This window comes from Dechloromonas sp. HYN0024 (assembly GCF_003441615.1).
GTDB lineage: Bacteria > Pseudomonadota > Gammaproteobacteria > Burkholderiales > Rhodocyclaceae > Azonexus.
Genome location: NZ_CP031842.1, coordinates 2,066,642 through 2,237,500, shown reverse-complemented (window position 1 = coordinate 2,237,500; position 170,859 = coordinate 2,066,642). Strand labels below are relative to the sequence as shown.

Below are 170,859 nucleotides of genomic sequence, written 5' to 3'. Positions count from 1 at the left end.
GCCCAAGAGTTCATATCGACGGCGGTGTTTGGCACCTCGATGTCGGCTCATCTCATCCTGGGGCTGTAGCCGGTCCCAAGGGTATGGCTGTTCGCCATTTAAAGAGGTACGTGAGCTGGGTTTAAAACGTCGTGAGACAGTTTGGTCCCTATCTGCCGTGGGCGCTGGAAATTTGAAGGGGGCTGCTCCTAGTACGAGAGGACCGGAGTGGACGAACCTCTGGTGTACCGGTTATGACGCCAGTCGTATCGCCGGGTAGCTATGTTCGGAAGAGATAAACGCTGAAAGCATCTAAGCGTGAAACTCGCCTTAAGATAAGATTTCCCGGAGTCTTGAACTCCCTAAAGGGTCGTCGAAGACCACGACGTTGATAGGTCAGGTGTGGAAGCGCAGTAATGCGTTAAGCTAACTGATACTAATTGCCCGTGTGGCTTGATCCTATAACCTTGTAATACACTGCATGTAACTCATATCCGCAGTCACAACAAAACAACCTTCCCCATTTTGCGCATGACGACATCAAAACCGGCATGCATACAAGTTACGTCTGGCGTCAATAGCCTTCTGGTACCACCCCTTCCCTTCCCGAACAGGACCGTGAAACAGAAACGCGCCAATGATAGTGAGCTTCCGCTCGCGAAAGTAGGTCAACGCCAGACTCCCCATAAAAACCCCTGATAGAAAAATCTATCAGGGGTTTTTGCTTTGCGGTCAGGCAATCTGGACGGTGACCAACTTGGCACTTGAAATAAGCGGTGACGCCCCCATCTCCTGAAACACATTTCGTTTCATTGGGAGTTTCAAGCATGTCTGAGTCCGCTACTGCGAACGCTACGCAAAACCGCGAGACCCTGGGTTTCCAGACCGAAGTAAAGCAATTGCTGCAACTGATGATCCATTCCTTGTACAGCAATAAGGAGATTTTTCTGCGTGAGCTCGTTTCGAATGCTTCCGACGCGTGCGACAAGCTGCGTTTCGAGGCGCTGAACAACAGCGCGCTTTACGGCGACGATGCCGACCTGAAAATTCGCATTGCCTTCAACAAGGAAGCGCGGACCATCACCATTTCCGATAACGGCATTGGTTTGAGCCGTGACGAAGCCGTCGAGCATCTGGGTACCATTGCCAAGTCTGGCACCAAGGAGTTTTTCTCGGCGCTGACCGGCGACCAGGCCAAGGATGCCCACCTGATCGGCCAGTTCGGCGTCGGGTTTTACTCCTCCTTCATTATCGCCGACAAGGTCACAGTCGTTTCCCGCCGTGCCGGCCTTGAGTCCAACCAGGCCGTCTGCTGGGAATCCGGCGGCGAGGGCGATTACACCGTCGAGATGGTCGAAAAGGCCAGCCGTGGCACCGATGTCACGCTGCATTTGCGTGATGGTGAGGATGAGTTCCTCGGTGGCTGGAAACTCAAGTCGATCATCCGCAAGTACTCCGATCACATCACCCTGCCCATCGTGATGAAGAAGGAAGACTGGAAGGACGGTGAGCAGGTCGCGACCGAGGAAGACGAGACGGTCAACCAGGCCAATGCACTGTGGGTCCGTTCCAAGTCGGACATTAGCGATGACCAGTACAAGGAGTTCTACAAGCACGTTGCCCACGACTTCGAAGATCCGCTGGCGTGGACCCATGCCCGTGTCGAAGGCAAGCAGGAATACACGCAGCTGCTCTACATCCCGGCCCGTGCTCCTTTCGACTTGTGGGACCGCAATGCCCGCCACGGTATCAAGCTCTACGTCCGTCGTGTCTTCATCATGGACGATGCCGAGCAGCTGATGCCACTCTACATGCGCTTCGTGCGCGGGGTAGTTGATTCCTCCGACCTGCCGCTCAACGTCTCGCGTGAAATCCTCCAGCAGAGCAAGGATATCGACGGCATCCGCAGCGGCTGCACGCGCAAAGTGCTCGGCATGCTGGAAGACCTGGCCGAGAACGACAAGGAAAAATACGCCCAGTTCTGGACGGCTTTCGGTACTGTTCTCAAGGAAGGCGTCGGCGAAGATCATGCCAACAAGGAAAAGATCGCTGGCCTGATTCGTTTTGCCTCGACGCACAACGACACCCCGGAGCAGAATGTATCGCTGGCTGACTATATCGGCCGCATGAAGGAAGGTCAGGAGAAGATTTATTTCGTCACCGCCGACACCTTCAACGCCGCGAAGAACAGCCCGCACCTTGAAATCTTCCGCAAGAAAGGCCTTGAAGTCTTGTTGCTGTCTGACCGGGTAGATGAGTGGGTGGTCGGTCACCTTACCGAATTCGATGGCAAGCACCTGCAATCTGTCGCCAAGGGCGGTCTAGATCTCGGCAAGCTCGAAGATGAGGCCGAAAAGCAGGAAGCCGAAAAGGCGGCCGATGAGTACAAGGACCTGCTCGAGAAGGTGAAGGCTTCGCTCGGCGACAAGGTGAAGGATGTTCGCGTCACCTATCGCCTGACCGATTCCCCATCCTGTCTGGTCTCCGACGAGCACGATCCGTCCGGCAACCTGGCCCGTCTGATGAAGGCTGCCGGCCAACCGATGCCGAACTCGAAGCCGATTCTTGAAATCAACCCGCAGCACCCGGCGGTGATGCGCCTCAAATACGAGGAAAATCGTTTCGATGATTGGGCGGCTTTGCTCTTCGAGCAGGCGACCCTGGCCGAAGGCGGCCAGCTCGACGATCCGGCCGGTTTCGTCAAGCGTATCAACGACCTGATGATGGCGCTGTCCGGCAAGTAACTGCTTAGCGTTTTCACGACCATAAAAATGGTCGCCCTTGGGCGGCCATTTTTTTCGAGTGGAAATTCTGATGAATTTCCCGTTGACCAAGGCATCCCGGGTCAGGTTTGGCGCCGCCCGACCGGGCAAACCGGGTACACTAGCGCCCTTGCGAGAAACCGATTCCCGGCTGCCTGCTTATCCGGCCTTAGCCCCGCTGACTCCCCGCCGTTTCTCATTCCACTGCTCTTCAAAGGTATTGCGATGCACCCAGTTCACGACGTTGACTCCCTCCTCATCCTCGCCATTGCGCTTTCTTCCAAGCGGCGGCCGGCCGAGTTGGTCGACATCGTCTCGGCGGCTGATCTGTTACAGAACAATATTCCCAACGAGGCCAAGCTGGTCGAGGCCTTTGATCGTCTGGCCAAGCATGGCCTGATCAAGGCCGAGGGCGAAGGCTTCGTGCTGACGCCTGCCGCACAGGAAATCGTTACCGGCCTGCCGCGTAAAGCGGAGACCCCGGAGCGTCTGTTCGCCATCAAGGACCGCCTCTCGGTCTACAACGTCAAGGGCGAGCATGCGGCCATCACCCTGGTGGCGGCCGATGTGACCAAGGCTATTCAGGCCCATCGCGCCTCTGAGAAGACGACAGCGAAGAACCTGCTGGTGCCCAAGCCGAAGCCGGAAGCGGAAGTCCATAAGCCGGGCCAGCGTCAGCGCAAGCCAATGCCGGCCCGCAAGCGCAAGGTTTGAGCGGCGCATGAGCGAGGTGACTGCGGCCAGTCTGGCCTTCGATACACTGCCCTTGTCGGCTGCCATGCTGGCCAATCTGGCCCAGCTTGAATACCTGAACATGACGCCGATTCAGGCGGCCAGCCTGCCGCTGGCCCTGGCTGGCGACGATCTGATTGCCCAGGCCAAGACGGGTAGCGGCAAGACCGCCGCCTTCGGCATGGCACTGCTCAATCGCCTGAATACCAGTCATTTTGCGGTGCAGGCCATGGTACTTTGCCCGACGCGCGAACTGGCCGATCAGGTGACGCAGGAAATCCGCCGCCTCGCCCGCTTTGAAGAGAACATCAAGGTCCTATCGCTGGTCGGTGGCTCGACCCTGCGCAATCAGGCCAACAGCCTCGAAAACGGCGTACACATTGTCGTCGGCACGCCCGGTCGCATCATGGATCACATGGAGCGCGGCTACCTCAAGCTCGACGAACTGACCACCTTGGTCCTCGATGAAGCTGACCGCATGCTCGACATGGGCTTCCACGACGATATCGCCTACGTCGCCAAACGCTGCCCGGCGAAACGCCAGACCCTGTTGTTCTCGGCTACCTATCCGGATGGTATTGCCCAGCTGGCCAGACAGTTCCTGCGCCAGCCCAAGGAGGTCAAACTGCTTGAGCAGCATGAAGAAACGAAGATTCGTCAGCGTTTCTACGAGGTCAAAAACGAAGAGCGTCTCGATGCCGTCGTGCGCCTGCTCAAGCATTATCGACCGGTCAGCACGCTCGCCTTCTGCAATACCAAGCAGCAGTGCCGCGACCTCGTGAATGTTCTTCGCCATGCGGGCATTCATGCCCTGACGCTGAATGGTGATCTGGAACAGCGCGAACGCGATCAGGTACTGATCCAGTTCGCCAACCGCAGTTGCTCCGTCCTCGTCGCGACCGATGTGGCGGCGCGCGGACTCGATATCGACCAGCTTGAAGCGGTGATTAATGTCGACGTGACACCCGACCCGGAAATCCATATCCATCGCATCGGTCGTACTGGTCGTGGTGACGAGGAGGGCTGGGCGCTCAGCCTGTGCAGTTCGGGCGACCGCCGCCGGGTGGCGACTATCGCCGAGATGATGAATTGCAAGCTCGACATTCTCGACTTGAATTCCGTCCAAGTCACCGATGAATCACCGCTGGTCCCACCGATGTCCACCTTGTTGATGCTGGGCGGGCGCAAGGACAAGATCCGCCCCGGCGACGTCATGGGCGCGCTGGCCGGCGAGGCCGGACTGACCCGCGAGCAGGTCGGCAAGATCACGGTGACCGATCAGAGTACCTACGTTGCCGTGGTGCGGGGCGTCGCCAAGGAGACGGTGCGTAAACTGTCGGCCGGCAAGGTCAAGGGCAAGACCGTCAAGGTTCGGATACTGACCAACTAAGCGGCAGGCAGACCCATCTGGTCAGCCTGCCACAAGGGCGGGCCACCGGCGGCGAGATGGCAGAGATAGGCACGCAGGTCGAATTCAAGCTGGAAGTAATTTGTCTCCATGTGCTGGCACAACTGATAGAAGGCCTTGTCGTGCTCGGGCTCTTTCAGGTGGGCAAGTTCATGGACGACGATCATGCGCAGGAACTCGGCTGGCATGTCGCGAAAAACGCTGGCGACATGAATTTCGCGTTTGGTCCTGAGCTTGCCTCCCTGAACGCGGGCGATCCGGCTGTGAATTCCGAGCGCTTTCTGCAAGGTCTGCAACTTGCCGTCAAAAGCCACCTTGTTCGGTTGCGGCGCATTGCGCAGATAGTCGGCCTTAATCGCCTGGACGTAATCGTAGAGGGCCTTGTCGGTGCGTACCTGATGGGCCTCCGGATATTTCTGGCGCAGCACCTTGCCGAGCTGACCCTGTTCGATCAGTCGCCATACCGAGTCTGTCAGATGCGCCGGATAACCGGCCAGATAGTTGGGTGAGACGGGTTTGGACATGTGTCGGCAGAGAGCCTGAGGAGCGACGATTTTAACGGAAGGCCCGGCGTTTCGTCGGGGTGCGGCGGCAGACCAGAGGCGGCCTGACCGCTTTCTCGTGCACATTTTAAAATTGACGATAAGCTGGCGGCTATTCCGCCTTTTTTGAACATCTGATGCACAACCCCGTCCTCGTCATCGTCATCGCCCAGCTTTTCGGCACCTCGCTGTGGTTCTCCGCCAACAGTGCTGCCGACGACCTGATTCGCGCCTGGGGCATCGGGCCGGCCGACATCGGCACACTGACCAATGCCGTCCAGCTCGGCTTCATACTCGGTACGATGACTTTTGCCGTCTCTGGCCTGGCTGACCGCTTCGCGGCGAGCCGGATCTTTGCCGTTTGCGCCATCCTTGGTGCCCTCTGTAATGCGGCCTTCGCATTGCTGGCCGATGGCATGGGGTCAGCCATTCCGCTGCGTTTTGCCGTCGGCTTTTGTCTGGCAGGGGTCTACCCGCTGGGCATGAAGCTGGTCGTCAGCTGGGTACCCGAGCGGGCCGGTGCTGCGCTGGCCCAACTGGTTGGCATGTTGACCCTGGGTACGGCCTTGCCGCATGGCATTCGTCTGGCTGGGGCGGGCTGGTCATGGCCGGCCACCATGCTGGTGTCGTCCGGTCTTGCCTTACTGGCCGCCGGGCTCATCTTCCGCCTGGGTGACGGGCCGCATTTGAAACGTCGGCACGATGCGCCGCCGTTGCGTTTGGGGCGGGTTTTCTACGCTTTCTCCGTCCGCGAGTTTCGTGCTTCCGCCTTCGGTTATTTCGGCCATCAATGGGAGCTTTACGCCTTCTGGACGCTGACGCCGGCGCTGATCATTCTGAGCGGCCTGGCCGAGGCGGGGAGCCGACAACTGTCTGGCCTCGCCTTCGCGGTCATCGGCATCGGTGCCCTTGGCTGCCTGTGTGGGGGTTGGTGGAGTCAGCGCATCGGTAGTTCGCGCGTGGCAGCGACAGCCTTGGCCGGTTCGGCCCTCTGTTGCGCGCTGTTTCCCTTGAGTGGCGAGTGGCCGGCCGTGGCAAAAATTACCTTGCTGCTGCTCTGGGGGGCTACTGTCGTCGCTGATTCGCCGCACTTTTCCGCACTGTCAGCGCGTGCCTGCGCCCCCGAAATTGTCGGTAGCGCACTGGCATTTCAAAATTCGGTCGGTTTTGCCATCACCATGTTCTCCATCCAGCTTGGCACGGCGTGGATCGGCGACTGGGGCATGAACATCGCCTGGCTGCTCTTGCCCGGCCCCTTGCTTGGTTTATTAGGGCTGTTCCCACTCTGGCGTGCCGGGCGCTGATCGCGAGTTGCGCGACCACGCCGGTATGCCCCGCCATTTATTCCTCGACCAGCCATGATCCTTGCCCTGAGTATTCTTGTCCCCTTGCTCATCGGCGCTGCCCTGGGCTTTGCCGGCGGGGTTTTCGGCATTGGCGGCGGCATCATCGCCATTCCGGTAATGACCGGCCTGTTCGGCATGGATCAAAAGCTGGCCCAGGGAACGGCGCTGGTCATGATGGTGCCGAACCTGAGCATTGCGCTGTGGCGCTACTGCCAGCGCCAGCCTTTGCCGAAACTGCGTACCGCCTTGCTGGTGCTGTGCGCTGTGACGGCAACGTCGCTCACGGCCATCTATGCCAGCGGCCTGGCTTCAAGTGATTTGCGCCGCTATTTCGGTGCGTTTCTGCTCTGGCTCGCGATCCAAAGCCTGTGGTCCTTGCGGGCAGGCCGTTCGCGCTGGTCGTTCACCCTGCCGGAGCGGCTGATTCCGCTGGTCGGCCTGATTGGCGGTGCCTGTCAGGGCCTCATCAGTATCGGCGGCGGCATCATTACGCCGCCCATCCTGGTCAGCGTTTTCCGGCAGACCCAGGTGATGGCCCAGGGGTTTGCCATCGCCCTGGTCATGCCCAGTTCCATCGTCGCCTTGATGACCTTTGCCAATGCCGGACTGGTGGACTGGAAAATGGGCGTGCTTTTCGCACTGGGCGGAGCCTTGACCATTTCGCACGGGGTACGTCTGGCGCATCGCCTGCCCGAGCGCCATCTGCGTGTCGCGTTCGCCTTCATGCTGCTGGCAACCGCCTTGTGGATGATCGGCCACGGCTGAGTTTCGGCCCACTTAACGATTCGCTTTGACACTGCCTTCGATGAATCCTGAAGATCTTCTCTTGCTCGTCACACGCAGCATGCCTTTTGGCAAGCACAAGGGGACGCTGATCGCCGATCTGCCCGGCAATTACCTCAACTGGTTTGCCCGTGAAGGCTTCCCGCCGGGAGAGATCGGTCGCTTGCTGGCGCTGATGCAGGAAATCGATCACAACGGGCTGTCGGACCTGCTCAAACCCTTGCGCCGCCGATAGTGCCTCTGACCGCAGATTTGATCCAGAACAAAGAGAGAGCAATTAACCACAATTTACGCATGGATATAAGGCTAGAATGAACTAGACGGGTCGGCACAATTTCAGGTCAAAAAAATTGGCCGGTCAGTTTTTATCAATGGGGGCGACCAATGTTTTCCGCATCTGCCAATGATCGGCCAGATCGCAACAACCATTTTTTAGGAATTACCCCTGGCGAGGGGCTGGTCGTTGTGGTGCTTCTATTTGGCACTCACCTGGCCAGTTATTACAACTACCTGTTGTTTCACGCCGCAGCCGAATTGTTCAGCGTTTTAATCGCTGGAACCATTGCCATCATTGCCATCAATTGCTGGGGAACGGTTCGCAACCAGTACGTTCTGTTTATCGGCATCAGCTATCTGTTTGTCGGCTTTATCGACATTCTGCATACCCTGGCCTACAAAGGCATGCCGGTATTCAAGGATTACGACTATTACGCCCCGCAGTTGTGGATTGCCGCGCGGTACCTTGAATCGATCAGCATGCTCATCGGCTTGAGCCTGCTGGGGTCCAACCGGCGTGTCAATTTGCATTGGTCAATGGCGGGATATTCCCTGGTGACCGCCTGGCTGGTGGCCTCGATTTTCTATTACAAGAACTTCCCGGTCTGCTTTGTGGCCGGGCAGGGACTGACCGATTTCAAGGTATTCAGCGAGTACATCATCTGCAGCATCATGCTCGGCAATATCGCCTTGCTCTATTGGCGCCGGCAGTATTTCACGTCGAACGTCTATCGACTGCTCTCGGGTTCGGCCATCTTGATGATCGGCATGGAACTCTGCTTTACCCTGTATTTCTCCGATTCGATGAGCGACGCCTTTAATCAGATTGGACACCTGCTCAAGATCGGTACCTTCTACCTGATGTACAAGGCCGTCATCGTCACCGCCTTCCGCGATCCGATGGATCTTCTGTTCCGCGAGATCAGCCAGAAAGAGGCAGAACTGGAGGCGCGGGTCATCGAGAGAACCGCGCAACTGAGCGAGGCTGAGTTCCGCTTGAAATTTGCCCTGGAAGGATCAGGTAGCGCCGTCTGGGACTGGAATCTGACCGACAACACGGTATTTTTCTCACATCAATGGAAGGCAATGCTCGGTTTTGCCGATGATGAAATCGGTAATGGCCTCGATGAATGGGAGATGCGCGTTCATCCTGAAGACAAGGCTGAGACTATTGCCTTGGTCGAAGCCTACCTGGCCGACAAAACGACAGGCTACCGCAGCGAACATCGTGTGCAGTGCAAGGATGGCAGCTACAAGTGGATACTCGACCGGGGCATCGTGGTTAGCCGGAGTGACGATGGAAAGCCGCTACGCATGATCGGCACTCATACCGACATTAGCAAGCGCAAGGAAACCGAACTTCAATTGAGTCAGAACGAAAAGCTGTTTCATGCCATTTGCGATACATCCCCGTTAGCCATCTACATGTCCGCCGGTCTTGAGCAGGAAGCCGCCTACATCAATCCGGCCTTTACCAGATTGTTCGGCTACACGATATCGGACATTCCTTCGATTGCCGCATGGTGGCCGAAGGCCTACCCCGACCCCGCTTACCGTCAGGAGGTGAGGGATGAGTGGCAGCGCCGGGTGGCTGAGGCGATCGAGAGCAAGAGCGAGATCGAACCGATGGAAGTGGTGGTCACTGCCCGAAGTGGCGAAAAGAAGAACATCATCTGGCGCTTCGTCAGCATCGGCGAGCAGAACTGGGCCTTTGGCCTCGACCTGACAGCCAGAAAGCAAGCCGAAGATGAGGTGAGACAGCACCGCGATCATCTTGAAGCCATGGTCAGCGAACGGACGATGGCCCTGTTGCTGGCGAAGGAGGCTGCAGAAGCCGCCAACCGGGCGAAATCGACATTTTTGGCGACCATGAGTCACGAACTGCGTACGCCGCTCAATGGCATCCTGGGTATGACCGAACTGGCCCAGCGCCAGGCTACCGACGCCAAGCAGATCGACTACTTGAACAAGGCCAGAAAGGCGGCCAACAATCTGCTGGCCATCATCAAGGATGTTCTCGATCTTTCGCGTATCGAAGCCGAACGGCTCAAGCTCGAAATGAACGAATTCGCGCTGGCGGATGTAATCGGCAATGTCAGTGACCTGATGCACGGCCTGGCACTTGGCAAGCATCTCGAATTGCACATCGATATTTCGCCAGAGGTGGCCCATCAGTCGCTGCAGGGCGACCCGCAACGCCTCGGGCAGATACTCACCAACCTGATCGGAAATGCCATTAAATTTACCGATAAAGGCAGGGTGTCCCTCCGTGTCCAACGCATCGACGAGACCCCAAGCGGCATTCAATTGCGTTTCGAGGTGGCGGATACCGGGATCGGTATAGCGGCAGAAAATCAGGCCCGGCTGTTCAATGCCTTCGAACAGCTTGATGGTTCGCTTGCCCGAAAATTTGGTGGCAGCGGACTGGGGCTGGCCATCAGCAAGCGCCTAGTTCATATGATGCGTGGCGAGATTGGCGTGGTGAGCGAGATCGGGGTGGGTAGCACCTTCTGGTTCACGATTCGCCTGCCGCGCAGCGATGTTGTCGCAACGCCAACCATCTCGGCACCACCGACGACGCGGGCCCAGTTGAAAGCTGGTCACGCCGGTGCCTGCGTACTGGTCGTCGAAGACGAACCTGATAATCAGGACATCACTCGCGGCCTGCTTGAAGAGGCCGGACTGGTCGTCGATGTTGCCAACGATGGTGCCAAGGCCGTCGACATGGCCGGGCAGAAACGCTATGACCTGATCCTGATGGATGTGCAGATGGCCGGGATGGATGGTTTGGAGGCGACGCGGCTGATACGGCAGGCATCGGCTAATCCCTCGGTGCCGATTGTGGCGCTGACGGCCAATGTTTCTCTCGACATTGAAATGCTCTGCCGGGCGGCTGGCATGGATGACTTCATTGGCCGACCGGTCGAGTCGGAAACGCTGCTGTCGAGCGTCATGAAGTGGCTGGAGGTTCCCGCCTTGGCGGAATAATTGGGTGCTTTGCGGGGTGGCGACCGGCTTGTGGGCGGGCTAACCCAAACGGGAAAGGCACCGGATTGGTGCCTTTCCCGTTCTGGAAACCGGCTGATGAATGCCGGTCTTACCGTATCCGCACACCTTATTTGTTCTTGAACTGCTCACGCAGGCAGGTTTTGTGGTCGGGGCCAAGCTTGTCCTTGCAGGCCTCGCGGGCTTGCTGATGGCGCTCGCAACGGGCCTGGTTCGGTGCCTTGGTGCAATCGACGGGCGGCATTTTCTGGTGCACACACTGGCGGAAAGCTGGGCCGGTCTGGCCCTGACATTCCTTGTAGGCAGTCTTGCGGGACTCGCATTGCTGCGGGTTGCCGGACTTGGCACAATCAAAATTCTGCATCTGATCCTGCATGCATTGCTTGCGTAGCGGGCCGACGCTATCTTTGCAGGCTTCATGCGCCTTATCGCGAGCGGCCCGGTGGGCATTACAGGCGGCGGGGTCGGGCGCCTTGCTGCAATCGCGCGGCGGGCGAGCACCGGGGCCGCCACCCTGGGCCATACCGGGACCCATGCCAGGCCCCATACCGGAATCCATGCCACCCATGCCCGGGCCGGGCTGAGCACTGGCCGGAAGACAAATCAGGGAAGCCATCAAGGCACTGGCAATCATCATCAGGCGGGTTTTCATTTTTAGCTCCTTGTCAGTTGTGTCAGCTTCATTTTAGGCAGCATCACGGCGAGCGGAGCGGCAAGTTGTAAAGGAGTGCAACCGGATGCCTTGTCAGTTACAAATGCTTACCGGCTGCATGCTATATTGCCGCGCATGAGTGACAAGAATATCGGCGAACATCGCCTGGCACTGAGTGAAGTGCTCGACTGGATGGTGGCGGACGGACTGGTCGGCCAGGAGGCGGCTGACCTGCTCAAGACCGAGCGGCGCCTGCATGGGGGCAAGATTCATCCCCTGATCGTCATCGCCGATCAAAAATGGCGTCATCCCCAGCCGCCCACCCGCCTGTTGACGCTGGAGGTGCTGACCGAATGGCTGGCCAACCGGACCGGCCTCGACTACCAGCACATCGATCCGCTCAAGATCGATTTCACCGGTGTCGCCGAGGTCATGTCGAGCGCCTATGCAGCCCGCTTCGGCATCCTGCCGGTGCAGGTGACGACCCGTGAGATCGTCATCGCTACGGCCGAGCCTTTCGTCCGCGAATGGGTCGAGGAGTTGCAGAACATCCTGCGCAAGCAGATTCGCCGGGTGATGGCCAATCCGGAGGACATCAGCCGCTATCTGGTCGAGTTTTTCAATCTTGCCAAGTCGGTCAAGAAGGCCGCTGCCAAGGGCGAGGTCAATGCCGGTCTGTCGAGCTTCGAGCAACTGGTCGAACTGGGCAAGGTCAATAAGCAGTTCGACGCCAATGACCAGCATATTGTTCATATTGTGGACTGGCTGTGGCAATACGCCTTCGATCAGCGTGCTTCCGACATCCACATCGAGCCACGGCGCGATCTCGGCATTGTCCGCTTCCGGATCGATGGTGTACTGCATCAGGTTTACCAGATTCCAATGGCGGTCATGAACGCCATGACCAGCCGCATCAAGTTGCTCGGACGCATGGATGTGATCGAAAAGCGCCGCCCGCAGGATGGCCGGATCAAGACGCGAACACCAGCCGGGCAGGAGGTTGAGCTGCGCCTGTCGACCTTGCCGACGGCTTTCGGTGAAAAGCTGGTGATGCGGATTTTCGACCCGGAAGTGTTGGTCCGCGATTTTCGTTCGCTCGGCTTCTCTGATGATGATCAGAATCGCTGGAAGCAGATGACGGCTTTGCCCAACGGTATCATCCTGGTCACCGGTCCGACCGGTTCGGGCAAGACGACGACGCTCTACACGACGCTCAAGCAACTGGCGACGCCAGAAGTGAATGTCTGCACCATCGAAGACCCGATCGAAATGGTCGAGGCGGCATTCAACCAGATGCAGGTCCAGTCAGGTATCGAACTCGGCTTCTCGGAGGGCGTGCGCGCCCTCATGCGGCAGGACCCGGATATCGTCATGATTGGCGAAATCCGTGATCTGGAAACGGCCGAAATGGCCATTCAGGCAGCGCTCACTGGCCACCTCGTGCTGTCGACCCTGCATACCAATGATGCCCCCTCGGCGATCACCCGCCTGCTTGACCTTGGCGTGCCGGCCTACCTGATCAACTCGACCCTGCTCGGCGTCATGGCCCAGCGACTGGTTCGTACGCTTTGTCCGCATTGCAAGAAAGCCGCCCCGATGCGCGAGGATCAGCGGTCTGCCTGGCGGACGCTGGTTGCCCCGTGGAAATCTGCCGAGCCTACCCAGATCTGGCATCCGGTGGGTTGTCTGGAGTGCCGGATGACCGGGTACACCGGTCGCGTTGGTGTCTATGAACTGCTAGTCAATTCGCCCGAAATCCGTCGCCAGATCAAACCGCTTACCGAGATCCCCAAGCTGCGCGAACAGGCCTTCCGCGAAGGCATGCGGCCCTTGCGTATCTCGGGGGCGCTGAAGGTCGCTCAGGGGATCACGTCGCTGGATGAAGTGATCAAGGTGGTGCCGCCCTCTGACGAGGGGTAAGCCCCGGCTTTAGGTCGATTGTTACAGGCGACTGTCGCCTAAAAAATCAAGGTCGACTTGCGCTTCACCGCGTCTACATAGGCCATCGCATCCATCGGCTTACCTTCGCGCTGGGCGCGCCAGATGGTTTCCCCCAGACAGTCGATCAGCACATGCTCGGCATCGTGCGGGTCCATGCGGGCACGCAGTTGCTCGAAGGCCATGCGGATGCCGGGTGGCTGATCGATGCTGACCTGTTCGTGGATGGCGAGGTGCAGGGAGAGGTGGAGAAAGGGATTCATGGCTCCGCCTTCCGGCGTCCATTCCTTGTCTACGGCAGCTTGCGGGTCGCTGAGCAGCGACTGATATTCCGGGTGACGGGCGGCAATGTCAGCAGCGGTGACTTCGGCACCAACCAGCGGCAGGCGGTCGACGTGCTTTTTCCAGGCGTCGCAAAAAAAGAGGCGGACCTGCTCGCGGGAGGGATTAAACATGTGCGCTTTCAAACAGTAAGGTGAGGGCGGTGTTGTTGAATAATTCATTGTGCCCGGCCAGCGGGGCGATTTGCCCGGTGCCATAGGCGCCGAGCAGCGGTGTGTCGGGGAAAGTGTCGCGGAAGGCGACGAGGTCTCGGTCGTCGTTGCCGTAAAAAAGCGGGCCGCGACCGATGCAGGAAAACATCAGGGCGAAGTCCGGTTTTTGGCTTTGATCCAAGGCGGTGGACAGTGCCTGACGGATTTCCTGTTCGGCGCCCAGCGGCTGGCGGATGGCCCAGGTAATCAATTCACCCTCGCTCAGTGCTTCAGCCAGGGTCAGGGAGCCATCGGCATTGGCCGACAGGAGGGCAATGCCCGGGGCATCCGCCTGACGCAGCACGCTTAACAGGTGAAGTGGCAGGCGTTCGCGCCATTCTGCCGGGAGGACGCGGCGCAGGCTGTCGAGGGCGCTGTGGCCACCCAGGCGGCGTAACTCGTAGCCACTACGCTGCTCAACCGGAAGTGGCTCACCCAGCGGACGCAGCCCGGATGAGCGGATCAGACGTCCGTGCAGACCGGGCAGACGAAATTCGGCGCAGCCGTTGTCGCTGTTCCGGCCATGCGACCAGGCGGCTGCGTCCGTGTCGATCAGGCCGACGCGTGCTTTTCCCTGATGCCATTCGAAGGGCAGTCGGCCATGTCCGCTGAAGGAGAGCAAGGGTGAATCAGCGCTGGTCAGCGATGTGCCTTCGGTGGCAAAAACCAGAGCGGCGGCGGCTGGCTGGTCGAGTTGCCAACCGCGCTCGGTGAACAGTCCGTTCGCCGTACAGCCGCAGACGGCCAGACAGCCGGCGGCGCGGGCGGCTGCGAGTACGGCCGGTTGGGGCTGGCGGCTGAATTCGCGACTCAGAAAGAGGATGACATTGTCGGCACGGCTCAGCCCGGCAGATGCCAGGGCGGCTTCGACGGCGGCGCCAGCCAGTTCGGCATCAGCGCGCTGGCCGGCAACGAGGCCGCTGGCGACTTTCATACCGACTTGCTTCGGTAGTTGCACAGGTCGAGCACAATGCAGCGTCCGCAATCCGGCTGGCGGGCTTTGCAAATGTATCGGCCGTGCAGGATGAGCCAGTGGTGGGCACCCTTTTTGAATACTTCCGGGGTGACCCGCAGCAGCTTTTTTTCGACCTCCTCGACCGTTTTTCCCGGAGCCAGTCCGGTGCGGTTGCCGAGACGGAAAATGTGCGTGTCGACGGCGATGGTCGGATGGCCAAAGGCCGTGTTGAGGACGACATTGGCGGTCTTGCGCCCGACGCCGGGCAGGGCTTCGAGGCTGGCGCGATCATCGGGAACCTCGCCATCGTGAAGGTCGAGCAACTGGCGGCAGGTGGCGATTACGTTTTTTGCCTTGGTCCGAAACAGGCCGATGGTCTTGATATAGTCGGTCAGGCCCTCTTCGCCCAGGGCCAGCATGCTGGCCGGCGTCGGTGCGACGGGAAAAAGTCGGGCCGTCGCCTTGTTTACGCCGACATCCGTCGCTTGGGCCGACAGGATGACGGCAATCAGCAACTGAAAGGGGGTGGCGTAGTGCAGGTCGGTCGTCGGCGCCGGGTTGGCGTCGCGCAGGCGGCTGTAGAACTGCTCGATATCGGCTTTTTTCACGGCGGGAGGCGAGGGTGGATTGTCAGGCGCGGCTGGATGCGCCATATTGTCGAGAAGCAGAAAACAAATTCTACCTGACAGAGAAGGCGGACTCCCATGCCGCGTACAACAGAAGGCAACATGATTGCCCTGAAGCAGTTGGTCGAGGGCAATCCGGTCGCTACCATCGTCATCGATGCCGATCATCGGGTGACCCACTGGAATCGGGCTTGTGCCATGCTGACTGGTGTAGATGCCGAGCACATGCTGGGCCGCAGCGAGCAGTGGCGGGCGTTTTACGATGTTCCCCGGCCGTTGCTCGCCGATCTGGTCGTCGATGGGGCGGGGGTCGCCGAGTTCGAACGCTATTACGACGGAAAATTCCGGCCGTCGGTGTTGCTCGATGATGCTTACGAGGCAGAAGACTTTTTCCCCGATTTCGATGGTGGCCGCTGGCTGTTCTTTACCGCGGCGGCCATCCGCAATGCCGACGGCAAGATTGTCGGGGCCATCGAAACCCTGCAGGATGTCACCGAGCGGCGGCGGGCCGAGGCCGCACTGCGGGAAAGCGAAGCCTACCTGGCGCAGATCGTCGATGGGTCGTCGGTGGCGACACTGGTGATCGACGCCGGGCATCGCGTTACCCACTGGAACCGGGCCTGCGAAATGATGACCGGAATGCCGGCCGGCGACATCATTGGTACCCGCCAGCAGTGGACCGCCTTCTATCCCTCGGAGCGGCCGATCATGGCCGATCTGGTCCTCGATGCGGCCAGTGAAAGTGCAGTCGACCGGCTGTATCACGGACGTTTCCGGCCTTCCTTGCTGATTCCGGGGGGCTATGAAGCCGAGGATTTCTTTCCGCATTTTGGTGATAGCGGTCGCTGGCTGTACTTTACTGCGGCGCCCCTGCGTAATGCTCAGGGCGATCTGGTCGGTGCCATTGAAACCTTGCAGGATGTGAGTGAGCGTCGTCGGGCTGAGGAAGCGCTGCGCGAAAGCGAGGAGCGCTATCGCGCGCTTAGCCAGACCGATTCACTGACTGGCCTGTACAACTCGCGTTACCTGCATGAGCGCTTGCCTGGCGAGTTGGAGCGGGCGACCCGTTATAGCCGGCCATTGTCCCTGCTGGTGATCGACTGTGACAATTTCAAAGGGATCAACGATCGCTTTGGCCATCTTGAGGGCGACAAGGTTCTGCAGAATCTGGCCGGCGTCATCGGGCAATGTCTGCGCCGTTCGGATAGCGCCTACCGCTATGGTGGTGAAGAGTTCGTCGTACTTCTGCCAGAAGCCGATTCATTTGCGGCATTGGCCTTGGCCGAACGGCTGCGTGGCATGTTCGAGGCGCTTGAAACCGCTACCCTGAGTGGCGAGGTTGTACGCTGCACGGTCAGCATCGGCATTTCGTGCCATGTCCCGAACGATACGGAAACTACCCTGATTCGGCGGGCTGACCAGGCCAGCTACGTGGCCAAGCGGCGCGGCAAAAATCGCGTCGAGATGGAAGATTCAGCCGCTTGATCCGGGCCCGGGCGCGCGGCGGTGTTCGGCTATCCGTTGGCTGGTGCGCCCTGCCGAGGCTGCGCTGTCGCGGGCCCGGAGCTGGCCGCAGCCGCCATCGACATCCTGCCCGGCCGAGTTGCGCACCGTGGTCCGGATACCCTGCGCATGCAGGTAGCGGGTCAGCTCAGTGATTCGCTCGACGGGAGGGCGTCGGTAGGCCAGCGCCGCCGTTGCGTTGTACGGGATGAGGTTCATGATGGCGTATTTACCGCTGAGCAGGCGGACGATGCCATCCATTTCCTCGAAACTGTCGTTGATACCATCGAGCAGCGTCCATTGATACTGGATCGGATAACTGGTCGTGCGCGCGTAGATTTCGGAGAGTTCAACCAGTTCGGCCGGATCGATGCGGGGGGCCTTGGGCAGAAGCTCGGCGCGCAGTTCGGCGCGGGTCGAATGGAGTGACAGGGCGAGGGCCGGCTTCACGATTTCTTGCGGCAAACGCTCGAAAACCCGGTAGTCGCCGACCGTCGAGAACACCAGGTTTTTATGGCCGATGCCGCCAAATGTCCCGAGCAGGTTTATGGCATCCAGAACATTGTCCATGTTGTGCGACGGCTCGCCCATGCCCATGAACACGATGCGTGTCACCTTGCGCCGGGCGCGGCCGAGGATGACCTGGGCCACCATCTCGCCGCTGCTCACCTGGCGCAGCAGGCCGTCGCGTCCGGTCATGCAGAAGGTGCAGCCCACAGCACAACCGATCTGTGTCGAGATGCATAGGCCATCGCGCGGCAGCAACACGCTTTCGACGGTCTGGCCGTCGGCCAGTTCGACCAGCAGGCGTGCCGAGCCGTCTTCGCCCGGATGTTCAGAACGGACGCGGGCCAGTGCCGACAACTGCTCGTTCAGGCCCGGCAGGGCATGGCGCAGGGCCAGCGGCAGGTAGGTTTCCGGCGGGTGGCTGCGTGGCCCGGCGTCAAGCGGCTTGCCTTGGGCCCAGGCGCGTATCACCCGGTCGACGTGGCAATCCTTGGCGCCGGTGGCGTAAAGGGTCTGGCGCAGAGCGTCGAGTCGCATGCGGGCGTTATCTCAGGCCCGCAACGGGCAGCGATGAGAAATTAGTGGCAACCGGCAGTGGCAACCGGGGCTGGGGGTTTCAGCTTGGCGCGCTGGGCAGCGCGGGCTTGCAGCCAGTTCTTCCAGGCGATCATGCAGCCGAGCAAAATGAAGGCGCCTGGGGGCAGCAGGGCGAGCAGGAAACCCGGGTAACTTTCGGGCAGTACCTGGATTGGTTGCAGGCTGGGGAAAACCATGTCGATGCCGCCGAGGATGGTGCCGTTGCCGAGAAACTCACGCATGGCGCCGAGCAGGGCCAGCGTCCACAACATGCCAACGCCCATAAAAATGCCGTCGAAGGTCGATTGCATTGGCGGGTTCTTGGCAGCGAAGGCTTCGACGCGGGCGAGGACGATGCAGTTGGTGACGATCAACGGGATGAAGATGCCGAGGACCAGGTAAAGCTCGTGCAGGTTGGCGTTGAACAGCAGGTCGATGGCAGTGACCAGCGCGGCAACGATCAGGATGAAGACCGGAATGCGGATTTCGTGCGGAATAAGATTGCGCAGACTGGCAATGGCAGCGCCCGAGAGTGCCATGACGATGATCGTCGCGAGCGACAGCATGATGCCGTTGACCGCATTGGTGGTAACGGCGAGCAAGGGACAGAGGCCGAGAATCTGGACGATGGAGGTGTTCTGCTTCCATATGCCGTTGCCAGCAATGGACTTGAATTCGTCACGCGTGATCATTGGGTGGCTCCTTCGGCAAACAGGCGGTCACGGTTGGCTTCGGCCCACTTGACGGCCTTGAAAACCGCCTTGGACACGGCGCGTGGGGTGACGGTGGCTCCGGCGTAGTAATCGAGGCGGCCGCCATCCTTGCGGACCTTCCACTCCTTGTCGGCAACCTCGGCCAGCGACATCTCGTTGAATTGTGTGATCCACGGCCGGGCCTTGTTTTTGTCCTTCTTGACCTCGATGTAGTCACCGAGCCCCGGCGTTTCCTTGTGCTGCGTGACGCGTACGCCAGCCACTTCGCCCTTGGCGCGGATGGCAATAATCAGGCGGATCTTGCCAGCGTAACCATCGGGAGCAACCGTTTCGAAAATCAGCGCAACCGGCTGGCTGCCCTTGCGGGCACGGTAGAGCACTGTCGCCTCACTCAGGCCCAACTCGGCAATCGCCGGCAGGTTTATGGTGTCTTCGAGCAAGGCGTTGTCATATGCTGTGCGCGGCAGGACTTCGTCTACCAGCTTCATTTTCTCTTGCGCGGCCGAGGCTTCGATGGCGGGCTTGGTCCACAGGTAGGCACCAGACAGCAGACCGGTGAAGATGATCACGAAAACGAACAGCGTAGCAGCCGTGCGGACCGCCATGCCAGAAGCAGAAAACTCCTTCGCGGCGCTCATGACTTGTCCTTCATGCCGAAGATCGGTGGCTGCGTGAGCAGATCGATCAGCGGAGCGCTGAGGTTCATCAGCAGGACGGCAAAGGCGACGCCATCCGGATAGCCGCCAAAGACCCGAATAATATAGGCGAGCAGGCCTGCGCCGGCACCGAAAATCAGTTTGCCGCGCGGTGTCGTACAGCCGGAAACAGGGTCAGTGGCAATGAAAAAGGCGCCCAGCATGCTGCCACCCGAGAGTAGATGGAATAGCGGGTTGGCAAATTCAGCCGGGTTGTACAGCCAGAGGCCACCGGAGAGAAGCGCCATGGCACCGATGAATGCCGCTGGTACGTGCCAGGAAATTAGCTGGCGTTGCCACATCCACAGACCGCCCAACAGGTAGCCGGCCGCGACCCATTCCCAGCCGCGACCGGCAAAAATGCCGTAGATGTCGCTGTTGGCAAACAGTTGCGTCACGCTGCTGCCCCCCTCGGCCAGCTTCAGTGCGGTTTTCATGGCGTCGAGCGGCGTGGCGCCCGACAAAGCATCCAGGCGTGGCGCCAGGCCGAAAATAACCTTGATCTGGTCAGGCAGCGTGACGGTCAGGCCGACTCCCGGCCATTGTGACATGAGCGCCGGGAAGGCGACGATACACACCGCGAATGCGATCATCGCCGGATTAAATGGGTTCTGGCCGAGGCCGCCGTACAGTTGTTTGGCAATGACGATCGCGAAGAGCGTGCCGGTGACAACCAACCACCACGGGGCTAGCGGCGGAAAGGTCAAGGCGATCAGCCAGGCCGTGACGATGGCCGAACCATCGGTCAGGAACATCGCCTGCGGCTTGCCCTGAAGACGCAGCATGAAGGCTTCGGCAAGCAGTGCCGCAAATGAGGCGATAAGCAGTTGGATCAGGATGGCTGGGGTGACCAGCCAGGCATAGGCGGCAATGCCTGGCACCAGGGCAATGCACACCTGCGTCATGACCTTGGTGACGCTGGCGTCTTTGAGGAGAAAGGGGGCGGGGGCGAACATCACTCGGGTTTCTCGCTGGCTGGTTCTGGCGCTGCAGCAGGTTCGCCATCAATGAGGTGAGCGGCAACACGGCGGGCCTCGATGTCATCGGCAGCTTTTTGTTGATCGGGCGCCAAGTGCTCGGTGTTTTTCGGCTGGACCGCTTCGCGCTGGGCTTTGGCCCGTGCCATGGCCGCTTCGATGGCGGCCCGCTTTGTTTCCTTTTCCCTGTCCTGCGCGGGCGAAGGCGAAACCGGCATGGCAGCCGGGGAGTCAGCTTTCTCGGAAGTTTGGCCCTCGGCCGGCATGGCCGCCGCTGCAGCCGCTTCAGCAGCCTTCTTGGCGGCCTGAGCTGCGGCTGCCTTGGCTAGTTTCTCGGTCTTCTCGGACTTTTCGCGTTCTTCGCGCAATTGCTTGAATTCGAAACGCGCCTTGGCCTCATCGGAGGCGTTTTTTTCGCGTTCGCGCGCCCAGATTTCGCTCTTGGCAAAGCGGAAATACTGGACAAGCGGGATGCGCGAAGGACAAACGAAGGAGCAGCAGCCACATTCAATGCAGTCGAAGATCTTATATTCCTGCGTCTTGCCAAAATTCTTGGCGCGCGAGAACCAGTACATCTCGAACGGCTGGAGCTCGTGCGGACAGGACTCGGCGCAGGCGCCACAACGAATGCACGGCATTTCCGCCGCTTTGGGTGGGAATATCTTTGCGGAATGGGCAATCAGGCAGTTGGTCGCCTTGACGACAGGCACGCTGGTTGCGGGGACCAGGAAGCCCATCATGGGGCCGCCCATGACAATCCCGTCAGTGTCGGGCTTCGGACCGGCGAGTTTGAGCAACTCGTCCATTGGGGTGCCGATCAGTACTTCGTAGTTGCGTGGATGTTCGACGTTGCCGGTGATGGTGACCAGCCGTGAAACGACCGGTTCACCGTGGGCAATGGCGCGCCAGGCGGTGTAGGCGGTGGCGACGTTGAAGCACTGGACACCGAGGTCGGTCGACCGCTTGGCGGCCGGGACTTCCTTGCCAGTCAGGACACGGATCAATTGCTTGGCACCACCTGCCGGGTAGCGGGTCGGCACGACGACCACTTCAAATTCACGGAAGGCATCGCCCAGTGCCTGGACTGCCGCGGCCATGGCAGCAGCGGCTTCCGGCTTGTTGTCCTCGATGCCGATGAGCACTTTCTTCGGTTGCAGCAGATCACGGAAGATGCCAGCACCACGCACGACTTCTTCGGCTCGCTCGCGCATTAGGAGATCGTCGCAGGTAATGAATGGCTCGCATTCGGCGCCGTTGATGATCATTTCTTCCATCGGCACTGTCTTCGAGGCAGTCAGTTTGCCGTGGGTCGGGAATACGGCGCCGCCGAGTCCGACCACACCGGCCTGTTGCAGGCGCTCGCGGACTGCTTCTGGGGGCATCGACTGGTAGTCGACGACCGTGCGTTCGATCCATTCATCCCGGCCATCCGGTTCGATGATGACGCACAGGGCATCGAGACCAGACGGGTGCGGCTGAATCTGCATGGCGACGTCGAGCACGGTGCCCGAAGTCGGGGCGTGAATGGCGGCGGAAATCCATCCGTCGGCTTCACCGATCAACTGGCCTTTGAGAACTTTGTCTCCAGCCTGAACGACCGGTCGTGGAGTGCCGCCGATACTCTGGTGCAAGGGCACGACGAGGCGCGAAGGCAAGGGTGCCTGGGCAATCGGCAGGCCGACCGATTGGGTCTTGTTGGTTGGTGGTTTGACGCCACCCTTGAACTTGAAAAGATTCATCAGCATCAGGCTGCCTCTTTGACCGGGGCGGCCTGGCCTAGATCGGGCTTGATTTCAACGACCGGGAATTTCCATTTCCAGGTGTCGATATTTTCGGAAATCACGTGCATGTGGATACATTCGACCGGGCAGGGGGCAAGCAGAGTTCGCAGCCAGTGCATTGCTGGCCGATGATGGTGTGCATCTGCTTGGCGGCGCCGACGATAGCGTCGACCGGACAGGACTGGATGCACAAGGTGCAGCCGATACAGATGCTCTCGTCAATGATGGCGACCGATTTCGGCTTTTCTTCAGCATCGAGCGGCTTGACTTCGCGACCGAGCAGGTCGGCCAGGCGCTGTACGCCTTCAGCACCCCCGGGCGGGCACTTGTTAATGTCGGCCTCGCCCTTGGCAATAGCCTCGGCGTAGGGCTTGCAGCCGGGAAAGCTACATTGGCCGCATTGTGTCTGGGGCAGGATGGCCTCTATTTTCTCGACCAGCGGGTCACCTTCGACCTTGAACTTGATCGAGGCGAAACCCAAGGCTGCACCGAGGACAACAGCACCCAGTGCCATGATGGCGATAGCGAGGGCGATTTCCATTATTGGTACTTGTCCAGGCCGGCAAAGCCCATGAAGGCCAGTGCCATCAAACCGGCGGTGACCATGGCAATGGCGACGCCGCGAAAATGGATGGGAACGTCGGCACCTTCGATCCGTTCGCGGATGCCGGCAAAGAGGATCAGTACCAGCGAGAAGCCGAAGGCACTACCTGCACCAAACAATAGTGAATCGATGAAGTTGTAGCCGTTAGAGATATTGAGCAGCGGCACCCCGAGCACGGCGCAATTGGTGGTGATCAGGGGCAGGTAGATGCCCAGTGTCTGCTGCAGGGTTGGCGACGTCTTGGCAATGACCATTTCGGTCAGTTGGACGATGGCCGCAATAGTGACGATAAAGGACAGCGTGCGCAGGTATTCAAGACCGAACGGCATCAACAGGTAATGGTCGATGACGTAACTGGCACCGGTTGCCATGGTCAGCACGAAGGTTGTAGCGGCACCCATGCCGTAGGCAGTTTCCAGTTTTTTGGAAACGCCCATGAAGGGGCAAAGACCGAGGATCTTCACCAGCACGACATTGTTGACCAAGACCGCGCCGACGAGGATGAATAAGTAGTGGCTCATAAATTGGGCAAGCTTAAGGCGCGTATTATCGGGCTTTGTTGCAGTGCAAACAACCGTGCGCTGCTTATGGCTTTATCAGGATTTCCGCAGGACATGGGCGAGGGTTTCCGCCACTTCGGCCACCAGTTCGGGGCCGCGGTAGATGAAACCGCTGTAGAACTGCACCAGGCTTGCGCCGGCGCGGATTTTTTCGGCTGCGTCTTCACCACCCATGATGCCGCCGACGCCGATGATCGGCAGTTCGCCAGCCAGGGCAATCGACAGCTTTTTCTGTACGGCGGTCGACTTTTCGAAAACAGGCTTGCCCGACAGGCCGCCCGTTTCGTCACCATTGGGCATGCCTTCGACGCCGTCGCGTGACAGTGTGGTGTTGGTGGCGATGACGCCATCGAAACGGTGGCGACGCAGTGCGTCGGCAATCGCCGTGATTTGGACGTCGTCAAGATCGGGGGCGATCTTCAGGGCCATCGGCACATATTTGCCGTGCTGTTCGGTTAGTTGCAACTGGCGGGCCTTGAGTTGTGCCAGCAGGTCGTCGAGCGCCTCGTCCTTCTGCAGTTCGCGCAGGTTCTTGGTGTTCGGCGAGGAAATGTTTACCGTCACGTAGCTGGCGTCTTTGTACACCTTGTCGAGACAGATCAGGTAGTCGTCCGCAGCCTTGTCGATCGGCGTCGTTGCATTCTTGCCGATGTTGATACCGAGAATGCCACCCTTCTTTGGGAACTCCGCGCGGCGGACGTTATCCAAGAGCGCGTCGACGCCGGCGTTGTTGAAGCCCATCCGGTTGATGATGCCCTGTGCTTCCGGGATGCGGAACAAGCGCGGCTTCGGGTTGCCATCCTGCGGACGGGGCGTGATCGTGCCGATTTCAATGAAGCCGAAGCCCAGCTTGGCCAGCGCGTCGATATGGTCGCCGTTCTTGTCGAGACCGGCAGCCAGGCCAACGGGATTCGGGAAGCGGAGGCCCATGACGTCGACCGGGCAGGCGGTCACCGGTTTGGCAAGCAGGCAGGAAAAGCCGGCGGCATTGAGGAAGTCAATGCCGTTCATGCCCATTCCGTGGGCTGTTTCGGCATCAAGGGCGAAGAAAAATTTGCGAATGAGTGGATAGAGCATAGTGGGCGACATTTTACCGCATTGCAGCATGCGTTTTAGCCAAATGTCCGTATAAACGCTGGGATGCCTGCTGTGGCAGCCATTTTGCCGATAGGCAATATGGTGTACAGACAAGTGCCGGACAAGTGGCTAATATTGAGTATCTGTTTTTGTTATTTCCTGTGAAGCGATGACCGAGCATCCCGACCTTCTAAAAGCTATTCGAACCGGTAATCTGGACGGCGTGCGTACGGCGCTTGGCTCCGATCCGGCGCTGGGGTCTGCCGGGCTGGCCGAACTGGCCATGGGCATGGCTTGTTTTCTCGGTCATGCGGATATCGTCAAAGCCTTGTTCGACCGGGGCTTCGCCGTCAATGTGCCGGACAATACGATCACCACCTCACCCCTGAAGATGGCTATCCGTGGTGGGCGTAAGGAGATTGTTCGTCTGCTGATTGAACTGGGCCTGGTGCTTCCCGAAGGGGTTGAAACCGGCCTGACCGCGCAGGAAATTACCGTCGCCCAGTGGATCGCCTTTCGCGATGGGCACGCCTCGCAGGGCGAGCACGCGGCGGAACCGTTGGAGGGGCCGGCGGTTGAGGAAATCGTCGTCAGTCGGCTCAATGGGGTCGATACCCAGGTGCTCGAATCGGATGCCCTGCGCGCTGCGCTGCGCGGGGAGTGATGGCCGGCCGGTCGAATCAGCATTGATCGGTATCAACGTCGTTTGAGGACGGCGCGCCGATAATCACCATTCCTGTTTCAGGTCGTCCATGCCGGTAGCTTGCTTCAGCGTGCCTTGTGTGCGGAAACAAACTGTAACGGTTGGAATTCGCCGATAAGGCTAAACTTGCGCCCATGCGATTTTTACCTGCTTTTTTCCTGTTGACTGCTGCCGCCATGCCAGCATGGGCGGGCGGTGTTGACGATCCCTTTGGTACTGATGCCATGGCGCCGCTCAAGGTGTCGCTAAAACTGGCGGCACGGGTTGGCGAAGCCCCTTGTGCGACGGCCATGCCGGTCACGGCACTGACGCCGCTTGATGCGGTCGACCTAGCTCTGTGCAACCACCCGCAGACGCGCGAAGTGTGGGCGGCGGCGCGGGCGCAGGCGGCATTGGTCGGCGTCGCCCGCGCCGGCTGGTTGCCGAGTCTGGATGGCAGCGCCAGTGCGACGCGTTTCCAGTATGACGATGGCGGCGCTTACAACCGGCGTGCCGCAGCCTTGACGCTGTCCTGGCTGCTCGTCGATTTCGGCCGGCGTTCGGCCAATGTCGATAATGCGCAACAACTGCTGGCCGCTGCCGCTGCATCCCAGGATGCCATGGTCCAGACGCTGTTCCTCGCTGCGCTGCAAGGCTATTACGCTGCTCTGGCGGCGCAGGCGGCCGTTGTTTCGACCAGCGAGGCCGAGCGTTCGGCCCGCGAAAGCTATCAGGCGGCCGACGCCCGCTATGGTGTTGGTGTCGCTACGCCGGCCGATCGTCTGCAAGCCCAGACGGCATTTTCGCAGGCGACTTTGAATCGTATCCGGGCCGAAGGCGAGGCGCGCAATGCCTTGGGCGCGCTGGCCAACGCCTTGGGCTTCGCGGCGCACCAAACGGTGGTACTGGCCGAATTGCCGGTTTTGTCGGGTGAATTGGCCTTCCAGAAGGAAATCGATGCCCTGATTGCCGAGGCACAGGCCCGGCGGCCCGACCTGCGGGCAGCCGAGGCGCAGCTCAAGGCAGCCGAGGCCTCGGTCGATATCGCCCGAACTCAGGGGCGGCCAAGCATTTCGCTGGCCGCCGGGCCGACCTGGCAGAACACCGCCGGTGTCGTGACGCAGGGCGGTAGCATCGGACTGACCCTGAATGTGCCGATCTTTGCCGGCTTTGATACGACGTATCGTGTGCGTTCGGCGGCGGCCCAGGTCGATGTCCGCGCCGCACAACGTGACCGGATCAGGAACCAGGTTGCCCTTGATGTCTGGCGGGCCTACCAGAGCCTTACGACGGCGACGCAAAGCCTCAAGACGACGGCCGATCTGGTGGCCAGCGCCGAACAGTCAGAGCGGGTGGCGCTGGGCCGTTACAAGGCCGGTGTCGGTACCGTGCTGGACTTGCTGTCGGCGCAGAGTGCACTGGCCAGTGCCCGTCTGCAGCGCATTCAGGCGCAACTTGACTGGAATGTTTATCGCGCCACGCTGGCCCAGGCCATGGGCGCGCTCGATTACACGCTGCTGCAACCAGTGGCGGAAGGAAGACAATGAAATCTATCAGCAAGATTTTGATCGGGGTTGCCGTGGTCGCCGGTCTGATCGGTGGCGGCATCTGGTATGCCAAGCAGCGCGAGGCACAGAATCCGGAAAAACGCTACAAGCTGGCCAATGTCCAGCTGGGCGACGTAACGCAGACGGTATCGGCCAACGGCACGCTGAATCCGCTGGTTCTGGTCAATGTCGGTACCCAGGTCTCGGGCACCGTGAAAAAGCTCTATGTTGATTTCAACGATAAGGTGAAGGCCGGACAGAAGCTGGTCGAACTCGATCAGTCCCTGTTGCAGACCATCGTCCGCCAGAGTCAGGCCAACGTGGTCAATCAGCAGTCAGCCCTCGATCTGGCCAAAGCCAACGAAGCCCGGATGAAGTCCTTGCTGGCTCAGGAGTACATCTCCCGCCAGGATTACGATGTTGCCTCGCAGAATCTCAAGTCGGCGCAGGCCCAGCTCATTCAGGCCAAGGCGGCGGCCGACAAGGATGCGGTCAATCTGTCGTATTCAGTCATCACCTCGCCGGTGTCGGGCGTCGTTGTGGCCCGTCTGGTCGATATCGGCCAGACGGTGGCGGCCAGTTTCCAGACCCCGGTGCTCATCCAGATTGCCCAGGATCTCTCCAAGATGGCCATCGACACCAGTTTTGCCGAGGCCGACATCGGCAGCATCAAGGAAGGTTTCCCGGTTCGTTTTACCGTCGATGCCTTTCCCAACCGGAGTTTTAACGGCGAGGTGCAGCAGATTCGCCTCAATCCGACCAATCAGCAGAATGTCGTGACCTACAACGTCCGTATCCGCGTCGATAACCCCGACCTGACCCTGCTGCCGGGCATGACGGCCTACGTCAATATCGGTGTTCAGAAGCGCGAAGGGGCGCTGCTGGTGCCGAATGCCGCCTTGCGCTTCAAGCCGGCCGATGGCGGGGCGAAAAAGCCGGAAACTGGCCAAGCAGCGCCAGCCGCAGCGCCGGGTAAGGTTGGCCCCGCTGAGGGGGGCGGCGCCAAAGGCGGTCCGGGTAAGGGCAAGAAGCGTGATGGTCAGAGTGGTACGGTCTATGTGCTGGTCGATGAGGAAATCAAGGCAGTCAATGTTCAGCTCGGCATTACCGACAATCGCAATACCGAAATTGTGGGTGGCGAACTGAAGGAGGGTGACCGCATCATCACCGGTGAGAACACCAATGGCACGGCCGGTAAGCCGTCGTCGGTCGGTATGCGGATGTTCTAATGGCTGAGTCAGTCATCCGGGTCGTCGGCCTGGGCAAATCCTACGAAACGGCGGCCGGGCTTTTCCCGGCGCTGAAGGGCGTCAATCTTGACGTTCACGAGGGTGAGTTCATTGCCATCATGGGGCCTTCCGGTTCCGGCAAGTCCACCTTCATGAACCTGCTCGGCTGCCTCGATACACCGACCATGGGGGATTTCTTCCTGGCCGGTCAAAACGTTGCCCACATGGACAAGGATGCCCTGGCCATCCTGCGCAACCGGACGCTCGGTTTCGTTTTTCAGGGCTTCAACCTGCTGCCGCGCATGAGCCTGCAGGACAATGTCGCGCTGCCGCTGGTCTATGCCGGCATCGACAAGGAAACCCGGCAGGCCAAGGCGCGTGAGTTGCTTGGCAAGGTCGGACTCAGTCAGTATGCCGAGTCGCTGCCCAGTCGCATTTCCGGCGGTCAGCAGCAGCGTGTGGCGATTGCCCGGGCGCTAGTCAATGCCCCGCGCCTGATCCTTGCTGACGAACCGACCGGCAATCTCGACAGCCATACCAGCGAGGACATCATGCGTCTGTTCGGCGAACTCAACGCCGAGGGAATCACCATTGTGCTTGTCACGCACGAACCGGATATCGCGGCGCACGCCAAGCGGCAGGTCAAATTCCTCGATGGCGAGATTGTCAGCGATGTGAAGACGGCCGTGGAGGCCACATCATGCTGAAGGCGATGTTCGGCGAAGCCTGGCTGGCGATGGGGGCCAACCGTCTGCGCACGGCGCTGACCATGCTCGGCATGGTGATCGGCGTCGGCGCCGTGGTCATCATGATGGCCATCGGGCAGGGGGCCCAGTACGCCGTGCAGCAGACCATCAGTACCATGGGTTCGAACCTGTTCATCGTCCTTTCCGGCTCCTTTACGGCGGCCGGGGTGCGCAGTGGTTCGGCCGGGGCGCCTTCGCTCAACGTGGCCGACGCTGACGCGATTGCCGAACTGGACGGCGTGGTCAATGTCGCGCCGACCCATCAGGGTACCCGGCAACTCGTTTATGGCTCGCAGAACTGGAGTTCGCAGGTCATCGGTACGACCCCGTCCTACCTTGAGGCGCGAGCCTGGAGCATCGCCAACGGGGCTGGTTTCGGCGATTCTGATGTGCGTTCCTCGACGCGCGTGGCGATCATCGGCAAGACGGTCGCGGAAAACCTCTTCGGCGCGGATGACCCGGTCGGCAAGACGATGCGTATCCAGCAGAATCCCTTCATCGTCATTGGTGTGTTGGGCAGCAAGGGCCAGAACCTCGATGGCCGCGACCAGGACGATACCGTGATCATTCCGCTATCGACTGCCCAGCGCAAGGTCTTCGGCACGCCCTTCCTGGGTTCGGTGCGGATGATCATGGTGCAGGCTGATTCTTCCGACAACATGCCGCGCGTCATGGATAGCACGACCGCCTTGTTGCGCCAGCGCCACCGTCTGCGTGAGGGTATGCCCGACGATTTCTTCACGCGCAATCTATCAGCGGCGGCGGAAACCGAAGCCGAAACGACGCGCACCATGTCCATCCTGCTCGGTGCCATTGCCTCGATTTCGCTGCTGGTCGGCGGTATCGGCATCATGAACATCATGCTCGTCTCGGTCACCGAGCGGACGCGGGAAATCGGGATCCGCATGGCTATCGGGGCCCGTCAGAAGGACATCCTCAGCCAGTTTCTCCTTGAAGCAGTGATGATTTCCTTCGCTGGCTGCCTGCTTGGCCTGCTCATCGGACTGGCCGTGGCGCTGGGTATCAACCTGTTCACCGGCATGGTCATTGTGATTTCAGGCAGCGCGGCGCTCATTGCCTTTGCCGTGGCGGCCGGGGTCGGGATTTTCTTCGGCTGGTATCCGGCGCAAAAAGCGGCCCAGCTTGATCCCATCGAGGCCTTGCGCTACCAGTGAAAGCCGGGCGCCGCCAGTTTTTGCTTGCGGCCGGTTTGTTGCCGCTGTTTCGTCCTCTGTCGGCGGCCGGGGAGCGGGTGGTCATTATCGGCGGCGGCTGGGGGGGCTTGTCGGCTGCCAGCCATCTGCGCCGACTGGCGCCGGAACTCGACGTTGTTCTTGTTGACCGGCAACCAGCCTTTACCTCATTTGCCCTGAGCAACCGCTGGCTGGTCGACCCTGCCGCTGGCAACCTCGTTCGCCATGACTACGCCAGGCTTGCCCAGACATGGGGCTATCGTTTCGTGCAGGCCAGCGTCGAGGCCATTGATCGGGCGCAACGCGTGGTGACGACGGCAACCGACCGCTTGCCCTATGACTGGCTGATTCTCTCTCCCGGCATTCGCGAGAACTTCGCTGCCTGGCAACTCACCGATCCCCTGGCCGTGGCGGAACTGCGCCAGCGTCATTCGGGCGCCATGCTCAATGCCGCCGATCTCCCGCTGCTCAAAAAGCGCCTCGCCGGATTCACCGGCGGCGACCTCCTGATGACCATCCCGCCCGCCCCCTATCGCTGCCCACCAGCGCCCTACGAGCGGGCCATGCTGATTGCCTGGTGGCTCAAGACACAGAATATTCGGGGCAAACTGGTGATCATCGACCCTAATCCAGTGATGCCGGCCTTCAAGTCGATTTTGCTCGAGCGTTTCAAGGACCAGATCACCTACCTCGACCACGCCAAGGTTCGTCAGGTCGATGTCGCACGCAAAACGGTGAGTACCGATATCGACGAGATCCGTTTCGACGAAGCCCTGCTGTCACCGCCGCAGGAAGCGGCCGATCTGCTCTGGCAGGCCGGACTGATCCGCCGCGACGAAGGCGGTCAGGCCACTGGCTGGGGGGCACAGGCCGGGTTTGATTTTCGTAGTCCGGAAGATGAACGGGTCTTCATCATCGGCGATGCGGCCGGCCTCGTTTCACCACTCTTTGGACTCTTTCCGAAAACTGGCCATGTCGCCAACCGGATGGGGGCCATTGTCGCCCGCCAGATTGCTGTCCGTGTTACCGGAAAGAGCGTCCCGGTTGTACTTCCGGAAAGTGTTTGCTATGTGCTTAGCAGTGTCGATCCGCTTGAACAAATGCGTATCGAAACGACCTATCGCCAGCGTGTTGATGGCTTCCTGATGCAGCAGGTCAAACAGATTCGCGAGCCTAACCCGGCTGGAGAAGATGTCGCCTGGGCCGCAGGCATGTATCGGGATTTCCTTCAGCCGTGACACTATTCGGTCGTGCGTGCTGACATCGAGGTCTTGTCTCGCGCTTCGCGATCATGATATTAGCTGGTGTTGAACATGGCACTCAACATGACCCGCCATCCTTAATCTGCCTGGCTTTCCTTGTCTGACCATTCATGACCAACAGCCACACTCGCCGTCACCTTGCCACGGAGCTTGCTTCCGCGGCCGCTGCCTATCAGGTGGCGCAGGTTATTCCGCACTGTCCCGACTGCGCCAGGCCGTGCTGCCGCCTGGATGCACTTGTCCTCGATCTGGAATGGAAGCAGATCAAGGTTTTCTGGAAAATCGAGGAGTCGCGCAAGACCTTCGACCGGCGACTGTCGACCGGCGACGGCCCCGTCGAGATCAGGGAGGCCGAGGGGCGCTACTACGTACATAGCAAACCCTGTCCCGCCTACGACCTGACCGCCAAGTCATGCCAGGTTTACGGTCAGGACATCAAGCCGGTAGGTTGCTCCGACTTTCCGGTGTATGAGGATAGCGGCGATGTTATCGCCGACCTGCGCTGCGAAGCCGTTGATCTCGACGCCGTCGTGGACTGGATCGGGCGGGCCATTGGGCCGGAATGGCGTGTTGTTCAGAAAGCTGACGAGGACTTTCCCTTTCTGGTTACTTTGTCGGTGCGACGGGGCAGAACGTCGCCCCCTTCAGTGCGGGGCAGAACCGGAAAATAGGCTGCGGTGGTTAGGGTACAGCGCGAACCGGTATCGCTCAGTGGCGGGCAAAACGTGAGGGTTTGCCCTTGCGGTCGATCAGGAAGGTCTCGAAAAACTCGCGGCGCACTGGCGGCTCGACGCCTTCCTTGTCGAGCATGGTGCAGGCAGTTTCGCAGGTCGGATTGGAGAATTCACGGCCGGGGGCGCCCTGCGGCAGGCCGGGGACGGCCAGGCCGAGGGCGCGGGGCTGTTCGCTGAGCAACAGCTTGATGTCTTCGGCCGGGACGTGGCCTTCGACGAAATAGCCGGCGACCCGCGCACTGGGGACTGATTCCATATTTCTGGGAATTTTCAGGCGCCGCTTGATGGCATCCATATCGTCGGTCGCTGTGACATTTACGGTAAAGCCGTTCTGGCGCAGATGTTCGGCCCATTCAATGCAGGTCAGGCAAACCGTCGGGGTGAATACTTCAATCGGTGGCAGGGGCGCAGCCGGTTCCGCAGCGACGCAACCGGTGAACAGGGAGAGCACTAGCGCTGCTGATTTCAGCATGGCTCTCCGGCCTTGCAGCCCTTGAGCACCCACAGTGCCAGGACACCCGCCGTTTCATCCGATTTGACCTTGCGCGCCAGTGAGCCGGGGTCGCGCCCATTGTCGGTTTTAGCCTGTGGGTCTGCCCCGGCTTCGAGCAGTATCCGGGTGTTCCGCGGACGGCTGGCATAGGCTGCCATATGCAAAGGTGTCGCCCCATCGTTGTCGCGGGCCATGACATCGGCCCCTGCCGCAATCAGTGCCAGCATGGCACTGGTGTCGGGGTTGGTGGCGGCCAGATGAAGCGGCGTGGAACCTTGCGCCGTACGCGCCTCGCGCTGTTTGGGACCAGCCTTGAGCAGCCGGCGAACCTCGTCACCACTCCCCTCGCGGGCTGCGTCATGGATCGGCTGATCGTGCGTGTGTTCATCGGCCACGACCGTAATGGGAAGGCAGGCGAGAAAAAACAAGTAAAGCAGGTGTTTCATCCAGGGTTTCCCAAGCGTTGTCATGCGGTGATTGTTGCCGCATGTCACACGAACAACATTGATCTACGCTAGTTTTGGCTTTTGCAAATGAAATGACACAAAATGGATCTTGGCATCCGCCAACCGTCAGCGATTGTTCAGCTTACCTTGGTAATATATCCCACCTTTTTCTCGTGAATATCGATGCAGCGCTTACTGTTATCTCTTCTGCTGGCCTCTTTGTTTTCCTCTGTACAGGGCGCAATCCCGCTTTCCCTGAATGAGGCCGAGTTACTATGGCGTCAGCATAGCCATGAGATCCAGTTGGCCCAGGGGGTTGTCACCGGCGCTGCTGCCGATGTCCGGGTGGCGGGGCAGATACCCAATCCCGATGTCTCGCTCAATGTGCTTTCGGTGAGCCCGTGGTCGGGCTATGGCGCTGGGGGCTGGGACCGGAAAAAAATGGATACGGTGCTGCGGGTCGACCAGTTGATCGAGCGCGGCGGCAAGCGTGATTTGCGGGTCAGGGGTGCCGAGTCGCGGTTGGAGGCGGCACGTTTCGATCTGGACGACACGGCTCGCCAGCAACTGGGTGTCTTGCGCTACGCTTACTATAACCTGCGCCTGGCCCAGGAAAAGCTTGCGCTGGCCCGTGAGACGGCTGAACTTTATGGCAGGAGCACGGATGCCGGGCGCCTACGGGAGAAGGCGGGCGACCTCGCGCCGGTCGACGTTGCTCGTCTGCAGATCGATAGCGCCCGGGCCGAAAGCGATGCCCGGCAGGCCCAAACAGAACTTGACCAGGCTCGCCAGGCGCTGGCCTACCTGGTCGGCCGCGATGCCGAGGCGATCGAGTTGGTGGCAACGGACGGATGGCCAGCCCTTGAGGAGCAGGCACTGACGCAGACGCCACTGGCTCAGCGTCCCGATCTTGAGGCGGCACAAAAGCGTCTGGCCGCAGCCCAGGCCGATCGTGATCTGGCACGTGCCAAAAAGAAACGCGATGTAACGGTCGGATTTCAGCTTGAACATAATCAGCAGAATGCGCCGACCGACAGTTTTGGCTTCGGTATCAGCGTGCCGCTTTTTATCTGGCACGAATATGAAGGAGACATTGCGCGGGCCGAGGCCGATCTCGATATCGCCCGTCTGCAAGTCGCGCAGCAGCAGGCGCAGGCGATCGGTCAGGTGGCGCAGGCGCAGAGCGCACTGCTCTCAGCGCGGGATCGCTACAAACGTCTGCAAGGCGGTTTGCTGGCCGATGCCGAGCGCGTCGCCAAGGCGGCCGAACTGGCTTACAGCAAGGGGGCCATGGGACTGATGGACCTGCTCGATGCACGGCGTACCCAGCGCCAGATTCAGGTCGAGGCGGCCAGCGCGCGCGCCGATTACGCTAAGGCTTTGTCGGACTGGCAGATCCAGGCTGAATTCAGGAAACTTAAATGAAGCAGACTTTTATTCTTTCAAGCATTCTACTGGCGCTTGCTGGCTGTACCGCCGAGCCGGAAGCTCCCAGGGAGGCGACCATCACGGTCAGTGGCGAAATCGCCACCCTGGCAGAACCGGCCAAGGCGACTTTTCTCAAAGTGGCTGCGGTCGAGCGCGACAAGGGGGGAATGCTCAGTCTGCCCGGTCGGCTGGTCTGGAACGAAGAAAAAACTGTTCGCGTCTTTCCTCAACTGGGTGGCCGCGTGCAGCGTATTGCGGTGGATGTCGGCAATTCGGTGAAAATCAATCAGCCGCTGACCGTGCTGAGTTCGCCGGATTACGGTCAGGCGCTGGCTGATGCCCACAAGACCAAGGCCGATGCCGTGGTGGCGGGGCAGGAACTGGCGCGTAGCCGCTTGCTGCGCGAAGCAGGCGTGGTGGCCGAAAAGGACTGGCAACTGGCCGAGGCTGCCGCCGTATCTGCCAGGGCGGAAGCGGATCGGGCCAATCGGCGTCTTGCCGGGCTGGGTGGCGAAGGCGATGGTTCCTACGTGTTGCGGACGCCGCTGGCCGGGGTGGTGGTCGAACGCAATCTGAATCCCGGTATGGAGTTTCGCCCGGATCAGGCGGCGGCCCCCTTGTTTGTCATCACTGATCCGGCCAGTCTCTGGGTCCAGATCGATGCCGGCGAGGCTGATCTGGCCAGTCTAAAAAAAGGCGATTCCCTATTTGTCGAGTCAAAACAGTATCCGGGTGAGCGTTTCAAGGGTGTCATTCGTCATGTGGCCGATTTTGTCGATCCGGCCAGCCGGACCATCAAGGTGCGGGGTGAGGTGCCCAATGCCGACCGTCGTCTGAAGGGCGAAATGTTCGTCAATGCACTGGTTGAATTGCCGGCAACGCAAGCCCTGCGCGCGCCGGCGAATGCCGTTTTCCTGATCGGCGAAAAGCGCTACGTCTTCGTTGAGGAGGCGCTTGGCCGCTACCGCCGCCAGCAAGTTGAGGCAGGCGGCGATCGTGATGGCTGGATAGTCTTGCTGGCCGGGGTGCACGAAGGCGACCGGGTCGTCACCGAGGGCAACCTCAATCTCCTCAAATTCTTCAAGCCGGCCGTTGCTGAAAAACAGGCGGCTAAATGATCAAGCGCATCGTTCATTTTGCGCTGAACCAGCCACTCTTCATCCTGCTCGGGCTGGTCCTGTTCATCGGCGTCGGGGTGGCGGCTTTTCGTTCGCTGCCGATTGAGGCCTTCCCCGATGTGACCGATACCCAGGTCACGATCATTTCGCTCTATCCAGGTCGTGCGCCGGAAGAGGTCGAAAAGCAGGTGACCATCCCGCTTGAAATTGCCCTGGCCGGCGTGCCCAATTCAATCCGGATGTTCTCGCACACCCAGTTCGGGTTGTCCTTCATCGTCGTTACCTTTGACGAAAAGCCCAGCCTGTTCATGGCCCGGCAACTGGTCGAGGAGCGTCTGCGCGGGCTCGATCTGCCGCCCGGTGTCGAGCCTGAACTGGCGCCGCCTGCCACCGCTACCGGCGAGATATTTCGCTACCGCCTTGAAGCACCCGGCCTCAAGCCGAGTGAAATTCGGGCTATCCAGGACTGGATGGTGTCCCGCCAGATCAAGCAGGTGCCTGGCATTGCCGATGTCGTCTCACTCGGCGGACCGATCCGCCAGTATGAAGTGCACCCAAGTCTGGCCAAACTACGCGACTACAAACTGACGGTCGGTCAGTTGTTCAATGCCTTGCAACGCGCCAATGCCAATGCCGGCGGCGGCTCGGTGGCGCAAGGCCGGCAGCAATTCCTGATCCGTTCAATCGGCTTGCTCAAGTCCTCGGCCGATATCGGACAGGTCGTGGTTGCCGAAAACAAGGGCACACCAGTCCTGGTTCGTGACATTGCCGAGGTCGTCGAGTCACGTGTGCCGGAGCAGGGCATTGTCGGCATCAGCGATGCGACGGGTGATCACGATGACGTGGTGTCTGGCATCGTTCTCCTGCGCAAGGATGAAAATCCCTCGATGGCGCTTGATGCCCTTAAGGCCAAGGTGGACAGCCTCAACGCCAGCGGTTTGCCAGCGGGTGTGAAAATTATCCCGTTTTACGACCGTTCATGGCTGATCAGCAAGACACTGAAGACGGTTTTCATGAATCTTCTAGAGGGAGCCTTGCTGGTTACCCTCGTGCTTTACCTGTTCCTCGCCGATTTTCGGGCGGCCGGCATTGTCGCAGCGATCATTCCATTGGCCCTGCTCGGCACCTTCATGGGGCTGTCAGCGGTCGGTATTCCGGCCAACCTTTTGTCGCTTGGGGCGATGGACTTCGGGATCATTGTCGACGGGGCGGTGATCGTTATCGAGAATATCTTCCGGCGTCTAGGCGAGGCGCATCGCGATGAAAGCCACAAGCCACAATCACGAACTATTTATGAGGCGGTCATCGAAATCGGTCGTCCCACCGTGTTCTCGATGGTCATCATCATGGTCGCCCATCTACCGATCTTCACCATGCAGCGGCATGAGGGCAAGATTTTTGCCCCGATGGCCTATTCGGTTGTCGCCGCACTGATTACCTCGCTGGTCCTGTCGCTCACCCTGGTTCCTTTCCTGTCGAAAATTGCTTTCAAGAACCACGTGCCGCATGAAGAGACGAAACTCATGCACTGGTTCATGAACCGCTATGAACCGGCGCTTAAATGGGTCCTTGCGCATGCACGCCGTGTGTTGCTGGTGGCCCTCGGGGCGCTGACTGTCACCGCCGCACTGGTGCCCCAACTCGGCACTGAATTCCTGCCTGAACTCAATGAGGGGTCGATCTGGATCAACATCACCCTGCCAACATCAGTGTCTGTTGAGGAGGCGAAGAGCGAGTTGCGCATGTTGCGCCGCATCATTGCCGATTTTCCTGAGGTGAATGCAGCTATTTCCAAGGGGGGCGGCCCGAGGACGGCACTGATCCGAAGAACATCAACATGACCGAAATGCTCGTCGATCTCAAGCCGGAGAGTGCCTGGCGAAAGGGAATGACCAAGGAGAAGCTGATTCTCGAAATGGAGGACAAACTGAACGATGTGCCGGGCGTAGAGCCCACGTTCAGTCAGCCGGTGCGCGACCAGATTCTTGAATCGATTTCGCAGATCGATGGCCAGATTGTCATCAAGCTGTTCGGAGACGATACGGCAACGCTCAAACTGCACGCCAACCAGTTGCTCGAAAAGATCAGGAATGTGCCTGGGGTGGTTCGCGCCTTTATCGATCGCGATGGCGATTTGCCGCAATACCGGCTGGAGATCGACCGGGCGGCGGCGGCCCGTTATGGCCTCAATGTCATGGATGTGCAGGATGTCGTTGAAACTGCCATGGCCGGCAAGGTGGCGACCGAACTGTGGGAAGGTGATCGCCATTTCAGTGTGGTCGTCCGTCTCGACGAGCCATCGCGGCAACTCGACAGGCTAAAGGATGTGCTGGTGCCGACCCCGTCGGGGGCGCAGGTGCCGCTGTCCAGTCTGGTCGATTTCAAGTTGAGCAGTGGCGCCATGAACATTGCCCGCGAATCCGGGCAGCGGGTCGTTGCCATTGGCGTCTTTATCCGCGACCGGGACATGGGCAGCGTCGTTGCCGACATGCAGGCGCACGCCAAGGATATCAAGCTGCCGCAGGGCTATTCGATCGCCTGGTCAGGCGAATTCGAAAATCAGGAGCGGGCAATGAAGCGCCTGATGCTGGTCGTGCCGCTGTCGATCCTTGTCATCTTCGTCCTGCTTTTTGATGCCTTTGAGTCTTTCAAGGATGCGTTGATCATTATCTGCAATATTCCCTTCGCCCTGATCGGTGGCATCTTTGCCTTGCTGCTTTCGGGCATTCCGCTGTCCGTCTCGGCCGCCATCGGGTTTATTGCCCTGTTTGGGCAGGCTGTGCTCAACGGGGTGGTTATGGTCAGCTACATCAACCAGCTCAAGTTGCAGGGTATGGATGCCTATCAGTCGGTATTCCAGGGGGCCTTGTCACGCCTGCGCACGGTGCTCATGACAGCGCTGCTCGCCATGCTCGGCTTGCTGCCGATGGCCCTGTCGCACGGCATTGGTTCGGAAACCCAGCGGCCGCTGGCGCTGGTGGTGATCGGGGGCCTGATTTCGGCGACCTTGCTGACCCTGTTTGTGCTGCCGGCGCTGTATTACTTCGTTGCCACCCATCCCCGGTTGGCCAAGGCGCTGCACTGAGTTTTATGTTGGGTAGGCCCCGTCGGAACTGATGGGGCCTGGATCAATCAAGAACTTCGATCAGATGACCAGTTGCGTGCCCAGTTCGACGACACGGTTGGTCGGGATGTGGAAGAAGTCGCTGGCGCTGGTGGCGTTCTTCGACATCACGGCGAAGAGGCGGGCGCGCATTGGGAGCATGCCGCGGGCCATGGATGGAACGATGGTTTCGCGGGACAGATAGAAGGTTGTTTCCATCATCTCGAAGCGTTCGCCGTGGCCCTTGCACAGTTCGAGGGCACCGGGAATGTCCGGGCTTTCCATGAAGCCGTAGCGGATGATCAGACGCATGAAACCCTTCTGCATCCGGTGTAGGTAGATACGCTCCATGTCGTTGACGGTGGGCGTGTCGGTGGTCTGCACGGTGACCAGGACAACCCGTTCATGCAGCACCTGATTGTGTTTGAGGTTGTGGAGCAGGGCGGGCGGCACGCCGTCCTTGGCGCTGGTCATGAAGATGGCCGTGCCGTAGATGCGGTGCACATCGTCGATCGAGTGCAGGAAGTCGCTCATTGGGATGCTCTGCTTGGCCATCTCTTCCGAAACCATGCGCCGTCCGCGTCGCCAGGTGGTCAGCACGGTAAAGGAAACGATACCCATGACCAGCGGGAACCAGCCACCTTCGGGAATCTTGATGACGTTGGCAGAAAAGAAAGCGATATCGACGACGAGCAGCGAGCCGGCAACGAGTCCGACGACTACCTTGTTCCATTTCCACATCAGGACCATGACGAAGGCGACGAGGATGGTGTCGATGAGCATTGTGCCGGTCACCGCGATACCGTAAGCGGCAGCCAGGTTCGACGAGTTCTTGAAGCCGATGACCAGGGCGACGACGGCCAGGTAAAGCGACCAGTTGGTGAAGGGAACGTAGATCTGGCCTTCCTCCATGCCTGAGGTATGGATGATCTGCATGCGCGGCAAAAGACCCATCTGGATCGACTGGCGGGCTACCGAGAATGCACCGGAAATGACGGCCTGCGACGCGATGACGGTGGCGGCGGTGGCCAAGATGACCATCGGGATCAGCGCCCAGTCCGGGGCGAGGTGATAGAACGGGCTTTCGATGGCTTCCGGCTCGACGAGGAGCAGTGCGCCCTGGCCGAAATAGTTGATGACCAATGCCGGCATGACGAAGCCAAACCAGGCCAGACGGATCGGGAATCGGCCGAAGTGGCCCATGTCGGTGTATAGCGCTTCGCCGCCGGTGACGGCGAGGACGACCGAGCCGAGAGCCATGAAGGCGAGGCCCGGATGCTCGGTAATGAAAAAGGTGGCATAGAGCGGATTGAGCGCCAGCAGGATGGCCGGGTTATGGACAATCTGGAGCATGCCAAGGACTCCCAGAATGGCGAACCAGGCGACCATGACCGGGCCGAAGAGGATGCCGACGGCACCGGTACCGTGCTTCTGGATGAAGAACAGGCCGGTCAGGATGCCAAGTGTGATCGGGATGATGTAGGGCTTGAGGTCGGGGGCGATGATTTCCATGCCCTCAACGGCGGAGAGTACTGAAATGGCCGGAGTGATCATGCTGTCGCCGTAAAACAAGGCGGCAGCGAAGATGCCGAGAAGGGTAATGATCCACGACAGGCGGGGATTCTTGGCCCGTTCAGTGACCAGTGCCAGAAGGGCGAGCGAGCCACCTTCACCGCGGTTGTCGGCGCGCATGATTATGGCAACGTACTTGATCGTGACCAGGACAATGATGGCCCAGAAAACCAGCGACAGGACGCCGAGGATATTTTCCGGGGTGACCGGGATCGGGTGGTGGCCGTTAAAGATTTCCTTCAAGGCATACAGCGGGCTGGTGCCAATGTCGCCGAAGACGACCCCGATGGCGGCGACCGTAATGGCCGGCAAGGCTTGTTTGTTGTGCGACGACATGTGTTCCCCTGAGGCGCCTTGGGCGCTGTATTTTATATGCGCTTGCCGGGTCGCAAGAATCTGTTGGAAAAGCGTTCCGGCAAGTCCGTCAATCTAGCACTTTGCCACCTGCTTTGGTATAGATGCAGGCATGGGAAAATGGGGTGGCTAGGAGAAGCGTATGGCAAAAATTGCACGACATCTGATGGTTGAAGGTCGGGTTCAGGGCGTCGGCTATCGCTGGGCCATGGTCGAGCAGGCGCGCCGCTTGAGCGTTGTTGGCTGGGTGCGCAATCTGGCTGACGGTCGGGTCGAGGCGATGGTCGCCGGCGAGGAGGCTGCTGTTCTGGATCTGATTGTCTGGGCACAGCGCGGCCCGAGTCATGCGGTGGTGCAACGGGTCAATGTGGCGATTGGCGAAGGGGACTTTCAGCGCTTTGAACAGCTGGCCAACGGGTAGAGCTGGTGTCGGAGGAGTGATACGCCAATGCTCAGAGGCTCCATTTTTGACATATTTTGAAATTCGTTGGCTGAGCTAGCCTGATTAACGAACGATCGACGCTTCAAATCACCCAATTTTTTGCAGTGAATTTTTAGATGTGTATAAATCGCATCTGATTTTATCATTTTTTATCATTTAGTTTCATATTTTCTTTTTGCTCTTCTGTTTAATTCGTATTATTTGGACATGATTGTTAGATCAGGATCCAAAAAATGGCATTAACAGGGAACCAAAATGCTTACCTGACGACCAGAGAGGCCGCCCAGATTCTCGGCATCTCGTTGAGGACCGCTCAACTATGGGTTGAAAATGGTCAGCTCGAAGCATGGAAGACCTATGGCGGTCATCGTCGTATCAGTCGAGCCTCGGTTCAACTTGTGCTCGATGGACTCCCCCCTGAACAAGCGGCTGATCGTTCGAGTGTTACACCTGCCGATCCCATCAAGATCCTGCTCGTCGAAGACGACAGCATCCTGATCAAGCTCTACCGGACCGTAATCGATCGCTGGAACCTGCCAATTGAGGTCATCACGGCAGGCAATGGTATCGATGGTTTGATCCGTGTTGGCAAGGACGCCCCTGATCTGATGATTACCGACCTATCGATGCCGGGCATGGATGGTGTTCAGATGATCCGTTTGCTCGCCGCTTCATCATTTCGCGATGGGCTGGAGATTGTGGTTGTGACCGGCCTCGACAAAGTACAGATTGAAGCCCTAGGTGGCCTTCCCCCCGAGATTCCGGTTTTTACGAAGCCGGTACCGTTTTTTCAGCTCAAGGCCATTGTTAACAACATCGTCGTGCGTCGGGCTGCCTACCTGTAACACCTCCGGCTACCTTATTTGCCCAATAACGATCGATTCAATCGTTTTCAAACAACGCCATGAAGACAGTGCTACTCGTCGATGACCATCCTGATATCCGCCGTCTGGTGCGTATCACCCTGGGTAAAAGCTTTGAGGTGATTGAGGCCGAGGATGGCGCTACGGCCCTGGATCTGGTCCGCTCCCGAAAGCCGCAACTGGTCGTGCTCGATGTCATGATGCCAGGGGCGATGGACGGATTTCAGGTGCTTGAAGCAATCAAGTCCGACCCGGAACTTGGCGGAACACGCGTCGTCATGGTTACGGCCCGAGGCCAGGCCCAGGATTATGACTATGGTACCAAGCTGGGGGCTGATGCTTATTTCATCAAGCCCTTCAGTCCGCTCCAGCTGGTGGCTGCGATCAAGGAAATATTGGCCCGGTGAGGCGCTGATCTCATGACTCCAGCAAACCAGTCTCCGCTTCTGCCGGCTATCCGGCAGACCCTGCCAGACGCAGGAAATTCGAGTGATGTCGCGATGCGTGACCAACTCTATCGCTATGCCGAGGACCTCGGGCAAAGCATCGCACGCGGCTCGTCGTTGGAAGCCATCAATCAGGAGTTGCTGAGAACCTGCGCGTGGCTCAAATCAAGCCGCGATGAGCTTGATGAGATGGTCCGCTGTTCGCGCGATATCCATCTCGTTACCGACAGCAACGGGGTGATTCTGCAATGCAATCCGGCGGCCTCAGCCATCGCGCCAGCGCAGCGACTGGCTGGCGAAAGCCTTGCTGACTGGGTACTTCCGAACCATATCGATCGGTATAACCAGCTGCGTGCCAACAGCACGTTCGGAAAATCCGGGGCGCAGGAGGAATGCGAACTGACCCTGCGCCATTCCGCAAACGATTCCTTTCCCCTGATTGTTGCTGCCAGCGCTTTTCGTATCTTTCGCGATGGAGAGCTGTTTGGACTGCACTGGATTTTGCGCAATATAACCTATCTTCGTGAAGCCGAAATCGACACCAAAATCGCCACCATGGTGTTCGAGAGTGCAGCCGAAGGCGTCATGATCACCGATATCGACGGTGAAATTGTGGCCGTCAATCCCGCTTTCTCCCAGATCACCGGGTATGCCGCTCATGAGGCCATTGGCAGAAAGGCCAGCCTGCTTCGCTCGGGGGTTCATAACTCGGCGTTTTATGCGGAATTCTGGCGAACCCTGCGCGAAACCGGGAAATGGCAGGGGGAAATGTACAACCGCAGGGAAAATGGCGAGATGTATCCGGCATGGCAGACGATCAGTGCGGCGACTGACAACTGCGGACGCGTTCTGAGTTACGTTGCCATCTTTTCTGATATTTCGCGTTTGGCGCGCGCCGAGAAGCGCCTTGCCTACCTGGCCCATTACGACACTCTGACGGGGCTGCCGAATCGCCATCTTTTTCATGATCGCCTTCAACAGACGATAGCGAACGCCAGGCGTAACGAGGCTCCCTTCACGTTGATCTTCGTCGATCTCGATCGGTTCAAGGCGATCAACGACCAGATGGGTCACCATGCCGGCGACCGTGTGTTGCATGAAGCCGGCCGGCGGCTTGCTGCGTCTGTCCGCGAAAGTGACACCGTGGCCCGCATAGGCGGTGACGAGTTCGTCATCATTGCACCCGGTCTGTCCGGGTGCGACGACATCCGGCGATTTTGCCGGAACGTGATCGACCAGTTGATCGAGCCGATCAACCTTGATGACGGTCAGGTCTCGATTGGTGGCAGCCTGGGCTGCGCCGAATATCCACGCCATACCGACGACGAGGAAACGCTCCTCAAATACGCAGATATCGCCATGTATCAGGCCAAGCTTGCGGGTGGAAGTGTGCATTTTGTCCATGATTCTGGGCGACCGCTGACGAGTGAGGCACCATGAACTGTATGGGGAAAAATGCTGCAGTAGAGTATGCCAATGCCCTGTTTGTGGCTGATCAGGCTGATCTGATTTTGCTGAAAAGGGCCGATGGAGATTCTCAGGCGGTGGTCGGTGCCCTGTCTGCCAGCCACATCGTCCACGCATATGCCGATATTCACGATGTGATATGGCATGTGAACACCGAGTCACCGGTCGATTTGATCATGATCGATGTTGCCGAACCGGCGAGCGAAGATCTGGAACTCTGCCGAACACTTCGGAAAATTCCCGCATTGCGCGATATTCCGATCGTCTTCCTGACCGAGCCCGGGGGCGTTCAGTACGTCGAATTCGGGGCGTCGGCCGACATGCTCGATATGATCGAGAAGTCGCTGTCGCCGGCCTTGCTGCTTGCCCGCGTGGCCAACCATGTCAGTCATGGCCGGGTTCTCCGGATGCTGGTCAGCCAGAACGATGCGCTGGACCATCGGGTTTCGGAACGAACCACCGAACTGGCGCAACGTAATCTCGAGTTGCAGACCGCGTTGCGGCAATTGGCGAAGACACAGGACGCAACGATCATTGCTTTTTCGTCTCTCGCAGAAACCCGCGATAACGAAACCGGGCGGCATTTGCGCCGGACGCAAAACTATGTTCGTGAACTGGCCCTGAAGCTACGCGAAAATCCCCAATATGCCCCGCAGCTGGATGACGAAACCATTGACCTGATCTACAAATCAGCCCCGTTGCACGACATCGGGAAAGTCGCCATTCCAGACCATATTCTGCTCAAGAAGGGTACCCTGGATGCAGCGGAATTTGAAATCATGAAGACACATGTCGAGCATGGTTTTAGCGTGATCCTGTCAGCCGAGGCCAAACTCGGGGAGTACAACTCATTCCTTCATGTTGCCCGCGAAATTGCCTATGGCCATCATGAGAAATGGGATGGTAGTGGCTATCCAAATGGTCTTTCCGGCAGTGATATTCCCCTGCCAGCAAGGCTGATGGCCCTGGCCGATGTCTATGATGCGCTCATTTCGAAGCGCGTATATAAACCTCAAATGTCCCACAGTCTGGCGGTCAACATCATCGCCAAGGGGCGCGGATCTCATTTTGATCCAGCGATCGTCGATGCCTTCATGAAGATTCATTCTTCCTTCGCGAAAATTGCCGACGATCTGGTGGATAGCCCAATTGAATGATGAAGTGGAACAGGAATATCCAATGAGGTACCGGACTATTTACCTACCCATGGCCGAAGCAATGGCAGGGATGACCCTTGCAGCTCCGCTTGACGTCAACCGCCACGGGCAACTCCGCTTTTCGCTGCCGCGAGGGCATGTGCTGACTGAAGATAATTTGTCGCAGATGGCGGCCAATCATGCTGAGTTTATCTTTATCGTCGAACCGGATGGGCGAAGTGAAGAGCAGGTGGCTATCGATACGGCCCAGGTTGCGCATCGGATCATGGAAATATTCTCTGGTGCCAACTTGAGCGATCCGGCCCTGTTGGCACTGTTTGACCAGATACTGACTTACCGGAACGCCTAGCCATGCAATTAGCGCCAATAACCAAGGCTGACGTCATCTCGAAGTCAGCCAAACTTCCCAGTTTTCCACGCATTGTTACGAAAATTCTGGCGACGCTGGATGATCCGGAAAGCAATCTTCATGATCTGTGCGACTACATCACTCACGATCCGGTAATTGCCGCACGCGTCCTGTCGCAGGCCAATCGGGCTGCCTACCGCAGTCGCTCAACCATCCGTGATATCTATACCGCCGCTTCGCTGATCGGCATGGCACAGATTCGTGAAATTTCGCTGCTCAGCAGCATGGCCATGTTTGTCAACGGCACGCATGAAGACATGCCCGACAGCTATTGGAAACACAGTGTCGCAGTGGGTGTCAGTGCGCATGAATTGGCATTGCACATTTCAGCCCCTATTTTCTCGGAGATGGCCTTGATTACCGGGCTTTTGCATGACATCGGCCAATTATGGCTGCATCGTTTTTGCCCCAAGGCCTTCGCCGAGACGATCCAGTTTGCCTTTATTGAATCGGTGGGTATTGAGGTCGCCGAACGCGAACAATTTGGTGTTGACCACGCCCAGATCGGGGCGTGGCTGGCTGAAAACTGGCAACTGCCGGCCAACATCGTGGCCGCTATCCGGCATCACCATCGACCGGAAGCGGCGCTCAACGAACTACTGGTTCCGGTGGTCTGTATTGCCGAGGTATTAACCAATGCGCTGGATATCGGCGCACCGGTCGAGAATCGCGTCACCTCCCTTTCGAGTGCCGCCTGCACGGTACTCGGTCTTCAGATTGACGACACTCTGCAGCCCCTTCTTGGGCGCATGGAAGCGCGAAGCGCCTATGCCAATAACGTATTCACGCGCTATGCCGGCCGAGTCGACAATGTGTCGCCGCACGCCGTGTAATTGCCTGGTATGAACCAGCCAAGCTCCCTTCTCAAACGCCAGATAAGCCTTATTGTCATTTTGGCTATAAGCCTGGTGTGGGTCGCGGCCACCTACGAACTTTACCGTAGTCGGGAAACGCATTTGCATGAGGCAGAAGTTCGAACCTTGGTGCAAGCGCATGTGTTTGCCGAATACTCCCGATCTACATTCAAGCGGATCAACGAGTTCATTCTCGACGTCCGAAATGAGTGGGATGGCGACTGGAAGAGCTTTTCCAATGTCGTTCAACGTCGTCAGGAGAATATCGACGACCTCACTTTTCAGGTCGCAGTGATTGATCGGGATGGCATCCTGGCCTATTCGAATCTGGCACTGCCGAACGACCGGATCGATTTGAGCCAGAGAGAGCATTTCAGAATCCACAAGGAGGCCGGAAATGCCGATCGCCTTTTCATCAGCAAGCCTCTGTTGGGAAAGGTTTCCGGGAAATGGTCGATCCAGCTCACCCGTGCCATTTTCAGGAGTGGCCAGTTCAATGGCGTTCTCGTTGTCTCGATCAGTCCTGAACAGTTTGCTGGCTTTGCGGCCAAGCTCGGACTCAAGGGGGAAAGTGTCCTCACTGTGGTGCGTAACACCGGCGAAATCATGGCGCGCTATCCGGCCGTCGACTCAAGTGTGGGAAAGATATTGCGCAACGTTCCGTATCTGGACGCCAATGAACCTGACTCCGGTAACTTTCGTGTCACAGCCGCCGTCGACGCCAAAGAAAGGATCTACGGCTATTTCCGTTTGCCGGAGTACCAGCTGAGTTTCGTCCAGGGCGACTCTATAAGTGACATTCTCGTACCCCATCATCTGCACCGCACAACAGTGCTTACCGGGGCGGTTGCGATCACCCTGATCATACTGATGTTCTTTGTCATGCTGGTCCGCTCCCTTTCCTCTCTGGAGGAGGTTCGTCAGCAGTTGGCGGTGATTTTCTCCCTGAGTCCCGATGGTTTCCTTTCCTTCGATAAGCAGCGACGAGTCAGCTATGTCAGCCCCGCCTTCAGCCGCATGACCGGTCTCGATAAGGGAGATATCGCCGGCCTCGACGAGGATGCTTTTACCGAGAAGCTGCGGAGATTGTCGGTCGCGGGAAAGCCCTTCAATGGCCTCGAGGCCATGCGTGCCGCTCAGGCTGCCGGCTCGGTCAATCATGCCGATCGATTCCCACGTCATCAGTTTGAGCTGGCTGGCGCCGGCAACCGTGTCCTTGAGGTTGACATCAGGATGGCCGACGCTGAGGCCGTTTCACAGATTCTTTATTTTCGGGATATCACCCACGAGACAGAAGTGGACCGACTGAAAAGCGAGTTTTTGTCGACGGCTGCGCACGAACTACGGACACCAATGGCCAACATTTATGGCTTCGCTGAATTGATGATGCAGCCAGACTTCCCGGCGGAGGAGGTTGGCGAGTCTCTGGCGATCATTCATCGCCAGTCAGAGTTGATGATATCGATCATCAACGAATTGCTCGATCTGGTTCGGATTGAGCAACGGCAGGGCAAAGACTTCAATATCAGTCGCATCGACGCAGGAGAATTGCTGCTTGAGGTAAGCAGTAATTTCAAGGCGAATGAGGGGGAACACACCCGGCAGCAGATTTTCAATCCGCAGCAGTTTTGGATCCGGGGTGATCGCAAGAAACTGATGCAGGCCGTCAATAACGTCCTGTCAAACGCCTATAAATATTCTCCGGGTTGCGGTGATCAGGTGTTGGTCGGCTTGATCGACGCGAATGAAGGCTCGCCCGACGGTTTGCTCGGGATTCGCATCTCGGATCGCGGCATCGGCATGACCCCGGATCAAGTGTCCCGAGTTTTCGAGCGCTTCTACCGGGCTGACACCTCGGGAAAAATTCCAGGCACCGGACTGGGCATGAGCATCGTCCGGGAAATTATTGAACTGCACGGAGGGCGTGTCGACATCGTCAGCAAGAGCGGAGAGGGCACGACGGTGACACTGTGGATTCCGAAAGGCTGATGGTTCGGCCTTGAAGAAAAAGGCTTCATGCTTTTGTTATAACGAGTGAATGTTGGGGATGTTGTGAACTTGGCACTACAGAAAAAAATGGGAAAAACCTTATGCTCGCCGGCGAAAGCTGCGTCATTGGTGTTCGGGTCAACGATGCTTGGTGTGCTCGCCTTTCAGGGGCTAAAGGTGTTGTTTGTCGATGATGCAACACCGATTCAGGCTTGCCTTGCCATACTGATCATTGTGGCGGTCTTGGCATCCTTTCTGGCATATATCGTCGCAGCGTTTATCGAGAAATACGATGGAAGCGACGATTCTGTGGACGAAAAACACGAGCTTTATGGTGCTGCAATGACCGCCTCTATGCACTATCTGGGAAATGCCATTTCGTCATTTCAGTTGATCGAACTTGAGGTCGACGAGCGCGCTACTGTCAGCAAGGAAACACTGAAGCAAATATCGTCGTTGTTAGCGAATACAAAATATCACCTGAAATATCTGTCGGCACTGGAAAACCCAACGCCCCAGGATGTTTGCGATTACATCCTCGAAGATTTGAGTAATTCCTGATTTTCAAGCCGGTCGCTGCGGGGGCCGGGTACCCTTACAGGAGTGTCGGAGCGTCGTCGAGTTCGTTCGGGTTGTTGCCCGTTCCCGGAAAGTGCCGCGCCAGCAATGCCGTGATGCGTTCGATGGCATGACACATTCCCGCCCGGAAATGTCCGGCAGCAAAGGACGCTTCCATCTCGCGGCAGACCGAATCCCACACGCTCTGTTCAACCAGGGCTGCAATGCCCCGGTCGGCAAGGATATCGACGCGGCGGTCGACCAACTGGACATAAACGAGAATGCCGTTAGCTTCCTGCGTCGCTGCGACGCCGAGGGCGTCGAAGAGCATTGCGGCGCGGTCGCGGCAGGACTGATTGCCAAGCAGCCAGCCAATCGGTAACGGGCCTTCGATGGCGATGCGGATTTCCCCCCGGTGCAGAGCTTCCGATGCCTTGACGGCGTTACCGATGGCGGTCAGATCAGCCGCCCGGAAGGCGCGTCTGGCCCACCAGCCGGGTGATGTCAGGTGTTTGAGCAGGCGTATGAGCATTATTTCACCAGTTTCCCGACGCGCCGCCGCCGCCAAAGCCGCCACCGCCGCCGGAAAATCCACCGCCGCCCGATGAACCGCCACCAAAACCACCGGGGAAGCCGCCACCTGAATGCCAACCACCGCGGCCGAGGCGAATGAAGGAAAGGGCGAAGGCGAGCAGCGCGGCGCCGCCGGCCAGACCGAACGAGGCGAAGAGTGTCCAGGCCAGCCAGCCGGCGGCGCCGGAAACGGCCACCGAGCCCAACAGGCCGAAGATCGAACGGATGGCACCGGCTATGAAGAAAAGGATGAGTAGAAAAGTCATGGCGTCGCCGGGGTCGTTTCCACTTTGCGTCGGTGGCACAACCGGGGCGGGCAGTGTCTCGCCGCGAATCAGTTTGTCTAGGGTGTCGACAGTTGCCCGCAGGCCGCCGGCAAAATCTCCCTGACGGAAACGTGGGGCCATCTGTTCGGCCACGATGCGCTTGGCGATAGCGTCTGGAATTGCCCCTTCCAGCCCGTAGCCGACCTCGATCCGCATGCGCCGGTCATCCTTGGCGACGATGACGATCACCCCGTCATCGACACCCTTGCGGCCTATTTTCCAGGCCTCAGCGAGGCGGATGCCAAATTGCTCGACGGTTTCAGGCTGCGTCGTCGGCAGTAACACAATGGCTATCTGCGCGCCCTTCTCATTTTCGAGTGCGGCGAGGCTTGTCGTCAGGGCTGCGCGCTGCTCGACCGACAAGGTGGCAGTCAGGTCGGTGACGCGCTCGCGCAACGTCGGCAGCGCTATTTCGTTGGCGCTCCAGGCGAGCAGCGGCAGCAGGGCAAAACAGAGCGTGGCGAGCCAGCGCAGCATCCGGCGTTATTTGGCGGCGGGTGCGTCGAACTTGATGACCGGCGGGGCAGAAATCGCCTTTTCATCCTCGACTGTGAAGTTGGCCTTGGCTTTCCAGCCCATCAGCATTGCCGTCAGGTTGTTGGGGAAGGTGCGGACCGAGATGTTGTAGGCGCGAACCGTGTCGATATAGCGGTTGCGCGCCACGGTGATGCGGTTTTCGGTACCTTCGAGCTGGGCCTGGAGGTCGCGGAAATTGGCATCTGCCTTCAACTGGGGATAGTTTTCGGACACCACGAGCAGGCGGGAGAGCGCCCCGGATAGTTCGGACTGGGCTTTCTGAAACTTGGCAAAGGTGGCCTCGTCATTGACCAGTTCCGGCGTCATCTTCATGCCCGCGACGTTGGCGCGCGCCTCGGTGACGCCGATCAGCACTTCCTTTTCGTGCGCGGCATAGCCCTGGACGACGGACACTAGGTTGGGAATCAGGTCAGCCCGGCGCTTGTACTGGTTGAGTACCTCGGACCAGGCGGCATTGACGCCTTCGTCGTTGATCTGGATCTGGTTATAGCCGCAGCCGGAGAGCAGGCTGACGATGAGAATGAGGACGGCATAGAGACGAATGCGCATTGAAGTGGCTCCGGAAAAATGGTTCGCCTTGCAGAATACCATTGTGATATTTGACCAAAGGTAAAGTTTGGTTGGCCGGGTGTTTCAGGCCGGATTTCGGCGTAGCAGGTGATTGACGATAAAGCTCAAAACCGCCTCGCCGCGCTGGTTGATGGCTTGGTATCTGAGGCGGGCAATGCCACGGTCCGGCTTCGATTTCGAGGGTCGGACCTCGAGCACTTCGATCTCGCCATGCAGTGTATCGCCAGGGCGGACCGGCGCCAGCCAGCGCAATTCGTCGATGCCCGGCGAGCCCATGCTCGAATCGGCCAGAATGCCGGACTGGATAAATAGCCGGAAGCAAATGGCGAGGCTCTGAAAGCCGCTGGCGATCAACCCGCCATAGGGCGAGTTGGCTGCTGCATTGGTATCGAGATGAAAGGGCTGCGGATCGTAACGCCAGGCGAAGTCGATGATTTCCGCTTCGGTCAGGGTAAAGCCCGGTGTCACGAATGTCTGGCCGGGCGTGAGGTCGTCGAGAAAACGGGTGTCCATGGCGTGCATCTTCTCCTGGATAAGGGCTATTGGTCCGACAGGGCGATCAGCGGTGCTTTCGTGGGGCGGGCGTCAGGATGATGTCCACCGGCACGGGCCGGCCATTCTGCAGGGCCGGGACTGGCTTGGGGCTGACAAAGAGTGGCTGGCCTCCGACCTCGATACGGGCGCTCACGGTAGTCATCGCCTTCTTGCCGATCAAGTCGCGGTCGACCGTGGCGCTGAAGGGGATTGGCACCTGGGCACCGTTCAGTTCATAGCGTTGTTCGACCAGCGTGCGCCGGCCGGCCTGAATGCGGACGCTCAGAATGGCGTCGGGTGGCAGGGCGATGCGGGCGAGATAAGTGACTTGGCCGGTGATGTCGACAAAACTGCTGGTGACGGGTGGCGTCGTGGTTGGCGTCGCCGATTGCGGCGGGGTGGGGGCTGCTTGGCCCCGGCTGCAGCGGCGCAGGTTGTTCTTTCCATCTTCGAAAATGGCCTCGTCACCCCTGGTATGCAGACGTATGTCGCCATTGCGGTAGAGGGCGCCCGAGGCGGCCGGGACTTGGGGCAGGACGACCACGGCATCAGCAAAATGCAGGGTTGCCTGGGGGCGGTCGGCAGGATCGGTCGAGAATGAAATGTCGATGTGGCTGCCGTTGTCGCAGGTGTAAGCGATACGTTCGTTGGTGGCGAAGGCGCAGAGCGGGATGAGCAGGGCGAGGAGGGGGCGGAGGTTCATCGGTGTTCCGGTTTGGGGAGACGGATCCAGTGTCCGTCGAGGCGCCCTTCGATTGGTTGAAAGGCTGATTTGTAGGCCATTTTTCGGCTTTCGGCGATCCAGTAGCCAAGGTACAGGTAGGGCAGCCCGAGGGTCTGGCATTGGGCAGCTTGCCAGAGGATGTTGTAGGTGCCGAAACTGGCGTTCGGGATATCCGGATCGTAGAAGGTGTATACCGAGGACAGGCCGTCATCGAGGACGTCAATCAGGCTCACCATGCGGACGATGCCGTGCTGGGTGAATTCGATCAGTCGGGTGTCGACACGGCTCTGCAGGAGGAACTGGGCGTACTGGTCGTGGCTGTCCTCATCCATGCCGCCACCGGGATGGCGGGCCTGCTGATAACGGTTGTACAGCGCGTAATGCTCATCGTAGTAAAGCAGCGGCAGTTCGCGGGCGTAGAGGTCGGCGTGCTGCCGCGATGCCCGGCGTTGACTGCGGTTGGGCTGAAATTCGGCGACCGGCAGTCGCACTGGAACACACGCGCGGCAGTTGTCGCAATGCGGGCGGTAGGTGAACAGGCCGCTGCGGCGAAAGCCGGCGCGAACCAGCGTACTGTAGATTTCGCTGTCGATCAGGTGGGCTGGTGTGGCGACCTGCGAGCGGGCTTCGCGATCGGCCAGGTAACTGCACGGGTAGGGCGAGGTGGCGTAGTACTGGAGCAGCGAGAAAGGCAGGGCAGCGTCGTCAGGCAGGGCCATGGCTTACCACGCGATATCAGATGGGTTGGTTGTCCAGCGGGTGCGCGCCGAGGCTGCGCCGCTCAGGGCCGATAATCGGGTCGAGAATACGTCGCGAGGAATTTCGCGGCCGCCGAGCGAGGCGAGGTGGTCGGTGTGCATCTGACAGTCGATCATGCCGAATTGGTTGGCTACAAGATAACGCACAAGGTGAGCAAAGGCGACCTTCGAGGCATCGGTTCGATGGGAGAACATCGATTCGCCGTAGAACATGCGACCGATGGCCAGCCCGTACAGGCCACCGACCAGCGTATCTCCCTCATAGCTTTCGACCGAATGCGCCCAGCCGAGTTCATGCAGACGGACGTAGGCATCCTTCATTTCGGCGGTGATCCAGGTGCCGTCCTGGCCGGGGCGGGGTGTTGTCGCGCAGGCATCCATGATCCCGGGGAAGTCAGTGTCGAAGCGGACCTCGAACTTTCCCGAGCGCAGCGTTTTCCTCAGCGAGCGGGTCAGCCGGAACTCTTCCGGGAATAGCACCATGCGCGGATCGGGCGAGTACCACAGCGGCAGGCCATCGACCGTTCCCCACGGGAAAATGCCCTGTCGGTAAGCTTCCAGCAGGCGGTCTGGCAAGAGGCCGCCACCGACCGCGAGGAGTCCCCCCATCTCGGCCTGGGCCATGGCGACTGGCGGAAAAGGATCAAGCGGGCCGAGAAACGGGATCATGGTGTGGCGTTGATGGCGGTCGATCAGGACTTGTCTTTGGCCGGTGGCGTGTCGATGTCGAGGCTGTGCTCGTCAAGAAAGAGGAGGTCCATGCTGAGTAGCTTGGTCTCGGTGCCGAAATGGTCGGTCGGATCGATGGCGTCCGCAGATAGCGGCAGATCGGCCGGGGTGAAATCGATGCTGTTGTCCGGCTTGCTCTCTGTGGGCGGTGCAGGCATTACATCCTCGGGCAAGGCGTCGCACAGGATGTCGATTGTTTGCGTTGGCAAATTGACGCCCTCGGGGACGAAAGCGCCGACCTCCAGCAGCAGGTTGACGATGTCCTGATAGCCAAGTCTCAGGGCCAAGCGCAGCGGTCCGCCCGGGCCGTCATTGGTGACTGCATTCGGATTGGCACCGTGGGTGAGCAACTCGCGGACGATGGCCAGATTGCCGGCGAAGCAGGCGGTGCGCAGCGGCAGGCCGCCGAAGCCATGCATGTCAGGCAATTCGATATCGTCTCCAGCTGCCAGCGCGTTGATGACGCCATGCAGGCTGCCGGCGTGGATCGCGGTGATCAGCTTACTCGTTGTTAATTCCTTGGTGGTCATAGTCCTGTGGTTCCAGAGCGCTCCGGAATTGTAGGGAATAGCCAGTGCTTTGGCGAGGACAGGTGGTGCTCGATAGCGCCGCGAAAGCACTGGCCGGGCGTAAAAAAAGCGGCTTCAAGCCGCTTTCGTCAATTGCCTTCGAGTATTCGTCGTGCCCCGTTGTAGCGGGCCATCCAGTAGCTGCTGTCCATATTTTCGACACGAACTTCGGCGCCCGTACGCGGGGCATGCAGGAAGTGATTATCGCCAAGATAGATGCCAACGTGGGAAAAGGTGCGGCGCATCGTGTTGAAAAACACCAGGTCGCCCGGCTTCAGCTGGCTGACGTCGACCTGCTCGCCAACTTCGCTCATTTCGCGGGCGGTGCGAGGCAGGCTGGTGCCGATGCTGTCCTTGAAGACGAGACGGACGAAACCGCTACAGTCGAGGCCGCTGCTTTCGTCATTGCCACCAAAGCGATAGCGCACGCCAACCAGCTTCAGGCCTTGCAGAATGACATCCTGAGCGGCGTTGGTGTAACGTTCAAAAAACGATTGCTGCTCTTCCGGCTTGCGAATCGACTCGGCTGCCAAGGGCGCACCGATCCCGCCAGCGAGCAGCGAGGAGGCAAGAAGAAGAGAAACCAATACTTTATGCATAGCAGCAGAATATATTTCAAAAGGGGGCGGCTGTAAAGGTTATGGAAAAATGACCTGTATTGACTATGTTCATTGCCCATAATTATGAATACAATTTCTGTCCCGAGGCGCGAGGTGAACTATGGATTCGTTCAAGGCATTGCTGATTGAAGAATGCGATGGCAAGGTAAGCAGTGGCTTTGTCCGGATGGACGAAGGACAGCTTGATGCCGGCAATGTCACGATCAAGGTTGCCTATTCGAGCATCAATTACAAGGACGCGCTGGCGGCGACCGGCTCTGGCAAGATCATTCGGCGTTTTCCGTGTGTCGGCGGCATTGATCTTTCCGGGACAGTTATCGATAGTGGCGATGCGCGTTTCAAGCCGGGCGATCAGGTCATTGCGACAAGTTTTGATATCGGCGTCGCCCATCACGGCGGCTATGCCGAAATTGCCCGGGTGCCGGGTGACTGGGTGGTGCCCTTGCCCGCCGGGCTGTCCCTTTATGATGCGATGGCTCTGGGCACCGCTGGTTTTACTGCCGCCCTGGCCATTGTCCGTATGGAAGAAAACGGCCTGCGCCCTGGCAAGGGCCCTGTCATCGTGACCGGTGCGACCGGTGGGGTAGGCAGTCTGGCGGTCGATATGCTGGCGCGTATTGGTTATCACGTGGTGGCGTTGACCGGCAAGGAAAGTGAAGCCGAGTACCTGCGTAGCCTGGGGGCGGCCGAAGTCATGTTGCGGCAAAGTCTCGACCTGACCAAGATACGGCCGCTCGATCGGGCGCGCTGGGCCGGCGCCGTGGATAATCTCGGGGGAGATGTCCTGGCCTGGATTGCCAGCACCATGGATCAGGGCGGTACGATTGCCAGCATCGGGCTGGCTGCCAGCATGTCGCTGAATACGACGGTCGCGCCATTTATCCTGCGAGGCGTATCGCTGCTCGGCGTCGATTCGGGCTATATCCGCGAACCCTATCGGCGTGGCGTCTGGCAACGACTGGCCGGTGATCTGCAGCCGCCGCATCTGGCCGCCATGGCGCGCCGGATTCCGTTTGCCGACCTGCCTGCCACCTTCGCTGAATACATTGCCGGCCGTGCCAAGGGGCGCGTTGTGGTGGAAATTGGCGGAGGCTGAGGTGGCTGACCTGCCACGCATTCTTGTCGTCGATGACTCACGGGTGGTTAGGATTTCGCTTATCCATCACCTGAAGGGGCAATACGAAGTCCGCGAGGAGAGCGATGGCGAGGCGGCGTGGCAGACGCTGATCCTCGATCACACCATTCAGGCCGTCATTTCCGATCTGCAAATGCCGAAGCTCAATGGTTTCGAGTTGCTCGAGCGGGTTCGTACCTCGAAGCTCAAGCGGCTGCAGCAACTGCCATTCATTCTGGTCTCCGGCGAGGAAACCGAGGAGGAGCGTGCCAAGGCCAAGGCGCTCGGCGTTTCTGACTTTGTTACGAAGGGGGCGGGATGCACCGAGGTGTTGACCCGTCTGAATAACCAGCTCGACTTGTCACGGGCCCGGGAACACCTCGACGCCGGGCGTGAGCAGATGGTTCATGACCCGGTGAGCGGATTGTTCACCCGGAAATTTCTCGAGTTGCAGGCGGCGCAGGCGATGTCGCATGCTACCCGGCACGGCGTTGATATCAGCGTCATGGTTCTCGGTTTTGATGGTTTCGATGGGATGGGCGAGCGCCTTGGCGTTCATGTCGCCGAGGAGGTTGGCAATCGCTTTGCCAAGATGCTGGCCAGCAAGATGCGGCAGGAAGACAGCCTCGGTCATTTTGGTGCCGGTCAGTTTGCGGTGGTTTCACCGGGCACGACGCCAGCCTTCTGCGCGACTTTTGCCGAACGCGTCCGCGAGGCTGTCGAAGTGGCGCGGTTGACCGTGCATGGGCAGGCCGTCGCGCTGACGGTCAGTATTGGCCTGGCCAGCGCCCCGTCGGATATGGTGACGTCGGCCGGAGCCTTGCTCGACCTGGCCGGAGAGCGGATGCATGCCGCCATGCGGGCGGGAGGGAACCGGACCGAGTCGGGCGGGGTGTTGCCCGCGTCGCGGCCGATTTCCATCCTGCATGCCCTGGAGTTGCTCGCCGCAAACCGGCAATTGCAGGTGGTGCCGCATTTGCCATCGCTGGCTGAGCGGCTATTGCCGTTGTTGCAGTTGATGCATCAGGAACTAGATTTGCCTCTGCCGGTGGCAGAGATTGAGCGTCTTTTGAGTGAACGGAAATCTCAAAAAAATTAGTCCGTTCCGTATTGTGTGGTGCAGGAAAACCTAGCTAGAGGGAATTTTATGGCGACGTACAAGGAGTTTCACCAGTATTCGATTGAAAAGCCGAATGAGTTCTGGACCGAACAGGCCCAGCTCGTCGATTGGAAAGAGCCGTTCACCCAGGTGTGCGACTATTCCCGCCCGCCATTTGCCAAGTGGTTTGTCGGCGGCAAGACCAACCTTTGTCACAACGCGGTTGACCGTCACGCGGCCAAGCGGCCGAATGACCGGGCTCTGATCTTCATTTCGACCGAGACCGACGAGGAAACGGTTTACAGCTTTGCCGAACTGCAGCGCGAAATCGAGCGCATGGCGGCGATTTACCAGAGCCTCGGCGTCAAGAAGGGCGACCGCGTCCTGATTTACATGCCGATGATCGCCCAGGCGACCTTCGCCATTCTCGCTGCGACCCGTATCGGTGCCATCCACTCGGTGGTATTCGGGGGTTTTGCTTCTGGTTCACTGGCCACCCGTATCGACGATGCCAAGCCGGTTTTGATCGTTTCCGCCGATGCCGGCATGCGTGGCGGCAAGGCCGTTCCGTACAAGCACCTGCTCGACGAAGCCATTGACCTGGCCGAACACAAGCCGGCCAAGGTGCTGATGGTCGATCGTGGCCTGGACAAGGCATTCAACAAGGTCGCCGGTCGCGATGTCGACTACGCCACCGAACGCGCCAAGTTCATGGATGCCAAGGTGCCGTGTGAATGGCTGGAATCGTCCGAGCCGTCCTACATCCTTTATACCTCGGGTACGACCGGCAAGCCCAAGGGCGTGCAGCGTGATACCGGTGGCTACGCCGTGGCCCTGGCTTCGTCGATGAAGCACATCTACTGCGGCGGCGAAGGCGAAACCTTCTTCTCCACCTCCGACATCGGCTGGGTGGTCGGTCACTCCTACATCATCTATGGCCCGCTGATCGCCGGCATGGCCACCGTGATGTACGAAGGCACGCCGCTGCGCCCGGATGCCGGCATCTGGTGGCAGATCGTCGAGAAGTACAAGGTCTCCGTCATGTTCTCTGCACCGACGGCTGCCCGCGTGCTGAAGAAGCAGGACCCGGCCTTCATGCACAAGTACGACCTGTCGTCCCTGAAGCACATCTTCATGGCCGGCGAGCCGCTCGACCAGCCGACCCACGAGTGGTTCATGACCGAACTGCAAAAGCCGGTCATCGACAACTACTGGCAGACCGAAACCGGCTGGCCGATGCTCGCTGCCTTGCCGGGCGTCGAAAAGACCCCGATCAAGTACGGCTCGCCGAGCTTCCCGGTCTATGGCTACAACCTGCAGATCTTCCGCGAAGACGGTTCGGTCTGTGATGCCAACGAAAAGGGTATCGCCGCCGTTATCCCGCCGCTGCCGCCCGGCTGCCTGAGCACCGTCTGGGGCCAGGACGACCGTTTCGTGTCGACCTATTTCACCCTGTTCAAGGAGCCGCTGGTTTACTCCTCCTACGACTGGGCGATCAAGGACGACGACGGCTATTTCACGATTCTGGGCCGCACCGATGACGTTATCAACGTTGCCGGTCACCGTCTGGGCACCCGTGAAATCGAGGAAGCCATCCAGAACCACGCGGCGATTGCTGAAGTGGCCGTGGTCGGCGTCGAAGACAAGCTCAAGGGGCAGGTGCCGATGGCTTTCGCCGTCGTCAAGGACGCTTCCCGGGTGGCTACCCCCGAACTGGTCAAGGCGCTCGAGAAGGAAGTCTTCGCCACGGTCGACGGCATTCTCGGTGCCATTGGTCGTCCGGCCCGCGTGCACTTCGTGACCGGTCTGCCCAAGACCCGTTCCGGCAAGATGCTGCGTCGCTCGCTGCAGGCGCTGGCCGAAGGTCGCGATCCGGGCGATCTGACGACCATCGACGATCCGTCGACGCTGGAGCAGATCAAGAACGCGCTGGCCAGCTAAACAGCTTTTCGTTTTGCTCGAACCCGCCGATGCAAGTCGGCGGGTTTAATGAGATGGTCAGCCCGATCCCCACCAGCGGTAAGCTGAGTGGGGATTTTTTCTTTTGGAGGCGATCATCATGAACACGGTTACCCTCATTGGCATTGATCTTGGAAAGCATTGTTTTCATTTACATGGGCAGGATGCCGAAGGTCGCATGGTATTTCGCAAGAAGCTTTCGCGTAGCCAGATGCTGACGCAGCTGGCCAATTTCCCGGTTTGTCGGGTTGTGATGGAGGCGTGTGCGGGTGCGCACTGGATTGCCCGGCGCCTATCGGCGATGGGTCACGAGGCGAAGTTGATTTCACCGCAGTTTGTAAAGCCGTTCGTCCAAGGCAACAAGAATGACTTTGCCGACGCGCAGGCGATCTGCGAAGCGGCGAGCCGACCGAACATGCGTTTTGTGAGTCCGCGCAATGAAAGCCAGCAGACCATCTCGGCGACGCATCGCGTGCGTGAGGCGCTGGTGCGGGATCGGACGTCGACGACTAACCAGATCCACGCCTTCTTGCTGGAATTTGGGATCAGCTTACCGAAAGGCCCGGCCATCATCAAACGCTTGCCAGCCGTGCTGGCCGAGCATGAAGCAGTTTTGCCACCTCGCCTGATGGCTGTTATCGAGCACTTGCGTGCGCATATCAAATATCTGGATGAACAGATCAAAGCGGTCGAGGGCGAATTGGCTCAACAACTGGCTGAAGACGAGCGTAGCCAACGCTTATTGGAAATTCCTGGCATTGGGCCGATCACCGCCAGCGTCCTGGCGGTCGAACTGGGCGATGCCCATCAGTTTGCCAATGCTCGCCAGTTCGCCGCCTCCATCGGTCTGGTGCCCCGTCAGTACAGCACCGGCGGCAAACCAACCTTGCTCGGCATCAGCAAACGGGGCGACAAGAATTTGCGACGATTGCTCGTTCAGGGGGCACGGACCATCATGCAACGTATTCAGACAAGAAGCGATGGGCTCGGTGAATGGGTACGGGACATGCTGTGCCGACGGCACTCGAATGTCGTGGCCTGCGCGCTGGCCAACAAAATGGCGAGGATCGCCTGGGCTATCCTCGCCAAAGGGACACACTATCAATCCCGTTCGCTGGCTGCCACCATCTGACGGAACGCTTCACCTTTTTGTAACCCACCTGGTTTTGCGACGGTAGATCACGTGATGAACTAAACGGCACAACGGCCTGGCAAAGAACCTGACAATAAAAACAGCGATCACACGCTGATGGTTTTTTGAGGATTGCCAGGCGCGGCTCTCATCGTGGCGCGGGGAATTCCTTCCCCAATTCGACGCCGGATAGATTTGCGCAAGCCAACTTTAGTTTAAAACAAAATCTCCCTTGCAAAAATCGGGCTGACCATAGATTTTATTGCCCGGCATTTCAGTGGCCAAGATTTGTCGGCTTGTTGGCCGGGCCGCTGACGGCTTTTGCTCCGGCGTCACAATGCGGGTCGGAGGCGGGTGGTAGAATGCCCGCCAATTCAAGCATTCTGTGTTTTCAGGAAAATGATTTACGAAACCGTCGCCGCCGTCGATCTGGGCTCCAACAGCTTCCGTCTGCAGGTCGGACGGGTGGTCGATAATCAGATTTATACGCTCGACTCCATGAAGGAGCCGGTACGCCTGGCTTCCGGCCTGATGCCCGACAAGCGCCTCGATGCCCCGGCCCAGGCGCGCGCTCTTGATGCCCTGCGCCGTTTTGGCGAGCGTCTCGGCGGTCTCGACAAAGGGGCGGTGCGGGCGGTGGCGACCAATACGCTGCGTGTCGCCAAAAATGCCTTTGAATTCCTGCCGCTGGCCGAGGAAGCCCTCGGCTTTCCCATTGAGGTCATCGCCGGACGCGAAGAAGCGCGGCTGATCTACATCGGGGCCTCGCATTCCCTGCCCTCGGCGGCCCACAAGCGCCTGGTCGTCGACATTGGTGGCGGCTCGACCGAGTTCATCATCGGCAAGCGGCACGAACCGCAGCTGATGGAGTCCCTGTACATGGGGTGCGTCAGTTATACCCTGCGTTTTTTTCCGGATCGCCGGATTGACCGAAAGCGGTTACGCGAGGCGCAAGTTGCGGCAGCCAAGGAAATCGAACTGATCGCTGCCGATTACCAGCGCTTGGGCTGGAAGGAAGCGATTGGCTCGTCGGGTTCGGCCCGGGCCATTGCCGACGTGCTCGAAATGAACGGCCTCAATCCGAATGGCGAAAGCGGCATCACGCGGGTTGGCCTGGCTACCCTCTGTGAACTGCTGGTCAAGGCCGGTTCGGCCGAAGCGCTCGATCTGCCAGGGGTCAAGGGCGACCGCCTGCCGGTCTTTCCAGGCGGTGTCGCCATCATGTCGGCGATCTTCGAGGAACTCGACATTGAGCGCATGACCTATGCCGACGGCGCCCTGCGTCTTGGCGTCCTCTACGATCTGCTCGGCCGCTTCCATCATCACGACATGCGCGACTCGACGGTGGCGCAATTCCGCCGCCGCTACCAGGTTGAAGGGGATCAGGTTGAGCGGGTTGAAGCCAGTGCGCTGTCGGCGCTGACCCAGTTGTCCGACGGTTCGCCTGGCGAGGCGGATGTGCAGTTTCTGTCCTGGGCTTGCCGGGTGCATGAGATCGGCATTTCCGTGGCGCACAACGCCTATCACAAGCATGGTGCCTACATTTTGACCTATGCCGATATGCCAGGTTTTTCGAAGAAGGATCAGGCCCGCCTGGCCATGCTGGTCCTCGGGCATCGGGGCAAGCTGGAGAAGCTCGGTGGCATGCCAGCCAGCGACAGTGCCTGGGATTTGATCTTCTGCCTGCGTCTGGCGGTGTTGCTGCACCGGACCCGTGATGACCGGGCGATTCCTGCCTGGCGGGTTAGTCGGGGCGACAACGGATTCATTATCGAATTGCCGGCTGACTGGCTGGCCGCCAATCCGTGGACCGCGGCTGCCTTTGGTGAAGAAGCCAACGTCTGGAAGCAGCTTGGGCGGGAGTACGTGCTCCGTTCAAAGTCCACGAGGAAAATCGCATGAGCGAATCCCCGCGCTTGCTGGTCGAGCCGGGGAGGGTGGTGCTGTCCGGTTGCTGGACGCTGGCTGAAATGCTGCCGCAACTGCCGGCCTTGCAGGCTGCGCTGGCTGCTTGTTCGGGCCGATTCGATCATTGGGATTTGTCGGCGGTGGCGCGGCTCGATAGCGCCGCAGCGGTCTTGCTGTGGCGTACTTGGGGGGCGACCTGGCCGGCGGCGCTGATCGTAGATGATCTGCATCGGCAGGCGCTGACCCGTGTCGCCGAGTTGCCACCGGACCTGCGCCAGGAGATTCGGCCGCGGCCGCGCTTTCCCGAATTGGTCGGCGGGTTGCTGTTCAAGGCTGTGGGCAACCTGCGTGGCATGGTTACCCTGTTCGGCCAACTGCTCGTTGATATCGGCTACCTCGTTCGCCATCCGCAGGATGTGCCGTGGAAGGAATTTACCGCCAATGTCTACAAGGCAGGGGCGCAGGCGCTGGCGGTGACGGCGCTGGTCGGATTCCTGATCGGGGTGACCATCAGCTACCTTTCGGCACTGCAATTGAAAAGCTTTGGTGCCGACCTGTTTATCGTCAATATTCTTGGTATTTCGATCATTCGCGAACTCGGTCCGGTGCTCGTCGCCGTTCTGGTTGCCGGGCGCAGTGGTTCGGCCATGACGGCGCAGATCGGCGTGATGCGGGTGACCGAGGAAATCGACGTACTGTCGACGATGGGCATTTCGCGCAGCATTCGTGTCGTCTTGCCGAAAATTCTTGGCCTGACCGTGGCTATGCCCCTGCTGGTGTTGTGGACCTCGGCGGTCGCGCTCTTTGGGGGCATGCTGGCGGCACTGCTCCAGCTTGATCTGTCGCTGGTCTATTTTCTCGATAACCTGCCGCGCGCCGTGCCGGTCGCCAATCTGCTGATCGGTATGAGCAAGGGGGTGGTCTTCGGGTTTGTCATTGCCGTTGTTGCCTGCCACTTCGGCCTGCGCGTCAAACCGAATACGGAAAGTCTGTCGGCCAATACGACCAGTGCGGTGGTGACGGCGATCACTACGGTCATTCTTTTTGACGCCATTTTTGCCGTCTTTACCCGCCATGTCGGGGTGCCGCAGCTATGAGCCCGTCACCGGTCATCGAGCTGAGTGGTGTCTGTGCCAGTTTTCGCGGCAAAGTCGTGCATCGCGACCTGTCCCTGCGCGTTGAGTCTGGCCAGATCGTCGGCTTGCTGGGCGGCTCGGGGAGCGGCAAGACGACCCTGCTGCGCGAAATTCTCGGCCTGCTGCGGCCGGATTCGGGGAGTGTCCGGCTGTTCGGCGTCGATCTCAATCACCCCGATAGACAGGTCCAGCGTGATCTGCGTCGTCGTCTTGGCATGCTGTTTCAGCACGGGGCGCTGTTTTCAGCGCTCTCGGTTTTTGACAACCTTGCCTTTCCCCTGCGCGAACTGCGCTGCCTCGATGCCGACTGGATTCGCCGCCTGGTGCATCTCAAACTGGCGATGGTCGGGCTTGATCCCGAGCACGGAAAACTCATGCCCGCCGAGCTGTCAGGAGGTATGGTCAAGCGCGTCGCCCTGGCGCGGGCGCTGGCTCTTGAGCCGGAACTCCTGCTGCTTGACGAGCCGACGGCTGGCCTTGATCCTGATCGCAGCCAGAATTTCGTCGAACTGGTTGGTGATTTGCAGCGGGAACTCGGGCTGACCGTCGTCATGGTCACCCATGACCTCAATACGCTGGCCGGGCTGGCCACCCACGTCGCCGTGCTGGCTGATCAGCACATCATCGCCTATGGACCGAAAGCCGAGGTCATGACCGTTGATCATCCCTTCGTCACCGGCTTTTTTGGCGCGGACCGCCGGAAACTGCTCTAATCACGTTCATGGAAAACAAGTCATACGCCTTCGCTGCCGGTCTCTTTGCACTTCTCCTCGGGGTGGCGGCCTTGCTTGCCGTCTATTGGTTGAGTGGTGCCAAGGACGCCGAGCATGAGTACATAGTCGTGACCAAGCAGAACATCGGCGGACTCAACCCGCAGGCGCAGGTACGCTATCGGGGCATCCGGGTCGGCAAGGTCAGCGACATTCGCCTCGATCCCGAGGATTACAGCAATATTCTGGTGACCATTTCGGTCAATGAGGATGTGCCGCTGACCAAGGGGACGGTGGCCAAGCTCAACTATCAGGGCGTCACCGGTCTGGCCCATATCCTGTTGCTGGAAACCGGCAAGGATGGCGAGCCGCTGGTGCCAAACGACGACCAGCCACCCCGCATCACGATGATTCCGTCACTTCTCGAAGAGCTGGGTGAAACCGGTATGGCGACATTGAAGCAGGCCCGCCAGATGATGGTAGGGGCCAATGCCGTGCTCGATGAGGAAAATCGGGCGCATCTGAAGGCGACTCTGGTTAATCTCGAGGCGGCCTCGGGCAACATGAAGCCGGTGCTTGAGAATCTCAATACGACGCTGGTGCAGATCAAAAAGCTGCTCGACGACCGCAACATCCGGAGTTTCTCGCAAGCGGCCGGCGAGGTTCAACCCCTGCTCGCCGAGTCGCGAGTGCTGATCGGCAAGATGCAGGTGGCCACCGACAAGCTCGATGTGGCGATTGGCGATCCGTCGGCCAGCGGCACCTCGGCGCTGATGCCCCGCCTTAATGAACTGGCCACGGATTTTTCGCTGACTTCGCGCCAGTTGAGCCGCGTCATGCGCGTTCTGGAAGATAGCCCGCAGGGCTTGGTCTTCGGTGCGCCTGCCGTGGTTCCCGGTCCGGGTGAGGCAGGGTTTAGTCCGGCAGGGGGGAAATAGCATGCGCTGGCTGGCGATACTCATTTTTTGCGGTCTGCTATCGGCCTGTTTTACCGCTGGCAAGCGGGGGGGCGACAGCGCTCTAGCTGTCTATGACTTTGGCCCTCCTCCGGTACGGCTCCTTGCTTCTCCACGCCCCCAGCCGATGGCGCTTGAGGTGCGGGCACCGCTGTGGTTCGATTCACTGGGTATTGATTATCGTCTGGCGTATGTCGACGCTGCCCGTCTGCGCGAATACGGGCGGGCGCGCTGGGTCGGGCCGCCGGCCCAGATGATGCAGCAGCGACTGATGCAGTTGCTGGATTATTCGATGTCGGGGCAGGGCCAGAGCCGTTGTCTCGTGCGTGTCGATATTACGGAATTCAGTCAGGTGTTTGCCAGCCCCGAAAGCAGTCAGGGCATCCTGCGCGGGCGGGCCGTCCTGCTCGATCGTTCGCGCCGCCAGTTGGCCGAACTTGACCTGAAAATCGACAAGCCGGCTCCCAGCCAGGATGCGCGCGGTGGCGTTTCTGCCTTGTCGGCAACGGTGGCGCAGCTGGCCGATGATCTGCTGGTCTGGGAGAGAGGGATCAGCGCCGGCGCTTGTTCCGGCTAGCTGGCAATGATGCGCTCGGCAATACGTTGCTTGAGATCAGCCAGGTTGTCGTCAAACTGGGTGTAGTGCATTAGCGACAGGCCGAAGACGCAGGCGTAGAGCAGCAGGCTGCGACTTTTTGCTTCGGCATCGGACATCCCCGAGGCGACGAACAGTTTGCGTGTGCATTCCAGTCGATAGAGATCCACAGCCTCGACCACGGCGGCTGCCTGCGGATCGTGACGGGCCCAGTCGCGTACGGCGAGTTCGATCGACATGCCCTTGCGATTCCGGCTGGCACCATACACCTCGATGGCGTAATGCAGTTGCTGGCTTTCACGACCGGCCGTGACCGAGGTGGTTTTTTCGATGTCGCGGATGCGCCCGATTTTCCATTGCTCAAGCACGGCGTCGAGCAAGGCCTGCCGATCTTTGAAGTGCCAGTAAAAGCTGCCTTTGGTGACACCGCAGCGCTTGGCCAGAACCTCGACGCGCAAGCCGCTGATCCCCTCGCGGGCGAGCACGTCGATCGCCTCGTCCACCCAGCGTTCCGGGTCGAGTTGCGTGCGCGCCACGGTGGCGCTCTTGCGAGGTTTGACTGATGAGGATTTAATCAAGGGCTTGACAGGTTTGTTTTCCATACGCTACCGTATGCTTTTCCATACGACACAGTATGGTCATTGTGCTGATTGAGAGATCGCCTGTCAAACAGGTGGCTGTAATTCAAAAAAGTCGAATCCAAAAGGAGATGCAGGTGAAGATTCTCGTACCCGTCAAACGCGTCGTTGATTACAACGTCAAGGTTCGCGTCAAGGCCGATGGCACTGGTGTTGATCTGGCCAACGTCAAGATGAGCATGAACCCCTTCGATGAAATCGCCATTGAAGAAGCCGTCCGCCTCAAGGAAGCCGGCATTGCGACGGAAGTCGTTGCTGTCTCGTGTGGTGTCGCCGCCTGCCAGGAAACCCTGCGCACGGCGATGGCGATTGGTGCCGACCGTGGCATCCTCGTTGAAACCGATGTCGATCTCCAGCCGCTGGCCGTCGCCAAGCTGTTGAAGGCCCTGTGCGACAAGGAACAACCGCAACTCGTCATCTGCGGCAAGCAGGCCATCGACGACGATGCCAACCAGACCGGCCAGATGCTCGCCGCCCTGCAGAACTGGCCGCAAGCCACCTTCGCCTCCAAGGTCGTCATCGCCAACGGCAAGGCGGCCGTTACTCGCGAAATTGACGGCGGTCTCGAGACCCTCGAAATCTCCCTGCCGGCAGTGGTGTCCACCGACCTGCGCCTCAACGAGCCGCGTTACGCCACGCTGCCCAACATCATGAAAGCCAAGAAGAAGCCGCTCGACACCGTCAAGCCGGCTGACCTCGGTGTCGATGTCGCCCCGCGCCTGAGCACCCTCAAGGTCGCCGAACCCGCCAAGCGCAGTGCCGGCATCCGCGTCGCCGATGTCGCTGAACTCGTCAACAAACTCAAGAACGAAGCCAAGGTGATCTGATCATGACTATTCTTGTAATCGCCGAACACGACCACGCCAGCCTCAAGGCCGCCACCCTCAATACCGTTGCTGCGGCCCAGAAGATTGGCGGCGACATTCACGTCCTCGTCGCTGGCAGCAACTGCGCTGCTGCCGCCCAGGCCGCCGCCGGCCTGCAAGGTGTTACCCAGGTAAAAGTGGCCGACGCCGCCCACTACCAGAGCCAGACCGCCGAGAATCTGACGGCGCTGGTCATCGCCAACGCATCCGGCTACAGCCACATCCTGGCCCCGGCCACCACCTTCGGCAAGAACCTCCTGCCGCGCGTTGCCGCTCTGCTCGACGTCGCGCAGATTTCCGAAATCACCGGTGTTGAATCGGCTGACACCTTCGTTCGTCCGATCTACGCCGGCAATGCGCTGGCGACGGTGAAGAGCGCCGACAGCGTCAAGGTCATCACCGTGCGGACCACCGCTTTCGATGCCGTCGCCACTGGCAACAGCGCCCCGGTCGAAGCCATCGCGGCGGCCGCTGATACGGCACAGAGCACGCTGACCCACCGCGAACTGACCAAGTCCGAGCGTCCCGAACTGGGCGCTGCCAAGATCATCGTCTCCGGTGGCCGTGGTCTGGGCAGTGGCGAGAACTATCACGCCCTGCTTGAGCCGCTTGCCGACAAACTCGGGGCCGCCCTTGGTGCTTCCCGCGCCGCCGTCGATGCCGGCTTCGTGCCGAACGATTATCAGGTCGGCCAGACCGGCAAGATCGTCGCGCCGCAGCTCTACATAGCCGTCGGTATCTCGGGTGCCATCCAGCATCTGGCCGGCATGAAGGAGTCGAAGGTCATCGTCGCCATCAACAAGGACCCCGACGCACCGATCTTCCAGGTCGCCGATTACGGGCTGGTGGGTGATTTGTTCGAGGTCGTGCCGCAACTCGTTAGCGCCGTCGGCTGACACCAAAAAGTCAGGCACCGGTAATAGAATAGCCAGGTGAATCTGACTGACACTCTGCTGGGCGAAGGATGGTACTGGGCGGCATGGATCGCCTGGCTACTGTTTTTCGCCCATAGTCTTTGGCGCGCACCCTGGGGGCGGCTGAGGGATTCCGAGCAATTCAATGTGTGGCTCGGCATGATTGTTCTGCTCACCCTGATCTGGAGCCTCAAGGCTGGCGTCAAGCCCGGCCTGAATTTTCATCTGCTCGGGGCGACCGTGTTCACCCTGAGTTTCGGGCCACATCTCGCCTTTGTCGGGCTTTCCCTGGTGACCCTGGGCATTACCCTGAATGGTGCGGCCGGGCCGTTTGCCTATGGTGCCAATGCCTTGCTTCTGGCTGGCTTGAGTGTGGCGCTGAGTCACTTTTTCTTTCGCCTGCTTTCGGCCGCCTTGCCCCGACATTTTTTTGTTTATATCTTCGTCAATGGATTTCTCGGCGCGGCGCTGACCATCATCGGCGTCGGCTTTGCTGCAACGCTCCTACTGGCGGTGATTGGGGTCTATGAATGGGATTATCTGTTCAGTGAATATTTCCCCTATTTTCTGCTGCTGGCATTCTCGGAAGCATGGCTGTCGGGAATGATGATGACGCTATTTGTTGTTTATCGTCCCCAATGGGTTGCCAGCTTTGATGATTCGGTTTATCTGACCAAGAAATAACGGCTACAATTCACCAAATTTGATGTTATTTGGAGTTTTGTCTTTGAGTCGCTTTGCTCGCCGCTATGCCTTGCTGGTGTTCGTGCTCACCTTGTCTGGGGGAGCGTCGGCGGTCGGCTTGGGCGATCTGCGTGGGCAGCCCGTTCTGGGCCAGCCCATCCAGCTGGAAATCGATCTACTCGGGGTCGATAAGCAGAAGATTGAAGCAAGCTGTTTTCGACTGGTCCAGCCCTCTGGTGGGGATGATCTGCCCTGGCTCCGGAAAGCCGCTTTGACCGTTCGCAAGGGCGCCCAGCCAGTGCTTGAAATTCGCTCCGATAATCCCTTGCGCGAGCCGATTCTGGAAATGGCGATTCAACTTGGTTGCGGCCATGAAATATCCCGTGACTATATGTTGATGGCAACTCCGCCGGGGAGCGGCGTTGCGCCGGTCGTGGCGGCCCGTCTACCAGAGACCGCTTTGCCTCCCGAACGGCAGTCGGTACGGTCTTCGGTCAGGGGGGCTTTCGCTTCCTCTCCCTCGCCGGTCGTGGCTGCGCCACCCAGATTGACGCCGCGGCGAGCCGAGCGGCGGCCGAAGGCATCTCCGGTTCGTGATCGTCTGATGTTGTCGGATGGTGGCTTCGATGCCGAACCGTCGCTTCGCCTGGCCACCGATTTGTTCCTGCAGGGCGCGGAGGCGAAGGAGGCGCAGCGCGAGATATTGCGCCTTGAGTTTCGTATGCTGATGGCCCTGCACGAGCAGGCTACGACGCAAATGGCCGCCGCCGAAAAGTTGCACAACATGGAAGGCACGCTGGGCGAAATCCAGTTGCGTGCGGTGGAGTTTGCCAAGCGTGTTGAAAATAATGGCGCGGTGCCGGCATCCGGTTCATCCGTTCCGGGGGGAAGTGCACCGAATGCTCCGTCGCCGACACCTGGCGCAGCAATGCCGGCAGGGGAGCAGACCGCGCGCTCACTGCCGAGGTTGCCGCCGCCTGTCGAAGAAACGTCCGGCCTGTCGGAGTGGACACTGTACGGCGTTCTGCTTGGGGCGGTCTTCGGCCTGGCCGGCTGGCTCGGCTGGCGGCAGCATCAGGCCAGGCAGCACGGTGATGGCGGCGCTGAATCGGGAATTCTGGTTCCGGTTGCGACGATTGATCCGAAGCGTGATGAAGAAGTTGAGGAGAATGGTGCGGTCGATCTGAGCTTTGGGTCGGCAGAAATGGCAATGCCGATGGAGGTCGATTTTGACCTGCACGCGGAAGACAACAGTCCCGCTTCGGCTGTGCCGGCCCCAGCGCGGGGGCATGATTCCGTGCTGTCGATGAGCGCGACGACCCTGAATGAGCAGTTTGAGGCCAATCCGGTCATGGAACTGGCCGATATCATGCTCTCCTTCGGCCGCGTCAAGGGCGCCGCCCAGGCCTTGCAGGAGTACATCGACCAGAATCCGCAGGAGGCACTGCAGCCGTGGATACGCCTGATGGATATCTACCGGATGGCGGGCATGCGGGCAGAATTCGAAAGTGTTGCCAGCAACCTGCATCAGAACTTCAATGTCGAGGTCCAGAGTTGGGATGAGGCGCAATTGGCGAATGTGATGGAGCCGCTCGAAGGCGGGCAGCCGCAGGCCCCCCGCGCCACTTGCCTGGAGGATATGCCACGTCTGATCAACATGATCGTGACTCTGTGGGACACCGGCGATGTGGTCGGCTATATTTACCAGTTGCTGCGCGATAACCGGGGCGGACAACGCCTGGGCTTTAGCTTGCCGGTCGTCGAAGATCTGGTGTTCCTGATTGAACTTAAAGAAACCGCTAACCGTATGGAAAAATCCGATGAGTGAATATCTTGCCCCGCTGAAAGAAATGCGTTTTGTCATGCAGGAACTGGCCGGCCTTGATCAGGTGGTTTCCCTGCCCGGTTGTGAAGAAGCCTCGCCTGATGTGGTCGATGCGATTCTCGAAGAGGCCGCCCGCTTTTCCGGCGAAGTCTTGTCGCCGCTGAACCGGGTGGGCGACCGGGATGGCGCCAAATGGAAAGATACCGTCGTCACTACCTCGCCGGGTTTCAAGGAGGCCTATCGCCAGTTCGTCGATAACGGCTGGAATGGCCTTGGTTGCGATCCAGAGTTTGGTGGGCAGGGTTTGCCCAAGCTGCTGTCTACGGCCGTCAGCGAAATGTGGAAGGCGGCCAATCATGCCTTCTCGCTGTGCCCAATGCTGACCCAGGGCGCCATCGAGGCGCTGATGATTGCCGGTACGGACGAACAGAAGGCGGCCTATCTGCCGAATCTGGTTTCCGGTGAGTGGACCGGTACGATGAACCTGACCGAGCCGTCGGCCGGTTCCGATCTGGCCGCCGTGCGTTCGCGCGCCGAGCCGGTGGGGGATGGCACGTACAAGGTTTTCGGCCAGAAAATTTTCATTACCTACGGCGAGCACGACATGACGGACAACATCGTCCATCTCGTGCTGGCTCGCACCCCCAATGCGCCGGAAGGCGTCAAGGGGATTTCGCTCTTTGTCGTCCCCAAGTTCCTGCTTAAGGCGGACGGCACGCCCGGCGAACGCAATGACGTCTATTGCGTGTCGATCGAACACAAGCTTGGCATCCACGGCAGCCCGACCGCTGTGCTCGCCTTCGGCGATCACGGCGGCGCTATCGGCACCCTGGTCGGCGAGGAAAATCGCGGCCTCGAGTACATGTTCATCATGATGAACGCCGCCCGCTTCAATGTCGGCCTCGAAGGGCTTGGCGATGCCGAGCGTGCCTACCAGCGCGCCGTCGTCTATGCCAAAGAGCGTGTTCAGGGGACCGAAGTCGGTGTCAGGGGCGGCCCGAAGGTGCCCATCATCAAGCATCCGGACGTGCGTCGCATGCTCCTTTCCATGCGTGCCCGCATCGAGGCCATGCGCGCTCTGGCTTATGTCACGGCGGCAGCGCAGGACAATGCCCATGCCAATCCCGATGCTGTCGCCCGCGAAAAGGCCCGTGCCTTCGCTGATCTGCTGATTCCTGTGGTCAAGGGCTGGAGTACCGAGAGCGCCATCGACATTGCCTCGCTCGGCGTGCAGGTGCATGGTGGCATGGGCTATATCGAGGAAACCGGTGCTGCCCAGCATCTGCGTGATGCACGCATCACGGCCATCTATGAAGGCACGACGGCGATTCAGGCGAACGACCTGATCGGCCGCAAGATTGCCCGTGAAAAGGGTGCCACCATTCTCGCGGTGATCGCCGACATGCGGGCCGCAGCGGCTCAACTCGACGGCGATCTGGCCGGCATCGGGGCGCGCCAGCAGGCCGCTATCGAGGCCCTGGAAAAGGCTGTGAACTGGCTGGTTGGCACCTTCTCGGCTGATCCCAAGGCGGCACATGCCGGGGCCGTGCCTTTCCTCTATCTCTTCGGCATTGTCGCCGGTGGCTGGCAAATGGGTCGGGCTGCCGTCATTGCCCGGAGCAAGCTGGCATCTGGCGAGAGCGATCCGTTCTGGGTAGCCAAGCTGGCAACGACGCGCTTCTATGCTGATCATTTCCTGACCCAGGCTGCCGGTCTGGCCGAGTCGGTGGTGGCCGGTGCGGCGGGCGCGCTCGAACTGGCCGACGATAGCTTCTAAGCACGATCCCCAGTTTTTCCCCAAAGCCCGCGATTTCTGATATAGTCGTGGGCTTTTCCACCTTGCCCTACCGCACCCGCATGGCGGAGGGTTTATCCCAAAAGGAGATTGCATGCGCCATTACGAAATCTGCTTTATCGTCCATCCGGACCAAAGCGAACAAGTGCCCGGCATGGTCGAGCGCTATCGCGCCATTGTTGCCGCCAAGAACGGCACCATTCATCGTCTGGAAGACTGGGGCCGCCGTCAACTGGCTTACCCGATCCAGAAGATCCACAAGGCTCACTACGTTCTGATGAACATCGAGTGCGACGGCGAAACGCTGAACGAACTCGAACATTCGTTCAAGTTCAACGACGCTGTGCTGCGCCACCTGACCGTCAAGATGAAAGCGGCTGTGACGACTCCTTCCCCGATGATGAAGGAAGAGAAGTCCAAGTCGATGATGCCTGGCGATGCAGCTCCGGCTGTGCAGGCTGAAGCGGCTGCTGCCTAAGACTCCGTACGGGAAATAGCGGCTGAACTGCATCACACTCTCGGGAAAACTGGTCGAACGCAAGGCTTTGCGTTACACACCAGCCGGAGTAGCGGTTAGCGAAGGATGGCTGCAACACAGTTCCTCGCAGATCGAAAGTGGTGTGGAGCGCCTGGTGGAAGTGGAAATCGCTGTCGTGGCCCTGGGTGAAAACGCCCGCTGGCTGCAGGCAGCACCCCTCGGGGGAGCGGTCAAACTGACCGGATTTCTGGCTGCCAAGAGTCGCAACAGCAAAGCGCCCGTACTGCATGTGAATACACTCGAATTTTTGGAAGGAAACGAAAATGGCTCGATTCTTCAAGAAGAAGGATGACGACAAGAAAAAGAAGCGCGGTGGCGGCCTGTTCAAGCGTCGCAAGTTCTGCCGCTTCACGGCTGAAAAGGTCGAACAGATCGACTACAAGGATGTGGATGTCCTCAAGGAATTCATCCAGGAAAACGCCAAGATCATGCCGGCTCGTCTGACCGGCACCAAGGCCGGCTACCAGCGCCAGCTGGGCACCGCTATCAAGCGCGCCCGCTTCATGGCCCTGCTGCCTTACACCGACAACCATCAATAATTTTCGAGGAGACGAAACATGCAAATCATTCTGCTCGAAAAGGTTGTTAACCTCGGTAACCTCGGCGATGTCGTCAAGGTCAAGGACGGCTACGCCCGTAATTTCCTGATTCCGCAACGCATGGCCAAGCGCGCCACGCCGGCCGCCATGGCTGAATTCGAATCGCGCCGCGCCGAACTGGAAAAGCTTGCCGCTGAAAAGCTGGCTGCCGCCCAGGGCGTTGCCGACAAGATGAACGGCACCGCCGTGTCCGTCGCCCGCAAGGCCGGCATGGACGGCCGTCTGTTCGGTTCCGTCGGTAACGTTGATATCGCCGAAGCCCTCAAGGCTGCCGGTTTCGATGTCGACAAGGCTTCCATCCGCATGCCGGACGGTCCGCTCAAGGCACTCGGCGAGTTCCCGCTCGACGTCGCCCTGCATACCGATGTGGTTGCCAACATTTCCGTGGCCGTCGTAGCCGAGTAATTTCGGTCATTGCCCACGCCAAAAGGCCTCGCGTTAGCGAGGCCTTTTTAATTTAAACTGCGATCATGAATCAACGTCCGTCCAAGCCCAAAATCTCCGATTCGACCCTGGATCATCTGCGTGTCCCGCCGCACTCCATCGAGGCCGAGCAGTCGGTGCTTGGTGGGCTTCTGCTTGATAATCAGGCGTGGGACCGCATTGGCGATCAGGTTGCGGAAACGGATTTTTACCGTGACGAGCACCGCCGGATTTTCCGGCAGATTCGCAAGTTGCTCGACAGCGCCAAGCCCGCTGACGTGGTTACCGTGGCCGAAGCACTCGATGCCGCAGGCGAGGGGGATCAGACGGGCGGGCTGGCCTATCTAGGCGAACTGGCCGCCAATACGCCATCGGCTGCCAATATCAAGCGCTATGCTGAAATCGTTCGTGAGCGTTCGGTGTTGCGCCAGCTCGTCGCGACGGCTGATGAAATTGCCGCCGATGCGCTTAATCCGCTGGGCCGCGATGCCGAGAGCCTGCTCGATGAGGCCGAGTCAAAAATTTTCCGGATTGCCGAAGCCGGGGCCGGGCACAGCGAGGGGTTCATCCACATCAACCCATTGTTAACCCAGGTTGTAGAGCGGATTCAGGAGCTGCATGATCGTGATAATCCCTCGGATATTACCGGGGTGCCAACCGGCTTTATCGATCTCGACCAGAAAACATCCGGTTTCCAGCCGGGTGACCTGATTATTGTCGCCGGCCGCCCATCGATGGGTAAGACGGCATTTGCCCTGAATATTGCGGAAAATGTGGCGGTTGATACCGGTTTGCCGGTTGGGGTGTTTTCGATGGAAATGGGCGGCGCCCAATTGGCCATGCGGATGCTGGCCTCGATTGGTCGCCTCAACTCGCAAAGCTTGCGCACGGGCAGGATGAACGATGAAGAGTGGTCCAAGCTCTCATTTGCCCTCGGCAAGCTGCATGAAGCCCCTATTTATATTGATGAAACCGGCGGTCTGACTCCCGCCAACCTGCGTGCCCGGGCCCGCCGTCTGGCCCGCAAGTACGGCGGCAAGCTCGGCCTCATCGTCATCGACTACATCCAGCTGATGAGCGGCAATCGCCAGGGCGAGAACCGGGCGACCGAAGTGTCGGAAATTTCCCGCTCCATCAAGTCGCTGGCCAAGGAGTTGCAGGTCCCCATCGTCGCCCTGTCCCAGCTCTCGCGTAAGGTCGAGGAGCGCACCGACAAGCGGCCAATGATGTCCGACTTGCGCGAATCAGGCGCCATCGAGCAGGATGCCGACGTGATCCTCATGATGTACCGCGAGGAATACTACAAGCCTGACACCCCGGACCGAGGTATTGCCGAAGTGATCATTGGCAAGCAGCGTAATGGCCCGACCGGGACAGTGCGCCTCAACTTTGTCGGCGAATACACGCGCTTCCAGAATCTGGCGAGCGGCGGCTTCGTCGACTCGCAGAACTGACCCTCGCTTAGAGCGCCACCTGCCGGGTCTTGATGGTGTACTGGAGGTTGGCCGAATTGCCCGCATCGTAACGGCTGCCCGACTCGAGTTGCGGCAGGAGAAGGAAGGGCATGCTGGTGCTCTTTCCGGGAAGTACGACATCGCTGCCCAGATTGAAGGCGATCCAGTTCATTTCCCAGACGCCGAAGAGGATTTTCTTGAGCGAGATCAGCTTGCTGTCGCGGTCGGAAAGAACCTCCATCGACACTGCCCGGCGCACATCACTTGGGTCGACCGGAATCCAGCCATAACCCGGTACATAGAATTCGGCACGGACATGATGACCGCGGGTTGCATCATCGCTGCTCAGCCCGAGGCTACGGAACAGGCGTGACGATCCGGTGCGCATGCCATAGACGCAGCGGGCGGGAATGCCTATCGCGCGGCAGATCGAGACGAAAAGGCCGTTGATGTCGGCCGAGCGGCCGCCGTATTGTCCCTGAATCAGTTGCTGGCGAACGTCGCCACTGCCACAGCCGGGCAAGGTGGGATCGTAGATCGTGTTGTCCACCACCCACTCGTAGATGGCCTTGGCTTGCGCGACCGGATCCTTGATGCGGCCGAGGATGCGTTCGCCGAGCTGGAAGGCCAGGCCATCATTGGGGATCAATTGTGAGGCTTGCAGGTTGCGGTGCAGGATGTCATCCCGTTCCGGGGCCACCGTACGCTTGGTGACATCAAAGTGGCGGTCGGCGGTGGTCACCAGCGTAGTCAGTTGCAGGCGTGCCTCGCTGCTGTCCGGCCATTCGCAATAGAAAACCTCGAGGTTGCCATCAGGCAGGCGGCGCATGCTGGCGTTGGCCTGGTTGCCCGACCAGGTGTGGCCGAGGGTGCGCTGGTAGAGGGTGTCCTGATTGAGCGGCAGGGGCAGCCAGAGCTTGCTCGGGCCACTTTTGTTTTTCAGGGTGACTGTCGTCGTTATTTCAAAGGTACGCCATTCATTCGGCGGCTCGGCTGCTTTGACTGGCGGCAGTTTGGCCGCAGTCGTGCCTTGTGGCGGACGTTCGATGACCGAGTCGTCAGCTGTATGGGCAACCGGAAGTGCAGGCTTGTAGCTGATCTTGCCCTTGTGGCGATCATTCCTTGAGGCTACTTTTCTTGCCGATTTGCCTGCCTTGCCGGCGGCGCCTTTATGCTTCCCGGCAGCGGCCTTGGCGGGCTTTCTGGCTGCCCAGGCGTCGGTGACGAATAGTGAGAGTGCTGCGGCTGATGCCAAAAAATCGCGACGTTTCAAGAAACTCCTCCGGCGGAAATAATCCGTGGTTGAAACGAAAGGGCCGTGTCACTGACACGGCCCCTTAACTGTTGCAGCGATTATAGCACTTCGCCGGCGTGGTCAGCCAGACGCGAACGCTCACCACGTTGTAACGTGATGTGACCGGAATGCGGCCAGCCCTTGAAGCGGTCGACGACGTAGGTCAGGCCGGAACTGCCCTCGGTAAGGTAAGGTGTGTCGATCTGGGCGATATTGCCCAGACAGACCACCTTGGTGCCGGGACCGGCGCGGGTGACCAGGGTTTTCATCTGCTTTGGCGTCAGGTTCTGCGCTTCGTCGATGATCAGATATTTCTTCAGGAAAGTACGTCCGCGCATGAAATTCATCGACTTGACCTTGATCCGCGAACGGATGATGTCATTGGTCGCTGCCTTGCCCCAGTCGCCGCCATAGGCACCGCTGCTGGCTTCGTCAGTGTGGGTGAGGACGTCGAGATTGTCTTCGAGCGCGCCCATCCATGGAGCCATCTTTTCCTCCTCGGTGCCGGGCAGGAAGCCGATGTCCTCGCCGACCGGTACAGTGGCGCGGGTCATGATGATTTCGGCGAAGAGCTTGCTTTCGAGCACCTGGGTGAGGCCGGCGGCAAGTGTCAGCAAGGTCTTACCGGTACCGGCCTGGCCGAGCAGGGTGACGAAGTCGATGTCCGGGTTCATGAGCAGGTTCATGGCGAAATTCTGCTCACGATTGCGCGCCATGATGCCCCACACGGCATTTTTCGGGTGGGTGTAGTCGATCAGTGTTTCAAGGACGGCGGTCTTGCCGGCGGTTTCCTTGACGATGGCCGAGAAGCCGTCCTTCTCGAGCCAGACACACTCATTGACCAGCATCTGCGGACAGAGTGGGCCGGTCACCTTGTAGTAGGTGCGGCTGTCCTTCTTCCACGACTCCATGCCCTTGCCGTGCTTGTCCCAGAAATTGTCGGGCAGGGCGCGGGTGCCGGTGTAGAGGATGTCGGTATCCTCAAGCACCTTGTCGTTGAAGTAATCCTCGGCCAGCAGGTTTAGGGCGCGCGACTTGATGCGCATGTTGATGTCTTTCGACACCAGGATGACCGGCCGCTTGGGGAATTTCTTCTGGAGGTGGATGACTACCGAGAGGATCTGGTTGTCGACCTTGGAGGTTGGCAGGCCTTGCGGCAGATCAGCGCTGATGGCCTCGGTCTGCAGGTAGAGGCGACCACTGGCCAGTTTCTTCGACGGGCCGGAGAGATCGATGCCGTTGTCGATATCGTCGTCGCCGTTGGATTCCAGCAACTCGTCGAGCATGCGCGAGGTCTGACGCGCATTGCGGGCAATTTCCGACATGCCCTTCTTGTGGTTGTCGAGTTCTTCCAGCGTCATGATGGGCAGGAAGACATCGTGTTCTTCAAAGCGGAACAGACTGCTTGGGTCGTGCATCAGCACGTTGGTGTCAAGGACGAAGATCTTGGTAACGGCGGGCTTCTTGGCGGCTGCGGGCTTGCGCGGCATGGGATGGGCCTTAGGTTGGGGTGGTTGGAAATTTAAAGGGTTTTGACGAAATCCAGAACTTCCTGGGCGTGACCTGCAACTTTGAGACCGCGCCATTCGCGGCGCAGGATGCCCTTGCGGTCGATGACGAAGGTGCTGCGTTCAATGCCACGGACCTGCTTGCCATACATCATCTTCTGTTTGATGACACAGAACAGGTTGCAGATGGCTTCATCACCATCCGAACCCAATTCGAACGGGAAAGCCTGTTTGGCCTTGAAGTTCTCGTGCGACTTCAGGCTGTCGCGCGAAATGCCGAGGATGACGGCATCGACCGCAAGGAACTGCGCGTGCAGATCGCGGAAGTTCTGGCCTTCGGTGGTGCACCCTGGCGTGCTGTCCTTGGGGTAGAAATAGATGACGACAGGCCGGCCAGCCTGGGCGGCGAGGCTGAAGGTCGTGCCGCTCGTGGCAGGGAGGGAGAAATCGGCGATCGGGGTGTCGAGCATGGCTCTCTGTCTGTGTTGTCGTGTTTGAGCCATTGTGGGCAATTCACGCCGGGCAGGTCAAGCGCTGCGGCAGGCATTTGTTAAACTTCTCTCCATGCAAAAAATCTGTGTGAGCCTTGTTGTCGTCTTTGCGCTGTCCGCGTGCGGTCAAGCCTGGAACGATCCCTACCCGGCTGCCGATGCTGGCCGCAACATTCTCTACACGGCATTCACTGATCGGCCCAAGCATCTTGATCCGGCCCAGTCCTACACCGAGGACGAGATCACCTTCACGGCGCAGATCTACGAACCGCCGCTGCAATACCACTACCTCAAGCGCCCCTATGAGCTGATTCCGGCGACCGTCGAGCAGGTACCTGTGCCGCGCTTCTACGATACGGCTGGCCGCCTGTTGCCGCCCGATGTGGCGGTCGAGCGCATTGCTGAAAGCGTTTATGAACTGAAGCTGAAACCCTCTATCCGCTTCCAGCCACATCCCGCATTTGTGGCCGGGGCTGATGAGCCGCTGGCAGGCAGGCAGACGATGGCCGATTTTGCGGCCGTCGGCACCCGTGAACTGACGGCCGATGATTACATCTACCAGATCAAGCGACTGGCCCATCCGCGGTTGCATTCCCCGATTTTTGGCATGATGGCCGACAAGATCGTTGGCCTCAGGGAACTCGGCGAGAGTCTGCAGAAAGCCGCCAAAGACCGACCTTCAGATGAATGGCTCGATCTCGATGCCTTCCCGCTGAGTGGTGTCGAGAAAGTCGACAGTCACACCTGGCGGGTTCGCATCAAGGGCAAGTACCCGCAGTTTCTCTACTGGCTGGCCATGCCTTTCTTTGCTCCGGTGCCCCGCGAGGTCGACCGCTTCTTTGCCAGGCCCGGCATGGCGGCGAGGAATCTGACCCTGGACTGGTGGCCGGTCGGCACCGGGCCCTTCATGCTCAGTGAGAACGATCCGAACCGCCGCATGGTCCTGTCGCGCAACCCCAATTTTCATGGTCAGACCTACCCCTGTGAAGGCGAAGCGGGCGACCGGGCGGCCGGCCTCCTCGACGATTGCGGCAAGCCGCTACCTTTCCTCGATCAGGCCATTTTTACGCGGGAGAAGGAGTCGATTCCTTACTGGAACAAATTCCTTCAGGGCTATTTCGACGCCTCCGGGATTTCTTCGGACAGTTTCGATCAGGCCGTGCGCGTCAATGTTGGCGGCGACGTGGCCCTCAGCGACGAAATGCGCGACAAGGGCATTCGTCTGCTCACGTCGGTCAAGTCGTCGACGTTCTACATGGGCTTCAACATGCTCGATCCGGTGATCGGCGGCCTATCGCCACGGCCGACCAAGCTGCGCCAAGCGATCTCGATTGCCATCGATCAGGAAGAATACATTTCGATCTTCCAGAACGGCCGTGGCATTGCTGCGCAGGGGCCGCTGCCGCCTGGTATCTTCGGCCACGAGGCGGGAGAGGATGGCATCGACAGGACGGTTTACGATTGGGTTGATGGGAAGCCTAGGCGCAAGCCGGTCGGGGTGGCGAAAAAGCTGGTGGCCGAAGCTGGCTATCCGAACGGCCGCGACGAAAAGACTGGCGAGCCGCTGGTGGTCTATCTCGACACAACGGGCGGCGGCATGGGTGAGAAGTCCCGACTTGACTGGCTGACCCGGCAGTTTGCCAAGATCGACGTGCAACTGGTGGTCCGCTCCACCGACTTCAACCGTTTCCAGGACAAAATCCGCAAAGGCAACGTCCAGCTCTACTATCTGGGCTGGAATGCTGATTACCCCGATCCGGAAAATTTCTTCTTCCTCCTCGACGGCAATGAAAGCAAGGTGGGGAAGGGCGGCGAGAATGCCTCGAACTACGCCAATCCAGAATTCGACCGGCTGTTCCTGCGCATGAAGAACATGGACAACACCCCGGAGCGCCTGGGCATCGTCCGCCAGATGAACCGTATCCTGCATCACGATTCACCCTGGGTCTTTGGCCTCCATCCAAAAAGCTATACGCTCGGCCATCGTTGGCTCAAGAACCGCAAGCCCAGTGATGTCGGCAACAACATCCTCAAATATCAGCGCATCGATAGCCAGGATCGCATCGCTGCCCGGCGTGAGTGGAACAGGCCGGTGCTCTGGCCCCTTGGCATCGGCGGGCTGATCCTCTTCCTGGCTATTGTGCCGGCCATTATTGGCTATCGTCGCCGCGAGCGTCGGGCTGCGCTCAAGTGAATATCGCCGAGCGCCAGTTGGCACTGGATGCTGCGCTTCTGGCGTTTCACCACCTCTGGCATGAGCAGCCCTTTCGTGAGTATCGCCCCTCGTGGTGCCAACGATGGCCGGGCCTGTACGAGCAATTGATGGCACTGCCGGAGGGCGAGATTGCCCATTTTAACGATGACAGCGGTGCCGCCCTGGTGCTGCTGGCCCGGCATCTGCCCACCGTTTCCAGGCTGGTCCCGCTGATTGCTTTGCCGGCGCTGACGGGAACGGCGCTACCCGAGCGTGATGTGCATTGGGCCTGGGAAATTCCCGGCCGCAAACGGCAACAGATCGAAGCCTTCGCCATGGCCGCCGGTCGGGGTAATCAGCCGGTCCTCGACTGGTGTGGTGGCAAGGGGCATCTGGGCCGCCTCCTGGCCTTGTCAGGCGGAATGCCGGTACATACCCTGGAGATAGATGCCACGCTGTGCGAGGCCGGTGAAAGCCTGGCCAGTCGGGCCGGAATCCGGCAGCAGTTTGTTGTGGCCGATGCCCTGGCAACCGCTGACTGGCCACAGGCCGGGCAGCACGCCGTGGCGCTGCATGCCTGCGGTGAGTTGCATCGTCGCTTGATCCGCGAGGGGACCGATAAAGGTGTCGGCCGTTTCGATGTTGCACCTTGCTGCTATTACCGTGGCGTGGCCGATTACTACCAGCCTCTGTCGTCAGGCCTTAAATTGCCGCTGACGCGCGACGACACCCGTCTGGCCGTCACCGAAACCGTGACGGCCTCGCCCCGCGAAACTCGTCGGCGGGATCGGGCCATTGCCTGGAAACTTGGCTTCGATGCCTACCGTCGAGCGGTCACTGGCGATGCCTACCGTAATTTCAAGCCGGTCCCTGAAGCCTGGGTAAGGGCTGCGTTTGCCGACTTTCTCGGGCGGATGGCGCAACGAGAAGGTTTGCCTCCGCCGTCGATTCAAGTCGCGGCAGAATTCGAGGCGGCCGGATGGCAACGGCGGGACGAAGTCATGCGGCTATCGATCGTCCGCCATGCCTTCCGTCGGGCCATCGAAGTCTGGCTCGCCCTCGATCTCGCCGGATTTATGGCCGGGCGAGGCTATCAGGTCGCTTTGGGCAGCTTTTGCGACCGCCAGCTGACGCCACGTAACCTGCTGATTTCGGCCCGGCTGGCCTGAGTTTTTCAGGCCCAAGGGGCCGGCATCAAGCTTGCCGGGTGGCTCGCATCAAATAATTGATGCTTGTGTCGGTCCCCAGTGAGTAGACCTTGCTCAGCGGGTTATAGCTCATGCCGAGAACCTCATCCGGTTCAAGTCCAGCCAGTTTGGCCCAGCGTGCCAGTTCGGATGGTTTGATGAATTTTGCGTAGTCATGCGTGCCTCTGGGCAGCATTCGCATGATGTATTCGGCCCCGATCACCGCGAAAAGATAAGACTTGGGATTGCGGTTGAGGGTGGACATAAAGACCTGACCACCCGGCTTGACCAGGCGCGCACAGGCGGCAATGACGCTGGATGGATTGGGGACATGCTCGAGCATTTCGAGGCAGGTCACGGCATCGAAGGCGCCCGGCATTTCCTCGGCCAGCTGCTCGACGGAAATCTTGCGGTAATCGACCTTCTGGCCGCTTTCGAGCAGATGTAGTTTGGCAACGCCCAGTGGCTTCTCGGAGAGATCAATGCCGGTCACGTTGGCGCCACGCGCGGCCATGCCTTCGGAAAGCAGGCCACCACCGCAGCCGACGTCGACAATGCGCTTGCCGGCGAGGCCGATGGCCTGGTCGATCCAGTCGAGGCGCAGCGGGTTGATGTCGTGCAGCGGCTTGAATTCGCTGTTTGGATCCCACCAGTGGTGGGCGAGGTCGCCAAACTTTTCCAGTTCGGCCGGATCGGCGTTGAGCAGGGTCATGGGGGAGTCGAAAGTTTTGGCTCGAGGATTACTCGGTGGAAAAGAAAAAGCCCCGCTGGGCGGGGCTTTTCATGAAGCGTCGGCGAATTACTTGGTGCCGATGACTTCGATATCAACGCGACGATCCGGCTGCAGGCAGTCGATCAGGGCCTTGGTCTTGGCGTTGCCCTTGCACTTGTCGCCGGTAACCGGCTGCTTCTCGCCCTTGCCTTCGGTGTAAACACGGTTGGCTTCGATACCCTTGGCAACCAGGTATTCCTTGACAGCGGCAGCGCGCTTCTCGGACAGTTTCTGGTTGTAGGCGTCACCACCGATACGGTCGGTGTGGCCAACGGCCAGGATCACTTCCAGCTTGATGGCCTTGGCCTTGGAGACCAGCTCGTCGAGCTTGGCCTTGCCGGCCGGACGCAGGACAGCCTTGTTGAAGTCGAACAGGGCGTCAGCAGCGACGGTGATCTTCTCACCCGACGGCTTCACGCCAGCGGCAGCAGCGGCAGCAGCCGGAGCGGCGGCGGTCTTCGGCTCGCAGGCTTCCTTCGGCAGCAGGTCCTTGTCGCACTCACAACCGGCCTTGTCGGCAGCAGCAGCGGCCGGGGTCCAGTAGCCATCACGCCAGCACAGGCCGAAACCGGACTTGGCGACGACGTCGCGCTGGTCGATCAGGTAGACACGTTCCTGGGCAACAGCAGCAAAACCGATACCGGCCAGCAGGGCCAGAACCAGAGATTTCTTGGCGATATTCTTGATCATTGTTTTCCCTCGTTGAAGAAAATTTGGAAATCTTTTAACCCGCACTACGGCAAATGTTTAGGCTGCCGGCGGAATTCCAAGCTATTTTGCCATAGTGCAATGGCTGATTCCAAGTGGTTTTGCTCCTTGAAGCGTAAAGTTTTGTGGTCTACGCAACACTTTCCAGCCACCCAGACATGACTGACGCATTCTCGCCCGGCTACGTTGACCAGATGTGACAGCGGATCGAAGCAGGGGCGCATGTCGAGGCTGCCCAGGTCGACGGCGCAGAGATCGGCCGCTTTGCCGGGGGTGATCGAGCCGATTTCGCGACCTAGTCCCAATGCGTTGGCCGCGTTGAGCGTGGCCATGCGGAGTACTTCGGCGGCGGGCAGGGCGCTGGCGTCGCCGGTCAGGCCCTTGGCGAGCAGCGAAGCCAGGCGCATTTCGCCAAACAGGTCGAGGCGATTGTTGCTGGCGGCACCATCGGTACCCAGTCCGACATTGATGCCCAGTTGTCGCATCCGCGCCACAGGGGAAAAGCCGCTGGCCAGTTTGAGATTGGAGGTCGGGCAGTGCGCTACGTTGCAGCCGGTGGCAGCCAGGAGTTGCAGGTCGGCTTCGTCGAGATGGACGGCATGAACACCGATGAAGCCCGGCCCGAGCTGGCCGAGCCGGTGCAGGCGTTCGAGCGGGCGGCAGTGATGCAGTCGGATACTCTCGTCAATTTCGTGACGTGTTTCGTGAATATGGCAATGCACCGGCAGATTGAGTTGTCCGGACAGGGTCAGGATGCGATCGAAGCTGCTGTCAGCCACCGTGTAGGGGGCGTGCGGGGCGAGGCAGAAGCCGATCAGCGGGTTGTCCAGCCACTGTTCGCGCACGGCCAGACCTTTGTTGAGGTAGTCGTCGGCGTCGCTGGCGTAAGGTGTGGGAAATTCCAGGGTGGTAATGCCGATCATGGCGCGCATGCCAAACTCAGCGGCGGCGGTGGCGGCGGCTTCCGGGAAAAAGTACATGTCGTTGAAGCAGGTGATGCCGCCCCTGAGCATTTCGGCGCAGGCCAGTCGGGTGCCATCAAGGACGAACTGGGGTGACATGTGTGCCGCTTCGGCCGGCCAGATGTGGTTTTGCAGCCAGTCCATGAGTGGCAGGTCGTCAGCCAGTCCGCGCATCAGGCTCATGGCGGCGTGGGTGTGCAAATTGATCAGGCCGGGAATGAGGATGTGATCGGGCAGGCTGATCTGCTCGTTCGGCGCAAAGCGGGCATGGGCATCGCCACTGGGCAGGATGGCCAGAATGCGCCCCTGATCGACGGCGACGGCATGGTTGATTAGTACGCCGGGGGCGTCGACCGGAGCGATCCAGCGGGCGTCGATGAGCAGGTCGATAACTTGGGGTGTTGTAGTCATGTAAAACGGGGTCTATCCGGTGAACGCAGCGTGTTAAAATAGCAAATTACGCTTGAATCAACTAATAAGCATCGCGCAAGCGGTGCGGATGTGAGACATGGACCAATTCGCCAAAGAAACATTGCCGATCAGCCTCGAAGACGAGATGCGGCGTTCCTATCTCGATTACGCGATGAGCGTGATCGTCGGCCGGGCCTTGCCGGATGCGCGGGACGGCCTCAAGCCGGTACATCGCCGTGTCCTGTTCGCGATGCACGAACTGAACAACGACTGGAACAAGGCGTACAAGAAATCGGCGCGTATTGTCGGTGACGTCATCGGTAAATATCACCCGCACGGCGATACGGCTGTTTATGACACCATTGTCCGGATGGCGCAGGATTTCTCGCTGCGCTACATGCTGGTCGATGGCCAGGGCAACTTCGGTTCGGTCGACGGCGACAATGCGGCGGCGATGCGATACACCGAAGTGCGCATGGCCAAGATCGGTCACCAGTTGCTTGAAGACCTTGATAAGGAAACCGTCGATTTCGGGCCGAACTACGATGGTTCGGAGCACGAGCCGCTGGTCATGCCGGCGCGCATCCCCAACCTGCTGATCAACGGTTCGTCCGGTATCGCGGTGGGCATGGCGACCAATATTCCACCGCACAACCTCAATGAAGTCATCGCCGGCTGTCTGGCCATGCTGGAAAACCCGGCCATTTCGATTGACGAGCTGATTGCCTACATCCCCGCCCCGGACTTCCCGACGGCTGGCCTGATCTACGGCATGACCGGCGTCCGCGAGGGTTACCAGACCGGCCGTGGTCGCGTCATCATGCGCGCCCGCACCCACTTCGAGGACATGGAGAAGGGCAACGGGCGGCAGGCGCTGATCGTCGACGAAATTCCCTATCAGGTGAACAAGAAGTCGCTGATCGAAAAGATCGCCGAGTTGGTCAACGAGAAGAAGATCGAAGGCATTTCCGACATTCGCGACGAGTCCGACAAGTCGGGCATGCGCATCGTCATCGAACTGAAGCGCGGCGAAGTTGGCGAGGTCATCCTCAACAACCTGTATAAGCAGACGCAGTTGCAGGACACCTTCGGCATGAACATGGTGGCGCTGGTCGACGGCCAGCCGCGCCTGCTCAATCTCAAGCAGATGCTCGAGTGTTTCCTCTCCCATCGTCGCGAAGTCATCACCCGGCGCACGGTTTACGAACTGCGCAAGGCACGTGAACGCGGTCATATCCTTGAAGGTCTGGCTGTCGCGCTGTCCAACGTCGACGATATCATCACCCTGATCAAGGCGGCGCCGACCCCGGCCGACGCCAAGCGCGGTCTGATGGAGCGCACCTGGCGCAGCGCCGTGGTCGAGGAGATGCTCGTCCGAGCCGCCTCCGACGCCTCGCGCCCGGACGGTCTGGCCCCCGAGTTCGGCCTGTCCTCGCAAGGCTATCGCCTCTCCGACGCCCAGGCCCAGGCCATTCTCGAACTGCGTCTGCAGCGCCTGACCGGTCTCGAGCAGGACAAGATCGTCAGCGAGTACAAGGATGTCATGGCCAAGATCCTCGATCTGCTCGACATCCTGGCCAAGCCAGAACGCATTACCGAAATCATCGTCACCGAACTGGTGGCGATCCGCGAGCAGTTCGGCGACGAGCGCCGCTCCGAAATCATCCTGCAAACGCACGAACTCAGCCTCGAAGACCTGATCACCCCGCAGGACATGGTGGTCACCCTGTCGCACGGCGGCTATATCAAGGCCCAGCCGCTCGCCGACTACCGCGCCCAGCGCCGGGGCGGGCGCGGCAAGCAGGCGGCGGCGATCAAGGACGAGGATTTCGTCGATCACCTGTTTGTCGCCAACACCCACGACTACATCCTGTGCTTCTCCAACCGGGGCCGCTGCTACTGGCTCAAGGTCTACGAAGCGCCGCAGGGCAGCCGGGTCAGCCGCGGCAAGCCGATCGTCAATCTCTTCCCGCTCGAAGAGGGCGAACGCATCAACGCCGTCCTGCCGGTCAAGGAATTCTCCGACGACCAGTACGTCTTCATGGCTACCGTCATGGGTACCGTCAAGAAGACGCCGCTCTCCGACTACTCCAACCCGCGCAAGGCCGGCATCATCGCCGTCGCCCTCGATGAGGGTGACTACCTGATCGGCGTCGAGCTGACCAGCGGCACCAGCGACATCGTGCTCGTCTCCAATGCCGGCAAGGCCGTCTGGTTCGACGAGGAAGATGTCCGCCCGATGGGCCGTGGGGCTCGCGGTGTGCGCGGCATGCGCCTGATGGAAGGCCAGTCGGTGATTTCCCTGCTGGTTGCCGAGAGCGATCAGCAGACGGTGCTGGTTGCTACCGAAAACGGTTTCGGTAAGCGCACCGTGCTCGCCGACTTCCGCCATTCCGGTCGTGGTACGCAGGGCGTGCGCGCCATTGCCGACAGCGAGCGCAACGGTATCGTGGTGGGCGCCAAGCTGGTCAATGACGAAGACGAAATCATGCTGATCACCACCGGCGGTGTGTTGATCCGTACCCGCGTTGCAGAAATTCGCGGCATGGGTCGGGCAACGCAGGGTGTCACGCTGATTTCTCTGGATGACGGCGAGAAGCTGGCCGGTCTCGAGAAGGTCGCCGAGTCGGTCGTTGAAGCCGATGCCGAACTGGAAGCCGTGGTCGACGGGGAGATCGCACCGGAAGGTGAAGTCGTCGCCCCGGCCCCGGACGCTGAACCGGAAGCAGGAGAAGTCTGATGAGTCGCATCTGGAATTTCAGCGCCGGTCCGGCTGCGCTCCCAGAAGAAGTCCTGCGCCAGGCGCAGGAGGAAATGCTCGACTGGCACGGTGCCGGCTGTGGCGTGATGGAAATGAGCCATCGCGGCAAGGATTTCACCGGCATCATCGAGCAGGCCGAAGCCGACCTGCGCGAGTTGATGGACATTCCGCCACAGTACAAGGTGCTCTTCCTGCAGGGCGGCGCGACGCAACAGTTTGCCCAGATTCCGATGAATCTGCTGGCCGGTCGTTCGGCGGACTACATCGTGACCGGTTCGTGGTCGAAAAAGGCCTACAAGGAAGCCCAGCGTATCGGCAACGTGCGCTGCGCGGCGACGACCGAGAGCAGCGGCTTCACCCGTCTGCCAGTGGCTGATGAGATCAAGCTTGACCCCTTCGCCGCCTACCTGCACGTGTGCACCAATGAAACCATCCACGGCGTCGAGATTCCCGCCGAGCGGATCGCCGATACCGGTGTGCCGCTGGTCGCCGACATGTCGTCGCACATCCTGTCGCGGCCGGTCAATGTCGAGAAATTCGGCCTGATCTATGCCGGGGCGCAAAAGAATATCGGCCCCTCCGGTCTGACCCTGGTCATCGTTCATCGCGACCTGCTCGGCATGGCGCCGCTGACCATTCCGACCGTCATGGACTACGCCGTGATGGCCGAAAACGGTTCGATGCTCAACACCCCCCCGACCTACGGCATTTACATCGCCGGTCTGGTCTTCAAATGGCTCAAGTCCAAGGGTGGGTTGCCGGGTATTGCCGCCATCAACGCCGAAAAGGCCAGTATTCTCTATGACGCCATCGACGATTCGGAGGGCTTCTATACCAACCCGGTCGATCCCGATTGCCGCTCGGCCATGAATGTCCCTTTCGTGCTGGCCAATGCCAACCTCGACGCTGCCTTCCTGGCCGAATCGAAGGCCGCCGGTCTGGTGTCGCTCAAGGGCCACAAGTCGGTCGGCGGCATGCGCGCCTCGATTTACAATGCCGTGTCGCTGGAGGCCGTGCAGGCGCTGGTGTCATTCATGAACGATTTCGCCAAACGTAACGGTTGAGCTGATGAGCGACGATCTCCAAAAGGCCCTGGCCGGCGTGCGCGCCGAAATTGACGGCATCGATGCCGAGTTGCTGCGCCTGCTCAACCAGCGCGCCCGCTGCGCCCAGAAGGTCGGCGAGATCAAGGCCGAGCACGGTGAAGCCGGGCACATCTACCGCCCCGAGCGCGAAGCGCAGGTCTTGCGTCGTTTGCAGGATGCCAACCCCGGCCCCTTGCCCAGCGAAAACATCACCTTCTTCTTCCGCGAAGTGATGTCGGCCTGCCTGTCGCTCGAAGAGCCGCTCGGCATTTCCTTCCTCGGCCCGCTCGGCTCCTTCACCGGTAGCGCAGCCACCAAGCATTTCGGCCATGCCGCCAATCTCTTGCCACAGGCCTCGATTGACGATGTCTTCCGCGAGGTTGAATCGGGCCACGCCCATTACGCCGTGGTGCCGGTCGAGAACTCAACCGAGGGTGCAGTCGGCCGGACCATGGATCTGCTGCTCGGTACGCACTTGAAGATTTGTGGCGAAGTGGTGCTGCGCATTCACCAGAATCTGCTGACGCGTGAAACCGACCTCAGCAAGATCACCAAGGTCTATTCGCATGCCCAGTCGCTGGCCCAGTGCCACGAATGGCTCAATCGCAACCTGCCGGGCATTCCGCGCATTTCGGTGTCGAGCAATTCGCTGGCCGCCCAGATGGCCGCCGAAGAAACCGGAGTCGCGGCGATTGCCGGCGAGGCGGCGGCCGAGCGCTACCAGTTGCCGAAACTGGTCGAAAACATCGAGGACGAGCCGAACAACACGACCCGCTTTCTGGTTCTCGGCAAGCACGATGCTGGGGTTTCCGGTCGTGACAAGACCTCGCTGATCATGTCGGCCCCGAACCGCACCGGGGCCCTGCACGAACTGCTGCTGCCCCTGTCGACGGCTGGCGTGTCGATGTCCCGCCTGGAATCCCGGCCGGCCAAGAATGCCCTGTGGGAATACGTTTTCTACGTCGATATCGAAGGCCACCGTGACGAACCAGCCGTCAAGGCCGCGCTGGAAAAGCTGGCCGGCTATGCCGCCTATCTGAAAGTTCTCGGGTCCTACCCGGTTGCCGTTTATTGAACTGCTAAACTGTAGCTCTCGAACTGAATTTATCGGAATCGTATGCCGACTATCAGCATGTTCTACGGAATCTTGGTGTCGATGCTTTTTGAAGCAGGTGAGCGACACAATTTGGCCCATATCCATGTTCGTTACGCTGGACAGAAGGCCTTGGTGGCGATCGATGATGGTCGGATTCTAGCTGGCAGTATCCCGCCCAAGCAGTTGAAGATGGTTCAGGCATGGATTGAAATTCACAAGGATGAACTGTTTGCAGACTGGGAACTGGCTATTTCCGGCGAACAACCTTATCCAATCGCGCCCCTGCAGTGAGTGTTTCGCCATGAATGATTTGCTCGATATCGTCAATGTCAGGGCGACAGGTGACTATAAATTGTTCCTCGAGTTCGAGAACGGAGAACGACGGGTATTCGACATGGCTCCTTACATGGACCGCAAACCTTATGTATGTCTCAAGGGGTCGCCTTTCTTCAAGGTTGCCTATGTCGACTACGGTACCGTCTGTTGGCCCGGTAATATCGATATTGTCCCGGAAACCCTCTATGACCTGTCGCAACCGTTGAATTGATGAATCCAATGTCCCTGCAAGAACAATCCTTGTCCTACGTCCGCGCCATTTCGCCCTACCTGCCGGGCAAGCCGATGACCGAACTGGCCCGCGAAATGGGCATTCCGGTCGAGAACATTCTCAAGCTGGCGTCCAACGAAAATCCGCTGGGCATGAGTCCCAAGGCCAAAAAGGCCGTTGAGGCGGCGATCGGTGGTATTGAGCGTTACCCTGACCAGTTCGATCTGATCGCCAAGGTGGCTGAGCGCTGTGGCGTGGTGCCGGGGCAGGTGGTTCTCGGCAATGGTTCGAACGATGTCCTTGACCTGATTGCCCGCGTTTTCCTGGCCCCCGGCCGTTCGGCAGTGTTTGCCCAGCATGCCTTCGCCGTCTATCCACTGGCCACCTTGTCGACCGGGGCTGAGCTGATCTCGACGCCGGCCAAAAACTACGGTCACGACCTCGATGCCATGCGCGCCGCCATCCGGCCCGACACGCGCATTGTGTGGATCGCCAATCCGAATAATCCGACCGGCAATTTCCTGCCCTATCCGGAAGTTCGCGCCTTCCTTGAAGCGGTGCCGAAGGAAGTCGTCGTTGTCCTCGATGAGGCCTACAACGAATACATCGCACCCGACGAGCGGGTCGATACGGCGGCGTGGATCAAGGAATTCCCCAACCTCGTCGTTTGCCGCACTTTCTCGAAGATTTATGGCCTGGCCGGCCTGCGCGTCGGTTATGCGCTGGCTTCGGCCGAGGTGGCTGACCTGATGAATCGCGTCCGCCAGCCCTTCAACGTCAACAACCTGGCGCTGGCTGCCGCTGTGGCGGCGCTTGATGACGACGAGTTCCTGCAGGCCAGCTACGAATTGAATCGTCGCGGCATGGTACAGATCGTTGCCGGTTTGCAGCGTCTCGGGCTGGAGTTCATTCCCTCGCACGGCAATTTTGTGACCTTCCGCGCCATTGATGGTGCCGGGGTTAATCAGCGCCTGCTCAAGCAGGGCGTCATCGTCCGCCCCATTGGTGGCTACGGCCTGCCCGAGTGGCTGCGTGTGACCATCGGCAGCGAGGCCGAGAACGCCCGTTTCCTCGAAGCCCTTCAAAAGGCGCTGTAAGCTGATGGCCGAATTCGGCAAAGTCGTTGTCTTTGGCACCGGCCTGATCGGCGGTTCGTTCTCGCTCGCCCTCAAGGAGGCCGATGCCGTGGAGGAAGTGGTCGGCTTCGGCCGCACCCCGGCTACTTTGCGCAAGGCGCAGGAACTGGGCGTGATCGATCGGGCGGGTATCAATCCGACGCACGAAATCGAGGATGCCGACATTATCCTGGTGGCGACGCCAGTGGCCCAGATGGCCGATATTTTCGAGCGCATTGCCCCTTATCTTGGCCCCAATACCATCGTCACCGACGGTGGTTCGACCAAGGGCGATGTCGTCGCCGCCGCGCGCGCCTCACTCGGCGACCGCATCGGCCAGTTCGTCCCGGCCCACCCGATTGCCGGCGCCGAGAACAGCGGCCCGACAGCGGCGCGCTGGGATCTCTATCAGGGCAAAAAGGTTGTCGTCACGCCGTTGGCTGAGAACAGCGACGAAGCCCTCGACCACATCAAGCGGGCCTGGTCGCTGTGTGGTGCCGACATCTACGAACTGACACCGGAAATGCACGACCGGGTCTTTGCTGCCGTCAGCCATCTGCCGCATCTGCTGTCCTTCGCCCTGGTGCACGATCTGGCCGTGCGCGATGACGCCGACCTGTTCTTCACCTTCGCTGCCTCCGGCTTCCGCGACTTCACCCGCATCGCCGCCAGCCATCCGGAGATGTGGCGCGACATCTGCCTCGCCAACCGCGAGGCCCTGCTCGGCGAACTCGATAGCTACCGGGCTCAACTCGACGAATTGCGCACGGCGCTGGCCCGAAATGATGGCGAACGGCTTGAGGAAATCTTCGGGATTGCCCGGCGGGCTCGGCGGGACTGGGCGGGCGAGGGTTAAGTATCGTCTGTTGGCTGCCCGGTGTCTTACGCGGTTATTGAAAGTCGATGCAAGGCGCCTTGATGCATGATGCTGATGACGAAATTATCCGAAGGACTTTTCGGAAATTGACCTTATAGTTTGGAAAAGTTGTGGAGAACTTATGACCATTCTCGTTACCGGCGGTGCCGGTTTTATCGGCAGCAATTTTGTTCTTGACTGGCTGGCTCAGTCCGAAGAGAAGGTTATTAACCTCGATGCACTGACCTACGCCGGCAACCTGGAAAACCTGGCTTCGCTGAATGGCGATTCCCGGCACGTTTTCGTCAAGGGCGATATCGGCGACTTCGATCTCGTTGCCAAGCTACTCGCCGAGCACCAACCGCGTGCCGTCATCAATTTTGCCGCCGAATCCCACGTCGACCGCAGTATCCACGGCCCCGAAGACTTCATCCAGACCAATATCGTCGGTACCTTCCGCCTGCTCGAAGCGGTGCGCGCCTACTGGGGAAAGCTGGAAGCTGCAGCCAAAACTAATTTCCGTTTCCTCCACGTCTCCACCGACGAAGTCTATGGTTCGCTGGCCAAGGACGACCCTGCCTTCGCCGAAACCAACCGCTACGAACCCAATAGCCCGTATTCCGCCAGCAAGGCCGCCAGCGACCATCTCGTGCGTGCCTACCACCACACCTACGGCCTGCCGGTGCTGACCACTAATTGCTCCAACAACTACGGCCCCTACCACTTCCCGGAAAAGCTCATCCCGCTCGTTATCCACAACGCACTGGCCGGTAAGCCGCTACCCATCTATGGCGACGGCCAGCAGATTCGTGACTGGCTCTACGTCAAGGACCACTGCAGCGCCATCCGCCGTGTTCTGGCAGCAGGGCGTTTGGGCGAAACGTACAACGTCGGCGGCTGGAACGAGAAGCCTAATCTCGATGTGGTTCATACGCTCTGCACCATCCTCGACGAACTCAGCCCGCGCGCCGACGGCAAATCGTACAAGGACCAGATCACCTACGTCACCGACCGCCCCGGCCACGACCGCCGCTACGCTATCGACGCCAGCAAGATTGAACGCGTACTGGGCTGGAAGCCGGCTGAAACGTTCGAGACGGGTATTCGCAAGACGGTGCAGTGGTATCTCGATAATCAGAGCTGGGTGAACAACGTGACCAGCGGGGCCTACCAGAATTGGGTGGGCAAGCAGTACGGTGCCTGATAGCCATGCCAATTCTTTCTGTATTCTTTGGCATCATTATCCGGATGTGGCACGACGATCATCCACCGCCGCATGTTCATGTCGAATATCAAGGATTTTGAGCGTTCGTTTCCATAGAAACAGGCGATATTTTGAGAGGTAATTTGCCAAAAAAAGCGGCAGCTATCGTCAAGGAATGGTGTCTGAAACATCAGGGCGAATTGATGCAAAATTGGGCAAAGGCACAACACTTTGAACCACTTGATAGAATTCAAGGTGCAGATCACGATGATTAGCCTGTTGAGTCTCAACTATCTCGGAATCGGGCAATTTTCCTTAGTATTTTCAGATGGGTCTGAAGGTTTGTTTGATCTGAATGCCTATCTGGCTAATCGCCAAGGTTCTTTGTTACTCCGATTGGGGGATGACGAATATATGGCCCGTGCTTTTATCGAGGCTGGTGCCATGGCATGGCCAAATGGCCTGGAACTCGCACCGCAAAGGATTTTAGAAATGACTAAGCTTATCAAGCGTGCCGCATGACGGCCCGCAAAGGCATCATCCTCGCCGGTGGATCCGGCACACGCCTCTACCCGGCTACCCTCTCGGTTTCCAAGCAACTGCTGCCGATCTACGACAAGCCGATGATCTACTATCCGCTGACCACGCTCATGCTGGCCGGCATCCGGGATATCCTGATCATCTCCACCCCGCAGGACACCCCGCGCTTCGAGCAACTGCTCGGCGATGGCAGCCAGTGGGGCATCAATCTCCAATATACCGTCCAGCCCAGCCCGGATGGTCTCGCCCAGGCATTCATCCTGGGTGCTGATTTTGTCGGCAATAGCCCTTCTGCATTGGTGCTCGGCGACAACATTTTCTACGGTAACGATTTCCATCAAATCCTTGGCAACGCTGATCAACGAGACGCCGGGGCTACGGTCTTTGCCTACCACGTGCAAGACCCCGAGCGTTACGGTGTCGCCGACTTTGCACCTGATGGCAAGGTACTCAGCCTCGAAGAAAAGCCGAAGCAGCCGAAATCCAACTACGCCGTAACCGGGCTTTATTTCTACGACAATCAGGTCGTCGACCTCGCCCGCAACCTCAAGCCCTCAGCCCGTGGCGAACTTGAGATCACAGACCTCAATCGTCTCTACCTCGAACAAGGTAGTCTCAATGTCGAAATTATGGGCCGTGGCTACGCCTGGCTTGATACCGGGACCCACGATAGCCTGCTCGAAGCAGGCCAGTTCATTGCTACCATCGAAAAGCGCCAGGGGCTGAAAGTGGCATGCCCTGAAGAAATTGCCTGGCGCCAGAAATGGGTCAATGATGAAAAGCTCGAGCAACTGGCCCAAAGCTATGCCAAGACCGGCTACGGTCAGTACCTGCTCAGCTTGCTGAAAGAAAAGGTTTACTGATGAAAGTGACGCCGACCCGTATTTCCGATGTTCTGATCATCGAACCCAAAGTATTCGGTGATGAGCGCGGGTTTTTCTTCGAAAGCTTCAACCAGAAGGCATTTAACGAAGCCGTCGGGCAGGAGATCACCTTCGTCCAGGACAACCACTCCAAGAGTGCGAAGAACGTCCTGCGTGGTCTGCATTATCAACTGCCACCCAAGGCGCAGGGCAAGCTGGTCCGTGTTATTCAAGGCGAAGTCTTCGATGTGGCGGTCGACATCCGGAAAAATTCCGCAACTTATGGGCAGTGGGTGGGGGAAGTCCTTAGTGGCGAGAATAAGAAACAGCTATGGATTCCGGCCGGGTTTGCACATGGCTTCCTGACGCTCTCGGAAACTGCTGAATTTCTCTACAAGACGACCGACTACTACTCACCGGAGCATGAACGCTGCATTCGGTGGGATGATTGTGATTTGGCTATTAATTGGCATCTGCAAGGGAAACCTCTACTGTCCAAGAAGGATGTGGTTGCGCCAAAAATGGCGGAGTTGGCTGATTCATAAGCGTTTTGTTTTGAAATTTGCTTTGCAAGTCGCCGAAAAGGAATGATAGTTGCCCCGGAAAAATATTTACGTCACTCAACCTAGCTTGCCTCCGCTGGAGGAGTTTGTTCCATATCTTGAACAGATTTGGAGCAATAAGATATTGACGAACAATGGTCCTTTTCATCAGCAGTTGGAAGCAGCATTGTGCGAATATCTTGGCGTTGAATATTTAAGCCTATTCACCAACGGTACAATTGCTTTGGTTACTGCTTTGCAGGCGCTGCGAGTAACCGGTGAGGTAATTACAACGCCATATTCGTTTGTCGCGACGGCACACTCCCTGCTATGGAATGACCTAAAGCCGGTTTTTGTGGATATCGATCCAGCCTCGTGCAATCTCGATCCGGCAAAAATAGAAGCGGCTATTACACCGGAAACATCTGCCATTCTTCCTGTCCATTGTTATGGAAATCCATGTGCAGTGGAGCAGATTGAGAAAATTGCCAGTACCTATGGCCTCAAGGTTATTTATGACGCGGCACATGCTTTTGGAGTTCGCTACAAAGGCAATAGTTTGCTGACGTACGGCGATCTTTCAGTGCTCAGTTTTCATGCGACAAAGGTTTTTAATACCTTTGAGGGAGGGGCTATTGTCAGCCCCGATGCAGCTACCAAGCAGCGTATCGATTACCTGAAGAATTTTGGATTTGCCGACGAGGTGACAGTAACCGCGCCGGGTATTAATGGGAAGATGAGCGAGGTCAATGCAGCATTTGGATTGGTGCAGCTAAAGTATGTCTCTAACGCTCTAGTTCTACGCAGAGCCATTGAGGGTCGTTATCGCAATGCTTTGCGGGATGTAACTGGAATTAAGTGCATTCCGCCTCAACCTGATACAGAAGGTAATTCGTCATACTTTCCGATATTCGTGACATCTGATTTTCCGCTAAGTCGCGACGCGCTGTATCAATGGCTAAAGGATCACGGGTATTTTGGTCGACGTTATTTTTTTCCGCTGATTAGCAATATGCCTATGTATCAAGGCATGGTATCCGCTCGATCTGATAATTTGCCGGTTTCCAATATGATGGCGGATCAAGTTCTTTGTCTGCCAATATATCCTGACCTTGAGCATGGAATAGTGGACGAAATATGTAAGCTAATACGCGAGGTTTCTCATGGCTAAGGTACTACTGGTTGATACGAATATTTCGTCATCACCAATTCACAAGTTTTTGGTATCTATTGGCCACGATGTGACCGTAATCGGCGGCAATCCTCAGGATTTTTTAGCGAAGACTGTTGCTAAATATATTCAAGCAGATTATTCAAATCCGGAAATTTTGGCTGAGGTTGTTGCAAGGAATGCCTATGATTTTGTCGTTCCCGGTTGTAACGATCGTTCGTATTTTGCATGTGCTCAATTGAATAGTGATGGTCGATATCCTGGCCTAGATACGTTGGCGTGTACTGAAACGATTAATAACAAGCAATTGTTCCGTGATTTTGCTCAGAGAAATGGGTTGCCCGTTCCTGGTGTTTATAGTTCGGACTCATGTCCAGAAAATAGATCTTTGATCGTCAAGCCGGTTGATGCTTTTAGTGGCCGTGGAGTGACAATTCTCCATTTTCCGGATGCGGACTCATTGGTGCATGCACAGACATTTGCACGCAGTATGTCTGGTTCTCAGACGTGCATTATCGAGGACTTTGTTGGCGGGCAACTCTATAGTCATTCTTGCTTCCTGGATGAGGGGGGGAAGGTTTTCCTAGATTTCATCGTAGAGGAGCATGGCACTGCGAACCCCTTTGTAGTCGATACTAGCCGTGTCGTGTTTGATTTTCCTGAAGCGATATTGGATAGGTTGCGTAGTTGTGCCCAAACAATGGCGCGTTCATTAGGGATCGGACGAGGGCTCCTTCATACGCAATTCATTTTACAAGGAGACGAGTTCTGGCTGATCGAAGTTACGCGGCGTTGTCCTGGGGATCTATATAGTCAGTTGATTGAGTTGGCTACTGGTACCCCATATGCCGAACTTTATGCGCGACCATTTATTGATTTGTCATATCCCTCCTTGCGAAAGGAACAGCGCCCGAGTTGGATAATGCGGCATACCATGTCACTTCCTATGTCGGGTACTTTGGGGTGTATCCAATTCAATTGCTCCCTATTGCTGGAGAGGATGTACCCAATGGCTCTAGCGGGGGATGCGTTGCGCGAATCACCGTTCGGGCGGCTCTCGCTGATCTTTGTTCGTGCCTCCTCGGCTACTGATTTGAATGATCTGTTTGCCTGCACCTTAAATCGAGAACTTTATTCTGTTGAGTTTTGATTTTTTTCACAGATGGATTGGTAAATAATTTAAATGGAATTTCTAGATAAAATTTATGCTGCATTAAATGCAGGACCTCCCAGTCTGTCCCTTGCTGATGAGTTCCTCTCACCATCATGCACTGCTCCACGTTACGTGATCGGACGGAACGACGATGCTCGCGAGGTTCTAAGGCTAACCAAAGTTGACGGTGTGATTGATGATTTTGCCAACGGTATTCTGGCTTGGGAGGGCATACCTGTTGTAGGTCTGAAAGCTGTCCCAGTTAATGCTATTGTACTAAATTGCTCGACTTCTATTAGTCCTGTTGCTGTCATGTCTGTTCTGGAAAATGCAGGTATTACCAAATTGGTGAATTTCTGTGATCTTGTATCAGCGGCAGGCGGGGCGTTGGAGTTGCCGTGGTTCGTCAGGCAGCAACGGGATGACCTGAGTGCCCACGAAGCCGAATGGGTTAAATTATGGACATTGATGGCTGATGATGAGTCGAGGCAGACACTACTAGATGTGGTGCGCTATAGATTAACCGCAGAACCTTCTTTCATGTATGAATACACCGTACGCCTGCGTGATCAGTATTTTGAAAGTTTCATGCAGTTAAAGGATGAGGTTTTCGTCGATGCAGGAGGGTTTGATGGAGATACATCGGAGGAATTCTGTTTGCGGGTGCCAGCCTACAAGGCTATTTACCTATTTGAACCGTCACCAAGTAATATCTCTGCCGCAAAGCAGCGCTTGGCTGCGCAAGAAAGGATTCGCTTTCTTCAGTTGGGGCTTTCTGATTCTAAGGGTACGCTGCATTTTAATTCGGATGCAGGTTCAGCTTCCTCAGTGTCGGATGTTGGGGATGTCATGATTGAAGTTGTTAAACTTGATGATGAAGTTCCCGAGCGGGTTAGCTATATAAAGATGGATCTGGAAGGGTGGGAAATGCGGGCTTTGGCGGGGTGTTCCCGGCACATCGAAAGCGATAAGCCAAAGTTAGCGATTTCCGTATATCACGCAGCTGAAGACTTCCGGAGAATTCCAGCCTATATTCTTTCGCTGCAGCCGAATTATCAAGTTTATTTGCGGCATTACACGCAAGGGTGGTCTGAAACGGTTATGTACTTCATGCCGCGCTGACCGGCTTTCCTAGTGAAATTCGCAAGAAGGTTATCTGCATGAATCATCCCCCGCTCAAGGCCGCCATGATAGGTGGTGGTATCAACTCTGCGGTAGGCCGCTCTCATGAGATCGCCTTGAGGCTTGATGGTGCCTTCGATTTGGTTTCCGGGTGTTTCAGCAGAAATTCCGAAATCAACGTTAGATCTGCTGAGGCTTATCAGGTGTCGCCGACTCGGGCCTATGCTTCCTTGGAGAGGTTGTTGGAAGGCGAGGGGGCGCGTCTCGATGCAGTAGTAATTGCTACCCCGATCAACGCACATGCGAGTCAGATAGCGGCAGTGCTTAATGCCGGTTTGACGGTAATTTGTGACAAGCCTTTAGTGACTAGTTTGGCCGAGTGCGACGCATTGCTAGCCCGGGTTTCTAGTGAAAGCACTCGGTTATTCTCTGTTTTTAATTACACCGGATATCAGTCTGTGCGCGAAATAAAACGCAGGGTGGAAGCAGGGGAAATCGGCAAGGTTTTCAAGATCATGGCAGAGATGCCACAGGACTCATACCTCAGGCTCAAGAATACAAACAAAATTGATGCGATTCAACCATGGAGGTTAATTGACGGTGACGTACCATGCCTATCTCTGGATCTATTTGCGCATATCCATAGTCTCGTTAACTTTATCACTGGAGAAAATCCTATTTCTGTCAGCGCCCGTTCTAGAGCGATAAGTCAGGTTAGTGCCGGCTTGGTTGATGAAGTAGATGCCCTAATAGAATATCAGAACGGCCTACTTGTGAATGCATGGTATGGAAAAGTCGCATTAGGTTCAAGAAATGGTCTAAAAATTCGCGTTTACGGCACTCTGGGGAGTTTTGAGTGGTACCAGGAGCGGCCGGAGCAGATTATTTATGCAAACGCTATCGGCGATAGAATGCTGCTAGACCGGATTAGTTCGACATCAAGCGTAACTCCAGAAAGTAGATATAACAGATTTAAAGCTGGGCATCCAGCTGGCTTTATTGAAGCATTTGCAAATTATTATTATGATATTGCGCGAGCAATACATGATGGTTTTCTAAATGAATACACCTTGTCTGCTGAGGTTGCAGTGCAAGGAATTGCACTTAGCGAGGCAATAGAGCGAGCTTCCTCGTCGCGGCAGGAAGTAAGGTTGGGATGATTTATCAGCCGTTTGTGGTTTGGTGGCATTGATGTCACTGGCTGATTCAACCATTCGAGGAGTCATCTGGAATTTTCTGGAAATGCTTCTCAGGCGAGGTCTGGTTGCATTGACGACGCTTGTATTGTCATATTTTGTGTCACCGGCTGATTTCGGTCTGCTTTCGATGCTATCGCTATTTCTGGTAGTGCTTGGTGGATTGATGGATGCGGGGCTAAAAGAGGCCTTGATTCGGCGGCGACACCTCTCATTGCGACTCTTGAATACAACCTTCTGGGCTAGCCTAGGCTTAGGGGGTATTGCATACACGCTACTATTCTCCGTTGCTCCATGGATATCTGAGTTCTACAGCCAGCCAAGCTTGGTAGTTCTGCTTCGTACAGCTGGACTATCCATTATTTTCAATGCCATGCAGATCGCCCCTGCAGCACGACTTACCCAGGCGCTTGATTTTAAAGGGTTGATGCGTATTAGTTTTCCTGCGGCTGCGATCTCTAGTGCATTGGCGCTTTTGCTTGCTTGTTTTGGTGCTGGGGTTTGGGCCTTGATTATTCAGACTCTTGCGGCGAGCGTGGTGAGCACGATTTTGATTTGGCGACTGGCCGGCTGGAGGCCAGTGAGGCAGATAGATTGCAAGCCATTAGTTGCTCTCTATCGATTTGGGTACAAGCTATTTCTATCCAATTTAATTGCGTTGATAGTACGAAATGCGGTTCCGAGTATGCTTGGAAAGTTTCTCGGATCAACGTATGCCGGGTACTACTATTTTGTCGACAAGATCATGGAAGTGATAATGGGTCAATTGGTGTATTCAGTACAAAATGTAACCTATCCGTCATTATCTAAAATAAGTAAAGACACGGGGCGCTTAAGAGAGGCTTATCGTAAATCAATAGAGATTATGGTATTTCTGCTGGGTCCGATGTTGATGATCGGCGCAGGGCTTGCTGATCAATTATTTGAGATTGCATTTTCTTCAGCATGGTTGCCGGCATCAGAAGCTTTTCGGTGGCTCTGTTTTGCCTACCTTCTATATCCGATTCATGCAATTAATCTTAATGTGATCAAGGTCCTAGGTAGGTCAGATTTGTTTTTGTGGCTGGAACTTCTGAAAGCAGCTCTTGCCATTGGAGTTCTCTCGTTTGCCATTCCTTGGGGATTTCAGGCTGTCCTTTTCGGACAAATAGTCATTTCATTCTTGTGTTTTTTTCCGAATGCAATGTACTCGAAGCCCTTGATCGGATATTCTGCCATTGATCAACTTCGAGATACATTACCTTATTATGCCTGTGCTGTAATGGCCGGGTTTTTCGCCTATATCGTCGCTGATTTTTTGGTGGGTAACCGACCCGCTTATATCGTTTTGCTTGGTGGTAGTGCTGGATTGACGGCTTATATATTATTATGCTTTATGTTTAGATTGAGGGCTTGGAAATTAATTTTAAATTCGCTTCGTGGTATTATTAAGGTTGGCGCGTGAAGGATAAAAAATTTTTAATATTTGCCCCGTCGTATCGATCGGATAATGGTGGGGGGATTGTCTTGCATCGCTTGTGTGCGTTGCTTAATGGGCTTGGATATAAGGCCTATATTACCCGGTTTTATAATGGCGGTCCGGTTTATGGCAATGATTTTATTGGTCCGTTATTTAAAATTGCGGCTAGGTCAATTTGGAATTATATTACCCCGTTCAGAACGCATGCGGGATGGGAAACGCCGATTTATAAGAATCCGAAGTTGCCGCTTGGGGATGAGTGGATCGTTGTCTATCCTGAATTGGTGTTTGGTAATCCATTGAAAGCAAAGTGTGTGGTTCGTTGGTTACTTCACAGGCCGGGTTTTCATACGGGTCATGTATTTTATGGTTCTGGCGAATATCACGTTGATTTCAATAGTTTTGCGCAGGACTTTTGTTATCCGGATTGCAAAAAATCTGTGAGGCCACTAAATGTTTTGGCGTTTCCGTTCGAATATTATAATCTTCAAAATTCCTTGCCTTCTTCGGCGCGGTTTGGGACTGCCTATTGTTTGCGTAAAGGCAAAGGGAAGCCGCGAGTTCATGATTTAGAGGATTCCGTTTTGATCGATGGAAAATCGCATGCCGAGGTGGCAGCGATCTTTAAGCGAGTAAAGACATTTATCTCATACGATACCTATACGGCATACTCATCGTTTGCGGTTTTGTGTGGTGCTGCATCTGTGGTCATACCGGATCACGGTGTCGATAAATATGCGTGGTATCCGGATCCGGCTGATCGATATGGGGTGGCATACGGGTTCGAAGACATCGAATGGGCTCTGGAAACGGCGCCGCGAGTGCTGGATCGAATGTTGGTTAAAGAGGCTGATTCATTGAAAAATGTCTCTTTATTTGCTGAGGATGTGCTCCAGTACTTTGAAAATTCCAGTTCACTAGACATGTAGCTATTTTTGGAGTTCGTTGGTAGTGGGTTTTCTTCTTAGTGGCGTGGTGCATAGCAGCTACTTCCTTGATTAATCAATGCATCGATTGATACCCTAGTTTGACTGTTCAGAAAATAGCGTAGGTGGTGGGTAGGTACATGAAAAAAATAGCCGTCCTGCTTGCTGCATTTAACGGTGAGCTCTGGCTCCATCAGCAGATCGACTCGATCCTGAAGCAGGAGTCTGTGGACCTTTCGCTATTTGTAAGTCTGGATCCTTCTGATGATGGTAGCGAGACACTTGTGCGAAACTTGGCAGCATCTGATTCGCGAATCGTGTTGCTGCCGATAATTGCGCCATCTGGCGGCGCTGGAGCCAATTTTTTTCGTCTGATTAGAGATGTCGATTTCAGCGGATTTGATTCCATCGCTTTTGCTGATCAGGATGACATCTGGTATCCAGACAAACTGAGTAGAGCCATTGAGGCGCTTTCCGAATCTGGTGCTGCGGGATATTCAAGCAATGTTGTCGCATTTTGGGATGATGGCAGAGAGCTGTTGGTCGATAAGGCTCAGTCACAGACACAGTTTGATTTTTTGTTTGAAGCTGCAGGGCCGGGATGTACCTATGTGCTCAAGCGTTCTGCCCTTGAGCAATTTAAGGCGCTGTTGTTCGCTGAAGCTGCGCAGGTCCGTGGCGTTACTCTTCACGACTGGTTTGTTTACGCCTTTTTTCGGGCCAAGGGATATCAATGGATCATTGATCCGCGCACCTCAATGGCTTATCGCCAACATGCACTGAATCAGGTTGGTGTTAATGCGGGGTGGAAGGCATACAAGGCTCGGGCCAGAAAAATGGTCGGCGGGTGGTGGATGTCACAGGCACGGTTGATTGCTCGGCTGACCGGGTTGGCAAGCGAACCATTCTGCATGCCGTGGCGTCAGCCTGGGCGAATGGGCATGCTTTGGCTGGTGCTAAATTCCCTCAAGGCGCGGCGCAAGGCTTCTGATAAGTTTTTCTTTGCGGCCGCTTGCTTCTTTCTTGCGGTCATCGGGGATGGCTCAGATGAGTAATGGCGGTATCCTAGTTACTGGTGCAACGGGGTTTGTCGGTAACGCAGTTTGCGCAGCTCTGGTTGCCAAGCATTCTGTCAGAGGGGTTGCCAGACAGTTGGATGCCAGCCCCCCCTTGCTTGAACACGTCGAGCTTGTCTCTGGTGAACTCTCGGCCGATTTTGACTGGTCCGGAGCGCTGGTCGGTATCCGTATGGTCGTGCACTGCGCCGCGCGCGTCCACGTGATGAATGAAGTCTCCTCCGACCCCTTGGCCGAGTTCCGTCGAGTGAATGTTGCCGGCACCGTGCAACTGGCTAGGCAAGCCGCCGCCGCAGGTGTCAAGCGTTTCATCTTTCTCAGCTCGATCAAGGTAAACGGCGAGCAGACGCAAATCGGATCGCCGTTTTCCGCTGACCAAATGCCCAATCCCGCTGACTCGTATGGGGTCTCCAAAATGGAGGCGGAAGAGGGCTTGCGTACCCTGGCGCGTGAGACCGGTATGGAGGTGGTCATCATTCGTCCCCCTCTCGTCTATGGCCCTGGCGTGAAGGCTAATTTTCTGGCGATGATGCGGGTGCTGTATCGGGGTTTTCCGCTACCACTCGGCTCAGTGACGCAGAACAAGCGAAGCTTGGTTGCACTGGACAACCTGGTCGATTTTGTCGTGACCTGCTTGGCTCATCCCGCTGCGGCCAACCAGACGTTTCTGGTTTCCGATGCGGAAAGCCTTTCTACCTCGGCATTACTTAATCGAATGGCCAAGGCTTTAGGGCGTCCCGCGCGGTTATTTCCCGTTCCGGTGAGTTGGTTAAAGCTTGGTGCCAGATTGATCGGTAAGCGAGATATGGCCCAGCGCTTGTGTGATTCACTGGAAATCGACATTAGAAAAAATCAGGAATTGCTTGGCTGGGCTCCCCGGGTTGATGTCGATGAAGGGTTGCGGAGGGTGGTGGATTGCATGAATACGCATGGCTAGCATTCAATGACATTGCAATGTTTTTGGATTGAGGCTCCTCCTATCTTACTAATGGTTCTATAGGGAAATAGCAGGCTTCCAAACGCCAACCCGAAAAATTCGTCATGAAGCCCTATGACCTTTGCGATATTGTCTGTTAGGGGGGGGGTAGTACACTTAAAAGATTGGTGGCTATGCCATTTCTCGCATTTAGACTCATTCTGAACATAAGCGCTTGGAGTGTCTTGAAAAAGGGAAAATTTTGTCTTTGAGCGTTAGTTCAACTGAAAACGTTGCAATCTTGCTTTGCACTTGGCATGGACAGCATTTTTTGGCCGAACAGTTGGATTCTTTTGAGCGGCAAACGCATGAAAATTGGGAAGTTTGGGCTTCGGATGACGGCTCAAAAGACGACACCCACGAAATTCTCGCTGCTTACCAAGCCAAATGGCAACCGGGGCGTCTGAGTGTGCATTCAGGACCTGCTGAAGGCTTTGTCGCAAATTTTTTGTCACTAACCTGTAAAGCGGATATTGATGCTGATTATTACGCCTACTCAGATCAGGATGACATCTGGGAGGCTGACAAGCTGGAGCGTGCGGTTCGTTGGCTTAATGCGGTGCCACCAAATATCCCTGCTCTTTACTGCACTCGCACGCGATTGGTGGATGCAGATAACAATGAAATAGGTTTGTCTCCCCTATTTGCGAAACCTCCTAGTTTCGCAAATGCGCTCATGCAGAATATCGCTGGTGGAAACACCATGGTCTTTAACCAAGCTACTCGTAAGCTTCTTTGTCTGGCTGGTCAAAGCATCCCGGTGGTTATTCATGATTGGTGGGTCTATTTGGTTGTCACGGGGTGTGGCGGTCAGGTCTTTTACGATAGCAGACCATCGCTGCGCTACCGTCAGCACGATAACAATATGATTGGCATAAATTTAAGTTGGATCGCGCGGTTGAAGCGCCTGATCATGTTGGGCCAGGGGTGTTTCCGTCAATGGAATGATGGAAATATCGCCGCACTACGCACCTTGTGGCAAAAGCTCACGCCAGAAAATCGGGAAATCCTCGAGCGATTTGAACAGGCTCGAGATATGAGCCTGATTCCCCGTATTTTTTACCTAAAACGTTGTGGCATTTACAGACAAACATTTTTGGGTGATCTCGGTTTAATTGCAGCAGCGATCTTTAAGAAAATTTAAGAATGACCATTCTCGTTACCGGCGGTGCCGGTTTTATCGGCAGCAATTTTGTTCTTGACTGGCTGGCTCAGTCCGAAGAGAAGGTTATTAACCTCGATGCACTGACCTACGCCGGCAACCTGGAAAACCTGGCTTCGCTGAATGGCGATTCCCGGCACGTTTTCGTCAAGGGCGATATCGGCGACTTCGATCTCGTTGCCAAGCTACTCGCCGAGCACCAACCGCGTGCCGTCATCAATTTTGCCGCCGAATCCCACGTCGACCGCAGTATCCACGGCCCCGAAGACTTCATCCAGACCAATATCGTCGGTACCTTCCGCCTGCTCGAAGCGGTGCGCGCCTACTGGGGAAAGCTGGAAGCTGCAGCCAAAACTAATTTCCGTTTCCTCCACGTCTCCACCGACGAAGTCTATGGTTCGCTGGCCAAGGACGACCCTGCCTTCGCCGAAACCAACCGCTACGAACCCAATAGCCCGTATTCCGCCAGCAAGGCCGCCAGCGACCATCTCGTGCGTGCCTACCACCACACCTACGGCCTGCCGGTGCTGACCACTAATTGCTCCAACAACTACGGCCCCTACCACTTCCCGGAAAAGCTCATCCCGCTCGTTATCCACAACGCACTGGCCGGTAAGCCGCTACCCATCTATGGCGACGGCCAGCAGATTCGTGACTGGCTCTACGTCAAGGACCACTGCAGCGCCATCCGCCGTGTTCTGGCAGCAGGGCGTTTGGGCGAAACGTACAACGTCGGCGGCTGGAACGAGAAGCCTAATCTCGATGTGGTTCATACGCTCTGCACCATCCTCGACGAACTCAGCCCGCGCGCCGACGGCAAATCGTACAAGGACCAGATCACCTACGTCACCGACCGCCCCGGCCACGACCGCCGCTACGCTATCGACGCCAGCAAGATTGAACGCGTACTGGGCTGGAAGCCGGCTGAAACGTTCGAGACGGGTATTCGCAAGACGGTGCAGTGGTATCTCGATAATCAGGGCTGGGTGCAGAATGTGACCAGTGGTGCCTATCAGAACTGGGTGGGCAAGCAGTACGGAGACACAAAATGAGTCAGCGCAAAGGCATCATCCTCGCCGGCGGTTCCGGCACCCGTCTCTACCCGGCTACCCTCTCGGTTTCCAAGCAACTGCTGCCGATCTACGACAAGCCGATGATCTACTATCCGCTGACCACGCTCATGCTGGCCGGCATCCGGGATATCCTGATCATCTCCACCCCGCAGGACACCCCGCGCTTCGAGCAACTGCTCGGCGATGGCAGCCAGTGGGGCATCAATCTCCAATATACCGTCCAGCCCAGCCCGGATGGTCTCGCCCAGGCATTCATCCTGGGTGCTGATTTTGTCGGCAATAGCCCTTCTGCATTGGTGCTCGGCGACAACATTTTCTACGGTAACGATTTCCATCAAATCCTTGGCAACGCTGATCAACGAGACGCCGGGGCTACGGTCTTTGCCTACCACGTGCAAGACCCCGAGCGTTACGGTGTCGCCGACTTTGCACCTGATGGCAAGGTACTCAGCCTCGAAGAAAAGCCGAAGCAGCCGAAATCCAACTACGCCGTAACCGGGCTTTATTTCTACGACAATCAGGTCGTCGACCTCGCCCGCAACCTCAAGCCCTCAGCCCGTGGCGAACTTGAGATCACAGACCTCAATCGTCTCTACCTCGAACAAGGTAGTCTCAATGTCGAAATTATGGGCCGTGGCTACGCCTGGCTTGATACCGGGACCCACGATAGCCTGCTCGAAGCAGGCCAGTTCATTGCTACCATCGAAAAGCGCCAGGGGCTGAAAGTGGCATGCCCTGAAGAAATTGCCTGGCGCCAGAAATGGGTCAATGATGAAAAGCTCGAGCAACTGGCCCAAAGCTATGCCAAGACCGGCTACGGTCAGTACCTGCTCAGCTTGCTGAAAGAAAAGGTTTACTGATGAAAGTGACGCCGACCCGTATTTCCGATGTTCTGATCATCGAACCCAAAGTATTCGGTGATGAGCGCGGGTTTTTCTTCGAAAGCTTCAACCAGAAGGCATTTAACGAAGCCGTCGGGCAGGAGATCACCTTCGTCCAGGACAACCACTCCAAGAGTGCGAAGAACGTCCTGCGTGGTCTGCATTATCAACTGCCACCCAAGGCGCAGGGCAAGCTGGTCCGTGTTATTCAAGGCGAAGTCTTCGATGTGGCGGTCGACATCCGGAAAAATTCCGCAACTTATGGGCAGTGGGTGGGGGAAGTCCTTAGTGGCGAGAATAAGAAACAGCTATGGATTCCGGCCGGGTTTGCACATGGCTTCCTGACGCTCTCGGAAACTGCTGAATTTCTCTACAAGACGACTGACTACTATTCGCAGGCGCATGAACGTTGCATTCTCTGGAGTGACCATACTCTTGATGTTGCGTGGCCACAGTGTATTGCCCCCATTCTTGCGACAAAAGATGCGCAAGGAACATCTTTTGCCATGACAGAGCCACATTAAAATGCGTGACTTTTCAGTAACACCTCGAGAAATGGTGGCATCCCTATGGCGAAATAGAGAGCTTATTCAAACATTTGCTTGGCGGGAGGTCCTGGGTCGATACCGTGGATCGATCTTAGGATTGCTTTGGTCATTCTTCAATCCAGTTTTCATGCTTATAGTCTACACATTTGTATTTAGTGAAATTTTAAAGGCCCGCTGGACAGGAGTAAGTGAATCGAAAATTGAGTTTGCGCTGGTTCTTTTTATTGGCTTGATCGTTTACAACCTATTCGCTGAATGTATAACTCGTGCGCCAATGCTCATTCTTTCGAATCCAAATTACGTAAAGAAAGTAATTTTCCCCTTAGAAATTTTGCCATTTGTCGGATTGTATTCATCAATTTATCACGCATTAATTGGTCTTGCCGTGTGGTTTGTCGCATACTTTACATTGTGTGGAGTCCCTCATGTCACTTCGTTGCTGATTCCTGTAGTTGTCCTGCCTTTCGGATTGATTATTCTCGGTTTTAGTTGGTTTTTGGCGTCACTCGGAGTGTATGTTCGAGATGTTTCACAAATGATTGGCATGTTAACAACAGTACTTATGTTTTTAAGTCCAATATTTTATCCATTGAATATATTGCCGGAGGGGTATAGAAATTTTTTATATATAAATCCCCTAACTGCGGAGATTGAGATGGTGCGTGACATAATCTATTGGGGAGTGTTCCCCGATGCGGACGTATTGATATTATATTGGGCTGCATCGGTAGTGGTTTCATGGTTGGGGTTTTTATGGTTTCAGAAGACAAGGAAGGGTTTTGCAGATGTACTCTGAGATCTCGATAAAAGTTAAAGATATAAGCAAATGTTATCAAATATATAATGAACCTATAGATCGCCTGAGACAATATTTTTTCCCTCGGCTGAAAAGAATGTTAGGTGGGCATCCGCGGACCTATTTCAGAGAGTTTTGGGCACTAAAAGATATTTCATTCAGTGTGAATAAAGGCGAGACAATCGGAATAATTGGTCGTAACGGAAGCGGCAAGTCGACATTGCTACAAATAATATGCGGTACACTTAATCCAACATCGGGAAAGGTTTTCACGCAAGGGCGTATTGCGGCATTGCTAGAGTTGGGAGCTGGGTTTAATCCAGAGTTCACTGGAAGAGAAAATGTTTATTTGAATGCTGCAGTGTTTGGTCTAAATAAAAATCAGGTTGATCAGAGATTTAATGCGATTGCAGATTTTGCGGATATAGGTGAGTTTATCGATCAGCCGGTAAAATCATACTCCAGCGGGATGATGGTCAGACTGGCTTTTTCGGTCGTCGCTAATGTTGACGCAGATATATTAGTAATCGACGAGGCATTGGCAGTTGGTGATGCAATATTTACACAAAAGTGCATGCGGTTTATTCGTTCTTTCCAACAGAGCGGTACATTAATTTTTGTTAGCCACGATATTGCATCAGTTCGAAATCTTTGCAATTCGTGTATTTGGATAAATAAAGGTAGAGTTGAGAAATTTGGTTCTGCGAAAAATGTAACCGAAAGTTACTTAAAGTACACTTTGCAAGAAATATACGGTGAAGAATCAAAACTGATAGACATAGGACTCCAGGTTGATGCGCAAGAATTGAGTAATATTTCACCAGATGTTAACTCGAGAGGCGAGCAAATAGGCAGTAATAAACTCCCGGCGAATGTTTTAAATAATACACGCACATTAACGGGATGGAAGACTGGTAAAGCCGAAATCGTTTCGGTCTCCCTAAAAGGTATTGATAATAGAGGTGTTCGGTTGTTAGAGGGGGGTGAGACTGTTTGTTTTAGCGTGAGAGCAAAAGCGAATGAAAGACTAGAAAACCCGATTATTGGCTTCCTCGTGCGGGATCGTCTCGGACAGGATCTATTTGGCGAGAATACGATATATTCTTCCCCTGGGTTGCAAACATCGATAGATACTGGAGCGGTCTTTGAAGGAATATTCGTATTTAAATTCCCATTGCTTCCAAACGGTGATTATACTGTGATGATTTCTGTCGCAGATGGAGTGTTACATAATAATGTTCAGCATCATTGGATAAACGATGCACTGATTATTAGTATATCTTCAGCCAAAGTTAGGTATGGTCTTGTCGGATTGCCCTTTGAAAAGGTCGAATTAAGGATGGTAGATGTTTGAACAAGATCTTCGGCGACTGTATGAACTGCACCGCGGGAAATTATCATTTAAGTGGTCATCATACCTTTCAACGTATGAAAGACTGTTTAGATCATTTCGGGGAGATCGGATCCGATTGCTCGAAATAGGAATCCAAAATGGTGGATCTTTAGAGTTGTGGAGTAAATATTTTGGAAATGCCCTACAGCTGATTGGATGTGACATTAATCGTGACTGTTCTCTTCTTTTGTATTCGGATAAAAGAATTAATGTTGTTATAGGTGATGCTAACGATATTGAGACATATCGAAAAATATTGCTCTGTTCTTCTGAGTTCGATATCGTTATTGATGATGGTTCACATCGATCGAGCGATATTATTAAATCGTTTTGCGTTTTTTTTCCACTTTTGGCTTCAGGTGGGGTTTACATTGTGGAAGATTTGCATTGCAGCTATTGGGATAAATTTGAAGGAGGGTTATTTAACCCATACTCGTCAATTAGCTTTTTTAAGCGCTTAGTTGATGTTGTGAATTATGAGCATTGGGGCGTAAATAAAAACCAGGTTGATATATTGAGTGGCATATTTTATAAATACGGATGTAATATGGATTCGCGTATGTTGTCACAAATTAATTCAATCGAGTTCGTAAATTCCATGTGTGTGATACGCAAGGCGCCCGCTTCTGACAATACTCTGGGGAGCTGTGTTATGGGAGGATCTGTTGAAATAGTAGCTCCCGGGCACGAAAAATTTCGCGGAACGAAATACAATATTTCGGAAGAAATGGATCAGTCTTCCAATCCTTGGTCGGCAAGGGAAAAGCCTCCTGATGAATTGATTGAGATTGTAGAATCCGAATTAATTGTTGCGGTGGCTGAAAACGATAAGATAAAAGATTTGTTGCGGCAGAGAGAGATTGAGTTGGATTTATTATACCAATCCACAAGTTGGAAAATAACTGCTCCTGTTCGTGCTGCGCGGCGACTATTTGGTTTGATAAATGATAGGTTGTATAGAATTCGTTTGAGATAATATATTATGAAATATCAAGCTAAAATTGATGTCACTAACAAGAATAATTCACATACCCTGGCCCTCGATAGGGTCAATGATTATGCGCAAGGGCGCCCACTGAAAGTTTTGGAGGTGGGATGTTCGTCGGGTTATTTTGGTGCGGCATTGGTGGATCGAGGGCATGAGGTTTGGGGTGTTGAACCATGCGCGGAGGCCGCAGAAAAAGCAAGAGATGCTTTACATAAAGTCCACGTCGGTTTTGTTGAGGATTTCTTCTCTTTAAATCGAGGTGTGAAATTTGATGCAATTGTTTTTGGGGATGTGTTGGAACATCTCTTAAACCCAGTAGAAGTTCTAAGTAAGTCTGCTGATTTCCTAGTGGACGACGGGATAGTCGTCGCTTCATTACCAAATGTCGCACATATTGCGATTCGGGCGATGCTGTTGGAGGGGCGTTGGGATTACGGCGATTTGGGAATTCTCGATAGAACCCACTTGCGATTTTTTACTAGAGAGTCCTCTGCGGATTTGTTTGAGACTGCTGGATTTGAGGTGTATTCCCTTGATTCAGTAAGACTGTCAGCAGAACAGGTTGTTGATTTATGTAATTTATCCATTTCTGCTGAAAGTATTCATGCTGCAAAAAAATATGCGCGTGATGATAGGGGTTATGATTTTCAGTATGTAATATCTGCAAAGCCAATTTTAGATGTAGATAAAGATATCCGTAAAAATATAAAATACAAATATAACGATGGGTTAAGAGTTTTGTGTTTGGTTCATGATCCATTTTCCTCAATCGTTGAAATTCGACTCCGAGCCCCATTAAATCATTGGGCAAGTCGTTATGGCGGCAACGTTAAGATAGTCAGTCTATTCGAAAGTCAGAATTGTGATTTTCATTGGGCGGATATCGTTGTTTTTCAGCGAGATGCTAGTGAGTACACCGTATCCCTTGCAAAATTCCTCCAAAATTTGGGGAAAAAAGTTGTTTTTGAAATCGATGATTTGTTGACCGAGTTGCCTGATTTTTTGAATCACCATCTTGAAGCTATTAATAATTCAAGACCATATCTGGAGAAGTTAATATCTTCATCTGATGCTTTATCCGTATCAAATGATGAGCTTGCGGAATATTTCGGGAACAAAAATGAGAAAATTTTTATTAATAAAAATTACTCCGTCCCGGTCGTTAATCCCGCTAGGCAATTTTCTGTTCCTCCGTCACGCATTTCACTTATCGTTGCATCGTCAGACAAGGTGTTGGTTGATATGCTTATAAATCCATTACTTTTTCTCCAAAAAGAATTTGGAGTCCGGGTGGTTGCTATTGGGCCGCCCGGGTTGCGTCTTGCGCAGGCTGGCGTGGAGGTGATTCAGCATGAAAACATGGGGCATTCGGCCTTTAAGGATTTTATATCGTCCATCTATAATTCGATTGGACTAATCCCACTTGATTCGTCTCTATTCAGTAGTTGTAAGACTGCAGTTAAGTACTTTGATTATTCTGTCTGTGGAATTCCTTGCGTTTGTTCCAATGTTAAACCCTACTCGCTTGTTGTTGACAATAAGGTAAGTGGAATTCTAGTTGAAAATGACAGTGAGAGCTGGATTTCTGCGATAAGCTCATTAATGTTTTCCCATGATTTAAGAAGTGATTTAGTGAAATCAGCTCAACGAAATGTTGCCTTAAACCATAATATTGATGCTTCGGCAGATTCCTGGTTTAATTTGTTGTCGTCATTAGGTGTCGATATTGACAGTAGAGGAAAGAAGGAATTTGCTGAGTTTAATCCTAGATCTAATTTTTTGTCTGTGTCGAAATTTATACTAAGACATTGCTTTCGCGTTGGATCGTATATTAAGGCGGGTTCTACGCTAAGGAAGCACGGATTTAGAGGGTTGTTAGAAAATATTGTTAGGCGTTGATGATTTTGCCTTATTTTATTTTTAGGCTGTTCTAATTTTACTGAAATCGAGGATTGACATATATGGCAAATGTTTCTTTGTCCCAGCCCGGTAACATGTTCTCCCCTGCTATTTGGTATGGGTCTGTTACTGGATATTCGGGAAGTTATATATCCCTGTCAAATGGCTACTACTCTGCAACTTATTTTGGTTCTTTTGTTTTCAGTTCGTACGGACTGGCGGGCGGGACAGTTAATTCTTATCAGCAGAGCATCGGTAATATTATAGATTACTCCGTTAGTGGTCTATCACTAAATGCACTAACTGTTGATTCATATCTGAACTCTGGGAATGCTCTGGGTTTGCAGCAATACGCCTTGAACGGCCAAGATTATATATATGGATCTACTGGGGCTGATTTCCTGCAATCGTGGTCCGGAAACGATATTATTTATGGTAATTCCGGCGACGATGTATTAAAGGGTGGGGCTGGTGACGACTATATAGATGGTGGGCTGGGTATTGATCAATCTGTTTACAGTGCCAACTCATCTTCAGTATCCCTTGTCAGGCACCTTAAGGCGGGCGGGGTTCTGCTAGAGTCCGCAGAGGGTTCTGATACGCTTGTTAACGTTGAGCAAGTTCAATTTAATGATGGTACTTTCAATCTCGAAAGTTTTATTCGAAGTATTCCTACTCCGTCATATACAACCGATGCTGGAAACGCAACCCCAACGGTTTATTCTGGGGCTGTCGGATTTCTTGAGTTTCAGTTTTTGGGCGGTGCAGTTGGAGAGATTGTTATTGGATCAAAGTATAATGATTTTATAAATCTCTTAGCGGGCGATGATGCTGCTGATGGGGCCGGTGGTGACGATGTTCTTGACGGAGGCATCGGATCAAATTTTCTTACTGGGGGGGCTGGTAAAGATACGTTCTTTTTGGACGGCCGTGGTGGCTCCGTAACGTGGTCTACAATTACCGATTTTGAAGCCGGGGATCAGGTAAATATTTGGGGATGGCAACCTAATGTGAGTAAACTGTTGCTGACTCAAGCAAGTGCAGGGGCTAGTGGTTTTTCAGGAGCAACGTATCATTATGATTTAAATAATGACGGTTCTATAGATACTAGCATTACCTTTGCGGTTTTGGCTTTGTCTGCTGTTCCTTCACCCGTGCCTTCAGATGTTGCGGGAAACGGATATCTCCTTTTCGGTTGAGTCTTTCTTTCGTCTCATGTGAATGAAAGAAATTGCTCAAAAAATTTCAATTTCGTTTTTTTATTCAAATGGTTAAGACGGGATTTGGTCCCTGGAGTTCCGGGTAAGATCCGGTTGTGATGCTATCGTTCTGTTGCCGCCCCCTGAAAAGCCTTGGCGATGGGTTTGAACAGATATTGCAGCACCGAGCGTTCGCCGGTCTGGATATCGGCGCTGGCGGTCATGCCGGCTTTCAATTCACTTAAATTGAGCTTCTTGTTGGCATGATCATCAATCAGCTGAATGCGCGCCTTGTAATAGGTGATGGCCTGCCCCGTCGGCCCCTGCTCGGTCAGGGTATCCGAGCTGATATAGTCGAGCTTCCCGTTGAGGGCGCCATAGACCGAGTAATCGAAGGCATCGATTTTCACTGAGACCGGCAGGCCGATGTGCAGCAAGCCGACATCGGCCGGCATGACCTTGACCTCGACCAGCAAGCCGACATCGGTCGGCGAAATCTGCATCAACTCGTCGCCGGCGCGCAGCACGCCGCCGACGGTATTCAAGCGCAGCGACTTGACCACGCCGGCCACCGGGGCCGTCAATGCCGTGTGGAACAGCACGCTCTCGCGCTCTTCCAGCTTGAAACGCTGGGATGCCAGTTCCTCCTGCAATTTGGTCGCCTCCTGCCGGGCATCCTGCAGGTATTTGTTGCGGGTCGAATTGATCCGTCCCTTGAGGTCGGTAATCTGACGCTTGGCGCGGATCAGTTCGAGTTGTCCGATATCACCCGTGGCAAACAGTTTTTCGTTGATTTTCAATTCATCCTGGGCGAGCACCAGCGCCTCGCGCAGATTGGCCAGATCGGCCTCCAGGCCTTTCTTTTTCTGTTCGTACAGCGACTTCTGTTCGGCCACCGCATCAGGAAAGCGTTTCAGTGCCTTGCCAAACACCGGTGCCTCTTCATTGGCCTCGGCCCGCGCCCGGATCAGGGCAGCCGACAGCGACACCGCCCGCGACTGACCCTCATCGACATTGGCACTGGCCCGGTTCTTTTCAAGCCTGGCCAACACCTGCCCGGCTTTGACGACCTGCCCCTCCTTGACCAGTATTTTTTCCAGCACGCCGCCATCGGCCGCCTGGATGATCTGGGTCGTCGTACTCGGCACGATCTGGCCCAGGGCTCGCACCGACTGGTTGATATCGAAAAGGCTGGCCCACAGGATCAGGCAGATAAAAAACAGCAGCATCCAGTAAGTGATGCTCAGGTTCTTCAACCCATTAAGCGCTCTGGTAATCAATTTCTTTTGTCCTGAACAGGTTAGCTTGCCGCTGCCGGCTGATTTTGCAATTTCTGGATCACCTCGGCCTTCGGGCCATCCATGATCACCTGATGATTGACCACGACAATCAATCGATCGACCAGATTCAACATTTCCGATTTATGAGTGACCAGCACCAGGGTATCTTCCGGACGCAGTTTCGTAGCCAGCGCCTTGATCACCGCCACCTCGCTGTTACGGTCGAGGCTGGCGGTCGGTTCGTCGAGCAGCCAGATGCGGGGTTGGCGCAAGAACACGCGGGTCAGGTTGGCCAGTTGCTTCTGCCCGCCTGAAAGCCCGATGCCGCCTTCGGTGATGGGCTGCTGCAAGCCGAGCGGGTGCTGCGCCAGCACCGCCTCCTGCAAGCCGGTCAAGGCTGCCGCATCGAGGATGGCCTGATCACCAGGATCAACCAGACCGAGAATGAGGTTGTCGCGCAAGGTGCCGGCAAAAAGCCGGCCATCCTGCTGCAGATAACCGACCTGCTCAGCGAGAATCGGCTTACCGATATGCGACAGATCAACGTGATCGAGCTTGATGGTGCCCTTTTGCGGCTTGTACATGCCGCTCAGCAAGCGCAACAGGGTCGTCTTGCCCGAGCCGATTGGCCCCAGCACCCCGATTTTCTCGCCCGGCCGGATCTGTAGATTGGCCACCTGAAAGGCCTTGTTGGCACCATAGGCGAACTCGACCTGATCGAATTCGTAGAGGCCCTGGACTCTCTCCAGGGCAACCGGATGATCGACACCAAAATGATCGTCCTGCAGGCTCCACACCCGGTCGAGCCCTTGCAGCGCAGCCTTGCAATGCCCCCACTGGACGAGAATGGCCGGGATCGTGCCGATGGGCGCGAGCACACGGCCGGACAGGATGGTGCAGGCAATGAGCGCGCCCATGGTCAACTCGCCACGCGACACCATCATCGCCCCGGCCGCCACCATGCATACATACGAAATCTGGTGCAGCAGTGCCACCCAGTATTGCGAATGCTCGCTGACATTGCGCATATCGAACTCGGCGGTGCGCGCATCGTCGGCCGTCTGCAACCAGCGCATCAGCATCCGCCAGCCACCCTGCCCCGACTTGATGGTTTCCGCTCCTTCAATCGTTTCGACGAGCAGGCCCATTTTCAGGTTGACCGCCTGATTGACGCTTTGCGACAGGGCCTCGACTCTTTTCCGGTAGGCCAGGCCCAAGACCAGCGAGGCGATGGCAAAAACCAGGGCAATGCCGGCCAGCCAGCCGGCAATGGCCAGAATGACCAGGGTGTACAGGATAAAGAAGGGGATATCGACGAGGACCTGGGTCGGCAGGGTGGACAAAAAGCTTCTCACCGTTTCGTAGCTTTTTAGCTGCGCCGCCAGCCCTCCGACACTGCTCGGCATCTGGTCCATGCGCACCGACAAAAGCCGGGTGTAAATGGTGCGGGCCAGATAGGTGTCGATAAAATCAGCCATGCGCTGATTGAGATTGGAGCGGACGAGCTTGATGACAAACTCGAAGAAAATCACCCCCAACACCCCCAGGGTCAGCGCCAGCAGGGTTTGTGTCGCCCCGGTCGGCACCACCCGGTCATACACCTGCATGCTGTAGATCGAGGTCGCCAGGGCAATCAGGTTGATCATCACCCCGCCCAGAACGATCTCGACCAGCGAACTCTTGTGCTGCAAGACAGTGTCCTTGATCAACCGGAACACCGGACTGCGGCTGGCATCGAAGGGTTTGACCAGGGCCAGCTTGGCCAACTGGCAAGCGTTCAGATGATCCAGGGCGAGTTCATGCCACTGATTGTTCTCGCCATCAAACCATTCGGAAATCCATTTACCCAGCGCGTTCTGGCCCTTGAGGACGCCCCACCCCTTATCCGGAGAAAACAGCAGGGCCGGCAACTGGGTCGGGTCAAACTGCGCGCCGGCAATCAGCTTCGGCCGGGGCAGGCTCATCGTCTTCATCAATGTCAGAACCGTCGCTTCCGGGCTCAACGTCGCCCCGTCGAGATCATTGACTGCCGCCTGCAAGCCAAGGCGGTCGACCGGCTGCATCTGGATCTGCGCCAGTCTTAACAGTGACACCAAAAGTTGATTGTTCATTTGCTTACCGGCGTATCGATGCCGATTGGGCATTGCCTCGCAAGACCTCATCAACCCCGTCGCTGAGCACCGCCAGACGCCATTCCGTCTGCACCAGGGCGGCCTTCGCATCGGCCAGTTCGATTTCTGCCTGGGCCAGTTCGCGCGTCGTGTTCATCACCTCCAGCCAGGACTTCCGGCCGGCCAGAAACTGACGATCCCACGCCTCGGCGGTCAGGCGGGTGGAGGTCAGACTCGCCTCCAGCGCCGGGATCCGGGCGCGCAGGGTATGGTATTGCACCCAGTCCCCCTGAAACTGCTCAAGCACCGCTCTTTCCGTCGCTTCCCGCTCGGCATTGGCGGCCTGCAAACGCTTGCGCGACGACTCGATGCGCGAAAGACTGGAGAAGCCCGCCCCCAGCTTGGTCGATACCCCGACAAAAACCGCGTCGCTATCCGGCACGTTACTGTATGTGGCGTTGCCATGCTGATGCTCGGCGCGCAGGAAAACCTCCGGCATGAGGTCGGATTTACGCTCGTCCACCTCCGCCTCCTGCACCTTGATCTGGGCCTCAAGTTTCTGGATCGACGGACTCGCCGCGCGCACCTTGTCCTGTACCAGCTCCATCCCCGGCGGGCTGAATTTCAAAACCTGGCTCGGCCTGGCCTCCCTCGCCAACGGCCGGCCGGTGAGCAGAGCCAGTTTCATTCTGGCCATCTGCAGCAGGCCCTTATAAGCCTCCAGTTGCGACCGCGTCTGATCGACCCGACCATCGGTCAGCACCTGTTCGTTCGGCCCCGACGCCCCCGCCTCAACGCGGCGCTGGACCTGCTCCTTGAGGCGCTGATGCTCGGCCAGGCTGCGCTCCATCGCCTGCACCTTCAAATCCGCCCCATACCACTCGCCCCACGCCTGAATGGTACGCAAGGCCAGCTGCTGCCGGGTTTCCAGCAGGGCCGCCGCGGTCACCGATATTTGCGCATCGGCCTTGTCCAGCCCGGCGGTCAGACGACCACCCGTCCACAAGGGCTGCTGCAAGCGCAGGACCAACACCGTGTCATCGCCATTGTTGGTCGGGCTGTTGGCGCTCTTGTTCGACCATGCCTTGTTCTCGACATTGACCGATGGTGTCGGCAAGAACTGCTGCCGTGCCACCTCCCGGTCGGCCTGCGCCACATCCATCTGATTGCGCTGCGACTGCATAGCCGGATGTGAATTAATAGTCAATTCAATAAAATCGTTTAGCGATTGAGCTTGGGCGTTTATGGAAAATACAATGCAAAGGAATACTGATAATATTATTATTTTAGTCATGGCAAAACCGATAGATATCGATATTTCTTGTGAGTGCTAGTCAAGTCGGCCCAGCTATCACTATTGGTCGTCAGTTTCTACTTGGTTCTTACTCTATCATGCTAAGTGTATTTATTTGCAACTCAAGGACTTTTAGTATCTGGCCTTTTGGTACTAAATCCGGGGGGCTCACTGTTAGACCACTTTCAAGCCGCGCCGGCTTATCTACATAGTTGTAGGCGAACGGGTTCTTACCTCTATGATCATCAATGGTTGCCGAGATATTCTTTTGGAATTTTATCGTCTGTTTCTGGGAGACTGATTGGCATCTTGAACAACAATGGTTCCCATTATTAAACGCACATTTGACTTGGTATTCGCTCTGCTTATCTTGATGTTTGCACTCGTACCCATTTTCCTTGTCGCAATGGCCGTAACGCTAACATCACATGGCCCTGCACTCTATTGGTCGGATAGGGTCGGTCGCCACAACCGCATTTTCAAAATGCCGAAATTCCGCAGTATGCGCATCGGTACCCCCGCGGTGGCGACACATCTGCTCAAAGACCCGAACGCCCATCTGACGCCGATTGGTTCATTTTTGCGGAAATCCAGCCTAGATGAATTGCCGCAGTTGTGGAGCATTCTGGTTGGCGACATGAGCTTTGTCGGGCCGCGCCCGGCGCTGTTCAATCAGGATGATCTGATTGCCTTGCGGACTGAGTTGGGTGTGCATGATCTGGTGCCTGGTTTGACCGGTTGGGCTCAGATCAATGGCCGGGACGAATTGCCGATTCCGGAAAAGGTCAAGCTGGATGTCGAATACCTTAAGCGGCGTTCGCTATGGTTTGATATCCACATTATCTGGCTCACCTTCATCAAGGTGCTGCGTCGCGATGGTGTGTCGCACTGAGCGCTGATGACGCGTTGCAAGCAGGTTAAAATACCTAGCTTTGACCGGCAGACGGTCTGAACTGGAGTTTTTCTGGAACGCATCGCATGACCAATCCACGTACTTACGCCGCATTTTTCCACGATCTCGTGGCTGTTGCGCTGGCGTGGGCGCTGGCTTTTTTGCTGCGATTCAATTTCGATATACCGCCCGAGTTTGTCGGGGTGGCTCAGCATTCCCTGCTTTGGGTGATGCCCTTGCTGGGTTCCTTGTTCTTCGCGTTCGGGTTGTACCGTGGCTTGTGGCGCTTTGCCAGTCTTTCAGATTTGCAGCATCTCGTTGCAGCGGTTGTGGTTGGTGGTTTGCTAATGACGGCGGCTGTCGTCTTTTTGGGCTTGGGTCCGATTCCACGTTCAGTGCTTATCTTGCACCCCTTGTTGCTGGCTTTAATGATGGGTGGCAGTCGCTTTGCCTATCGCAGTTGGAAGGAGCACCGCATATACGGCCCGGCCAAGATGCGCGGGCAGCCGGTATTGGTGCTGGGCGCTGGCGAGGCAGCTGATTCTTTGTTGCGTGAATTGCATCGCAGCGGATTGTGGTACGCCGTGGCCTTGGTTGATGAAAATCCCCAGAAGACTGGGCGCAGCCTGCGCGGCCTGCCGGTGTTTGGCTCCGTGGCGAATATCGGCGAGGTGGCCGGCAAGTACGGCGTCAAGCATGTGATCATGGCGATGCCTGAAGCCAAATCATCGGAGCGACGCAGCGCGGCTGAATATGCATCGGGCGCTGGATTGGCCGTGATGACCATGCCATCCTATGATGACCTGTTGGCGGGGCGCCTGTCTGTATCCAATATCCGGCGCGTTGAGCTGGAAGATTTGCTGGGTCGGGAAGCGGTTTCACTCGATGACCAAGGGCTTCATGAATTGCTGACTGGGCGGGTGGTATTGGTTAGCGGGGCGGGGGGGTCGATCGGTTCCGAACTGTGCCGCCAGATCGCCAAGTTTTCGCCGGGCCGGCTGGTTCTGCTGGATTCGTCTGAATTTGCCCTCTACAAGATGGATGAAGAGTTATCCCATTTGTGCCCGATGCTCTCCCGTAGCTGTTGGGCCGGGGATGTGCGTGATGCCGATCGGGTTGATGAAATTCTGGTCACCGAACAGCCGGCGGTGATTTTCCACGCGGCAGCTTACAAGCATGTGCCGCTGATGGAGGATGCCAATGCCTGGCAGGCTGTGCGGACGAATGCTTTGGGCACACTGACTTTGGCGCGGGCGGCACAGAGGGCGGGGGTCGATAAATTTGTTTTGATCTCGACTGACAAGGCCGTGAATCCGACCAATGTCATGGGGGCCAGCAAGCGTCTGGCTGAGCGGCTTTGTCGCGCTCAACAGGTTGATGGCGGCACACGATTCGTCACGGTGCGTTTTGGCAATGTCCTGGGTAGCAACGGCAGCGTCATTCCCAAGTTCCGCGAGCAGATTGCGCGCGGCGGCCCGGTGACCGTGACCCATCCCGACATCGTGCGTTATTTCATGACCATTCCCGAGGCGGCGCAGCTGGTGCTGCAGGCCGGGTGGATGGGGCAGGGCGGTGAGATTTTTGTGCTCGATATGGGCGAGCCGGTGCGCATAGTCGATCTGGCCCGCGACATGATCCGCCTATCTGGGTTTTCGGAAGACGATATCCGAATCGAATTCTCCGGGTTGCGGCCTGGTGAAAAACTCTATGAAGAGCTGCTGGCCGATGATGAGGCCACGCTGCCGACGCCGCATCCGAAGCTGCGCATTGCCCGCCTGCTTGATCGCATGGACGAGGCCGAACGTGAGGCTTTGCTGGCCTGGCTGGTGCCCTCTGTTCGCCATGCGGCTGAGGTCAAGCAAGGGTTGAAGCTATTTGTTCCGGAATATGTCGGAGGTTGATAGGCATCGAACTTAATGTCATGCCATCTCTGCCTCAAAATATTGAGCTTCGCCGCCGGCTTCCCGGTAGCGCCATGTGGATTGGGCGTGTCCGGAATTTTGTGTAAACGGGGTTTGAGTTAAACGTTATTCATCCGGTCTTCGAACTGGATAGTAAATCGGGTCAGTGCTGCTTTCCAATCGCGAATGGGCATGGTCCATTTCTGGCTGATGTTGCGGAGTGCCAGATAGAAGAGTTTCATCAGCGCCTCATCGCTCGGAAAGGAGCCCCGGTTCTTGGTGATTTTCCGCAGGCTCATGTTCACTGATTCAATCGCATTGGTCGTGTAGATGACTTTCCGGATCTCCGGCGGGTAGTCAAAGAACGGCGTTATGCGCGGCCAGTTCCGGCGCCAGGACTGGCTGATGGGCAGGTAGGCATCGTCCCATTTGCCCTCAAACTCTCCGAGCATCTGTTCTGCTTCGTCGGCGGTGGCACAGCTGTATATCCGTTTGAGGTCAGCAGCAACATCTTTACGCATCTTCCAGGAAACGTAGTTCAGGCTGTGCCGGACCATATGGACGATGCACAGTTGAACGGCTGCATGGGGATAGACGGCCTCGATGGCTTCCGGAAAGCCCTTCAACCCATCGACGCAGGCAATGAAGATATCCTGGACGCCACGATTCTTGAGTTCGGTGACCACCTGCAGCCAGAACTTGGCGCCTTCCGTCTGGGCGATCCACAGACCGAGAACTTCCTTCTCGCCCGCCATGTTGAGTCCGATGGCCAGATACACGGCTTTGACGCGCACACTGCCATCCCTGACTTTGACGTGAATGCAGTCCAGATAGACGATCGGGTACAGCGCATCCAGTGGTCGTGATTGCCAGGCCTTAGCCTCTTCAATGACCGCATCGGTGACTGACGAAATCAGGGTGGGCGACACCTCCGTGCCGTACATCTCTTCCAGATGCGACTGGATTTCACGGACCGTCATGCCACGGGCGTATAGCGACAGAATCTTGTCGTCAAAGCCTGTCCAGCGGGTCTGGTGCTTTGGGATTAGCTGCGGCTCGAAAGTGCCTTGGCGGTCGCGGGGAACCTCTATCGGCAATGCCCCGAACTCCCCTTTCAGCGTCTTCTTACTCTTGCCATTACGGGTATTGCCGGCGGTGTTCTCCACCGGCTCATTCTTGCCGTGGCCGAGATGATCAGCCATCTCAACTTCCAGCGCCTTCTCAACCAGCAGCTTGGTGAGTTGCTTGAGCAACCCATTCTCACCAATCAGGTCTTCCGGCTTCCGGTAATCAGCCAACAGGCTATCCAGCAACTCTTTGGGTACTGCTTTCTTTCCTACGGTCATCATCGCTCCTGGCAATGTGGCAGTTTCCTGCCGGGTGACCGTTTACACAAAAATTCTTACACGCTCATTACTGGGCTCGCCCAGTCCATGCGCGTGAACGCCACATTCCATGGCCATCATCACGAACACAAAAATTATGCTGAACACGCCCCTGAGCTAGGCTTTCAGGCCTATAGCGTCGGGTTCATGGCGATTATGGACGAGTGCGGTGGGCAGCTTCGGGCTGGGGAATTTGAGCGGGCAGCGTAAAAATGGATAAGCCTTAAAGCATAGCCCTCTCGTCAAATCTAAATAACGCATTTATGTCCATCGGGCATGTCAGTCCGGAGCATCGGGCGGGTAGAATTTCGTCCTTTGCTGTTTTCGGATAGACCATGGAATTCCTCGACCTGCCCCAACTCGTTTCCGCCGCCGGCACCGTCCGCCTGCCCGGTTCGAAAAGCATCTCCAACCGCGTTTTGCTCCTCGCCGCCCTGGCCGAAGGCGAAACAGAAGTCCGCGATCTGCTGGCCTCCGACGATACCGAGCGCATGCTCGATGCGCTCAAGGCGCTGGGTGTCGGTGTCAGCCATCTGGGTGGCGAAAACTGGCTGATCAAGGGTTGTGCCGGGCGTTTCCCGGTCAAGCAGGCTGAGTTGTTCCTGGGCAATGCCGGTACCGCTTTCCGGCCGCTCACGGCGGCGCTGGCGCTGGCCGGTGGCGACTACATCCTGAAGGGTGTCGCCCGCATGCACGAGCGGCCGATTGGTGATCTGGTTGATGGCTTGCGGCAACTGGGGGCGGATGTCACCTATCTGGGCAATGACGGCTACCCGCCGCTGCATCTCAAACCGGCGACGATTGCGCCGGGCGTTGCAGTCAAGGTGCGCGGCGATGTGTCGAGCCAGTTCCTGACTGGCCTCCTGATGGCCTTGCCGCTGACCGGTGAGGCGGCAACCGTTGAGGTGGTTGGCGAACTGATATCCAAGCCCTACATCGAAATTACGTTGGCCATCATGGCGCGGTTTGGTGTCATCGTTGAACGCGATGGCTGGCAGCGTTTCACGGTGCCGGCGGGCAGCTGTTACGTTTCACCGGGTACTGTGTATGTCGAAGGGGATGCCTCGTCGGCCTCTTATTTCCTTGCGCTGGGCGCCATTGGTGGCGGGCCGGTGCGGGTTGAAGGGGTGGGGCGCGATTCGATCCAGGGCGATGTGAAGTTTGCCGAGGCACTCGCCAAAATGGGCGCTGAAATCGACATGGGGCCGAACTGGATGGCGGCGCGGGCGCCCAAATCCGGGCTGGTCGCGGTTGATCTAGATTGCAACCATATTCCCGATGCGGCGATGACGCTGGCGACGACGGCCTTGTTCGCCAAGGGTACGACCACGTTGCGCAATATCGCCAGCTGGCGCGTTAAGGAAACCGACCGCATTGCCGCGATGGCGACTGAATTACGCAAGCTCGGCGCGCTGGTCGAGGAGGGAGAGGATTTCATCCGAGTCACCCCAGCGGCGCTCAACTCGGCAGCCATCGATACCTATGACGATCACCGCATGGCCATGTGCTTCTCGCTGGCGGCTTTTGGGACACCGCTGCGTATCAACGATCCGAAGTGCGTGGCCAAGACTTTCCCCGATTACTTCGAGCGTTTCGCTGCAGCCACCAAGGCGGCGCCGGTCATTGCCATCGATGGCCCGTCGGCTTCCGGCAAGGGTACCGTGGCGGGGCGGGTGGCCGCGGCCCTTGGCTATGCCTATCTCGATTCCGGCGCGCTCTATCGCCTGACCGCGCTGGCGGCTCAGCGGGCCGGCGTGGCCTGGGATGACGAGGCCGGGGTGGCGGCTATTGCCGCCGTGCTTGATGTCGAATTTTCCGGCGAGGAAATCCGCCTGGGCGGGGCTGTGGTGGGCGATGCCATCCGCACCGAAGAAATGTCGGCTGGGGCTTCGAAGGTTGCCGTCCTGCCGGCGGTTCGCGATGCCCTGCTGTTCCGCCAGCGGGCCTTCAACCAGCGGCCCGGACTGGTCGGCGATGGACGCGATATGGGTTCGGTCGTCTTTCCCCATGCCACGCTTAAGGTCTTTCTCACGGCAAGTGCCGAGGCGCGCGCCGAACGTCGTTATAAGCAGTTGATCGACAAAGGATTATCTGCTAATCTCCCCGACCTTCTGGCCGACTTGGTGCAACGTGACGAGCGCGATTCGCAGCGCAGCGTCGCCCCGCTTCGTCAGGAAGCCGATGCCAAGCGGCTCGACACCACGCATCTCACCATCGAACAGGCGGTGAACCAGGTGCTGGCATGGAGTCGTGAAGTGTCGTTGTAAGGTGTTGCCGGCCATCCTGGCCGGTAATTTGTTTTAACCCTAACCCGCTGTGGATTTCACGATTCGCGGCAACATGAAAGTTCTCTCCGTCAATGGAATCTTTTGCTCAACTATTTGAAGAATCCCTGGCTCGCCAGGAAATGCGTCAAGGCGAAGTCATCACTGCTGAAGTGGTGCTCATCGATCACAACTTCGTTGTGGTCAATGCCGGCCTGAAATCGGAATCTTATGTTCCGCTCGAAGAATTCCTGAATGATCAGGGCGAACTCGAAGTGGCCGTGGGCGATTTCGTCCAGGTCGCCATCGAAATGCTGGAAGACGGCTACGGCGCCACGCGCCTGTCCCGCGATCGCGCCAAGCGCATCGCCGCCTGGAACTTCCTGGAAGAAGCCCTGAACAACAACTCCCTGGTTACCGGCACCATCACCGGTAAGGTCAAGGGCGGCCTGACCGTCATGTCCAATGGCGTCCGCGCCTTCCTGCCGGGTTCCCTCGTCGACATGCGTCCGGTCAAGGACACCACGCCGTACGAAGGCAAGACCATGGAGTTCAAGGTCATCAAGCTTGACCGCAAGCGCAATAACGTCGTGATGTCCCGCCGTGCCGTGCTCGAAGCCACCGCTGACAAAGATCGCGAAAAGCTCCTCGAGAACCTCAAGGAAGGCACCACCGTCAAGGGTATCGTCAAGAACATCACCGATTACGGTGCGTTCGTCGACCTCGGCGGCATCGATGGCCTGCTGCACATCACCGACCTGGCCTGGCGCCGCGTCCGTCACCCGAGCGAAGTGCTCAATGTTGGTGACGAAGTTACCGCCAAGATCCTCAAGTTCGACGCCGAGAAGAACCGCGTCTCGCTGGGCATGAAGCAACTGGGCGACGATCCGTGGGTTGGTATTGCCCGCCGTTACCCGGCTGGTACCCGCCTCTTCGGCAAGGTCACCAACCTGACCGACTACGGTTCTTTCGTCGAAATCGAACAAGGCATCGAAGGCCTGGTTCACGTTTCCGAAATGGACTGGACCAACAAGAACGTTCACCCGTCCAAGGTTGTCCAGCTCGGCGACGAAGTCGAAGTCATGATCCTCGAAATCGACGAAGAGCGTCGTCGTATCTCCCTCGGCATGAAGCAGTGTCAAGCCAATCCGTGGGACGATTTCGCGATGAACCACAAGAAGGGCGACAAGGTTAAGGGCGCTATCAAGTCGATCACCGACTTCGGCATCTTCATCGGCCTGCCGGGTGGTATCGATGGTCTGGTTCACCTGTCCGACCTGTCCTGGTCTGCGACCGGCGAAGAAGCCATCCGCAACTTCAAGAAGGGCGACGAAGTTGAGGCGCTGGTCCTCGGCATCGACGTCGAGAAGGAGCGTATCTCCCTCGGTATCAAGCAGATGGAAGGTGACCCGTACACCAACTTCATCGCCACCCACGAAAAGAACAGCATCGTGAACTGCACCGTCAAGACGGTTGACGCTCGCGGCGCCGTGCTGACGCTGGATGGTGAGAACGAAGGTTACCTGCGCGCTTCCGAATTCTCACGTGATCGTATCGACGACCTGTCGCAACACCTCAAGGTGGGGGATACCGTTGAAGCCATGATCATCAACGTGGATCGCAAGACCCGTGGTATCAACCTGTCCATCAAGGCCAAGGACAATGCCGAACAGCACGAAGCCATGCAGAAACTGTCTGCTGAATCTTCCGCCGCTGCTTCTGGCACGACCAACCTGGGTGCCCTTCTCAAGGCCAAGCTCAACCAGCAAGGCTGATAGGCAAAAAGCATGACCAAATCCGAGCTCATCGCCCGGCTGGCGGAGAGGTTTCCGCAGCTGGTGGCGAAAGATGCTGATTTTGCGGTCAAGATGATTCTCGATGCGATGTCCGAAGCACTTGTGCGAGGAGATCGTATCGAGATCCGCGGATTCGGCAGCTTTGCGCTCAACTATCGGCCACCGCGTACTGGCCGTAACCCCAAATCAGGGGAAAAGGTTGGCGTCCCGGCCAAATGGGTTCCCCATTTCAAGGCTGGAAAAGAATTGCGCGAAAGGGTTGATCAGGCGATCTGAAGCCGGGCTTGGCCCGATGTGGTAGATTCAGGGCAGTGAATGATTTCACTGCCCTTTTTCATTGAATCTCATGACAGCACTAACCTGGGCCGTACGGGCCATTATTTTTGTTTTCCTGGTGGTCTTTGCCACCCAGAACACCGATCCGGTAAGCCTGCGTCTGCTTCCCGGAACCATCTGGCAGGCACCGCTGATCATCGCCTTGCTGGCCTTTCTGGTGGGCGGCGTGATCCTTGGCGCACTCTCGTTGCTCGGCACCATTTTTCGTCAACGACGTGAAATTACGCGCCTGAAGCGCGAGGCTGCACACAGGCCTGCTTCGTCCACTCCTCTAGTGCCGCCGCCTGCATGAACGATTTATTCGAATACTGGCAGTTACTGCTCATCCCGGTCTTCTTTGCCTTCGGCTGGATCGCCGCCCGCGTTGACATGCAGCAGGTCGTGCATGAGTCGCGTACCTTGCCGCGGTCCTATTTTCAGGGCTTGAACTTCCTGCTCAACGAGCAGCCGGACAAGGCCATCGACTCCTTTCTCGAAGTCGCCAAGGTCGATTCGCAGACCGTCGAACTGCATTTTGCTTTGGGCAACCTGTTTCGCCGGCGTGGTGAAACCGAGCGGGCCATCCGCATGCACCAGAACCTCATCGACCTGCCCGATCTTGACGACAAGGTCCGCCTGCAGGCGCTCTCCGAGTTGGGGCAGGACTATCTCAAGGCAGGCTTGCTCGACCGCGCCGAAGAAATTTTCAACAAGCTGCTGGGCAGCGCCTTTGAAGAAGAGGCCAAGCGCAATCTGCTGGAAATCTACCAGGTCGAGAAGGAATGGCTGAAGGCCGTTGAAATCGCCCGTGAACTGCCGGATGTCGCCTCGCATCGTGACATCGCCGAGTATTACTGCGAGCTGGCAGCCAACGAAATCATGCGTTCGCGTCCCGATACGGCGCGTGAATATCTCGATATCGCCACCCAGGAAAACCGCAAGTGCGTGCGCGCCAGCCTTCTCCAGGGCGATTTGCTTTTGCAGGAAGGCGACCTCAAGGCCGCCATCGAGGCCTGGCAACGCATCGAGCAGCAGGACCCGGCCTACCTCGCGCTGGTCGCCCAGCGCCTGCTGGAGACCTACCGCAAACTGGAGCGCCCGGCCGAAGGCATCGCGTTGTTGAGCGGCTATCTTGAACGTTATCCGTCGCTCGATCTGCTCGAGGTCGTCTATCAGCTGGTTCTCGAAAACGAGGGCGTCGAAGCAGCCTACCGTCTGGTCCGCGCCGAGTTGCAGCGCAATCCGACCCTGCTTGGCCTGGAAAAGCTGATGAGTGCCCGGCTGCCCCTGGTGGCGCCGGAGGTGCGGGCCGATGTCGAACTGGCCAAGACCATCATCCAGGGCTATACCAAGCGTTTGTCCCGTTATCGATGCGATAATTGCGGTTTCAAGGCCCGCCAGTTCTACTGGCGCTGTCCGGCCTGTGGTGGCTGGGAAACCTACCCGCCGCGGCGCGGCGAAGAATTCGATCAATCCTTGTAGGAAGTCTTATGAAAATTACCGTTGTCGGGACTGGCTATGTCGGTCTGGTCAGTGGCACCTGTCTGGCGGAAGTCGGCAACGATGTTCTCTGCCTGGACGTTGACCCCGAGAAGATTCGCATTCTGGAAGAGGGCGGTATTCCGATTTTCGAACCGGGTCTGCAGGAAATGGTCCGCCGCAATGTCGCCGCCGGCCGCCTGCACTTCACCACCGACGTCGAAAAGGCCGTGCAGCACGGCACCATCCAGTTCATCGCGGTCGGTACGCCGCCCGACGAAGACGGCTCGGCCGACCTTCAGTACGTGCTCGGCGCGGCGCGCAACATCGGCCGCCTGATGACCGACTACAAGGTTGTTGTCGACAAGAGCACGGTGCCGGTCGGCACCGGGGCCAAGGTCAAGGCGGCGATTGCCGACGAGTTGGCCAAGCGGGGTGTGAGCATTCCCTACAGCGTCGTCTCCAATCCGGAATTCCTCAAGGAAGGTGCAGCCGTCGAAGACTTCATGCGGCCGGATCGCATCGTTGTCGGGGCTGAAGAAGAGCAGGCAATCCACCTCATGCGCGCCCTCTACGCGCCCTTCCAGCGCAACCACGAACGCCTCATCATCACCGACGTGAAGAGCGCCGAGCTGACCAAGTACGCTGCAAACGCCATGCTGGCGACGCGCATCAGCTTCATGAACGAACTCGCCAATCTGGCCGAAGTGCTCGGTGCCGACATCGAGATGGTGCGTCAGGGCATCGGCTCTGATCCGCGTATCGGCTATCACTTCCTCTACCCCGGCTGCGGCTACGGTGGCTCCTGCTTCCCCAAGGACGTCAAGGCGCTGATCGCCACGGCCAAGGACGATGCCGGCATCAGCCTCAAGGTGCTGACCGCCGTCGAGGAGGCCAACGATGCCCAGAAACACGTGTTGACCGGCAAGCTCAAGGGCCGTTTCGGCGATCTCAAGGGCAAGCATTTTGCGCTTTGGGGCCTGGCCTTCAAGCCGAATACCGACGACATGCGCGAAGCACCCAGCCGCGAGTTGATTGCCGACTTGTTTGCGGCTGGTGCCACGGTGACGGCTTATGATCCGGTCGCCATGCATGAAACGCAGCGCATTTTCGGTGACGACAGCCGTCTGAAATACGCCGAAAGCCCGATGGGCGCCCTGACCGAGGCCGATGCCTTGCTCATCGTCACTGAATGGAAGGAATTCCGTAGTCCGGATTTCGAGGCCATCAAGGCGACCCTGAAGAACCCGGTGATTTTCGACGGTCGCAACCTGTACGACCCGAAATTCGTGCGGGCATCCGGCATCGAATATTTCGCCATTGGTCGCTGATCCATGAACGGCAGCGTGCTCGAAAAGATTTCGCAGGTCCGCCTGCTCGTGGTCGGCGACGTCATGCTCGACCGTTACTGGTTTGGCGAAGTCAGCCGCATCTCGCCGGAAGCCCCGGTGCCGGTGGTCAAGGTCCAGCGCATGGAAGAGCGTCTCGGCGGGGCGGCTAACGTTGCGCGCAATGCCGCATCGCTCGGTGCCGTGTCGGCCTTACTCTCGGTGGTGGGTGACGACGAGGCGGGCCGTACGCTGGGCCGTCTGCTCGAAGAAGGTCAGATTGACGCCAGTCTGCATGTCGATCGCGAGATCGATACGACGGTCAAACTGCGCGTCATCGGCCGACAGCAACAGTTGCTGCGCATTGATTTCGAAACGACGCCGTCGCACGAAATCCTGCAGGCCAAGCTGGCCGATTTTGAAACCCGTGTCGTCCAGTCCGATGTGGTTGTCCTCTCCGACTACGGCAAGGGCGGCCTGACCCATATCGCCGAGATGATCCGTATCGCCCGTGCCCACGACAAGCCGGTCCTGGTCGACCCCAAGGGTGACGAATGGGGCAAGTACGCCGGGGCCACGGTGATCACGCCGAACCGCTCGGAATTGAAAGAGGTGGTTGGACGCTGGTCCTCGGACGATGAACTGGCCGCCAAGGCGCGCAAGTTGCGTGGTGAACTTGGCCTGGAGGCCCTGCTGGTGACGCGCAGCGAAGAGGGGATGACCCTGTTTGCTGATGAAACCCATCATCAGCCGGCGCTGGCCCGTGAGGTCTTTGATGTCTCCGGGGCCGGTGATACGGTGATCGCCACACTGGCCGTCATGATCGCGGCTGGTGCCGACTGGGCGGAGGCCATTCGTGTCGCCAACATCGCGGCCGGTATCGTCGTTGGCAAACTTGGTACTGCCGTTGTCAGTCGCGAAGAACTCGCGGCCGCCCTCTAAGCCTGTAAGGAATAGCCATGTACACAGTCGTTACCGGCGCTGCCGGTTTCATCGGTTCCAATATCGTCAAGGCACTCAATGAGCGGGGCGTAACCAAGATCATCGCCGTCGACAACCTGACCAAGGCCGACAAGTTCAACAACCTGATCGACTGCGAAATCGCCGATTACATCGACAAGCACGACTTCATCGCGCGCATCCAGGCCGGTCATTTTGATGGCGAGGTCGAGGCGATTTTCCATGAAGGTGCCTGTTCCGACACCATGGAAACCGATGGCCGCTACATGATGGAGAACAACTACCGATACTCCACCATCCTGCTCGACTGGTGCCTTGATCAGGATGTCCAGTTCCTCTACGCCTCGAGTGCGGCGACCTATGGCGCCAGCAGCGTGTTCAAGGAGGAGCGCCAGTTCGAAGGGCCGCTCAACGTCTATGGTTACTCGAAGTTCCTCTTCGATCAGGTCGTCCGTCAGCGCCTGGCACAGAACCCGTCCTCGCAGATCGTCGGCTTCCGCTACTTCAACGTCTATGGCCCGCGTGAAACGCACAAGGGACGCATGGCCTCGGTCGCCTTCCACAACTTCAACCAGTTCCGCGCCGACGGCAAGGTCAAGCTCTTCGAGGGCTCGCACGGTTACGAAAACGGTGGCCAGATGCGCGATTTCGTCTTTGTCGGCGATGTCGCCAAGGTCAATCTGTATTTCCTTGATAATCCCGAGAAGTCGGGCATCTTCAATCTTGGCTCCGGCCGCGCCCAGAGCTTCAACGATGTCGCCGTCGCCGCTGCCAATGGCTGCCGTCAGGCCAAGGGTGATGCGCCGCTTACCCTGGCGGAACTTCGGGCACAGGGCTTGCTCGAATACGTCGCCTTCCCCGAGGCCCTGAAGGGTAAGTATCAGGCGTTTACCCAGGCCGATCTGACGCGCCTGCGCGATGCCGGCTACCTTGCCCCGATGGCGACGGTCGAAGAGGGCGTCTCCCAATATATCGAGTGGCTCAATCGCAATGTATAAAACCCTGCAGGATTTTGTCGGAAACACCCCGCTGGTACGTCTGGTCCGCATTCCGGGTGCCGATAACGAGCGGCGCAACAACGTCATTCTCGCCAAGCTCGAAGGCAATAATCCGGCCGGTTCGGTCAAGGATCGTCCGGCCCTGTCGATGATCGTCCATGCCGAAGCGCGCGGTGACATCAAGCCGGGCGACACGCTGATTGAGGCGACTTCGGGCAACACCGGTATCGCCCTGGCCATGGCGGCAGCCATCAAGGGTTACAAAATGATCCTGGTGATGCCCGAGAATCAGAGCATCGAGCGCCGTCAGAGCATGCGCGCCTATGGGGCCGAACTCGTGCTGACGCCCAAGGATGGCGGTATGGAACTGTGCCGTGACGTCGCCGAGAAGATGCGCGACGAAGGCAAGGGCATCATTCTCGACCAGTTTGGCAATCCCGATAATCCGCTCGCCCACATCGAAGGCACCGGCCCGGAAATCTGGCGCGACACTGAGGGCAGGATCACCCACTTCGTGTCGAGCATGGGGACCACCGGCACCATCATGGGGACCTCGGCCTATCTCAAGACGCAGAACCCGGCCATCCAGATCGTCGGCTGTCAGCCGGAAGACGGCAGCCAGATTCCCGGCATCCGCAAGTGGCCGGAGGCCTACCTGCCGAAAATTTTCGACCGAAGCCGGGTCGACCGCGTCGAAAACGTCAGCCAGTCCGATGCCGAAGCCATGACGCGCCGGCTGGCGATGGAAGAGGGCATCTTTGCCGGCATTTCCTCGGGCGGGGCGCTGGCCGTTGCGTTGCGCCTGTCGCAGGAACTCGAGAATGCGGTGATCGTTACCATCGTCTGCGACCGTGGTGACCGCTACCTGTCGACCGGCGTTTTCCCGGCATGAAACCGGTTCTCGTTTTCGATATCGAAACCATCCCCGATGTGGCCGGCCTGCGCCGCCTCAACGATCTGCCGGCCGGCCTTTCCGACGATGAAGTCGCCGAGCTTGCCTTTCAGCAGCGGCGTGCCAAGACGGGCAATGATTTCCTCCAGCTGCACTTGCAGCGCATCGTCACCATCTCCTGCGTTCTGCGTACCAGTGAGGGGCTGAAGGTCTGGTCGTTGTCCGAGCCGGACCTTGATGAAGGCACCATCATCCAGCGTTTTTTTGACGGCATCGAGAAATTCACGCCGCAGATCGTCTCGTGGAACGGCAGCGGTTTCGATCTGCCGGTGCTGCATTATCGCGGCATGCTGCACGGCGTCGCGGCGCCGCGCTATTGGGATCTGGGCGACGGCGACTACGCCGATTCGCGCGATTTCAAGTGGAACAACTACATCAGCCGCTACCACATGCGCCATCTTGACCTGATGGACCTGCTCGGCCTCTACAACGCTCGCGCCAATGCGCCGCTCGACGATCTAGCCAAGCTCTACGGTTTTCCCGGCAAGCTCGGCATGGATGGCGGCAAGGTCTGGGAAGCCTGGCAGGCCGGCAAGAGCGCCGAGATTCGCGACTATTGCGAGACGGACGTGATCAATACCTATCTCGTCTATAACCGCTTCCGCCGCATGCGCGGCGAACTGACGGCGGCCGAAGAGGTCGCCGAGGGCGAGTTCATCAAGGCGCAGCTGGCTCGCATCGGTGCGCCCCACTGGCAGGAGTTTCTCGCTGCCTGGTCGTAAATATGCGCCGTCACGACGGTATAATTACAAGTTCTCAAACCCAATCGCAGAGAGATAACGATGGCTCTAAATAACGTTCCTTCCGGCAAGTCCCTGCCCGACGATTTCAACGTCATCATCGAAATCACGGCCCATTCCGAACCCGTCAAATACGAAGTCGACAAGGAAAGCGGCGCGATTTTCGTCGACCGTTTCATGTCGACCTCCATGCATTACCCCTGCAACTACGGCTACATCCCGCACACCATCGCCGGTGACGGTGATCCGGTCGACGTGCTGGTGGTCAGCCCCTTCTCCCTGCCGCCCGGCGTTGTCGTCCGTTGCCGCCCGCTCGGCCAGCTGTCGATGACCGACGAAGGTGGTGAAGATGCCAAGCTGCTGGCCGTTCCGGTCGACAAGCTGACCCCGCTCTACAAGGACGTCAAGACCTTCGAAGACATGCCGGAACTGCTGCGCAAGCAGATCGCGCACTTCTTCGAGCACTACAAGGATCTCGAGCCGGGCAAGTGGGTCAAGGTCAACGGTTGGGAAGGCATCGACGCTGCCCGCAACGAAATCATGACCGGCATCCAGCGTTATAACGACGCGAAAGAAAAGCCGAACTACTAAGTTAGTCTCATGCTGCGTATCGCCGTTGCCCAGTTCAATGCCACCGTCGGTGACCTGACGGGCAACGTCGAACGCATCATCCAGTGCGCCGTTGCGGCGAAAGCCCGCGGCGCCCAAGTGCTGCTGACCCCGGAGTTGGCCCTGTGTGGCTACCCGCCGGAAGATCTCCTGCTGCGCCCGGATTTCTACCGGGCCAGCCGTCGTGCACTTGACGACCTGGCCACCCGGGTCGACGGCATTGCTGTCGTTGTCGGCCATCCGGAAGAACACGAAGGACGCTGCTACAACGCAGCAACGGTCATTGAAAATGGCCGGAAAATTGCGGTTTACCGCAAGATGCGCCTGCCCAATTACGAAGTCTTCGATGAACGGCGCTATTTCGAGCCGGGCACCGAGGCCTGTGTCGTTACCCTCGGTGGTGTGCGCTGCGGCATCAATATCTGCGCCGACATCTGGGAAGCCGGTGCGGCCGAACTGGCCCATAAGGCGGGGGCCGAGTTGCTACTCGTCCTCAATGCCTCGCCCTGCCATCTGGAAAAACATCAGCAACGCGTTCATGTGCTCGGCCAGCGTATCGAGGCAACGGGCATTCCCGCCATTTACTGCAATCTGGTCGGCGGTCAGGATGAACTGGTTTTCGATGGGGCTTCCTTTGCCTTGGATGCCCGCAAGAATTGCTGCATGCGCCTGCCGCAGTTCGACGAAGCGCTCGGCATTGTCGATTTCGCTGACGGCAAGTTGCAGTCCGAACAAATGGCCGACGAACTCTCGCTCGAAGCCGAAGCGTATAAGGCGCTGGTACTCGGCGTCCGTGACTACATCGGTAAGACCGGCTTCAAGGGCGCCATCATCGGCCTTTCCGGTGGTATCGACTCGGCCTTGACGCTGTGCGTTGCCGTCGATGCCCTGGGAGCCGACAAGGTTCGGGCGGTGATGATGCCCTCGCCCTACACGGCGCAGATGAGCCTCGATGATTCGCGTGAAATGATCCGCGTCCTCGGCGTGCGCTACGACGAAATTGCCATCGCGCCAGCCATGGACGTCTATGGCACCATGCTTGATCCCTTGTTCACCGGCTTGCCGGCCGATACAACGGAAGAGAACATCCAGGCGCGTATTCGCGGCAACATTCTGATGGCCATCTCCAACAAGACCGGCGCAATGGTCCTGACCACCGGCAACAAGTCTGAAATGGCGGTTGGCTATTGCACCCTGTATGGTGACATGGCGGGTGGCTTTGCCGTCATCAAGGATGTCTACAAGACGCTGGTCTATCGCCTCTCGGTTTATCGCAACACCCTGTGTCAGGGCGATCCGGTCATCCCGGAAAACATCATCGTGCGGCCGCCCTCGGCCGAGTTGAAGCCCGACCAGACCGACCAGGATTCGCTGCCGCCCTACGAAGTGCTCGACGCCATCGTTCGCGCCTACATGGAAGAAGACCGCAGCCCGCGCGAGATCATTGCTGCCGGCTTGCCTGAAGAGGCCGTGCGCCGCGTTGTTCGCCTGCTCCGTATCGCCGAATACAAGCGCCGTCAGGCCCCGATCGGCATTCGCATCACGCCGCGTGGTTTTGGCAAGGATTGGCGGTATCCTATTACCAATCGATATTCCGACGAATTTTAAGAACCTGTAGAGAGGAATCAGCCCATGAAAAAGATCGAAGCTGTCATCAAACCCTTCAAGCTCGACGAAGTCCGCGAGGCCCTGTCGGAAATCGGCATCGCCGGCCTGACGGTTACCGAGGTCAAGGGCTTCGGCCGCCAGAAGGGCCATACCGAGCTCTATCGCGGGGCCGAGTACGTCGTTGATTTCCTGCCCAAGATCAAGATTGAAATCGTCGTCAATAGTGAGCACGTCGATGCTGCCATCGAGGCCATCATCAAGGCGGCGCGTACCGGCAAGATCGGCGACGGCAAGATTTTCGTCATGCCGGTCGAGCAGGTCGTGCGTATTCGTACCGGTGAAACAAACGAAGCAGCGGTTTAATTGCTTCGGCCCTGAGGGGCAGCCCGAGAGCAGCGGGCAGAAAGAAAACGGGCAGCTTCGGGCTGCCCTTTTTTACGTCTGGCCTGACCAAATGATGGGTGTGTGAATTAGCCCAGCCAGAGCTTCTTCCAGCCGTCGTGGCCCAGACGCTCCATCGTCTCGATATTGCGCTCGAAAATCGCTTCGGCATCGGGAAAAGCCGCCACAGCACGGTCGATGCTGCTTTCGCGGAGCAGGTGCAGGGTCGGGTAGGGGGAGCGGTTGGTGAAGTTGGCGATGTCATCCGGTTCGCTACCGGAAAATTCATACTGCGGATGCAGGCTGGCGATCTGGAAAACCCCTTCGAACCCGAGATTGCGGATCAGGGCATCGACTTCACTCAGGAAAAAATGGAAATCGAGGAAATCGGTCATCGCCAGCGGATGAATGAGCAGGGTGGTGTCCAGTTCATTCGGCGCGGTATCGGCCAGGTGTGTCAGCTCGTGTTCCAGTTCGGCCAGTAGTTCATCCGCGGTGCTGGCGGCACTCAAGGCATAGCGAACCTGCTTTTTGACAAAGACGCTTTTGGCGAACGGGCACAGGTTGAGACCGATTACTGCGCGCTCAACCCAGCACTGGGTGCGGGCAACGATCTCGGCGCTGGCGGCGGCATCGGGGTAGGGTTTCAGGACATCGGTCATGGTCGGCCTTGGCATGCGTTGAGGCGACGCTGGCGTTGCCCGGAAGGCGGCATTTTAGCCTGCCGTTTCGGTGACGGGGATAGGCAGTGGCGCTTGGCGGCTGGGCCGGTCGGGCTCGAACGGACTATTTCTGTAGCGGCGGCATGACGATCTTCGGTGCCGTCGGCAACGGATCGGTCTTTGGCATGGGTTGCTGGGTGGGTAACTGGTTTGGTAGATGGCTCGGCGGTTGATGTGAATGGGGATGCTGCGGGTAGGCCGGCACCGTTCCCGGGATGTAAACATTCTGCGGAGGGGCAGCGATGTTGTGGCATTCGGCTTCCATCTGGGCGCGCTGGGTGGCCTCCAGCGCCATTCCTTCAATGCTGCGCAGACATTCTTCGGTGTTGGCGTACTGGCGCTGCAGCGTCGGTGCCGGCGGTGGCGTGCGGCGCGGCTGAGTGGCTGCCCGTTCATCGCGGGCCGCCGTGTCTTCGGCGCGCTGGCTGGCTTCACGTTTCTCGACGTATTGGCGCATCCGTTCGACCTCGTGCTCGGCCTGCCGGCGGGCCGCTTCGGATACGCGTTCGTCGGGGCGCGAGGTGATGGTGCTGCTGCCGAGCGGGCAGGGCAGGTTGGATATCTCGGTGTTGCCATTGGCCAGGCGGCACTTGTAGATTTCCGCGCTGGCAGCGGTCGACAGAAATATCAGGGTGGCGCTGGCGATGAAGATTTTTAGCATAGGGTAATTATTCACCAAAATGCATCTGGCGTATTGTCTGTCGCAACTTTGTGTCTACGACGACAGCGGGTCTTGTTCCGCCTCTGCCTGTCGGGCCGCCAGAATCTGCTCTTCGGGCGCGCCGATGCGCTCGAGAAGGTTGCTGTGGCCGATGTGCAGAAGGGCTTCGATGGCCTGGTAGTCGTCGGGCAGGGCTGCATCATTCCAGCCATTGGCCGAGTGGCGGGCAAGGTCGACGGCGAGAATGACGTTCCGGACATTGCCCGTGTCGGCATCCTCGGGGTTGAGCAGGGAACAGAGCAGGGGTGGCAGCCCCCAGTGGGTGATCAGTTCGACGGCGATTTCGTCGAGCGGGGCGCCAAAGACTTCCTGCTGGATCTGTACGGTGCGCCGTCCCGGTTCATCGGCCAGACGCTCCTTGGCGCGCACGGCGAGGTTGGGGGCGAGGCACCACATGAGCATTTCGACAAGGTCATGGAGCAGGGCCGCCATGGCGATTTCGTCGAAGCTGATATTCTGGCGGAACAAGGCCCAGTCCCTCGCCCAGGCCGAGGCCGTGCGGGCTCTGGCGATGACCTTGAGCAGGCCGAGCATGGCCTTTGGGTAGCCCTTGAGCTGATGCTCGACGATCGGCGGATCCTGAATGCTGTTATAGAAATTCTGCGTGCCGATCATCACCAGGGAGCGTTCCACGGTCGTGATATCAGCCGACTGGCTGCTTGAGCGGTGCGCCTGCATGTACTGAAAGACGCGCAGGGTCATCAGCGGGTCATGCTCGATGATGGAGGCCAGCTTGCGGGTATTGATGGTGTCCGCGGTCTCACGCAGTTCTTCCAACTGGTGCACCGTATGGCGCAGGACGGGGACTTCAATACTCTTGAAGTGATCGACCCAGGAGGCGGCACCCGGAAATGGAAAGTCGATCATCAAGGTCATGGCGCGGCGTCCTTTGGCTTTAGATGTTGAACAACTGTTTCACGAACTTCTCAATATATGCCGGTCGGACCGGTTTGACGATATAACCTCGAGCCCCCAGGCCGGCGGCTTTTTCGACGATGCCTCGCGAGGTGTCACCGGTGACCATGACCACGGCGGTGGCCGGGCTTACTTCCAGAATTTTGGGCAGGGCGTCGAGACCGGAGAGGATGGGCATGTCGACGTCAAGAAAGAGCACGGTCGGGTGGTGCGCCTGGGCGGCGCGAATGGCCTCTTCGCCATTGGCGACCTGGGCGACCACGTTGAGGCCGAGTTCGGTGACCAATCCCTTGAGCAGCAGACGGATTGACCCGTTGTCATCAACGATGACTGCCGTATGTTTCAGGGAGGGCTTTGGCTGGCTACCGGCTTCAGCGGTGAGGTTCTTGCTGGCGGTCTCCGGGCGCTTGCCCTGCGACGCCTGACGGGTGGCGCAAACCTGCTGCAATTCGTCGATTACCTGCTTTTGTCCGAAGGGCTTCTGCAGAAAGCCTGCCGACCCGGCATCGGCCGCCTTGGCCTTGATGTCGGCCTCCTCGGAGGCGGTGATGAACAGAACGTCGATATCGGGATAGGTCGAATTGATCTCGCGCAGGATGTCGAGCCCATTGCGACCGGGCAACTGGTAGTCGAGGCAGACGATATCCGGCGACAGCTTGCGGACAGCATCCATTACCCCCTTGCCTTCCTCGAGCAAACCGACCACCTCGTAGCCCTGGCTGGAGAGCAGGACGTTGAGTAGGTTTCGCATCGAGGCATTGTCGTCAACGATCAGAACGCGCATGGGGCAAGTCTTCCAGCAGTTTTATTGAGTCCCGGTTAGTCGTATTGCGGTGAAATCGCGATTAACGCTTATGTTAGCTGCGAAATGAGAAAAATGTGCAGGCAAAAATGAAAGAAGCCCCGGTGGGGCTTCCTTTGCGGGGTTTTCACGAAATCGAAATCAGAGAATCATCCCGGCGCCGACCGTGTTGTTATTGCTCTCATCGATGATGATGAAAGCACCGGTCCCCCGGTTTTCCAGATAGGGGTCGGCGAACAGGGGCTGGGCCAGCTTGAAGGTGACCTGGGCGATGTCGTTCATGGCCAGTTTTTCGGCCGGGACCTTTTCCAGCGTATTGACATCGAGGCGATGGTCGATGGCCGCCAGCTTGGCCTTCGAGTCACGCGTGGTATGGCGGATCAGATAAGTGCGGGCGCGATCCATCGGTGCTTCGGCCATCCAGCAGACGGTGGCCTCGATCTGCTTGACGGCAGCCGGCACTTCGCTCGATTTGACGATCATGTCGCCACGTGAGGTGTCGATCTCGTCGGCGAGCAGGATGGTGACCGATTGCTCGGTGACTGCTTCAGGGATATCAACGCCGCCGATCTGGATGGCCTTGACGGTGGACGTCAGACCATTGGGCAGGACGGTGACGGCATCGCCGACCTTGAGGCTGCCAGCTTCGACGCGGCCCATGAAACCCCGGTAGTCGTGCAGGTCGGGGTTGGCCGAATCCTGCGGGCGACAGACGTACTGAACCGGGAAGCGGAACTTCTCGGTATGTTCGGTATGGGCGGCCGGGGCGGCCTCGAGCATTTCCAGAAGGGTCGGGCCTTGGTACCAGTCGAGTTTGTCGCCACGGTCGACGATCATGTCGCCATTGAGTGCCGAAAGCGGAATGAAGCGGATGTCCTCGATACCGACCTTGGCGGCGAATTCGAGGTACTCACCCTTGATTCGCTCGTAGGTCTCCTCCGAGTAATCGGCCAGGTCCATCTTGTTGATGGCAACGATCAGGTGCGGGATGCCGACCAGGGCAGCGAGCTTGGAGTGGCGGCGGGTCTGGGTGAGGACGCCCTTGCGCGCATCGATCAGGATGATGGCAAGGTTGGCCGTCGAGGCGGCCGTCACCATGTTGCGGGTGTATTGCTCGTGGCCCGGCGCGTCGGCAATGATGTACTTGCGCGTGCCGGTGCTGAAATAGCGGTAGGCGACGTCGATGGTGATGCCCTGTTCGCGCTCGGCCTGCAGGCCATCGGTGAGCAATGACAGGTCAACGGCGCCGAGGCCGCGTTTTTCCGAGGTCTTGGCGATGGCCGACAGGGTGTCGGCAAGAATGGTCTTGGTGTCGAACAGCAGGCGGCCGATCAGGGTGCTCTTGCCGTCATCGACGCTGCCGCAGGTCAGGAAGCGGAGCAGGCCGCGGTCTTCAACTTGATGGGCGCTCATTAGAAGTAACCCTCTTTCTTGCGTTGTTCCATTGAGGCGTCGCTGGTCTGGTCGTCCAGGCGGGTAGCGCCGCGCTCGGTGATGGTGGTGGTGGCCGTTTCGAAAACGATCTTGCTGACCGTATCGGCATCGGACTCGACAGGGGCCGTGCAGGAAATGTCGCCGACGGTGCGGAAACGGACCTGGAGGTCGATGATCTGTTCACCGGCCTTGGACGGATTGGCCAGTTCGCCGGAAACCAGCGGGACGTTGACCGGGACGATGGCACCCTGGCGCATGACCACCGGGCGGGTGTGGGCGAAGTAGATATTGGGCAGTTCGAGGTTTTCACGCTCGATGTATTGCCAGACGTCCATTTCCGTCCAGTTCGAGATGGGGAAGGCGCGGATGTTCTCGCCTTTATGGCTGCGGGCGTTGTACAGACTCCACAGTTCCGGGCGCTGATTCTTCGGGTCCCACTGGCCGAATTCGTCGCGGAAACTGAAGATGCGTTCCTTGGCGCGGGCCTTTTCTTCATCACGGCGGGCGCCACCGATGCAGGCATCGAAGCCGAATTCCTCGATGGCTTCGAGCAAGGTGACTGACTGATGCTTGTTGCGCGACTCGCCCTCGTGCTTGAGGACCACCGTGCCGCGCGCCATCGAATCCTCGACCGAACGGACGATCAGGCGCTCGCCCAGTTCGGCAGCGCGCTTGTCGCGGAAGGCGACGACTTCCTTGTAGTTGTGGCCGGTGTCGATGTGCATCAGCGGGAAGGGGAACTTGCCCGGGCGGAAAGCCTTCTCAGCCAGGCGCAGCATGCAGATCGAGTCCTTGCCGCCGGAGAAGAGCAGGACCGGGTTGGAACACTGGCCGGCGACTTCGCGCATGATGTGGATGGCCTCGGCTTCGAGCCAGTCGAGGTGAGAGAGTGTGTTGCGTTGGGTCATTGCCGGGAAATCCGCAGGAATAGTCGAGAGTTTTCGAATGGCCGCCATTGTAGCAAAGCGCTTAATATTCTTTTAAGAACAAGTGCGCATCTTGTTATTTCAAATTGTTATAAAGATTTGTGTGTCATGACTTGAACGTTCTTTGCTTGAGCCGGTCAGCACTAGCGATGCGAACGTTTTCAGGTTCGCCCAACCGCTATTTTCAGGAGAGTGCCATGCTGCTACGTCCCGCTATCGCCTTGAGTGCCTTGTCTGTCGTCCTGCTCGGTGGCTGTGCCACCTCGATGTCCGGCCCTTCGGCCAGTGCCGATCTGCTCGCCCGTTCGGGAAGCGCGGTGAACGGCACGGTCCGTTTCATCGAAACCAATGGTCGTTTGCGGGTCGAAGCCACCGTTGCCGGACTAGCCCCGGGCGAGCATGGCTTCCATGTGCATGAGGCGGGTGACTGCAGTGCGCCCGATGCCACCAGCGCCAAGGGACATTTCAATCCGACCGGCAAGGCCCATGGCCATCACGCCGGTGCTGAGCGTCATGGGGGTGATATGCCTAACCTGATCGCCAACGCCGACGGAAAGGCCAGCTACACGGCCGAACTAAGCGGTTTGAGCCTGGGCGGGACGACCGGTGTGGTCGGGCGCAGTGTGGTGATTCATGCCGACCCGGACGACTACAAGTCGCAGCCGGCGGGCAATTCGGGCAAGCGGATTGCCTGCGGGGTCATTGCTGCCCGTTGATCAGGCCAGGGTCAGGCCCGGGTTCAAGGGCCTGACCGAATCATCCCGGCCGGCACGACCCAGCGTTCAAAATCCTCGGCCGTGACATAAGCCAGCCTCAGTGCCGCCTGCCTGAGCGAAATTCCCTCGCTGGCCGCCAGTTTGGCGATTTCGGCTGCCTTGTCGTAGCCGATGTGCGGGACGAGTGCGGTGACCAGCATCAGAGAATGTTCCAGCAGTTCGGCGATGCGCTCGCGGTGAGCGGTAATGCCGAGCACGCAATGACGTTGGAAGCTCAGCATGCCGTCGGTCAGCAGGCGGACGCTCTGCAGGAAATTATGGGCGATCACCGGCTTGAAGACGTTCAGCTCGAAATTGCCGGAGGCCCCGGCAACGCTGATGGTGACATCGTTGCCCATGATCTGGCAGCACAGCATGGTGAGCGCCTCGCACTGCGTTGGATTGACCTTTCCGGGCATGATCGAACTGCCCGGCTCGTTTTCCGGCAGGCCGATCTCGCCCAGACCGGAGCGCGGTCCCGAGGCCAGCCAGCGGATGTCATTGGCAATTTTCATGAGCGCCACGGCCAGGGTCTTGAGGGCCCCGTGGGCAGCCACCAGTCCGTCATGCGCGGCCAGGGCGGCGAACTTGTTGTCGGCGGAGACGAAGGGAAAGCTGGTACCCACAGCTAGTTCAGCCGCGACGTGCTGGCCGAATTCGGGATGGGTGTTGAGTCCGGTGCCGACCGCGGTGCCGCCGACCGCCAACGGGTAGAGCGATGCCAGGCTGGCCGCGATGGCGGCCCCGGCGTGGCGTAGCTGAGCGACGTAGCCGGAAAACTCCTGGCCCAGCGAGAGCGGTGTTGCGTCCTGCAGATGGGTCCGGCCGATCTTGATGATGTCGGCAAATTCGCCGGATTTCTCTTCCAGGCTTGAGACCAGACCCTGCAGGGCGGGGAGCAGCAGGCCTTCGATGCCGATCACGGCGGCGACGTGAATGGCCGTGGGAAAGATATCGTTGGACGACTGACCGAGATTTACCTGGTCGTTGGGATGAACGAGCCGGGTGTTACCACGTTGCCCCCCGAGCAGTTCCGAGGCGCGATTGGCCAGAACCTCGTTGAGATTCATGTTGGTTTGCGTGCCCGAGCCGGTTTGCCAGACAGACAGGGGAAACTCGCCGGAAAGGCGGTTATCTCTGACTTCATCGGCCGCAAGGATAATCGCCTCGGCCATGTTGGCCGGAATTAGTCCAAGTTGGCTGTTCACCCTGGCGCAGCTAGCCTTGACCATGGCCAGGGCACGGATCAGCTCGCCCGGCATGCGTTCCGTCGAAATGGCGAAATGCGCCAGCGAACGCTGGGTTTGGGCGCCCCACAGGTGCTCTGCGGCAACCTCGATGTTGCCGAATGAATCATTTTCCTGGCGGTAGTGCGGGTTCATGGCTGACTCCTTCTGTTAAGAGTCACTGATAGCCGGGAAGTTCGGCGGAAATAGCTTTGCCAACAGGATCACCGAGTGGATAGAATTAGCATATACAAATATTCCAATGCCAGTTTCGGGGGGGACAGGTGGAAATTTATCGTTGTGAACGATCGCAGTTCGCTGCGTTTATCTGGGCATCGTGCCGTGAAACGGTGAGAATGCAGCCATGAAACGCCGAAGCATCCACCTTGCCACTGCCCTCCTGGTTTTTTGCAGTCTGTTGCTGTCTGCCTACCTGGCGGAGAAAATTAACCGCGAACAGTTTGCTTCAGCCGAGCGTGCCGAGGTCCTGCATAGCCTGACCGTGGTACGCGATGGGCTGGAAACCAATTTAACCAGCGACATCCAGCTGGTTCGTGGCCTGATCAGTGTCATCGCACTGACCCCCGATATCGATCAGCGGCGTTTCGACATTGCCGTCCAGCCGCTTTTTTCGGGGCGAAACCAGCTCCGGAACATCGTTGCTGCCCCGGACATGGTGATTCGCTGGGTGCACCCGATCGAAGGTAACGAAAAGGCGATCGGTCTCGATTACCGCAATACCCCGGCGCAGTTCCCTGCGGTCGAGCGGGCCCGCTTGTCGCGACAAATCGTTCTGGCCGGGCCGCTCAATCTGGTTCAGGGAGGGGTTGGTCTGGTCGCCCGCCTGCCGGTCTATTTGCCCGATGGCAAGGGTAAGGAGAGCTTCTGGGGCATTGTCAGTGCCGTGATCGATGTCGACAAGCTGTTTGCCAGCAGCGGTCTGCGTGACGACAAGTTATCCATCGAAGTCGCCATTCGGGGCAAGGATGCGAGAGGGCCTGAGGGCGAGGTGTTTTTCGGCCGTCCGGAGCTGTTTGATGCCAACCCGGTTCTGGCCAGCATTTACCTCCCGGATGGTTCCTGGCAGATCGCCGCGATACCCCATGGCGGCTGGAAAGCCGAGCCCGATAACCGGTGGTCGCTACGTTTTGGATTTGCGCTTATCGCTTTCATGGTGAGCGGTGCTTTTCTTGCGCTGGGTCGGGCGTTTTCCACGGCGTCCAAGGCCACTGAACGGGCCGAAGCTTCGCGGCGACAACTCTCGGCTACGCTGGAAAATACACCCAACGTGGCTATCCAGTGGTTCGATGGCGATGGCCGGGTGATCTACTGGAATACGGCTTCAGAAGCGCTTTACGGCTGGCGTGCCGAGGAAGCGAAGGGGAAGTTTCTGGTTGAGTTGATTTTCAGCGAAGAGGAGGGGCAGCGCTGCCAATCTGCCCTGGCGCAAGTCGCCCTTACTGGCCAGTCGCTTGGTCCGGAAGAATTTCTCACCCGGACGCGAACCGGTGAGGCGCGCTGGGTCGAATCCACAGCCTTTCTGATTCCGGGTGACGGCGATTCAGGACAGATTCTGGTCTGTATGGATGTCGATATCACCAATCGCAAGCTGGCCGAGAAAAAGGTGGCTGATTTCAACCGGGATTTCGAAGCCTTCCTCAATCAGACGACCGATTTCATTTATTTCAAGGATGCTGACAGCCGCTTCCGTTTCTGTAGCCAGGCGCTGGCCGAGATTACCGCGCATGCCCACTGGCGCGACCTCATCGGCAAACATGACCGGGAAGTTTTCCCGCCTGATGTTGCCCGCCATTACCAAGATGAGGAGGTCGCGGTCTTCGCCGAGGGAACGCCGCTGCTCGCCAAGATTTCGCCTTATTACCTCGCTGATGGCTCGCTTGGTTATGTTGAAACGAATAAATGGCCGCTCTTTGACGACAAACAAGCGGTCGTCGGTCTGTTCGGCATCAGCCGCGATATTTCGGAACGGGTGCGCAACGAAGAAGAACTGAGCCAATACCGTCAGCATCTTGAAGAATTGGTTACCCGGCGCACGGCGGAGCTGGCCGTTGCCAAGGAGGCCGCAGAAACAGCGAGCGTAGCGAAGAGCGCTTTCCTGGCCAACATGTCGCACGAGATTCGCACGCCGCTCAATGCCATCTCCGGTATGACGCACCTGATACGGCGCAGCGGCCTTGACGTCGGGCAGCAGGAGCGCCTTGACCGGCTGGAAAAAGCCACCGACCACCTGCTCGGCATTATCAATGCCATTCTCGATATGTCCAAGATCGAGGCCGGGAAATTCACCCTTGAAGAGTCGCCAATCAAGGTCTCGGGGATACTCGACGATGTTGCTTCGATGCTGCGCGATCGTGCCCAGGGCAAGGGTCTCGGGCTGCAACTCGACCCGCTTCCAGCCTTGCCGCCCCTGCTCGGCGATCCGACTCGTCTGCAACAGGCCTTGCTCAACTATGTGACCAATGCCATCAAATTTACCGATGCTGGTGTGATTACCTTGCGGGTCAGCCTGATCGAGGGCGATGCCTGCAGCGTTCTGCTCCGCTTCGAGGTTGAGGACACCGGGATTGGTATTGCCGATGACGACTTGCCGAGGCTGTTCAGTGCCTTTGAGCAAGCCGACAATTCAACCACCCGGAAATACGGCGGTACCGGGCTTGGTCTGGCCATTACCCGCAAGCTGGCCCGCCTCATGGGGGGCGACGCCGGTGCCTTCGCACGGGCAGGGCAGGGTAGTATTTTCTGGCTGACAGCCCGCCTGAAAGTCGCCGCTGAAGACCTGCCGTCCAGCCCGGGCGAGTCTCTTGCCGATGCTGCAGATGCCTTGCGGCGTGAGTATTCGGGGCGGCGCGTCCTGCTCGTCGATGACGAGCCGATCAATCAGGAAATCGCCAAGGCCATACTCGATGAAGTTGGCTTGCAGGTGGATCTGGCCGACGACGGCGTCGTGGCGTTGGAAATGGTCGCCAGGCAGAACTATGACCTGATCCTGATGGACATGCAGATGCCGCGCATGGACGGTCTGGCTGCAACCCGCCAGATACGCGACGGCTCGGTGGCCCATGGCGTGCCGATTGTGGCCATGACCGCCAATGTCTTTGCCGACGACAAGGCACGTTGCCTGGCCGCCGGCATGAACGATTTCATCGCCAAGCCGGTCGATCCCGACCGCCTTTACGCGACGGTTCTGAAATGGCTGGTTGAGCGTCGGTAGTTGCGCCTCAATGGCCGCTACTGACCATTGTCTAGCAACGACCCGCGGCTTTTTCGTATTCCTTGAGCAGGCGTTGGTGCAGGTCGCAGCCTGCGAGGGCGAGGCCCGGTGAGACCAGACCGAAGAAGCGGGTTTCGCCGTCGATCAGATCGGTCGCCATATCCAGGGTTTCTTCCCCGTAGAGGCTGACCAGCGCATCTTCGAAGATGTTCGGGTCTTCCATCTCGAGCAGCGTTGCGATGCATTGATAGATGCGGCGACGGCCAGCATCAAGTTGTTCGAACTGACGTACCCATTCGCAACCTTCGAGCGTCGCATCGGTATCCCCGACAGCCAGGGCCAGCATGGTCTTCAGTTCGCCGACCCGCAAGTCGGCCCACAGTGACCCGGCATCCGGGGCGAGGCCGATGAGCGCAGCAACCGGGCGTTCATCGGCGATGTTCAGTTCGTTCAGGGTGTCGAGCAATTGGCCGCACTGGTCTTCATCAAGTTCGGCCAGGTTGAGGATGGCCGGGCGGACGGCGGCGCCATTGCTGTTGTTTTCCCATTCGAGGTCGTCGATCGGGTAAATCTCCGACATGCCGGGGACGAGGATACGGCAGGCGTAAACACCAAGATGGTCGAAATCGGCGACGTAGATGTCGTGGCCATCGGCGTGGATGCGCTCGGCCAGCCAGGCGTAGTCGTCGGTGGTCTTGCCGTTTTCCAGATCGTTGAAATTCCAGTCGGCGAATTCGAAGTCTGGCGTCTCGCTAAAATAGTTCCAGTGCACGATGCCGCTCGAATCGACGAAATGGATTTCGATATTCGGGGCGCTCGCCACTTCGTCGAGATCGAAGCCGGGGGGCGGAAAGCCGTCGAGGGCATCGAGGGCGCGGCCCTGCAGGAGTTCGGTCAAGGCCCGTTCAAGCGCAATCTCGAAACGCGGATGGGCGCCGAAACTGGCGAAAACACCCTGGTCGCGGGGGTTGAGCATGGTCACGCACATCACCGGGTACTTGCCGCCGAGCGACGCGTCCTTGACCAGAATGCCAAAGCCGGCGTCGCGCAGGCCCTGAATGCCGGCAGCGATGGTCGGATAACGGGCGATCACCTCTTCCGGGACGTCCGGCAGACAGATGCCCTCGGCAATCACCTTGAACTTGACGTGACGTTCGAGGATTTCCGACAGCGCCTGGGCGCGTGCCTCGGCCTGCGTGTTGCCAGCCGACATGCCGTTGCTGACGTAGAGGTTGCTGATGATGTTGACCGGCACGAAAACTTCGGCCCCATCGCGCTGGCGCACATAGGGGATAGCGCAGATGCCGCGCTCGTAGTGGCCGGTATTCATGTCGATCAGGGCTTCGGCCGGGATACTGCCTTCCGGGTTGTAGAAAGCTTGGAGTTCGGGCGTCAGCAGTTCGGCCGGCCAGTCGGTGCCGGTCACCGGGAACCAGCGTTCCCGCGGGTAATGCGCGAATTCGCGGTTGGCGACGGTTTCGCCGAGGTAATAGTGATTCCAGAAATAATTGCAGGACAGACGTTCAAAATACTCGCCCAGCGCGCTGGCGTGAGCGGCCAGTTTCGTCGCCCCCTTGCCGTTGGTGAACATCAGGTGACAGGCGCGATTGCGCACATGCACGGACCACACGTTATCGACCGGGTTGAGCCAGGAGCATTCCTCGATATCGAAGCCGCGGGCCGTCAGTTTGGCCTGCATCGAGGCGATAGAGTGTTCGAGCGAGGCATCCTTGCCCGGAATGAAATGTTCTTGTTGCATCGGGCATCCCCTGAAAGTTAGGGGCGCAGTGTACGTCAGGGGGTGAAAATAGGGGGGGCAAATCCCAAAAAATGGTGGCATGCGCAGGGTGGCAAATGGCTATACCGCCAATCTCTCCTTGAAAAATCCGGTAAGCTTGGTGGCAAGAGACCAATACAACGATAAGACTTGGCCGATGGGCAATGTTTAATTACTTTTACGTCATTTTTCGCGCAGCACTTGCGGGTTTTCTGCTGTCACTCCCCCTGACAGGGTTTTCGGCGCCATCCGAAAAGCTCGTCCTGCAACTCAAGTGGTTTCATCAGTTCCAGTTTGCCGGTTACTACGCCGCCAAGGCGCAGGGTTATTTTGCGGACGAAGGTCTGGATGTCGAGATTCGTCCGCTCGACACGAAAAAGACCGTCGTCGATCAACTCGTGTCGGGACATGCGCAGTACGGTATCGGCGACTCCGGGGTGGTTGCCGATTATGCCAAGGGGGCGCCGATTGTCGCCCTGGCGGCGATTTTTCAGCACGATCCCCTGGTTTTTATCAGTCGCCGGCAGTCCGGGATCATCAGTCCCTATGAAATGGTCGGCAAACGGCTCATGTTTGATGCCAGCGGCAGCGACGAAGGGCCGCTACGGGCGCTGCTCTCCGAATCCGGACTGACGCCGGATAAATTCACCTACGTCCAGCATACCTACAATAAAGAGGACCTTGCCAGTGGCAAGGTCGATGTCATGTCAGCCTATCTGACGGACCAGCCTTTCTATTTTCGGCAGCGGGGCATCCCGGTCAACATCATCAATCCGCAGAATTACGGATTGGATTTTTATGGCGACCTGCTCATTACCAGCGAGCAGGAATTACAGGCCAATCCGGGGCGCGCCGAGCGTTTCATCCGCGCCTCCCTGAAGGGCTGGCAATACGCGCTCGATCATCCGGAGGAAATGATCCAACTGATCAAGCGTCAATACGGGAGTACGCTCAGTATTGAGCATTTGCGTTTCGAAGCAATCGAGACGCGCAAGATGATTCTCCCGGAAAGCGTCAAGCTTGGCCTGCTCGACCCCGGGCGGCTGCGTCGGCTGGCGTCGATATATGCCGACCGCAAGCTGGCGCCACCCTTGTCGGACCGGCAACTGAACCGATTCGTGTTTTCCAGCCGGATCGCCCTGGTCTTGACTGAGTCGGAGCAGGCGTGGCTCAAGGAACACCCCGTCATCCGCGTTGGCATCGATCGCGATTTTGCGCCTTATGAGTGGTTCAACGGGAAGGGCGATTTCGTCGGCATAAACGCCGATATCTTGCGTTTGCTGGAAGGGCGACTGGGCGTACGTTTCGACGTGGTCAAGGGGAAAAACTGGCAAGAAACGCTGGACATGGCCCGGGCCGGCGAACTGGATATGCTGAGTGATGCGGTGAATACGCCAGATCGCCGTCTATTCCTCAACTTTACTTCGCCGTTCATCCATTCGGCCATTGTCATCGTCAACGATGGCCGGAAAGGTTACCTGGGTGACTTGCACAATCTTTATGGCAAACGTGTCGCGGTAAAGCAGGGTTATTTCATGCAGGAGATGCTGGCCCGCGATCACCCCCAGATCAGGCTGGTGGCTACGCCAAACGAAGCGAAAGCCTTCGAATTGTTGAGAGAAGATCAGGCCGATGCCTACGTGGGTGATGCCCCCTCGCTGAATTATCTGATTCAGCAAACGGGCGAATTGAACTTGCGAATTTCCGGCACCACCGAATATCGCAGTGCACACAGCATGGCAGTCATTCACCGGCACCCGGAACTGCTGGGAATTCTCGAAAAAACCCTGGCGGCAGTTCCGCAAAACGAGCAAGACGATATCCTCAATCGCTGGATGGGCTTGCACATCGAGCAAGGGCTGCCGGCAAAAACCGTTTTTCAGTATGGTGCTGCCGCTGCGCTGATATTGATCCTCTTTGTTCTGTGGGTGCACAAGCTGCGGCGCGAAGTGGCGGCGCGCAAGGCCGCGGAGGCTGAACTGCAGGAGAGCGAGGCGCACCTCGAAAAAATCGTCCTCGCCCGTACCGCCGATCTGGCCGAAGCACGCGATGCAGCGGAAGCGGCGAATGTGGCAAAGAGCGCTTTTCTGGCCAACATGAGCCATGAAATTCGCACGCCGATGAATGGCATCGTCGGCATGGCGCATATCATGCGGCGCGAAGGCGTAACGTCCAGCCAGGCAGATCGGCTCGACAAGATGGATGCTGCCGCCAACCATCTGCTCGCCATCATCAATAACATTCTCGACATATCCAAGATCGAAGCCGGCAAATTCGAGCTTGAAGAGGCTCCCGTGACGTTCGCCAGCCTCTTGAGCAATGTCAAATCGATTCTCGCGGATCGGGCCAACAGCAAGGGGCTTTCCCTGCTGATGGATGCCAGCGCCATGCCAAACAATCTGCTAGGCGATCCGACGCGGCTACAGCAGGCGATACTTAATTACGCGTCCAATGCCATCAAGTTCACCGACACCGGCAGCGTGACCCTCCGCATCCTCGTCCAGGAGGACTGCGGAAAAGAAGTCGTTGTCCGTTTCGAGGTTCAGGATACCGGTCTGGGTATTGCACCAGAGGCGATGTCGCGGCTCTTCAGCGCCTTTGAGCAGGCCGACAATTCAATGACCCGCAAGTATGGCGGCACAGGTCTCGGACTGGCCATCACGTTGCGTCTGGCTGAGTTGATGGGTGGCGAGGCCGGCGCAGAGAGTCAGCCGGGCAAGGGAAGCACTTTCTGGTTTACGGCAAGACTCAAGCGGCAGGAAGGTGGCGAGCCGGCCGGCGTTGTCCAGCAAGCAGATAATGCGGCTGTGCTGATTGAAAGCTGTTACACGGGCCGCCATGTGCTGGTTGTGGATGACGAGCCGATCAACCGTGAGGTGGCCCGCATGCAGCTCGAGTCGGTCGGCCTGCTCGTCGATGAGGCTGAGGATGGCGCTGATGCCGTGACACTGGCCCAAGAAAAAACCTACGCTGCTATTTTTATGGACATGCAGATGCCCAACGTGAACGGCCTGGAGGCAACGCAAGAGATCCGGCAACTTCCGGGATACCAGGGCATAACCATCATCGCCATGACCGCCAACGCCTTTAACGAAGACCGGGTGCGCTGTTTCGAGGCCGGCATGAATGACTTTCTGGTCAAGCCGCTCGACCCTGACGTGTTATTTGCGACCCTGCTTCGCGCTTGGGGGTGAATTGCCTCGGTGGCCTCGATCAGGCGGTGGTGAGCCCCTGTTGACGCTGCTTGAGCAGCGCATAAATTGCCGGAATCACAGCCAGCGTCAGTACCGTTGAGGAAATCATGCCGCCGACCATGGGGGCGGCAATCCGGCTCATGACTTCCGAGCCGGTGCCGGTGCCCCACAGGATGGGTAGCAGGCCGGCCATGATGGCGGTGACGGTCATCATCTTGGGTCGGACGCGTTCGACGGCACCTTCCATGACTGCGGCATAAAGATCGGTGGCCTGTGGCTGGCGGCCTTCGCTGGCGCATTTTTGCTGGATCGCTGTCCAGGCATGATCGAGATAGATCAGCATGATGACGCCGGTTTCGGCCGCCACACCGGCCAATGCGATGAAGCCGATGGCGGCGGCGACCGACAGGTTGTAGCCGAGAATCCACATTAGCCAGATGCCACCGACCAGGGCGAAGGGCACCGAGAGCATGACGATCAGGGTTTCGGTGATGCGCCGGAAGTTGAGGTAAAGGAGCAGAAAGATGATGAGCAGGGTGACCGGCACAACGATTTTCAGCTTGGCGATGGCACGTTCCATGTACTCGAACTGGCCACTCCACGTGACGTAGGTGCCGGGTGTGAATTTGACCTTTTGATTGACCGCCTGGCGGGCATCGGCAACGTAGGAACCGATGTCGCGGTCGCGGATGTCGACGTAGATGTAAGCCGAGAGCAGGGCGTTTTCGGTGCGGATGGCCGGGGCGCCGGTACTGATCTTGACGTCGGCCAGCTGGCCGAGCGGCACCATGGTGGCCGGGGCACCCATCTCGGCCGGCACCGGGACGAGGACTTCGCGGGCGATGGCCTGCGGATCGCTGCGCAGATCGCGCGGGTAGCGCACGGTGACGCCGAAGCGTTCGCGGCCTTCGACGGTGGTGGTGACCATCTCGCCGCCGAGGGCCGTGCCGACGACATCCATGACTTCGCCAACGCTCAGGCCATAGCGGGCCAGGGCGCCGCGGTCGGGCACGATATCGAGGTAGAAGCCGCCGGTAATCCGTTCGGCAAAGGCGCTGCTGGTGCCAGGGACGGCCTTGACCACCGTTTCAATTTCCTTGGCCAGCCGTTCCATTTCAACCAGATCGGTGCCGAAGACCTTGATCCCGATGGGGGTGCGAATGCCGGTGGACAGCATGTCGATACGCGCCTTGATCGGCATCGTCCACGAGTTGGCCACGCCGGGGAACTGCAGCGCCCTGTCGAGTTCGGCGATCAGTTTGTCGGTGGTCATGCCGGCCCGCCATTCACTCTCCGGCTTGAGATTGATCACTGTCTCGAACATTTCCATCGGCGCCGGGTCAGTCGCCGTCTGGGCGCGACCTGCCTTGCCGAAAACCGAGGCGACTTCCGGGAGGCTCTTGATGATCTTGTCCTGCGTCTGCAATAGTTCGGCCGCCTTGGTTACCGACAGACCGGGCAGGGTGGTCGGCATGTAGAACAGCGTACCTTCGTTAAGCGTCGGCATGAATTCACTGCCCAGCCGGCTGGCCGGGATGAGGGTGAGGACCATGGCGAGCACGGCGGCTAGGATGGTTGTCTTCTTCCAGCGCATGACGCCGGCGATGGTCGGACGATAGACGCGGATGAGGGCGCGATTGACCGGATTTTCGGCTTCCGGCTTGATGTCGCCACGAATGAACAGCAGCATCAGCACCGGTACCAGCGTCACCGACAGGAAGGCGGCAGCGGCCATGGCGAAGGTCTTGGTCCAGGCCAGCGGGGCGAACAGCCGGCCTTCCTGGGCTTCAAGCGTGAATACCGGGAGGAAGGAGACGGTGATGATGAGCAGACTGAAGAAGAGCGCCGGGCCGACCTCTTTGCAGGCGGCAATCATCGCGTCACTACGCGACTCGCCGGGTTGCAGGCGCTCGAGATGCTTGTGGGCGTTCTCGATCATGACGATGGCAGCATCGATCATGGCGCCGACGGCAATGGCGATGCCGCCCAGACTCATGATGTTCGAGTTGATGCCGAGCGCCCGCATGCCGATGAAGGCGGCAAGGATGCCGACCGGTAACATGATGATGGCGACCAGCGCCGAGCGCAGATGGAGCAGGAAGACGATGCAAACCAGCGCGACGATCAGGCTTTCCTCGGCCAACGTACGCTTGAGCGTGGCAATGGCGCGTTCGATCAGTTCCGATCGGTCATAAACGGTCTGGATGCTGACGCCCTCGGGCAGGCCGGCGCTGATCTCGGCGACCTTGGCCTTCAGATTGCCGATCACCTCCAGCGCATTCTGGCCGTAGCGTGCCATGGCAATACCCGAAACCACCTCACCTTCACCGTTCAGCTCGGTGATGCCGCGCCGCTCGTCAGCCACCAGTTCGACCCGGCCGATATCGGCGACGCGCACCGGCGTGCCGTTCTGCGCCTTGAGCACAAGGTTCGCAATGTCGTCCTTGCCGCGCAGATAGCCACGACCGCGCACCATGTACTCGGTCTCGGCCATCTCCAGCGTGCGCCCGCCGACATCGCGGTTCGAATTGCGGATCACCTCGGCGACCCGCATCAGTGGGATGCCGTAGCTCCTGAGTTTGATCGGATCGACGGTGACCTGATATTGCTGGACAAAGCCGCCGATGCTCGCCACCTCGGCGACGCCGGGTGCCTTGGCCAACTGATAGCGAAGATACCAGTCCTGCAGGGTGCGCAATTCGGGCAGCGTCTTGTTCTTGGCCAGCACGGCGTACTGGAACACCCAGCCGACCCCGGTGGCATCCGGGCCCAGCGTCGGACTGACCCCCTTGGGCAGCTTCCCCGACACCGAATTGACGTACTCCAGCACGCGTGAGCGGGCCCAGTAGATATCGGTTCCATCCTCGAAAATGACGTAGACGAAGGAAGCGCCGAAGAAGGAGAAGCCGCGCACGACCTTGGATTTCGGTACTGAGAGGAGGGCGGTGGTGAGCGGGTAAGTGACTTGGTCCTCGACCACCTGCGGGGCCTGGCCGGGGAATTCGGTGTACAGGATGACCTGGACGTCGGAAAGATCGGGGATAGCGTCGAGCGGCGTCTTCATGACCGACCAGATGCCGGCGAGGGTGATGAAGAGGGTAGCGAGGAGAACGAGGAAACGGTTTTTGGCCGACCAGGTGATGAGGGCGTTAAGCATGGGGAGCTTTCCCTTTGTCGGTGCCTAGGGTTGGGGTGTTGTCGACTGATGGGCTTGGGGTTCCGCCTTGCTGATCAGTCGACAACCCACGCATAAAAACGGAAACGCTCATCGCTTAGCAACCGAGGTAATCACCCACTCCCCAGCCCCCCGCTCAACAAACTCAAAGGCAATCGCTGCCCCTGGCTTCACGCCCGAAATCAGCGAAGGATTCGCCAGCATAAAATCCATCTTCATCGCTGGCCACTTCAAGCTCGCCACCGGCTCGTGCGTAATCGTCACGTTCCCTGAGGCGGCATCCACCGCATTCAACACCCCAACCGCCTTGTGCCCAACGGCTGCCGGCTTGCCGGCAGATGCAGCGTCTGCCTTCTGCATCCCGCCGAGCGCCGCTTTGAGGTTGCTTTCTGCATCAATCAGGAAGTTGGCCGAGGAAACGACCATTTCGCCTTCGCGCACCCCGTCCAGTACCTGCACGAATTCGTTGCCGCGCTGGCCGAGTTTTACCAGCCGCGGCTCGAAGCGGCCTTCGCCAAGCTGGACGATGACCACCTGCTTGTTGCCGCTGTCGATGACCGCCGAATTGGGTACGGTGACGACCTGCTTCTGGCCGGCCACCGGGATGTCGACTTCGGCGAACATGGCCGGTTTTAGTTTGCCTTTCGGGTTGGCCAGTTCAATGCGTACCGATACTGTCCGCGTTTCGGCCTTGAGCGTCGGGTAGACGTAGGCGATGCGGCCGGTGAAAACGTCGCCGGGGTAGGCGTTGATCCTGATGTTGGCCTTCTGGCCGATACTTACAGCCCCTATGTCCTGTTCGAAGACATCGGCCTGAACCCAGACGCTGGAGACATCGGCGATCTGGTAGAGCGCATCGCCGGGCATGAAGCGCATCCCCTGGATGGCCTTCTTCTCGGTAACGATACCGGTCACCGGGGCGCGGAAGGTCAGGGTGCGTTTGGCATTGCCAGTCTGGGCCAGAGCCTTGATCTGCTCGTCGGAAATGTCCCAGTTCTTGAGGCGCTGCAGGCTGGCGTCGGCCAGTTGTTTCATTGCCGTCTGTGCGTCGTCGCCGGCGTCATTGAGCTTGCCGACGCCTTGCGCGGCAATGGCGTATTCGCGCTGGGCCGAGACGAGTTCCGGGCTGTATACCTCGAACAGTGGCTGGCCGCGACCAACCGGCTGGCCGGTGGTATTGACGTGCAGGCGCTCGATGTAGCCTTCGAACTTGGCGGTTACCGTGTAGCTCCGGCTCTCGTCGATGTCTACCCGGCCGCTGGCGCGTACTGTCTTGTCGAGCATCTGGACTTTGGCCGGTTCGGCTTTCACACCCATTTTCTGGATTTTTTCGGCACTGATTTTCAGGCCGCTGTCGCCGGCCGAATCGTCATCACCTTCATATACGGGCAGGTAGTCCATGCCCATCGGGTCTTTTTTGGGCGTTGGCGACGTGTCGGGCAGGCCCATCGGGTTACGGTAGTACATCAGCTTTTTGGCCGGCTTGGCCGGGGCGGCCGGATTTTGGGCGATGGCATCGGCGCTTGGTTGAGTCGCGCGGTAACCGGCAAAACTGCCGACGGCAAGGGCCACGGTCAGGGCAATCAGGGTGGGGCCGGCTTTCACAGGTCTTCTCCGAGCAGGCGTTCGATGTCGGCCAGGCGCATTTGCTGGCTGGCCTGGGCGCGCAATAGCGCGAGGCGGGTATTGCGGATCTGGCGCTGGGCGTCGAGCAGGGTGGCGAAATCAACCTTGCCGTTCTCGTAGCCGGCCAGCGCCGACTTGAAAGTCAGTTCGGCCTGCGGCAGCAGGCGGGTTCGGGTGATCTGTTCGGTCGCCCGGGCGCTTTCAAGGTTGCTGATGGCGGCATTGAGATCGCCCTGCAGGCGGTGGCTGAGGGCTTCCTGACGGGCAGCGGCGGCTTCGAGCAGGCGTTCGCTTTCGCGCTCCTGGCTGCGCCGGGTGCCCTGTTGCAGGGGCAGGCTCATTTCCAGCATAAGGCTCCAGGCATCGATGCGGTTGCCGACCTGCATTGGCGCAACGCCCAGCGTCAGGTCAGGGTAGCGGTTACGGTAAGCCAGGTCGCGGCTTTTTTCGGCACCGCCGATACGGGCGGCTTCGATCGCCAGTTGCGGGTTGGCGGCGAGCAGCCGGGTATTCAGGGCGGTACCATCAAGGCGGGGGGGAAGGGGACGGAGCACGGTCGGTTCGGCCAGGGCGGCATCGGCATGGCGGGCCAGCATGGCGTTGATGAAGACCATAAGGTGATGGAATTCGCTTTCCATGCCGACCAGTTCGGCCTCCATCGTGCTGCGTTCAAGCTGAGCGCGGATGGCGTCCTGCTGCGCGGCAAGGCCGCCGGCATAGCGGACCTGGGCGATCTGTTCGAGCCGGCGGCTCAGTTCGATGTTCTCTCGGGTCAGTTGCAGCGACTGGCCGGTCAGCCAGTATTGCGCGTATAGCCCCTTGATGCGGCTGGCGACCTCGGCCCAGGTATCGGCAGTCCGACCGTCGGCCTGGGTCGCTTCGGCGCTGGCGACCTCGCGTCTGAGGTCGCGCTTGCCCCAGAAGGGTAGCGGCTGCATCAAGGTGTACTTGGTGTCGCCCGTCCGCGTTGGATCGAGGGTGGCGTTCTGGCTGCCATTTCTGGTGACGTTTTCCAGCTCGATGCGTAGCACCGGGTCGGGCAGAGCGCCGGCTGGCGCGATGCGCTCGCGGGCTGCCTCGGCTTCCAGGCGGACCATGCGGAGATCCGGGCTGTGCTGGCGCGCCGCGGCGAGCAGCGATTCGACGCTGGCACCGGGCAGTGGTTCGGCCCGGGCAGTGCCGGCGAACAGTGTGATAAGTAGTGCGGCGCCGAGAGCGAGCTTCATGGCACGCTCATTTCGCCATTTCGTAACGGCTGACGATGGCGTTGCCGCCCTTGATTTCTGCCGCGAAGCGGATCTTGTCACCGGCTTTCAGCTTGGTCAGCCAGCTCTTGTCGGCGACACCGAAGGCCATGGTCATCGGGGGCATGCCGATGCTGTCGAGCTGGCCGTGCTGGATGACGATTTCACCGGCGGTGCCGTCGATTTTTTTGACCGTGCCTTCGGTCAGCGGTACGCCCCTGGTGGCGGTCACATGGCCGGTGTGGGCCTCGTGCTGGGCGAAAGCAGGGAAACTGAGGGAGATCATGAGGGCGATTAGCAGGCGCACGGCTGGTTCCTTGGTAGCTTGATGTCGTGATTCTGCGGGCTAGCAGTCGACAGGTGGCTGACCGGGGGATTACAAGTCTGTAATCTTCCGGTCATGCCCGGTTACATCCAGTCACCGTGATCATCACGGTGGCAGGCAGGTGTTCCGCTATAGTCGCCCTGCAAAAATCCAAAGACATGGCATGGAATCAAAACTGAAACGCCTGCTAACACCCCCATTCATCATTCTCGCTGCCCTCGTTTTGTGGTTCTGGGAATGGCTCTGGGAGCCGCTCGAACGCCTAATGGCAAAGATAGGCCAGTGGCCAGTCTTGCGCCTTCTCGAAGGGTGGATTGCACGAACCCCGCGCTACCTGGCGCTAGCCTGTTTTGTCATTCCGGGTGCGGTGCTGCTCCCCTTCAAGCTTCTTGGCCTTTATTTCATTAGCCAAGGCGCGGCGTTTCTTGGTATTGCCACCTTCCTTGCCGCCAAGGTGGTCGGAACGGCGCTGGTGGCGCGCATTTTCTCGCTGACCCGGCAACAATTGCTCGAGATTCCCTGGTTTTGCCGTGCCTTCGGGGCCGTCATGCGATTCAGGAGTTACATCTTCGACACCTTGCACCGGCATCCCGCTTACCAGCGAACGAGAGACATGCTGACGGACCTTCGCCGGCGCCTGAAAGGTGTTCGGCGCGGACTGTTGTTTCATGCCGTGCGTCGCTGGAAGGCGGTGTATCGCCGTGCTCGACAGCGGGACCGATAGGCCTGCATCAGGCACGGGAATGCCGCGAGAGGGTGTCGTCTGGAGCTGGATCGACAGAAAATGCCGATTCTGAACTTTGCTCTATAATTACCCGATGAAAAAGTTGATACTGGCATTTTTGGCGGTTTTGTTTGCCATGCTGGTCTTGGTCTTGTGGTTTGGCAATGTCAAACCACCAGCCGCCGACGCGCTACTGGCCAGCCCCCACGCCACGCAATTGCATGGCGGTGATGCCCTATTGCCGCTGCCGCCGGTTCCGGCGTTGCCTGAAGAAAAAGTGGCCTTGGGCAAGCGGCTTTTTTTTGATCAGCGTCTGTCTCACGACAATAGCCTGGCATGTGCCGGTTGCCATGATCTTGCCCGAGGTGGCAGCGACCGCCTGCCTGCTGCGATTGGCATTGCTGGCGCACGCGGCAGTGTCAATACACCAACTGTCTTCAATGCCGCCCTGAATTTTGTCCAGTTCTGGGATGGTCGGGCATCCACCCTCGAAGAACAGGCGGCCGGGCCGGTGCACAACCCGCTTGAAATGGCCTCAAGTTGGGCCGAAGTCATCCCCAAGCTGAAACTCGATAGCGACTACCGGAGGGCGTTTCAGCAACTCTACCCGGAAGGCATGAGCGGTCAGTCGATCGTCGACGCCATTGCCACTTATGAGCGCACCCTGCTGACGCCGAACAGTCCATTTGACCGTTTTCTCCGTGGTGAAAAATCGGCTCTCAGCCCGCGTGAACTGGATGGTTATCGCCATTTTCTCGAGTATGGCTGCGCCAGTTGCCATCAGGGTGTCCTGATCGGCGGCAACATGTATCAACGCTTCGGCGTGATGGGCGACTATTTCAGGGATCGTCCCGTGGCCAGGCTGATTCCGGCCGATCTGGGGCGCTTCAATGTCACCGGCCGCGAGGAAGATCGCCATGTTTTCAAGGTGCCCAGTCTGCGCAATGTCGCCGTGACAGCCCCCTATTTTCATGATGGCTCGGCCGATACCCTTGAAAAAGCTGTGGTGATCATGGGGCGCTATCAGCTTGGCCGGGAATTGTCGGAGATTGATGTCCAGGCAATTGTCGCGTTTCTGCGAACGCTGACCGGCGAGTGGGAGGGGCAACGCCTCCAATGACCTCGACCAATGACCAAGTGAAGTTTCTGCCGAGCCACTGGCGGGTGGGCGGTAGCGTCGTGCTGGCCTTGCTGCTCGCCGTTCAGACCTGGCTCTATCTGCGCTCCGAAAGCGTGTCGACGGCCCAGCATTTTTCCTACACGCAAAATCTCCGTGACCTGCGCGAACTTGATGCCGAAATCGATGGCGAACTGCTCGCCAACCGGCTCGAACTGACCCGCAACTATGATGCCCTGACCGATTTCGTACAGCGAGCCGTGGTCACCAGTGGGATGACCCTGGCTACCCCGAGCTACCTGTCGGTAGACGACAAAGCCACGGTATTAAGTGCCGCCCAGAATGTGCAGGCGATTTACCAGCAGAAAGCCGAATTGATCGACGGTTTCAAGCGAAATAATGCGGTTTTGCGCAACTCGATGGCGTTTTTCCCGGTGGCGGCGGGGGCTTTTCTCGATGGCGACGATGCCCGTCTGCCGGCGCATCACCGTCTTGTCGATCAGTATGTGCGGGTTGTGCTGGTCTATGCGCGCGCCCCCAGCGAGCCTGCCCGCCAGCGCATTGCCGAGGCGCGGGCACGCGTTGCGGCGGTTTCCTTCGAGGCGGCGGCACGCTCCAAAGTCCACAACTTGCTGCGCCACGGCGATGTCATCACCCAGCGCCTGTCGACGCTTGATCAACTGATGCAGGGTATCTTCGCCCTGCACAGCAACGAACAGGTCGACAAGCTCAACCGCGACTATGGGGCAGGTCATGCCCGCGCTCTGGCGGATGCAGGTCGCTACCGGATGGCGACTTATGCCCTGGATATTTTTCTTGTTGCTTACCTGGCCCTGGCGTTTTTCGGGCTTGACCGGGCCCGTCGTTCGCTCGAAGTGGCCCATCGCGAAATAAGTGACCGTTATTCAGCGCAACTGGCTGCAGAGAAGAAACTCAAACTCCACGCCACGGCGTTCAACAGCGCCCACGACGGGATTACGCTGACCGATGCACAAGGAGCCATCGTCGATATCAACCCGGCTTTTTCGCGGATTACGGGTTTTGAACGCAGTGAAGTGATTGGTCGCAATCCGCGCGTCCTCAAATCGGGTCGCCACGACCCGGATTTCTATGCGGCGATGTGGCGCAGTATCAAAGAGACGGGAAGCTGGAGCGGCGAGATCTGGAACCGCAACAAATACGGTGAGGTCTATCCCGAATTGCTGTCAATTTCGGCCGTGCATGATGAGGCCGGCCAGTTGACCAACTATGTGGCGGTGTTTGCCGACATCCGCCGGATCAAGGATCAGGAAAGGCAACTCAAGCAGATGGCCTACTACGATCTGCTGACCGAGTTGCCCAATCGGGCGCTACTGGCAGACCGGGTGGTGCAAGCCATTGCCCAGGCGCGACGGTCGCAGACGATGATCGCCATCTGCTATCTGGACCTTGACGGTTTCAAGCCGGTCAATGATATCTGGGGGCACGATGCCGGCGACAAGGTTCTGGTCGAGATCGCCAATCGCCTCAAGGACGCGCTGCGCGGCGGCGATACGGTGGCCCGCCTGGGCGGCGACGAATTCGTGTTGTTGCTGCTCGGGCTGACCAATCCCCAGGAGTGTGACGAAGCGATGTTGCGCCTGCTCAACCGGATCGCCCAGCCGATGTCGTTTTTGCCTGAGCCGGTCAGCCTTTCGGCCAGCATTGGCGTGACCCTGTTTCCCGGTGACGACGCCGACCCGGATACCCTGCTGCGTCACGCCGACCAGGCGATGTATCAGGCAAAACAGGCCGGCAAGAACCGCCATCACATTTTTGATGCCGAACAGGATCGCTTTGCGCGTAGCCGCTACGACCGCGTGGACCGCATCCGCCAGGCACTTGAGGATCAAGAATTCCTGCTCTATTACCAGCCCAAGGTGAATATGCGTCTGGGCACGGTGATCGGCGCCGAAGCCCTGATCCGCTGGAACCATCCGGAGCGCGGCATTGTGCCGCCGGCCGAATTTTTGCCGCTGATCGAAGATGATGAATTGATCAAGCTGGTCGGCGACTGGGTCATTGAAACGGCATTGACGCAGATGGAAATCTGGCGTGCCGAAGGCCTGAACCTGCCGGTGAGCGTCAATGTTGCCGGTAAGCAGTTGCAGTCGCCCGCCTTTGTCGAAAAGCTCAAGGTCGCCCTTTTCCTGCATCCCGATGTTGCCCACCAGCTCGAACTGGAGGTGCTGGAAACCGCCGCCCTTGAGGATGTGGTCAAGAGCGCACGGGTGATCGACGAATGTCGCGCCATGGGCGTCCACTTTGCGCTGGACGATTTTGGGACTGGCTATTCGTCGCTCACCTATCTCAAGCGCCTGCCGGCAGAGACCATCAAGATCGATCAAAGCTTCGTGCGCGAAATCCTCAGCGACTGGAACAATCTGGTCATCGTGCAAGGCGTCATCGGACTGGCCAATGCGTTCCAGCGCCAGGTTATTGCCGAAGGCGTGGAAACCGTTGATCACGGGCGCTTGCTGATGCAACTCAATTGTGACCAGGCTCAGGGCTATGGCATCGCCAAGCCAATGCCGGCCGAGTTGATGGTCGATTGGGTCAGGGACTGGCGTGGCGATCCGCTCTGGGCGCAGTTTGGCCGATTGACCTGGGAGGATGCCGACTATCCGTTGCTAATTGCTGAAGTTGATCATCGCAACTGGGTGGCGCAGCTGGTCTATGCGATCAAGGAGGGCCAACCGGCCCCGCATGCCAGTCTGGATGATGCGCAGCGCTGCCGGTTTGGCCAGTGGTACCACGGACACGGCAAGCGCCGCTATGGTGCCCTGCCGGCTTATGCCCGAATTGACCCGCCGCATCTTCTGGTGCATCAAATCGCATCGCGGATCGACGCCCACTGGCGTGATGGACAGATGACGGCAGCACGTGCCCTGATTCCGGAATTGCTGGCGGCGCGAGACGCCACGCTCACCGCCCTGAGCGAACTGCAACTTGCCTGCGGTGTCGTCCGTGCCGGTGTTTGACCGGTAAGCATTCCCGTCGCTGCCCGGCATGCCAGACAAGAAGCCAGCATCTCGGGCAAAATGCGGGCATGAAGATTCTCATTGTCGAAGACGAGACCAAGACCGGCGACTACCTCAAGCAGGGCCTCGGTGAGGCCGGTTTTTCTGCCGACCTCGTCCGCAACGGGTTTGATGGGATGCATGAGGGGCTATCCGGCGATTACGATTTGCTCATTCTCGACGTCAATTTGCCGGGGCTGGATGGCTGGCAAGTGCTCAAGGCCCTGCGTGCCGCCGGGCGCGAGATGCCCGTCCTGTTCCTGACGGCACGCGATCAGGTCGAGGACCGGGTCAAGGGGCTGGAGCTGGGGGCCGACGACTATCTGGTCAAGCCATTCGCTTTCTCGGAACTGCTCGCCCGTGTCCGTACCTTGCTGCGTCGAGGGCGGACCAGGGAAGCCGAAGGTCTGGGTCTGGCCGATCTTGAACTCGATGTCATGAAGCGTCGGGCGACCCGGGCCGGTCAGCGTATCGACCTGACGGCCAAGGAATTTGCTCTGCTCGAACTTTTTTTGCGGCGGCAGGGCGAGGTACTGGCGCGCAGTTTCATCGCATCCCAGGTCTGGGACATGAATTTCGATTCCGATACCAATGTCGTCGAAGTCGCGATACGTCGACTGCGGGCCAAGATTGATGACGATTTCTCACCGAAGCTGATCCATACCCTGCGCGGCATGGGCTACGTCATGGAAATCCGCTGATCATGGCGGACTGGCGGCATTCGATCACGCTGCGCCTGTCGCTGGCCTTCGCGCTACTGGCGACGGTAGTGTTTGCCGCCCTTGGGGTTTACTTCAGCCGGGCCGCTGATGATCACATGGCCGAACTCGATGCCGTCGACCTGTTTGGCAAGCTGGCGCTGATCGGTCATGTCGGTAGCCAGGAGAAATCGGCCGAGGCCTTTGCCGCCCGCCTCGGTGATGCCCTGATCGGCCAGCATGGGGTCATTGTCTCGGTCGATGGGCCTCAGGGGACGGTTTTCAAATGGCCCTCGGCTCAACTTGCCGAGCCGCTGGCGGCGGTCGGTATCAGCCTGGGCAGTAAAGCCCGGCGTCTGGCCCTCGGTGCGGCCGAGTACCGGGCGCTGGCGGCAGACATGGAGACGGCCTGGGGCGGCGCCATGCATGTTGTGGTGGCCCGTGATATTCACCATCACACGGCGTTTCTCGACCAGTTGCGGCACGATTTCTGGTTGGCCGTCCTCGCCGCGGCGCTGCTCACGGCGGTAGTCGGTGCGCTGGTGGTTCGCCGTGGCATGCGGCCGGTACGTGACATTGCCCGAGCCGCCGGCCGGATGTCGGCAGGGCAACTGGCCGAGCGTATTCCGGAGCAAGGCGTGCCGCAGGAACTGGCCGAACTGGTCAATGCCTTCAACGCCATGCTCGGACGTCTGGAAGAGTCGTTCCGACGGCTCTCCGATTTTTCAGCCGATCTGGCACACGAGTTGCGGACGCCGATCCACAGCTTGCGCATGCAGACCGAGGTGTCGCTAAGCAAGGCACGCCATGTCGATGAATACCGCGACCTGCTGGCCTCCAACCTCGAGGCCTATGAACGGCTGGCGCGGATCATTGCCGACATGCTTTTTTTGGCCAAGGCTGATCACGGCCTGCTCGTCCCGCAGAACGAGGCGCTCGGACTGCTGCCGCTGTGCGAGCGGCTGATCGAGTATTACGGCTTGCTCGCCGAGAATGTCAGGCTGCAACTGGTCGGTGATGACCTCACGGTCAGTGGCGATCGCCTTATGCTCGAGCGCGCCATCGGCAACGTGCTGGTCAATGCCATTCATCACACCCCCTCCGGGGGCGCGATTTCGGTCCGTATCGAGGCCATCGATGGTCAGGCCGAAATCGCCATTGCCAACACGGGTAAGTCGATTCCGGACGATGCACAACATCGGGTTTTCGACCGTTTTGTCCGGCTCGATGCCGGTTCTGAAGGGACCGGCCTCGGTCTGGCTATTGCGCGGTCGATTGTTATGGCCCATCGTGGCGAAATTGCCCTGCGGGTGAGCGAAAATATGACCGAGTTCTATATGCGCCTGCCGCGTCACGCGGCTCATCCGACCATCTGAATACCGCAAGGAGACTCGCTTGGAAAACGAATTACCCCCGCTGGAAGTGGAAACCGGTGCCAGTCCGGAATATGCCGTGATCTGGTTGCATGGCCTGGGCGCTGATGGCTCGGATTTCGTGCCGGTTGTGCCCGAACTCGGGCTGGCCGACAAACCGGCCGTGCGTTTCATCTTTCCGCATGCGCCGTACATGCCGGTCACCTGCAACGGCGGCTACGTCATGCGCGCCTGGTACGACATCATTTCGCTCGAGAGCACCAGTCGGCGCATCGACGAGGGCGGCATCATCGCCTCGCGTGATACCGTGTGCCGTCTGATCGAGCGGGAAAAAAAGCGGGGTATCCCGGCCGCGCACATCTTTCTCGCCGGCTTCTCGCAGGGTGGCGCGGTGGCCTATACGACGGCCCTGACGCATCCGGAAAAACTGGCTGGCCTGATTGCGCTGTCGACCTATATACCGTCTCCGGATTTGCTGACGGAGGATACAGCTGCGGCCAACCGCGAAATCCCGATCTTTGCGGCGCACGGTACGGCCGATGATGTCGTCTCGCCAAATCTCGGCCTGGCCGCCCGCAATTTGCTCAACAAACGTGGCTATGCCATCGACTGGCATGACTATCCGATGCCGCATTCAGTGTGCCTGGAAGAGGTCTGGGCTATCGGCGCGTGGCTTGGCGAGCAGATGCGCAAAAACAGTGCGGGCTAAGCACCCTTATTTTGCCTTGGATTTTGGTGCCGGTTCGGTGTCGGAAATCGAGTGACCTTCTTCGTCGGCAGCGTGCAGTAACCAGACCAGGTCGCTGCCCTGAACCGGCATCGGGATCATCTGGTTCCAGCGCCAGCGAAACACCGGACCGTAGGGGACATAGCGGGCCAGCACATCGCCCTGCTCGGTGACGCCAAAGAACGGCAGTGGCGAAGTAATGAGCGTTTTCAGCTTTTCATTGTTCATGATGTACTCCCATGAAGGGTCTCGATGACCTGTCGGGATTCATTCTACGCTCAAGGCGTCCAGAATTTCGACTGCTCCGTGACGGCCACCGTCGGGTCGGCGACGTCTTCGACGTGGAAAGTGATCGGCCATGCCCCGGCTCGGGTGGCACCTTGTTCGGCGTTGACAATTGCTGTCTGGCTGCCGATCTCGCCGCCCGGAATGGTGATTTCGTCGGCGCTGCTCAGGCGCACCCCGTCAATGCCGGCAATGGTGATCCGGAACTTCCGCGTCTGGTCGCCGGTATTCATGATCTGCAGGCGATAGGCATTTTCGATCGAACCGTCGTCCGCCTCCCGTGACAGGACGTTGCGATCCTTCAGGATATTGACCTTGAGTGGGATGCGGGTAGCCAGGGACCAGGCCGTGGCAGCGGTTAGTGCAAGGAGGATGGCCGTATAGATGATGACCCGTGGCCGGGCTGCCCGACGCAGGATTTCCCCCGTTGTATAACGCATGGTCACGGCGTTTTCGGTCGAGTAGCGGATCAGGCCGCGCGGGTAATTCATCTTGTCCATCACCTGATCGCAGGCATCGATGCAGGCGGCGCAGCCGATACATTCATTCTGCAGGCCGTTGCGGATATCGATACCGGTCGGGCATACCTGAACGCAGATGCCGCAATCGACACAGTCGCCAAGACCCAGCGCCTTCGGCTCTGCCCCTTTGGCACGGGGGCCACGCGCATCGCCGCGCGCCGTGTCGTAGGCGATGATCAGCGTATCGGGGTCGAACATGACAAACTGGAAGCGGGCGTACGGGCAGATCTGGCGGCACATCTGGTCGCGCAGGAAGCCGGCATTGCCATAGGTCGCGAAAGCGTAGAAGACCACCCAGAAGGACGACCAGGCACCGGGCGAGAGCGTGACCAGATCGTTGACCAGATCGTGAATCGGCATGAAATAGCCGACAAAGGTGATCCCCGTCCATAGTGAAAAGATGATCCATGTTGCATGCTTGGCGCTCTTGATCGCCAGCTTGTGGGCCGTCCACGGGGCAGCGTCGAGCTTGATGCGTTTTGGCCGCTCGCCTTCGATGACCTTCTCGAACCATAGAAAAATTTCGGTGTAGACCGTCTGCGGGCAGGTATAGCCGCACCATAGTCGCCCGGCGACGGCGGTGAACAGGAAGAGGGTGAAGGCACCGAGAATCATCAGCAGGACCAGATAAATGGTGTCCTGCGGCCACAGCACGAGGTCAAAGAAATAGAACTTGCGGGTGTCGATGTCGAACAGCACAGCTTGCCGCCCGTGCCAGGGCAGCCAGCACAGGCCGTAGAAAATGATCTGGGTCAGCCAGACGAAAACCCAGCGCCAGCGCGTGAACAATCCGCTGATCGAACGGGGATAAACCTTGGCATCAGGATCAACGACGGACTTGATCGGGATGACTTTCTTCGCGGACGGCGTCGCCATATATATTCCGGGTACAACCAGACGACCGGATTGCGGCCCAGGCTGGCATAAGATATAAATAAAATGAATCTTGATGCTACCAACCAATGTCGCTATAAGCAATATTTAAAATCTATCTTATAAGCCACCATGCGCCTCAGTACATTTTCCGATTACAGCCTGCGCGTCCTCATGTATCTCGGCGTGCAGGACGAGCGGCTGGTCACCATCGCCGAGATTGCCGCTGTGCACGACATCTCGAAAAGCCACCTCATGAAAGTTGTGCACCAGCTTGGACTGAGCGGCCACATCGAGACCGTGCGCGGCAAGGGTGGCGGCATCCGGTTGGCGCGTCCAGCCAGGGAAATTGTCGTTGGCGATGTGATTCGGCAATCCGAAAGCGATTTTGCCCTGGCAGAGTGTTTTTCTGGCCAGTCGACCTGCCGGATTCAGGGGGGCTGCTGTCTGCCGGCCATTCTCAACGAAGCACTGAGTGCCATGTTTCTGGTGCTTGACGGCTATACACTGGCCGACCTGCTGGCAGTGCCGCAGGCCGTGATGCCAGCGCTTTCAGCCGAGTCACCTAGTCGCTGACACAAGGAAAGCGGCCGGGGGCCTGGACCAGCAAGTCAATGACTTCGGGCGAAATCTTCACATGGTTGAAGCCCTTGCTCGTCATGTCCTGAGAAATCCCTTCGACCTGCGCCCGGTTGGCCGCTTCGCTGTAGTCGGCGAAGCTGCTGGCGACATTGCCAGCACCGGTCTTGATGTCGAGCAACTTGGATTTGCCGCGGCGGCAACTCAGTTCGAAATCGGCGAAGCGGACGCTGCGTATCTGCTGGTTTGAATCCGGCGTTCGCCAGCTCACTTCGCCTTGTAGCGGATCGTAGACGATCTGCCAGACGGTCGAGCCGCTCAGGCCAGACGCCGGCTCGATCAGGATGCGGCGGGAACTGACCATGTCGAGTCCGGCAAAGAGCGATTCCTTGGTGGCTGCCGGCATGGCCCGCAGACTTTTCTCGGCGGTCAGGAAGCGATTGAGGGAGCTCTGGCTATCGGCTTCGCGCACATGCGGGTTGCTTCGGGCGCGATGCCGGTAGGCCAGCGCATCCATGTAGGGTGAGTTGGTCAGTACCGGAATCGGCCGGGATGGGCCTTGATAAACGGTCAGCTTGCCGTCAAGGAACTCGATCACGGCACAAGCCCGGCTGCGGTCGCAGACCTGATAGTGCACTTTCGATGCCCCGCCTGAAACGACATCAACATTGGCCGTGGCGGCGAGCAATTCGGGTACGTTGGCCGCCGTATCCAGCATGTATTGCACCCACTGGATGTTGTCGATGCGCGGCAACTCACTGCTTTCCGGGTAGCGCGTCTCGTCCAGCCACATCGTCTCGACCACCAGCCCGGCTTCATTCATGCCGCCCATCGGCATATCCTGGCCATACTGGTTGAAGGTCAGGCTGGCGTAGCGTGAGGTCCATTTCAGAGGCTGTCCGCTCGTCGCTGCCGCGAAGGATGTTTTGGCAACGCCGCGGACATTGAGCGTGACATTGGCCTGCGCAAAGGCCCCGTCGTAGGTCCGGCCGAACAGAAAGGCATTTTCGCGGTCGAGGACGGCCGTGGTGCACGCCCAGCTAGCCTCGGCCAGGGCGACTATCGAGAGGAGGGCCAGCCGGCGCAGGGTGGGGCGAAGTAAGCGAGTCAAGCGAGTCGACATGGGGAATCCAATGCAGTGCTATGACATTGAATTGTAGGCGGTGCCAGCCGAAATTAAAATGCGCCCGGCAGCGACTCCGGGCGCAGCACCGGACTAGTGCCGGCTCTGGATTTCCTCGATGTAGCCGAGCATGCCGGTCTGGATGTTGCCGGCGTTACCTTCGTCGGTGTCGATGTGCATGGCCAGGCGGTAACCCGGATTGACGCGGACGACGACGTCGCCGAAGATCAGCTGGCGCTCGCCTTCGATGCGGACGCGGACGACGTACTTGTCGCGGACATGGAAGCGCATGGCGTCTTCCGGCGTCATGTGGATGTGGCGCTGGGCGCAGATGACGCCGCGTTCGATGACCGAAGTGCCGTAGGGGCCTTCCAGCGTCATGCCGGGGGTGCCGGCGAGGTCGCCGGATTCACGGATGGGGGGCTGGATGCCGACCTTGAACTGCTCGGTCATGGCGATTTCGACCTGGGTTTCCTTGCGTGTCGGGCCGAGGACGCGGACATTGGCGATGCGCCCCTTGGGGCCGACGAGGTGGACCTTTTCGGCGCAGGCGAACTGGCCGGGCTGCGATAGTTCGTGTTCCGGCGTCAGCTGGTGGCCGGGGCCGAACAGCTTTTCGACATCGGCCTGCGACAGATGCACGTGGTGGGCCGAGATTTCCACCGGGATTGGTGCATCTTCGGCCTTGGCGGCCAGTAGCAGGGCATTGCGTTCGATCGAACGCAGCGTTTCCCAGGCGACCAGACGTTCATCGTCGTTGGCGACAACGAGGATGGTGACCGGCGAATCGTCGGCCGAGATGACGGCGAACTGGTCGATGGTGGTCAGATTGCGGTTCTTTTCCTCGTCCAGCTTGATGCCCATGTAGCCGAGGCCCTGGCAGGCCAGGCTGCGCACCGTGGCGCTGGTTTCACCGACGTCGCCGGTGAAGGCGAGGACGTCGATGCCGCCCATCGCGGCAACGTAGGCGCCGATGTTCTTGCGCACCTGATAGCAGTAAGCCTTGTGGGCGAGCAGGGCGCGGTGGTGGCCGTCGGCAGCAGCAGCTTCAATCTCGTGGATGTCGCTGGAAATGCCGGACAGACCCTTGAGGCCGCTTTCGCTGTTGATCAGCGTAGACAGCCGCTCGGGCGACATGTGGTGCTTTTCCATGAGGTGGATCATGACTGCCGGATCGACGCTACCCGAGCGGCTGGGCATGATCAGGCCGTCGCTGGGGGTCATGCCCATGGTGGTGTCGATCGAGCGGCCATGGTCGATGGCACACAGCGAGGCACCGATGCCGAGGTGGCAGGAGATGATTTCCAGCTCGCCGAGCGGGCGCTTGAGGACTTCCGCCGATTTCAGCGAGACATAGCGGTGTGAGGTCCCG

The 170,859-nt window shown here is 58.1% G+C and carries 152 protein-coding genes, 2 rRNA genes and 3 pseudogenes (2 of these 157 only partly in view); 105 read left to right on the top strand and 52 right to left on the bottom strand.

What is annotated here, in order from left to right; all coding sequences use genetic code 11:
* The 5 genes from HYN24_RS10725 to dbpA form a co-directional block, all read left to right on the top strand.
* Positions 1–440 (top strand): 23S ribosomal RNA (locus HYN24_RS10725); it begins 2,442 nt to the left of the window's first position.
* A gap of 106 nt (positions 441–546) precedes the next feature.
* Positions 547–659: ribosomal RNA gene (rrf, locus tag HYN24_RS10720) — 5S ribosomal RNA — on the top strand.
* 147 nt (positions 660–806) lie between these two features.
* Positions 807–2,723, top strand: coding sequence for a molecular chaperone HtpG (gene htpG / locus HYN24_RS10715; RefSeq protein WP_117609240.1), 1,917 nt, complete (start codon positions 807–809; stop codon positions 2,721–2,723).
* Positions 2,724–2,966: 243 nt separating this feature from the next.
* Positions 2,967–3,455, top strand: a complete 489-nt coding sequence (locus tag HYN24_RS10710; RefSeq protein WP_117609239.1) for a hypothetical protein — start codon at positions 2,967–2,969, stop codon at positions 3,453–3,455.
* Positions 3,456–3,462: 7 nt separating this feature from the next.
* Complete coding sequence (gene dbpA / locus HYN24_RS10705; protein WP_117609238.1) at positions 3,463–4,863, top strand: ATP-dependent RNA helicase DbpA; 1,401 nt, start codon at positions 3,463–3,465, stop codon at positions 4,861–4,863.
* On the opposite strand, the gene HYN24_RS10700 is transcribed toward dbpA, so the two are convergent.
* Complete coding sequence (locus HYN24_RS10700) at positions 4,860–5,405, bottom strand: YgjP-like metallopeptidase domain-containing protein (RefSeq protein ID WP_117609237.1); 546 nt, start codon at positions 5,403–5,405, stop codon at positions 4,860–4,862. The genes dbpA and HYN24_RS10700 overlap by 4 nt on opposite strands.
* A 155-nt stretch (positions 5,406–5,560) precedes the next feature.
* On the opposite strand from HYN24_RS10700, the gene HYN24_RS10695 reads away from it, so the two are divergent.
* The 4 genes from HYN24_RS10695 (at position 5,561) to HYN24_RS10680 (ending at position 10,816) form a co-directional block, all read left to right on the top strand.
* Positions 5,561–6,727 carry an MFS transporter gene (locus HYN24_RS10695; RefSeq protein WP_117609236.1) on the top strand — a complete coding sequence of 389 codons (1,167 nt, stop codon included), beginning with the start codon at positions 5,561–5,563 and terminating at the stop codon, positions 6,725–6,727.
* A gap of 54 nt (positions 6,728–6,781) precedes the next feature.
* Positions 6,782–7,534 carry a sulfite exporter TauE/SafE family protein gene (locus tag HYN24_RS10690; protein ID WP_117609235.1) on the top strand — a complete coding sequence of 251 codons (753 nt, stop codon included), beginning with the start codon at positions 6,782–6,784 and terminating at the stop codon, positions 7,532–7,534.
* Between the two features lie 40 nt (positions 7,535–7,574).
* Entirely contained in the window at positions 7,575–7,787 is a 213-nt protein-coding gene (locus HYN24_RS10685; RefSeq protein WP_117609234.1) for a DUF3820 family protein, read from the top strand.
* 149 nt (positions 7,788–7,936) lie between these two features.
* Positions 7,937–10,816, top strand: coding sequence for an MASE3 domain-containing protein (locus HYN24_RS10680; protein ID WP_117609233.1), 2,880 nt, complete (start codon positions 7,937–7,939; stop codon positions 10,814–10,816).
* 127 nt (positions 10,817–10,943) lie between these two features.
* Here the strand turns inward: HYN24_RS10680 and HYN24_RS10675 are convergent, their stop codons facing one another.
* The gene (locus HYN24_RS10675; protein WP_117609232.1) at positions 10,944–11,486 is read right to left on the bottom strand and encodes a hypothetical protein; all 543 of its coding nucleotides are present in this window, start codon (positions 11,484–11,486) and stop codon (positions 10,944–10,946) included.
* 135 nt (positions 11,487–11,621) lie between these two features.
* Between HYN24_RS10675 and HYN24_RS10670 the strand changes: the two genes are divergently transcribed.
* Positions 11,622–13,406 (top strand): GspE/PulE family protein, encoded by a 1,785-nt coding sequence (locus tag HYN24_RS10670; RefSeq protein ID WP_117609231.1) that lies wholly within the window; start codon positions 11,622–11,624, stop codon positions 13,404–13,406.
* 38 nt (positions 13,407–13,444) lie between these two features.
* Here the strand turns inward: HYN24_RS10670 and HYN24_RS10665 are convergent, their stop codons facing one another.
* From HYN24_RS10665 to nth, 3 genes are read right to left on the bottom strand one after another with little or no spacing between them, the layout of a single operon-like run.
* On the bottom strand, positions 13,445–13,879 hold the full coding sequence (locus tag HYN24_RS10665) for a DUF1841 family protein (protein WP_117609230.1): 435 nt from the start codon (positions 13,877–13,879) through the stop codon (positions 13,445–13,447).
* The gene (locus HYN24_RS10660; RefSeq protein ID WP_117609229.1) at positions 13,872–14,891 is read right to left on the bottom strand and encodes an FIST C-terminal domain-containing protein; all 1,020 of its coding nucleotides are present in this window, start codon (positions 14,889–14,891) and stop codon (positions 13,872–13,874) included. The genes HYN24_RS10665 and HYN24_RS10660 overlap by 8 nt, the downstream gene beginning before the upstream one ends.
* Positions 14,888–15,520, bottom strand: coding sequence for an endonuclease III (gene nth / locus HYN24_RS10655; RefSeq protein ID WP_205421379.1), 633 nt, complete (start codon positions 15,518–15,520; stop codon positions 14,888–14,890). The genes HYN24_RS10660 and nth overlap by 4 nt, the downstream gene beginning before the upstream one ends.
* Before the next feature lie 96 nt (positions 15,521–15,616).
* Between nth and HYN24_RS10650 the strand changes: the two genes are divergently transcribed.
* On the top strand, positions 15,617–17,023 hold the full coding sequence (locus HYN24_RS10650; RefSeq protein WP_117609227.1) for a diguanylate cyclase: 1,407 nt from the start codon (positions 15,617–15,619) through the stop codon (positions 17,021–17,023).
* Here the strand turns inward: HYN24_RS10650 and HYN24_RS10645 are convergent.
* The 8 genes and pseudogenes from HYN24_RS10645 to HYN24_RS10610 form a co-directional block, all read right to left on the bottom strand.
* On the bottom strand, positions 17,012–18,085 hold the full coding sequence (locus tag HYN24_RS10645) for an RNA methyltransferase (protein ID WP_117609226.1): 1,074 nt from the start codon (positions 18,083–18,085) through the stop codon (positions 17,012–17,014). The two genes, HYN24_RS10650 and HYN24_RS10645, sit on opposite strands and share 12 nt — an antisense overlap.
* Before the next feature lie 41 nt (positions 18,086–18,126).
* The gene (locus tag HYN24_RS10640) at positions 18,127–18,816 is read right to left on the bottom strand and encodes an electron transport complex subunit E (RefSeq protein ID WP_117609225.1); all 690 of its coding nucleotides are present in this window, start codon (positions 18,814–18,816) and stop codon (positions 18,127–18,129) included.
* Entirely contained in the window at positions 18,813–19,475 is a 663-nt protein-coding gene (gene rsxG / locus HYN24_RS10635) for an electron transport complex subunit RsxG (protein ID WP_117609224.1), read from the bottom strand. The genes HYN24_RS10640 and rsxG overlap by 4 nt, the downstream gene beginning before the upstream one ends.
* The gene (locus tag HYN24_RS10630) at positions 19,472–20,488 is read right to left on the bottom strand and encodes an RnfABCDGE type electron transport complex subunit D (RefSeq protein ID WP_117609223.1); all 1,017 of its coding nucleotides are present in this window, start codon (positions 20,486–20,488) and stop codon (positions 19,472–19,474) included. Before HYN24_RS10630 ends, rsxG begins: the two co-directional genes overlap by 4 nt.
* On the bottom strand, positions 20,488–22,254 hold the full coding sequence (rsxC, locus tag HYN24_RS10625) for an electron transport complex subunit RsxC (protein ID WP_117609222.1): 1,767 nt from the start codon (positions 22,252–22,254) through the stop codon (positions 20,488–20,490). The genes HYN24_RS10630 and rsxC overlap by 1 nt, the downstream gene beginning before the upstream one ends.
* Positions 22,254–22,831: pseudogene (rsxB, locus tag HYN24_RS10620) on the bottom strand (electron transport complex subunit RsxB). Before rsxB ends, rsxC begins: the two are co-directional and overlap by 1 nt.
* A complete protein-coding gene (gene rsxA, locus HYN24_RS10615; RefSeq protein WP_117609221.1) occupies positions 22,831–23,415 on the bottom strand; it encodes an electron transport complex subunit RsxA in 585 nt (194 codons plus the stop codon). Before rsxA ends, rsxB begins: the two are co-directional and overlap by 1 nt.
* 75 nt (positions 23,416–23,490) lie before the next feature.
* Positions 23,491–24,531: a quinone-dependent dihydroorotate dehydrogenase gene (locus tag HYN24_RS10610; RefSeq protein ID WP_117609220.1), complete on the bottom strand. Its 1,041-nt coding sequence runs from the start codon at positions 24,529–24,531 to the stop codon at positions 23,491–23,493.
* 169 nt (positions 24,532–24,700) lie between these two features.
* Between HYN24_RS10610 and HYN24_RS10605 the strand changes: the two genes are divergently transcribed.
* The 7 genes from HYN24_RS10605 to HYN24_RS10575 all read left to right on the top strand — a co-directional run bounded on the left by HYN24_RS10605 (position 24,701) and on the right by HYN24_RS10575 (position 31,861).
* Positions 24,701–25,195, top strand: coding sequence for an ankyrin repeat domain-containing protein (locus tag HYN24_RS10605; protein ID WP_117609219.1), 495 nt, complete (start codon positions 24,701–24,703; stop codon positions 25,193–25,195).
* Positions 25,196–25,368: 173 nt separating this feature from the next.
* The gene (locus HYN24_RS10600; protein ID WP_117609218.1) at positions 25,369–26,760 is read left to right on the top strand and encodes a TolC family protein; all 1,392 of its coding nucleotides are present in this window, start codon (positions 25,369–25,371) and stop codon (positions 26,758–26,760) included.
* Positions 26,757–27,989, top strand: coding sequence for an efflux RND transporter periplasmic adaptor subunit (locus tag HYN24_RS10595; RefSeq protein WP_117609217.1), 1,233 nt, complete (start codon positions 26,757–26,759; stop codon positions 27,987–27,989). Before HYN24_RS10600 ends, HYN24_RS10595 begins: the two co-directional genes overlap by 4 nt.
* Positions 27,989–28,696, top strand: a complete 708-nt coding sequence (locus tag HYN24_RS10590) for an ABC transporter ATP-binding protein (protein ID WP_117609216.1) — start codon at positions 27,989–27,991, stop codon at positions 28,694–28,696. Before HYN24_RS10595 ends, HYN24_RS10590 begins: the two co-directional genes overlap by 1 nt.
* Entirely contained in the window at positions 28,690–29,910 is a 1,221-nt protein-coding gene (locus HYN24_RS10585; RefSeq protein WP_117609215.1) for an ABC transporter permease, read from the top strand. The genes HYN24_RS10590 and HYN24_RS10585 overlap by 7 nt, the downstream gene beginning before the upstream one ends.
* A complete protein-coding gene (locus HYN24_RS10580; RefSeq protein WP_117609214.1) occupies positions 29,907–31,166 on the top strand; it encodes an FAD-dependent oxidoreductase in 1,260 nt (419 codons plus the stop codon). The genes HYN24_RS10585 and HYN24_RS10580 overlap by 4 nt, the downstream gene beginning before the upstream one ends.
* A gap of 134 nt (positions 31,167–31,300) precedes the next feature.
* Entirely contained in the window at positions 31,301–31,861 is a 561-nt protein-coding gene (locus tag HYN24_RS10575; protein WP_117609213.1) for a YkgJ family cysteine cluster protein, read from the top strand.
* Between the two features lie 37 nt (positions 31,862–31,898).
* Here the strand turns inward: HYN24_RS10575 and HYN24_RS10570 are convergent, their stop codons facing one another.
* Together HYN24_RS10570 and HYN24_RS10565 are read right to left on the bottom strand one after the other, a co-directional pair.
* The gene (locus HYN24_RS10570) at positions 31,899–32,396 is read right to left on the bottom strand and encodes a DUF411 domain-containing protein (protein WP_117609212.1); all 498 of its coding nucleotides are present in this window, start codon (positions 32,394–32,396) and stop codon (positions 31,899–31,901) included.
* Complete coding sequence (locus tag HYN24_RS10565; protein ID WP_117609211.1) at positions 32,390–32,863, bottom strand: ankyrin repeat domain-containing protein; 474 nt, start codon at positions 32,861–32,863, stop codon at positions 32,390–32,392. The genes HYN24_RS10570 and HYN24_RS10565 overlap by 7 nt, the downstream gene beginning before the upstream one ends.
* 183 nt (positions 32,864–33,046) lie before the next feature.
* Here HYN24_RS10565 and HYN24_RS10560 point away from each other — a divergent pair, with 183 nt between their 5' ends.
* From HYN24_RS10560 to HYN24_RS16360, 3 genes and pseudogenes are all read left to right on the top strand, one after another.
* Positions 33,047–34,288, top strand: a complete 1,242-nt coding sequence (locus tag HYN24_RS10560) for a TolC family protein (RefSeq protein ID WP_117609210.1) — start codon at positions 33,047–33,049, stop codon at positions 34,286–34,288.
* Entirely contained in the window at positions 34,285–35,409 is a 1,125-nt protein-coding gene (locus HYN24_RS10555; RefSeq protein ID WP_117609209.1) for an efflux RND transporter periplasmic adaptor subunit, read from the top strand. The genes HYN24_RS10560 and HYN24_RS10555 overlap by 4 nt, the downstream gene beginning before the upstream one ends.
* Positions 35,406–38,494, top strand: a pseudogene (locus tag HYN24_RS16360) (efflux RND transporter permease subunit). The gene HYN24_RS10555 and the pseudogene HYN24_RS16360 overlap by 4 nt, the downstream one beginning before the upstream one ends.
* Before the next feature lie 60 nt (positions 38,495–38,554).
* Here HYN24_RS16360 and HYN24_RS10545 read toward each other — a convergent pair.
* Positions 38,555–40,420 (bottom strand): potassium transporter Kup, encoded by a 1,866-nt coding sequence (locus HYN24_RS10545; protein ID WP_117609208.1) that lies wholly within the window; start codon positions 40,418–40,420, stop codon positions 38,555–38,557.
* A gap of 160 nt (positions 40,421–40,580) precedes the next feature.
* Here HYN24_RS10545 and HYN24_RS10540 point away from each other — a divergent pair, with 160 nt between their 5' ends.
* The 9 genes from HYN24_RS10540 to HYN24_RS10500 all read left to right on the top strand — a co-directional run bounded on the left by HYN24_RS10540 (position 40,581) and on the right by HYN24_RS10500 (position 48,626).
* Positions 40,581–40,859, top strand: a complete 279-nt coding sequence (locus HYN24_RS10540; RefSeq protein WP_117609207.1) for an acylphosphatase — start codon at positions 40,581–40,583, stop codon at positions 40,857–40,859.
* A gap of 254 nt (positions 40,860–41,113) precedes the next feature.
* Positions 41,114–41,725 (top strand): response regulator, encoded by a 612-nt coding sequence (locus HYN24_RS10535; protein WP_117609206.1) that lies wholly within the window; start codon positions 41,114–41,116, stop codon positions 41,723–41,725.
* 59 nt (positions 41,726–41,784) lie between these two features.
* Positions 41,785–42,150 carry a response regulator transcription factor gene (locus tag HYN24_RS10530; protein ID WP_117609205.1) on the top strand — a complete coding sequence of 122 codons (366 nt, stop codon included), beginning with the start codon at positions 41,785–41,787 and terminating at the stop codon, positions 42,148–42,150.
* 12 nt (positions 42,151–42,162) lie between these two features.
* On the top strand, positions 42,163–43,629 hold the full coding sequence (locus HYN24_RS10525; protein WP_117609204.1) for a diguanylate cyclase domain-containing protein: 1,467 nt from the start codon (positions 42,163–42,165) through the stop codon (positions 43,627–43,629).
* Between the two features lie 5 nt (positions 43,630–43,634).
* Positions 43,635–44,813 (top strand): HD-GYP domain-containing protein, encoded by a 1,179-nt coding sequence (locus HYN24_RS10520; RefSeq protein ID WP_162888705.1) that lies wholly within the window; start codon positions 43,635–43,637, stop codon positions 44,811–44,813.
* A complete protein-coding gene (locus HYN24_RS10515; protein ID WP_162888704.1) occupies positions 44,806–45,162 on the top strand; it encodes a hypothetical protein in 357 nt (118 codons plus the stop codon). Before HYN24_RS10520 ends, HYN24_RS10515 begins: the two co-directional genes overlap by 8 nt.
* 2 nt (positions 45,163–45,164) lie before the next feature.
* A complete protein-coding gene (locus HYN24_RS10510) occupies positions 45,165–46,055 on the top strand; it encodes an HDOD domain-containing protein (RefSeq protein WP_117609201.1) in 891 nt (296 codons plus the stop codon).
* 9 nt (positions 46,056–46,064) lie between these two features.
* Positions 46,065–48,065: an ATP-binding protein gene (locus HYN24_RS10505; RefSeq protein WP_117609200.1), complete on the top strand. Its 2,001-nt coding sequence runs from the start codon at positions 46,065–46,067 to the stop codon at positions 48,063–48,065.
* Positions 48,066–48,152: 87 nt separating this feature from the next.
* Positions 48,153–48,626: a hypothetical protein gene (locus HYN24_RS10500; RefSeq protein WP_162888703.1), complete on the top strand. Its 474-nt coding sequence runs from the start codon at positions 48,153–48,155 to the stop codon at positions 48,624–48,626.
* Positions 48,627–48,660: 34 nt separating this feature from the next.
* Here HYN24_RS10500 and HYN24_RS10495 read toward each other — a convergent pair whose 3' ends face one another.
* From HYN24_RS10495 to HYN24_RS10455, 9 genes are all read right to left on the bottom strand, one after another.
* Complete coding sequence (locus tag HYN24_RS10495; RefSeq protein ID WP_117609198.1) at positions 48,661–49,155, bottom strand: TPM domain-containing protein; 495 nt, start codon at positions 49,153–49,155, stop codon at positions 48,661–48,663.
* 4 nt (positions 49,156–49,159) lie between these two features.
* Positions 49,160–49,999, bottom strand: coding sequence for a YgcG family protein (locus HYN24_RS10490; protein WP_117609197.1), 840 nt, complete (start codon positions 49,997–49,999; stop codon positions 49,160–49,162).
* Between the two features lie 6 nt (positions 50,000–50,005).
* Positions 50,006–50,608 (bottom strand): LemA family protein, encoded by a 603-nt coding sequence (locus tag HYN24_RS10485; protein WP_117610326.1) that lies wholly within the window; start codon positions 50,606–50,608, stop codon positions 50,006–50,008.
* Positions 50,609–50,692: 84 nt separating this feature from the next.
* Positions 50,693–51,142 (bottom strand): MaoC family dehydratase, encoded by a 450-nt coding sequence (locus HYN24_RS10480; RefSeq protein WP_117609196.1) that lies wholly within the window; start codon positions 51,140–51,142, stop codon positions 50,693–50,695.
* Positions 51,143–51,188: 46 nt separating this feature from the next.
* Positions 51,189–51,866 (bottom strand): YbaY family lipoprotein, encoded by a 678-nt coding sequence (locus HYN24_RS10475; protein ID WP_117609195.1) that lies wholly within the window; start codon positions 51,864–51,866, stop codon positions 51,189–51,191.
* Complete coding sequence (locus HYN24_RS10470) at positions 51,863–52,606, bottom strand: arginyltransferase (protein WP_117609194.1); 744 nt, start codon at positions 52,604–52,606, stop codon at positions 51,863–51,865. The genes HYN24_RS10475 and HYN24_RS10470 overlap by 4 nt, the downstream gene beginning before the upstream one ends.
* A 3-nt stretch (positions 52,607–52,609) precedes the next feature.
* On the bottom strand, positions 52,610–53,314 hold the full coding sequence (gene aat, locus HYN24_RS10465; RefSeq protein ID WP_117609193.1) for a leucyl/phenylalanyl-tRNA--protein transferase: 705 nt from the start codon (positions 53,312–53,314) through the stop codon (positions 52,610–52,612).
* A 23-nt stretch (positions 53,315–53,337) separates the two neighbouring features.
* Complete coding sequence (locus tag HYN24_RS10460; protein ID WP_117609192.1) at positions 53,338–53,904, bottom strand: ankyrin repeat domain-containing protein; 567 nt, start codon at positions 53,902–53,904, stop codon at positions 53,338–53,340.
* 128 nt (positions 53,905–54,032) lie between these two features.
* The gene (locus HYN24_RS10455) at positions 54,033–54,542 is read right to left on the bottom strand and encodes a C40 family peptidase (RefSeq protein ID WP_117609191.1); all 510 of its coding nucleotides are present in this window, start codon (positions 54,540–54,542) and stop codon (positions 54,033–54,035) included.
* Positions 54,543–54,663: 121 nt separating this feature from the next.
* On the opposite strand from HYN24_RS10455, the gene HYN24_RS10450 reads away from it, so the two are divergent.
* From HYN24_RS10450 to HYN24_RS10410, 9 genes are all read left to right on the top strand, one after another.
* Positions 54,664–55,659 carry an oxidoreductase gene (locus HYN24_RS10450; protein WP_117609190.1) on the top strand — a complete coding sequence of 332 codons (996 nt, stop codon included), beginning with the start codon at positions 54,664–54,666 and terminating at the stop codon, positions 55,657–55,659.
* A gap of 1 nt (position 55,660) precedes the next feature.
* Positions 55,661–56,776, top strand: a complete 1,116-nt coding sequence (locus HYN24_RS10445; protein WP_162888702.1) for a diguanylate cyclase — start codon at positions 55,661–55,663, stop codon at positions 56,774–56,776.
* Positions 56,777–56,824: 48 nt separating this feature from the next.
* The gene (locus HYN24_RS10440) at positions 56,825–58,717 is read left to right on the top strand and encodes a propionate--CoA ligase (RefSeq protein WP_117609188.1); all 1,893 of its coding nucleotides are present in this window, start codon (positions 56,825–56,827) and stop codon (positions 58,715–58,717) included.
* 118 nt (positions 58,718–58,835) lie between these two features.
* A complete protein-coding gene (locus HYN24_RS10435; RefSeq protein ID WP_117610324.1) occupies positions 58,836–59,867 on the top strand; it encodes an IS110 family transposase in 1,032 nt (343 codons plus the stop codon).
* A 399-nt stretch (positions 59,868–60,266) separates the two neighbouring features.
* Positions 60,267–61,769 carry an exopolyphosphatase gene (gene ppx / locus HYN24_RS10430; RefSeq protein ID WP_117609187.1) on the top strand — a complete coding sequence of 501 codons (1,503 nt, stop codon included), beginning with the start codon at positions 60,267–60,269 and terminating at the stop codon, positions 61,767–61,769.
* Positions 61,766–62,872, top strand: coding sequence for an ABC transporter permease (locus HYN24_RS10425; RefSeq protein ID WP_117609186.1), 1,107 nt, complete (start codon positions 61,766–61,768; stop codon positions 62,870–62,872). Before ppx ends, HYN24_RS10425 begins: the two co-directional genes overlap by 4 nt.
* A complete protein-coding gene (locus HYN24_RS10420) occupies positions 62,869–63,624 on the top strand; it encodes an ABC transporter ATP-binding protein (protein ID WP_117609185.1) in 756 nt (251 codons plus the stop codon). The genes HYN24_RS10425 and HYN24_RS10420 overlap by 4 nt, the downstream gene beginning before the upstream one ends.
* An 8-nt stretch (positions 63,625–63,632) precedes the next feature.
* Positions 63,633–64,559, top strand: coding sequence for an MlaD family protein (locus HYN24_RS10415; protein ID WP_117609184.1), 927 nt, complete (start codon positions 63,633–63,635; stop codon positions 64,557–64,559).
* Position 64,560: 1 nt separating this feature from the next.
* Entirely contained in the window at positions 64,561–65,154 is a 594-nt protein-coding gene (locus tag HYN24_RS10410; protein ID WP_117609183.1) for an ABC-type transport auxiliary lipoprotein family protein, read from the top strand.
* Here the strand turns inward: HYN24_RS10410 and HYN24_RS10405 are convergent.
* Positions 65,151–65,774: a TetR/AcrR family transcriptional regulator gene (locus HYN24_RS10405; RefSeq protein ID WP_117609182.1), complete on the bottom strand. Its 624-nt coding sequence runs from the start codon at positions 65,772–65,774 to the stop codon at positions 65,151–65,153. The genes HYN24_RS10410 and HYN24_RS10405 overlap by 4 nt on opposite strands.
* Positions 65,775–65,887: 113 nt before the next feature.
* Between HYN24_RS10405 and HYN24_RS10400 the strand changes: the two genes are divergently transcribed.
* From HYN24_RS10400 to dnaB, 10 genes are all read left to right on the top strand, one after another.
* The gene (locus HYN24_RS10400) at positions 65,888–66,637 is read left to right on the top strand and encodes an electron transfer flavoprotein subunit beta/FixA family protein (protein ID WP_117607571.1); all 750 of its coding nucleotides are present in this window, start codon (positions 65,888–65,890) and stop codon (positions 66,635–66,637) included.
* 2 nt (positions 66,638–66,639) lie between these two features.
* Positions 66,640–67,572, top strand: coding sequence for an electron transfer flavoprotein subunit alpha/FixB family protein (locus tag HYN24_RS10395; RefSeq protein ID WP_117609181.1), 933 nt, complete (start codon positions 66,640–66,642; stop codon positions 67,570–67,572).
* Positions 67,573–67,608: 36 nt separating this feature from the next.
* The gene (locus tag HYN24_RS10390; protein ID WP_117609180.1) at positions 67,609–68,274 is read left to right on the top strand and encodes an energy-coupling factor ABC transporter permease; all 666 of its coding nucleotides are present in this window, start codon (positions 67,609–67,611) and stop codon (positions 68,272–68,274) included.
* Positions 68,275–68,317: 43 nt separating this feature from the next.
* Positions 68,318–70,102, top strand: coding sequence for a FimV family protein (locus HYN24_RS10385; protein ID WP_117609179.1), 1,785 nt, complete (start codon positions 68,318–68,320; stop codon positions 70,100–70,102).
* Positions 70,095–71,876: an acyl-CoA dehydrogenase gene (locus HYN24_RS10380; protein ID WP_117609178.1), complete on the top strand. Its 1,782-nt coding sequence runs from the start codon at positions 70,095–70,097 to the stop codon at positions 71,874–71,876. Before HYN24_RS10385 ends, HYN24_RS10380 begins: the two co-directional genes overlap by 8 nt.
* A 112-nt stretch (positions 71,877–71,988) precedes the next feature.
* Positions 71,989–72,372, top strand: coding sequence for a 30S ribosomal protein S6 (rpsF, locus tag HYN24_RS10375; protein ID WP_117609177.1), 384 nt, complete (start codon positions 71,989–71,991; stop codon positions 72,370–72,372).
* 22 nt (positions 72,373–72,394) lie between these two features.
* A complete protein-coding gene (priB, locus tag HYN24_RS10370; protein ID WP_117609176.1) occupies positions 72,395–72,724 on the top strand; it encodes a primosomal replication protein N in 330 nt (109 codons plus the stop codon).
* Positions 72,696–72,971 carry a 30S ribosomal protein S18 gene (rpsR, locus tag HYN24_RS10365; RefSeq protein ID WP_011286983.1) on the top strand — a complete coding sequence of 92 codons (276 nt, stop codon included), beginning with the start codon at positions 72,696–72,698 and terminating at the stop codon, positions 72,969–72,971. Before priB ends, rpsR begins: the two co-directional genes overlap by 29 nt.
* Before the next feature lie 18 nt (positions 72,972–72,989).
* A complete protein-coding gene (gene rplI / locus HYN24_RS10360; RefSeq protein WP_117609175.1) occupies positions 72,990–73,436 on the top strand; it encodes a 50S ribosomal protein L9 in 447 nt (148 codons plus the stop codon).
* A gap of 65 nt (positions 73,437–73,501) precedes the next feature.
* Positions 73,502–74,908 carry a replicative DNA helicase gene (dnaB, locus tag HYN24_RS10355; RefSeq protein ID WP_117609174.1) on the top strand — a complete coding sequence of 469 codons (1,407 nt, stop codon included), beginning with the start codon at positions 73,502–73,504 and terminating at the stop codon, positions 74,906–74,908.
* Positions 74,909–74,915: 7 nt separating this feature from the next.
* Here dnaB and HYN24_RS10350 read toward each other — a convergent pair whose 3' ends face one another.
* The 3 genes from HYN24_RS10350 to HYN24_RS10340 all read right to left on the bottom strand — a co-directional run bounded on the left by HYN24_RS10350 (position 74,916) and on the right by HYN24_RS10340 (position 78,180).
* Entirely contained in the window at positions 74,916–76,181 is a 1,266-nt protein-coding gene (locus HYN24_RS10350) for a transglutaminase-like domain-containing protein (RefSeq protein WP_117609173.1), read from the bottom strand.
* 80 nt (positions 76,182–76,261) lie between these two features.
* Positions 76,262–77,692, bottom strand: coding sequence for a PhoH family protein (locus tag HYN24_RS10345; protein ID WP_117609172.1), 1,431 nt, complete (start codon positions 77,690–77,692; stop codon positions 76,262–76,264).
* A gap of 32 nt (positions 77,693–77,724) precedes the next feature.
* A complete protein-coding gene (locus HYN24_RS10340) occupies positions 77,725–78,180 on the bottom strand; it encodes a peroxiredoxin (protein WP_117609171.1) in 456 nt (151 codons plus the stop codon).
* Positions 78,181–78,274: 94 nt separating this feature from the next.
* Here HYN24_RS10340 and HYN24_RS10335 point away from each other — a divergent pair, with 94 nt between their 5' ends.
* Both HYN24_RS10335 and HYN24_RS10330 read left to right on the top strand, forming a co-directional pair.
* Entirely contained in the window at positions 78,275–80,395 is a 2,121-nt protein-coding gene (locus HYN24_RS10335; RefSeq protein ID WP_205421378.1) for an ABC transporter substrate-binding protein, read from the top strand.
* Entirely contained in the window at positions 80,392–81,564 is a 1,173-nt protein-coding gene (locus HYN24_RS10330; protein WP_240327653.1) for a methyltransferase, read from the top strand. Before HYN24_RS10335 ends, HYN24_RS10330 begins: the two co-directional genes overlap by 4 nt.
* A 25-nt stretch (positions 81,565–81,589) precedes the next feature.
* Here HYN24_RS10330 and ubiG read toward each other — a convergent pair whose 3' ends face one another.
* From ubiG to HYN24_RS10315, 3 genes are all read right to left on the bottom strand, one after another.
* On the bottom strand, positions 81,590–82,294 hold the full coding sequence (gene ubiG / locus HYN24_RS10325) for a bifunctional 2-polyprenyl-6-hydroxyphenol methylase/3-demethylubiquinol 3-O-methyltransferase UbiG (RefSeq protein ID WP_117609170.1): 705 nt from the start codon (positions 82,292–82,294) through the stop codon (positions 81,590–81,592).
* A gap of 87 nt (positions 82,295–82,381) precedes the next feature.
* Positions 82,382–83,044, bottom strand: coding sequence for an OmpA family protein (locus HYN24_RS10320; RefSeq protein WP_117609169.1), 663 nt, complete (start codon positions 83,042–83,044; stop codon positions 82,382–82,384).
* A gap of 44 nt (positions 83,045–83,088) precedes the next feature.
* On the bottom strand, positions 83,089–84,435 hold the full coding sequence (locus HYN24_RS10315) for a TRZ/ATZ family hydrolase (protein ID WP_117609168.1): 1,347 nt from the start codon (positions 84,433–84,435) through the stop codon (positions 83,089–83,091).
* A gap of 97 nt (positions 84,436–84,532) precedes the next feature.
* Here HYN24_RS10315 and gyrA point away from each other — a divergent pair, with 97 nt between their 5' ends.
* The 29 genes and pseudogenes from gyrA (at position 84,533) to HYN24_RS10170 (ending at position 114,062) form a co-directional block, all read left to right on the top strand.
* Positions 84,533–87,175, top strand: a complete 2,643-nt coding sequence (gyrA, locus tag HYN24_RS10310) for a DNA gyrase subunit A (RefSeq protein ID WP_117609167.1) — start codon at positions 84,533–84,535, stop codon at positions 87,173–87,175.
* Entirely contained in the window at positions 87,175–88,260 is a 1,086-nt protein-coding gene (gene serC / locus HYN24_RS10305; protein ID WP_117609166.1) for a 3-phosphoserine/phosphohydroxythreonine transaminase, read from the top strand. The genes gyrA and serC overlap by 1 nt, the downstream gene beginning before the upstream one ends.
* 4 nt (positions 88,261–88,264) lie before the next feature.
* Complete coding sequence (pheA, locus tag HYN24_RS10300) at positions 88,265–89,356, top strand: prephenate dehydratase (RefSeq protein WP_117609165.1); 1,092 nt, start codon at positions 88,265–88,267, stop codon at positions 89,354–89,356.
* 57 nt (positions 89,357–89,413) lie between these two features.
* The gene (locus tag HYN24_RS10295; protein ID WP_205421377.1) at positions 89,414–89,668 is read left to right on the top strand and encodes a DUF4160 domain-containing protein; all 255 of its coding nucleotides are present in this window, start codon (positions 89,414–89,416) and stop codon (positions 89,666–89,668) included.
* A 10-nt stretch (positions 89,669–89,678) separates the two neighbouring features.
* Positions 89,679–89,924: a DUF2442 domain-containing protein gene (locus HYN24_RS10290; protein WP_117609163.1), complete on the top strand. Its 246-nt coding sequence runs from the start codon at positions 89,679–89,681 to the stop codon at positions 89,922–89,924.
* An 8-nt stretch (positions 89,925–89,932) separates the two neighbouring features.
* Positions 89,933–91,021 carry a histidinol-phosphate transaminase gene (hisC, locus tag HYN24_RS10285; protein ID WP_117610319.1) on the top strand — a complete coding sequence of 363 codons (1,089 nt, stop codon included), beginning with the start codon at positions 89,933–89,935 and terminating at the stop codon, positions 91,019–91,021.
* Between the two features lie 4 nt (positions 91,022–91,025).
* Entirely contained in the window at positions 91,026–91,895 is an 870-nt protein-coding gene (locus HYN24_RS10280) for a prephenate dehydrogenase/arogenate dehydrogenase family protein (RefSeq protein WP_117609162.1), read from the top strand.
* Between the two features lie 142 nt (positions 91,896–92,037).
* Entirely contained in the window at positions 92,038–93,099 is a 1,062-nt protein-coding gene (gene rfbB / locus HYN24_RS10275) for a dTDP-glucose 4,6-dehydratase (RefSeq protein WP_117609161.1), read from the top strand.
* A 5-nt stretch (positions 93,100–93,104) separates the two neighbouring features.
* Positions 93,105–93,374, top strand: a pseudogene (locus HYN24_RS16145) (DUF4160 domain-containing protein).
* On the top strand, positions 93,367–93,621 hold the full coding sequence (locus HYN24_RS10265) for a DUF2442 domain-containing protein (protein WP_117609160.1): 255 nt from the start codon (positions 93,367–93,369) through the stop codon (positions 93,619–93,621). The pseudogene HYN24_RS16145 and the gene HYN24_RS10265 overlap by 8 nt, the downstream one beginning before the upstream one ends.
* Positions 93,618–94,502, top strand: a complete 885-nt coding sequence (gene rfbA, locus HYN24_RS10260; protein WP_117609159.1) for a glucose-1-phosphate thymidylyltransferase RfbA — start codon at positions 93,618–93,620, stop codon at positions 94,500–94,502. The genes HYN24_RS10265 and rfbA (HYN24_RS10260) overlap by 4 nt, the downstream gene beginning before the upstream one ends.
* On the top strand, positions 94,502–95,047 hold the full coding sequence (rfbC, locus tag HYN24_RS10255; RefSeq protein WP_117609158.1) for a dTDP-4-dehydrorhamnose 3,5-epimerase: 546 nt from the start codon (positions 94,502–94,504) through the stop codon (positions 95,045–95,047). Before rfbA (HYN24_RS10260) ends, rfbC (HYN24_RS10255) begins: the two co-directional genes overlap by 1 nt.
* Before the next feature lie 49 nt (positions 95,048–95,096).
* Positions 95,097–96,215, top strand: coding sequence for a DegT/DnrJ/EryC1/StrS aminotransferase family protein (locus HYN24_RS10250; RefSeq protein WP_117609157.1), 1,119 nt, complete (start codon positions 95,097–95,099; stop codon positions 96,213–96,215).
* Positions 96,208–97,365, top strand: coding sequence for an acetyl-CoA carboxylase biotin carboxylase subunit family protein (locus tag HYN24_RS10245; protein ID WP_117609156.1), 1,158 nt, complete (start codon positions 96,208–96,210; stop codon positions 97,363–97,365). The genes HYN24_RS10250 and HYN24_RS10245 overlap by 8 nt, the downstream gene beginning before the upstream one ends.
* Before the next feature lie 33 nt (positions 97,366–97,398).
* On the top strand, positions 97,399–98,490 hold the full coding sequence (locus tag HYN24_RS10240) for an FkbM family methyltransferase (protein ID WP_117609155.1): 1,092 nt from the start codon (positions 97,399–97,401) through the stop codon (positions 98,488–98,490).
* A 38-nt stretch (positions 98,491–98,528) separates the two neighbouring features.
* Positions 98,529–99,650, top strand: coding sequence for a Gfo/Idh/MocA family protein (locus HYN24_RS10235; RefSeq protein WP_117609154.1), 1,122 nt, complete (start codon positions 98,529–98,531; stop codon positions 99,648–99,650).
* Between the two features lie 31 nt (positions 99,651–99,681).
* Positions 99,682–101,130, top strand: a complete 1,449-nt coding sequence (locus tag HYN24_RS10230; protein ID WP_117609153.1) for a lipopolysaccharide biosynthesis protein — start codon at positions 99,682–99,684, stop codon at positions 101,128–101,130.
* The gene (locus tag HYN24_RS15935) at positions 101,127–102,074 is read left to right on the top strand and encodes a WavQ (protein ID WP_162888701.1); all 948 of its coding nucleotides are present in this window, start codon (positions 101,127–101,129) and stop codon (positions 102,072–102,074) included. The genes HYN24_RS10230 and HYN24_RS15935 overlap by 4 nt, the downstream gene beginning before the upstream one ends.
* 137 nt (positions 102,075–102,211) lie before the next feature.
* Positions 102,212–103,126: a glycosyltransferase gene (locus tag HYN24_RS10220; RefSeq protein ID WP_117609151.1), complete on the top strand. Its 915-nt coding sequence runs from the start codon at positions 102,212–102,214 to the stop codon at positions 103,124–103,126.
* Positions 103,110–104,084: a UDP-glucose 4-epimerase family protein gene (locus HYN24_RS10215; protein ID WP_371413209.1), complete on the top strand. Its 975-nt coding sequence runs from the start codon at positions 103,110–103,112 to the stop codon at positions 104,082–104,084. The genes HYN24_RS10220 and HYN24_RS10215 overlap by 17 nt, the downstream gene beginning before the upstream one ends.
* A 214-nt stretch (positions 104,085–104,298) precedes the next feature.
* Positions 104,299–105,267, top strand: coding sequence for a glycosyltransferase family 2 protein (locus tag HYN24_RS10210; protein ID WP_205421374.1), 969 nt, complete (start codon positions 104,299–104,301; stop codon positions 105,265–105,267).
* Between the two features lie 2 nt (positions 105,268–105,269).
* Positions 105,270–106,337: a dTDP-glucose 4,6-dehydratase gene (gene rfbB / locus HYN24_RS10205; protein ID WP_117609149.1), complete on the top strand. Its 1,068-nt coding sequence runs from the start codon at positions 105,270–105,272 to the stop codon at positions 106,335–106,337.
* Positions 106,334–107,218 carry a glucose-1-phosphate thymidylyltransferase RfbA gene (rfbA, locus tag HYN24_RS10200; RefSeq protein WP_117609148.1) on the top strand — a complete coding sequence of 295 codons (885 nt, stop codon included), beginning with the start codon at positions 106,334–106,336 and terminating at the stop codon, positions 107,216–107,218. Before rfbB (HYN24_RS10205) ends, rfbA (HYN24_RS10200) begins: the two co-directional genes overlap by 4 nt.
* Positions 107,218–107,763, top strand: coding sequence for a dTDP-4-dehydrorhamnose 3,5-epimerase (rfbC, locus tag HYN24_RS10195; RefSeq protein ID WP_162888700.1), 546 nt, complete (start codon positions 107,218–107,220; stop codon positions 107,761–107,763). Before rfbA (HYN24_RS10200) ends, rfbC (HYN24_RS10195) begins: the two co-directional genes overlap by 1 nt.
* 1 nt (position 107,764) lies before the next feature.
* Entirely contained in the window at positions 107,765–108,583 is an 819-nt protein-coding gene (locus HYN24_RS10190; protein WP_117609146.1) for an ABC transporter permease, read from the top strand.
* Positions 108,573–109,937, top strand: a complete 1,365-nt coding sequence (locus HYN24_RS10185; RefSeq protein WP_117609145.1) for an ABC transporter ATP-binding protein — start codon at positions 108,573–108,575, stop codon at positions 109,935–109,937. The genes HYN24_RS10190 and HYN24_RS10185 overlap by 11 nt, the downstream gene beginning before the upstream one ends.
* Before the next feature lie 115 nt (positions 109,938–110,052).
* Positions 110,053–110,952 (top strand): class I SAM-dependent methyltransferase, encoded by a 900-nt coding sequence (locus HYN24_RS10180; protein ID WP_162888699.1) that lies wholly within the window; start codon positions 110,053–110,055, stop codon positions 110,950–110,952.
* Between the two features lie 6 nt (positions 110,953–110,958).
* Positions 110,959–112,863 carry a methyltransferase domain-containing protein gene (locus HYN24_RS10175; RefSeq protein ID WP_117609143.1) on the top strand — a complete coding sequence of 635 codons (1,905 nt, stop codon included), beginning with the start codon at positions 110,959–110,961 and terminating at the stop codon, positions 112,861–112,863.
* 62 nt (positions 112,864–112,925) lie between these two features.
* Positions 112,926–114,062 (top strand): hypothetical protein, encoded by a 1,137-nt coding sequence (locus HYN24_RS10170; RefSeq protein ID WP_205421373.1) that lies wholly within the window; start codon positions 112,926–112,928, stop codon positions 114,060–114,062.
* Between the two features lie 122 nt (positions 114,063–114,184).
* On the opposite strand, the gene HYN24_RS10165 is transcribed toward HYN24_RS10170, so the two are convergent.
* The 3 genes from HYN24_RS10165 to HYN24_RS10155 are packed head-to-tail and all read right to left on the bottom strand — an operon-like array spanning position 114,185 to position 118,747.
* Positions 114,185–115,342 carry an HlyD family efflux transporter periplasmic adaptor subunit gene (locus tag HYN24_RS10165; RefSeq protein ID WP_162888698.1) on the bottom strand — a complete coding sequence of 386 codons (1,158 nt, stop codon included), beginning with the start codon at positions 115,340–115,342 and terminating at the stop codon, positions 114,185–114,187.
* Between the two features lie 20 nt (positions 115,343–115,362).
* The gene (locus HYN24_RS10160; protein WP_117609141.1) at positions 115,363–117,453 is read right to left on the bottom strand and encodes an ATP-binding cassette domain-containing protein; all 2,091 of its coding nucleotides are present in this window, start codon (positions 117,451–117,453) and stop codon (positions 115,363–115,365) included.
* 4 nt (positions 117,454–117,457) lie between these two features.
* Complete coding sequence (locus HYN24_RS10155; protein WP_117609140.1) at positions 117,458–118,747, bottom strand: TolC family protein; 1,290 nt, start codon at positions 118,745–118,747, stop codon at positions 117,458–117,460.
* Between the two features lie 319 nt (positions 118,748–119,066).
* Here HYN24_RS10155 and HYN24_RS10150 point away from each other — a divergent pair, with 319 nt between their 5' ends.
* Both HYN24_RS10150 and HYN24_RS10145 read left to right on the top strand, forming a co-directional pair.
* Positions 119,067–119,639: a sugar transferase gene (locus HYN24_RS10150; protein ID WP_205421372.1), complete on the top strand. Its 573-nt coding sequence runs from the start codon at positions 119,067–119,069 to the stop codon at positions 119,637–119,639.
* Positions 119,640–119,725: 86 nt separating this feature from the next.
* Positions 119,726–121,540: a nucleoside-diphosphate sugar epimerase/dehydratase gene (locus tag HYN24_RS10145; RefSeq protein WP_117609139.1), complete on the top strand. Its 1,815-nt coding sequence runs from the start codon at positions 119,726–119,728 to the stop codon at positions 121,538–121,540.
* Positions 121,541–121,659: 119 nt separating this feature from the next.
* On the opposite strand, the gene HYN24_RS10140 is transcribed toward HYN24_RS10145, so the two are convergent.
* Positions 121,660–122,886 carry an IS256 family transposase gene (locus HYN24_RS10140; protein ID WP_117610312.1) on the bottom strand — a complete coding sequence of 409 codons (1,227 nt, stop codon included), beginning with the start codon at positions 122,884–122,886 and terminating at the stop codon, positions 121,660–121,662.
* A 374-nt stretch (positions 122,887–123,260) separates the two neighbouring features.
* Here HYN24_RS10140 and HYN24_RS10135 point away from each other — a divergent pair, with 374 nt between their 5' ends.
* The 13 genes from HYN24_RS10135 to HYN24_RS10075 all read left to right on the top strand — a co-directional run bounded on the left by HYN24_RS10135 (position 123,261) and on the right by HYN24_RS10075 (position 136,337).
* A complete protein-coding gene (locus tag HYN24_RS10135) occupies positions 123,261–125,192 on the top strand; it encodes a bifunctional 3-phosphoshikimate 1-carboxyvinyltransferase/cytidylate kinase (RefSeq protein ID WP_117609138.1) in 1,932 nt (643 codons plus the stop codon).
* Between the two features lie 92 nt (positions 125,193–125,284).
* Complete coding sequence (gene rpsA / locus HYN24_RS10130; RefSeq protein WP_117609137.1) at positions 125,285–126,964, top strand: 30S ribosomal protein S1; 1,680 nt, start codon at positions 125,285–125,287, stop codon at positions 126,962–126,964.
* A 12-nt stretch (positions 126,965–126,976) separates the two neighbouring features.
* Complete coding sequence (locus HYN24_RS10125) at positions 126,977–127,261, top strand: integration host factor subunit beta (RefSeq protein WP_117609136.1); 285 nt, start codon at positions 126,977–126,979, stop codon at positions 127,259–127,261.
* A 70-nt stretch (positions 127,262–127,331) separates the two neighbouring features.
* A complete protein-coding gene (locus HYN24_RS10120) occupies positions 127,332–127,613 on the top strand; it encodes a lipopolysaccharide assembly LapA domain-containing protein (protein ID WP_162888696.1) in 282 nt (93 codons plus the stop codon).
* Positions 127,610–128,782, top strand: a complete 1,173-nt coding sequence (gene lapB / locus HYN24_RS10115) for a lipopolysaccharide assembly protein LapB (protein WP_117609134.1) — start codon at positions 127,610–127,612, stop codon at positions 128,780–128,782. The genes HYN24_RS10120 and lapB overlap by 4 nt, the downstream gene beginning before the upstream one ends.
* Positions 128,783–128,790: 8 nt before the next feature.
* Complete coding sequence (locus HYN24_RS10110) at positions 128,791–130,110, top strand: UDP-glucose/GDP-mannose dehydrogenase family protein (RefSeq protein WP_117609133.1); 1,320 nt, start codon at positions 128,791–128,793, stop codon at positions 130,108–130,110.
* A gap of 3 nt (positions 130,111–130,113) precedes the next feature.
* A complete protein-coding gene (rfaE1, locus tag HYN24_RS10105) occupies positions 130,114–131,049 on the top strand; it encodes a D-glycero-beta-D-manno-heptose-7-phosphate kinase (protein WP_117609132.1) in 936 nt (311 codons plus the stop codon).
* Positions 131,050–131,066: 17 nt separating this feature from the next.
* Positions 131,067–132,065 (top strand): ADP-glyceromanno-heptose 6-epimerase, encoded by a 999-nt coding sequence (gene rfaD / locus HYN24_RS10100; protein WP_117609131.1) that lies wholly within the window; start codon positions 131,067–131,069, stop codon positions 132,063–132,065.
* Entirely contained in the window at positions 132,058–132,957 is a 900-nt protein-coding gene (gene cysM, locus HYN24_RS10095; protein WP_117609130.1) for a cysteine synthase CysM, read from the top strand. The genes rfaD and cysM overlap by 8 nt, the downstream gene beginning before the upstream one ends.
* Positions 132,954–133,739 carry a 3'-5' exonuclease gene (locus HYN24_RS10090; RefSeq protein ID WP_117609129.1) on the top strand — a complete coding sequence of 262 codons (786 nt, stop codon included), beginning with the start codon at positions 132,954–132,956 and terminating at the stop codon, positions 133,737–133,739. Before cysM ends, HYN24_RS10090 begins: the two co-directional genes overlap by 4 nt.
* A gap of 60 nt (positions 133,740–133,799) precedes the next feature.
* Positions 133,800–134,348 carry an inorganic diphosphatase gene (gene ppa, locus HYN24_RS10085; RefSeq protein ID WP_117609128.1) on the top strand — a complete coding sequence of 183 codons (549 nt, stop codon included), beginning with the start codon at positions 133,800–133,802 and terminating at the stop codon, positions 134,346–134,348.
* 9 nt (positions 134,349–134,357) lie between these two features.
* On the top strand, positions 134,358–135,974 hold the full coding sequence (locus HYN24_RS10080) for an NAD+ synthase (protein ID WP_117609127.1): 1,617 nt from the start codon (positions 134,358–134,360) through the stop codon (positions 135,972–135,974).
* Positions 135,975–135,998: 24 nt separating this feature from the next.
* Positions 135,999–136,337: a P-II family nitrogen regulator gene (locus HYN24_RS10075; RefSeq protein WP_117609126.1), complete on the top strand. Its 339-nt coding sequence runs from the start codon at positions 135,999–136,001 to the stop codon at positions 136,335–136,337.
* 107 nt (positions 136,338–136,444) lie between these two features.
* Here HYN24_RS10075 and HYN24_RS10070 read toward each other — a convergent pair whose 3' ends face one another.
* The 6 genes from HYN24_RS10070 to cysD form a co-directional block, all read right to left on the bottom strand.
* Positions 136,445–137,017 carry a DUF1415 domain-containing protein gene (locus tag HYN24_RS10070; RefSeq protein WP_117610310.1) on the bottom strand — a complete coding sequence of 191 codons (573 nt, stop codon included), beginning with the start codon at positions 137,015–137,017 and terminating at the stop codon, positions 136,445–136,447.
* A 124-nt stretch (positions 137,018–137,141) separates the two neighbouring features.
* Entirely contained in the window at positions 137,142–137,738 is a 597-nt protein-coding gene (locus HYN24_RS10065; protein WP_117609125.1) for a DUF4124 domain-containing protein, read from the bottom strand.
* 54 nt (positions 137,739–137,792) lie between these two features.
* Positions 137,793–138,674 (bottom strand): HDOD domain-containing protein, encoded by an 882-nt coding sequence (locus tag HYN24_RS10060; RefSeq protein ID WP_117609124.1) that lies wholly within the window; start codon positions 138,672–138,674, stop codon positions 137,793–137,795.
* A 19-nt stretch (positions 138,675–138,693) separates the two neighbouring features.
* The gene (locus HYN24_RS10055; RefSeq protein WP_117609123.1) at positions 138,694–139,497 is read right to left on the bottom strand and encodes a response regulator; all 804 of its coding nucleotides are present in this window, start codon (positions 139,495–139,497) and stop codon (positions 138,694–138,696) included.
* Between the two features lie 159 nt (positions 139,498–139,656).
* On the bottom strand, positions 139,657–140,928 hold the full coding sequence (locus HYN24_RS10050) for a sulfate adenylyltransferase subunit 1 (protein WP_117609122.1): 1,272 nt from the start codon (positions 140,926–140,928) through the stop codon (positions 139,657–139,659).
* Entirely contained in the window at positions 140,928–141,857 is a 930-nt protein-coding gene (gene cysD, locus HYN24_RS10045; RefSeq protein WP_117609121.1) for a sulfate adenylyltransferase subunit CysD, read from the bottom strand. Before cysD ends, HYN24_RS10050 begins: the two co-directional genes overlap by 1 nt.
* Positions 141,858–142,072: 215 nt before the next feature.
* Here cysD and HYN24_RS10040 point away from each other — a divergent pair, with 215 nt between their 5' ends.
* Positions 142,073–142,591: a superoxide dismutase family protein gene (locus HYN24_RS10040; protein WP_117609120.1), complete on the top strand. Its 519-nt coding sequence runs from the start codon at positions 142,073–142,075 to the stop codon at positions 142,589–142,591.
* Between the two features lie 23 nt (positions 142,592–142,614).
* On the opposite strand, the gene fumC is transcribed toward HYN24_RS10040, so the two are convergent.
* Positions 142,615–144,012, bottom strand: coding sequence for a class II fumarate hydratase (gene fumC, locus HYN24_RS10035; RefSeq protein ID WP_117609119.1), 1,398 nt, complete (start codon positions 144,010–144,012; stop codon positions 142,615–142,617).
* A 208-nt stretch (positions 144,013–144,220) separates the two neighbouring features.
* Between fumC and HYN24_RS10030 the strand changes: the two genes are divergently transcribed.
* Positions 144,221–147,088 (top strand): PAS domain-containing protein, encoded by a 2,868-nt coding sequence (locus HYN24_RS10030; protein WP_117609118.1) that lies wholly within the window; start codon positions 144,221–144,223, stop codon positions 147,086–147,088.
* 31 nt (positions 147,089–147,119) lie between these two features.
* On the opposite strand, the gene ycaO is transcribed toward HYN24_RS10030, so the two are convergent.
* A complete protein-coding gene (gene ycaO / locus HYN24_RS10025) occupies positions 147,120–148,847 on the bottom strand; it encodes a 30S ribosomal protein S12 methylthiotransferase accessory factor YcaO (RefSeq protein ID WP_117609117.1) in 1,728 nt (575 codons plus the stop codon).
* Between the two features lie 182 nt (positions 148,848–149,029).
* Here ycaO and HYN24_RS10020 point away from each other — a divergent pair, with 182 nt between their 5' ends.
* On the top strand, positions 149,030–152,059 hold the full coding sequence (locus HYN24_RS10020; protein WP_117609116.1) for an ABC transporter substrate-binding protein: 3,030 nt from the start codon (positions 149,030–149,032) through the stop codon (positions 152,057–152,059).
* Between the two features lie 19 nt (positions 152,060–152,078).
* Here HYN24_RS10020 and HYN24_RS10015 read toward each other — a convergent pair whose 3' ends face one another.
* From HYN24_RS10015 to HYN24_RS10000, 4 genes are all read right to left on the bottom strand, one after another.
* The gene (locus tag HYN24_RS10015; protein WP_117609115.1) at positions 152,079–155,216 is read right to left on the bottom strand and encodes an efflux RND transporter permease subunit; all 3,138 of its coding nucleotides are present in this window, start codon (positions 155,214–155,216) and stop codon (positions 152,079–152,081) included.
* Between the two features lie 108 nt (positions 155,217–155,324).
* Entirely contained in the window at positions 155,325–156,839 is a 1,515-nt protein-coding gene (locus tag HYN24_RS10010) for an efflux RND transporter periplasmic adaptor subunit (RefSeq protein ID WP_117609114.1), read from the bottom strand.
* Complete coding sequence (locus HYN24_RS10005) at positions 156,836–158,086, bottom strand: TolC family protein (protein WP_117609113.1); 1,251 nt, start codon at positions 158,084–158,086, stop codon at positions 156,836–156,838. Before HYN24_RS10005 ends, HYN24_RS10010 begins: the two co-directional genes overlap by 4 nt.
* A 7-nt stretch (positions 158,087–158,093) precedes the next feature.
* Complete coding sequence (locus HYN24_RS10000) at positions 158,094–158,411, bottom strand: copper-binding protein (protein WP_240327652.1); 318 nt, start codon at positions 158,409–158,411, stop codon at positions 158,094–158,096.
* Positions 158,412–158,592: 181 nt separating this feature from the next.
* Here HYN24_RS10000 and HYN24_RS09995 point away from each other — a divergent pair, with 181 nt between their 5' ends.
* The 6 genes from HYN24_RS09995 (at position 158,593) to HYN24_RS09970 (ending at position 166,088) form a co-directional block, all read left to right on the top strand.
* Positions 158,593–159,153, top strand: a complete 561-nt coding sequence (locus HYN24_RS09995) for a hypothetical protein (RefSeq protein WP_117609112.1) — start codon at positions 158,593–158,595, stop codon at positions 159,151–159,153.
* 94 nt (positions 159,154–159,247) lie between these two features.
* Positions 159,248–160,273, top strand: a complete 1,026-nt coding sequence (locus HYN24_RS09990; protein WP_205421371.1) for a cytochrome-c peroxidase — start codon at positions 159,248–159,250, stop codon at positions 160,271–160,273.
* Positions 160,270–163,269, top strand: coding sequence for an EAL domain-containing protein (locus HYN24_RS09985; RefSeq protein WP_117609111.1), 3,000 nt, complete (start codon positions 160,270–160,272; stop codon positions 163,267–163,269). The genes HYN24_RS09990 and HYN24_RS09985 overlap by 4 nt, the downstream gene beginning before the upstream one ends.
* Positions 163,270–163,337: 68 nt before the next feature.
* A complete protein-coding gene (locus tag HYN24_RS09980) occupies positions 163,338–164,009 on the top strand; it encodes a heavy metal response regulator transcription factor (RefSeq protein WP_117609110.1) in 672 nt (223 codons plus the stop codon).
* Positions 164,010–164,011: 2 nt separating this feature from the next.
* The gene (locus HYN24_RS09975) at positions 164,012–165,382 is read left to right on the top strand and encodes a heavy metal sensor histidine kinase (RefSeq protein ID WP_117609109.1); all 1,371 of its coding nucleotides are present in this window, start codon (positions 164,012–164,014) and stop codon (positions 165,380–165,382) included.
* A 19-nt stretch (positions 165,383–165,401) separates the two neighbouring features.
* Positions 165,402–166,088, top strand: coding sequence for an alpha/beta hydrolase (locus tag HYN24_RS09970; protein ID WP_117609108.1), 687 nt, complete (start codon positions 165,402–165,404; stop codon positions 166,086–166,088).
* Between the two features lie 6 nt (positions 166,089–166,094).
* On the opposite strand, the gene HYN24_RS09965 is transcribed toward HYN24_RS09970, so the two are convergent.
* The gene (locus HYN24_RS09965; protein WP_117609107.1) at positions 166,095–166,334 is read right to left on the bottom strand and encodes a hypothetical protein; all 240 of its coding nucleotides are present in this window, start codon (positions 166,332–166,334) and stop codon (positions 166,095–166,097) included.
* 50 nt (positions 166,335–166,384) lie between these two features.
* Positions 166,385–167,788 (bottom strand): cytochrome c oxidase accessory protein CcoG, encoded by a 1,404-nt coding sequence (ccoG, locus tag HYN24_RS09960; protein WP_117609106.1) that lies wholly within the window; start codon positions 167,786–167,788, stop codon positions 166,385–166,387.
* Positions 167,789–167,917: 129 nt separating this feature from the next.
* On the opposite strand from ccoG, the gene HYN24_RS09955 reads away from it, so the two are divergent.
* A complete protein-coding gene (locus HYN24_RS09955; RefSeq protein ID WP_117609105.1) occupies positions 167,918–168,361 on the top strand; it encodes an Rrf2 family transcriptional regulator in 444 nt (147 codons plus the stop codon).
* Here HYN24_RS09955 and HYN24_RS09950 read toward each other — a convergent pair.
* Positions 168,351–169,487: a linear amide C-N hydrolase gene (locus HYN24_RS09950; protein ID WP_117609104.1), complete on the bottom strand. Its 1,137-nt coding sequence runs from the start codon at positions 169,485–169,487 to the stop codon at positions 168,351–168,353. The genes HYN24_RS09955 and HYN24_RS09950 overlap by 11 nt on opposite strands.
* A 93-nt stretch (positions 169,488–169,580) precedes the next feature.
* Positions 169,581–170,859 carry the 3' portion of an acetate/propionate family kinase gene (locus HYN24_RS09945; RefSeq protein ID WP_117609103.1) on the bottom strand. Its footprint extends 1,040 nt past the window's final position, so only the last 1,279 of its 2,319 coding nucleotides appear in the window; its start codon lies beyond the right edge, outside the window; the stop codon is at positions 169,581–169,583.

Excerpts from the sequence above, each read along its gene's own strand:
- htpG (WP_117609240.1), top strand. The coding sequence starts at position 807 with ATGTCTGAGTCCGCTACTGCGAACGCTACGCAAAACCGCGAGACCCTG.
- HYN24_RS10710 (WP_117609239.1), top strand. The coding sequence starts at position 2,967 with ATGCACCCAGTTCACGACGTTGACTCCCTCCTCATCCTCGCCATTGCG.
- dbpA (WP_117609238.1), top strand. The coding sequence starts at position 3,463 with ATGAGCGAGGTGACTGCGGCCAGTCTGGCCTTCGATACACTGCCCTTG.
- HYN24_RS10700 (WP_117609237.1), bottom strand. The coding sequence starts at position 5,405 with ATGTCCAAACCCGTCTCACCCAACTATCTGGCCGGTTATCCGGCGCAT.
- HYN24_RS10695 (WP_117609236.1), top strand. The coding sequence starts at position 5,561 with ATGCACAACCCCGTCCTCGTCATCGTCATCGCCCAGCTTTTCGGCACC.
- HYN24_RS10690 (WP_117609235.1), top strand. The coding sequence starts at position 6,782 with ATGATCCTTGCCCTGAGTATTCTTGTCCCCTTGCTCATCGGCGCTGCC.
- HYN24_RS10685 (WP_117609234.1), top strand. The coding sequence starts at position 7,575 with ATGAATCCTGAAGATCTTCTCTTGCTCGTCACACGCAGCATGCCTTTT.
- HYN24_RS10680 (WP_117609233.1), top strand. The coding sequence starts at position 7,937 with ATGTTTTCCGCATCTGCCAATGATCGGCCAGATCGCAACAACCATTTT.
- HYN24_RS10675 (WP_117609232.1), bottom strand. The coding sequence starts at position 11,486 with ATGAAAACCCGCCTGATGATGATTGCCAGTGCCTTGATGGCTTCCCTG.
- HYN24_RS10670 (WP_117609231.1), top strand. The coding sequence starts at position 11,622 with ATGAGTGACAAGAATATCGGCGAACATCGCCTGGCACTGAGTGAAGTG.
- HYN24_RS10665 (WP_117609230.1), bottom strand. The coding sequence starts at position 13,879 with ATGTTTAATCCCTCCCGCGAGCAGGTCCGCCTCTTTTTTTGCGACGCC.
- HYN24_RS10660 (WP_117609229.1), bottom strand. The coding sequence starts at position 14,891 with ATGAAAGTCGCCAGCGGCCTCGTTGCCGGCCAGCGCGCTGATGCCGAA.
- HYN24_RS10650 (WP_117609227.1), top strand. The coding sequence starts at position 15,617 with ATGCCGCGTACAACAGAAGGCAACATGATTGCCCTGAAGCAGTTGGTC.
- HYN24_RS10645 (WP_117609226.1), bottom strand. The coding sequence starts at position 18,085 with ATGCGACTCGACGCTCTGCGCCAGACCCTTTACGCCACCGGCGCCAAG.
- HYN24_RS10640 (WP_117609225.1), bottom strand. The coding sequence starts at position 18,816 with ATGATCACGCGTGACGAATTCAAGTCCATTGCTGGCAACGGCATATGG.
- rsxG (WP_117609224.1), bottom strand. The coding sequence starts at position 19,475 with ATGAGCGCCGCGAAGGAGTTTTCTGCTTCTGGCATGGCGGTCCGCACG.
- HYN24_RS10630 (WP_117609223.1), bottom strand. The coding sequence starts at position 20,488 with ATGTTCGCCCCCGCCCCCTTTCTCCTCAAAGACGCCAGCGTCACCAAG.
- rsxC (WP_117609222.1), bottom strand. The coding sequence starts at position 22,254 with ATGCTGATGAATCTTTTCAAGTTCAAGGGTGGCGTCAAACCACCAACC.
- rsxA (WP_117609221.1), bottom strand. The coding sequence starts at position 23,415 with ATGAGCCACTACTTATTCATCCTCGTCGGCGCGGTCTTGGTCAACAAT.
- HYN24_RS10610 (WP_117609220.1), bottom strand. The coding sequence starts at position 24,531 with ATGCTCTATCCACTCATTCGCAAATTTTTCTTCGCCCTTGATGCCGAA.
- HYN24_RS10605 (WP_117609219.1), top strand. The coding sequence starts at position 24,701 with ATGACCGAGCATCCCGACCTTCTAAAAGCTATTCGAACCGGTAATCTG.
- HYN24_RS10600 (WP_117609218.1), top strand. The coding sequence starts at position 25,369 with ATGCGATTTTTACCTGCTTTTTTCCTGTTGACTGCTGCCGCCATGCCA.
- HYN24_RS10595 (WP_117609217.1), top strand. The coding sequence starts at position 26,757 with ATGAAATCTATCAGCAAGATTTTGATCGGGGTTGCCGTGGTCGCCGGT.
- HYN24_RS10590 (WP_117609216.1), top strand. The coding sequence starts at position 27,989 with ATGGCTGAGTCAGTCATCCGGGTCGTCGGCCTGGGCAAATCCTACGAA.
- HYN24_RS10585 (WP_117609215.1), top strand. The coding sequence starts at position 28,690 with ATGCTGAAGGCGATGTTCGGCGAAGCCTGGCTGGCGATGGGGGCCAAC.
- HYN24_RS10575 (WP_117609213.1), top strand. The coding sequence starts at position 31,301 with ATGACCAACAGCCACACTCGCCGTCACCTTGCCACGGAGCTTGCTTCC.
- HYN24_RS10570 (WP_117609212.1), bottom strand. The coding sequence starts at position 32,396 with ATGCTGAAATCAGCAGCGCTAGTGCTCTCCCTGTTCACCGGTTGCGTC.
- HYN24_RS10565 (WP_117609211.1), bottom strand. The coding sequence starts at position 32,863 with ATGAAACACCTGCTTTACTTGTTTTTTCTCGCCTGCCTTCCCATTACG.
- HYN24_RS10560 (WP_117609210.1), top strand. The coding sequence starts at position 33,047 with ATGCAGCGCTTACTGTTATCTCTTCTGCTGGCCTCTTTGTTTTCCTCT.
- HYN24_RS10555 (WP_117609209.1), top strand. The coding sequence starts at position 34,285 with ATGAAGCAGACTTTTATTCTTTCAAGCATTCTACTGGCGCTTGCTGGC.
- HYN24_RS10545 (WP_117609208.1), bottom strand. The coding sequence starts at position 40,420 with ATGTCGTCGCACAACAAACAAGCCTTGCCGGCCATTACGGTCGCCGCC.
- HYN24_RS10540 (WP_117609207.1), top strand. The coding sequence starts at position 40,581 with ATGGCAAAAATTGCACGACATCTGATGGTTGAAGGTCGGGTTCAGGGC.
- HYN24_RS10535 (WP_117609206.1), top strand. The coding sequence starts at position 41,114 with ATGGCATTAACAGGGAACCAAAATGCTTACCTGACGACCAGAGAGGCC.
- HYN24_RS10530 (WP_117609205.1), top strand. The coding sequence starts at position 41,785 with ATGAAGACAGTGCTACTCGTCGATGACCATCCTGATATCCGCCGTCTG.
- HYN24_RS10525 (WP_117609204.1), top strand. The coding sequence starts at position 42,163 with ATGACTCCAGCAAACCAGTCTCCGCTTCTGCCGGCTATCCGGCAGACC.
- HYN24_RS10520 (WP_162888705.1), top strand. The coding sequence starts at position 43,635 with ATGGGGAAAAATGCTGCAGTAGAGTATGCCAATGCCCTGTTTGTGGCT.
- HYN24_RS10510 (WP_117609201.1), top strand. The coding sequence starts at position 45,165 with ATGCAATTAGCGCCAATAACCAAGGCTGACGTCATCTCGAAGTCAGCC.
- HYN24_RS10505 (WP_117609200.1), top strand. The coding sequence starts at position 46,065 with ATGAACCAGCCAAGCTCCCTTCTCAAACGCCAGATAAGCCTTATTGTC.
- HYN24_RS10500 (WP_162888703.1), top strand. The coding sequence starts at position 48,153 with ATGGGAAAAACCTTATGCTCGCCGGCGAAAGCTGCGTCATTGGTGTTC.
- HYN24_RS10495 (WP_117609198.1), bottom strand. The coding sequence starts at position 49,155 with ATGCTCATACGCCTGCTCAAACACCTGACATCACCCGGCTGGTGGGCC.
- HYN24_RS10490 (WP_117609197.1), bottom strand. The coding sequence starts at position 49,999 with ATGCTGCGCTGGCTCGCCACGCTCTGTTTTGCCCTGCTGCCGCTGCTC.
- HYN24_RS10485 (WP_117610326.1), bottom strand. The coding sequence starts at position 50,608 with ATGCGCATTCGTCTCTATGCCGTCCTCATTCTCATCGTCAGCCTGCTC.
- HYN24_RS10480 (WP_117609196.1), bottom strand. The coding sequence starts at position 51,142 with ATGGACACCCGTTTTCTCGACGACCTCACGCCCGGCCAGACATTCGTG.
- HYN24_RS10475 (WP_117609195.1), bottom strand. The coding sequence starts at position 51,866 with ATGAACCTCCGCCCCCTCCTCGCCCTGCTCATCCCGCTCTGCGCCTTC.
- HYN24_RS10470 (WP_117609194.1), bottom strand. The coding sequence starts at position 52,606 with ATGGCCCTGCCTGACGACGCTGCCCTGCCTTTCTCGCTGCTCCAGTAC.
- aat (WP_117609193.1), bottom strand. The coding sequence starts at position 53,314 with ATGATCCCGTTTCTCGGCCCGCTTGATCCTTTTCCGCCAGTCGCCATG.
- HYN24_RS10460 (WP_117609192.1), bottom strand. The coding sequence starts at position 53,904 with ATGACCACCAAGGAATTAACAACGAGTAAGCTGATCACCGCGATCCAC.
- HYN24_RS10455 (WP_117609191.1), bottom strand. The coding sequence starts at position 54,542 with ATGCATAAAGTATTGGTTTCTCTTCTTCTTGCCTCCTCGCTGCTCGCT.
- HYN24_RS10450 (WP_117609190.1), top strand. The coding sequence starts at position 54,664 with ATGGATTCGTTCAAGGCATTGCTGATTGAAGAATGCGATGGCAAGGTA.
- HYN24_RS10440 (WP_117609188.1), top strand. The coding sequence starts at position 56,825 with ATGGCGACGTACAAGGAGTTTCACCAGTATTCGATTGAAAAGCCGAAT.
- HYN24_RS10435 (WP_117610324.1), top strand. The coding sequence starts at position 58,836 with ATGAACACGGTTACCCTCATTGGCATTGATCTTGGAAAGCATTGTTTT.
- ppx (WP_117609187.1), top strand. The coding sequence starts at position 60,267 with ATGATTTACGAAACCGTCGCCGCCGTCGATCTGGGCTCCAACAGCTTC.
- HYN24_RS10425 (WP_117609186.1), top strand. The coding sequence starts at position 61,766 with ATGAGCGAATCCCCGCGCTTGCTGGTCGAGCCGGGGAGGGTGGTGCTG.
- HYN24_RS10420 (WP_117609185.1), top strand. The coding sequence starts at position 62,869 with ATGAGCCCGTCACCGGTCATCGAGCTGAGTGGTGTCTGTGCCAGTTTT.
- HYN24_RS10415 (WP_117609184.1), top strand. The coding sequence starts at position 63,633 with ATGGAAAACAAGTCATACGCCTTCGCTGCCGGTCTCTTTGCACTTCTC.
- HYN24_RS10410 (WP_117609183.1), top strand. The coding sequence starts at position 64,561 with ATGCGCTGGCTGGCGATACTCATTTTTTGCGGTCTGCTATCGGCCTGT.
- HYN24_RS10405 (WP_117609182.1), bottom strand. The coding sequence starts at position 65,774 with ATGGAAAACAAACCTGTCAAGCCCTTGATTAAATCCTCATCAGTCAAA.
- HYN24_RS10395 (WP_117609181.1), top strand. The coding sequence starts at position 66,640 with ATGACTATTCTTGTAATCGCCGAACACGACCACGCCAGCCTCAAGGCC.
- HYN24_RS10380 (WP_117609178.1), top strand. The coding sequence starts at position 70,095 with ATGAGTGAATATCTTGCCCCGCTGAAAGAAATGCGTTTTGTCATGCAG.
- rpsF (WP_117609177.1), top strand. The coding sequence starts at position 71,989 with ATGCGCCATTACGAAATCTGCTTTATCGTCCATCCGGACCAAAGCGAA.
- rpsR (WP_011286983.1), top strand. The coding sequence starts at position 72,696 with ATGGCTCGATTCTTCAAGAAGAAGGATGACGACAAGAAAAAGAAGCGC.
- rplI (WP_117609175.1), top strand. The coding sequence starts at position 72,990 with ATGCAAATCATTCTGCTCGAAAAGGTTGTTAACCTCGGTAACCTCGGC.
- dnaB (WP_117609174.1), top strand. The coding sequence starts at position 73,502 with ATGAATCAACGTCCGTCCAAGCCCAAAATCTCCGATTCGACCCTGGAT.
- HYN24_RS10345 (WP_117609172.1), bottom strand. The coding sequence starts at position 77,692 with ATGCCGCGCAAGCCCGCAGCCGCCAAGAAGCCCGCCGTTACCAAGATC.
- HYN24_RS10340 (WP_117609171.1), bottom strand. The coding sequence starts at position 78,180 with ATGCTCGACACCCCGATCGCCGATTTCTCCCTCCCTGCCACGAGCGGC.
- HYN24_RS10335 (WP_205421378.1), top strand. The coding sequence starts at position 78,275 with ATGCAAAAAATCTGTGTGAGCCTTGTTGTCGTCTTTGCGCTGTCCGCG.
- ubiG (WP_117609170.1), bottom strand. The coding sequence starts at position 82,294 with ATGACCCTGCTCAACGCCGATCCGGCCGAACTGGAAAAGTTTGGCGAC.
- HYN24_RS10320 (WP_117609169.1), bottom strand. The coding sequence starts at position 83,044 with ATGATCAAGAATATCGCCAAGAAATCTCTGGTTCTGGCCCTGCTGGCC.
- HYN24_RS10315 (WP_117609168.1), bottom strand. The coding sequence starts at position 84,435 with ATGACTACAACACCCCAAGTTATCGACCTGCTCATCGACGCCCGCTGG.
- gyrA (WP_117609167.1), top strand. The coding sequence starts at position 84,533 with ATGGACCAATTCGCCAAAGAAACATTGCCGATCAGCCTCGAAGACGAG.
- serC (WP_117609166.1), top strand. The coding sequence starts at position 87,175 with ATGAGTCGCATCTGGAATTTCAGCGCCGGTCCGGCTGCGCTCCCAGAA.
- pheA (WP_117609165.1), top strand. The coding sequence starts at position 88,265 with ATGAGCGACGATCTCCAAAAGGCCCTGGCCGGCGTGCGCGCCGAAATT.
- HYN24_RS10295 (WP_205421377.1), top strand. The coding sequence starts at position 89,414 with ATGTTCTACGGAATCTTGGTGTCGATGCTTTTTGAAGCAGGTGAGCGA.
- HYN24_RS10290 (WP_117609163.1), top strand. The coding sequence starts at position 89,679 with ATGAATGATTTGCTCGATATCGTCAATGTCAGGGCGACAGGTGACTAT.
- hisC (WP_117610319.1), top strand. The coding sequence starts at position 89,933 with ATGTCCCTGCAAGAACAATCCTTGTCCTACGTCCGCGCCATTTCGCCC.
- HYN24_RS10280 (WP_117609162.1), top strand. The coding sequence starts at position 91,026 with ATGGCCGAATTCGGCAAAGTCGTTGTCTTTGGCACCGGCCTGATCGGC.
- rfbB (WP_117609161.1), top strand. The coding sequence starts at position 92,038 with ATGACCATTCTCGTTACCGGCGGTGCCGGTTTTATCGGCAGCAATTTT.
- HYN24_RS10265 (WP_117609160.1), top strand. The coding sequence starts at position 93,367 with ATGATTAGCCTGTTGAGTCTCAACTATCTCGGAATCGGGCAATTTTCC.
- rfbA (WP_117609159.1), top strand. The coding sequence starts at position 93,618 with ATGACGGCCCGCAAAGGCATCATCCTCGCCGGTGGATCCGGCACACGC.
- rfbC (WP_117609158.1), top strand. The coding sequence starts at position 94,502 with ATGAAAGTGACGCCGACCCGTATTTCCGATGTTCTGATCATCGAACCC.
- HYN24_RS10245 (WP_117609156.1), top strand. The coding sequence starts at position 96,208 with ATGGCTAAGGTACTACTGGTTGATACGAATATTTCGTCATCACCAATT.
- HYN24_RS10240 (WP_117609155.1), top strand. The coding sequence starts at position 97,399 with ATGGAATTTCTAGATAAAATTTATGCTGCATTAAATGCAGGACCTCCC.
- HYN24_RS10235 (WP_117609154.1), top strand. The coding sequence starts at position 98,529 with ATGAATCATCCCCCGCTCAAGGCCGCCATGATAGGTGGTGGTATCAAC.
- HYN24_RS10230 (WP_117609153.1), top strand. The coding sequence starts at position 99,682 with ATGTCACTGGCTGATTCAACCATTCGAGGAGTCATCTGGAATTTTCTG.
- HYN24_RS10220 (WP_117609151.1), top strand. The coding sequence starts at position 102,212 with ATGAAAAAAATAGCCGTCCTGCTTGCTGCATTTAACGGTGAGCTCTGG.
- HYN24_RS10215 (WP_371413209.1), top strand. The coding sequence starts at position 103,110 with ATGGCTCAGATGAGTAATGGCGGTATCCTAGTTACTGGTGCAACGGGG.
- rfbB (WP_117609149.1), top strand. The coding sequence starts at position 105,270 with ATGACCATTCTCGTTACCGGCGGTGCCGGTTTTATCGGCAGCAATTTT.
- rfbA (WP_117609148.1), top strand. The coding sequence starts at position 106,334 with ATGAGTCAGCGCAAAGGCATCATCCTCGCCGGCGGTTCCGGCACCCGT.
- rfbC (WP_162888700.1), top strand. The coding sequence starts at position 107,218 with ATGAAAGTGACGCCGACCCGTATTTCCGATGTTCTGATCATCGAACCC.
- HYN24_RS10190 (WP_117609146.1), top strand. The coding sequence starts at position 107,765 with ATGCGTGACTTTTCAGTAACACCTCGAGAAATGGTGGCATCCCTATGG.
- HYN24_RS10185 (WP_117609145.1), top strand. The coding sequence starts at position 108,573 with ATGTACTCTGAGATCTCGATAAAAGTTAAAGATATAAGCAAATGTTAT.
- HYN24_RS10175 (WP_117609143.1), top strand. The coding sequence starts at position 110,959 with ATGAAATATCAAGCTAAAATTGATGTCACTAACAAGAATAATTCACAT.
- HYN24_RS10170 (WP_205421373.1), top strand. The coding sequence starts at position 112,926 with ATGGCAAATGTTTCTTTGTCCCAGCCCGGTAACATGTTCTCCCCTGCT.
- HYN24_RS10160 (WP_117609141.1), bottom strand. The coding sequence starts at position 117,453 with ATGAACAATCAACTTTTGGTGTCACTGTTAAGACTGGCGCAGATCCAG.
- HYN24_RS10155 (WP_117609140.1), bottom strand. The coding sequence starts at position 118,747 with ATGACTAAAATAATAATATTATCAGTATTCCTTTGCATTGTATTTTCC.
- HYN24_RS10150 (WP_205421372.1), top strand. The coding sequence starts at position 119,067 with ATGGTTCCCATTATTAAACGCACATTTGACTTGGTATTCGCTCTGCTT.
- HYN24_RS10145 (WP_117609139.1), top strand. The coding sequence starts at position 119,726 with ATGACCAATCCACGTACTTACGCCGCATTTTTCCACGATCTCGTGGCT.
- HYN24_RS10140 (WP_117610312.1), bottom strand. The coding sequence starts at position 122,886 with ATGACCGTAGGAAAGAAAGCAGTACCCAAAGAGTTGCTGGATAGCCTG.
- HYN24_RS10135 (WP_117609138.1), top strand. The coding sequence starts at position 123,261 with ATGGAATTCCTCGACCTGCCCCAACTCGTTTCCGCCGCCGGCACCGTC.
- rpsA (WP_117609137.1), top strand. The coding sequence starts at position 125,285 with ATGGAATCTTTTGCTCAACTATTTGAAGAATCCCTGGCTCGCCAGGAA.
- HYN24_RS10125 (WP_117609136.1), top strand. The coding sequence starts at position 126,977 with ATGACCAAATCCGAGCTCATCGCCCGGCTGGCGGAGAGGTTTCCGCAG.
- HYN24_RS10120 (WP_162888696.1), top strand. The coding sequence starts at position 127,332 with ATGACAGCACTAACCTGGGCCGTACGGGCCATTATTTTTGTTTTCCTG.
- lapB (WP_117609134.1), top strand. The coding sequence starts at position 127,610 with ATGAACGATTTATTCGAATACTGGCAGTTACTGCTCATCCCGGTCTTC.
- HYN24_RS10110 (WP_117609133.1), top strand. The coding sequence starts at position 128,791 with ATGAAAATTACCGTTGTCGGGACTGGCTATGTCGGTCTGGTCAGTGGC.
- rfaE1 (WP_117609132.1), top strand. The coding sequence starts at position 130,114 with ATGAACGGCAGCGTGCTCGAAAAGATTTCGCAGGTCCGCCTGCTCGTG.
- rfaD (WP_117609131.1), top strand. The coding sequence starts at position 131,067 with ATGTACACAGTCGTTACCGGCGCTGCCGGTTTCATCGGTTCCAATATC.
- cysM (WP_117609130.1), top strand. The coding sequence starts at position 132,058 with ATGTATAAAACCCTGCAGGATTTTGTCGGAAACACCCCGCTGGTACGT.
- HYN24_RS10090 (WP_117609129.1), top strand. The coding sequence starts at position 132,954 with ATGAAACCGGTTCTCGTTTTCGATATCGAAACCATCCCCGATGTGGCC.
- ppa (WP_117609128.1), top strand. The coding sequence starts at position 133,800 with ATGGCTCTAAATAACGTTCCTTCCGGCAAGTCCCTGCCCGACGATTTC.
- HYN24_RS10080 (WP_117609127.1), top strand. The coding sequence starts at position 134,358 with ATGCTGCGTATCGCCGTTGCCCAGTTCAATGCCACCGTCGGTGACCTG.
- HYN24_RS10075 (WP_117609126.1), top strand. The coding sequence starts at position 135,999 with ATGAAAAAGATCGAAGCTGTCATCAAACCCTTCAAGCTCGACGAAGTC.
- HYN24_RS10070 (WP_117610310.1), bottom strand. The coding sequence starts at position 137,017 with ATGACCGATGTCCTGAAACCCTACCCCGATGCCGCCGCCAGCGCCGAG.
- HYN24_RS10065 (WP_117609125.1), bottom strand. The coding sequence starts at position 137,738 with ATGCTAAAAATCTTCATCGCCAGCGCCACCCTGATATTTCTGTCGACC.
- HYN24_RS10060 (WP_117609124.1), bottom strand. The coding sequence starts at position 138,674 with ATGACCTTGATGATCGACTTTCCATTTCCGGGTGCCGCCTCCTGGGTC.
- HYN24_RS10055 (WP_117609123.1), bottom strand. The coding sequence starts at position 139,497 with ATGCGCGTTCTGATCGTTGACGACAATGCCTCGATGCGAAACCTACTC.
- HYN24_RS10050 (WP_117609122.1), bottom strand. The coding sequence starts at position 140,928 with ATGAGCGCCCATCAAGTTGAAGACCGCGGCCTGCTCCGCTTCCTGACC.
- cysD (WP_117609121.1), bottom strand. The coding sequence starts at position 141,857 with ATGACCCAACGCAACACACTCTCTCACCTCGACTGGCTCGAAGCCGAG.
- HYN24_RS10040 (WP_117609120.1), top strand. The coding sequence starts at position 142,073 with ATGCTGCTACGTCCCGCTATCGCCTTGAGTGCCTTGTCTGTCGTCCTG.
- fumC (WP_117609119.1), bottom strand. The coding sequence starts at position 144,012 with ATGAACCCGCACTACCGCCAGGAAAATGATTCATTCGGCAACATCGAG.
- HYN24_RS10030 (WP_117609118.1), top strand. The coding sequence starts at position 144,221 with ATGAAACGCCGAAGCATCCACCTTGCCACTGCCCTCCTGGTTTTTTGC.
- ycaO (WP_117609117.1), bottom strand. The coding sequence starts at position 148,847 with ATGCAACAAGAACATTTCATTCCGGGCAAGGATGCCTCGCTCGAACAC.
- HYN24_RS10020 (WP_117609116.1), top strand. The coding sequence starts at position 149,030 with ATGTTTAATTACTTTTACGTCATTTTTCGCGCAGCACTTGCGGGTTTT.
- HYN24_RS10015 (WP_117609115.1), bottom strand. The coding sequence starts at position 155,216 with ATGCTTAACGCCCTCATCACCTGGTCGGCCAAAAACCGTTTCCTCGTT.
- HYN24_RS10005 (WP_117609113.1), bottom strand. The coding sequence starts at position 158,086 with ATGAAGCTCGCTCTCGGCGCCGCACTACTTATCACACTGTTCGCCGGC.
- HYN24_RS09995 (WP_117609112.1), top strand. The coding sequence starts at position 158,593 with ATGGAATCAAAACTGAAACGCCTGCTAACACCCCCATTCATCATTCTC.
- HYN24_RS09990 (WP_205421371.1), top strand. The coding sequence starts at position 159,248 with ATGAAAAAGTTGATACTGGCATTTTTGGCGGTTTTGTTTGCCATGCTG.
- HYN24_RS09985 (WP_117609111.1), top strand. The coding sequence starts at position 160,270 with ATGACCTCGACCAATGACCAAGTGAAGTTTCTGCCGAGCCACTGGCGG.
- HYN24_RS09980 (WP_117609110.1), top strand. The coding sequence starts at position 163,338 with ATGAAGATTCTCATTGTCGAAGACGAGACCAAGACCGGCGACTACCTC.
- HYN24_RS09975 (WP_117609109.1), top strand. The coding sequence starts at position 164,012 with ATGGCGGACTGGCGGCATTCGATCACGCTGCGCCTGTCGCTGGCCTTC.
- HYN24_RS09965 (WP_117609107.1), bottom strand. The coding sequence starts at position 166,334 with ATGAACAATGAAAAGCTGAAAACGCTCATTACTTCGCCACTGCCGTTC.
- ccoG (WP_117609106.1), bottom strand. The coding sequence starts at position 167,788 with ATGGCGACGCCGTCCGCGAAGAAAGTCATCCCGATCAAGTCCGTCGTT.
- HYN24_RS09955 (WP_117609105.1), top strand. The coding sequence starts at position 167,918 with ATGCGCCTCAGTACATTTTCCGATTACAGCCTGCGCGTCCTCATGTAT.
- HYN24_RS09950 (WP_117609104.1), bottom strand. The coding sequence starts at position 169,487 with ATGTCGACTCGCTTGACTCGCTTACTTCGCCCCACCCTGCGCCGGCTG.